Source organism: Ruegeria sp. CF1, assembly GCF_056537445.1.
Genome location: NZ_JBQFRN010000003.1, coordinates 173,015 through 337,740, shown reverse-complemented (window position 1 = coordinate 337,740; position 164,726 = coordinate 173,015). Strand labels below are relative to the sequence as shown.

Below are 164,726 nucleotides of genomic sequence, written 5' to 3'. Positions count from 1 at the left end.
CACTTTTGTGCGGATCTTAACGAAAACAGGTGGGTCAATTTTATTCGCTCATAACCCACCTAAGTGGGTCAATTTTGCATGCCGATTCACAGCTTGCGGTACTGTGCGGATGCTTCTGTCGCCGCCAGTCGCGCCGGTCTTCCGTGCAAGTCCGCTCTCAAGAAACGCCCTTGCTTCCTTCATCGTATCAAACGACTTGTAGGAATAGCCGCACTTCGCGGCGCTGTTCGGATAGCGAACCTGATAGGTCGTTCCTTTCTTACCTGTTCTTTTTCTTATGTCGGACATTAATTCCTTCTGCTGCTCAAATTTTTTGGATCAAACAATCTATCAATATTTGCTGGTGTTTTCAGCATCTATTTGCGCTTCGCGATAAATTCTCACAAGCGTTCCCTTTTCTATTCGTAGCTTGCCGTCGATGGGGTCGACAAAAAACGGCAGCTTGCGATTGCCTCGTGCATCTTTCTCGGCAGCGCGTTGCATCTGTCGCTCGTTGAGATCGATGCCCATCTCATTCAGGACGGTACGGGCTTCTTCGAGTCCGATATAGCAGGGGTTAGGGATGGGAGGTTTCATGGCATAGCTCCTTATCTTGGGTGCATGCGCGCGGATCAGAGATCGTAGTCTTTGCAGGCGGGGCGATAGTGGTGCGTGTCCATGTAGAAGATGCGACCGCCGCCGGGTCTGCGGACCTGGTACTCTTCTCCATATTCGTTGGTCACGAACAGCTTGAGACGACAAGCCTTCACGTAGTGGACATTGTAGATGTCCTTGAGGGCGTTGATGTCTTCGATCATCGCGTCTTTCAGCTCGTCAATGCTGATGGTGCCGAGCTCCTTATAGGAGACGAGCAGACCTTTAGGCTCGAACGAGCCTTTGCGCGTAGTCATGGCGATTTCCAAATGAATAAACAAATCCGCTGCTTTTGCAGTTCTCCTTATACTTTCATTTTACCAATTTCAGCGCTTTCCCGTCAAACTTGCGAACCGCGCTATCCCTTGTTGGAAGCGGGTTAGCGGCGAATTCTTCTGCCGTTCTGACGGTCTCTGACGCTTCCTGACTTGCGCGATTCCTTCTCCTTTCCTTTGCCTGCCTTCAGCCTGCCGCCCATCAGCGGACCTTTCCCTGCTGATGATGTGTGGGGCGGTCAAGAAAGGCCGTGATGGGCACGGCCTCGCAAGACAAAGGAGAGGATCATGACTAAGCTCTTCACACAGGCCGTCCTGCAAGGCCGCAGCGTCAGCGAACTTCGCGCGCTGTTCGCTTCCGTCCAGCAAGAGCTGGTACGCAGCGATGCGGGATCGCAAGATCGCAGCATCGCGCTGCGCAATCTTGAGACCATCAGTCTCACGCTTGCCCGCAAGCATGCCGGTCCACGGCTCTAAGTTCTAATCCCGTGATCACGCGTTGGTCACGGGAACCTTCCTGTCTGCCGTGACCAATTCGAGATCACGCAATTGGCGCGGGAAGCCCCTTATTGTTCAGTCATGCAAATTCCGCGCGACATATCGGCTGCGCATGCAAAGCCCGAGAAGCTGCTCTACAGCTATGAAGAGGCAGCCTACGCGCTTGGGATGACGCGCGGCGCGCTCCGCGACCTTGTCTACAAAGGACGCGGGCCGGTGACAGTGAGCATTGGCAGGCGCGTGTTCTTTGCAAAAGATGACCTGATCGCTTTCATCGACCTTCATCGCGACGGACCACTCGCCTAGCCGGACTTGCCCTCTTCAAGCTTGGCAAGTTCGTCTGCCAGATGATCGGGCCGGAGATTGGCATAACGCTTCAGGCTCTTCGGGTCCTTGTGACCGGAGATTGCCATCACTGCCATATCGGACCATCCCGCTTCAAAGAGTGAAGACACCCGCTCGTGGCGTGTGTCGTGGAAGCGGAAATGCATCAGATCGGCACGCTTGCGCGCGCGGCGGAAGGCGAGCTTGAACGCGTTCTCGCTCATCGGGAAGACGCGTTCGTCAATGCTGCGTGGCAAAGAGTCCAGCACTGCGATGGCACAGGGTGAGAGCGGTACGGTATGGTCGATGATCTTGTCGGGCGTACGGCTGTTCTTCACACCGCGAAAAACCAGCTTGCGGGCTTTCAGATCGACATCATTCCATTTGAGGTTAAGCAAGCTGCCGCGCCTTCCGCCGGTCTCAAAGCCGAGCTCGACGAAGGGGCGCAGCCACGGATTTCGAGCGTCGCCGCACGCCTCTAGCAGTCGTTGTTTTTCTTCGGGTGTGAGCCGGACATCTCGCTCGTCATTGACCACAGGGCGGGTGACATCTTCTGCGTTGAGCGGATTGACGATCAGTCCGAGGCGACGTTTGCGGTGGTCGATCACACGCTTGAGCGTGGACAGCTCGCGTTTGACCGTACCTGCAGCAATAGGCTTGCCGCTCTTGTGGGTCGTGGCCAGCCGCTTGTCGCGGTAGGCCTCGAATTGCTCGGGAGTCAGATTGGCGACGGCGTGCGCGCAAAGTTCTTTCTCTTCACGCATGAAGCGTTCCAGCCTTTTGCGCTCTGCGTAGCGTGACGACTTGCCTGGCCGCCTGTCCGTGACCTCGCGCAGATAGATCTCGATCAGATCGCGCAATGTGGTGCGCTGGCTGGGTGTCCTGTCAACAAAATGACCGCTGGCCATTTCGGACTCTATCTTGTGCGCCCATGCTTCGGCGAGTTTTTTGGTCTTGAAGGTGCCGGACTTGGCAGGCCAGCCTTTGCGACGAATCTTCGCCTGCCATTGTCCGTCGCCGCGTTTGGTGAAGCTTGCCATGCCGCATGCCCGCCCGAGTGTCCCAAAATTGTCCCGAGCAGTATATACGGAAAAAGAAAAAGCCCCAAACGGGGCCTTAAGCTTTTGATTTTATTGGTCGGAGTGAGAGGATTCGAACCTCCGACCCCTGCCTCCCGAAGACAGTGCTCTACCAGGCTGAGCTACACTCCGACCGTGGCGCGTGATCTATACCTCGTCATATTGATGTGCAAGAGGGATTTTGGGCGTACACACATATGTCGTCGCTGGATTCGAGGGGTGATTGAAACCGTTCTCCTGATCTGCGATTTCGCTGAGTTACTGCAACGGATTTGTTCGATACAGTCGGATTTTTGTTCCGCCGTGATCAACGATTGGGCCGGGGGGAAGCATTGGCAATCGCGTTGCGCGGGCAAGTCCGGGTGTGGTGGTGATGATGCCCACACGCCATCGTTGGAAACGACTGGATAATACCTTGCCTAAACTGCCATAGAGCGACCGCAGGCGCTTTTCATCACCGATGCGTGCCCCGTAGGGCGGATTGACGATGACCAGCCCAGCTGGGCCTTCTGGTGGTTTGATGTCACTGACCGAGCAGTGCTGAAATCGGGTGGCATGATCCACATGTGCTTGCTGGGCGTTGGAGCGGGAAGCCTCAATCGCGCCTGCATTACGATCTGAGCCATAGAACCTGAGCTCTGTTTCGGGCGGATCGGTTTGGGCGCGCATATCTTGCCAGACATCTGGATCGAAGCTTGCCAAATCTTCGAATGCGAACTGACGTGAGCGGCCTGGGGGCAGACCAAGTGCAATTTCAGCCGCTTCGATAACGAATGTTCCAGAGCCACACATCGGGTCCAGAACCGGTTCAGACCCGTCAAACCCACACTCACGCAGGAACATCGAAGCCATTGTTTCCCGCATCGGGGCCTTGGCGACTGCAGGCTTATGACCGCGCTTGTGCAAGGGCTCGCCGGATGTGTCGACGGAGATCGTGCATATGTCTTTTTCGATTCTTAGCAGCACACGGACTTTGCCATCGGGTGAGACTGAGGTGCCGAGCCCCTCGGATATGGCTTGTTCGATGCGCTGTCGCGCCGCTCCCGCATGATAGATACGAGATTTGCGGCAGGTTGCTTCGACCTTCACGGGAATGTCTGGACTGAGATAACTCGCCCACGGAAATTTTCGGGCGCGCTTGTCCAATTGCGCCAAATGCACGGCGGGGAAACTGCCCAGTCGCACCAGAACCTTGTTGGCACCGCGCAATTCCAGATTGGCGCGCCAGACTTCCGGCCAATCGCCACGGCACACAACACCACCTGGAACGATCCTGGCGCCTGAGAATCCGCGCTCGATGACCTCGGCACACAAAGGCGTTTCGAGCCCTGGAGTGGCAATCAGAAAAATCTCGAATTTATCATTGTTGTCCATTGTGGTTGCTTACACCGGTTGATCAGCCTGTGCGACACGCAAATTAAATGGGCAAATTGTTCTGAACGACCGTAAGCTCAAAAGAATGTGACATTCCTTTTCGATTTTGGGCGGTAACAGGTTTGCGTTTGCACTCATCCCCGCGTAAAGGAGCCGTGATCGGAAATACGCCTGCGGATTCTGGTCGGATAATGGCGCTTTCGCGACCGGACAGACGGGAAATTTCGTGTTATTTCCTGGCATCATTGTAAGATGGCGCGCAGCAGGCGCAGGACAAAGGCTTGGAAGAACGTAGCAACATGCAAACTTTCAAACTAAAAAAAGGGTTGGATTTGCCGGTTGAAGGCGCGCCCGAACAGAAAATCCAGCCGGGGCCTGAATTCTCGTCGGTTGCCGTTCTGGGCAGTGATTATATCGGATTAAAGCCCAAGATGCTGGTGCAAGAGGGCGACGCGGTCCAGCGAGGAACGCCGTTGTTCTGCCACAAGGATGCGCCCGACGCGATGATGGTCGCGCCGCTGACTGGCAAAGTCGTGGCAATTAATCGCGGGGCGCGACGTGTATTGCAGAGCGTGGTGATCGAGGTTTCGGATGCCAATGACGCCGGCATAGATTTCTCGGGCACCGGCGATGCCGAGACTGCCGAAGGTGTCACGGCTAAGCTCTGCGCGGCCGGGCTGTGGACTTCTTTCCGGACACGTCCTTATTCAAAGATGCCCGAACCAGGCTCCAAGCCTACAGCAATCTTCGTGACAGCCATGGACAGCGATCCACTGGCAGGTGATGCGGCATTGGTTATTGCGGATGCGGGCGAGGCATTTGCGGCTGGTCTCGCAGCTGTCTCAAACCTGACCAACGGCAAGACTTATCTGTGCCAGCAAGAGGGGGCATCCATCCCCGGTTCCGATCTGCCAGGTATCGAAGCGGCTGCGTTTTCCGGCCCACACCCCTCGGGCCTTGCTGGAACTCATATTCACTTCCTTGAGCCGCTGGGAGGGGACAAGCAGGTTTGGACCATTGGCTACCAGGACGTGATCGCGATCGGTCGTCTGATGCAGACCGGTCATCTGGATTCAAACATCGTGATTGCTTTGTCTGGACCGGGCGCGCGCCAGCCGCGCCTGATCCGCACCGTGATGGGCGCGTCGACGGATGACCTGACCCGGGATGAAGTGAACGTCGACGGGATCGCGCGGATCATCTCGGGGTCGATCTTGTCGGGGCAGCATGCCGATGGTCCGACCGCCTATCTGGGCCGTTTTGCGCGCCAGATCAGCATTATTCGCGAAGATCATGATCAGCACACACTGGGCTGGATTCTTCCTATGCCTTCGAAATATGCGGTACAGCCTGTTTTGGGATCGGCTTTTGCCAAGAAGCTCTATTCATTCACGTCTAACCTGAATGGTGGTCGCCGCGCGATGGTGCCGACGGGTGTATTCGAAGAGCTTATGCCCCAGGATTATCTGCCGACGCAATTGCTGCGGGCGCTATTGGTGATGGACACCGACACCGCGCAGGCGCTGGGTGCACTGGAACTGGACGAAGAAGACCTGGGCCTTGTGGGCTTTGCCTGCCCTGCGAAATATGAATATGGGCTGGCGCTGCGCGACTGCCTCACCAAGATTGAAAAGGAGGGCTGATCCACATGGGTTTGCGCAGCTTCTTCGATCGGATCGAGCCGAACTTTACCAAGGGCGGCAAGTACGAAAAATATTTCCCCATCTACGAGATGGTGGAAAGTTTTATCTACACTCCGAAAACCGTCACGACCGTCGCGCCGCATGCGCGCTCTTACGTGGATATGAAGCGGATCATGACCTATGTCGTGATTGCTACGATCCCCGCAATCCTCTGGGGGATGTATAACACTGGCTATCAGGCAAACTCGGCCATTGCTACGTTGGGAACGGATTCGGCAACAGGCTGGCGGATTGCGATCCTGCAGGTGTTCGGCATCTCGCTGAACCCTGACAGCATTTTCGCCAATGTGATGCATGGATTGATGTATTTCCTTCCGATCTACATTACCACACTGGTTGCGGGCGGTATTTTTGAGGTCATCTTCGCCACTGTGCGCGGCCATGAGGTCAACGAGGGTTTTCTAGTAACCTCGATGCTTTACACACTGATTATGCCTGCGACAGCGCCATTGTGGCAGGTCGCGTTAGGCATCATTTTCGGTGTCGTGATCGGTAAGGAAGTATTTGGCGGCACGGGCAAGAACTTCCTCAACCCAGCGCTGGTCGGACGCGCTTTCCTATATTTCGCCTATCCCGCGCAAATGTCGGGGGATTCAGTCTGGACCCCGGTGGATGGATTTTCCGGTGCGACTGCATTGGGCATCTCCGCTGCTGAAGGCGTTCAGGCACTGGCCGCCGACGGGATCACCTGGGCCAATGCGTTCTTCGGGCAAATTCAGGGTAGCTTTGGAGAGACATCGACGCTGGCTTGCATGATCGGCCTGGCCTTCCTGCTGACGACCAAGATTGCCAATTATCGCCTGATTGTGGGCTGTCTTGCGGGCACCATAGGCTTCACGCTTCTGCTGAATCTGATCGGATCGGACACAAATCCGATGTTCGCGATGCCTTGGTACTGGCATATCGTTCTTGGGGGCTACGCCTTTGGTCTGGCGTTCATGGTAACTGAGCCCGTTTCGGCCAGTCACACCAATATGGGCCGCTACATCTATGGCGCGCTGATTGGTATCATGGTTGTGATGATCCGCGTCATTAACCCCGCTTTCCCAGAAGGTATGATGCTGGCAATCTTGTTCGGAAACGTTTTTGCGCCGCTGATCGACTATTTCGTCGTCCAGGCAAACATCAAACGGAGGGCGCGTCGCCATGTCTGATACGCAATCCAATGAACCCAAGGGAGCGATTGCCAAGTTTCTGGCTGCTTCGCCAGATTCGGTTGGCAAGACTATCTTTGTTGCCGTTGCCGTCTGCCTTGTAGCCTCGATGGTCGTGTCTGCTGCTGCGGTCAGCCTGCGCCCGGTGCAGGAAATCAACCGTTTGAAGGATAAGCAAGTCAACGTTCTGCAAGTTGCCGGCATCTACGAACCAGGCATTGATGTGACCGAGGCATTCGCTGCCTTTGAGCCGCATGTACTGGAATTGTCTACAGGTGAATTCGTTGACGATCAGTTCGACGCGACCACCTTTGATGATATCGCTGCTGCCAGCGATCCAGAACTGAGCGTCGCTTTGGACGATGACCCGGCTGGGATCGGGCGCAAGTCCAAGTACCGCGTGATTTATCTGCTGCGTGATGATGCAGGCGCGCTTGATAAGGTAATCCTGCCGCTGCACGGTTATGGCCTCTGGTCCACGCTTTATGGTTTCATCGCGCTGGAAAACAACGGCAACGATATCTACGGCCTGCAGTTCTATCAGCACGGTGAGACACCGGGCCTTGGCGCCGAGGTGGACAATCCTCGCTGGAAGGCGCTGTGGAATGGCAAAAAGCTGCGCGATGATGCAGGCGATCTGCAAATCACCGTTGCCAAGTCGCAGCCTGCGGCAGGCCCCGATTTCTATGTCGATGCGCTGGCTGGTGCCACGCTGACGTCGGTTGGTGTCGATAACCTGGTGAAATTCTGGATGGGCGACGCGGGCTACGCCCCGTTCCTGGCCAAACTGCAAGCAGGAGAGCTCTGATGTCTCAGACCAAGAAAGAGATGCTGGTCGACCCGCTTGTCGACAACAACCCGATCACGCTGCAGGTGCTGGGCATCTGTTCGGCGCTGGCGGTGACCTCGTCACTGCAGGTGTCTATGGTGATGGCGCTGGCGGTGATCTTCGTGACCTCGTTCTCGTCTTTCTTCATCTCGTGCCTGCGCAACCAGATCCCCGGCTCAATCCGGATCATCGTGCAGATGGTGATCATCGCCTCGCTGGTGATCCTGGTGGACCAGATCCTCAAGGCTTATGCGTTTGAGATTTCGAAAACCCTTTCGGTCTTTGTCGGCCTGATCATCACCAACTGTATCGTGATGGGCCGGGCCGAGGCCTTTGCCATGAAGAACCCCCCGGTCGCGTCCTTTATCGACGGCATGGGCAACGGCATGGGCTATGGTCTGATCCTGCTGCTGGTCGGCTTCATTCGTGAGCTGTTTGGCGCCGGGTCACTGTTCGGTGTCACCATTCTGGAGACCGTCAACAACGGCGGCTGGTATGTGCCCAACGGCATGCTGCTGCTGCCGCCGTCGGCTTTCTTCATCATCGGTCTGATCATCTGGGCCTTCCGCACATGGAAGCCGAACCAGGTGGAAGAGCGTGAATACAAAATCCAGCAGGTAGAGGCCCACTGATGGAAGGTCTGATTTCACTGGCCGTAAAGGCCATCTTTGTCGAAAACCTTGCGCTCAGCTTCTTTCTGGGGATGTGTACCTTCATCGCTGTTTCGAAGAAGATTTCAACTGCGCTGGGTCTGGGCATCTCGGTCATGGTGGTGCAGGCCATCACCGTGCCGGCGAATAATCTGCTGCTGAACTATCTGCTGAAACCAGGTGCGCTGGCTTGGGCAGGTTTCCCGGATGTGGACCTGACTTTCCTTGGACTGATCTCGTATATCGGCGTGATCGCAGCGATGGTTCAGATCCTAGAGATGGTGCTGGATAAGTACTTCCCCCCGCTCTACAACGCGCTTGGGATTTTCCTGCCGCTGATCACTGTAAACTGCGCCATTTTGGGTGGTTCACTGTTCATGGTGGAACGCGACTACAATTTTGCCGAAGCGGCGACTTACGGTCTGTCCTCTGGCTTTGGCTGGGCTCTGGCGATTACTGCGATGGCGGGTGTTCGGGAAAAGCTGAAGTATTCGGACATTCCCGATGGTCTGCAAGGCCTGGGCATCACTTTCATCACCGCTGGACTGATGGCGATGGCCTTCATGTCCTTCTCGGGCGTGAAACTGTAAGGAGGGCGGAATGGAAACCTTTGGCTTAGGTGTAGCCCTTTTCACCGTTATCGTTCTTGGTCTGGTTGCCATCATCATGGCGGCGCGGTCCAAGCTGGTTTCAACCGGTAACGTGAACATCACCATCAATGGTGAGAAAACAATCTCGGTCCCGGCGGGTGGCAAGCTGCTGCAGACGCTTGCGGCAGAGAAGCTATTCGTACCCTCCGCTTGTGGTGGTGGTGGCACCTGCGCGCAATGTCGCGTGCGCGTGCATTCCGGCGGTGGCTCGATCCTGCCGACCGAGGAAAGCCACATCACCAAGCGCGAGGCGTCTTGTGGTGACCGGCTATCCTGTCAGGTTGCAGTCAAGCAGGATATGGACATCGAAGTTCCCGAAGAGGTCTTCGGCGTCAAAAAATGGGAATGCACGGTGCGTTCGAACGAGAACGTAGCGACCTTCATCAAGGCTCTGACATTGGACCTCCCGGAAGGTGAGGACGTGAACTTCCGCGCTGGTGGTTACATCCAAATCGAAGCGCCTGCACACCAGCTCGCCTATACGGATTTCGACGTAGAAGAAGAATACCGCGAGGATTGGGATCGCTTCAATCTATGGCAGTACAAATCCGTCGTCGCCGAACCGATCGAACGCGCCTATTCCATGGCAAACTATCCGGATGAAAAAGGCATGATCATGCTGAACGTCCGCGTGGCTTCGCCCCCTCCTGGGTCCGAAGGTATCCCTCCGGGTCAGATGTCGTCGTATATTTTCAACCTGAAACCGGGCGACAAGGTCACAATCTCAGGTCCCTTTGGCGAGTTTTTTGCTCGCGAGACAGAAAAAGAGATGGTCTTCATCGGTGGTGGTGCTGGTATGGCCCCAATGCGCAGCCATATCTTTGACCAGCTCAAACGCCTTGAAAACCGCAACCGCAAGATCAGCTTCTGGTACGGCGCGCGGTCGAAGAAAGAGATGTTCTTTGTCGAAGACTTCGACACGCTGGCCAAGGAATTCGACAATTTCGAATGGCACGTTGCGTTGTCGGACGCCCAGCCCGAGGATGACTGGAAAGGCTACACTGGCTTTATCCACAACGTTTTGTTCGAGGAATATCTGAAGAACCACCCCGCACCCGAGGATTGCGAATACTACATGTGTGGTCCGCCAATCATGAACCAGTCGGTCATCAACATGCTGCTGGATCTGGGCGTGGACCGCGAAGACATCATGCTCGATGATTTCGGCGGATAAACAGCATCGGTCGGTTCCAACCCTTGGGACCGACCATTTTCATTTTTAGGTCTGATGTTGGGCAGGCTGCCAATATCAACGTCTGCATTTGGCGAATGCTGCTCCATATTTTTCCGCATTAGGCAGCAGGTCTTATGTTAACCGGATGGATCAAAAGGCTTATCGCATCTCAAACACCGTCTGATCAGCCGGTGAATCTGTATTCATTGGCGCCTACAGAAAAATTCTACGCAATCGGAGACATACATGGGAGGTTGGATCTTTTACAACGGCTCCTACCTGCGCTGGATAACGACTGTCCGGTGGTGTTTGTAGGCGACTATGTTGACCGGGGCGGATACAGCGCGCAGGTGTTGCGTCAGCTACACCACCTCGACACGAACCCTGAAACCCGGGCGATCTGCCTGAAAGGCAATCACGAAGATATGCTGCTTGGGTTTTTGTCTGATCCAACACGGATGGAGCGTGTCTGGCTGTATAATGGCGGTGCTCAGACTTTGGCTTCGTTTGGGCTTGCTGATATTGACCAGTCCAACCCGCAAGCCGTTGCCGAACAACTGCAGCAAGCGATGGGACAACCGCTTTTGGACTGGCTGCATGATCGGCCGCTGACCTGGACGAGCGGGAATGTAACGGTTGTTCATGCCGCGCTTGATCCTTCGCAGCCGGTCGATCGGCAACAGGACAGAACTTGCCTTTGGGGGCATCCTCAGTTCCGCAAGAAACGCCGGAAAGACGAGCAATGGGTGGTGCATGGCCATACCATCGTCGACGAAGCTCGGGTCGAGCATGATGTCATTTCGATTGATACAGGTGCGTTCATCACCGATCAGTTGACGGCTGCGGAAATCTCGCCTGGTTCTGTCCGATTTATCTCGACCGCGCACACCGGAATCGCGCGCGTATCGGTGTAAGTCGCTAGCCTACGATCATTTGCTTCATTCTAAGTGCTTCATATTCCAGTTCTTTCAAGCGGAAATGAACCACATCGCCAATGGTGATCACCCCGCGCAGATTTCCATCACTCAGTACGGGCATATGCCGGAACCGGCCTTCGGTCATGGTTTTCAGCACGTCGTTCAGATAATCTTCGGGGCTGCAGGTTTTTACCTCAGTCGTCATAAGATCAGCCACGGATTGGGGTAGGGTCTGGCCGGGCGTTTCCGCCATGCGGCGCACGATATCACGTTCGGAAAGGATACCCTGCAGGGCACCATTCTGATCTGTCACAACAACAGCCCCGATGCGTTTTTCGCGCAAGATATCCACGACCGAGTGAATCGTGTCGTTGGGCCGCACCGAAAAAACGGCATCCCCTTTACCTTCCATCAGTTTCGCAACCGTTGTCTGGGTATGCGACAGATTGGTCTCAACTGATTGACTGCGGGTTGTCGCCGCGGCCTTGTCGCCGCGTATCGGAGGCTGGTAAGAGCTTGGGGCCATGGGCGGTTTCCTCTTTCACCGGTATTGTCCTTACAACCTACCTTACCGCAGGGACCGGCCCTGTATAGGGTGCAATTTCGAAAACCGGCGTAACTTGGCCACTTCAAAAGGAAATTGCTTGTGAGCAACCTGTATCTGACGCCACCAGTTGCCGCGCTGATATTCTTTATCGTGGTGGTCTGCGGCCATAATTTTCGCATGGTTTGGAAACAGCAACCGGAAGGTTGGCAAAAGCGCGCTTGGCTGTTTGGCATCCCGGCAGCAATCGGACTTTTCACATTGGCGTTTTTGCCGCTCAAGATTTGAGGCCGGTTTGACTCTGAACAGGCTCACTGGCATATGCCGGGCAAGAACACTCCCGGGAGATTGCACCATGCGCCCACTGATCGCACTGGCCTTACTTTTGACTGTTTCGGCCTGTTTGTTTGGCAAAGAACCGGATGTGGTGCGCCTGTCTGGCGAGACGATGGGAACCACGTTCAATATCACCGCAATCGGCGATGATTTAGACGAAGCAGCGCTGGGGCAAGCGGTTCAGGAGACCCTGGCGCAGGTCAATGCCAAGATGTCCAACTGGGACCCGAATTCCGAGGTCTCGACCTTCTCGGCCTCAGGCAGCACGGACCCCATGCAAGTGTCAGACGAATTTGCCTTCGTCATCGAGGCCGCAAATGAGGTTCACGAGAAATCCGGTGGTACGTTTGATGTTACCCTTGGTCCGCTGATCGAATTGTGGGGGTTTGGACCGCGAAAACCTGAAGACCCAATTCCGGCAGATGACGAGATCGCGACAGCGCTTGGGCAAGTGGGGCAAGCGCGGCTGTTAGACTTGGATCGCGGAGCGGGCACTATGGCCAAGTCAGATGCCGGAGTCGGGATCAACCTGTCTGCGATCGCCAAAGGCTATGGCATCGATGCGGTTGCCGCACAGCTGCGCGAGGCCGGGATCGAGAACTATATGGTCGAGATCGGTGGTGATCTGGTGACCATGGGCGCGAATGACAAAGGCGAAAGCTGGCGGATCGGGATCGAAAAACCCGAGACTGGCGCGCAATCAATCCAGTTGATCGTGCCGCTCGACAATCTGGGAATGGCGACCTCGGGTGATTACAAGAACTTCTTCGAACAGGACGGGGTGCGCTATTCGCATATCATTGACCCGACGACGGGCCGCCCGATTACTCATCGCACCACTTCGGTTACTGTTTTAGCAGACAACGCCATGATGGCGGATGCGTGGGCAACGGCGATGCTAGCATTGGGTCTGGAAAAGGGTCTGGAACTGGCCGAAGAGCATAAACTTGCCGTGTTCTTCATCTCTCGGGATGTGACAAGCGGAGAAGAAGCCTATATCACCGTACAAAGCAGCGCCTTCAAGGATGCGCTGGGGACCAACTGACCGGTAGGAACCGCTATGAGCACCTTTATTCTGGCCTTTTTCCTGTTGCTGATCGTCATGGTTGGCATGGCGCTGGGTGTGATGTTGATGGGCAAAACCATCAAAGGCAGCTGCGGTGGCCTGAACGCGATCTCGGGTGCCGATAAATGTGTGGTCTGCCAAAAGGATATCGATCCCGACAGCCCTCTGCGCGACCAGTTGCAGTGCAAGCGTGCGAAAAAGATGCTGCAACAGATGGAAGGCTAGGATAACCCTCTTGGCATGAACAAAGCCAAGAACGTCCTCTTCATCATGTTCGACCAATTGCGCTGGGACTATCTCAGCTGCTACGGGCATCCACATCTGCATACGCCAAATATTGACCGTCTCGCCTCGATGGGTGTGCGGTTCACGCGGGCCTACATCCAGTCTCCGATCTGCGGCAGTTCCCGTATGTCGACCTATACCGGCCGCTATGTGCATTCGCACGGCGCGTCATGGAACGGAATCCCGCTGAAAGTTGGTGAGGTCACCATGGGCGATCACTTGCGCAAGGCAGGGATGGATTGCTGGTTGGTTGGCAAGACTCATATGCGCGCAGACGCCGAGGGTATGGCTCGTTTGGGGCTTGAGCCCGACAGCCTGATCGGGGCACGCGTCGCTGAATGCGGGTTTGATGTCTTTGAGCGCGATGACGGGATGCGCCCCGAAGGGCCGGATGGGTTTTATGACCCGGATGGCGCCAAAAGGTACAACGAGTATCTGAAAGACAAAGGCTATGAGAGTGACAACCCCTGGCACGACTTCGCCAATTCGGGGCTGGATGAAGAGGGCAATGTGCTTTCGGGTTGGTTCCTGAAGAATTCGTCAGAGGCCGCGAATATCGCCGAGGAAGACAGCGAAACGCCTTATCTCACCTCTCGCGGCATGGAGTTCATTGAAAACCATGAGGGGCCGTGGTGCTGCCACCTCAGCTATATCAAACCGCATTGGCCCTATATTGTGCCAGAACCCTACGCCTCGATGTATGGTCCCGAACACGTTCTGCCTGTCATTCGGTCCGAAGCTGAACGGCAGAACGCTCATCCGGTGCTGAAAGCGTTCATAGATACGAAAATCGGCCAGACCTTCTCGCGTCAGGATGTACGCGAGGCCGTGATTCCAGCCTATATGGGCCTGATCAAGCAGGCTGACGACCAAATGGGGCGGCTGTTTGACTGGATGGAACAGACCGGACGAATGCAGGACACGATGATCGTGCTGACCTCGGACCACGGGGATTTTCTGGGCGATCACTGGATGGGAGAGAAGACCTTCTTCCATGACGCCTCGACCAAAATGCCGCTGATCATCTATGATCCATCGCCCGAGGCTGATGCCACGCGCGGCACCACATGCGATGCATTGGTCGAATCCATCGATCTAGCGCCTACGTTTTTAGACATCGCAGGCGGTGAACCTGCAGGGCACATTTTGGAGGGGCATTCATTGCTGCCCATCCTGCACGGTCAGGCCGAAAGCACTCCGCGCGATGTGGTGATTTGTGAGTACGACTACTCCGCATCCCCCATTGCGCAGACACTGAACGCCTCGGTTCGGGATGCGGTCATGTTCATGGTTGCAAACGAGAAATGGAAGCTGATCCATTGTGAAGGGGGCTATCGCCCGCTTTTGTTTGATCTAGAGAATGATCCGAGCGAGCTGACGGACCTGGGCGAAAGCGATGAACATGCAGACATCATCGCCGAGATGTATGATTACCTGTTCACCTGGACGCGGCGCCAGTCGCAGCGCACGACCCGGTCGGAAGAACAACTGCTAAACATGCGTGGATCAAGCCGAGGAACAGGCGTGGTGATCGGTATTTACGACGAAAACGAGATGCCGCTTGAGCTGACCGTTAAATACCGCAACCGCAAAGCGCGACCCTTTGGGGACTACAAGACAGATTAATTCTTCATTCGCGGCCCTAATGACGGTTCAACCTTGAGCGGGCAGGGGGTAGAAGACAGCAACGCCGCCTCAATCGGAGAGCTTTCATGACCGCCCCAAAGCCCGTTGTCCTTTGTATCCTTGATGGTTGGGGCCTATCCGACGACACCAAGGCCAATGCGCCTTATCTGGCAAATACGCCAACCTTTGATGCTCTCATGGCTGAAGGTCCTCATGCGCAACTGATAACGCACGGGCCGGATGTGGGTCTACCTAGTGGTCAGATGGGTAATTCCGAGGTTGGTCACACCAATATCGGGGCTGGGCGCGTGGTTGCGATGGATCTGGGGCAGATTGACCTAGCCATAGAAGACGGTTCTTTCTTTCACAATGAGGCGCTGCAGAGCTTCATCGCTAAGGTGAAAGCTGCAGGCGGGACAGCGCATCTGATGGGGCTGGTATCGGATGGGGGCGTGCACGGGCACCTGGATCACATCGTAGCTGCCGCCAAAGCGGCTACCGATGCGGGTGTGCCTGTGGCGCTACATGCGATCACCGACGGGCGCGATGTGGCCCCGAAATCGGCCTTTACCTACATCGCCGAACTCGAAGACCGGTTGCCCGATGGCGCAAAGGTCGTCACCGTCTGTGGGCGCTACTTTGCCATGGACCGCGATAATCGCTGGGAACGCGTCTCCGAGGCCTATGACGCAATAGTCAAAGGTCAGGGGCGCACCGTGGCCTCGGCCCATGAGGCCGTCGACCATGCCTACGCCCAATCCGAAACCGACGAGTTTATCGCGCCCACGGTTCTTGCTGGTTATTCCGGTATTAAGGACGGTGACGGGTTCTTTTGCCTGAACTTCCGCGCCGACCGTGCCCGAGAAATCCTGCGGGCAATTGGGGAGCCCGGTTTTGCCGAGTTCGACTCCGGTCCGCGCCCGCAGTTGTCGGCGTTACTGGGCATGGTTGAGTATTCCGATGGCCATAACGATTATATGACGACCGTATTTCCCAAGCGGGATATCGTGAACACGCTGGGCGAATGGGTTGCTAAGCAAGGCCTGCGCCAGTTCCGGCTGGCCGAAACCGAGAAGTACCCTCATGTCACTTTCTTCCTGAACGGTGGCAAAGAGCAGCCCGAGGGTGGCGAGGATCGCTTCATGCCCAAATCGCCCAAAGTGGCGACATATGATTTGCAGCCCGAGATGTCCTCGGCCGAAGTGACAGAAAAGTTCGTCGAGGCGATCCACGGCGGATATGATCTGATCGTCACCAACTACGCCAATCCAGATATGGTTGGTCATACCGGTGATCTGCAAGCTGCGATTGAAGCCTGTGAAGCTGTTGATCAAGGTCTGGGGCAGGTGGTTGCAGCGCTGAAGCAGGTCGGGGGTGCGATGATTGTGACCGCAGATCACGGTAATTGTGAAATGATGGTCGATCCGGAAACGGGCGGTCCACATACGGCGCATACGCTGAATCCCGTGCCTGTTGTTCTGGTCGGCGGCCCCGAATGGGCAAGCCTGCGCGATGGGCGCTTGGCCGATCTTGCTCCAACTTTGTTGCAGCTTATGGAATTGCCTAAACCCGTTGAAATGACAGGGGAAAGCTTGCTGACATGAGATTGCACCCGATCGTTGCTGCAGCGCTGGTTTGGGCCACCCCTGTCGTCGCCCAAACCAGCCCGTCAAAGGCGGCACTAGAAGCGGCCGAGATGCTGGAGCAAGCCTCGATCGCGTTGACTGAGGCCGAATCTGCCCGCGACCGGGTCAAAGCTCTGACCGAAACCATAAAAGCCTACGAGGCTGGTCTGAGCGCCATGCGCGACGGCCTGCGCCGCGCGGCCTTGCGCGAGGCGCAATTGACTGCAGAATTGCAGGTACAAGAGCAGGAGGTGGCGCAGCTGTTAGGTGTTCTGCAGACGATCGAAACCACCGCGCCTCCGGTACTTATGCTGCACCCGTCCGGCCCACTTGGGGCCGCGCGCACTGGTATGATGTTGTCCGAAGTCACGCCTGGGTTGAACGCGCAGGCTCAGGCGCTTGCAAACGAATTGCAAGAGGTACAGACGCTGCGACAGCTTCAACAAAACGCTGCCAATACGCTGACCGAAGGGTTGGAGGGTGTTCAGGATGCCCGCACGCAGCTTAGTGAGGCGATAGCGGACCGGACCGATCTGCCTCGCCGTTTCGTAGAAGATCCTGTGCGTACAGCGATCCTGATATCCTCGACCGAAACGCTGGATGGGTTTGCCAGTGGGTTATCCGAGATCACCGATGGTGAGATTGAAGATACAAATGCAGATGTCTCGGGCCGGAAAGGTCAAATCGCCTTGCCCGCACAAGGGGTCATGCTGCACTGGGCGGGCGAAACGGACGCAGCGGGGGTAACGCGCCCCGGGCTGGTGCTGGGCACGCGACCCCGCGCATTGGTCACCGCGCCAACGGCTGCCACGATCCGTTACCGCGGGCCCTTGCTGGATCTCGGGAATCTTGTGATCCTTGAACCCCAGCCCGGATTGCTATTCGTGTTCTCAGGTCTGCAAGAGGTATATGGTCTGACCGGGGAAGTGATACCCGAGGGTACTCCGGTAGGTTTGATGCCGGGTGAAACTCCGGAAATCGGCGCTATTATGTCAACAAGCGGTGATGGCACTGGAACTGACTGGTCAGAAACGCTCTATATAGAAGTAAGACAGGATAACAGCCCAGTGGACCCGGAATCATGGTTCCGGACGGACAAGGATGGATAAACGAGTATGAAGAAATTTGTGATGGCCGGACTGGCCGGCACCGTGGCAGGGATAGTCGCAACAACACAGATCGCAGGCCCTCTGCTTGCGCAAGAGGCCGAGAACAAGGCAAGTGTTTACGAACAACTTGATCTGTTCGGTGACATTTTCGAACGTATTCGCGCCCAGTATGTCGAAGAGGTAGAAACCGACGAGCTGATCGAGGCTGCGATTGACGGGATGCTGACCTCGCTAGACCCACATTCCAGCTACCTGTCGCCTGATGATGCCGAGCAGATGCGCGTGCAGACACGTGGCGAGTTTGGCGGGCTCGGTATCGAAGTCACGCAGGAAGAAGGCTTTGTCAAAGTTGTATCGCCCATCGATGACACCCCAGCGGATGCTGCTGGTATCGAAGCGGGCGATTTCATCACCCATGTGGATGGCGAGAGTATTTTGGGGCTGACGCTGGATAAAGCCGTGGACCTGATGCGCGGCCCGGTGGGATCGGAAATCGTGATCACAGTCGTGCGTGAAGGCGAGCAGGAGCCATTCGACGTGACGATCGTTCGCGACACGATCAAGCTGACCGCAGTTCGTGCACGTACCGAAGGTACAAGTGTCGTGTTGCGTGTCACGACCTTCAATGACCAAACCTATCCGAACCTCAAGGAAGGACTGGAAGAACAGATCGAAGAGGCCGGAGGCATCGAAAACGTCAATGGCATCGTTCTGGATCTGCGTAACAATCCGGGCGGGCTATTGACACAGGCCATTAAGGTCTCTGACGCGTTCCTGGATGAGGGCGAAATCGTCTCGACCCGGGGTCGCAATCTCGAAGATGGTGAGCGATTCAACGCAACACCCGGCGATCTGACCGGAGGCAAGCCCATCGTTGTGCTGATCAACGGTGGTTCGGCCTCGGCGTCGGAAATTGTCGCGGGCGCCTTGCAGGATCACAATCGCGCCATCGTGGTTGGTACTAAGAGCTTCGGCAAGGGATCGGTGCAGACGGTCATGCCGCTTCGGGGTGACGGGGCTATGCGTCTGACAACCTCTCGCTACTACACGCCCTCGGGTCGTTCGATTCAGGCGCTTGGCGTCAGCCCGGACATCATCGTCGAACAACCACGCAACAACCCGGTTGACGAGGAAGAGGAAGATACAAACACCCGCACCCGGTCCGAGGCCGATCTGCGCGGCAGCCTGAATAATGACAGCCTCAGCGAGGACGAGATTCGCCAGATTGAAGAGGATCGCGCCAAAGCTGAAGCCACCGCAGAGCTGCGCGAAGAGGATTATCAACTGGCATATGCCATCGATATCCTCAAAGGCCTGTCCGCATTCAATCCGACTGGACCGTCACAATAAAGGGTAGGGGCCGCCACCAGCGGCCCCATACTTACACCTGTACGGGTTACCCTTCGACCTTGTGCAGCTTTTTCTCATCCAGCATCAGCGCTAGGACGATTCCAGCAGCGACTGAGATCGTGGCGAATACAAAAGCCATATTCATTCCGGTATCAAAGGCCGCCGCAATGGCGGCCTGAACCTTTTCAGTTTCACCTGAATTCAACTTTTCAAGCACTGCTTTTGCCGAGTCTGTGTTCAGCGTTCCACCATTGATCGCTTTCTGATCAGCCTCGGACATGTTGATGCCTGACGCGGTCAATCGGGTTTTCAGGCTGGACAGGCTTGTCACATACATGACCGCCGTCGCACAGGCGACCGCGATTGCCCCATAGACAAGATGGGTCATGAAACTCAGGCCGCCAACCAGTCCGGCGCGTTCCGGCTTGACCGCGCATACAGCGGCTGTTCCCGAAGGCCCGACCGTCAGCGTTGCGCCCAAACCAATCAGCGCCATTCCGGGCAGAATCTGAAAATATCCGGTCCCGGAAGGCATGATGACAACGCTTGCCGCCCCGACTGTGGCGCAAATATACCCCCAAAACAGCAGTCGCTTGGGCCCAAAATCGTTATACAGCGTACCCGAGACGATTGATCCGACCGCTAGCAACACCGTCAGCGGTGCCAAACCCAGCGCCGATTGGAACACAGACCATCCCAAGACTTTTTGCATATACTGCGGAAAATAAAGCAGCCCGACAAAAGCTGCCGAGACGTTGAACATATTCAGACCCAAGGTAATCAGAAACTCTCGGTTCTGCATCAACTGAGGCATTAGCAAGGGTTCCTTGACCCTCTTTTCGACTTTCGGAAACAGGAAGAACAAAACGGCGCTGACAAAAAACAGCAGCAAAAGCGGCAGCGAAGTCCAGCCCCAATCGGCACCAACGTCCAAACCGTAAAGCAAGAGCAAAACTGCAAAAGACAGGATACCCATCCCGGCAAAGTCGATGTGTTCACCTTTCTTATGCTCGGTCTCACGCTCCATCAGCAGGATCGCAGTCGTCATCGAAATGCTGGAAAACACCACATTGGCGAGGAAAAACAACCGCCAATCACCCAGATTGACCACCGCGCCGCTAATCATCGGTCCAAAGACATTACCCGTGGTGACACCCGCCAGTATCAGCCCCATCACCAATGCGCGGTGTTCTTCTTTCGACACTTTGGTGGCTCCAAATGCAAGCGTGCAGGGCCACACGCATCCCGCCCCGATCCCCTGCAAGGCGCGTGCGCCGATCAGGTAGTCCAAACCGGGTGAGACAAAGCATAAAACCGACGCAAACAGAAAGATCGAAAGACCGATGATCATCATCTTGCGATGACCATACATGTCACCCAGGCGACCTCCGGCCACCATCGTCATTGCAAAGAACAGAGCGTAAATATTCAGAACCCACTGGGTGCTGGTGATGTCGGCGTCAAAGCTGTTTTCGATTGCCGGGACCAGCATCAGGGCACCGGTAAAATCGATCCCGATCCCGAAACCCGTCACCATCAGCGCGATGACCTTTATGATGCTGTTGCGATCCATAGGCCAATCCAATGATGCACGTATGGACCTGAAAAGATAGGGACAATCCTATCGGTACTGTGGTCAGGTTTCGCTTTGAGATGCCTGAGAGCGGCGGAACGCGCGCTTTAACATGTCCAACTCGGCGCGCAACAAAGCGACTTCGGCCCTCAGATCATCTGCGGCGGGTGAACCGGCGATGATGGTGAAATCCCCCAGCTTATGGCCTGTTGTTCCATCGTGAATCACGACAGTATGGACACCTTCCGACAGGGCGGCGGGCGGCACTGGGATGCGCAAGGCCCAGCCATCTTTTGCTGGTTCCAACTCCACATCAGTCAAAGGCTCACCAAGAAACAGCACCTTGATCTGAGGGGGGCTTTCGCTGGTCAAATGGCCTTCCCACAGGCCGTTTTCGAAGCGGATTGGTGTCAGGGTGGTATGAGACATTGAGTACCCTTTACAGATCGGCCCGGTGGTAACGGCAGAATGTCAGGTCACGAAACACCACACGGTTCATCGCGGGTTGATCAATGATCAGATCCAGCCAGAGTTTTTCAATTCGACGCTCATTCACGTTCAGATGGGTCAGATCAAAATCTACAGTCGCCGCAGGTATTGAAAGATCAAGTTCGCGCAGAACCTGCTCGGTATTAGGGCCATGCTGAATGTTCAGGCGGGCGAAGACAACAGTAGAACGCTCGCACTCAACCAGAGTGTCGACCCGCATCAGATGCTGGCGGGACAGATTTATGGCGGCATCCGTGGGCAGATCAATGGAAAGCGACAGGAAAGATCCCTGAAAATCAAATACCTCAACGGCCAGACTGAAAGGCGCCAAATCCTTGTCTCGCCGATTTCGGATTTGCTGCAGCCCGATCTCGACCTGGCTGCAATCGTGAAACAGGATGACCTGCCCATCCATCCGCGCCTTGCGCGGGGCCGAGGCTATACCTTTGCGGATCAGTGGCGTCCGCCACAGGTCCGGTCGCCACGACCAATCCGTTCCCAGGGGTTTTGGAAACTGCGTCGCCCCAATCAAGGGTTGGATCAGGCGAGCATCAGCTTTTTGAATTGCTTGTTCAAGTTTGCCGCGCAACCGCCGGGCGTCATCACGTTGGCGGCGAAGCTCAGGCAGTGCGAGGTGGTCAGACTGCTGCGCGGCACGCTGCCAGCGCCCCAGAGCCTTTAGTTGAATATATCGATCCAGTAACCTGCCCATCGCCCCATCTTTCAAGACAGCCTCTCTTTAGTCAAAGTCGGGGCAGGGGACAAACCAGTCTTACTTGATTAGCGGATAAATCTTCCCGAATCCTAAATGTGATCTCCTATCCAGCTGGTTTCTGCGTCGCAAAGAGCCGCCATTCTTGCAATAGCTCGGGCCGAGGCTTACCGTCGGCGCTCGGGCAATCGGCATTTGTCCCGGATCATGCAGGCTCATCATGAGGCAGGGGAATGGAACCCACCCTATTTTCATTCATATGGAAGCATTCGAAAAAACAGCAATTGGTCCTACTATTGCTGACCGTTCTGTCATTTCCGTTCCTTTACGCTTCGTTGGAGCTTCCCAAGCAGATCATCAACGACGCGATTGGTGCGCCCGCAGACACCGTGACAGTACTCGGTATCACCGTGACACAGGTGCAGTACCTGCTGATTCTGTGCTTTGCCTTTTTGGCAACTGTCATCGCCAGTGGCGTGATGAAAATGCGCATCAATACCATGAAAGGCATTCTCGCCGAGCGGATGTTGCGTCGCCTTCGCTTTACCTTGATCAGCCGCTCGATGCGCTTTCCCAAATCCTATTTCGCCACCACCAGCCAAGGTGAACTGGTATCGATGATCACGTCCGAGGCCGAACCCATGGGCGGGTTGATGGGAGATGCCATCGCGCAGCCCGTTTTTCAGTTCGGCCAGATGATGACGATCGTCACGTTTCTTTTCATGCAAAGCGTGTGGTTTGGTCTGGCCAGTATTGCATTGATCCCTTTGCAGGCCTGGCTGATTCCCAAATTGCAGCGTCAGATCAACCTTCTGAACAAGGATCGCATTCAGGAGGTCCGGCGGCTGAGCTCTGAGATTGGCGAAAGTGCTGCTGGTATCAGCGATCTGCGCACCAATGGCGGCTGGCGCTATCGTCTGGCGCAATTCAGCCATCGGCTAGGAACCTTGTTCGAGATCCGCTTTAAGATCTACAACAAGAAGTTCTTCATGAAGTTCCTCAACAATCTGATCACTCAGATGACACCCTTCCTGTTCTATTCAGTAGGCGGCTATCTGGCGATCACGGGCGAGGTGACGGTGGGCGCATTGGTCGCCGCGTTGGGTGCATATAAAGACCTCAGCGGCCCTTGGAAGGATCTTCTGACCTACTACAACCAGGTACAGGACATGTCACTGCGCTGGGAAATTGTGACCGAACGGTTTGCCCCATCGAATATGATACCCGAACAGTTGTTTGAGGGCGTCCCCGAGGCAATCCCGCACCTAACCGGCGATATCGAACTGCGCAACGTGACCGTTCGTGATGATGACGGCAAGACCATCCTTGAGGATATTGATCTTACCATTCCCCAAGGCGCTCGGGTTGCGATTCAGTCGAAACACGCTTCGGAACGCAGTGCGCTTGCGCAGTTGCTGACGCGCGAAGTGCTGCCGGTTCAAGGCGAGGTTCTGATGGCTGGCCACAACCTCAACAGCCTGCATCAGGCGGTGATTGCGGCGCGGATCGGCTATGCCTATTCACGCCCTTACCTGTTCGACGGAACATTGGGTGATAACCTGCTAATGCCGCTGCGCACGCATCCTCAACACGAAAGTGGTGCATTGCAGGCCCCCTCACGCCGCCAGATCGAAGCCGTGCGCGCCGGGAACCCACCCGATTCACTGTCCGATGAATGGATCGATCCAAGCCTCGCGGGTCTTGATGACATCGAGGATATTCGTGATTGGTGGTTCCAGCTTGTCGAAGCGATGGGCATTGATGAATTTATGTTCCGGCGCACTTTGCGCTCTCAGTTCGACCCGGAAGTACACCCGGTACTGGCGAAAGAAATAGTCGATCTGCGAGATACCGTTGCGACACGCCTGCAAGAGCGCGGGTTGGACAAGTATGTCTATCGGTTCGATCCTGACCAGTTCAATCCCGCCGTGCCCTTGGGCGGGAACCTGCTGTTCGCTTCACCGACGCATGATATCGCACCGGACATTCTGGCGGGGGACCACCGGTTTCTGTCGTTGCTTACGGGCAATGGCCTTGATGATGACGCGCTCAGCATCGCTCAGGCCGTTCTGGAAACCCTAAACCAGACTTTCGGGCGAGATGGGGCCGATCACCCATTGTTCTTGCGGCTTGGCATGTCAAAAGACATGTACCACCGTCTGCTCGATATCGAAGAGCGCCGCAAAACCAAGGGCGAGGAAGCCATCGGCGATCAGGAACGTGCGCTGCTGTTGACCGTCCCATTCATGCTGACCGCTGAACAAATCGGCCCGAGTTTCCCTGAGGAGTACAAGGACAAAATCCTTTCCATTCGTCACAGTCAGGCCGAACGGCTGCGGGGCGCTATGGGTGCGATGTTCGTGCCGGTGTCACCGGACGTCTACGTTCCCCGCCTGACAGCAATGGAAAACGCTCTGTATGGTCGGGTATCCATCATGGCTGGTGCTCATGCAGAAGAGATCGAAGATCTGGTCGCGGAGGTTCTGAACGAGGCCGGGCTGCGCCGAAGGGCCGCCGCGATCATCTACGACCTGCCGTCCGGGTTAGGTGGGAATAACCTTCCGACAGTGTTTCAGGAGCGTGCTGCCTTTTCTCGTGCCGGGATCAAACGCCCCGATATCCTGATACTCGACAAGGCACTGGCCAGCCACGACTCTGAAAGCCGCCTGCGGACCCGTCTGAAGCTGCGCGAGTTATTACCCGACTCGATTATGATCTTTATGGAGGATCATTTTGCCCATCCGGAAGCCTATGATTTGTTTGTTGAAATAAAGGACGGTCGCATCGATGGTGTCTCGCGCGTGTCCACCGATGCCGAAGATACCGGGACGGACGACCTGAGCCGGAAACTCAAGATCATTTCTTCTACCGAGTTGTTTTCACGAGTCGATGGGCGCAACCAGCGTCTTCTGGCGTTTTCGGCCCAATGGTACGAGGTCGCGGCAGGTCAAACCATTTTCGCACGTGGCCAGGCTCCCGATGCGGCGTATTTGTGTATTTCGGGTTCGGCGAGCCTGAATTGGCTGAATGAACACGGTGAAATGCGTTCGCTCTCGATAGTAGAACCCGGGCGCCTTATCGGCGATCTTGCGATTATCACCAATGAGCCGCGACAATTGGATTTGGTAGCCCTCACGGATTGCTCGTTCCTGCGGATCGGCGCGGAGGAATTGCGTGCTGTGATTGAAAGTGACGCGGGCGTTGCGATGAGGTTGCTTGAAACCGTGGCCGGATATTTGTCCACGGTGTCCGAGCGGTTGCGTGACCCCAACACTCCAATTGGGGATGACCTGCCTTCTGTAAGTGCTGAGCAATCCGATGAGCACTAACGAAAGGCGGGGTACCTATTCAAGTCATCAGCAATTACTAGGTGCCGCCCGCAGATATCCCGAGATATGGCGCTTGTTGGCTGGTCTTGCGCTGGTCTCAGTGGTTGTGGTCACGCTCAATGCAATCTTGTTCGCAATCGTTGCCAGTCTTGGCTCATCAGGGTCGGCGGTCACATTCTTGAATGGATCGTCGCCAACAGCGCTCCTTATTGTGCTCTCCAGCTTTATTTTTGTCACTATTGGCGTGGCGTTGGGGGCACGATTATTTCAGCACCGGTCACTTGCCTCGGTCCTGGGCGAACAATCCATCGCAATCTGGCAGTTTTGGCGCGTTGTTCGCGCATTGCTTCTGCTGGGTGCAGTCATATTCATACTCCCCCCCTATGACCTTGGTGCACCATTGGTGGCGAATCTCGCGTTAACCAAATGGCTTTTGCTGCTTCCCTTATCCGCTGTTGCGGTGCTGATTCAGACCAGCGCCGAGGAAATCCTGTTCCGAGGCTATATGCAACAGGGCCTCGCCGCGCGGTTTCGGTCTCCGCTGATCTGGATGGGTCTGCCATCAATCTTGTTCGCAGCTGGCCACTACAGCCCCGCGACGGTCGGAGACAATGCGGTCTTGATTGCCATCTGGGCGCTGACATTTGGGCTTTTGACCGCCGATCTGACCGCGCGAGCGGGTACGCTGGGCCCCGCCATTGCGCTGCATTTTTTCAATAACATCGCGGCTCTGCTTGTCATTTCGCTTCCCGACAACCTTGGTGGCCTGGCCTTGTTCCATCTTCCTTATGAGGCATCGGACGCCGAAGCGTTGCAACCTTGGTTGCTAGTCGACTTTGCGCTGATGATCGTGGGGTGGCTCACCGCAAGATTGGTCCTCAGGCGCTGATTGCATTTCCCGGCATTGCGTCTTATTTGACGTCAACGCCGCATTATCAAGGTTCCGACATGAACTGGATCACAAACTACGTCCGCCCCCGGATCAATTCGATCTTCTCGCGCCGCGAAGTGCCCGAAAACCTTTGGCACAAGTGTGATGAGTGTGGAACCATGCTGTTCCACCGCGAATTGGCGGAAAACCAGAATGTCTGCACCCAGTGCGACCATCACATGGCAATCACGCCGCGCGATCGGTTCCAACATCTGTTTGATGGCGGTATTTTTTCCGAGGTTGATGTCCCGGCACCGAAAGACGATCCCCTGCAGTTTCGGGATCAGAAAAAATACCCTGACCGTATGAAGGCGGCCCAGAAAAAGACCGGCGAGAAAGAAGCGATGCTGGTCGCCGTTGGCGAAATCGGCCGTACCCCGATCGTGGCTGCCGCGCAGGATTTTTCGTTCATGGGCGGATCGATGGGCATGTATGTAGGCAATGCCATCATTGCTGCAGCACAGGAGGCTGTTAGGCTACAGCGGCCCCTGATCCTGTTTTCGGCAGCCGGCGGCGCGCGGATGCAGGAAGGCATTCTGAGCCTGATGCAAATGCCGCGTACGACGGTCGCAGTGGAGATGCTCAAAGAAGCAAACCTGCCCTATATTGTCGTCCTGACCCACCCGACTACAGGCGGCGTCACAGCCTCATATGCGATGCTGGGTGACGTTCATATTTCGGAACCCAATGCCCTGATTTGTTTTGCCGGACCCCGTGTGATCGAACAGACCATTCGTGAGAAACTGCCCGAAGGATTCCAGCGCGCTGAATATCTGCTGGATCACGGGATGCTCGACCGAGTGACCAAACGCACCGAGATGCGGGATGAGCTGATCACCATCACCCGAATGCTGATGAAGCAGCCCCCTGCGGTCAAAGGCGACCTTCCTGCGCCCGAGCCGGAAGAAGCCCCAACCGAGGCACCCACCGAGGACGCGGTCGAAAAATGACCTCCCCATCTTCGGATGCCATCCTAGACCGGATGATGGCGCTGCACCCCAAGATCATCGACCTGACCTTGGATAGGGTATGGCGTTTGCTGGCGGCACTAGACAATCCTCAGGTTAAGCTGCCTCCGGTCATTCATATCGCTGGAACCAATGGCAAGGGCTCGACCCAGGCCATGATCCGGGCGGGGCTTGAAGGGGCAGGGCATGCGGTCCATGCCTATACCTCACCTCATCTGGCCCGGTTTCACGAGCGAATCCGACTGGTAGGTGAGCTGATTTCCGAACCCGACCTTACCGCCGTGCTGGATGAGTGTTACGCCGCCAATGGCGGTGAGAACATCACCTATTTTGAAATCACCACCTGCGCCGCGCTGCTGGCATTTTCCCGCACCAAAGCTGACTATACGCTGCTCGAAGTCGGGCTGGGCGGGCGGCTGGACGCCACCAACGTGATCGAACGGCCCGAGTTGACGGTCATCACCCCCGTCTCGATCGACCATGAGCAGTTCCTGGGCGACACTTTGGGCAAGATCGCCGCTGAAAAAGCCGGAATCATCAAGCCGGGCGTTCCCTGCATCGTCGGCCCGCAGCAGGATGAGGCGCTGGAAGTCATCGAATATACCGCAGCCCGTCTGGGCGCTCCGCTATTGGTCCACGGGCAGCACTGGCATGTTCATACTGAGAACGGTCGCCTTATTTATCAGGACGAAACCGGTTTGCGCGATCTGCCTATGCCAAACCTACTGGGTGCTCATCAGATCGAAAATGCAGGCGCGGCTCTGGCTGCGTTGCGCCACCTGCAAATGGGCGATGATGCCTACGAGGCCGCTGTGGCCAAGGCCGAATGGCCCGCGCGCATGCAGCGGCTAAAAACCGGTCCTCTGGTCGAGCAGGCTCCTCAGGCTGAGTTGTGGTTGGATGGTGGTCACAACGCGGCTGCAGGCACTGCTTTGGCCGAGGTTCTAGCCTCACTACCAGAACGTCCCACGCATTTGATTTGTGGTATGCTGAATACCAAAGATGTCACCGGTTATCTCGCGCCATTGGCCCAAAGGGCAGACAGCCTGACGGCCGTATCGATCCCGGGTGAGCAGAATACACTGAGCGCGGACGAAACCGCCGCCGCTGCTGCTAAGGTGAATCTGGCCGCCACAACAGCAGACAGCGTCACAGACGCGCTCGCCGCAATCACCGCTCAAACCCCTGATGCACGCATTCTGATCTGTGGGTCGCTTTATCTTGCGGGAAACATCCTTAGAGAAAACGCCTGATCCTCCGCCAGATGAAAAGATCCTGCGCCAGGGCAGCGCCCCCTATCTGCCCCAATCCTTGTCTTGCATCTCCCGCAGGCGCGAGGCCGTACGCTCAAACTCAAAAGTTCCTTCCCCTTCGACATAGAGCATCTCGGGCTCGGCAGCGGCGGAACAAATCAGCCGAACTTTCGCCTCATAAAGCGCATCGATCAGGGTGACGAAGCGCTTGGCCTCATTGAAATTATTGCGTGACAAACGCGGGATGTCTTCAAGAACCAGTACCTTCAGCGCTTCTGCGATAGCCAGGTAATCTCCTGGACCCAACATTCGTCCGCAGAGGTCATAAAACGAGGCCCGTGCAACGCCGTTGCGAAAGGCGGGCAGGACAACTTCGCGACCCTTCACCTGAAGGGCCAGCTCTTCTGCCGGTCCACCCGACAGATCATTCCAAACCCCACGAATCTTCTCCCGCGCTTCGGGCCCGATGGGGGTGAAGTAAACCGGCGAGCCTTCAAGTCGGTTCTGCCGGTAATCCGTGGGTGAAACCAACTCCCACACTTCCAGTTGCTCTTTGATGTGCTGTATGAAAGGCAGAAAAAGCTGCCGGTTCAACCCATCCTTATATAGATCATCCGGATGTCTGTTCGAAGTCGTAACGATAACGACACCACCCTTGTAGAGCAGATCAAACAACCGCCCCACGATCATCGCGTCGGTGATATCGATGATCTGCATCTCATCAAAGGCCAGCACCCGCGCCGATTTGATGACTGCATCGGCCACAGGGACCAGCGCGTCCTCAACGCCGTCTTCACGCGCCTTGTGCAGACCGGAATGGATTTCCTGCATGAACGCATGAAAATGCACCCGTCGAACTGGGATTTCACCCAATGTCTCGACAAACATGTCCATCAACATCGACTTGCCGCGCCCAACACCTCCCCAAAGATACAAACCCTTAGGTGGCGGCGGCGCTTTGCGGAAAAATCCACGCTTAACCGGTTCGGCCAAGGCTGCTCGAATGCGCTCAAACCGGGGCAGCACAGCCTCTTGCGCGTCGTCCCGGGTCAGTGTCCCATCAGCAATAAGATCTTCATAGTGTGAAATTAGATCCGTCATGAGTTGAGCCATACCGATCGCTTCGTGTGTTGAAAAGAAACCTTTTTTCCAGACACATCAATTTTGCTGAACTGGCGTCACAAAACTCCTGAATTGACGCGCCGAGTTGTACCGCTAACGTCTGCTGGAACCAATCTTCGGAGCCTTAATGTCGCAATCCAGCCGTTTGCTGAACCCGATCCTGATCGTCGGCTGCATCGTAATTACAGTCAGTTTTGCCGTACGCGCCTCTTTTGGTGTGTTCCAGATACCGATTGCGGATGAGTTCGGCTGGCTACGCAGCGATTTTTCGATGGCGATCGCCATACAAAACCTGGCTTGGGGGATCGGCCAGCCGATCTTTGGCGCCATTGCGGAAAAGATTGGGGATCGGCGCGCCATCGTTCTGGGCGCTTTGACCTATACGGCGGGAATGGTCCTGACGGCATGGTCCGTTACCCCGTTTGAACATCAGATGTATGCCTGGCTCGTGGGTTTCGGGATCGCTGGGACGGGGTTTGGCGTGGTCCTTGCGGTCGTAGGTCGTGCCTCATCGGATGCGAACCGCTCGATGTCATTGGCGATTGTCACCGCAGCGGGCAGTTTCGGGCAAGTCATTGGCGCACCCACAGCAGAGTGGTTGCTGACTTTCTTACCCTGGCAGCAAGTGTTTCTGATCTTTGCGGTGGCTATCCTTGCATTGATCCTGACATTGCCATTCATGCGCGCGCCTCAGCCCGTCAGCAGATCGGAGCTAGAAGAGAGTATGGGGCAGATCCTGTCCAAGGCATTCCGCGACCCGTCTTATTCGCTGATTGCGATCGGCTTTTTCAGTTGTGGCTATCAACTGGGCTTTGTCACAGCCCATTTCCCCGCCTTCGTCACCGAGATGTGCGGCCCGATCCAACCCGGAGGCCTCTTACATTCGATGGGGATCACCACAACTTCAGCCTTGGGGGCGATTGCGATTTCGTTGATTGGGTTGGCGAATATCGGCGGAACCCTTTTGGCCGGATGGGCTGGAAATCACTTTCCGAAGAAGTACCTGCTCGCGGCGGTTTACACCGGCCGAACGCTTGCCGCAGGTGCCTTCATCGTGTTCCCAATCACGCCCTTGTCCGTGATCGCATTCTCGCTTGTGATGGGATCGCTCTGGTTGGCGACCGTACCGCTAACATCTGGCCTTGTCGCACATCTCTATGGCCTGCGGTACATGGGCACGCTCTACGGGATCGTATTCCTGAGCCATCAGATCGGCAGTTTTCTGGGCATCTGGTTAGGCGGGCGCATGTACGACCAATTCGGTGATTACACCATGGTTTGGTGGATCGGCGTCGCTATCGGAGCGTTCAGCGCCATCATTCACCTGCCCATCCGCGAAAATCGCTCACCAACCGGCGTGACAGCCTGAGCTATGCGGCCTCTTCAGCGGTCAGCAGCCCCTCAGAAACCAATCGATCCGCCCAACCCTGCGGATCGATGAAGTGATGCGTTTGCCATCCGCGCGCCCTTGCTGTTTCGATATTCTCGATCCTGTCATCTGCAAACAAAAGCGCCGAGGGAGGGATGCCGCAATCGGCCTCAACCATTTCATAAATTGGCATATGAGGTTTGACCGTCTTCATCCGACCCGAGACGTATTGACGATCAAACTCATTCAGAAACGGATAAACGGTAGTGGCATAGTCAAAATTCTGAACCCCAAAATTCGTCAGGGCAAAGACCGGGATCTTCTTGGTCCGCAACGCGCGCAGAAGTCGCGCTGAATGTGGGATCTCGGGCGCGGCCAGTTCGATCCAGTTGTCATGCCACATTCGGATTTCATCGCGCCATTCCGGGTACTTGTCCGCCCAATTGTAAATCGTATCCGTGAAATGATGGCCCTGATCTACCAGATCATTCATCCCATGCAGATCGACCTCGTCAAACATGGCGCGACGACGATCCTCGCCGATTACCCGATCATAATAGCGCTCGGGCTGCCACTCGATCAGCACATTTCCGATGTCAAAGATGACGGCTTCAATGGCCATGACTTAATCCCATACCAGTTCAATCACAACGACTGAACCAATCGCAGGTCAGAGATGCAAGCGCCAACCGCAGCGCGGCACGCGCTGCCCAGCCCAACGGAAGGATATGCATCTTTGATGCGTCTCTGACCGGCGGGAGCACTACCTGCGAAGGGCAGCGCGTATCTCGCGCTCAAGCGCATCCAGAAAACGCGAACGGTCGGCTTTGCCAAATGGTTTTCCTCCGCCACCTGTCCCCAGCGGGTTTGCCGCGCGAAGGTCCGCCATCAGATCGCGCATTGCCAATTGCTGACCGATATTGGCCGCGGTGAAAGCCTCACCACTGGGCCGAAGCACGCGTGCTTCGGCTTCAATACACTTGGCGGCCAGCGGTATATCAGAGGTAACGACAATATCGCCGGTGCCGCAGCGTTCGGCAATCCACTTATCCGCCTCATCTGCTCCCGAGGCGACGATCACTACCTGCACCAACGGGTTGGCGGAGGGGCGTAGGCCTCCGTTTGAGACCAGAACCATCGGCACCTTGTGTCGGGTTGCCACCCGTTCAGCCTCGGCCTTGACCGGGCAGGCATCCCCGTCGATGTATAGCGTCGTCACGCCTCTTTGACCTTTGGCGCTGACTTTGCCTTTGGCGTCGATTTGCGCACCTTGAATTCGTCCGGAATGGGCATCCGGTTAAAGGCATCCAGCCCCGCGATTTTGTAAGCTTCGGCAAGGGTCGGATAGTTGAACGTGTTCTGCACGAAGTAGTCCACCGTGCCTTTCAGGTTCAGCACCGCCTGCGCGATATGGATCAGCTCGGTTGCGCCTTCGCCGACAATCTGAACCCCTAAGACCCGGCGGGTCTTGAGCGAGAACAGCATCTTCAGCATGCCATGCTCCAACCCCATGATGTGCCCGCGCGAGGTTTCGCGGAACCGGGCCACACCCACTTCGTAGGGAATACCACGCTCCTGCAGTTCTTCCTCGGACATCCCGCAGGTTGAGATTTCGGGGACCGAGTAGATCCCATACGGATACCAGGGGCTTTCCGGCAGGGTTGGAGTCTCCAGCGCATGACAGGCCGCGACCCGTCCCTGTTGCAACGAAGTTGAGGCCAACGACGGATGCCCGATGACGTCTCCGGTGGCATAGATATGCGGCACCGAGGTCTGATAGGTCTTGCGGTCCACACTGATACGATCGCGATGATCCGTTTCAATGCCAACCGTATCCAGGTTCAGCGCCGAGGTTGCCCCCATCCGCCCGGCTGCAAACAGCAGCATCTCGGCCCGGACGTGCCGCCCATTGTCCAGCGTGATCTCAACATGGCTACCGGCGTCTTCTATTTTCTCGACGGCTGCACCCAACCGCAGATCGACGCCATTTTCACGGATCTGATGTGTGAAATCGTGGATAAGTGTCTTGTCGATGAAATCCAGAAACGTCTCGCGCGGTTCGATCAACGTCACCCGGACATCAAGCGCCGAGAACATAGTTGCATATTCAACGCCGATCACGCCCGCACCGATCACGCAGAGCGAACGCGGGATTTCCTCCATCTCAAGGAAATCATCCCCATCGACGACAGTTTTGCCATTGAAAGGCACGTAATCTGGCCGGTAGGTCTTGGTGCCGGTGGCGATCAGGAATTTGGCTGCTGTCAGACGCGTGGATTCGCCTGCATCCGTAGCCACCTCGATCTCGTGTGGCCCCGTGAACGTCGCCAACCCGTTCAGCGTTTCAACATGGTTGCGGTTGAACTGATGCTCCAGCACATCGACCTCATGATCGAGTGTCATGTGTAGCCGTGCTTTCAGATCCTCTGCGCTGATCTGATCCTTGACCCGGTAGGAGCGCCCATAAAAACTGCGCTCGCGCCAGCCTGACAGGTTCAGCACCGTTTCTCGCAAGGTTTTCGATGGGATCGTGCCGGTATGAACAGAGACACCACCAAAACGATCTTTGCGGTCAATCACCAGCACCCGGCGCTGCAATTTGCCTGCCTGAATCGCCGCTGCCCGGCCTGAAGGGCCCGAGCCGATGATGATCAGGTCATAGTCATATTTGCTCATGCCTCAGTCCCCATACAGCGCTTCGGCGTGGAAGGTGATGTGATCCTCCATAAAGGTGGACACGAAATAGTAGGAATGGTCATAGCCGGGCTGCAGTCGGTAAGTGGCCTGCTGGCGACGCTCGGCAATTGCCTGCGCCAGTGCCTCCGGGCGCAACAGATCCATAAACTGATCGTTTGCACCGGTGTCGATCAGGACCGGTCCGTCAAAGCCTGTGCTTTTCATCATCGCCGACGCGTCATGCTTGGCCCATGCGGTCTCATCATCGCCCAGATACGCGCTGAGTTGCTTGCGGCCCCAATCCGCCCCCATTGGGTTCGAGATCGGCGAGAAGGCCGAAACAGACCGGTAACGCCCGGGCAGGTTCATCGCCAGCGTCAATGCGCCATGCCCACCCATCGAATGTCCTGTGATGGCCTGACGATCAGGATCAATCGCAAATTTCTCGGCCAGAAGGGCCGGCAACTCTTCGGCAACATAATCCCACATGTTGAAGTGAGGCGTCCAAGGGCCTTGCGTGGCATTGACATAGAACCCTGCGCCTTGGCCAAGGTCATAGTCTTCGTGATCTGCCACGCCTTCGCCGCGTGGTGAAGTGTCGGGGAACACCAGCGCAATGCCCTGTTCGGCCGCCCAACCCTGGGCACCCGCCTTCGTCATGGCATTTTCATGGGTGCAGGTCAGGCCCGACAGATACCACAGAACAGGAACGGGGCCGTCCTTGGCTTCGGCTGGAAGAAAAAGGCCAAATGTCATATCACATTTGCAGGCCGAGGAAGCATGGCGATAAACGCCCTGCACACCACCAAAACAGGCATTTTCCGAAAGGGTTTCCATCAAGCTGATCCTTACGTTGTGTCCGGGCCATGGCTACCGCTCTGCAGCGTCGGCGTAAAGTGCAGCCACCTCTGGAAAGCTCATTTTTCGAAAAGGTGAAGATCAGAATCCGCTGACCCATCCTATCGCCAGCGGGACGGTCAGAATGCTGGCGATGGTAGATAACAGGATGGCAGCAGATGCCCGTTGCGGGGCCACACCGTAGTGCGCAGCCAGCATGTAAACATTGCCTGCAACTGGTAAAGACGCCGCCGCGATTGCGACCATCGCAGGGAATGAGGCAACCGGGATCAGCCAAATCACCATAAGTGCCACGATAAACGGATGCAGCACCAGTTTGCAAAAACTCAACCAGCCCGCGATCTGGATGCGCTCGGCCGATTTGTCTGCCAGTGACGCCCCGATGGCAAACAGCGCCCCCGGCGTAGCCGCACCGCCCAGAATTGTCAGAAAATCATTAAGCGGGGCTGGTACAGGCACCTCTAACGCAGACCAGATCAATCCGGCGGAGATTGACAAGATCATGGGGTTTCTCAGCAGGCCAATCCCGATCAGGCGCATCGTCCCCAGGCTGAGTCGACCATCGCGGCCACCGTTGATCAGGATCACGATCAATGAGGAAAACACAACCAGATCAACCGTCAGCACCAACATCACTGGACCTATGGCAGCATCGGAGAATAAAAGCGCAAGCATGGGCAGGCCCAGAAACCCAACATTGCCAATAGCAGCACATTGCGCCTCGACCGCGGCGGTGGGGATGTCCAGCCCTCGGAGATAAGCGATAGCCGTCGCCAGCGCATAGACGCCAGCAGTGCCGATCAGATACCCGAGAACCAGCCGACCGTTGAAAATTTCGGCAAAGGGCAGGGTGGCGGCAAACCGGAATAGCATAGCCGACAAAGCAAAGAAAAACACGAACTTGGTTAGATATGCTGTCGCCTCGGGAGGGAAAAACCGGCTGCGTCCGGCCCAGAACCCCAGGCCGATGATTGCGAAAAAGGGGAGAGTGCGCAGAAATATCTCGACCATGGCAACGTGTTAACATGGCTGGTCAGGCTCGCAAGGTTGACGCACGGTCGGCGGTACGATTGAAGCCGTAACGTTGTGCCAAAACCGCTATCGGAGTGAAAAGCGTTGAAACTGAACCGAACGGTTTATAGTGTTGCAGGATATCGCAATCCGGAGACACCATGACCCAAGCCGCCACCATCCTGCGTACAGGCCGTAAATTCGACCAGGTGTTACGTGGGGCCCGAGAGGTTTTCATGGCGGATGGGTTTGAAGGTGCAAGCGTCGATGACATCGCGCGTGCGGCGGGTGTTTCGAAGGCAACGCTATACAGCTATTTCCCCGACAAGCGACTGTTGTTCACCGAGGTTGCCCAGACCGAATGTCGCCTGATGTCCGAGCGCATCCTGTCGATGATCGATGAGACCAAGCCAGCCCGCGAGGTGCTGACGATAGCAGCCACTCAGCTTACGGCTTTTCTCGTCTCGGACTTCGCGCAACAGGTCTTTCGCATATGTGTGGCCGAACGCGACCGATTCCCCGAGCTTGGTAAAGCGTTTTATGAAGCAGGACCGAGGAACGGCCAACGCCAGATGGCCGAATATTTGACCAAGGCGGTTAGCAAAGGTGAGTTGGCGGTTGAAGACGTCAACATCGCGGCCGAGCAGTTTTCTGAACTGTGCAAAGTCCGACTATGGGGCCGCGCGGCGTTCGGTATCCAAAATCGATTTGACCAGAACGAAATCGACGAGGTCGCATTGCAGGCCGTCGACATGTTTATGGCCCGCTACGGCGTTTGAACTGCGTAAGTTCGCCAGCGATAAGTCACATTGATGGTAAGAAGTCGTGTTGGTGCGGGTGGAGGGACTTGAACCCCCACGCCTTGCGGCGCCAGAACCTAAATCTGGTGCGTCTACCAATTTCGCCACACCCGCAACCCGATGCCGAAGCACCGCGACGACGCGCTGAATAGCAAAGCTTTTGAATGAGTGCGAGAGGTAAAATCAAGCGAGAGGGCAGTTTATTATCGTCTCGCTGGAAACAATCTTTTGCCCAAGTAAGTTTAACCAGAACTCGCATGTGCCAAATGTTAAAGAACGTGCCTTGGACAGTGAGAATGCGGTTTGGCCAGTCTTTTCAGCACGAACAGTGCTCAGGTGCTGGTTTTGGTCGTAATTTCACCTGTGTGAAGGCCCGTTTTCTGGTCCTTCTTTTTGTTTCCATTTAGCGAACATTTATCGCAATTTTTCTCTTTATCTTAAACTCGCATACGTTGAGTCGCTCAGAGATTACTTTGTGTGGGGCACATTTCAAAAAAGTGTAACTTGAGGTGAGTGGTTTCGTATCGAATTTCAATCAGAGGTTCCTTCGATCACAGAAATAGAAATTATTTCTATATATTTCAAAAAAGTAAGAAGCAGCATGTAAATCCTTGACGCCACGGAACCTCGGACTTTTTAACAAGCAATCAAAGCCATAAAAACTTGGACAACTCGTCAAGGTCGTGGCTTACACTCTCATAGGTTGAGGTTTTTCTATGAGACGCCATCATAATTGTGCCACATTTCAAACGCCAAAATATCCTATTCGCGTCAAAATAACACCGCGGTAATCGTAATTGATTGGGCGCAGGAGTTAATGAGTCTTTTTGCCTTCTGGCACCGTGCGAGTTTCTGCTCAACTCCAGAACAAGGGTCTCTGTCGTGACCAACCAGATCAAATCCGTTGCTTCCGAGCAAGACGCTGTCAGCCTTGCGCGTGAAAGCTTTATTGGCGAACTGAAAACCCTGAACCGTCAGCACCCTGGCACAGGATTCGGCGTCGCTCTCCGTACGCATTCGGGCAATCGCTACTTGCTGGCTAATGCCCGCATGCCGCTGCCTGCCAACAAAACAGATGATTTTCCGACCGGACGCCGTGTGGCTTGTTTGGAAAATGGTGAAGGCTTCAGTTCAATCGAAGTTCTGGCTGATTCTTTCGCATATGAATCGATTTCACCGCGAACCGAGGCCGCAATCCTCGGCAACGCGCTGGACCTGATCGCACGAATCGACACGCTTGCAAGCCTGCCTGACGGGGCAGGGAACCACATCGCTGCAACTGGTACCGGAGGCTGACCATGGCGCGTAACGACCACCTTCTGTCTGTCGGAAACGAGTCCCTGTCTGAGATGACAGAGGCAATGACCTCGTTGACGACACAGATCGACCAACTGACAGAGGTGGCGGATGCGCGGTCTTCCGCACGGCTGGCTGCGCTCAAGACCAAAATGGAGAATTTCACCGCCAGTGTCACGATGGTCGGGCAGGTGAAGGCCGGCAAATCCTCGATCGTGAACATATTGGCCGGGCGGCCAAATCTTTTGCCTTCGGATGTGAACCCGTGGACCTCGGTGGTTACAACGCTGAACATCAACACCCGCACAGAAGGCGACACCCGTTCCAAATTCACATTCTTCGAGCAGGAAGAATGGGACAATCTGATGGTTGGCGGCGGTCGTCTGGGCGAGTTGGCCAATCGAGCCGGTGCCGATGATGAGATGGACGATATTCGCCGTCAAATCGGCGAGATGAAGGCCAAATCAGAAGAGCGGCTTGGGAAGCACTTTGACCTGATTCTCGGTCAGAGCCACCAGTATGATTATTTCGACGATGAACTGATTCAGCGATATGTCTGCCTCGGGGATGAGGATGACCCGGATATCGACCCCAAGACGGGCCGTTTCGCCGATGTGACTAAATCGGCCGAGTTGTTCATGGATATCCCGCAATATCCGATCTCGCTCAAGCTCTGCGATACCCCAGGTGTGAACGATACCTTTATGGTACGCGAACAAATCACCCTACGCAGCCTGCGTGGATCAGAGGTGTGTGTTGTTGTTTTGGCTGCCAGCCAGGCGCTGACCACGATGGACATGGCGCTAATGCGGATCATCGCACAGTTCGAGAACCGCCAGATCATCCTGTTCGTGAACCGCATCGATGAATTGTCAGACCCGGTCAATCAAGTGCCTGAGATACGTGATCGTATTCAAGACACACTGAAACAGAACAACATAGACGCCAACACCAGCGTTGTTTTTGGCAGCGCTCTGTGGGCCGAGGCTGCGCTGACCGGAAACCCGGACATTCTAACTGAGGAATCGCGCGAGGCGTTGAACACCTTTTACCTGGCGGCTGGATTTGGCGATCAGGCTGCATCGCTGGATAAGATCTGGGCGCTATCAGGATTGCCTGATCTGCTGCTCGCCATGAATGAGCGTATCGCTGAGGGTGCAGGAACGCGTCTTTTGGATCGCGTTCGCCATCGGGCGCGCAACATCGCCAGCCAGATCCGGGCTACTGCAGTGGCCAAGACGCTGTCTAACTCTGACGGTATCGTTCGGGATCTGGACGGTGCGTCGCCCGAAGAAGCGATCGCAAAGGTTTCGGCTGAGTACGAAAAGAAAGCCTCGGAACTGACAACCAAGCTGCGCGACAAGGTATTAGAGCGACTTGCGTCTGCAGAAGCAAATTTTGTCAAACGTGCGACGGATTCTCTGATCTCACATCTGGAACAGAATGGTGAGCAGGGTACATGGCAATATGATCCGGCAGGTCTGCGCACCTTGCAGAAGGCGGCATATTTCAGCTTTGCCCGATCCATGCGTAAGGATGCCGGTGCTCTGTATTCGGCTGCTGCAGCGGATGTCGAGGCACTGTATCAGAAGCTGCTGGGCAACCACTTAGGTGAATTCAACATCGAAGCCCCGATCGTGCCGCGTGTACCCCCGCCATTAGGGATTGGCCGCACAATCGCACTGGACCTGCAGAGCACATGGTGGCGACGTTGGTGGCAACGCCGCAAAGGGTTTGAAGCTTATGCCGCAGACTATACGCGACTGATCGCGTCGGAGGCGAACTCGATCACCAAAGACATCGAGGAAAACCAGATCGCCGCCGTCTTAGAGAACGTGCGGGCCACGTTGACCGACTTTATTGCCGAACAGAAGGACACGCTGCTCAGCATCTCGCAATCGCCTGAAAGGGCTGCGGCCCAGATGGCCGAGCAGAAGCCGCAGAAATCACGTGACGATATTCTGGGCGATATCCTGAAAGACCTTAGTAACGAAGCAGCATAAGAAGAGTTATGGTAAAAGAATCACAAACCCGCTTCGTCTCTCCCAAGGCTTGGAACCGCATCGAGCAGTGGTCCCGCCGCAAACCTGTGTTTGCGCTCATGGGGGAATTCAGTGCAGGCAAATCGACGTTGATGAATTTCCTGCTGCGCAAACAGGCACTGCCGACGCAGGTCACAGCCACGCAACTGCCGCCGATCTGGTTCAGCTGGGGCAATCGACCCGCCTATATCAAACGCCATGATGGTAGTACGCAGAATATCGAATTGGATCAGCTTGAACAGGTTGGTGTCAACGACGCCCAGTTCATTCGCATCTTCCTTGAAGCCGATATTCTTGAAGCGGTCGACCTGATCGACACACCCGGCATTTCGGACCCGAAGATTTCGACGGATGTCTGGCAACGCGCAGTTGGCCAGGCCAATGGTGTGTTGTGGTGCACGCACTCGACCCAAGCTTGGCGCGAGACTGAACGTGCCACTTGGGTTTCGCTGCCAGAACGTCTGCAGCACAAGTCGCTGTTGTTGGTGACGCGCGCAGATGCCTTGAATCAGAAAGACCGTCAAAAGGTCTTACGCCGTGTAAATCGGGAAGCGGGTCATTTGTTCAATCGCACGATCCTGTTCTCGGCCCGCGATGCCATCATGGCCCGTGACAAAACCGGCGACGCCGAGCTGTGGTCACGCAGCGGCGGCGGCAAGATGGTCGACAGTTTCCTTGAGATCACTGAGCAGATCATGGACAGCCGTGCGGATATGCTGTCGCGCTATCAAATTGACAAATCCCTGTCAGACGCACCCAAAATTCAGCCATCGCGGCCCGAGAAAACCTCTGGCGAAGCACCGCTGAAACTTGTCACGCCGATGGAAGATGACTCTGCCGAGAATGATGTGGTTACAAGTTTCCCGGTACGCCCTGCCCGCGTGGAACGCCGCACCGAGGAGTCCGGACAGGCGCGGATTGATGCAGAAGAAGCCGAGCGGATGCGCGCGGAAATGGCTACCGAAGCGGAGCCCGCTGATGAAGACTTACGTGCCTTGTTCTCTGACAAGACGGAAGATCCGCTGGATCTGAACCTCTTGGCAAACCCCATCACCGACGTGGATGAGTTTGATTTCATGGATGACGATGATGAGGAAGAGCAGGAAGATGCCGAACTGATCGTCTTGGGTGAAGAAGAGGACGAAGCGGAAGCAGTCGAAGCTGCGGACACCGAACAAGAGCCGTCGGAGGACGCCGAAGAATCATCAGATATCGAAGTATCGGTTTCGTCGATTACGGCCCTGTTGGCGGAACAGTCGGAAAACTCGGCAGACGAATATGAACCGGAGCCCGAATCGAATGCGCTGGCTCCAAACCGCGTCGTATCAATGGTGGGTGAAGCTGCTGCCGAAGAGATTGAAGATGCAGCCGATGACAAGGCAGATGATTTGGGCGATCGCCTCATAGAAACGCCACTCAGTGCTGCAGCAATGTGGGGTGAAATCGTGGCGCGTGAGAACCTGCCTGACGATGCAAATGGCCTGAAAAGCGCCTTTGCAGCATTCTTGTCCGAGTTTGACCAGATTGCGTTGGAACATGACGCTAAGCGGAATCAAGACATACCGCGCGCCGTTTCTGAGGCTCGCAAGAACGGCGGAGCGGAGTGGCATGCGATTTAGATTAAACCCGAAGGTGGGCATCTGAATGTCGATTGACTCTGCTCTGGCTTCGGCCATCGAAACCATACCCGACTGCATCGCAGCCGGGTATGTCGACATGGAGACCGGCATGTTATTGGGCGTCGACGCGGCGGACCAAGACAGCGCTGATGCGCTCGAAAATCTCGCACTTGCAGTAGCTAATCTGTTTCAGGGACGCGGTATGAAGGGATTCGAAGAACTCCTGCGTGCGGCAAAAATCGACGATACTGAACACCCCGGATTTGGGGAAATCGCGGTGTTCTCAAACGACCGGCTGCACATCTTTCTCAGGACAACAGAATATCCTGATCACGTGGTATGCTATATCTGCCGCGACAGCGCGAATGTCGGGCTGGCGCTTACGAAATCACATCTCAGCCTCGGGCCGGTGGCGGCCGCGGTGTAGACGGGACCAGAGGGGGTCACGCATGATGGATAGTGAAATACTGGATATGCTCGAAGGGATCGGGCGGACTTCGATCGCGCGCTTATCGCCTGCAATCTACCTATCGGGTAGCAGCGCACTGTTACGCCGGAATGAGGTGCTGGGGGCCATCCGGGGCACGATCTTGCCTCGGCGTTTGGAATTTACGGCGGCTGACGGGGCAACTTTGGCTATCGAAGTCAACAGCTCTCGGGTCACCGACGTATTCCGCTGTGCTTCGGGCCCTGTCCCGGATTTTGAAACCGAAGCACGCGAAAAACTGATCGAACGACTGGCGCAAGTGGTGTCGGAAATTGCAACGGCACCCGGCCCGCTTGAGTTGGTTTCTCTGCGCCCGGATACGGCGCTTGAGGCTGATGACGTAGGGGTTACCTTTTCGGAGGTCGAAGCGGCCTGCGCGCGGATTGAACTAATCGAAGAGCCGCGCATGGCCATCGTTTCCGACCAGACCTTAGAACCAGAAGCCCAGCCAGAAACTGCGTCACAAGGCGCCACCAGTATTGCCGGAAAATTCTTTGAGGGCGCGGATCGGTTCGCATTAGGTCGAATACTGATCGGGTCGACTGAAGACGAGATGCAATTTGACGGGTTGTGTGCGCAAGGCCAAGACGCACATCCGGACACGGATATATTGGCCCGATTCACCCGGGATCTGGCGGGATGGCAGGCCGATGGTTCCGATGCTTTAACTGATCCACAGCTGATCGTCATTCGCCCGACAGGTGGACAAGGCGCGGGTCTCGCCATCTTGTGCGACGGTCAGGAAACCGCCGCCGCCGTTCATGACGCCCGCAAGCTGGGCGCTGTCGTCAACCTATGGAAAACATTGAATAGCGCCGTTGAATAACCGCGTTCCTGCCAAATAGTGTCCACTTTGCAAAGTTAAACAAAATACGAGTTACCAGGGTAAATCTTATGAGTGAGTTAAACCGCCGCGAGCTTATTCGCATCGCAGAAGACATGAACGGGACGAGCAATGACGAAACGCGTCACTTCATCTCGCGCATCGTTGACGACTTGTCGAACCTCAAGCCTTCGATAGCATTCGTAGGTCAAATCAAGGCCGGAAAATCGCGCTTGATCAACGGTTTCACCGGGCACGCAGAATATCTGCCCTCGGACGTGAACCCATGGACGACAGTGATCACCGACATGCATTTCGGTCATCCGTCCGGTCGGACGTCGGGCGCCGAGTTTCATTTCTTTGACAATCGCCAATGGCAGGCCCTGATCGCCGAAGGTGAAGAGTTACGCAACATGTTCCCTGATGAAGAGGACAGCTACAAGCGCGAGATGATCGAAGAGCAGGTCGAGGCAATGAAAACCCGCGCCAAGCTACGCTTGGGGGAAAGCTACAAACACCTTCTTGGCGAGCATCACGATCTGGATGAATTGACCTCGGATGACCTGGCGCGCTATGTCTGCGCCGGGGATGACCCGACAGATGAAGACCAGTATGACCCCGGTTCAGATCGGGGCCTTTACAGCGACATCACCCGTAAGGCCGAGGTCTATTTTGACATTGGCCATTTTCCGTATCCGGTGACAGTCACAGACACACCCGGTGTCAATGACCCGCTGCTGATCCGTGAAGAGATCTCGCGCCAGTATCTCAAGGAATCCGACTTTTTCGTCGTCGTGCTGTCTGCGCATCAGGCGTTGTCGCGGGCCGATCTGAAGCTATTCCGCCTGATGCAAGCGCTAGAGCTTGGTCAGATCGTGGTCTTCATCAACCGCGTGGACGAATTGGGTGGTGGCGCCGAAGATGCCGGCAAGGTGCGCACTGACGTATTGGATGGGCTCGAACAGGCGCTTGGCAACTCGGAGATTGACGTTCTGATGGGCAGCGCCCAATGGGCCCATTATGCGCTGACCGGGGATGAAACCGGAATCGACCATGATCAGATATTGGCGTGGCTGCGGGCGCATCCCGAACAGATGAAGCAATATCTTGACGGCGTCGAAGAGATCAAGCAAGGCCCCGGCCCCATCAGCCGCGAAGGTGTATTGCGATTTGCCGCGATGATCGCGTCGGGCCTGCCCGATCTGCGCCGTCATGTGACCAAAGCCCTGACCGAAGGACCGCGCCAAGAACAGCTTAATATTGCGTGGCAGCACCTCAACAGTTTTGCCCAAGGTGAGCTTGAGCGCAGCACTGCGCGGCTTCGTGCGATTGAAGAAAAGGATGGTCCCGACACAGCGGATGTCGAAGAAAACAACAAAACGCTTTCTGAGTTGCGCGCGCTAGTTGAAGATAAATCCAAGGCCATCACCAATGATATGGACGATGTACTGGCCAATTTGCGAGGTGTTATGGATGACACCGTCGCCGAGGCTGTCTCGATCGTTGTGCGCGGCCCTGATGGGCAATCGCCTTTGCTGGCCAAAGACGGAGATACCGAGCTGAACTTTACGCCTCTGCGTGAGCGAATGCGCGAGCTTGTCCAGGGCGCGACCCAGGTGGTGCGGCAGCGCATGCTTAGTGAGCTTTACGCAATCGATATGCAGACCAATGCTGCTTTGCGCGCCCTGCCCGGATGGCAGGAACCCGCGGACAATCGCATGAATACCAGCGCGGTGCGTTGGTTCCGTCCGAATACAAGCGCACTGACGCGTGGCATCACGGTTGAGTTGCGTGTGACATGGCTGTCGCGACTGATATCGCGTCGCAGTGTGTTGAACCGCGCCGAACGGATGATCGTTCAAGAGTTTGAGATGATCGGAGACGATCTTGTAGATACCGCCAGAAGCGACCTTATCGAACGGATGAAAACCGTTCTTGACCATTATATGGCGCTGCTGGCCGGGCATCTGGAACATCGCGCAGGCCCCGATGGGTCGAACGCGCGCGCCGAAGCGCAACGTGCGGTTGACGAAGCGCGGCGCATCAGCGATGAACTAGGGGCGGTGCACGGAACTGCACCAGTGGACACTCGACAGGCAGAGGCCGCAGAATGATTGAATTCCCCGGAACCGAGAAGGAAGTGCGCCAGCTAGAGCGTTTCCTGACCGCCACCGAAAATGCTCCCTCATCGGCAGAGCTGGATGATATGCGCGCCCGCGCGCTGGCCCATGCCGAGCGGCTTTCGAACGCGGTTTCCATTGGTTTTGCCGGGGAGTTTGGAGCCGGAAAGTCCAGCCTTGCCAACATGCTGGCGGGGGCAGACATTCTGCCCACCGGGCCGCAGCATCTGAAATTGCCCCTGGTGATCGTGGCCTATGCTGATACGCCTGAGACAACCGTTGGTTGGTGGGACAAGGAACCCAAAGTCTATTCGGGTATAGCGCTGGAAAAGGCAGCGGCGGACGAACCCGATTTCATCTCGGTCGGGTTGAACACCCCTGCCCTGCAGGAGATTTCGCTGTTTGATCTGCCCGGTGCCGGTGCACTGGATGATACCTACAAACAGACTCTAAATTTGCTCGACTATGTGGATTGTGCGATCTGGTGCACCAATGGCACCAACGCCTGGCGTGAAACCGAACGCCATTTGTGGTCGCAGGTCCCTCAAAAGCTGCGCAATAACAGCTTGTTGGCTGTAACACATGCCGATTTGCCTCCGGTGCGGGATGCTCTGGATCGGGTAGTCGCACGCCTGAACAAGGAGAAGGGCGATTTGTTTCGCGCGGTTGTGACCATCGGCACCCCGGTAGCGGTACGGGCCATGGAACAAGAGCCTGAACCCGACTTTGCTTTGTGGGAAACCTGTGGCGGGCAGAACTTGGCAGAACAGGTTTTGCACATTGCCTCTGATCACCGTCGCCATGATCTTGAGGCCGCCCAAAAAGATCTGGCTGAAGAGTTTATGCCTTATCTGGAGAACCTTACTGGTGCGGCTTCGACAGATGGCGCTGAGGCCGACGGCAATACTGTGCAGGCAAGCCTAGAGGCCGCCCTGCCCCCCCTGGACAATCCAATCCTTGAAGACTGGCTTGCGGCCATCGCCAGCATTTACAACGATCTGCGCGAAAGCTCAGATATTGAACCGGCGGCCTTCCTGCAAAGCTGTCAGGAAATCGTCGAGGATTTTGCCGAAAGGTTAGAATCTGGTACCGAAATCGATCCCAAAGCAGACTGGATTCCGGCCGAGTTTGAAAAGGCCACTGACCTGTTGCTGTTGCTGCAGTTTGAAACCGGGGACGCACCGCTGAAGGATGCAATAAGCATTCTCGCACAGCTCAGCGACAATCTGGCTTGGGCGGGCAGCTCTGTTGCGTCGGCGCCCCCAAAAACCGGCACATAAGTTTTTCCCGCTTGAATTGAGCCGCATCGCAGCGATTCGAAGCGTTCGGAATCGCCGCGATATTGTTTCGAATTCGTGGACCAAGCCTCTATTTCGGCGGTATAGAATCCATTTCTTCCATCAGGCAAACACAACATATAGTGTAATGAAGGTTTGGACCGACTATATAGGCGATTTCATTTTTTGTGATCCATAGTGAAGCCATCAGGCGGCCCCAATAAAGTCAAATTTGAAACGTCTAACCGTCTTAAGTGTCCTGCGGTTGTGTTTGGTTGTGAGTTCGCGGGCTGAAGCCCTGGTTATCTATGCCGCAATAAACGAGTAGAATGGGCGGGAAGAAATGAGCCACAACCAGGCGGTCGGCGCAACGCACGACGAACCTCAGATCGAAGTATTGCAGCCAGGCGCAAAGCTGCTGCGCGGACAGTATGAAATCCTCCGGTTCCTAAGCAACGGCGGGTTTGGGATCACCTATCTCGCGCGCGATAGTCTGGATCGCGATGTGGTCATCAAGGAATGCTATCCGGGGGCGCTCTGTCAGCGGAATGGTGATCTGGTCGAACCTGCCAACCCTGACCACAAAGAAGACCTGCGCTCCATTATCGACCTGTTCATTCAGGAAGCACGCAACCATGCGCGGCTGGTTCATCCCAACATCGTCGACGTGCATCAGGTGTTTGAGGACAACGACACCGCTTATATCGCGATGGACCTGATCCGCGGATGCGATCTTCTGGATTATGTCGAAAAACCCGAAAACAAGAGCGGACCGGACTTTATCGTTCAGGTCACCGAAAAAATGCTGTCTGCGGTGTCGTTCATTCACCAAAGCGGCATGCTACATCGCGATATTTCACCCGACAATATCCTGATCGATGAGAATGGCGAACCCATCCTGATCGACTTTGGCGCAGCACGCGAGCAGGCGGCACACAAGTCAGCGGCGCTATTGACGCTGCGCGTGATTAAGGACGGGTACTCGCCGCACGAATTTTATGTGCGTGGCGCGGATCAGGGCCCCAGCAGTGACCTCTATGTACTGGCTGCAACGCTGTATCATGCGATCAGCGGCGAGCGACCGATTGATGGCCAGACACGTTTGAATGCGTTCAACAACGGCCAAGACGATCCTTATGAACCGCTGACAGGGCGATTCAAAGGTTATCCTGACGGGTTCCTTGAGGCGATCGACAAAGCAATGGAAGTGCACGCCACTGACCGTGTGCAAACCGCATTGGACTGGCTGCGTATGTTCCGTGGTCCCGGTGTGATGTTCGACAGTTTCGCGTATCGCCCTGTTTCGGTCATTGTTGGCATGGATCGCAAAGACGAAGAGGCCGAAAAAGAACGGATCAAAGCCGAAAGCGAGAATGCGGAGGCCGTCGTGACCGCGCTGCTGGCCGGGAACTCTGATCTGGCCCTCGGGAACGAGGAAAAAACGGAAGACACTCTTGCTAAATTTGCACCTCAGGACGAGGCCGTTGCTGCAGTCGACACCGTTGTAAAAAGCGGCTCGGGCGGCAGTGGCAAGATGATCGCGGGTATCGCGATTGTATTGGCGGCACTGGCCGGAGGTGGATACTTCGTAATGACGGGCGATCAGAAATCGCCCGAGGCAACTCCGGTGACTGCAGAGGCTCCGACTACTCCGGTGCCCGCAGAAGCAGCTCCGGAACCCGTCGAGCAGACCGCCGAAGCCACAACAGAGCCGCAACAGGCCGAAGTCGCTTTGGCATCAGAACCAGAAGCGGCGCAGGAACAACCTGTCGAGCAGGCTAATGAGGTGCCGGAAGCCGCCATTGTGTCAGAGCAGCAACCCGAAGAAATCGCTTTGGTGGAACCTGAAGTAGTGGAACCTGAAGTGACGGAACCTACGGTTGAAGACATCACACCCATCGCACCTGCGACGCCGGTAAATCTAGCCGAAAACCAGGTTGCATTTGGGCACTGGGATATTGAGATTCCATTCACGATGTCCAAGCGTCGCAGCTCGACCGGGAGTGTCATTGCCATCAATGGATTGAACGCCGGTCAAGATAGGTCGGTGATCGGGGATTGGGTCGAACGGGGCGCTACGATTTTTACTCTGAATGGTGAACCTATTCGTCCGGACACAACGCTTGCATCGTATGTTCTAGATAATTTCTCGGTCGATCCAGACGGGTATATCCGTGTAGCAGCGCGCTATCGCAGTCTGGGCGAAACGCGCGCGCAGAATGGATTGCTGGCCCTGCCCGCCTTCCGCAGTTTTGGCCTTCTGAACGGTTATTCGTTTGATGTGGCTCATGCGGGCGAGGCAGGTTGGCAAACCGTCGTCGCATCTGTTCCGGAAGAAGTTGCTGGCAGTTTGCAGCGGGGGGATGTGCTGCTGCGCGAAACACAGACTGGTGTCTCGATTAATGAGCCCGAGAGTCTGGACGGCATCCTTGCTCAACTTGTTTCCGACAACCAACCCGAGGCGCGCCTAAGCATTCTGCGCAACGGAGCTGAAAGTACTGCGGTCATGCAACTAACGCAGGAGTGATCGCCCAGTTGATGTGACTATCGCCAGGTCAGTGTGCTGGGGGTGCCGCCCATCGCGTCACCCCGTCGGGGACCAACCCGTCGCGACGTAAATGTTTCTCTGTTTCCTCTTCATCAGTGCCCTGCGCCTACGGCGAAGCGGTTTGTAGCAGTCCCGCGGGTAAAACCCCGCATCAGAAATCAAAGAAGGTGACGACACCATGTTCAAATACAAAAGCCCTCTGAGCCGGCTTCTAGAAGGTGCCGGAAAACCGAAAGAAGAAGATGCGGTGGAAACCGAAACCGAAACCGTTGCGGAAGCGGTCGAAACAGAAAGCGCCGCTCCGATTGCGGATTTCAACGCCCTGCGCGCGGCCCTTGCGGGTGGAAACGTTAGCTCGGACAGCTACGAGGAAGCAGACGAACTGATCCCCGAAGAACCGATGCCCGAGTTTTCGGAAGACCAGATCGAAGATCAGGCGACCGAAGAAGAAGTGGCCGAGGTTCAAGAGGTCGAAGAAGATGAACAGATTGTCACGCTTCATCTGACTGCGGAAGACGAGGTTCAGGACGATGAACCCGAAGTCACCGTAGAAGAACCAGAGGCCATCGAACCTGAAGTCGTATCTGAAGTTGCGGGCGAGGTGGAAATCGTCGGAGAACCCACACCGGAACCGGAGCCTGTTGATGTAACCCCGGAACCCGCCATGGTCGCACCTGCACCTGCACCGGCTGAAGATCGGCGTTCTCGTGTGAAGACGACGTTTTTGGGTTTCGAGCGTGCAGACACGCATGTTCAGGAGCTGATGGAAACAGCTGAGCCCGTTGAAAAGACAGAAGCGGCCGAACAGACATTCCCGGTTGGCTGGCTGGTCGTGACCGCCGGACCGGGTCGGGGTGCCGCGATTACCTTGACCGAGGGATTGATGCAGATCGGTCGGAATGACGATCAGGCTATTCAGCTGGATTTCGGCGACACCGGGATCTCTCGCAGCAATCACGCCGTCATCGCATATGACCCAGAGGACCGGAAATGCTATCTGGGCCATGGCGGCAAGGCCAACTTGGTGCGCCTGAATGGCAAGCCTGTGCTCAGCACCATAGCCTTGTCCAGCGGCGATCTGATCCGGATCAGCGAAACCTCGATCCGCTTCACCGCTTTCTGTGATGACGGCTTTGACTGGCGGGATGCCGATTAATGCTGGCGACCCCTGCATATGATATTGCCCTGATCCTGGACCAGGGTCAGCGCGACTCGCAGGAAGACGCGATTGCTGCGCGGGTCTCTGACGCGGCAGACGCGGGTTATGTCGTGATTGCCGACGGTATGGGTGGTCATGAAGCGGGTGAAGTCGCTTCGCAGTTGGTCATTTCAGCCTGGCGCGATGCGATGGATGCCCAGTTGGATGGGCCCGACCTTGCTGAGAGCGCACTGCTCGACGCTCTGCCGTTGGCCGCAATGCAGGCCAACGCCGCTATGGCGAGCCATAGTGAGGAAAACGAGGTCAATCTGGGCTCCACCCTTCTGGGCATGTTGATGCTGGATCAACGAGTATTCTGGATCTCGATCGGTGACAGTCCACTTTACCTGTTCCGCAATGATGCCCTGTCACAGGTCAACGAAGATCACTCGATGGCCCCGGTGATCGACGAACAGCTCGCACAAGGATTACTGAGCGCGGAAGAGGCACAAGGCCATCCGGATCGTAACCAACTGACTTCGGTGATCATGGGGGCTGCGATTCCAAAAGTGGATTGTCCGGAACAACCATTAGCGCTGATTGCGGCAGATGTACTGATCCTTGGCAGTGATGGTCTGCAATATCTCGGCAATTCCGAGATCGAAACGCTGGTGCGCACGCATATTCATTCCCCGGCTCGCGATATTGCTGATGCGCTGCTTCAAGCACTGCATGCAAAGGCAGACCCGGATCAGGACAACATTTCAATCGCCGTGGTCAAACCGGCACAGACTTAGACAGGCAGTGAAACAGGACAAAATGCGAAACCATCTTATCATATCCACCCTCGCTCTTGCTGCTGCAACAGGTGCAGCATCGGCGCAAGAGGCGTGTTCGACTTATGAAATCCAGCCCGGTGACAGCTTGCGGGAACTGGCAATTGCCGTCTACGCGACGGAAGATTACCGGGTCATCTATGATGCGAACCGGGAAACGATAGGGTCGAACCCCAATATCATTCGCGTCGGTGATGTCCTGACTTTCCCTTGTCTTGAAGATATCGGGCGCGCGGCGCAACTGCCGGATACCGAAGCTGGCCGCATGGCTGCCGAAATGGCCTCGGAACTGGTCAAAGCTGCCGAGGAACGGGCTGAAAAAGCCATTGCCGAGGCCGAAGCCCGCGTGGCCGCTGCAGAGGCCGAAGCTAAAAAGACCAGCGAAGAAGCCGTAATCGCGGCCAAGGCTGCGGCCAAGAAAGAGATCGAAGCAGCGCGTGCGGAAGGTGCCGCATTGATCCGCAACGCGGATGGTGGCGAAAGCCCTGAAATTCGTGACCGTCAGATTTTGTTGATCACGGGTGGTAACTACGCCCCGTTCACGGATGAAGCGCTGCCAAATCGTGGGCTTTATACCAACTTGGTTGAAACCGCGATGCTGCGGGCCGCGCCCGAGCAGTCCTACAAGATTCAGTTCGTTAATGACTGGTCGTCGCATCTGGACCTATTGATGCCGACTCTCGCCTTTGACGCCACATTCCCTTGGTCGCGGCCGAACTGTGAACAAGCCGCAACGTTGTCGGAAAATGATCGTTCACGGTGCGAAACCTATAATTTCTCAAACCCATTCTACGAGGTCGTTGATACGTTCTTCGCAAAAAGCGGTTCGGGTTACGAAGAGACACTGACTTATGCAGATTTCGCGGGCACAACGATTTGTAGGCCGGAAGGTTGGTCATTGTCGCATATGGATGCAGTTGGTCTTTACGAGCCTGCAATCACGCTGATGCGCCCCGTTTCACCCGATGATTGTTTTCGCGCGGTCATGGATGGCACAGCCGATATCGTCGCGATCGAAGCGCATCTGGCGGTCGAAGCAATCGGGCGTCTGGGCTACGAACATCAGATCATCGAAAACCCCAACCTAGCGGCAATCAAGTCGCTTAACGTCATGACCCACAAAGATAATCCGGATGGGGAAGCGATCCTTGAGACGCTCAACCAGGGTCTGGCGATCATGCAGCAATCAGGCGAGTGGCGCGACATCGTATCTACCGCACTGCGCTATCAAATGGAAAATGGCTAAGGCCTTGATTGGCCCAACGAAACAAAGTCTGGAGGAAGTGGACATGTTTAACAAGAAATTGAAGAAAGCAGTACTGTCGGCATCAGCCTTCACCGCCCTGAGCGCAGGTGCAGCCGCCGCTCAAGAGGCCTGCTCCAACTATACGGTTCAGGATGGTGACACATTGGCGACCATCGCCATTGCCGCCTACGGCACCTCAAACTATCAGCCGATCTTTAACGCTAACCGCAACGCAATCACCAATCCCGGTTCGCTAACCCCCGGTCTGGTACTGGCGCTGCCCTGTGAGGATGGCAGCCTGCCCAACGGTCAGAGCGCGCAAGAACTGATCGCGGCAGAAGAACAACGTGCTGCAAGCGTCAAGCGCTCGAATGTCTACGCGCCTCCGATCAAGATGGTCGCTGGCAACGGTTGGGAACCGTTCACTACTGAAGATCTGAGCGGCGGTGGCATCATGACCCGTCTGGCGACGACAAGCCTTCAGCGTGCTGGTAACAGCCGCGATTTCTCGGTCAGCTTTGTAGATGACTGGAGTTCGCATCTGGACACACTGTTGCCACTGGGTGCGTTTGATATTTCGATCGCGTGGACTGTACCGGATTGTACCAACCGCTCCTATGAGTGGTCTGCAGAGACCGAAGCCCGGTGTACCCAATTTGTCGCTTCGGTTCCGGTATATGACATTGTCGGTGGTTTCTTCACTTTGCCTGAAAGCGAATACGCAAAGGCGACAGATTTCTCCGACCTTGAGGGCTCGACCGTTTGCCGCATGGCAGGCTGGAGCATGGTGGTGCTGGAAGAACAAGGGCTCAACCGCGAGAACACAACCGTGGTCCAACCCAATTCGGCCCGCGAATGTCTCGATGCCGTATTGACCGGTACAGCAGACGTGGCTGCATTCGAAGTTGATCTGTTTGCCTCGACAATGAAAGACATGGGTTTGACCTCGGCGGACATTGTTGAGAACCCGTATGTCTCGACACTGTCTTCGATGAGCTTCCTTGCACACCGCACCAATCCATTCGCGCGCGAGTACATCGCGATGATGAACAAGGGTTTGATCGAGATGCGCGAGTCCGGCGAATGGTACGCGATTATTTCCGACACGCTGCGCGAACAAAATGAAAAGCTGAACGCAGCATCAAACTAATCCCTCGGTCGTTATGACCTTTCTTTGGGGCCGGTCTTCGGACTGGCCCTTTTTTTGTCGGTGGGTCAGTATCTTCAATGACAACGGCAAAGCCAACTGACTAGGCCTCAGACGTGGCGCAGTCAGCATTTGGTCTTATTTGCGCATACATAATGATTATTTTTATCCTTAATCGCTCATAAAAGGCGGCCGTCTACGGGAATCCCCGAATATTCAGCGTGAACGATAAGCGTAGGATGAACTCAACTGCACCGGTGAGGCGTAAGCCCCGCCACTCACTCAGAAAGAGGCTGGCTATGGGGGCTGGCCTTTTTCTTTTTCAGGGCACGAAAAAACCGGCCCTCTTCGGACCGGTTTCTCTTTAGGCGTTTATGCAACCCTGGCTTATCCGATGATCGCATTCAGGGTTGCACTTGGCCGCATCACCGCAGCCGCTTTGGCCGGATCAGTGTGGTAGTATCCACCCAGATCGGCGGGTGCGCCCTGCGCTGCCGTCAACTCGGACAAAATCTGTTCTTCTTTGTCCGCCAACTCTTTCGCGAGCGGTGCAAACTCGGCGGCAAGCCCAGCATCATCGGATTGCCCCGCCAAAGCTTCGGCCCAGTAACGAGCGAACCAGTAGTGGCTATCGCGGTTATCCGGCTGGCCGACTTTGCGGCTGGGTGACTTGTTGTTATCCAAAATTCCCTGCGTGGCAGCCTCGGCAGCGGCGCCCAAGACGCCCGCTTTGGCGTTGCCCTTGCTGTCAGCGAGGAAGTTCAGGGATTCTCCGAGCGCACAGAATTCACCCATGGAGTCCCAGCGCAAGTGGTTTTCTTCAACCAGTTGCTGAACATGTTTCGGCGCCGAACCACCTGCACCGGTTTCGAACAGACCGCCGCCATTCATCAGTTTAACGATTGATAGCATCTTGGCCGACGTCCCCAGTTCGAGGATCGGGAACAAGTCGGTCAGATAATCCCGCAATACGTTACCGGTGATGGCGATGCTGTCCTTGCCCGCCGTGATAGTTTCCAGCGACTGGCGGGTTGCTTCACGCGGGGCCATAGTCAAGAACTTGTCGGCCACGCCTGCAGCTTCAAGCGCTGGTTTGACATACTTGATCAGCTCGGCGTCATGTGCGCGGTTGGCATCCAGCCAAAAGATCGCCTCGGACCCGGTCAGGCGCTGACGGTCCATCGCCAGCTGGATCCAGTTCTCGATCGGGGCCTTCTTGACGGTGCAGGCGCGCCAGATGTCGCCCTTTTCGACGTCATGGGAATGCAGCGTTTCGCCATTGGCCAGAACGATACGGATTGTACCATCTGCGGGCGCTTCAAACGTCGTCGGGTGCGAGCCGTACTCCTCGGCCTTCTGCGCCATCAATCCAACGTTGGCGACGGCTCCTGCGGTGGCTGGGTTCAGTGCACCATTGGCTTTGAAGAAGTTGATGGCCTCGTCATACACCGGTGCATAGCAACGGTCAGGGATCACACAGTTAGTATCGCCCTTGGCGCCGGTTTCGTCCCAACCCTTGCCGCCAGCACGGATCACTGCGGGCATCGAGGCGTCGATGATAACATCAGACGGGACATGCAGGTTGGTGATGCCACGGTCCGAGTCCACCATATACATCGACGGACGATCCCCTTTGATCGCATTGATTGCGGCGACGATGTCTGCGTTGCCCTGAACCCGCTCAAGCAGGTCCCCCAGACCCGAGTTCGGGTTTACACCCAGTGCGTCCAGCTCTGCACCGAATTTTTCGAACACGGGGGCAAGCCACGCCTTGACTGCATAGCCGAAGATAATCGGGTCACTGACCTTCATCATCGTCGCCTTCATGTGCAGCGAGAACATGGTGCCGTCTTTCTTGGTGTCCTCAATGGCTTCGGTCAGGAACGACGACAGCGCCTTGACCGACATGAGTGTTGCGTCGGCCACAGTTCCTTCGGCCAGTGGCCAAGCGTCTTTCAGAACCGTAACGCTGCCATCTTTGCCCACAAACTCAATCTTGGCATCGCCGGCTTGCGCCGCAGTGATCGTTGCCGATTTCTCATTGGCGTAAAAATCATTGCCCGGCATCGAAGACACTTTGGTCTTGCTGTCCGCGCTCCACTCTCCCATCGAATGAGGGTTCTTCTGGGCATAGTTCTTCACAGCGCGCGCTGCGCGGCGATCGCTGTTGCCTTCGCGCAGGACCGGGTTCACGGCCGAACCCTTGATGGCGTCATAACGCGCACGGATCGCCTTTTCGTCGTCCGTCGAAGGCTCTTCGGGGTAGTTCGGAATGTCATAACCCTGTGATTGCAGCTCTTCGATGGCAGCCACCAGCTGGGGCACCGACGCCGAGATGTTGGGCAGTTTAATGACATTTGCGTCCGGTGTTTTCACCAGCTCACCTAAAGCAGCCAGATCATCAGTAATACGCTGTTGGTCTGTCAGCTTTTCGGGGAAGGTCGCGATAATACGCCCGGCCAGCGAAATGTCTTTGGTTCCGACGCTGACACCGGCTGCTGACGCAAACTTGCGGATAATGGGCAGGAACGAGGCGCTCGCCAGCTCGGGCGCTTCGTCTACAATGGTATACAATACGTCGAAGTTCGATTTTTCTGCCATATTCCCTTACCTTTTCTAAGCCTTTCAGGGGCGTGCGATCCAAGAGCATGTGCCGCCGTGACATAGGCACCAATCCCAAAGGGGACATGACGGCCCCACGGGTGACTCTGATTTGACAGGGCCTCCCTTAAATGAGGATTGGCTTGGGATCAATCGTATTGAGCGGCGCAAATTGACACGGGTCGAATTAGTTTGGGCTGTTGAGTGATATCACACCCCCGGAAACACCAACTCAAATCGCGCACCGGTCTTGGAAGGTACCAGCAAAATCCGCCCGCCATGTGCCCCCAACAGGTTTGTAACGATGGTCAGGCCCATCCCGGTCCCTCCCTTCTCGCGCGCGGTTGTGAAGAATGGGTTGAAGATGCGGTCCCGATTACCGTCGGATATGCCGGAACCATCGTCTTGGACAACCAATCGACCGAGTTCTGCGTGCAGGACCACCTGCCTTGCCCCGTGACGGCGTGCATTGTCCAAAAGATGTTGCAGGGCAATTTTCAGGCCAGAGGCTGCAAGGTTCAATGCCTGATCGCCGCCTTCTATGCTGATGTCCAGTTCGGGAAACGAAGAGCGTAACTGATCGGCAAGATCGTTCAGGCTTGCCTCCCCATGATGTTCCGGCACTCGTGCCTGTGCAACCGTGTTAAGAGCGCTGAGCTGCGTTTGCATCTGATCGCTTGCGCCCAATATCTGTTGCAGCAATGCGTGATCCTGGTCCGAGAGCGTTTCGGCCTCGGCCAACAACTCTCCTGCCGCACGGATCGCGGTGACAGGGGTTTTCAACTCATGCGTGACATGATCTGCAAAGACGCGGATCGAAGCTTCGCGCCGTTGCAGCGTATCCGCCATGCTCAGAACCGAACCGGCGAGGCGCGACAGTTCTTGTGTGCCATAGTGATCGGGCGGCTCGGCGCGTTGCCCTTGTTCAATGGCCCCTGAATAGGTCGCCAGCGACGTTATGGGGCGGAGCAGAAGCCGAACCATAAGGTATCCGACCACTCCGGTCGCACATCCGATCACGATCGCCAGCAAGCCCGCAGCGTTTCGAAACCCGATCTCAGGTCCAAGATACCGCAGCGCGATCAGACCCAGCAGAGACAGGGCGAGCGTACCCGCGAGACCTCCGCCAAGAACAAAACCCAGCGAAGGGCGCCATTTGCGTCTCAGCCCGGCCATGCACCCATCCGCAATCCGATCCCATGCACGGTTTCGATGGCACCGGCCCAGCCCTGATCCCCCAACTTGCGTCGTAAGTTCCGCAAATGACTATCCAGTGTCCTATCCGAGACCGGACTGCCTGCGCCATAAATCGCATCAACCAATTGTGGTCGCGAGACTATGGCGGCGGGCGTTTGCATCAGGCGACGCAAAATCGACAGCTCGGTTGCGGTTAAGGCAAGCGCATTACCGTCGACCCGAACCAAATGCGCCGACACATCCATTTCAACCGGGCCATGCCGCAGGAGAAGCTCTGCAGCACCAGGTTTGCTGCGTTTCAGGATGGCTTTGATCCGCGCAACCAACTCTCGGGGGCTGAAAGGTTTGGTCACGTAATCATCCGCTCCCAACTCGAGGCCCAAAATGCGATCAATCTCGTCATCAAGCGCGGTCAGGAACAAGATTGGTACGTCCGAGCGTGCCCGCAAGCGGCGGCAAACCTCAAGCCCATCAATCTCAGGCAGGCCGACATCCAGCACGACAAGATCAGGCGCTTCCCGCATCGCGTGGGTTAGCGCCATTTGGCCATCGCGGGCGGTAACCGTCTGGTAGCCCGCGCGCTCAAGCGTGATCGAGACCAGCTCTCGCAGGCGTGGATCATCATCCACGACGAGGATTTTCATCTACCTTCTCCGGCATGGGTTCGACGGCCAGATTACGGATCACCCGATCTGCGCGAAAGCCCCAATTCCTCCAATTGTCGACGACCGGAGGGGTTGCGCAAGCGCGTACTCGTTTGTCCTTCAGCAACTCTGCCGCCGCCATCTCATTGAGCTGACATGCGTAGTAGGCATCAAACCGTAGCGGATTTTCAAGATTCCAACGGGCGATTAAGGCTGAAAAATTCACGAAGCAGCATGCATAGAGCACGCCAATCCCCAGGACCGCAGATCGCAGCAATAACCAACGGTTCGATTTACCCTGTAAAATTTGCCAACCGGTCAGACACAAGCCCACAGCAACCAGCGCCATCCAGATTGCCGCATGAACACGCAAATAGGTCAGCCCGTAGAAATCAACGTAAAGCGACAGGCGCATCAGCGATGAGATCACCAGCAGTACATTCTGCGCCAGCCATAGCATCATCCATCTTGTCAGCCCCTGCCGCTCGTTCAGATAGGGTCGCGCGGCCAAGGCAAATGCGCCCGCCAGCAAAGCTGTGACCAAGAGTGGGTATGCCCCGCGATGAGCATATTCAGCATAGGTCATCCCCTCGGGCAACTTGGCGTTGCCCCAGAGAAAGACCATGTCCATCCCAGTTTGCACCGCCAGCAGCAAGTTGAACACCATTAGCGCATTAGCAACGGATTGGGCATTCAGGCCAAAGGCAGGCAATGGGCGCTTGCGTCCGGGGCCAAATCGGGGGGTAAGCAAGTCAGGCCGCAAGGTGACCGCAAGAAAGGGCCAGATCGTGATTGCCGCCCCGATCCAGAATAGCAGTCGGTCGAACCGCATATCAAATCGCCAAATCCGATCGATCCAATCAGACAAGACCGGATTGGCCGCAACCATCAGCGAAGCAAGGATCAGTGCGCCTCCGATCGGGAAACTCCAGTTGCGCAGTGCACGAAGGGTAACCCCGTCAACGCGGGAAACCGAATGACCTTTCTGAACCGCCTCTATCCCGTGTCTGAGCGCCAATATTGGAAACAGAGACAGAAACCGGCGAACCGAAGCGACCTCATGATTGCCCAGCACGGCCCAACACAGCGCAATGGTCGATCCACCCAGCAAGAAAGCTACGGACAGGGCTTGAACATATTCCACCACCGGAAGAATGCTAAGCAGCAAAAGAAGGGTTGGCCCGACAAGTCCACCACGGCGGCGCAGCAAGGCAAACACTACAGCGGAAACCGCCAACGTAAAGAGTGCGATTGAAAGGCCAGGAGAATGGTCGAAAAACAGAAAATCGGCGAGCGCAACCAGAAACACCAAACCCAAAAAAGCGTGGCGATTGCCGGGTTCCGCTAAGCCATCGGCTCGGTTTGTGCCTCGATCAGGGGTGTCCAGCCACCAACTATCTTGTAAAACTGATGTCGGTACACCGCGCACGATGAACTGTCCCATTTAACTGCTCCTTGTTTGTGTTGGTTCTGTCTGGCCTAGGCAGGTGCAGATCACCGCGTAAGGGTCGTGCATTTTTTGTGCAGAGGTGCTTTTCGCAGCGCAGCCTCTTCCCCTTGTGCGTGCCGGTGGCTAAGACGATCTTCCAACCGCAAGTCAGGAGGCCCCTTTGGACCGTATCGCCCGCACCATCGCCACCGAGATTAACGCCCGCGCGGAACAGGTTGGGGCCGCGGTCAGGTTGTTGGATGAAGGTGCGACCGTGCCCTTTGTCGCCCGTTATCGGAAGGAAGTGACCGGCGGGCTGGATGATACCCAATTGCGCACCCTTTCCGAGCGACTGAATTATCTGCGTGAGCTTGAGGCCCGGCGCGAGGCGATTCTGTCCTCGATCAAGGATCAGGGGAAACTGACGGACGATCTGGTGAAATCGATCGCCCAAGCCGAAACCAAGGCGCAGTTGGAAGACATTTATCTGCCGTACAAGCCCAAACGCCGGACCAAGGCGATGATTGCCCTCGAGAATGGTCTGGAGCCGCTGGCCGATGCGATTCTGTCGGACCGGTTGGCAGAACCAGAAGGGCTGGCTGAAGGGTATCTGATTGAGGCTGTTCCCACGACCAAAGACGCGCTGAATGGTGCACGGGACATCATCACAGAGCGGCTTACCGAAAACGCTGCTTTGCTGGGAGAGCTCCGAAACTTCATGCAACGTGAGGCGTTGCTGAGCGCAAAGGTCGTCGAGGGCAAGGAACAGGAAGGTGCCAAGTTCAGCGATTACTTTGATCATTCCGAGCTTTGGTCGAAAGCCCCGTCGCATCGAGCGCTGGCAATGTTGCGCGCCTCGAAGGAAGGGATCGTAACGCTAGACATTGCTCCCGAACCCGAAGCGGGAGCCGCGCGGGCCGAGGCCATGGTTGCGGCTCATCTGAACACGCGCGGTGATACTCCTGGTGACAAGTGGCTACGCAAGGTCGCGGGCTGGACATGGCGGGTCAAGCTGTCGCTGTCGATGATGGTCGAGCTGATGGCCGACCTGCGCAGCCGCGCACAAGACGAGGCAATTCAAGTGTTTTCGCGCAACCTAAAGGATCTGCTATTCGCTGCTCCCGCGGGGGCTCGTCCGACGCTTGGGTTGGATCCCGGCATTCGCACCGGGGTTAAAGCCGCCGTGGTGGATGCAACCGGCAAGGTGGTTGCAGCGGATACGCTATATCCGTTTCAGCCCAAGAATGATCTGCGTGGTGCACAAGCGGCAATCCTGAACCTTATCGCTACACATAAAATCGAGCTTATTGCCATCGGCAACGGCACAGCCAGCCGCGAGACTGAGCGTTTGGTGGCCGATACGCTGTCGCTTCTGCCCAAGACCGTCAAAGCACCGACCAAGGTCGTCGTTTCCGAGGCTGGAGCCTCGGTCTACTCGGCATCCGAGCTTGCCGCGCGCGAATTTCCCGACCTCGACGTCTCGCTACGTGGAGCGGTCTCGATTGCCCGCCGGCTACAGGATCCCTTGGCTGAACTGGTCAAGATAGAACCCAAGAGCATCGGCGTCGGCCAGTATCAGCACGATGTGGATCAGCACCGCTTGTCACAGTCACTGGAGTCGGTGATCGAAGATGTGGTGAACGCTGTGGGCGTGGATCTGAATACCGCTTCAGCCCCCTTGCTTTCTCACGTCTCGGGTCTGGGACCGGGATTGGCTGAGGCGATCGTCACGCACCGAGATATTCATGGTGCCTTTGCGTCTCGCAAGGATTTGCTGAAGGTGGCCCGCCTTGGTCCGCGCGCCTTCGAGCAGTGTGCAGGTTTCCTGCGAATTCGCGACGGTTCAGAGCCTCTGGACGCCTCCTCGGTTCACCCCGAGGCTTACGATGTCGCCCGTCGGGTAGTGGCAGCATGTGGGCGCGACATTCGCCAAATCATGGGGCATGAAGGCGCGCTGAAAGACCTGCGCGCCGAGCAGTTTGTGAGTGACACCTTCGGCTTGCCAACGGTTCGCGACATTTTCACCGAATTGGAGAAGCCCGGCCGAGACCCGCGACCCAGTTTCAAAACGGCGTCGTTTACGGACGGGGTTGAGGAAATCACGGACCTGAAGCCCGGGTTGGTGCTGGAGGGTACCGTCACCAACGTCGCCGCCTTCGGCGCGTTTGTCGACATTGGCGTGCATCAGGACGGGTTGGTCCATGTCAGCCAACTGGCCGATCGGTTCGTGAAGGACCCGCATGAGGTGGTCAAAACCGGGCAAGTTGTCAAAGTGACGGTGGTCGAAGTCGACGTTCCACGTAAGCGCATTGGGCTGTCCATGCGCAAGGACGGTGGTGCTTCGGCACGCGAGGGCAATGCACTTCGTGGCAAGGGCAAACCGGCACGAACACCCAAGCCAGGGGAACAGCGGCGCAGCCATGGGGGTCAGAGCACCCAGAACGGGGCCTTTGGTGACGCTCTTAGAGACGCCTTCAATAAACGTTAGGCGGCAACCCTGTCATAGGGCTAAATACGAGGCGTGTTTCCGCAAGACCTATATTCACCTAAGCCCCGGCAGACAGAAAGAAAAGCAGGGCGCTAACATTCGGGTGTTGCAACTCGGACCATGATCTGGATGATGCTGGCCCATGATGGCCGAAAAATTCGGCCAACCGTATGAAAATGCGGCCACAACAAAAAATGGGGAGACGACTTATGTCATTCAAAACTCTGATGCTTGCTGCCAGTGCAACGGCGATGATCGCGGCGGGCGCTTCGGCGGAGACGCTGCGATGGGCCCGTGCAGGTGATGCGCTGACGCTGGACCCGCATGCGCAAAACGAAGGCCCGACCTCGGCCATGGCGCACCAGATCATGGAAACGCTGGTGATGCGTGATCACTCAGGTGCACTGGTTCCATCGCTGGCGACCGAATGGGCACCATCGGAAGAAAATCCGAATGTCTGGGTGTTCAAACTGCGCGAGGGCGTTACCTTCCACGACGGTGCCGAGTTCGACAGCGAGGATGTCGTGTTTTCGCTGAACCGCGCGATGACGCCGGATTCGGATTACAAAGAACTGCTGGCGTCTGTGAAAGAGGTGCGTGCGCCCGACAAGTTCACGATCGAGATCGAAACTGACGGCCCGAACCCGATCATGCCCAACAACCTGACCAACATGTTCATGATGGACAAAGGTTGGGCCGAGGCAAACAACGCTGTCAAGGTTCAGGACTATGAGGGCGGCGAAGACACGTTTGCGGCCAAGAACGCCAATGGCACAGGTCCCTACAAGCTGGTCAGCCGCGAGCCCGACGTGAAAACCGTCCTGGCCGCCTATGACGGCTATTGGGGCAAGGATGAGTTCCCGCTGCAGGTAACCGAGATCATCTATACCCCGATCCAGAACGCCGCGACCCGTGTTGCCGCGCTGCTGTCGGGTGAGGTTGATTTCATTCAGGACGTGCCCGTACAGGACCTCGAGCGTGTAGCCGGAACCGATGGTCTGGACGTACGCACCGCGCCGCAGAACCGGGTGATTTTCTTTGGCATGAACATGGGCGATGCTGATCTGACCTCGGACAATGTGGATGGTAAGAACCCGCTGGCTGATGTCCGCGTTCGACAGGCGATGTCAAAGGCGATCAATCGTGATGCGATCAAACAGGTCGTGATGCGTGGTCAGTCTGCTCCTGCTGGTATGATCTCACCTCCGTTTGTGAATGGTTGGGATGCAGATATGGATGCGTCCTCGTCAACCGATATCGAAGGGGCCAAGGCGTTGATGGCCGAAGCAGGCTATCCTGATGGATTCTCGCTGACCCTGAACTGCCCGAATGACCGCTACATCAATGATGAGGCGATCTGTCAGGCAGCGGTTGGAATGCTGGCCCAGATCGGCGTCACAGTTAACCTGGACGCCAAACCGAAAGCCCAGCACTTCCCGTTGATCAACAACCTAGAAACAGATTTCTACATGCTGGGCTGGGGTGTTCCGACTTATGACTCGGAGTACATCTTCAACTTCCTCGTCCATTCGAAGGGCGAAAAGTACGGCTCGTGGAATGGCACACGCTACTCCAACCCGGATCTGGATGCCAAAATCGTGGCCCTTGCCTCTGAAACTGATCTGCCCGCACGTGATCAGCAGATCGGTGATATCTGGCAGGTTGTTCAGGACGAACAGCTTTATATCCCGATCCACCATCAGGTGCTGAACTGGGGCATGAAATCGGGCGTGGGCACCATCGTCGAGCCGGAAGATTCACCGAAGATCAAGTACTTTGAGATGAACTAAACTATCCTTTGTGATGGTATGCAGGGCGCGGAAACGCGCCCTGTTCTTGTTTGCGCCGTCGGTAACGGACCTGTGATCTCGGTGCAGGAACGGCTTTACGTGGCAGCGAAAAAGCTGGATTGTTTCAGCGCTAACAGGGAGATTTCGCCATGATCCTCAGAAACAGTGCAATCGGCCTGACCATGTTGCTTGCAAGCGCCGCGCAGGCGGCCGAATTTAAGTGGGCCTCGACCACCGATCCGCAGACCATGGACCCTCACGCTGTCAACTCGGCCCCAGTTCTCGGGTTCCTGAACAACGTCTACGAAGGGCTGGTCCGCCGCGGTAAGGATATGAGCGTTGAGCCCGCGTTGGCTGTCAGTTGGGAGCCAATCGGCGACGGCGAAGGATGGCGGTTCAATCTGCGTCAGGGCGTGACCTTTCACGACGGAAGCAGCTTTGACGCGCAAGATGTGCTGTTCAGCTACCAACGCGCCTCGGGTGAGGCGGCGGACACGCGCAGTTGGTTCGCTCCTGTCAGTGACGTCATTGTAGTTGATGACTACACCGTTGATATCATGACCACAGCACCTAACCCGCTGTTTCCGTCATCGATTGCCAACTGGATGATCATGGATCAAGACTGGACTGAGGCCAACGACGCCGTGGTCCCCGACAAAGAAACCGGAAACTACGCCACCATCAACGCCAACGGCACCGGCGCGTTCAAGGTGACCGAGCGCGAGCCGGGTCTTAAGACCGTGTTGGAACCTTATGAAGGCTGGTGGGGGGATGTTGAACACAACATCACCCGTGCAGAATTTAATCCGATCCAAAATCCTGCCACGGCCGTAGCGGCGCTTCTATCGGGCGATGTGGACATGATCAACCCGGTCCCCATTCAGGACGTCGCACGGCTGCAGCAGAACGCAGAGGTCGATGTCATCCAGGGCATTGAAGCGCGTGTGATCATGCTGGGCTTCGACCACGAGGCTGACACGCTGAAATACACAGTCGATGCGGGCAAACCCAACCCGTTCCGTGACGCGCGCGTGCGGCAGGCAGTTGCGCAAGCGGTGAATGTCGACGCCATTCTGGCCACGATCATGCGCGGAAATGCCGAGCCCGCATCGCAGCTCGTCAGCCCAGCCATGAGCGGGTTCTCCGAAGCCAACGCCGGACGCCCCGCGTTTGATGTGGAAGCTGCCAAGTCCCTGCTGGCCGAGGCCGGATATGCAGATGGTTTCTCATTTGGCCTGAAATGCCCCAATGACCGCTATCTTAATGACGAGGCCGTCTGTCAGGCCGTCGTTGGTATGCTGGCTCAGATCGGGATCACCGCCGAGCTGGACGCGATGCCAGTGCGGAACTATTGGCCGGAACTGCGCGAAGATAATTACGACATGTACCTGCTGGGCTGGAGCCCCGGTACGTTCGACGCCGAGCATCCGGTCCGGTTCCTTGTCGCAACCCCGAACGAAGAGAAAAAGCTGGGTAGCTGGAACTTCGGCGGCTTCTCGAATGCACGTGTCGATGAGCTGTTGCCGATGATCCAGTCAGAACTGGATGAGGCCAAGCGTCAGGCGATGCTGGACGAGGTTACCCAAATCTATCAGGACGAACACGTTTATGTGCCGATGTATGTCCAGCCGTTGGTTTGGGGCACGCGCAGCAATGTCGAGGTCACGCAGCGTCCGGACAACTTCTTCCTGCTGCGTTGGGTGAATGTGAATTGATCGGCGGCAACGTCGCGTTGGGTTGACAGCACTCTCTTGACCATCTGGTCAAGGTCGGCCTAGAGAGACCGATCTACGAGGGAAACATATGTTCGCATATATCGTCAGACGGATGTTCCAGTCCGTCATAGTGCTGTTGGTCGTGGGGTTGGTCGCCTTTTCGATGTTCCGATTTGTTGGCGACCCGATCGACAACATGCTGGGGCAAGAGCGCACGCAGGCCGACATTGACCGCCTACGGACCGAACTTGGGTTGGACCAACCCTTTGTTGTGCAATACGCCAAGTTCCTGCAAGGCGCTGTTCAGGGCAATTTCGGTGTGTCTTATCGCCAGGGGCGACCGGTCTCGACCATCCTGGTGGAGCGCGCTCCGGCGACGTTGGAATTGGCCTTTGTGTCCGGCTTTCTTGCGATCACGATGGGCATTGCCCTCGGTGTCTTTACTGCAATCCGACGACAAGGGATCGCTGCCAATGTGATCATGACTGTTTCCTTGATCGGGGTTTCGCTGCCGACGTTCCTCATAGGTATCCTGCTGATCTATGTTTTCTCGGTTGAACTTGACCTACTGCCCAGTTTCGGGAGGGGCGAGACCGTTATGATTGGCAGTTGGTCCACCGGGTTTCTGACGACCTCGGGGCTCAAGGCGTTGATATTGCCTGCAATCACGCTGGGCCTCTATCAAATGACACTGATTATGCGGCTTGTCCGGTCCGAGATGCTGGAGGTTCTGCGCGCCGACTATGTCCGCTTTGCCCGCGCCCGAGGGCTGTCGGACCGGGTGATCAATTTCCGCCACGCGCTGAAGAACACTCTTGTGCCGGTGATCACCATCACGGGCCTGCAGCTGGGGTCGATCATCGCTTTTGCCATCATCACCGAAACGGTGTTCCAATGGCCGGGCGTGGGACTGCTGTTCATCAACGCGATCCAGTTCGTGGATATCCCCGTTATGGCTGCCTATCTGATGCTGATCTCAGTGATGTTCGTGACAATCAACCTGATTGTCGACCTTCTGTACTATGCCATTGACCCGCGCCTGCGTGTCGACGCGAGGGCCACATGACCGAAACGATGGAAACCCCGAAAGTCGCGCCTAAATCGCGCACGGCCAAGTTCTGGGATAGCGATTTCGCTTGGTCGTTCCGGCACTCTCCCGTAGCCATGATCGCATCTTTGGTCGTGGTCATTCTGGTGCTGGCGGCGATCTTTGCCCCGCTGATCGCGCCATATAACCCGTTCGATCCAGCAACACTGAACCTGATGAACGGGTTCACACCACCAGGTACGCCCAATGCGTTCACGCAAGAGACCTTTTTACTAGGCACAGATGACCAAGGGCGCGATGTGTTCTCGACCATCCTCTACGGGTTGCGCATTTCATTGTTCGTAGGTGCCTCTGCTGTGCTTCTTGCCTTGATCATCGGCGTGATCCTCGGTCTGATCGCTGCGTATTTCGGAGGTTGGATCGAGACGCTGATCATGCGTATCGCAGACGTGCAGCTGACGTTCCCGGCCATTCTGGTCGCGATGCTAATCTTTGGGATCGCCAAAGGGATCACTCCGCCGGAATACCGCGATGAGATGGCAATCTATGTTCTCATCATCGCAATTGCGTTGTCGGACTGGGTGCAGTTCGCACGCGTCGTCCGTGGTGCTGCTCTGGTTGAGAAAAACAAGGAATATGTACAAGCCGCGCGCCTGATCGGGCGTGGATCGTTCCCGATCATGTTCCGTCACATCCTACCCAATGTCCTTAGCCCGGTTCTGGTCATCGCCACCATCTCGCTGGCGCTGGCGATAATTGCCGAAGCCACATTGAGTTTTCTGGGTGTGGGCGCTCCCCCGACCCAGCCGTCGCTGGGAACACTAATCCGGATCGGGCAAGGCTTCTTGTTCTCGGGCGAATGGTGGATTTTGTTCTTCCCGGCATGCACGCTTCTGGCCCTCGCCCTGTCGGTCAACTTGTTGGGCGACTGGCTGCGCGACGCGCTGAACCCAAAACTGCGGTGATTTCATGAGCCTTCTGACCATCCAAGACCTCACCGTCGAATTCCCGACCCGCCGCCAGCTATTTACCGCAGTGGACCACGCCAGCCTTTCTGTAGAACCCGGCGAAATCCATGGGCTTGTGGGCGAATCCGGGGCAGGTAAATCCACCATCGGCGCTGCCGTGATGGGCCTTCTGGAACGCCCAGGTCGCATTGCCAGCGGCCAGATTAAGCTGGGCGGCGATAAGATCAGCGGCATCGATGCCGAGGCGATGCGCGGGCTGCGCGGCAAGAAGATCTCGATGATCTTTCAAGACCCGCTTACGTCGCTGAACCCGCTATTTACAGTGCGCGAACAACTGGTCGAGACGATCCAGGCCCATCTGGGTGGATCCGAGGCCGAAGCAAGCAAGCGCGCCCGTGATTTGATCGACCGCGTTGGCATCCCAGACCCGGATACTCGGCTGGATCAGTACCCGCACCAGTTCTCGGGCGGCATGCGGCAACGCGTGGTGATTGCTCTGGCACTTTGCACCGAACCGGATGTGATCATCGCCGATGAACCCACGACAGCTTTGGATGTTTCGGTTCAGGCCCAGATTCTGGACCTTATCAAGGAACTGGCACAAGAGCGTCAGGTGGGTGTCATCCTGATCACCCATGATATGGGCGTGATCGCCGATACAACTGACCGCGTGACCGTGATGTATGCGGGCAAGGTGGTTGAAAGCGGCACCACGGCACAGGTGATGGGCCAGCCGCAACACGAATACACCAAGTCCCTGATCGCCGCCGTACCACGCCCGACGCTGAAACTGCATCGCTTCCCTCAGATCAGCTATGGCGGGCGTGAAACGCGTTTCGCGATCGAGGATATGGCACGCCACTGGCCCAAGGTGAATAACGACGCCAGCAAACCGATCTTTGAAATCCGCGACCTGACCAAGAAATTCCTGCAAAAGCGTGGATTACTGCCTTGGGATCGTACCTACTTCACCGCTGTCGACAACGTCAGCTTTGACATTCGCGCGGGCGAAGTCTTTGGGGTTGTCGGCGAGTCCGGATCGGGCAAGTCCACCGTCGCGCGTATGATCGCAGGGCTTTATCCAGTGGACGGTGGCACCATCACCTTTGACGGGCAACTGGTTAGCGATCTAAGCAATCGTGCGGTGCAGGAAGAGTACCGCAAGAACATCCAGATGATCTTTCAGGACCCCTACTCGTCTCTCAATCCGCGTATGCGGGTGGATGATATTGTGGCTGAGCCGATCCGCCATCACCGCCTGATGGAAGGTGCCGACGTCAAGCGCCGCGTGGACGAATTGCTGGATCAAGTGGGTTTGGGGTCAGAGGCCGGGCTGAAATATCCGCATGAGTTCTCGGGCGGTCAGCGCCAGCGTATTTCGATTGCCCGCGCATTGGCGACACAACCCCGGTTCCTGATCTGCGATGAGCCCACAAGCGCGCTCGACGTTTCAATCCAGGCGCAGATTTTGAACATCCTGAAAGACCTGCAAGAGCATCTGGGCCTGACCATGCTGTTCATCAGCCACGACCTACCTGTGGTGCGCCAGATGTGTGACCGAGTTGCGGTCATGAAACAGGGACAAATCGTCGAGGTTCAGGACACCAGCGATCTGTTTGCCAGTCCGAAAACCGAATACGCGCAAGAACTGTTACGGTTGATGCCGAAACTCGATGACCTGTCGACTGACGGGCTTGGGGTCGAAGCAGGATAGGGCCGCGACACCCGTTGCAGGCGCTCCGTGACTAGAGGCCTTGTTCGAATGCCCGGAACTCGGCAGCGATAGCCGCAGCTGCTATCGCCAGCAGACGCTCGCCATCCTGAGGATTGGCCAAAGCTGAATGCGATCCAACGCGGCCATCCGGGAAGTCCGCGCGATGCTCGTCAGGTGGACCATGGCGATCCCCTGCGTGATCCCGGATGTATTCGGCGCTGAGTTTCTGGGGCGGCTCAGCGGCCTGATTGGCAGGCAATGGTCCAAGCAAAGACTGGGTTATGGCAATCTCCGAGGGGGTGGCGTGCATCCCTTCCCAATCTCCATAGAGCTGCTGTCGCAGAACATTCACTGCGTTCGGCTCCCACCAGCTACGGATCAGCAATTGACCATCGGCAATTTCGCTTTCGATCTGCCGAAGAGGCGCCAGATTGGCCCCGTGCCCATTCACTATGAACACTCCAACGAAACCTTGCTCCAAGAGCCCCCGGATCACCTCATCTGCGATGGTGCGAAAGGTTTCGGCTGAAATAGACACCGTTCCGGGAAATCCCGCGTTGAAAGGCGCTGGCGTGTAGGCCAGCGCCGGAGCGACGATACCCTCGCATTGCATGGCGGCAGCGAGCGCGACAGCCTCGGCGCAAATCGTGTCGGTGCCAATGCGACCCATCGGGCCGTGCTGCTCGGTCGATCCAACCGGCAGCAACACGGCCGCACCAGCATTGATACGAGTGTCAACCTCGTACCATGTCATGTGCTCAAGTTTCATGACTTTGAAAACTCTCGCAGGCGCTCCAGTTACTAGGGCCTCTGATCAGAGACCCCAGCGTTCCCGGTTTTCGTCAAAGAAGCCTTGGGCTTTTTTCACTTCAATCCAGTTGTTCACATAGTTGATCCAGACCTGATCGCTTTGCGGCAACAGCATCGCGATGGGAGAAGGAGAACGTGGACCGGCATTCTTGACGCGGACGACCGGGAACTTTGCTTCAAGGGTCGATCCCTCGATATTCGAGGTTATGAACACATCTGCACGACCGGCCAAGACCTCCTGAAAACCACGTGCAGGAGCTTCGACCACTTTGATATCCGCATCGGGGAACCATTCGCGCACGCGCTTTTCAAAGGTGGTGCCCAGGGTAGTAGCAACCTTCACGTCTGGCTTGTTGATCGAGTCGTAGCCATCAAATTTGTCGACCTTTTCCTTGGTTGTGTAGGGAAACAACTCAACCGCGATGTAACTGTCGGAAAACCCTGCAACTTTCATGCGCGGAGGTGAGATCGAAGCCGAACCGGTGATGTGGTACTTCCCCGCTACCACACCATTGACCAATGTTTTCCAGTCGGTGGGCACATATTCGACCTCAACACCCAGATCAGCGGCCAGCGCGTTCATGATGTCGATATCATAGCCTTTATAGCTGTTAGTCGCCGGATCGCGCAGTGACATCGGGTTCCAGTCACCGGTTGTCCCCACTTTCAGCACGCCGTCATCCAAAATCTCATTCAGAGCCGACTGAGCTTGCGCAGCGCCGCTGATCACAAGACCGAGCGCAGCCGCAGCCGCGACTTTAACAAAACGTTTCATGTGGTTCTCCCGTTGGTGGCGTTAGTCTTTTCATCACGACATTGCTTCTTGATTTAAGCGTAAAGAAAAAGATAACCTCAAGCAACTAATTAACTCATAGTAATCACAAGTGGGCCAGCAGATGCCAAACGCAGCGATCGAGCTTGTCGACGTAGACAAGTGGTTTGGCACATTTCACGTGCTCAAGAACATCAACCTGACAGTAAACAGTGGTGAAAAGGTTGTGATCTGCGGCCCATCCGGATCGGGTAAATCAACGGTCGTAAGATGCATCAATCAGCTTGAGAAACATCAAAAGGGCACCATCCGCATCGATGGGGTCGAACTGAACGATGATGCCAAATCTGCAGCCACCATCCGGTCAGAAGTTGGCATGGTGTTCCAGCAATTCAATCTGTTCCCGCATCTAACAGTGCTGGAAAACCTGACCCTTGGCCCCATCAAGGCCCGCGGGTTGAGCCGAAAAGAAGCCGAGGACAAAGCGCGCCACTACCTCGAACGTGTTCATATACCCGATCAGGCCGACAAGCGCCCGATACAGCTTTCGGGTGGACAGCAGCAGCGAGTGGCAATTGCCCGTTCGCTTTGCATGGAGCCCCGGGTCCTTTTGTTCGACGAACCCACCTCGGCGCTCGACCCTGAGATGATCTCCGAGGTGCTCGACGTGATGGTCGAACTTGCCGAGGAAGGCATGACCATGGTTGTGGTGACCCATGAGATGGGATTTGCCCGAAAAGTGGCCGACAACATGGTGTTCATGGATGCAGGCGAGATTGTCGAACAAGGTAAGCCCGAGCATTTCTTCACCAATCCAAAGTCTGAGCGGTGTCAGAAATTCCTGAGCCAAATTCTGCAGCATTGAGTTGGGTCCGATGAAAAAAACACTTCTCTTCCTTCCCCTTTTCTTGCTGATCACGGGCTGTTCGTCCTCACAGACCTGGGGTTGGTACGTCATTGACCCAACCACGGCTTCAGGCTGGACCAATGTAAAATTCCTGATTTCGGGCATGGGTGCGACCATTCAGATTTCGCTGATTGCGGCGATTTTGTCGATTGTCATCGGGCTGCTGGTCGCCCTGCCCGGTTTATCGGAAAAGCGCGGCTGGCGGCTGTTAAACCGCATATATGTCGAGTTCGTTCGCTCGATCCCTCTGTTGCCTATGCTGTTTTGGGTGTTCTACGGATTGCCGATTGTCTTTCAGTCGATGGGTATGGACATCCCAATCGATCCCTTCTGGGGCGCAATTATCACCCTTGCGATATCGGACAGCGCCTTTACCGCCGAGATCTACCGTGCCGGTATACAATCTATCGCCAAAGGGCAAAGCGAGGCGGCGCAGACGATTGGCCTGAACTATTTTCAGACCATGCGCTATGTGATCCTGCCGCAAGCGATCCGGCGCATTCTGCCACCGCTGGCCAACCAGTTCATCTACATCGTGAAGATGAGCGCATTCGCCAGCGTCATCGGCATGCAAGAACTGACACGCCGTGCGAATGAGCTGGTAGTGACGGAATACCGCCCGCTTGAGATCTATACCTTGTTGATCTTCGAGTATCTGGTGCTGGTACTGATCATCAGCGCCGGTGTGCGTTGGCTCGAGCGCCGGATGGGCGCAGATGAGCGCGGATAAGGAGCATAAGATGGACTGGAAAGACTTCATGGCCGAGACCGAGGCCAATATTGGTGCAATCTCGAAAGAAGTGCCCGAAACCGTGCGTGGTTTCGGCATCATGGGTAAGGCGGCCAAAACAGATGGTGCGCTGAGTGAAAAAACAAAGGAATTCATTGCGTTGGGGATTGCCATCGCGACGCGCTGCGACAGTTGCATCGGCTTCCATATCCGCTCATTGGTGCGGCTGGGTGCGACCCGCGAAGAGCTGTGCGAAGCGCTGGCAATGGCCACCTATATGGGCGGCGGCCCGTCTTACGCCTACAGCGCCAAGGCGTTGAAGGCGTTTGATGTGTTTTCAGAGTAATAGACCGGTACGCGGTCCGATTTCATTGGATGGTTCTTGCCATGGCAGTCACCGAAATCCGTAATGAAGGGATGCGAATTGGTGGCGAGATCATCATTACCGCTGAGACCATCCCGGTTCACTACCCCTATACCAATGAGGTCGTGGGCCATGTGCCCGCTGGGCAGGCTGAACACGCGCGCCGCGCCTTCGAAATTGCGGCCCACTACAAGCCCGAACTGACTCGCTATGAACGCAGCCAAATCCTGCAACGGGCTGGAGAGCTGATTGGTGAACGTCGCGATTACCTCGCCAAATGGCTGGTGCTTGAGCTTGGCATCTGCCATCAACACGCGATCTACGAGACCAAGCGCGCGCAGGATGTCTTTCAATTTGCGGCGGCCGAGGCACTGAAGGATGATGGCGAAATCTTTGCGTGCGATCTGACCCAAAATGGTAAAGCCCGCAAGATTTTCACGATGCGCGAGCCTGTGACCGCAATCAGCGCGATCACTCCATTCAACCATCCACTCAACATGGTCAGCCACAAGGTTGCTCCGTCGATCGCCACCAATAACTGCATGGTCTGCAAACCGACCGAGTTGACGCCTCTGACCTGCCTGACGCTGGCCGATATCCTTTATGAGGCAGGCCTGCCGCCTGAGATGTTTCAGGTGGTCACTGGCTGGCCACAGGACATTGGGAATGAGATGATCACCAATGAAAACATCGACATCATAACCTTCACCGGTAGTGTTCGCGTGGGCAAGATGATCGCAGAGAAGGCGGTTTACAAACGTCAGGCGCTGGAGTTGGGAGGTAATGATCCACTGATTGTTCTGAATGACCTCAACGATGCCGATCTAGACAGGGCAGCAACGATCGCCGTAGCCGGGGCCACCGGCAATTCGGGACAACGCTGCACTGCGATCAAGCGAATACTGGTGCAAGAGAGTGTCGCGGACACCTTTGTGCCTTTGGTGCTGGAGAAGGCCAAAAAGATCAGATTCGGAGATCCGCAGGATCCTGAGACCGAGCTGGGTTGTGTGATCCACGAGGATGCGGCCAAGCTTTTCGAAGATCGTGTTCACTTGGCCCAGAAAGAGGGAGCAGAAGTCCTTTACCATCCCGGACGTCAGGGCGCGCTGCTGCCGCCGATCGTGGTCGACGACGTTCCCCACGACTCTGCGTTAGTGATGGAGGAAACTTTCGGCCCCATTATTCCCATCATTCGCGTGCCCGACGACGATGACGAGGTCATGCGCATCTCGAACTCTACTGTGTACGGCCTGTCGTCGGGGGTATGTACCAATGACCTGAACCGCGCAATTGCCTACATCAATGGGCTGAGCGTGGGCACCTGCAATATCTGGGAACAACCCGGATACCGTATCGAAATGTCCCCCTTTGGCGGCATCAAGGATTCGGGCAATGGTGTCAAAGAAGGGGTCATCGAGGCCATCAGGTTCTTTACGAATGTCAAAACCTACTCGCTTCCTTGGCCCGGTTGAAGGCTTGTTGAAGATTGCAATGCACACCACCAGTGATGCATGCTCGCTCAGCCAAGAAATGACCGCTTGAGCCCTTCGGCTCTTGGCGTCATATGTGCCTTCGAACGCACGCGCGATGCCCCGAAACAAGGAAATACCTCATGCAAAAGGTTCTGATCACAGGTACTGCCGGATTTATCGGGTTCCATCTTGCCAAACTTTTGCTTGAGAACGGTTGCCGGGTTCATGGCTTTGACGGGATGACTGATTATTACGATGTCCGCCTCAAACAGAGCCGACATGCGCTGTTGCTGGAGAACCCAAATTTTTCGTGCGATGAAGGGATGCTGGAAGATACCGCCAAGTTCGACCAGATCGCTGATGCTTTTGAACCGGACGTGATCATCCATCTCGCAGCGCAAGCTGGCGTCCGATATAGCCTGGAAAACCCGCGCGCCTATGTCGAAAGCAATGTTGTCGGGACGTTCAACGTTATGGAAGCTGCGCGGCGGCACAAAGTGCGGCATCTGCTGATGGCTTCGACTTCGTCGATCTACGGGGCAAATCCTGACATGCCCTTCGACGAGTGCGAAAAAGCAGATCATCAACTCACTATGTACGCAGCCACCAAAAAGGCAAATGAAGCGATGGGACACTCCTATGCCCATCTTTGGAATATTCCGACAACAATGTTCCGCTTCTTCACAGTCTACGGTCCTTGGGGGCGCCCGGACCTTGCGTTCTTCAAATTCACGGACGCGATCCTCAACGACCGCCCGATAGACATCTACAACCACGGCGACATGTATCGTGATTTCACCTATGTGGATGACCTGGTGCGCGCAATCTCTCTGCTGATCGACGTTGTGCCTGTTCGCCCCAAAGCCCCCGAAGACATCGCCGAAGGTGACAGCCTGAGCCCGGTCGCTCCCTATCGCATAGTGAACATTGGAAATTCAGACAAAGTGCGTTTGTTGGATTTCATCGACGCCATCGAAGAAAGCCTCGGCAAACCCGCGATCCGAAACTATATGGAGATGCAGTTGGGCGATGTGCCTGCAACTTGGGCCAATGCCGATCTGCTGCATCGCCTGACCGGTTATCGCCCAAAAACCGAAATCAGGGACGGCATACAGGCCTTCGTGGACTGGTATCGCGCATATTACGGTAAATAGAACCTGCGAACCTGCCTAAACCTGAATTCGCCGGCCCCAGCACCGATTAAACCGTCAGCGCGATCAGATCGCTTTTTTCAGTGCCTCGATTATCTGCTCTTGCGAATTCTCCTGCAGATACGGGTGCATCGGCAGGCTAATCACTGTTGCGGCGGCCTGATCGCCAACAGGCAAATCGGCATTTGGGTCAGAAACAGCTGGTTGCTTGTTCAACGGCAGTGGATAATGCACAGCGGTCGGAACCCCGGCGTCTTTGAGCTTAGCTTGCACATCCTCACGATTGTCCACGCGTATCGTGTACTGCGCCCAGGCGCTGGTCGCCCCCTCCATCAGCGTCGGAGCGGCGATATTGGTTTCCTTCAGTAGCACTTTGTAACGGTCCGCGACGGTGTCTCGCAGGACCAGTTCATCCTCGAAAATATCCAGCTTGCACAGCAGGATCGCAGCCTGCAATGTGTCCAGACGGCTGTTAACGCCAACCCTGATATGGTGATAGTGCCGGTCCTGCCCGTGCCGGGCTATCTGGCGAAGAATGATGCTCAGATCATCGTCCGAGGTGAAGATAGCACCACCATCGCCGTAGCAGCCAAGGGGTTTCGATGGGAAAAAGCTGGTGCAGGAAATCGTTGACAGGTTTCCTGACCGTTTGCCACGCAAAGATCCGCCAAAGCTCTGAGCAGCATCCTCGATGACAGGTAAGCCGTTTGCCACAGCTACCTCGTTAATTCGTTCGAAATCAGCAGGTTGGCCATACAGCGACACCGGTATAATTGCCTTTGTCCGGGGTGTGATCGCAGCGTCAAGCTTGTTGGGATCAAGGTTATAACTAGTCTGGTCGATATCGACATAAACCGGCTTTGCGCCCAGCAATCTGACGGCTTCAGCCGTGGCGATATATGAAAATCCGGGCGTGACGACCTCATCCCCCGGCCCGACCTCAAGCGCCATCAAGGCAATTTGCAATGCATCCGTTCCATTGGCGCAAGTGATGCAATGTTTAGCTCCCGTAAAGGCAGTCAGCCGTGCCTCTAGTTCAGCCACTTCTGGGCCAAGAATGTACTTTCCATGTGCCAACACATTGGCAATGCCAGCATCAAGCTGATCCTTGATACGTTTCTGTTGTTCCGCCAGGTCAATAAATTGCATCGCTAAAACGCCCTATTGGTTCTTGAGGAATTTCTGCAAGCTGTACCTCTGCAGTTTCCCATACATAATCCGGCACCGCTCGACCATGTTTATTCGTCGGCAAAGACTTAATACAACGGGTCTGTTTGGCACGAATTACCGCAGTACTAATAACTGGGCGGACCGTTTCCCTGTATTGCCCAGTGCCCAAAACGTCATGGGTGGTGGGATAACATGCAGACGATCCGTTTGATCAGAGTACCGTGCTGCTCATCAGCTTCGGATGCTGCTCACCTTTGCTTGCTTCGATCGAGGCATTGCGGATATGGCTGACCATCGCAATAGCAGGCCGGTTTTCATTCAATCCAAACCCGTTCCCGTTCAGAATCTCTTCGTAGCTTCGCGTGTGCAAGTCGGCAAATCCGCCCGAGAATTCGATCTCTTCCCCATCAATAGTGATGGAGCGATAGGTTCTGGCTCCGGTTTCTCGCGCCTCTGCAGGAACGTCATTTACGTCCAGCGACAAGAACCAACGGCACCGGGCGTGTTCAAACTCAAGATAGCCCGCGGCCTTGGTCGGGGCATTGAGATGCACATGGTTCGCCTGAAGGTCTCCGAAGAGGAAGTGCAGCATGTCAAAGAAATGCACGCCGATGTTGGTGGCAATACCGCCAGATTTGCGGACATCCCCTTTCCAGCTCTCCAGATACCAACGTCCACGGGACGTGATGTAAGTCAGATCGACCTCGTACTTGGTATCCTTGGGGCTGTTTCGAATCTTGTCCCTAAGAGCAATGATCGAGGGATGTACGCGCAACTGCAGGATCGTGTTTACGGTCTGTCCGGTCGCCTGTTCGATCGCTTCCAGGCCATCGATATCCTCTGGGTTCAATACCAGCGGCTTCTCACAGATCGCATCGGCGCCTGAACGAAGGGCAAACCGCATGTGGCTGTCGTGGAGGTAATTCGGCGAGCAGATCGAGACATAATCAATTTTGCCCGCTTCGCTGCAACGTAACATGTCAACATAGCGATCAAAACGCTCAAACTCTGTGAAAAAATGTGCATCAGGGAAGTGGCTATCGATAATTCCAACGGAGTCGCTTGTGTCCAGAGCAGCCAACAACGTGTTTCCGGTATCCGTTATCGCCTTCATGTGGCGCGGCGCGATGTATCCTGCGGTTCCTATTAATGCAAAGTTGCTCATTCGGTGCGTCCCAAGTGCTCAAATTGTGCTACAGCGCTTCCAAGAAATTCTTTGGGAAGTCAATAGTGGAAGGCATTTCAAGCATCGCCAATCAAGCTGGAAACCCCGATCAACCTCTGTTAGAGCGGTTCGGAATTGTCAGAGCTAGATTGATCTTCGACCGATGTCAGACACCCGCCCGAAATCTCAAAAAACCGTATTCTGTCTTACCTACCACGAGATAACGGCGGATGCGCGTGTTCTCAAAGAAGCGCGCGCGCTTCAAGTAGCGGGTCATAACGTACATATCTTCTGCGACTGGCCAGGGGGCTTGCCGCAAGAAGACAGCATCGATGGCATTCGGATCACTCGATTCAACTGGCAGTCTTGTGAGAACATCACTGAAAAATTGCTTGAACGTTTCTCGTTTATGGAGCGCACGTCCGCTCAAGTCGAGCAACGTGTCGTACCGTATGTCGAATCCGCTATTCAGCTGAATTCTTTGAAAACCTGGTTGAAGACCTTTCTGACGGACGAAGACGTCCAAAAGCTTGACCCGATGTACTACAAAAACTTCGGCGGTGATGAAAGGCGGGCTAGAAAACTCGTACACAAACGGCTGCTTTGGAAAACACGGCTTGGACTTGGATTTGGAAAAGGCCCGAAAAACCTCAAGTCATTTATGTTGATGGCCCGAAAAGTCAGAGAAAATTTCTTTAAACTCTATCAGTTGGAATCATTGATTTACGCAGAAAACCTTTGCCACCTTAAATTTGATGAGGTCCCTGATGTCATCCACGCTCATGATATATATTGTCTCCCTGCAGGCGTCGTACTTGCCAGGCAGTTCAACGCAAAACTTGTTTATGACGCCCATGAGTATGAGCCCGCGCGCGCTACAAAGAATCCGTCGAATGGATCGAACTTTGCAGAAAACCTAGAAGACGATTGCCTCCCCTTCGTCGATTATATGATCACCGTATCGTCGTCCATCGCAGATTTGTATGCCAAACGCTTCAAAGATAGTCCGACACTTATCCTCAATGCTCCAGAGATAGATGTCGATTACATGGATAGTCGTAAAGAAAAGGCGTTGGATCAGCTTTCTATCCGTGCTCAGGCAAACGTTGCTGACGGGGCGCCCTTGATTATTTTTACTGGTGGCATTCAAATGTCACATCGTGGGTTAGATAAAGTTCTTGAGGCTTTGGTTCATCTTCCCGAAGTCAACTTAGCTTCGATGGGCCCACGGCACCTCCGAAACGACAAGTGGTTCATGAGTGTCGCTCATGACTTAGGTGTGGATGATCGCGTTACCTTGCTTCCACCTGTGGCAGCTCCAGATGTACCAGTCGCAATTAGTACAGCAGACCTCGCTATATGCCCGTTTCAGGACGTATCGCTCAATCACCGCTACGCAATGCCCAACAAGCTTTTTGAGGCAGCATTTGCTGGCGTACCAATTTGTGTTTCAGATCTTCCAGAAATGCGTCGGTTTGCAGAGTCTCTCGGTTTCGGACGAGCAATGGACGAAACAAATCCTCAGAGCATTGCTGAAGCTATTCGGGATGTCTTGGACCATCCCGAACGCTTTACGTTAAGCGTCGACAACAGAAGGAAGCTTTGGGAGACCTACAGCTGGCCTGCGCAAGCCAAGAAGTTGGCGGCGCTCTATGAAGGTATTTAAACTCGCGCGGCTAGTATCTGTGCGATTTGTTGCGAAGCGGTTCCATCACCATAGATTTCTATCTGATTTCCGCTAGTCCCTATCGCACTTAGCATACCATCCTCGATATCCCCTTCTATGGGCGAAACGATACGATTCCAGCCGCTTTCAACAAGCTCAACCCATTCTGTTTCCGTTCTAAGAGTTACGCAAGGGACGCCGTAGAAATACGCTTCTTTCTGCACTCCGCCAGAGTCCGTAGCAACCAGCACCGCATTGCTTTCTAGAGCGACCATATCCAAGTAACCGACTGGGTCTATCGTTTGGACATGTTCGAATTTACGACCGATTCCTTTTATCCTTGCGGCAGTACGTGGATGCAATGGCAAGACAACCGGATGTTGTTTTGCAACCGCCTCCAGACCATCAACAATGTTTGTTAACGTTTCTGGCGAATCCGTATTTTCAGCTCTATGGATCGTCGCAAGTATGAATCCGTTTGCGTCTAACCCAATGTCAGCCAAAATTGTTGATTTCTGCTTGGCCTTTTCACCGAAGTGTAGTGCTGCGTCGAACATCACGTCACCGACTTCAAAAATTTTGCTCTCCGAAATGCTTTCTCTTCGCAGATTTTCCACAGCGTCGCTGGAAGTCGTGAACAGAAGGTCGGAAACGTGATCCGTTAGAACTCGGTTCGTTTCTTCGGGCATCTTTCGATTAAATGAGCGCAGCCCGGCCTCTACGTGCGCCACCGGGATATGAAGTTTTGAGGCGACCAATGCACCAGCCAATGTTGAATTCGTATCTCCAAAAACAAGGAGCGCATCTGGTTCATGTTCTTGAATGACGGGTTCAAGTTTCTGCATCATCAGTCCTGTCATGGCACCATGACTGCCTGAGTTCACCGATAGGTTGATGTCGGGTTTTGCAATTTCTAGTTCGTCGAAAAAAATCTTAGACATCGAATCGTCATAGTGCTGTCCTGTGTGAATCAGCACCTCTGTTACTCCCGGCATGGAACGAAGTGCTCTGCTCACCGGAGCCAATTTAATAAACTGAGGGCGCGCGCCAACTACAACTGCGATTTTCACGGTAGCTCCAAATAAATAATTGCCTAAAACCGCGCTAACACACGGCCAGTATAAATTCCACGTGATATCTCGTGACTGATTTACTGACGCGGGTTCAGATTAACTTAACAGTAGGGTCAACCTTCATAACCAACAGATGACGGCCGCCACGAGAGCAATGGTAAAGGGACAGACCTCTGGACAGCGCTTGAAGCGCGTCGCCAAGCGCCTGCAGCCCTTTAGCCCGCCGAACACGATCTCGATGCGGTTTCACCGCTCGTATCTGCGTTTTGGCATATTTGACTGGGGTCTTGCGTTGCTTTCGACCCGAAATGCAGGCACGTGCCCCCTCGTCTCACAACGCTTCTCGGGTCCAGTCAGCATCGTAGCCGCGATCCCCGAACTGCCATTCGAATTAGGAAAGCTGCCAAGCAGCGAGTGTGCACCAACGTCGTCGCTGAATTGTCCGGCGGTGACAAGCAGGTTGACCGGTAGCCACTAGCTATCGCAGATCGCACGCAGCTTGGTGTTCATACCGCCCTTGGTTTGACCAATCAGACGACCACATCCCATTTTGGCAGCCACACTCGTCGCGGTATGGTGCAATTTCGGATGGATTGCACGATCATAACAGTCTTTTGCTTGCAGTGTTCGGCAGCGAGCCCAGCCATCATCCGCGCGAAGATGCCTTTCTCGTTCCTAAGTTTCCATCGGCTACAGAGCGTCGAAAGGACCGCTCATATCAAAGCTCAGCTATCCGAGCTGCTAAATATACAGTGCTAACAAAATCGATGCATCGTGACACTAGAATTGATACGCGTGAGGCGATCCTGCTATCAGCTATATAAACCTGATACTACCACTAACAGCCCTTTTGGCCATGCGACGACGAATCCCGTTTCCACGCATAGAGTACTTGTTTCTGGTACTCTGTGTCGGTGTAGCGCTTCCATATGCCATATTCTTCACTCGGGCCCGATTTCGGATCCAATTTTATTGGCTGATACATGCGTCAAATGCGACGTTTCTCGCGACACCGCGGGAGCTTAGCTTAGACGCACAAATGATACTTAGACAGCTTTGAGGAGTTATCTTGCTAGTATTTTATTATTGCCTAAGATACTTGTTAAATTAGTACACCTGAGCCTACGCGCTTGTAACTTTGCCAGCTAGAAGAAGCTACCGGATGCTTTGCAATAAACCGGTGCCAGAAGAAGCAACCCGAGTGGCACCTACGCATTGTAGCGTCAAATTGGCCAGAGATTAGCAATGCATCTAAATCACCCCCACCTCATTATCGCAAATAGCTGCACGGGCTTAAATCAAATATATTTTGCCGATTTCAAGGAGTTGATTTCAAACGTGAAACCTCATGCTGTCTGGAGCAAGACTGTATTATGTTAAACCGGCAAACCACATCTCCAGACACCTTGGTGGTTGATCTCGACGGCACCCTGCTCAGATCAGATATGCTGCACGAAAGTTTCTGGGCAGCTTTCTCGTCAAACTGGCGCACACCGTTTCGCGCAATAAAGGCGTTGGGCGCGGGCAGATCAGCTCTAAAACGCGAACTGGCCGCGCGCGCAGATATCGACTCGTCAACCCTCCCCTATGATTTGAAGGTCATTGAATATATCGAGAGTTGGCGTAGAGCGGGAGGGCGAACCGCCCTGGTTACTGCTAGCGATCAAAAAATTGCCGATTGCATCGCGAAGCATCTTAATATCTTCGACGAAGTACATGGCTCAAATGGAAAGCAGAACCTCAAAGGGGCTAACAAGGCCGCTTTCTTGGAGGAGCATTTCGGTTCGGGGCGTTATGCCTATATGGGTGATGCGACAGCGGATTTGCCCATCTGGGAACATTCCAGCCAAGCAGTCACGGTGAATGTCTCACCGTCTCTGCGCAAAGTCGTCGACTCGATTGATACGCGTGTTGAACACCTCCAAACTAGTCAAACTAGCTTTAGCTCTTACCTACGGGCGATCCGGCCACATCAATGGCTGAAGAATATTCTCGTTTTCTTGCCAGCCTTTGCGGCACATGATTTTTCGGCTTCTGCGATATTACATAGCCTCGGGGCTTTCGTTGCGTTTTCACTAATCGCATCAAGCGTGTATGTGACGAACGACCTTCTGGATCTACGCGCAGATCGAGCCCATCCGCGTAAACGAGAAAGACCGTTTGCATCAGGTGCGTTACCCATTTCGCATGGCGCGCTGATGCTCGTGGTGCTTATGGGGGCAGGAACGGGAATTGCCACGCTCCTAGGTTGGCCCTTTGTATTTGTTATGGCAGTGTACTTCATCATTACAACGGCATATTCGCTATCGCTGAAGCGCCGTATGATCATCGATATTTGTACGCTGGCCGCCCTGTATACGATGAGGATCACCGCAGGGGCTGTGGCCACAGGCATTCCGCTATCGGTATGGCTCCTAGTATTTTCTTCATTCTTCTTTTTTTCATTGGCTGCCGTCAAGCGGCAGGCCGAACTAATCGACAATGCAGCACGTGGCAAGTTGAAGGCTGAAGGCAGGGGGTACCAGGTCGAAGATTTGCCTGTAGTCTCAATGATGTCAGTTGCCTCCGGCTACGTTTCGATATTGGTGATGGCGCTCTATATCAATTCTCCTTCCGTGATGGTTCTCTACTCCGAACCCCTAGTTTTGGGAGCGATTTGCGGCATCTTGTTTTATTGGATATCACGGATAGCGATGCTAACGCATCGAGGACAAATGCACGATGATCCAGTTGTTTTTGCAGCACGTGACCGCACAAGCCAGATTTGCGTTATCCTGATGGTTAGCTTTGTTATCGGAGGCACAGTATTGTGAGTGTGGAGGTCCTAGTATTTCGGTATACGGTCTTCGCAGTCTTGGCGACCATAGCCAATTTGGGAATGCAACGCTTGGTACTGTCGATCAATTCGTCAACCTGGGGATTTGCATCTGCTGTCTTTTGCGGCACGCTTGTGGGGCTTCTAATCAAGTACTTCCTAGACAAGCGCTGGATCTTCGCCGATACATCACGCAGCATCCGCGCGCACAGTCGGAAATTTACTCTCTATACCACCATGGGAATTGTCACGACATTGATTTTCTGGGCAACAGAAACCACGTTCTGGGTGATCTGGAAATCCAACTTGATGAGAGAAATCGGAGCGATCATCGGCCTGACAATTGGTTATGTGGTTAAATACCATTTAGATCGCCGATTTGTCTTCACAGACTCGCAGAGAGCGAAACCAGCATGACGCTTGAAGGATGGGGCAGATTTCCCGTCTATCAGGGCACTTCCGAGGCTCCGCGGAACGAGGCGGAATTGTCTGCATTGGTATCCGAGCATGCCGTCATTGCCCGTGGAAATGGCCGTGCCTATGGGGACAGCGCCATTGGATCGAATAAGACCGTTTCGATGCGTCATTTCAATCGGATGCTCTCATTTGATGCGTCGGCTGGCATTCTAGTCGCCGAGGCGGGTGTATTGCTGGCTGATGTGATATCAACATTCCTTCCACGAGGTTGGTTTCCTTCTGTGACACCGGGGACGAAATTTGTCACGCTCGGAGGCATGATCGCTGCAGACGTGCATGGAAAGAACCACCACAAAGAGGGCAGTATTGGCGCTTTTGTGGACTGGCTTGATGTCGTCACACCAGCAGGTAGGATAGAGCGCTGTTCGCCGCAGGAAAATGCAGATTTGTTCAACTGGACCACCGGTGGAATGGGGCTTACGGGTATCATCTTGCGCGCAGCTCTTCGTCTACGCCCAGTCGAAAGCGCCTGGATACGTCAAACCTTGCGACCGTTGCCAAATCTAGATGCAGCGCTTGATGCATTTGAAGCAACTCAGGACGCAACATATTCGGTAGCGTGGATCGACTGCCTAAGCCGGGATGACAAACTCGGTCGTTCTCTTTTGATGCTGGGGGAGCACGCCACGCGCGCCGATTTATCAGGGGACAAGTTGAGGTATCCTTTCGAAACTCCAACGAAAAGGAAATTGTCTATTCCGTTCGACTTTCCGCAAGGACTGTTAAACAGACTGTCTGTGCGAGGGTTCAATGGGCTCTATTATTGGAATGGCTCTCGCGAAAGCGGCGAAACACTGGTGGATTGGGACAGTTATTTCTACCCACTCGATGCTATCCTCGGCTGGAACAAGATCTATGGGCGCAAAGGACTAATGCAATTCCAATGTGCGCTACCTCTGGAGCACTCCAAACGCGGCCTAACTGCGCTACTTCAAGCCACATCCGCCGCAGGGGCCGGATCTTTCTTGGCGGTGCTAAAGCGGTTCGGCCAGCAAGACAGCGCATTTTCTTTCCCAATGTTGGGCTACACATTGGCTCTGGATTTCCCGGTAAACCAGCGAACGCTTTCGCTGATGTCGCAGCTCGACCAAATCACGATGGACCATGGCGGCCGGTTCTATCTAGCTAAAGACAGCCGAATGCCGGCCGATACTTTGCACCGTTCTGATCCACGCGCCGCTGCTTTCGCCGCCCGCCGCGATGAAGCCGGGCTAAGCAGCAGTTTTCGTTCAAAACAATCAGAAAGGCTCAAACTATGAGCAAAGGTGCAGTGCTAATCTTGGGGGCACGATCCGACATTGGTCTTGCGATAGCCCACGAATTCGCAAAAAGCGGTCATCCAATACAGCTCGCACTGCGAGATCCCGCACATTTGGAAACGGCACAGAAGGATTTGCTTTTGCGTTATAATGTGCCGGTTACTCTTCACGTCTTTGACGCTCTCGCATTCGAAACGCATGCAAGTTTTGTCGACGATCTACCCGAGCTCCCCCAGATCGCTGTTTGTGCTGTCGGACTGATGGGTGACCAAGTAGAGAATGAACAAGATGTGGATGCTGCAGTGACAGTCATGCGATCCAACTATGAAGGGCCCGCCAGCATTCTGGCTGTCTTGGCAAATCGCTTCGATCAACGCGGTTCGGGCAAAATCGTTGGTATCAGCTCTGTTGCAGGTTTGCGCGGGCGTGCCACCAACTATGTCTACGGCTCGGCCAAAGCCGGATTCACGGCCTTCCTTTCCGGTCTGCGTAACCGCATGGCTCGTCGGAATATCCATGTTCTTACGGTTCTGCCAGGCTTTGTGGCCACGCGAATGACAGAGGGCATGGACCTGCCTGCACGTCTTACTGCGGCGCCAGAAGAAGTAGCAGAAGCCATTTCTCGCGCACTGATCAAAGGACGCAATGTGATATATGTTCGTTCGATTTGGAGGCTGATCATGATGATCATCACCCTTATTCCGGAAACAATCTTCAAAAAAATGAAAATCTGAAGAGTAAATATGCAAAAAAAAATGTTGAGATCCCTCAATCTATCGCGCAGCTCCATTTTATCCGAAAAAGGTATTTTGCATATTTTTACATCGCAAGAAAACTCTAAGGCAAAATTCAATATCAGGCGACTGCGCGAGTTTCGACGGAACATTACTGAAAGACTGTGGATGGGAAATCTACTCGTTTAGTACTTCTGCTAATGCCTAGGCTCAGGACCCATTGATTTCCGCCTTGCTGCCTGATTCACTGTTCACAAAACGAATGGTGAATAGGTCTGATCTCTTCTGGTTGAACGACGCGCGGATGGCACGTCTCGAGCCCTATCTCCCAAAGCTCCATGGCAAACCCCGCGTTGATGATTAGCGCGTCCTAACTGGAATTATTTTCATCAACCGCAATGAGTTACGCTGGCGGTGCGCGCCTTCGGAATACGGCCACACAAGACCCTGTACAACCGTTGGTAACGGTGGAGCGGTAAGGGTATCTTTTCGCAGATGATGAACGATTTGGCCGCTGAGCGCGGCGAGGAGAGGATTGTTATGATCGACGCGACCTACTTGAAACCCACCAAACGGCGTACAGTTTGGGCGTCAAAAAGGGGGTGTGGTGATCTGATCGATCGCACGAAGCGCGGCTTGAATACTAAGCTGCACGCCATCTGCGACAGCCAGATGCGTCCGCTAAACCTCTCTGTTGCTGCCGGTCAAGTCAGCGACCATGATGGTGCGCGGGCTTTGCTGAGCAGCCTGCCAGATGTCGACTACCGCTCGGGGGCCGAGGTTGTGACGCTGATTGGTTTCGAGAAGCGTTGAAAGACAAAGGGATACGGGCCTGTACCCCCGGTTGAAACCAGTGAATAACTGCGGACAATTACGACATGCGAAGATAATAGCGGCGCACCCGGATCGAGATCATGTTCGGCAGGCTCAAGAATTGGAGGCATGTCGCAACCCGATACGATCGCTGCCCCAAAGTCTTCCTATCGGCAATCGCGCTCGCCGCAACCGTCATCTATTGGCTATGAGTACTGAGCCCAACTGCCGTTCATTTCCCAATAGGGGAATCAATCGCTTCTGTGCCTAGCGAGATTACAATCGCCAAATCTGTTTGCGACCCAAATACCCATTGCCTTTTTCAACAAAGCAACTAGTAGAGACGCGACTTCGTATTTGGGGCCCCTCTGACTATCCTGCGCAGACTTAGATAAAGAGCGATTTTATCATGACACAGACATCACTAAACAACCTGCTACAAAAGCTTACTGCGAAGCAGGCTGTGATCGGGATTGTTGGACTGGGATATGTCGGACAACCCCTGGCCCTCAGATATACCGAAATTGGATACCGGGTGATTGGCTTCGACCTGGATACCACAAAGGTGCAGAATTTAAACTCCGGTCACAGCTCAATTGAGCATATCGACGATGACCGCATTGCAGAGGCGCGAAAAAGTGGATTCGAGGCCACTACAGATTTCTCGCGCATCGCTGAGGCGGATGGCATTATGTTGTGTGTACCAACTCCACTCAACAAATATCGCGAGCCAGATCTGAGCTTTGTCACCGATACGTGTGACCAAATATCAGATCATTTGCGTCCGGGTCAGGTTATTGCGCTGGAAAGCACGACTTATCCAGGCACAACCAAAGAAGAAGTTTTGCCTCGGCTTGAGAAAAATGGACTTGAGGTTGGTGAGGATCTTTTTGCTGTCTACTCACCCGAACGCGAAGACCCCGCCAACCCGGATTTTACGACCAATACAATACCAAAAGTGGTCGGCGGACATACAGCGGCATGCCTGAAGGCGGGTATCGCGCTTTATGAGCACGCGATTGATAAGCTCGTACCGGTAAGCTCGACCGAGACTGCCGAGATGACAAAGCTTCTGGAAAATATCCACCGGGCGGTAAACATTGGCCTCGTGAACGAGATGAAAATCGTTGCTGACCGCATGGGGATCGATATTTTTGAGGTTATCGACGCGGCCGCGACCAAACCCTTCGGGTTTACGCCTTACTATCCGGGTCCGGGACTTGGAGGGCACTGCATCCCTATCGATCCATTTTACCTGACCTGGAAAGCACGTGAATACGGCATCAACACACGCTTCATCGAATTGGCCGGTGAAGTGAACACGGCGATGCCGGAATATGTGTTTGGCAAACTCGCCAATGCGCTGAATGATCGCAGCAAAGCGATTCGTGGCAGTAAAATCATGGTTTTGGGCATTGCGTACAAAAAAAATGTCGACGACATGCGAGAGAGCCCTTCTGTCACCTTGATGGAGCTGATCCGAGACAATGGAGGAGACCTCAGCTACTCGGACCCCCATGTGCCCGAGTTTCCCACGATGCGGGAACACTTCTTCGAATTGTCATCTGAGACCCTTACCCCTGAGGTTCTGTCGCAGCAGGATGCAGTTATTCTGGCGACCAATCACGATGCCTTTGATTATGAGTTGATCAAAAAACACGCGAAGCTCCTCATCGACACCCGCGGTAAATACCGTACCTCTGAGCAAAATATTGTTCGTGCTTAAATGAAACTGCGACCGGCTCTGCGTAGCTGGGCCGGAACATCTGGCGGATGGTACTTAGGAACGGCTGTCGCTCGTATGACCGCTTACGCGGGACCAAAACTCTGAATGGTTTGACGGTGTCCTAAGCGCTGGATGAATGCGCTGAGAATTGGACCCGCAAGGCAAAAATGTCGGCACTTTCCTGCCATTCCAATCAATTCATCGGTACGAACACCGCCTAAACAACTGGCGCCGCATGAAACGCGCGTTGTTCCGGTGCAGGTAGGCAGATATAGTTGCGGGAAATGTCAGGCCGCCTTCGGGTACAGGAAGATTGGCTGTTGACGAGTTCCAATTGTGAGCAATCAAGGGCCAAAACGCGTGAGCTTGAAAAACCGCAACACCCCGCCTCAGCGTCATGAGCTGCGAAAGGTGCGCAACCAAGGGAACAGTTTCCTGGCGCTTGCCTTCATTTTCAGCGTTTTTGTCAATCTGCTTATGCTGACCGGACCGCTGTTCATGCTGCAAGTGTATGATCGGGTCCTTGGGTCGCGCTCGGTCGAGACTTTATCAGCGCTTTTTTTGCTTGTCGCGCTGCTTTATGCGCTGATGGCGATGTTGGACTATGCGCGCGGCCGAATCGTGGCTCGGTTCGGAGCGCGATTTCAATCAGCACTCGATGAACGCGTGTTTGAAGGGACCATGCGACGCGCATTGTTCCCACAGGTTCGATCAGCACCTGCGACTGCATTGCGAGATCTGGAATCGATCCGCGCGTTATGCGCCTCGCCCGTTTTGTTGGCGGTTATGGACATCCCTTGGACGCCGATTTTTGTGGCCGCAATCTTCCTGTTCCATCCGTTGCTTGGCTGGTTGGCCGTCGCAGGTGGAACGCTTCTGATTGTTATCGCGCTGCTGAACCAAGCGTTGACCCATCGCAAAGTGTCAGATGCTCAAATCGCCTCTGCCAAAGCAAATTCTTTCTCTGAACACGCCAGACAAGCTGCCGAGGTCGTCAGATCTCAGGGCATGCAGGAAGATGTCTCAAAACGCTGGTTGAACCAGCGCACCGAAGCGCTGTCTCAATCCATATCTGCAAGCGACTGGACCGGCAGTTTTACCTCGCTGACGAAGTCTCTGCGACTGTTTCTGCAATCCGCTATGCTGGCGCTCGGCGCGTTGCTGGTTTTGCGCAACGAGATGACGCCCGGTGCTATGATCGCAGGTACGATCCTTCTGGGTCGCGCCTTGGCTCCGGTCGAAATGGCGGTGGGTCAATGGTCGATGATCGAACGCGCGCGCACGGCATGGATTAACCTGAACTCATTTCTTGATTCAACGCCTCCTGAATCGTCTCGTACCAAACTGCCCGATCCCAAGGCGCATCTTGTCGCAAAAGGACTGACGGTGATCCCTCCGGGCGCGAAGATCCCGACAGTGCGGAACGCATCTCTTGAGTTGCGCCCTGGCACGGCCCTGGGTGTGATCGGGAAAAGCGGGTCAGGCAAAACAACGCTTGCCAAAGCGTTGTTGGGCCTTTGGCCACCGGCCGCTGGGGAAATTCGTTTGGCCGGTGCGACACTCGATCAGTACGAACCCGACGATCTGGGGCGGCATATTGGATATCTACCGCAGCAAGTGACGCTGTTCAACGGAACGGTTGCTGAAAACATCGCCCGGATGTCACAAACCCCTGATCCCGAAGCGGTTGTTGCAGCGGCGAAAACAGCGAATGCACATGAGCTGATTCTGGGACTTGAGAAAGGATACGATACCTTCCTGGAGGGCAATGACAGCCAGCTTTCCGGTGGGCAGAAACAGCGGATCGCATTGGCGCGCGCTCTCTATGGTAATCCGGTATTGTTGATTCTGGATGAGCCAAACTCGGCCCTGGATGCAGACGGAACCCTCGCCCTGAACAATGCGGTCCGCGAGCTCAAGAGCGCGGGCAAATCCACGATTATCATGACGCACCGGCCTCAAGCGATCTCGGAATGCGACGATCTTGTCGTTGTCGAGAAAGGCCAGATCGTCAAATCCGGTGGGCGCGATGAAGTTTTGAACACGATGGTCCAAAACGCCAACGTTATCAAAAGGCACCTGAACAAGGTGGGTGAATAATGGCAGACAAGAGTTCACGTCCCGTTTGGAGTATCAAAGCGCCCGCTTTTGTCGGCCTTTTGGCTCTGGCAGTTTTGATCCTGGGACTGGGATTATGGAGCGTCCGCACTGAGCTGGCCGGTGCTATTATCTCGCAAGGTGTGATCGAAGTTCAGAGCAATCGTCAGGTCATCGAACACCCCGATGGTGGCGTTGTAGGCGAGATATTCGTACGTGACGGTGACGCAGTGGCGCGTGGGGACATGATGCTGCGGCTTGACGATACGTTTTTGGCCTCGGAGCAAACGATCGTGGAATCTCAGCTATTTGAGTTACTTGCCCGAAAGACCCGGCTAGAGGCTGAACGGGATGGTGCGAACGCAGATACGTTAAAGCAAAATCTGCAAGAGCTCAAAGCCCGCGAATCGATCGACGACGATCTGTTGGAAGGCCAACAACGTCTGTTCAACGCCAGGTTGGAAACGCTGACCCAGCAGATCGACCAGCTTGGGAAACAGAAGATACAGATCCAGAACGAGATTGAGGGGACGCAGGCGCAATTGGCGTCACTGAATACTCAGGTCGAATTGATCAGAACGGAGCTCGAAGATCAGCAAGGTTTGCTTGATCGCGGCCTGACACAGGCCAGCCGCGTTTCTGCATTGCAGCGGGAAGAGGCAAATCTAACAGGGCAAATCGGCAGCCTCGAATCCACAGTTGCGCGACTGACAGGCCAGATCGCCACGACCGAGATTCAAATTGTTGAATTACAGGCCACGCGGCGCGAAGAAGCCATCACCGAGCTTCGGGATGTGCAGTCTCGCGTTGTAGAACTGGCGGAACGTCGTCTTTCCCTTTCCGAGCGTTTGTCGCGTCTAGACATCCGTGCACCCGTCGCTGGCACAGTTTACGACAGTCAGGTTTTTGCCATCCAGTCTGTGATCCAGCCGGGTGAGCCGATGATGTATGTAGTGCCACAGGATACGCCCTTGTTGGTCGCAGCACGGGTGGATGCGTTGCATGTGGATCAGTTACATCGCGGGCAGGAAGTCGCCCTGCGCTTTCCCGCATTCAATCAACGCGACACGCCTGAGCTGAATGGCCGTGTGATCAATGTATCAGCAGATTCATTCACAGATGAGACAAGCGGCTTTACCTTCTACCGTGCTGAAGTTGTGCCTGACGAAGGACAACTGGACCGTTTGAATGGTCAGGAACTGTTGCCAGGTATGCCTGTCGAAGCCATGATCAAAACTGATGAACGCACTCCGCTTTCTTACCTGGTCAAACCATTGGCAGATTACTTCTACCGCGCGTTTCGAGAATAGCACCGGTCACGCAGTCGCATTCAAACTGCCTCGATATTGCCAAGCAGTATTGAGGTCATGTCGACCGACAGATCACTATCAACTATTGTGACCTCTGCTCCGGTTTCGTAGGTGACGTTGCTGCGTGAAATTTCGGATAGATCCGCATTTGCATCCAGAAAAACCCACTCAGCGTTGTGCTCAGAAGGCTGGCCAACCGCAACCTGAAGAATTGCCAGCGCATCCAACGCGTTTACCGATCCATCCCGGGTGATATCGGCCGCAATGTAATTTTCGGCCGTTGCCGGACCCCATGTCGGATCAAGGCCAACCGACATGCGCAAAACCTGCAATGCATCCAGCGCTGTTATCTCGCTGCTTGCCGTTGAATACGATTTGATGATGTCCAATTGGCCGGAAAACGCGCCGTCTGGTAGATCCAGATCAAATTCACCTTGTGCATTTGCCTGCGCAACAATTGCAGACCCTCCGTCTGGGGTGAACCGGATTTCAGCATTTCCCAACGCTGCGTTTGGAGTCGTCGAATTCAGCGTGAACCCACCAGCTACCCCGTCTGATGAGTTGTTATCCGGCCCGCTACCCAGATTGACAGGAATGTGATCGGGACCACCAAACCCTGCGCCGAATACCTGCTCAGTTGTCAGGGACGTGCCATTAGCTGAAACAAGTTCTATCGTTTCGTCGCGATAAGCGATTTGGGCGCCTTGAGCGGTGGAAGTGAAATCCAACTGCGCTGGGGTGCGCAGAAAAGGATAATCGGTCAGATCCAAACGATCGGTGCCAGCCTGAAAGTCCGTGATCAAAGTCGGGCCACTTGTTTGACGGATCACAAAGATGTCCGCGCCAGCACCACCCGTCATGGTCGTGGAACTGGTGCCCGTAATCAGCATATCGTCCCCTGCTCCGCCGTCCAGAATAGTGTCCAGTATACCGCCTTTTAGCATGTCGTCCTGCGCGGTACCGGTTACTGTACCGAAGCCTTCGACAACAATTCCAAGGTCGGCAATCGATACGCTCAACTGAGTGAGCCCTGCATCCTGTTGAGATGATACAAATATCTGCAGCTCATCCCCCATAGGCGCAACGCTGATCGTTTGGACATTTTGCAATCCACTGTCCAGGGTATCTGCAAAACTATCCATATGGATGAGCTGCCCGTCCGGCGTCATTGTAAACAGCGTGATCCCATCATCCCCGCCCCCAGCCACCACGAAAACCCGCCCATCAACCTCAAGGACTGAAAGATCCTGTACGGCCCCAAACCGGGTATGCAGGGTGTCCAGAATATGATCCGTCGGCTTTAACCGCCCGCTGGCGTCCAATTCCATAACGCTTAGCGAATTGCTTTGCGATCCGGCCACAACAATCCATGACTTTCCATAGGCTTGAATTGTCTCAACCGCCGTAGGAGAACTGATGCCCAGCGTCTGGATATCGTCATTACCGGCAACCTCAGAGAGCACGCCACTGACTTGATCGATCGAATATGCCGAGATTGTTCCACTGGTTGCATCTGCGCCGACAATGAAATGATTCGACCCCGATTGCAGGGTCTGAAGCGTACTGGCAGACGCGTTGATGCTATGCGCCGGGCTCAGCGATCCATCACCATTGATAATATAGGTGCCGATCTGGCCTGTGTCCTCATGCGCAAGCGCAAGCAAGTCACCAGCCCCAATCGTCACCTGAACCGCTGCAGCGATATCTCCGCCGCCCGTCAAGGCATCGGTTTCTTGCAAGGCACCGATAGTGCCATCCGCGTTTAGTTCATAACCCACAAGTCCTGTGGCGGTATCGACATCGAGGACCAGTTGATTATTGCCCGCCAGATGAATCGGGGTTCCGCTGCGCCCGACCTGATGGGCAATCGAGGCATCGAAATATTGTTGGTCCTGTTCTTGTGGGCCAGCCCCCTCCACAAGGTGCCAAGACACGAGCCCTCCCCCGGATCCGCTCGTGCTGTAAAGATACGTTTCCTCGTTAAACGTTTTTAAAGCCGTATCGCCGATACCTGAATCGAGCGCTGCGGTCCCCGTTGCCACCACTCTTTCGAACTGAAGCATCATCGCCCGTTACCCCCTGCCACCCCTGGCAACACATACAGGATGAAACGATGTTCGGTTCTGAACCAGAACAGAAATGTGGTGAAAACAAGGACTTCAGTTCCAGATTAACTCAAATTTTTCGCAGCGGTCGAATGGCTCAGAAGATCAAACCACAGACCAGATCGGCCGAAAACAGCATATCACGCAACGACCAGCGTCCATCTAATGAGAGGGCAAAATGACCAAAGATACCGTTTCGACCAGTAAATCGACCACGGACGCCGGGCCCGATGCGCAACGTACGCGCCATATCCGCAAATGGTTCGACAAAAAACTTCAGCGATGGGTAGGACGCGGGGTTGCTGGTGGCCTTGGCTCGACACTATTCGCATTACCAGCTCTTGCGCAGGCCACCGATGAACAGCTTGCGTCTCATCAGTTTGCTGAGTCAATTCCGGGCGTTCGGGTGGCAAAGCTGCTTTCGAATGGCGACGTGCAGCTGAAACTGACAGATGGGCGGACGATTGTTGTCTCTGCCGAGAACGTACAGATTCTGGAAAACGGCACCATAATGGTTGCAGATGAAGTCGTCGGCGAAATTGCACAATTAGGTCTAGCCGCAGAGGCCGCAGGTGCGACCGCAGCGACCGCAGGTGGCGTAAGCGGTGCCGGGCTGGCCTTGGGCGGGTTGGGAATAGCCGGTGCTGCAGCTGCCGGTGGCGGAGGCGGCGGCGGTGGAGACAGCGACGATGAAACTGATGCCGAACCCACCGTTACCCCCTCACCTCCTCGACCGCCCAGCCTGAACCTGGCTGAGCTGCAATCAAACGCATTGAGCAATCTCAGCAGCCAAACAACAGCGCCGGAAGGAACAACGACTGTCGAAGTTACCATCGGATCGGTGACAAAATCAGTCACTCCTGCAGGCGACGGAAGCTGGAGCGTTTCACTGACGCAGGCCGAGGCAGCGGCCCTGCCTCAGGGGATCTCGGATGTTTCTGTGCGCCATCTGGATGGTAGCGGGATGGAGCTATCGGCTGAAACCACAAGGTTCGACGTTGATACCATTCCGCCGGTCCTGACCATCGATACATTCTCGGCGGGTGCGGTAATGAATGCTGCAGAACAAGGTACAAATCTCGAAATCTCTGGCACAACGGATGCCGAGAATGGGCAGACCGTAACGGTAGCGATTGGTGGGCAATCCTATAGTGGCACCGTTTCGGGCGGCGGCTGGAGCGTTTCGGTGCCCGCTTCAGATCTTACCACGCTGCCAGACGGGTCAAGCGTCACGGTGACGGCTGATGTATTGGATCGCGCAGGGAACCCAGCAGCTCAGGCCAATGGAAGTTTTGAAACTGATCTGACCGCGCCTGATCTGACATTAATCCCAGTGGGTGGCGGTTCAATAGATCTGGCCGATGTCGTTGGGGATCTTGTCTTGTCGGGCACGACCACAGCTGAAAACGGCCAGATGGTCAATGTATCTTTCGACGGTCAGGATTACACGGGTTCTGTATCGGGCGGCAGTTGGTCAGTGACGATCCCGAATGCCGATTTGTCTGGTTTGACTACCGGTGTGCCCGCATCCGTTTCAGTTGCCGTCAGCGACACAGCAGGCAATTCGGCAACACCGATATCGGTATCCGTTCCGGTCGATCTTACGGGCCCATCAATTGCAATCACTCCCTTGTCGGTCGGGGCTATCCTGAATGCGGTCGAAACCGGATCTGACCTGGTCGTAAGCGGGACAACAGGGAACGTAACCGACGGGCAGCAGGTAACAGTAACCCTTGATGGGCAGACTTATACCGACTCGGTCTCGGGCGGCAGTTGGAGTGTGACAATCCCCAGCGCCGATCTCATAGCGCTTGCCGATGGTGGAGACTTCAATATCACGGGCGACGTGACGGACGCCGACGGCCTTGTCGCCCCGCAAGTCAGCGTCAACTTATCCAAAGATGTCACCGCCCCAACTCTGAGTATCGACAGTTTTTCGGGCGGAGCGCTTTTGAATGCTGCGGAACGTGGTACGGACTTGACCATTACGGGCACTACATCCGCCGAAGATGGTCAGACAATCACCGTAAATCTGAACGGCCAATCCTACACTGGACAGGCCTCAACCGGGGGGTGGTCGGTGAGTGTCCCCTCGGCGGATTTGGCGGCGCTACCCGATGGAGCTACGATCAGCGTGATAGCGGATGTATCGGATGCCGCCGGCAATCCGGCGACACAGGCGACCAACAGCTTCGACACGGACTTCACCGCCCCATCGCTTGCCATTTCATCGCTATCCGACGGAGCCGTGGTCAACCTAGCCGAACAGGCAACGGATCTGGTCGTATCGGGGACATCTGACGCCGCGAATGGCACGCAAGTTTCAGTACAAATTGTCCAGTCCGGAGGTGCAGTTCTGGTCGGCGGGACCGCTACAGTCAACAGCGGCACCTGGACTTACACAGCTGCCGCTGCCGATTTGAGCGGCCTGCAGGACGGTCAACCTTATGACGTGAATGCATCGATCGCGGATGCGGCTGGCAACACGAATGCGGCGACCACCAGCTTCGGCACCGACCTCAGCGCACCAACAATTGCATTGAACCCGCTTTCGGTTGGTTCCGTTCTGGATATCGTTGAACAGGGAACGGATCTCAGCGTGTCGGGGATAACAAATGCCGAGGACGGGCAGACTGTCACTGTAAGCCTGAATGGTCAGACCTACGGCGCGGTGGTTTCGGGTGGCTTGTGGAGCACAAGCATTCCTTCGGCGGATTTGACCGGCTTGGCAGATGGCGGCAGTTTTGCGGTCACGGCCTCGGTTCAAGACGCCGCAGGAAACCCCGCAACCGATGCGACAACCATGTTGGCTACGGATTTCAAGCCTATCCTCTATATCGATGATCTGGGTTCCAACAATGCCGTCTCGCTGAGCGATGCACAAAACACTGGAATGACCGTATCAGGCAGTTCCGCAGGCCTGTCTGCCGGACAAGCGGTCGATGTCACGCTTAACTCGGTCTCGCTTGGTTCGGCCACAGTTGCAGCCGATGGGAGCTGGACCCTGTCCGCGCCTGCTGCAAGCTTTGCCTCGATTGAAGCGGGAGACGCCCTCGATTTCGCGGCACAGGCGACAGTCGCAGGCGGCCCCGATCCTGATCCGGTGTCCGAACAGGCAATTGCTCATGTTCCGGCGGCCTACACCATCGTTGAAGCCGGTCGCAGCGGAACGACAGTGACGTTCGAGGTCTACGCAGATTCCGATCGCGATATCTCAAGCGGTCTGGCCTTTACCGCCGAGCTGGGGTTCGATCCTTCGGTGGCGACCTACGATAGCGGCTCCGAGACAGAAAACCCTGACTTCAATCTCTTTCTGGCTAACCCGAATGGAGGTTCCGCAATCAGTTTCGCGGGCGCGGCCACGAGCTATGGGGATTTATCGCAGCCTGTGGTGACATTTACCATGACAGTTCAGGACGCGAACCAACCCATCGTCTTGACGTTGACCACTCCAGACGGAGGGCCATCACAGCTCCATCTCGGCACCAGTGGGAATGATACCATTACGGGCTCGGATGTTGATGATGTCATCCGCGGCAACCAGGGCGACGACACCATAGATGTGTCCGGGGGGGGTCGAGACGTCATCGTTTTCGAAGCTGACCCATCTTCAAATGGCATTGATACGATCAATGGTTTCACACTGGGCCCAGCAGCCAGCGTTTCTGACGCCTTGATGTTCCAGGGGTTGAATACCACATCGCTTCGCGGCGACGGGACCGGTGTGGAGACCTTGGTGGCCGGCGGCACAATTGGTGCCAACACCGGTTTCATCGGGCTGGAGACCACGCTTTCGGACCTTGATCTGGATACAATCACTAGCGCAGCCGAAAACCTGAATGGTGCTCAATCAGGTGATGAGATGTATCTGCTGGCAACGGACGGCACTGACAGCATTCTGGTCAAGGTTGACTATTCTGGCCCAGATTCTGCGTCGGTCGAAGCGCTTGCACAGTTCGACGGCCTTTCCGATCTGAGCAGTTTGTCCGACGACAACATCCTGATCACCGACCCAACTGGCGCTTCGGCCTAAACGGCGCACGTAGCTTGGGGCGATGCACAAATGTAGCCTCGCCTCTTCAGGACAAGAGGATCACATGGCAGAGAACGGCCTTTTCCCAGTCAGCCTTGTACGGCACAGGAATCGATTCTGGCGCCGGTTCACATCATACCAATTTGTTGCAGAGATGGACGCCTGTCCCATCGTCATCTCAGAAGTTCCGCAAATTGCCACATCTTTTCCGATTGTGTTTCTGTCAAACCAAACAGGTTTTTCTCCCGTCGCACTATTCTCAGTCATCCCGGAAATGGCACCGCCCTTCGTCGACCAAAACGGTCGCTGGCTTGCGCCTTATGTGCCCTCAGCGTTGCGTTGCTTTCCATTCCAGGCAGAAGCTATGAAAAAGGGCGGCTCTCGGTCACGTCTGTTTGTCGACGAGGATTCAGGGTTGGTTACACATGACCCTAAAGACCAACCATTTTTTACAGTGGACGGACTTTTGACGCAGGATCTCTGCCGTGTGCGCCGCTTTCTGCAAAATCGCCTGGCCTCGGCAAACAAAACGGACCAAGTCTGCTCTTTGATCGCTGAAATGGGTCTGCTTGTACCACTGGACGAACAGAATGGCATCACTTTGACCGAGGGTTACTGGGGCGTTGATCCAATTCTGCTGGAACGATTGCCCGAGTCTTATAAATTGGCCCTGCTTTCCAGCGGCGCGCTACGGTTGATTCACGCTCATCAAGTATCCCTGTCGCATTGCGTTTGGCTGTCCAGTGCACAGAGCCAATCAGGCACGAGGAGTTCAGAACAAAACGACACCTTTGGCGGATTCATGACTGCACTTGCTGAAGAGGTTCGGCACGGACAATGCAAGGAGGGCGCGATCCATGCAATGGGTTAAGCTCGGGCTTGGAATCCTTGGCATAACAGCGGGGTTACTGTCAGTTTCAGCCTGCACCTCAACGCCCAACCTAGCCGATGTCGAGACATCTTTAACGCGAGGAACGACCGGAGCAAGCGCAACAGCACGATCTAAAAAACTGTCAAAGCACGCTTTTGACCAACAAGTGCGAAAGGCTGTTCAGAGCAGTTCGATTGTGGCACGAAGTGGGTCCAAAACAAGGACAATCCAAGCTTACCAGAATGCCGCTGGCGGTGCATTTTTGGCTCAGGCTTTATTGGGGTTGATAGCACGGCCCGTTCAGACGAACTCCATTAGTAGTGAAGTGCCGTCTTACTTGCGGGTATCAAACGGTCATGAATCTAGAATGGGTGTATTGACCGCGAAATCCCGAGTGTCGGGTACGAAACGCAACTACATGCAGCTACAGGAACGGCTGATTCTGGCAGAGCAGAACTTCGCTTTGGCCAATCACGCCTCATCGAGCCTAACCGAGACCATTCTGGGTTCTCCGGGGTTCACGATGGACACGCTGGATAAGTCGCTATGAATGTTGATCGTGCAACTCTGACCGAATTGGAAGCTTGCTTGTTGAATGTCGCAGCGACACTTGAGCGGCCATTGACAGTTGCAGCACTGAACGCCTGCCAATCTGGTGATACAGGTGAGTTGACCGTGCGCGATGCGATGTACGCGGCACAACGAGCAGGCCTGCAGGTCGGGTTTGGTGCGCGAAAGCTGTCGGCATTTGATGCACCGCTGGCACCCGCGATCTTGTTGTTGGAAGGCGATCGCGCCGTTGTGTACCACGGGCGCACGCGCAATGGCGATCTATTGCTTTACGACCCCACTTTGGATGACGGTATCGGAGAGGTTCCCGAAAGCGGCGTGGACGAAGTCTACACGGGCTATGCATTGTTGTTTCGACCCTTGCACCGCGACGAGGTTAACGCAGATCAAGCGGATCAGCGGGGTCATTGGTTCTGGTCGTCCCTTGCCGCAAACCGCTGGTCTTATGTTCAGGTGGCGCTGGCTGCGGCGATGGCAAACGTTCTGGGGCTTACGACCTCAGTCTTTATCATGATCGTCTACGACCGGGTCTTGCCCAACGAGGCGACCGAGTCGCTGATTGCTTTGACGCTTGGCGTGGGGTTGGCGCTTCTTTTTGACTTCGCGCTGAAGCTCCTTCGCGCGGGGTTCATAGATCGCGCCGGCCAGAATGCTGACATGTCCATGGGACGGCGAGTATTTGACCAGGTGCTGAATATTCGCATGTCGTCCCGAACGGGCTCAACGGGTGCAATGGCCAGTACCATCCGCGAATTCGAAACTTTGCGTGAATTCTTTACTTCTGCCACACTCGTCGCTGTCGTAGACTTGCCATTCATCGCGGTATTCATATTCGCGATCTATATGGTGGGCGGCCCGCTGGCGCTTGTTCCTGCACTCGCTGTACCAGTCGTTCTTCTCAGCGGACTGGCTGTTCAACCGATCCTGTCGCGTCTTGCTGAACAAAGTCTTGCAGACGGACAATCCAAGCAATCTGTTCTGGTTGAGGCTGTATCAGGCTTGGAAACCATCAAGACAACCGCCGCCAGTCGGCAGATGCGAATGCGGTGGGAAGGTGCAATTGCACGCCAGTCAAACTACGGATCACGCAGCAGGGCCGTTACTCAATTTGCCCTGAACCTAACTGGATTTACTCAGCAGGCCGCGCAAGTACTTATCGTCTTTTATGGTGTATTTCTGATCACGGATGGCCAGACGAGCATGGGGGCACTTGTTGCGTCGGTGATGCTGACCGGCCGTGCCCTGGCACCGCTGGGACAATTGGCGCAAACCCTGACACGTGTCAATCAGGCACGCAGTGCCTACCGCAATCTGGACACGTTAATGCAGGCGAGCAATGAGCGGCCTGAAGGCAAATCTTGGATCAGCAGATCCGAGTTTTCCGGGCGGATAACGTTTAACAATGTTCATTTCGCATATCCTGATCAAACGGAAGACGCGATGAAAGGTGTTTCATTTACAATCGAACCCGGTGAAAAAGTCGCTGTCCTGGGCCAGATTGGGTCGGGCAAGAGTACGATTGCGCGACTGCTGTTGGGCCTCTACCAACCGCGCGTGGGCTCGGTGATGTTGGACGGGCTGGACATTCGCCAGATTGATCCCGGCGACTTGCGGCGAAATATTGGTTCAGTCTTGCAAGACATATGGCTGTTTTCCGGTACCGTCCGGGAAAACATTGCCAGCGGGTCGGTGCGCCCGCGTGATGATGAACTGATCCGTGCAGGGCGCATTGCAGGTGTCGAAGATTTTATCGCGCGGCACCCACGGGGCTATGATCAGCCTGTAGCCGAACGAGGAGAAGGATTGTCAGGTGGTCAAAGGCAGGCGATTGCATTGGCCCGGGCGCTTATCGGGCATCCTCCTGTCCTGCTGCTGGATGAGCCTACGAGTGCGATGGACGTCAAATCCGAATCCGAAATTATACGCCGCCTTAAAAAGACCACGCCAGATACCACGATGATCATTGTGACGCACCGAACCAGCCTGCTGGAACTGGTTGATCGGGTCATAGTGATTGAGGATGGCAAAATTGCGATGGATGGACCCAAAAACATCCTGACGCAGACAGTTCGCAAACCCGGGAGGCATCTGAATGTCGCGGCATCCTGATCTGGAAAGCCTCGCCTGTGAAATGCGTGGCGGGTCACCGCTGCGGGGATCATTGCTGCTGCTCCTGATACTCAGTTGTTTGATAAGCGCCGTCGCCTGGGCTCATTTAACTGAACTCGACGATGTCGTGAGGGCAGATGGGCGTATCGTGCCATCCGGCGATATTCAGGTGATCGAAGCGACCGAACCCGGTGTTTTGCGGTCCGTTCACGTGCGCGAGGGTCTGGTGGTTGAGGCTGGTACATTGCTGATGGAGCTGAATACTACTCAGATCGAACGAGAGTTGAGCCAAGAGCAACAGCGTGCCTTTGGTTTGATGGCCCGCGCACAACGACTACGTGCCGAAATCGATGGGGCTGAGCTTGAGTTCGACGACGATCTTCTGACTGGCGCGCCAGATGTCGTGCGGTCGGAGACTGCGCTGTACCACGGTCGGCAAGCAGAACTTGAAGCTGAGATTGCAATTCTCTCTCGACAGCGCGAACAGCGGCAACGCGAGTACGAAGAGGGATTGGTTGACCAGGTCACGTCAACCGAGACCCTGAATGTGTTGGCCGATGAGCGCGCTATGATGGTGCCGTTGGTCGAACAGAAGATGGAACCGGCAACAACCCTTTTGGCCCTGCGCCGTAGCGAGGCGGAATGGAAAGGCCGCAAGGTCAGAGCAGAGGCGATGATCAACCGGTTGAAGGCTGGGCTGGATGAAGTGGATGACAAGGTCCGCGCGACGCGCAGTCGGTTTCGTAGTGCCGCACTAACTGATCTGGCTTTGGTTTCGGCAGAGCTTGCCGCCTTGCAACCTGCCCTGCCCTCTTTGCGTGACCGTGCGTCTCGCGCGCTGATCCGGGCCCCCGTACGGGGTGTCGTAAACCGGATTCACCGGACGACGATCGGCGGGATGGCCCGAAGCGGTGAGGAACTGATTGAGATTGTTCCGTTGGACGACAGATTGTTGGTGGAAGCCTATGTCCGGCCCAAGGACATCGCCTTCCTGCACCCAGAGCAAAAGGTCAAAATCAAGATCACGGCCTACGATTTTTCGCGGTACGGCAGTCTGGATGGTGAGATCGTTCGAATCGGTGCCGACACCATCACTCGCTCGGAACGAAGTGAAGAAGAGGTTTTCGTCGTCGAAATTCAGACGTCAGACACGATGTTGGATGCGGGTGGTACAGCGGTTGAAATCATCCCAGGAATGATCGCTCAGGTCGATATTCTGTCAGGCCGAAAGTCAGTTCTGGATTATCTGATCCAACCTGTTCTGAAGATAAAAGACGAGGCGCTGCGCGATTGAAGAGAACGACAGATGGGCAGCAGATAGCAAAGCACCAGCCGATAGACATCTTAGGCGTCGGGGGGGACCGACGACTAAGACCAGGTCACGTCACCAAGAAAGATATATCCCGCACCATATATCGTTTTAATAAGGCGCGGGTTTTTGGGATCTTCGCCCAGCTTCGTTCGCAAGCGGGAAATCCGAACATCCATAGCGCGGTCAAAGCTGTCACCTGCCCCGCCACCCAACATGTCCTGCATGCGCGCGCGGCTGATCAGGCGTTTGGGACTTTCAAGAAACAATCGCAGAACCTCACCTTCGGCATGACTGAAAGGTGTCTCGACGCCATCGGCATTGATCAAGACATATCGATCAAACTGTGCGGTCCAACCATTGAATTCGGCTATGTCTGAATTCGGCGTTGCTGGTCCAGTAGAGCGTAGCCGGGCGCGGACCCGAGCAATTACTTCGGCTGGATCAAATGGTTTGGTGATGTAATCATCTGCGCCAAGCTCCAATCCCGTTACCCGGTCCTGTACCTGAGCGCGGCCCGAAATGATGATGACGGCAGCACCTTGCTCAAGCGCAAGTTTGTGCACAAGTGCAAGACCGTCGGTATCCGGCAATGATAAATCCACCAAACACAGATCCGGAGTGACCCTTTTCAGCGAAGCTTCAAACTCACGGGCGCGTGAAAAGGTTTGAGTCTGAAACCCGGCATCTTCCAGCGCTTCCGTTAGGATACGGCGGATTTCAGGTTCGTCATCGAGAATGGTCACCAAAGGTTGTGTCATTCAGGCGGCCTCGGTTCGGATCAACGCCGACAATTGCGACGATGTAAATGGTTTGCTTAGGACAGGTGCACGGGTCAATGCCTGATGATGTAGCGGGTCATTTAGCGGCAGCGACGTCATCAGTATACAGGGCAACGCACCATTCAGGCGGTCGACAATGTCGATCCCAGTGCCTTCGCCCTCCAGCTTAATATCTGATAGAACCAGCGCGATATCACCGATTTCCGACGTCAAGGTCAAAGCTTCATCGACCGAGCTTGCCTCGATCACCGAACACCCCAAATCGACCAGCATGTCCCGGAACTGACTGCGCAGTTCATCGCTGTCTTCAACCAACAATACGAGACCCGCTTGCGCGGACGGGGCAGGACGGTAGGGCAAACGTATCACGACCGAAGCACCAGAAGGCGTGTTGCGCAAATTAAGGTCACCGCCCGCCAGCTTTACCGTGTCGTAGACCATTGGAAGTCCCAACCCCGAGCCATCGCTGCCTTTGGTGGAAAAGAATGGGTTTAACGCCTTCTTTAATGCTTCCCCGGTAAACCCCGGGCCAGTGTCCGACACCGTGATCTCAACCCATATTGTCCCGATTGCATGCGCAGTGATCGTGATCTGGCCCGATGTGCCGCAAGCATCCCGCGCATTCAGAACCAGGTTCAGCAGTGCATCCTGAACCATGCCGGGATCGAGCATCAGCACCTTGTCGGGTAGAGTATTGACCACCGACAACCCCATGCCCCGCGGCAAGGACGGGGTGGCAAGGATTCGCAAATCCTCAAGTAAACCGCGCATATCCGTCGCCTGAGGTTGAGGCGTGCGATTGCCGGTCATGTCTGCGATGCGATTCAGCAGTTGCCCCCCGCGTCGGGCAGTTTGTTGCGTAGCCGTGACTAGCTGATCGGCTTCCTTGGGTAGATCCATCCTCTCTAATCGCGCCTGCATGCCCAGAATAATGGTCAGCAAATTAGAAAAGTCATGGGCAAGCCCGCTTGTCATCTGCGCCGCCATGGCTCTGCGCCGCGTTTGCTGAAGGGCGACACGGGCTTGAGTTTCTTCGGTGATATCCACCGACATGACATAAACGCCACCCGCTTTGTCCGGGGTGAATGATACCCGAATGCGGCGTGAATCCTGATCTTCGGTAAACTCGAAAACCGAAGGTTGGCCTCCATAGGCCTGTTCCAGATGTGGCTTTACCCGGTCATAGGCAGATGACCCCAAAGCCTTTGATATATGAAGGCCCAGAATGTCAGACGGACGGCCGGGCATGACCGAACTGAGGCGGCGGTTTGAGTAATCGTATCGTCCATCGGCATCCAGATGCGCGATATGAGCCGGCATCATCTCGGTCGTCATCCGCGTGCGGGCCTCGATCTCGGTCAGTTGACGCTTGGCTTCTTCCAGCGCTGTGATGGTTGCGGCCAGTTTGCGGTTGGTTGCAGAAAGCTCTTCGGCATGGCTCAGAAGTTGGTCAGACAGTTCTTCTGAACGGGCACGCAGCAAATCTTCTACCCGCTTCGTGCGAGTTATGTCGGTATAGACGGCCACCCAACCCCCATTGGGCAAAGGTGCACCTTCGACCGAGATCACCTGACCATTGGGCCGGGTCCGCTCCATATAATGCGGCTCGAACGCGAGGGCCTGCGAAACGCGTAGCTCGACCATCTCGTCAACATCGCCGACCGAACCGTATTCCCCGCGGCTAGCGAGAAAATATATGGTGTCGCGAAACAGAGCCCCCGGCTCGACAAGTTCGTTTGGCAGGTCGAACATTTCCTGAAACCGCAGGTTGCTGACCACGAGACGCAATTGGCTGTCATAAATTGACAGCGCCTGACCGATCAGGTTCAGGCCAGCCGTGGTCATCGCCTTGATGCGCTGTTCGGAAATGTCCAAATTCATCCTCCCCTGCGCCCATGGGTATCACCAGTTCAGGCGCAGGTGTAGGGAGATTTACCTATCCGTGCAGCGGCAAATTGTTCGCGGCGCGGTAGGCTTGCACATAGCCACGTGCCACCGATCGAACGGCTGTTCCGATCTGCGAATAAGCCTCGTCCGGCAGGTTCGCAAAGGACACGCGTGCCGACCAGTCCGGAGCATCAAATCCGCTGCCGTTCAGCAGAACGATCCCATAGTCTTCCGCCAATTTGAACGCAATATCCAATGGGTGAACATTCTGCTTGATCCAAGCCACGACATCTTCACCGACATATTTTCGCAACCAGTATTCGAAATCGATGATGCCGTAATAGGCGTCATAATGCTCACCTGCCTGCACCTCGATGCCCATCGCTTCGGTCAGCAGTTTGAAACGGCGATGAACCAGCTCCATGCAGGCGGTCTGATAGATTTTCTTGCTGTCGACCAATTCACTGAGTGAAAACAGCGTCATCATCACCTGCTGCGGCAGCGACAAGCCTGCTGTGTGGTTCAGGGCCACATCGCGGCTATCGGCCACAAGCCGGTCGATAAAGCGAATGTCGCGCGGTGTCAGGCTAAGCGTGCCATAGCGCTTGTCCAGGGCCTGTTTGATCTCATCCGGGTGATCCGCCAGTTTCAGATCGAAGATGTTGTCTTGCGCGACAGCAATCACGCCAAGACGCCAGCCGGTGCAGCCAAAGTACTTGGAATAGGAATACACCCCGATCGTGTTGCGTGGCAGATGGCCCATGACCGAGGTAAAATCATGCACAAAGGTGCCATAGACATCATCCGTCAACACGATCAGATCGGGACGGTGGTTTTCCACCAAATCCGCCAGTTTGCGCAGTGATGCGGTGCTTAGTGCAACCGAAGACGGATTGCCCGGGTTGACCAGAAAGAACGCCTTTACCTTGGGATCTTTCAGCTTTTCCACTGCGGCATCCGTCAGTTGGAAGCCGTCTTCCTCGTCGGTTTCCACATGGACGGATTCAAGGCTGTAATCCTCAAGCTCTGGCATTTCCAGATAGGGGGTGAAGATCGGTGTACACAACGCGATCGTATCACCCGGGTTCAGCAGCCGATTGGCTTTGAGAGACTTGAAGATATAACACATCGCCGCCGTGCCGCCTTCGACTGCGAACAGATCGAACTGAGCGTCAGGCCGGTGACCTCGGCACATGGACCACATCAGGTATTCATGGGCAATGGTGGCATTGTGTTTCAGGATGCGGTCAGGCACCGGATAGTTATCACCGATGATCGAATCCGTCAGTTCATGCACAAACTCGTCCGCATCGAAATCAAACGCGGATATGGCATGCGCCGCGAGCTCAAGCAGCGTATCGACGCCCGGCGTTTCGGAATTATCAGACGCCCAGCTTTGCAGCCGTCCATGGCAACCTTTTTGCGCCGGCATTCCGCCTAAACCAGCGGGGTGATCCATCACACGTTTGGATTCAGTTATGGCAAATTGACCAAGGGCAAAGAACGCCTCACGCGGACGGGTGGCAACCCAGTTAGGATTGCCGCGCCCCGCGTTCAGGAAAGCGCTATTGGCCTTACGCGCCTCGGCCGAGGCCAGTTTGATCAGCTCATCCTTGATCTGAAACGGGCTGAGTGCTTCGTAATCGTGCAGCGCTACTCTATCCATAACGTGAACCTCTCCAAATCAGCTTAGGATCAAAACAACGACCATCCCGAAGATGGTCAATAGTGTATTTCCGATCGCATACGGCATTCCGTAGCCAAGCGCCGGGATGCGACTTTGCGCGGCTTCCTGGATCATACCCAACGCGGCAGTGGTGGTGCGCGCACCTGCGCAGGCACCAAACAGAATGGCCGGGTGGAATTTGAACACGTAATGCCCGACGTAAACTGCAAAGATCATTGGTAGCGAGGTCGCGACGATTCCCCATAGCAGCAGCGCAATACCGGCCTGTTGCAGTCCCGCGACAAATCCCGGCCCAGCGGTGATCCCTATCACCGCGATAAACACGTTCAGACCCAGAGTGTTCATCAACCAAAGCGCCGGACCCGGGATGCGCCCAAAGGTCGGGTGCACCGTACGCAGCCAACCCAGCACCAGCCCAGCCAGCAGCGCGCCTCCGGTAGTGGAAAGGCTGATCGGGAAACCACCCATCATGACTGACAGTGTTCCAATGATGCCGCCGATGAAAATCCCCCAGCCTACAAAAGCCAGATCCGTGGTGTCTACCGGGCGGTCGGCATAGCCAATCTGGGCAACTGCGGCCTCGACATGCCGCTTGCTGCCCTGAATTGTGACGATGTCACCACGATGCACGACGGTCCCGGGTAGCAGCGGCAAATCCTGCATGTTTCGCATCAGTTTCGAGACATAAATGCCCCGCGCGATCGACAGTTTGCTTAGCTCTTCAAGCGTCTTGTTATGAACCTCTTTGCTGGTGATCAGAACATCCAGTTTTTCTGACGGTATGCTCAGCAGATCAGGCGCGTCAGCTTCTGTAAGATTGGTCTCAAGCAAACCCACCAGATCAGCGCGGCGGCCTGAGAACATCACAACATCTCCGGCCTGCAATACGGTGTTATCATCTACCTCTATGATCTTCCCGTCACGTCTCAGGCGTTCGGCATAGATGCGGATACCGGGCATCAGATTTTTGACCGGTTGCCCCAGCAGATCGCTACCTTCTGGGATCTCAAAGGCCCGCGCCTCGATCGCGCGATATGCCGAGACGATGCCATCACCGGTTTCGACCGACGTCGTGCCACCCAGCTTAGCCTCATATTCCTTACAGGCCGCGACCAGATCGACGCCAATCAGACGCGGGCCGATCTTGGCCAGAATGATGGCCGACCCGATTGTGCCGTAAATATAGGTCACCGCATAGGCAATCGGAATCTGGTTAGCATAGGTTTTGGCCTGTTCCGCCGACAGGCCCAGCTGGCCGATTTGGTCGGTGGCAACACCGATCGCCGCTGAAATAGTCTGCGATCCGGCATAAAGCCCCGCGGCATAGCCAAGTTCCAGACCAGCGACCTTGGCTGCGATGATCGGGATTACAAGGCAAAGTGCGAGCACGCTGAGCGCAAAGAACACCTCGCGCGCGCCGTCTGCTTTCAGGCCGCGGATGAACTGAGGTCCGACACCGTAGCCCACAGCAAAGATGAACAAGATGAAGAAAGTCGATTTGACCGCCGAGTCGATTTCAATCTGGGCCTGCCCGATCACCACCGCCGCCAACAACGTTGCCGTGACCGTGCCCAGACTGAACCCCATCAGCTTCCAGGGACCAACGAGAAAGCCGATACCGATGGACAGGAACACCGCCAATTCAGGGTAGTTTTGAAGAATATGCACCAGCCAATCGACCATCAATCACCTCTCAATCCGCGCCTGACAGGCATTTGAGGCAAAAGCCGGAGACAAGGTGAAGAAGCGCCCAATTGGCCCACTTGCTGCCCGACCAAGCCGCCTGTTCGAACACACAACCGCAACAGGAAAACTTCGGCCTCACGATACCTTACAAAGGACATTTGTCTATAATTATCTGAATATTAATAGTTCTGCTTGTCCGCCCTCATTCAGAACACCCTGACTGAGCCTGCGCCACAATGCAAACACGCGAAACGCATGGCTCGCCCGCTCTGCCTGCTCCAGAATCGGAACCATGGGCTTCACTGTCGCTCTACCGCAATGCGCGGGCGCAAAATCCTGAGGGGTTCGAACAAATCCATTGCAGCGACCCGGTGTTTGCCATCACATACCGCTATGACACGGCCGACGATTATTTCCGAGACCAGCGCAACCGGCGTTTGTATCCGCCTTGCCGGAGATCTGCGCACTCAATCGTTGGATCGTGTCGAAGCGGGTTTTGCTGCCCAAAAGCCCAACGGCCAAGATGTCATTGTGGACATGTCGCAGGTGGAATCGCTGGATACCGGAGGGGCCTGGCTAGTCGCCAATCTGGTGCAGCGGATGGGAAGCGAGGGCGCTCAGGTCCAGCTCGAAGGGTTGGCCCCTGCGCATTCGTCATTGATCGAAACAGTATCGCACAACATATCCGAGGTTACAGGAGAAGAACTGCCGCCGCATGGCTTTGTGAATTGGGTTGCCCGGATTGGGCAAAAAACTTTTGGCGCCTGGCAGGACACATTATCAATCATCGGCTTTCTTGGCCTTACTCTGCATCGATTGGTCCGGACTCTGATCATGCCATGGCGACTGCGTCGTGCTGCCTTGGTGTCACAGATGGAGCAAGTCGGCTTCAAGGCGCTGCCGATTGTGTCCTTGATGGGTTTCCTGATCGGCGTCGTTCTGGCCTTTCAGGGCGCGACGCAGTTGAAACAGTTCGGGGCTGAGATCTTTGTTGTCGAATTGATCTCCATCTCGATCCTGCGTGAGCTTGGTATCCTGCTGACAGCGATCATCGTCGCTGGTCGCTCCGGTTCGGCTTTTACGGCTTCGATTGGCTCGATGAAGGTGCAGGAAGAGATTGATGCGATGCGCACCCTGGGGTTGGATCCGATTGAAGTTCTGGTCATTCCCCGTGTTCTGGCGCTGTTGATCATGTTGCCCATTCTTGGCTTTGTTGCCGATATGGCTGGCCTGATCGGCGGAGCGTTGATGAGTTGGATCGACCTCGGTGTCAGCCCCGGCATGTTCCTGACCCGGTTGAAGGAAAATACCGGCGTCGCACAGCTTGCCGTCGGGATGATCAAGGCACCGTTCTTTGCACTGGTGATCGGTGTCATTGCCTGCTGGCAGGCTATGCAGGTCAAAGGTTCATCCGAAAGCGTTGGTCAGCGGACGACGGCCTCGGTCGTGCAATCGATCTTTATGGTCATCGCCATCGACGCCCTGTTTTCGATCTTCTTCTCAGAGTTGGGGATCTGACATGGATGGAGCCGCGCTTCAGGACAAGCCCCAATCCGACACGAAACGCGAGGCCGTTATTCGTGTGCGCAATTTAACCAACCAGTTCGGCGAGCAAGTGGTCCACGACAACCTCAACCTCGATGTCTGGCGCGGTGAAGTGCTGGGTGTTGTCGGTGGATCGGGCACTGGGAAGTCCGTGCTTTTGCGTACGATCGTCGGGCTGAACAAGCCCAAGTCGGGAAGTATTGAGGTTCTTGGCGTCGATGTTCTTAATGGCCCCGAAGAAGAACGTCAGCGGATCGAAAGAAGCTGGGGCGTGGCATTTCAGGACGGTGCGCTGTTTTCCTCACTGACTGTATTGCAGAACGTGATGGCGCCTCTGCGCGAGCACACGGGTATCAGTGAAAAATTGATGGCCGCACTGGGTGGTCTGAAGATCAGTCTTGTTGGCTTGCCTCAACTAAGTTGTAGCAAGTTCCCTTCGGAACTGTCCGGCGGAATGCGTAAACGCGCCGCGTTGGCCCGCGCCCTGTCGCTGGACCCTGAAATCGTTTTTCTGGACGAACCAACTGCCGGGTTGGACCCGATCGGGGCCGCCGCATATGATGAACTGATCGGGGAACTTCAGCACACATTGGGGCTGACCGTGTTCATGGTAACGCATGATCTGGACAGCCTTTATGCCATATGTGATCGCGTCGCAGTACTTGCGGAAAAACGCGTGCTGGTTGAAGGTCCGATAGAAGAGATGACCAAGGTCGACCATCCTTGGGTTCAGGAATATTTCACAGGCCCCCGCGCCCGTGCGGCACAACAGAAGGGGCAGGACAGGTAGAGGCGATGGAGACCCGAGCGAATTACATCCTGATCGGTGCGTTCACCCTGGCGGGCATCCTTGGTGCCTTCGGGTTCTTTCTGTGGCTCGCCAAATTCGAAGTGACCCGGCAATACGCCTATTATGATGTGTTGTTCGACAATGTCTCGGGCCTGTCGGCTGCAGGTGGCGTAAATTACAACGGCTTGCCCGTGGGTCAGGTGGTTTCCCTGGACTTGGACAAAGATGACCCGTCAAAGGTGCGAGTGCGGCTTGAGGTTGATGCCGACATCCCTGTTACCAAAGAAACCATCGCACAGTTGCAATCTCTGGGTGTGACAGGGGTTGCTTATGTTGAGCTTTCCGGAGGGTCTCCAACCGCAGAAAGGCTGGCCCAGAACAGTGTCATCCCAAGCAAACGCAGTTCGATTCAATCCTTGCTTGAGGGTGCGCCAGAGGTTCTCGAAAAGGCGGTCACCCTGTTGGAGAACCTCAATTCGGTTGTTGATGACAAAAACCGAAAGGCGGTGTCGGATATCCTGAACAATCTGGCAGAAGCGTCGGGCAAGCTGGATAAAACTCTGACGGATTTCCAGTCGCTCTCGTCCGATTTGGGCGGTGCGGCCAAAGACGTTGGAGAATTTACCAAGAGACTGGATACGTTGGCGAACACGGCCGAGACGACGTTGAGCACAGGAACGGACACGCTGAAGAGCATCAAAGAGACCTCAGAATCCGCCAAAACAACGCTAGAGACTGCAAATAACGCCATTGCCAGTGCTGAAAGCGTGATTCAGGAAGATATCCGGCCCTTTATCGAACGCGGGTCAATCCTGGCCGAAAGGCTGACTCGGCTGTCAGATGAAGGCAGCGTTACGCTTGAGGTAATCAGCGAGACTGTTCTGAATGCAAACACCACCCTTGAATCGGTTACATCGACTATGGATTCAGCCAAAGGGGCGCTCGATTCAGCAGAGAGAGCGTTTGACTCGGCAAACCGCGTGATGGACGAGGATATCTCACCTGTCGCTGAAGATGTGAGTAAGGCGGCCAATCAGGTTGCGGAAACCGTCTCGAATATCACCGAAAAGATTGACAAGATTTCCGACGATGTTCTCAGCGCCTCCCAATCGGCGTCGGATCTGCTGGGAACCATCGACGGGATCGTTCAGGACAACCGCCGTCAGGTTTCGGACTTCTTGCGCGTTGGGTTGCCTCAGTTCATCCGGTTCATCGAGGAATCACAGCGTCTGGTCATCAGTCTGGATAGATTGGTCGACAAGGTCGAACGCGACCCGGCCCGCTTTTTGTTAGGCACCCAAGCATCGGAGTTTCGTCAATGATACGGCCCTTAATATTGACTCTGGTTTTGGCCGCTTTGACGGGCTGCACGGGCTTGGGCACGCTGCGGCAGGCTTCTAAGCCCAATGATTTGTATTTGCTGACACCCAAAAGCACGTTCTCGTCATCGCTGCCGCGTATCCAAAAACAGATCGTTGTCGAAGAGCCCACAGCGACGGCGGCCGTGAACACCGATCAGATCGCCGTGCAGCCCACCTTGCTTCAGGTTCAGTATCTGCCGCGGGCCCGATGGGTGGATCGCGCGCCGTTAATTGTGCAGGCGCTGATGGTCGAAAGCTATGAAAATTCCGGCAAGGTCGCGGCCGTAGGACGTTCGACCGTAGGCCTGAGAGCGGACTATGTGATCGCGCCTGATCTGCGCGAATTTCAGGGCATCGTTATCAGCGAAACCGAAGACACGAAAACGGTCCGCGTAGAAGTGCGCATCAATATCAAGATCATCGATGAGTATGAGGACAAGATCATCGCTTCAAGCTCATTCCAGGAAGCAGTGCTGGCGACCAGCGATAAAACACCCGAACTGGTTGAGGCCTTTGATATCGCCTTGGGCAAGACAATGCGGGATGCCGTGGAATGGAGCATCCGCAAAATCCATACGCATACGCTCAATAACCCGCGATCAAGACCTAGCTAGTGGTCGCTAGAACTGGCTCGCTGAGGCGACTTGCCAGTCAGCGGCGAACTCTTCGGGGATGGTCTTGCCCAACAGAGAGCCGTCATCCAGAAAGCTGTATAGCTCGGCATAAGACCGCTCTCGTTCATCCGCATTTCGGCGCCGGATGTCAGCAGGGCGCAGGTCGGAAACTTTTGCTTTGCCCATAGCCCCTAATATCTCGCGGAAACTTTCAAGCGTCGCGTCATGAAACCGATGCACGCGCTGTCGTTTCTGTGGCACATTCACCGCCCGCCCACGGATCGGATCTTGCGTTGCCACCCCCGAAGGGCACCTGTTGGTGTTGCAATGCAGCGCCTGAATGCACCCCACCGCAAACATCATCGCCCGCGCCGCGTTACACATATCCGCACCCAAAGCGAATTTCTCGACCATATCGAACCCAGTGGCCACTTTGCCCGAACAGATCACCCGCACCTTGTCGCGGACCCCGATACCGCGCAGGCAGTTGTTTACAAATATCAGTGCCTCGTTGAGCGGCATCCCCAATCGGTTGGTGAACTCGACCGGGGCAGCGCCAGTGCCCCCTTCCGCGCCGTCCACCGTGATGAAGTCAGGCAGAATCTCAGTTTCCAACATCGCTTTGCAAATCGCCATAAACTCGGATCGACGACCGATGCACAGTTTGAAGCCCACGGGCTTGCCACCTGACATCTCTCGCAGATGCTGAACGAAATGCATCAATCCAGACGGTCCATCAAAGGCCGAATGAATAGGTGGGGAAATCACATCCTGATGTACTGGAACCCCACGAATCTCGGCGATTTCTTCATCCACCTTTGCTGCCGGTAGGACCCCGCCATGAGACGGCTTCGCCCCTTGCGACAATTTGATCTCGATCGCCTTGACGACATCTTTCTTGGCCTTTTCGGCAAACAGGTCCTTATCGAACCCACCATCAGGCGTGCGGCATCCAAAATATCCTGTTCCAATCTGCCAGATGATGTCTCCACCTTCGGCCAGGTGGTGGGGGGACAGCCCGCCTTCGCCCGTGTTATGCGCAAAACCCCCATCTTTTGCACCACCGTTCAAAGCACGGATTGCGTTGGCGCTGAGTGCACCGAAACTCATTGCTGATACGTTCAGGCGCGACGCATTGTAGGGTTTGTCGCACTGAGGGCCGCCCAATATCACCCGTTCTTCGCTCTCTTCGACGTGCTTGGGGGATAGCGAGTGATCAGCGCGGTGATAACCTACCGTCATGATATCGTACTGAGTACCGAACGCCTGAGTATCCACCTGCCCCTTGGCGCGGGAATAGACCAGACTGCGGATGATCCGATTATAGGGCCGCCCGCTTTCATTGGTTTCAACGAAATACTGCCGGATTTCAGGGCTGACAAACTCCAACATATATCGGAAGTGACCCAGTACCGGGTAGTTGTTCAGCACATTATGCTTGGTTGTCAGCATATCGTAGAGACCGACAACCGCATAGGGGATCAGTATGATCAGCAACCAGTGAGCGGGTGGCCAGAAAAAACCCCAAAGCAAAGTCAAAGGCAAGCAGACATAGCTGAGGAAATAGTAAAGCCTGCGAACAATCATTTCCTATCTCCCTGAGTAGCGCTGTGACAGCGTGACCTTGAATGGGTATTGGGTCCATGACCCTGCTCTTCATCCAGAACGTGGAACAAATTGACCTGTTTGCGCAAGCCCTTGCTAATCAAACAAAGATAACGGTTGGGTTAGCGAGGCCGGTTGAACCAAGCAAAAGCAGTCTGTATGCAAAATGAAACGCTGGTCAGAGCAGGATCAACCGCAGTGTCGAAAACAGCGCCTGTATTCGGGCATCGCGCCCTGATGTATACAGCCGTCTTTGTGGGGGGTGCTGCAGGGTCGTTGCTGCGCGAGCTATTTTCGCTGGAGATCCCCGGCGCTCCGTTCCTGACCGCGACTTTCGGCATCAATGTTGCGGCCTGTTTCGTTCTAGGTTGGCTCTATGCCATTCGAAATCGTGTCCACGCCCACGTCCTGCATCTAGGGGCCGTCGGATTTTGCGGTGGGCTATCGACGTTTTCCTCATTCGTCGCCGAGCTGGAAAGACTGGCAGAAACCGGGAATTGGTTTGTGATTATCGCCGTAAGCGCGGAGATCGCATTTGGTCTTACGGCGGCGGTTCTTGGGGAAGCGCTGGGTCGGCGGCATCATTCCCGGGAAACATCGGAATGACGACCTTGTATCTACATGCCATGTTCGCATTGGGCGGAGGATTGGGGGCTGTACTGCGGCATTGGCTGGCGCTTCGGGTGACGCATGATCTGCCGTACTCGACCCTGATCGTGAATGTTCTGGGCAGCCTTCTGCTGGGTCTTTGGATTGGTTATCTGGGTGGCTCTGCGGAAATGGGCGAAGAGGAAAAACGCCTTGTATTCGGGTTTTGCGGCGGCTTCACCACATTCTCAAGCTTCGCCTATCAATCGCTGCAATTGCACCGTGAACGGACGATCGTATTTGCCGCCGGTAACATCGTTCTCAGCCTCGTCTTGTGCTGGTTCGCGCTATGGCTGGGCCTTGTTCTGACGCGCTAGTGAACGGGTGCTGCAGCCCTTTGGTCGGGCCTGGGCGCGCGGCAGAAGAACAACAGTGGGATCGTGGCCAACGCCAGCAGTCCAAGATTGTTGAATACTGTAAGGTACGAGATCATCTCGGCCTGCCGTGCGATCTCTTGCCCCAGAATGGCGGCGCCCTGGGCGCTATCGGGTGTCAGCCCCAGCGGCGCAAGATAAGCCTGTGCAGCAGGATTGTAGGGTGTCACATTCTGGCTGAGCACTGCCGTATTGGTTTGCAGGCCACGCACGACCCAAGTCCCCACCAATGAAATACCTACCGAAGAGCCAAGCTGCCTGGTGACGTTGAATAGGCCCGAGGCCTCATCCTGCCTTGATTTACTGATGCTCTCGAATGCCAGAATAGACATCGGCACAAACACCAGCCCCATCCCCAGGCCACTGACAAAGCCCGGCCAAGCCAGTTGCCAGAAACCCGCGTCAAGATTGAGTGTGCCCAACATGAAATTCCCCACTGCTGTCAACAGCATCCCCAACCCGGCTAAAACTCGTGGATCAAACCGGGTGACCAGTACGGCCCCGGTCAGCACCATCGATGCACCTGCGGCGATCCCGCGCGGTATGAACAAATGACCGGATTCGATCACGGGGTAATCGAGCAGGCTTTGCACAAAGGTTGGCAGTATGGCGATCCCGCCAAACAATGAGATCGCGAACCCCGCTATCACTAGGTTGCACAGGGCAAAGTTGCGATCCGCAAAAAGGCGCAAATCAACGACAGAATGCCGGGATGTCAGAGAATGGACGATGAACCCCAGCGCCCCAAGAACCGAAGCGATCAGCGCCAGCTGTATCATCCTCGATGACAGCCAGTCCTTGGTCTCACCTTGGTCAAGAATGAATTGAAGGCATCCAATGCCAACTGCCAGCAGCGCCAGGCCTTTCCAGTCGATGCGCACCTCTTCGGTTTTGTCGTCCGGCAACTCGCCCGCCAAAAGCAGCAGGGCCATGGCAGCGACCGGAAGATTGACGAAAAACACCATTCGCCACGAAAAATACTCCGTCAGGACTGCGCCTACAGTTGGGCCCAACACCGGTGCGACCACCACGCCCAAGCCAAAGACCGCCATGGCCTGCCCCCGTTTTTCACGTGGAAAGGCGTCAAACAGGATGGACTGCGACAACGGGATCAGGAACGCGCCGAACATGCCCTGCGCCAGGCGGAACGCGACGATAGTCTGAAGACTCCATGACAGGCCGCACATGACAGACATTGTGGCAAAACCCGTGACCGCAGTCAGGATCAGCCTGCGCCGCCCGACCCGACGCGCGACAAACCCGGTCAGCGGCATGACCACAACGGCTGAGACGATATAGCTGGTTAAAATCCATGTCGCCTGATCGGTTGTGGCCCCAAAAGCCGCCTGAATATGCGGCAACGCAACATTGACGATGGTACTGTCCAGAACTTCGAGAATTGCACTGAGCACGACGGCCACGACAATCACGCGATTGATATGGCCGGCATCAGTCATTGGCTGGTTCCGGTTGTATCCACCGTAACTTTGCTGCTGCCTCCTACACGTAGCGGAGCATCAGTTGGATCAAGCTCAATCCGCACCGGGAAACGTCGAGTGACCTTGACCCAGTTGCCGCTGGAGTTTTCGGACGGCAACAACGAAAACGTATCGCCCGAGCCTCGACCGATCGACGCAACCTTGCCGGTCAGGGTCGTGTCTGGAAGCATATCCACCTGCACTGTGACCGGCTGACCGGGTCGGATGCGTGGCAGTGATGTTTCCTTGAAATTTGCATCGACCCACCAGTCAGACGACTCGACAATGGAAAATTGCGGCGCATTGGCCGAGACAGACGACCCTGGCCGCAGCGTCAGATTTGCGATCCAGCCATCGGCCGCGGCATAGACCTTGGTCCAGACAAGATCGGCCTGCGCGATTTCCAACGCAGCCTGCGAGGACAACACATTGTCCTGCCGGGCCGCGAGGCCACTTTGCAACGCAGAAAGCTCGGACCGGCTGGTGGTCAACCGGGCCGAAGCCTGTGCGAATTCGGACGTAGTTTGGTCCAGCGAGGCCTGCGCGAGGTCCCCGTCCGAAAACAAAGCTCGGGCACGTTCAAGATTGCTCTGCGCGGTTTCGTAGAAAGAGTTGGCGCTTTCGACAGCGGCCTGTGCAGCGGTGATCTGGTTCGAGAAGGAGTCAGCCTGCTGAATGGCACTGTCCAGATTAGCTTTGGCCTGATCGACCGAGGCTTGGAACTGTGTCGGATCAATCGAGAACAGCAAATCGCCTGCATTGACCGGCTGGTTTTCGACCACCGCAACGTCTGAAACCTGCCCGGTCACCTGTGCGGCCACGTAGATGATATTCGCGCCGATATAGGCGTCTTTTGTTGACGGATACCGCTCTTCATGCCGCCAGAAAAGGAACAATCCAATAGCAATCGTGACCAGTATCCCTGCGGCGGCAATTGCCTTGAATGACTTCATAAGCAGCTTCCTTTTCGGTGCCTAATCGAGCGACCTCACATCACCTGCATATGCATGCGCATGGCCAGATTGCCCAGAATCCAAACTGTCCCGCCGATGATAATCAGCAGAACAAGTGTCGAGAACAGAACCAGGTCCAGATCCTCTCGGCTGCTGCGGCGGCGGTCGATGTGTAGAAAATAGATCAGTTGAACAACCAGTTGTGCCAACCCCAAAAGGCCGATGGTCATATAGACACCTGGTGTTTCAATACCGAAATGATAGGCGATCACAAATACCACCAGCGTGAGCAGCAGTGACCCACCATAGCCAATCACGTAACGCCGCCGTTCGCGGTGATGCATCTCGGATCGTTTATCCATAGGCCAGCCCTCCGAAATACACGATGGTTATTATGCCGATCCAGATAAGATCGAGGAAATGCCAGAATAGCGCCAACCGCACCATACGCGACATCAGCAGATCGGTCAGCCCGAACACACGCAGCTGAATACCCAGCACGATTAGCCACAGACACCCGGCTGCAACATGCAAGCCGTGGAGCGGTACGAGACCATAGAAGGCCGACAAAAACCCGCTACGCTGTGGGATACCGCCTTGGGCTGCCATGTTCATGAAATCACGGATTTCCAAAACCAGAAAACTGAGCCCCAGCAAAAGAGTCACTCCGAACCACAGCACGATCCGTGCCCGAGGCAGGTTGTATTTCAGCGCCAACATCGCCAGCCCGACGGTCAAACTGCTGGTCAGCAGAATGAGAGTCTGGGCAAAGATGCTTTTCAGGTCGAACAGCTCATGCGGGCCCGGACCGCCGGCCTGCGCGTCTATCATGGTGATATAGATCGCGAACATCAGGCCGAAATAGACCAGATCGCTCATCAGGAAGACCCAAAAGCCGAAAGTGACGACCTCGGTCGCCTTGTGGGCGCTGGCGTGGTCCTCACCGAGGTTTATCCCCGGATAGCTGTGCTTGGGTGCGCGCCTCATATCACGGCCTCCATATCCGGGCGGGCGAGGCCGCGATTCTCCGGTGTACTTTCATGATCGCGATCCACAGCGGCGGTGCTGTGGACCAGCGCCAACCACGCCTCGTGTTCTTTGCGGACCTCTTCGGCGGGGATGATGACCTCGGTGCTGGTGTCGAAACTCCAGATGATAATGGCGAGGATCATCGCGATGGTCATCAGTGCTGCCAGCCACCAGATCCACCAGACCAGAGAGAACATCCAGATGCCACTGAGCACGCAGAGGATAAACCCGATGCCGGTGTTGCGCGGCATCTCGATATCTTCGTAGGCCGCGGGTGCAGGATAGGCTTGTCCGCGCTCCTTAGCTGCAGCAAAGTCATCGCGGTCACTAACCTGCGGAATAATAGCGAAGTTGTAGGGCGGCGGCGGAGACGGGATCGACCATTCCAGCGTGCGCCCGTCCCAAGGATCACCGACCGGTGCGCGGGTCTGTTCTCGGTCGCGTATACTGACCCACAATTGGACCAGGATCGAAAGCAACCCGCAAGTAATCACCAGCGATCCTATGGCGGCGGTGATCATGTAGGGGTGAAAGCTGGGATCCTCCCAACTGAACGACCGGCGGGGCATGCCCATCAGACCAACGAAGTAGAGCGGCATGAAGGTCAGCAGAAACCCAACCGTCCAGCAGAAAACCGAAACGCGGCCCCAGAACTCGTTTAGACGGAACCCAAAGGCCTTGGGAAACCAGTAGTTATAGCCGGCTAGCAACCCGAACAGCACACCGGGTAGCAACGCGTTGTGGAAATGCGCAACCAGAAACAGCGTATTATGGACCTGATAGTCGACGGTTGGATTGGCAAGAACCACTCCGCTGAGGCCGCCGATGACGAACAACATCAAGAACGCAAGGCCATAAAGCATCGGGACCGAGAATCGAATGCGCCCACGGTACAGAGTCGCCATCCAGTCATAGACCTTAACCCCGGTCGGAATGGCGATCAGCATCGTGGCAATCCCGAACACCGCGTTGATCAGAGCGCTTTGCCCCATGGTGAAGAAATGATGCAACCAAACCGTGAAGGACATGACCGCAATCGACATTGTTGCGATGACCAGTGAGTTGTAACCATAGAGACGCTTGGCCGAAAAGGTGGCAAAGACCTCAGAATAGATTCCATATGCAGGCAGGACCAACAGGTAGACCTCGGGGTGGCCAAACAGCCAGAACAGGTTGGCATAGTTCATCATGTTGCCGCCAAGGTCATTGGTGAAGAAGTGAAAATCCAGATAGCGATCCGCGGCCAGCAGCAACGCGGCAACGCCTAGGGGCGGCATAGCAAAGATGATCAGGATCGAGCTGCAAATGATCGTCCAGCAATACATGGGCAACCGCATGAACTTCATCCCCGGCGCACGCAGCTTGTAGATCGTGACGGCAAAGTTGATGCCAGTCAGTGTTGTGCCCACGCCCGAGACCACGATGGCCCAGATCCAGTAATCCGGCCCAACGCCGGGATTGAACGCGGCCCCGGTATAGGGCGGATAGGCGGTCCAACCACCTGTTGAGAATTCGCCCACCACCAGCGAGACCATCAGCATCAGCCCGGCCGAGACGGTCAGACCAAGCCCGATCTGGTTCATCACCGGAAAGGCCACGTCGCGCGCGCCTATCATGAGCGGAATTATGTAATTAGCGACGCCAAAGACAAAAGGTACCGCGACGAAGAACACCATTATGGTGCCATGAGTGCTAAACAGTTCCGCGAAATGCTCGGGTTCCAGGAATCCGTCCCCCGGTCCCGCCGCCTGTTGGGCCCGCATCACCACGCCTTCCAAGACGCCCCGCGCCAGCATGACGATGGCGAAGACAATGTACATGATGCCGATCTTCTTGTGATCAGCGCTGGTCAGCCAATCGCGCCAGAGCGGACCCCACAACCGGAACCACGTCAGGATGCCAATCACTACCACTACGCCCACGATCACAATAGCAGCAGCAGCGTTTGCAATGATCTCATTTGCGCCAGGATTCTGGATCAGTCCAGCGATGGGAAATGCATCCCAGCTCAGGCGACCGAAGAAACCGGTCTCGGCATTTGTCATTGGCTTGCCTCCTGCCCGTATTCAGCCGTTCCGGGTTGCTGATCCAACTGCAGAGGCTCTCCGCTGTGATAACGACGCAGGATCGAATGGAACAGGTCGCCCTCTTCCAGCGTGAAATAAAGCGCATTCAGCGGCATGAGTTCGGTGCCCAATGCTGCCTGCACCTCATCCCGATCCGTACGCATCGCCAACGTTCGATAAGTGCTTTCGGTCAACGGTATGCCATGCGCTTTTACGCTGGCGACCCATGCCTGAAAATCCTCGGGCTGCATGGCTTGCGCCAGGAATTTCTGCTTTGTGAATCCTCGGCCATTATACTGTGTGTTCTCGCCTTGCATCGTTTCAGGCGAGTCTGCCACCAGGTGTAGCCGAGTCGTCATCCCCGGCATGGCATAGATTTGCCCCGCCAGCGCCGGGATCATGAACGACTGCATCACCGTGTCTGTGGTCAGCGTCATCGCAACTTGCTGTTTGATCGGTATGCCCAGTTCTCCCACCGTTGCGATGCCATGATCTGGATAGATGAACAGCCATTTCCAATCGAGGCCAACCACCTGCACATTTAGGGCAGGCTCCTCTCCAAAAGGGGCGGAATAAGGGTCAAGACGATGTGTCGCTTTCCAGAGATAGAAAGACAGGATCATCACGATCACGACCGGGACGCCCCACATCAGAAATTCAAGCTTCGCCGAAAAATCCCAATGCGGCGTGTATGCAGCGTTTCCACCCTTACGTCGGCGATAACGCAGGGCAATCAGCGGCACCAGAGCCAGAACCGGTATCACAGCGATCAAGATAAGAGCCGTCGCGCGCAAAAGGTGTGTCTTTTGCACCGCTGCAATCGGGCCTTGGGGGTCCATGAAGCTATCACTCGCCCCGGCAGACTCAGCCGTCAACAACAGAGCAACAAAGATCACCAAGGCTGGCACAGCGACTGAATGTATCCGAGACAAGGTCACACCTGATGATCCTCTTGCGGCGGGGTTTCCCGGCAACTATCGGCAGAGTCACGGATTTTCTCAAGAACTTTTCCAAAATCACCCTGCGCCGCCGCTGTTGACATGAGGTCAAGCGCGCGCGAGACCAATCATATGCGTTTGGTTCTCGCTATAGTCTCTCTGGTTTGTCTTGCCGCCCCCTCGGTAGCGCAAGATCGCGCTGAGGTTGAACGTCAGTTCCAGAACTGGCTACAACAAGCCATATGGCCTCAGGCAAAAGCAAAGGGCGTTTCGAAACGCACGTTCCAAACCGCCTTTGACGGGGTAACGCTAAACTGGGACCTTCCTGACCTGGTTCCGCCGGGAAGCCCCCAAAAGACACCCAAGCAACAACGGCAGGCCGAGTTCGGCTCACCTGGTCGATATTTCAATGCCGGATCAGTCCAGGGTGCCACCTCCGTCGGTCGCAAGATGGCTAGGCGCCATGCGGGTACACTGGCGCGTATCGAGGCAGAAACCGGCGTACCCGCCCGTATCATTCTGGCCATCTGGGGGCGCGAGAGCGGCTATGGACAAGTCCCGATCCGCCATAATGCGTTTCAGGTGCTGGGCACCAAAGGGTTTATGAGTACGCGTGCCGAGTATTTCACGGCTGAACTGATTGCTGCGCTACAGATCGCTGAATCCGGTCACGGCCAAGGCCACGCACTGAAAAGCAGTTGGGCGGGTGCCTTGGGGCAGCCTCAGTTCATGCCCACAAATTTTCTGACTTACGCGCGCGATGGCGATGGGGATGGCCGAACTGATATCTGGGGCTCAGCCTCGGACACGATTGCATCGATCGGCGCGTATCTTGACGAGCACGGATGGGTGACAGGCCGCGACTGGGGGTTCGAAGTTATCCTACCCACGACCGTTTCTTGCGCGTTGGAGGGCCCTGATCAGGGGCGGTTGATCCGCGATTGGGTCGCCATGGGCGTAAATCGCATTTCCGGCAAACCTTTTCCGGCACATGAACTTGATGCCGAGGGCTATCTTATGATGCCTGCCGGTCGTAGCGGTCCGGCCTTTATCGTAACGCCAAATTTCTATGTCCTCAAAGACTATAACACCAGCGACCTTTATGCGCTGTTTGTGGGTCATGTCGGCGATCGCATCCAATACGGAGTTGGCGATTTTCGGGGTCGTTGGGGCGATGTCGGCAATCTCTATCGCTCAGATGTCGCCAGCATGCAGCAGGTGCTTGTTCAACAGGGTCATGACGTCGGTGGCGTCGATGGCCTGCCCGGATACAAAACCCGACGCTCGATCGGGCGCTGGCAAGAGGCTTCTGGAAGCACACCAACCTGCTTCCCCGATGCCTCATTGAAGGCCGTTCTGAAGCCGTAGCAGCGTACTGATTCGCCATTTACGAGCATCACTGCGAACACATTCACCCACGGTGATATGTTGAGCTTCACGAAAATGTCACTGCCACGAAGCGTTTCAAAATAAAATTTTAACACCTCCGCCGGCTGCGGTTCTAATCAGCCTTTGTGGTCTTCACCCACCGCAAAACCCTTTACCTTTGCTTCAAAACTGACAGGTTCATGGGCAGTGAAAGATAGCTTTCGCATTCGGATCTCCGACATTGCCTGATGCATGAATGCCGAAATTATCGATCTTGGCACGATCTAGATCAAGGTAAAGTCCAGACAATTGCCGGAGACAAAATGGCAGACAAGCGCCCACCGCGAATGCGGTTTGGACGTTCGAAACCATACTAAATGGGAGTAAACACATGAACAAAATAATCAGAACCTCTTTGGCAGGACTGTTGTCCTCGACCATCATTACCGGTGCTGCAATTGCTGCCGGTACACATCCCGAAACCGGAGAAGCCCTGGCCGACGATCAGACCTTCACCTATCGGATTCTCGATGAACACAGCTCGGTCGACCCGCAAGTCGTAGAAGATGTGTCGGGTGCAGAAATTGTTCGCGATCTGTTTGAAGGCCTGATGAATCAGGATGAGGACGGTAACCTGGTTCCTGGTGTCGCCACCGAATTCTCGGTCAACGATACCAAGGACGTTTACACCTTTACCCTGCGCGATGAAGCGAAGTGGTCGAATGGTGATCCGGTGACCGCAGGTGACTTTGTGTATGCCTGGAAGCGCGCCGTCGATCCCGAACTGTCGTCGCCCTATGCTTGGTTCATGGAACTGATGTCGATCGAAAACGCTGCCGAGATCATCGCGGGCGAAAAACCGGTAGATGAGTTGGGTGTCAAAGCCATCGACGACAAAACGCTGGAAGTCCGCCTGAGCGCCCCCCTGCCCTATTTCCCGCAGATGACCACACATTCGACAACCTTCCCGGCACCGCAGAAAGTGATCGAAGAATTTGGTGACGCCTGGACCAAACCGGAAAACATCGTCTCGAACGGCGCTTATGTTCTGACCGAGCACCTGCCGCAGGAACGCTCGGTACGTGAACGCAACACCGCCTATTGGGACAACGATAACACCATCATCGACAAGGTCGTGGCGCTGGTCATCAATGATGAAAACGTCGCCCTGACCCGCTATTTGGCTGGCGAACTGGACCGCACCGAAATTCCAGCCGGCCAGTACCCACGTCTGAAGGAAGAGCACCCTGTAGAAGCCATCAGCTTCCCACGCCTGTGCAACTATTATTACACCTTCAACCTATCTGATGGTGGCCCCGAGGCTTTCAAGGACCCGAACGTCCGCCAAGCCCTGTCACTGGCCGTTGATCGTGCGATTATCACCGAAAAAGTGATGGCAGGCGGTCAGCCCGAAGCCTACACTTTCGCCCCCGAAGCAACCGCAGGCTTCACCGTACCGGCCGTTGAAATGGCATCCATGTCCCAAGCCGAACGCGACGAGTTGGCGAAGGAGCTTCTAGCAGAAGCAGGTTATGGGCCTGACAACCCTCTGAGCTTCCAGATGGTTTATAACACCGCGGAAAACCACAAGAAGGTCGCCGTTGCGCTGAGCCAGATGTGGAAGCAGAAGCTTGGCGTGAACGCCGAACTGGCAAATATGGAGTGGAAAGTCTTCCTCGAGGAGCGCGGCAACCAAAACTTTGAGCTGGCACGTGGTGCTTGGTGCGGAGACTACAACGAGGCGTCAACCTTCCTGGACCTACTGCAGTCGGACTCGGGCTATAATGACGGCAAATATGCCAACGCGCGCGTTGATGAGCTGCTGGCCGAGGCCAAAACCTCGGACGATCCGGCTCCGCTTTACACCGAAGTTGAACGCATCATCGCCCAAGAAACGCCTGTGATCCCGATCTATCACTACGCAGGCGTCTATATGATGGACAGCGATGTAGGCAACTGGCCGGTGAACAACGTCGAGCAGAACTGGTACTCGAAAAACCTCTACAAGCTCGCTGAATAATCGTCTTTGAACCACGCCCTGCCCCGGAGACATCCGGGGCAGGGCCAATAAACACGGGGGCATGAAATGCTTGCCTACAGTTTAAAGCGGCTGCTGGTCGCTATTCCGACGATCCTGTTATTGATCGTCGCCTGCTTTTTCCTCATGCACATCGCGCCTGGCGGGCCATTCACCTCGGAACGGCCATTGCCGCCGCAGGTTCTGGCCAATATCGAGGCGCGTTATGGATTGGACCAACCGCTGTGGAAACAGCTTTGGGACTATCTGTACAACATCGTGGTGCATTTTGATTTCGGACCGTCCTTCAAATTCAAGGATCGGGATGTGAACGACATCATCGCGCAGGGTTTCCCGATTTCGCTAACCTATGGTTCGTTGTCCTTTCTGGTGGCAACATCCGTTGGCGTCGCGCTGGGAATTGCCGCTGCAATCAAACACAATAGCTGGATTGACTACTTTGCGGTGGGTCTGGGTATCGCCGCTCAGGCGCTTCCTAACTTCATCATGGGGCCGATCCTGATCCTGACCTTTACCCTGTGGCTGGGGTGGCTGCCGGGTGGCGGCTGGCATGGCGGTCAATGGCAGTATCTGGTGATGCCGGTGATTGCGTTGGCGACCTCCTACATGGGATCGATCGCAAGGATTACGCGTTCATCGATGCTGGAGGTTCTGAACTCGAACTTCATTCGAACTGCACGGGCCAAGGGATTGCCGACAAGAACCGTGATCTGGCGCCATGCGCTTAAGCCGACATTGCTTCCCGTTGTCTCGTACCTCGGGCCGGTTTTTGTCTACGTTCTGACCGGTTCGGTTTTTGTCGACATCTATTTCTCAACCGGTGGTCTGGGGCAGGCCTATGTCGGCTCGGCTTTGTCTCGCGACTATGCTGTGCTGCTAGGGGTCACCATTCTTTACGGCGCGTTGACCGTGGTTGTGAACCTTCTGACCGACCTGGCTTATGCCTGGTTCGATCCAAAAATCCGATACTGAGGGGCAGGCAATGCTTGGAAAATCACAAAAAGCCGCCCATCTGGCCGAGGAAATCACTGATTACACGGTCATTCAGGGGCGCTCGCTTTGGCAGGACGCACGGATACGTTTTGTCCGCAACAAGGCCGCTATGGCCAGCGTTTTCATTCTGGGTCTGATCGTGTTGTTCACGATTGTTGGCCCTTACTTCGCAGTCTGGAACAATGAAGAGATCGACTGGAACGTCATGGGGGACGTGCGCGGCATGGGTATGCCGTCCATGGAAACCGGACACTATTTTGGCGTCGATGATTTGGGGCGCGACCTATACAGCCGCGTCATTCAGGCCACCACCACATCGCTGCTGGTCGGTTTGATCGGGGCCGCGACCGCTCTGATCGTCGGCACCTGCTATGGCATCACCGCCGGATATATCGGCGGGCGCACCGACAGCGCCATGATGCGGTTCGTGGATATCCTGCTTGCAATTCCGGCAACACTGATCATCATTCTGCTGCTAGTCGTGGCGGGACGGTCCTTCTTTATGCTGTTCATCGCATTGGGCGCGGTCGGTTGGCTGACGATGGCGCGGATTGTCCGGGGGCAAACCCTGACCCTCAAGAACCGCGAGTTTATCGAAGCCGCGCGCGCCGCCGGTGTCAGCGAATTTACCATCATGTACCGTCACATTCTGCCCAACCTGTTGGGCGTTGTGATCGTGTACGCTTCGTTACTGGTGCCCGAGATGATCCTGACGGAAAGCTTCATCTCGTTCCTCGGCCTCGGAATCTCAGAACCCTACACATCGTTGGGCCGCCTGATCGCCGAAGGGGCTGGCACCATGGCGTATGGTACGCTCTGGCAGCTGATGTTCCCACTTACTTTTTATGTCGCCATCATCATCACCATGTTCTTCATCGGTGACGGGCTGCGCGACGCTCTGGACCCGAAGGATCGCTGATATGAGTCTGTTTTCCGTGAAGGACCTGAGCGTCCGATTTGATACACCTGACGGCGTGGTTGAAGCTGTAAAAGGCATCAGTTTCGACATCAATCCCGGCGAATGTCTGGGCATCGTCGGCGAAAGTGGCTCGGGCAAAAGCCAGACGTTCATGGCAGCGATGGGGCTGTTGCCCTCCGCTGGCCATGCGTCTGGTTCTGCTTTGCTGAATGGTCAGGAGATCCTGAATCTACCTGTGAACAAAATCAACAAGATTCGTGGCTCAGACGTCGGCATGATTTTTCAGGATCCGCTGACCGCCCTGACCCCACATCTGCGGGTCGGCCAGCAGATGCGCGAAGTGCTACAGGTTCACGAAGGTTTGCAAGGCTCGGCTGCCCGCCAACGTTGCCTTGACTGGCTGAATCGCGTTCGCATCCCTGAAGCGAAACGGCGGCTGGATCAATATCCACATGAATTGTCTGGTGGCATGCGTCAGCGTGTGATGATCGCCATGTCGATGCTGTGTAATCCCAAACTTTTGATCGCGGATGAGCCGACTACTGCGTTGGATGTGACCGTTCAGGCCGACATTTTGGACCTGATGGTACGGTTGCAAAAGGATGAAGGTACGGCCATAGCTCTGATCACCCATGACATGGGTGTTGTTGCGCGCATGTGCGACAATATTCAAGTCATGCGTATGGGTGAGTTTGTGGAGGCCGGTGACACGCGCGAAGTCTTTCGTTCTCCTCAGCATGATTATACCCGAACGCTACTTGAGGCTATGCCGCGAATTGATGCGGGCGATGCTCCGAAAGCTCTTACGCAGACGGGAGAACCGCTACTGAAAGTGGATGACGTCAAGGTTCATTTCCCCATCCATGTCTCGGGAGGTCTTTTTGGGCACAAGGTACCGCTGAAAGCCGTTGATGGCGTGAGTTTCGACATCCGAAAGGGCGAGACCCTAGGTGTTGTTGGAGAATCCGGCTGTGGCAAATCCACGCTGGCCCGGGCTGTGCTGCAACTGATCGAACCCAGCGCGGGCAATGTCAGCTGGCTGGGGCATCCGATCGTCGGGCTGAAACGGGCCGAGTTGAACAAGTACCGCAAGGACTTGCAGATCGTGTTTCAGGACCCGCTGGCGAGCCTTGATCCACGGATGACGATCTCGGCCTCGATCGCAGAACCGCTGAAAACCTATCGCCCGGATCTGACCGAGCGGGAACGCAAAGAGCTGGTCGCAGAGATGATGGAGCGTGTTGGCTTGAAGGCCAACATGATCAACCGGTATCCGCACGAGCTGTCCGGGGGGCAAAACCAGCGTGTTGGAATCGCGCGTGCCATGATCAACAAACCAAAACTGATTATCTGTGACGAGGCAGTCTCTGCGCTGGATGTGTCCATTCAAGCCCAGATCGTAGGATTGTTGCGTGAACTGCAACAAGAGTTTGGCCTATCGATGATCTTCATCAGCCACGATTTGTCTGTGGTACGCGCGGTTTCGAACCGGATCATGGTTCTATATCTGGGCCGCATCGTTGAATTGGGCGATGGTGAAGTGATCTGTTCCGAACCGAAACATCCTTACACTCAGTCCCTGATTTCGGCGGTTCCGATCCCTGATCCGGATGTCGAGCGCAGCCGCCAAAGGCTTAAACTACCGGGAGAATTGCCTTCACCCATGGATCCGAAAGCAGCTTTGCGCTTTTTGCCCAGCAGATTGTCTATGGGTGAGACCGACTATGTACCTCAACTCAGTGAGATTGCCCCGGATCACTTCGTCGCCGAACACGATCCGCTTGAGGCGATTATGGCCAATGCATAATCTTACGCGCCCCGATCTAAGGGGCGCGTTTTTAACTTCATAGAACAAGTGATTAGTGGATTGGTTCGGTGATCCCGCTTTCGGTCGTGTTTCGTTTTGACTCTGCCCTTAAGTTAATGGCAGATTCCAGCGAACCCGTAGCAGACCAGCCGGGTGTGATTGATTGGTAGGATTTTAGATTATATGTGGGGGCTCCGGCATCACCGAGAGTCGTCGGCAATATATAGAATTAGTGAGGTAATATGGTACGCAAAGTCACCAAGGCGATATTTCCCGTAGCGGGAATGGGCACTCGGTTTCTTCCGGCGACAAAGTCGGTGCCAAAGGAAATCATGACATTGGTTGATCGTCCGCTGGTCCAATATGCCATCGACGAAGCGCGTGCGGCCGGGATCACTGAATTCATCTTCGTGACATCGCGCGGAAAATCAGCACTTGAGGACTATTTCGATCACAATCTCGTGCTGGAGCAGGACCTCAAGTCTAAGGGCAAAGACGAACTGCTTGAAGTCTTGAACGCAACCAATATGGAAAGCGGAGCGATTGCCTATATCCGTCAACACAAGGCTTTGGGATTGGGGCATGCGGTCTGGTGCGCCCGTCGACTGATCGGGGATGAACCCTTTGCCGTGATGCTGCCCGACGATGTGATTGCCGCCGACAAACCCTGCCTACAGCAGATGGTCGAAGCCTATGAGGAAACCGGCGGCAACATGGTCGCCGCAATGGAAGTTCCCAACGAAAAAACCAGCTCCTACGGTATTCTGGATACCGGCCAGAATGTTGGAACGGTTGTCCGTGCCAAAGGAATGGTGGAAAAACCGAGACCAGAGGACGCGCCATCCAATCTTGCGGTGATCGGTCGTTACATCTTGGGTCCTTCGGTTCTATACAATCTGAACCAGAAAAAGAAGGGAAGTGGTGGCGAAATCCAACTGACCGACGCAATTGCTGAGGATATTGGCAATGGTGTCCCTGTCTTTGGCTACAAGTTTGACGGACAGCGGTTCGATTGTGGTTCAAAGGCTGGCTTTCTGCAGGCAACGGTCTCGTTCGCATTGGCTCGCGATGATCTGCGCGACGACCTAAACCAATATCTGCATGAAGTCGTGGCCTCTGATCGGGCCGCGCAGTAGGCCTAGCCGTGTCAGCCATTCTGTATTCAATTCAGTAATTTAAGCTTTATGGTTCAGAAGGGGCAGACATTATGAGCACAGTCTATCCTGTAATTCTATGTGGCGGGTCAGGTGCTCGGCTTTGGCCATTGTCGCGTAAAAGCTACCCCAAACAGTTTGTTCCGCTGATTGGTGAAACCAGCCTGCTGCAGCAATGTGCCGAGCGGTTGAAAGGCCCGACCGACACGCCTTACGCCAAACCTCTGATCCTGACCAACGAGGCTTTCCGCTTTGTCGTCCCTGAACAGTTGATGGCCATAGGGATCGATCCGGGTCCGATCTTGATCGAACCCGAAGGACGCAATACCGCACCTGCGGTGCTGGCAGCTGCCCTGCACCTTTCATCCATTGATCCCGACGGGATGATGCTGGTAGCCGCGTCGGATCACGTCATTCCAGACAGTGCGGCCTTTCATGCGGCCGTCGCCGAAGGGGTCCGCACAATAGCCGAGCGTGGAGATCTGGTGACGTTTGGGATCACACCCGACCGACCCGAAACCGGGTATGGCTACCTTAAGCTCGCCCAAGCACCGGACTCGTCAGGCGCTTCTGTGCAACTTGACCGGTTCGTTGAAAAACCCGATCTTGAAAACGCCAAGGCTATGGTGGCTGAAGGGAGTTATCTTTGGAACTCGGGCATCTTTTTGTTCGCGGTCCGAGATATCCTTGAGGCGTTCAGCCAGCATGCACATGATCTAATAACGCCCGTTAAGAAGGCGGTTGAACAGGCGCAGTGTGATCTGGGCTTCCTGCGGTTAGATCCCGAGGCCTGGGCGACAGTTCAGGACATCTCTATCGACTATGCGGTTATGGAGAAGGCCGACAATCTCAGCGTTGTCCCTTATGCCGCCGGGTGGTCAGACGTGGGCAGCTGGTCTGCCGTACAAGAGCTGAGCAACCCCGATACGGACGGCGTTGCAACTGCCGGCGAAGTGACCGCCATAGATTGTCGCAACGTGCTGGTGCGTTCTGAATCGCCCGCGCAAGAAGTTGTTGCAATGGGGTTAGAGAACGTAATCACCGTGGCTATGCCTGACGCGGTTTTGGTCGCCAGCATGGACCGGGCGCAAGACGTCAAGCAGGCCGTCGCAGCATTGAAGGCAAAAGGCGCCAAGCAGGCGGAAGCATTGCCCGTTGATCATCGCCCTTGGGGATGGTTCGAAAGCCTCGTCATCGGCGATCGGTTTCAGGTCAAACGCATTCACGTCCATCCCGGCGCTTCGCTGAGCTTGCAATCGCATCACCATCGGTCCGAGCATTGGATTGTCGTGGAAGGCACCGCCGAGGTGACTATTGACGACAAGGTGCAGCTCGTGTCTGAGAATGAATCCGTCTATGTGCCGCTCGGGGCCGTGCACCGGATGGTAAACCCAGGCAAAGTGCCAATGGTTCTTATCGAGGTGCAGACCGGGACCTATTTGGGTGAAGATGACATTATTCGCTACGAAGATGTCTACGCTCGTGACTGAGATCTGATTTCAAGAACTGATCCAAGTTTGGGGCATCTGCAAGGCAGATGTCTCCATATTTCTGAGACCAAATCTTAAAAATTCGAAACCTGGGCGTTCGGCTGGGTCAGGCGGGATTTACGCACATCACGGCAGTGTGGCGCGCAATCATCATCGGACCGACACCACAGGAGGATGCCCATGCCACAGAACTCTCCCCGTCTAAATCTGCCCTATCTGCAACCCGCGCAGGCCCAAAAACATGTGACCCATAACGAAGCGCTGCGTGCGCTAGATCTGGTGGTGCAGCTAAGCGTTGCGTCCGTTAACGCGACTATCCCACCAGCTGCTCCTGATCAGGGTGAAACCTATGCATTGGGCACGTCTCCGACCGCGGCATGGTCCGGACAGGATGGAAAACTGGCGGCTTGGTTGGACAACGGGTGGCATTTCTTGACTCCCGACATGGGCTGGCGGGCCTGGGATCAAAATGCAGGGCTGTTGAAAGTCTGGGACGGGTCGGCGTGGATCGACCCGCCGGTCAATACACAGAACCTTTCCGGGATCGGCATCGCAACCGGATCAGACAGCACAAACCGTCTGGCCGTACGTAGCCCTGCCACCTTGTTGACGCATGAGGGCGCTGGCCACCAACTCAAGATCAACAAGGCTGGTGCCGGTGATACTGCCTCGCTGCTGTTTCAATCGAACTGGACCGGCCATGCCGAAATGGGCCTATCCGGCGATACAAATTTTTCAATCAAGGTCTCGCAGGATGGCGGAAGCTGGGTCGATGCTTTGCGGTTTGACGCCACAACCGGAACAGCCAGCGGAGCGGCTGTTCAAAGCAGCGCCGATGACACCACCTCGGGTCGCCTGATGCGGGCAGATTACGGATACGGACCGGGCAATGTGCTGGGCACCGTATCCGAAAGCAGCGGCGTACCCAGCGGAGCGGTGATCGAGAGGGGCGGCAATGCAAATGGTGACTACACGCGCTTTGCCGATGGAACCCAGATTTGCACCGCCGTTCTAAGTGCTGTGGCCTGCACGACCGCAACTGGTAGTATGTTCGCCAGCGGTACCGCCAATTGGGATTTCCCTATTGCCTTTGCTGACAGCAGTTCTCCCGCTCTCAGCGGGAACGGCGGCGGTATTGGCCGATTTATGGGGTTTGACGCACCTTCAGAAACTCAAGCGACGTATCAGGTGATGGCTCCATCCTTGGACGCTACCAGTATAGCGCCAACAGTGATCGCAGTCGGACGTTGGTACTGAATAAAGACCGTTCGGGCCATCGCCCGGACGGTTATCGTTCTTGCAAATTGGTTTCTGACCGATCCAGACAACACGCAAAGATCTGTCTTATCCTGTACCCAAGATCGATACCAGGAACCCAGCTAACAACCCTATCATTTCACTCTTTGTGAAAGCGGCAGATCAAGGCCAGTTACAAGGCCGCCGTCCATACGCGATATCGACCCTGCCCGGTTACTTCGCGGATTAGCCCCCTATCGCTGAATTTGTCCAGATTTCGCTGTGCCGCTGCACGCGAGGCATGGGTCAGTTCTTCGGCCAGCGGGGCGGAAACCATCGGCCAAGCCGTTAATGCATCAATCAGCACGGGTGGGGTTCGACCGCTTAGGTCCGAAATGGCGTCGCGGGCGCGCCCTTCCCAAGCGCTGATCCGGTCCAAATGCAGCAAAGCCGCAAGTGAGGCCTGGCCTGCCCCCTGAATCCAGGCCGAAAGTTTCTCGTCCAACGATCCTGCCCCCCGCAATGCACCTGGGCCCGACAGAGAAAGCGGCATGAACAATGCGCAACCTCGACCCATCGCGGCGGCATGGCGGGCCGCGATGACCGCGGCCTCGGTATCCTGTCCGATGCCAGGAGACAACGCGCGCCACGCGTGAAATCCGATGGCGGCCTGGGTAACCGGGTGCAAACCGGCGACATTTCGCATGGTTTCCGCCAGATCAATCACTGCTTCGGGTGTATCTTCGAAACCTTGGGCCTGACGGTCTAGAAAAGCGGTCAGCCCCGCATCCCAGCCGCCCTCCGATGGCGCAGCACCCGACGACAGCCGCCTCACTGCCCATCCCGCCCGATACAAAGCCTGCACATCATCACCGGTTGCTCCAATCCGCAAACCGGTCCAAAGCGCAAGGCGGTCGACGCTGATCCGATCGCCCGTCCACCAGCCCAGATCCGAGACCTCCATCAGGGCCAGACGGTGACCCCACCCCTTGGGACCCGCGCGCAAACGTTCATCCAGAGCTCCAAATGTGACGGCCAGATCGGCCAGTTCAGCCGATAACTCGGATTGGGCCGCACGCCAGTCCCTTGGGTCAAACAGCAAACGCTGGTCCGGTCTCGGTACAGAGGGCAGAAATTCTCCCGGGTCTTCTTCGCCGTCGGGCGGAAGGAACCACAAATCGTCGTCTTCCGGCGGATCGGCGTCATAGATGCTGCGCGGCCCTTTTTCCAAGGCCTCATCATCCGGGTCCGGTATCTGAGGGTTCGGCTTCATGTCGGGTATTCTTCGGGCATTTACCGCGGTTCACAAGTGGTTTTGCGGATTCTTGTCGCTCAGCCTGAGAACGCCTCGGTCAAAACACTTAGTTCTCCACTCAGGTCTGTTTGCGCATCTCCACCCAACAGCATATAGCCGTAGCCATCATTCGCCCATGTCGCTGTCGCAAGACCACTGAGCACCGCAAGGTTCACATCCTTGACCGGTGCTCCCGCGCCTTGCCGGATCACACAAAACGCCACCGGATTGCCCTGGGCGTCAGCAAAGACCACCTGCACCAAGGGTTTACCTTTGAACGACAGCACCTGAGCTCGTTTCAAATCAAGGCCCGGCAGATTTTCCAACACGTCCCGGTTCAGTGAACGACCCAACTGAGCCTCGGCCTGAACAAACTGCGCGTCCAGGGTTTGCTGAGAATTGTCCAGATCGGCAATCGTGTCCGGTGAATAAAGCGATTGATAGATCGCAGCCTGCTCCGCCCAGCCCAATGCCTGTGGTCGCGTGGCCCAGAATGTTGCAGACGCAGCAATAACAGCAACTGAGGCTGCGACCGTCAGCAAACGGAGCGGTCCGGCATTGGATTGTTGAGCGCTCGGAATGGGCAGATCGATCGAAGGCGCCTCAGTTGGAATGCCTTCAAAAGCCTGCTGCACAACCTGGGCAAATGGGTCGAGCGCCATGAGACGGTGTTCGAGTGCAGAATCCTCGGCCACCGCGTCTTCGATGGCGCGGGCTTCGGCCTCATCGAGGCTGCCTTCCAGATAGGCCAGAAGTGTTTCGTCGGAAAACTTCATTTGCCACTCCGTTGCACGGTGTTAGCCGCATCGTGCTGCATAACGGTCTTCAGTTTCTGCCGGGCATTGGAAAGCCGGCTCATGATTGTGCCGATGGGTACGTCCAGCATATCCGCAGCTTCGCGGTAGCTGTAGCCTTCGACAAACACAAGCATCACCGTTTCACGTTGCGCCTCTGGCAGCTGCATCACTTGAGTAAACACCTGAGCGGCGAAAATATTCGTTTCTGAATCAGGCCCTGTCGCGACTAATTCCGCCTCGGGCGTGACTGAAAGCGCCTGCGCCTTTCTTACGGATCGCGCCCGTATCTCGTTCAGCCAGATTGAACGGCAGATCGTCATCAGCCAACTGTCCAGCCGTTCATACGAGGTGACCTGGTGGTGCTTCTCCAACGCACGCAATGCCGTCGCCTGCAACAGATCATCCGCAACGTCCGACGCACCCGACAAAGCCAGCCCAAACCGCCAGACCCGTTTCGAGTGGGTCTGGATCGCGCCGCGCACGGCTTGTTCGGTGCTCATCTCAACACTCATCGAATAAAACGCGACCTGTGTGTGTTTGCTTTGACATGGGACCGGGCCCGCTTGGTCAGAACTGTCATAGATCCTGGAGGAAAGAAATGAAACTTCTGTTCAAAACAATCACGATTGCGTCGGCTATTATTGCAGGCCCGAGTCTGGCTGCAGATTGGACACTAAACCCGGATGCGTCTCATCTGGCTTATGGAACGGTCAAGATCGATGATGTTGGAGAGGTCAATTCTTTCACCAACCTTTCGGGTCATGTCAGCGAAGATGGCAAGGTTAATATCGATATCGATCTGTCGTCGGTCGAAACGAATATCGACATCCGTAACGAAAGGATGATCGAGTATGTGTTTCGCAAGGCCGCGACCGCGACATTGAGCGCGAATATTGATATGGACCAAGTGTCGAAGCTGGATGTGGGGGCCAGTAACACGATTGAGGTGGATGCGAAGCTGGCTCTGGCGGGGACCGAGGTGGAATTCTACACCGATATGTTTGTCCTGCGTGTGGCCGAAGATACCGTCATGGTTTCAACCAACGACATGGTGTTCATCAGCACCGAGGATGCGGGCGTTTCGGCAGGCGTAGACAAGCTGATGGAGTTGGCACAACTACCCAGCATCACCCGCACCGTACCGGTGACCGCACGATTGATGTTCAGTCTCGAAGGCTGAAACCTAAGAAAAGTACGGGGTCGAATTTGGCCCCGGCTTATGCCCCCCAAGTGTCGCTTAGGCGATAGCCGCCAGGCCATGGGTCATCGGGGTCCAGCATGTGCTGGTGCGTACCCGTAATCCAGCCTCGCCCCGAGATTTCCGGGGTGATCGCCACGCGGCCGTTCAGATCATGCCGCTCTACGATACGGCAGCGAAATTCACTGTTGATGACTGAACGCGCGTGGTAGCGATCGGTCATCGTCATTTCTCCCTTGGCCAGCAAAACCGCCATCCGGGCTGAAGCACCGGTGCCACAAGGTGAACGATCCAGCTTACCCGGTTTGATGGCGACAGTATTACGTCCGATGAGAATATCGCCCTGACGATCGAGCGGGCCTGCAATCTGGCAGAACGAAATGTGGCTCCAGTCTTTAGTAGGGTGATCGAAGCCAAGCTGCTCATTGGCGGCATCGGTGATACGCGCGCCAGTCCTTGCAAGATCAGCCCCTTCATCAGGGGTAAGCTCGAAACCCAGATCGGCGGCATCTACAATTGCAAAACTGTCGCCACCAAACGCGGTATCCACGCGCAACGTCCCGATGCCCTCAACCTCGATCCGGGCATCCAGCTTGTCGACGAAACTTGGCACATTATGCACAAAGATACGTTCGGCCTTGCCATTTCGGCATTCGGCGCGGACGCGGATCAACCCTCCTGGGGCTTCCAATGTCAGATGGGTTTCAGGCTCGTGCATCGGAAGAATGCCACTGTCCAACAGAACCGTTGAGACACAAATCGAGTTGGAGCCTGACATCGGTGGCGTGTCTTCCGGTTCCATGATGATGAACGCTGCATCGGCCTCGGTTTTTTTTGGTGGAACCAGAAGATTCACATGGCGAAAGACACCGCCGCGAGGTTCATTCAGCATGAAATCCCGCAATGTCTGGTCTTCAGCGATAAAGGTCCTTTGGTCCCATACCGTCTCTCCCGGAGGCGGAGCGACGCCGCCGACGATAACGTCGCCCACTTCGCCTTCAGCATGGGCCGAGATCACATGGATGGTTTTGGAACTGCGCATAAAGCCTCCGGAAAGCCGATGGATAATGCGCAGTCATGCAAAACAGATCCGGTCTGGCAAGCCCTATCGCAGCCGCTGACCCGTCTCGGGATCGAACAGCATCGCACGCTCAGGACGAACCGAAAGCCCGATGCGGTCACCGGTCGTACTGCGTTGGTCTTCCCGTTCTTCCACAATCAGCTTATCGCCATTTGGCGTCAGCAGATAAGAATATGAAACACCACCGAGCGCTTCGGTCAGATCAACTGTGCAGGTATCACCGTTTCGATCCACCTGAATATGCTCGGGGCGAATACCCAATGTTACTTTCGTCGCTCCTTTGGGAACGCTCTCGGTGACCGGGACATCATCAGTAAGTGCAGGGTGCCGCACCATGCCGTCCACGATATCGCACTCAAGGAAGTTCATTGCAGGAGACCCGATGAAACCCGCCACGAACTTATTATCGGGGTCGCGATACAGGTCCATAGGGGCTCCCACTTGCTCAATCCGACCGTCGCGCAATACCACAATCTTGTCGGCCATGGTCATCGCCTCAACCTGATCGTGCGTAACATAGATCATCGTCGCGCCGATTTCCTGATGAAGCCGCGCAATTTCAACCCGCATTTCCACGCGAAGTTCTGCATCCAGATTCGAGAGCGGTTCGTCGAACAGGAACACCTCGGGGCCGCGCACAATGGCACGCCCGATCGCGACCCGCTGACGCTGACCGCCGGACAACGCTTTGGGTTTGCGTTTCAGATATTGGTCGAGCTTCAGAATATTTGACGCTTCCTGAACCTTCTGATCGATCTCGGCCTTGGCAACACCGTTCATCCGCAGACCAAATCCCATGTTCTCGGCCACGGTCATATGGGGATAGAGCGCATAGGTTTGAAAAACCATCGCCACTCCGCGTTTGGCAGGATCCACATGCGTGACTTCACGTGCGCCGATATGGATTTCCCCGTCCGAGGTTTCTTCCAAACCCGCGATCATCCTCAACAGCGTCGACTTACCGCAGCCCGAGGGGCCCACGAACACGCAAAACTCACCATCTTCAATCTGCAGATCAATCCCGTGAATGACCTGCGTCTGGCCATACCGTTTGATCGCGCCTTTCAGGGTTACACCTGTCATGTTGCTTGCATCCTATTCTGTTGGCCCTCGGGGAACCGCCACGCCTGTGCTTCTGTGCCGATCTGTTCAGCGACGCGCCGGACGCGCGGCACCCAAGATTGCAATTGCTCGAAATCCATTCGCCCAGTCGATCCTGTCACCGAAAGGGCCCCCAACATGCGGCCCCCGTTAGTCAGAATCGGACAGGCAATGCAGATGATGCCGGGCTCATGCTCTTCATCATCAACTGCGTAACCACGGCTGCGGATCTTAACGAGATCAGCCCGCAATGCCTTTTCCGAGGCCAAGGTCTTGTCAGTGAACCGATGAAAGCTTTGTTGCGAGATCGTCTTTTCCAACTGTGCCTCGTCCAAATAGGCCATCATCGCTTTGCCAACGCCTGTGCAATAGGCCGGGCCGACCTTGCCGGCCTCAGAATACATCTCAATTGGTCGTTGCGCGTTGCGCTTATCCACATAAAGCACCTGCCCGGAATCAAGTTGCGCCAAGTGCACGGTCTCCCCTGTCTCGGCGCTGAGAGCGTCCAGGAAAGGCCGCGCAATTGGAGCTAATGAGCTATGCGTCCATGCCGAATGCGCCAGTCGCACCAATCGCATACCTGGCGAATAAGTCTGCCGTTCCGGTTCGTAATGCAGCATGCCCTGATTGGTTAGCGACTGCAGAAAACGGTATAGCGTCGCCTTGGGAAATTCACTGCGTTCCAGCAATTCCCCGAACCGCACCGGGCGTTCGAAGGCCGCGACTTGTTCCAGCACGTCACATGCTTTTCCTATTGTTCCGTCACCTGCCACGGGTGCCTGTTCTCCTCCACTTTCCCTCGGCTTTGGGCACGAGGGTCTTGACAAGAGTAGCCGAGTCGATGTGTAGTTTTCAATATATAAAACAAGGTTTCAATATTTGAGACCAATATGGAAGCTTAAGGGAGGAAACTATGCATTCCATGTTCAAGCGCACAGCGGCTGCTTTGGCTGCCAGTGTGGCACTTGCTGCGCCCGTCGCGGCAGAGCTGACCGGCGAGCTGCGAATCTTCCTCGATACGTCCAACCCGGCGCCGCGCGCGACGATGGAAGCGATGATCGAGCGATTCGCGGCCGAACATCCCGGTCTGGAAATCGAAACCACCGTGATCGACCGTGAGGCCTACAAGACCCAGATTCGCAACTTCCTGACGGCTGACACGCCAGACGTTGCCACCTGGTATGCAGCCAACCGGATGAAGCCTTATGTTGAAGCGGGTCTTTTCGAAGACGTCTCGGACCTGTGGGCTGAACCTGAAATCGCCGACAATCTGGCGTCGACCAAAGGTGCGATGACCATTGATGGCAAACAGTGGGGCGTTCCGTACACCTATTATCAATGGGGCGTTTATTACCGCAAAGACATCTTTGATGAGCTGGGTCTGACCGAGCCGACCACTTGGGAAGAAGAACTGGCCAATTGCCAGAAGATCGTCGATTCCGGACGCGCCTGTTATACCATCGGCACCAAGTTCCTGTGGACAGCAGGTGGCTGGTTTGACTACCTGAACATGCGCACCAACGGGTTCGACTTCCACAATCAACTCGCAAATGGCGAGATCAGCTGGGAAGACGACCGGGTTAAGCAGACCTTCGCCAACTGGAAACAGCTGATCGACATGGGCGCATTCATTGACAACCACCAGACCTATAGCTGGCAAGAAGCCCTGCCCTTTATGGTCAACGGTGAGGCCGCCGCCTATCTGATGGGTAACTTCGCTGTGGCTCCGCTGCGTGAAGCAGGCCTGACCGACGATCAGTTGGACTTCTATCAGTTTGTCGCCATCAACCCCGATGTTGAACTGGCCGAAGACGCGCCGACCGATACGTTCCATATCCCGGCCAATGCCTCGAACAAGGAAGCCGCGCGTGAGTTCCTGCGTTTCGCAGTCTCTGCGGACGAACAGACCGAAATCAACAACGGTGCAAACCTCGGCCAGTTGCCTGTGAACGCGCAATCCGCAGTGGACGACGACAAGTTCCTGCAGCAGGGCTTTGTCATGCTATCGTCTAACAGCCCCGGCGGTGTTGCACAGTTCTGGGACCGCGACGCACCAGCGGAAATGGCAAAAGTGTCGATGGAAGGCTTCCAGGAATTCATGGTCAAGCCGGACAACGCTGACAAGATTCTGGCCAAGCTGGAACGTGCGCGCGAGCGCATCTACGACAACTAAATCTTGTCCAGGGTCGGGCTGAAGCCCGGCCTACACCTTGCACAATAGTAGGGCGGGCTTCAGCCCGCCTTCACCCACCAGATCCGAGATGCCCATGACCGCTGCCGTTGACGCCCCCGAGCAAGAAAGCTGGTTCCACAGAAACCAACAGCGCATCGCGCCCTGGCTGTTTTTGGCTCCGGGTCTGTTGTTCTTCATGGTCTATGTGATCATCCCGGTCTTTCAGTCTTTCAATCTGTCTCTTTATGAATGGGACGGTTTAGGTGCAGCTGAATATGTCGGCTTTCGCAACTATGAAGATCTGTATTGGGAATGGGTGGACCGCGACGCTTTCTACATCTCGCTCAAGAACAACCTGATCTGGCTGATCCTGTATCTGGCCGCAATCCCTGCAGGCTTGTTTATTGCACTGTTCCTGAACCAGACGGTCTGGGGCATCCGCCTCTACAAGTCTTTGTTCTTCTTTCCCTTCGTCATCTCTCAGGTCGTCGTTGGGCTAGTATTCACATGGTTCTACGATCCAACCTTTGGCCTTCTAAACGAATTCCTAAGCCTCTTTGGCCTCGGTCCACTGAACGTGCTGGGGGATGAGCGCTTCGTAACCTATGGCATCATCTTCGCAGGTCTATGGCCACAAACGGCCTATTGCATGATCCTCTACCTCACCGGCCTGAACGCGGTCGACCCCGAACAGATCGAAGCCGGGCGTCTGGACGGCGCAAAAGGTGGGCGAATGCTGTGGCACATTATTCTGCCGCAGCTGCGCCCGGCAACCTTCATCGCATTCGTTGTGACAATCATCGGCGCGCTGCGCAGCTTTGACCTGATCTCGATCATGACACAGGGCGGTCCTTTTGGCTCGTCCCGCGTGCTGGCCTACTACATGTTCGAGGTCGCGCTGTCCGAATACGGCTTCCGCATGGGATATGGCGCAGCTATCGCTGTGATCCTGTTCCTGATTATGCTCTGCTTCATCGCCTACTTCCTGTGGTCGATGTACCGCGAAGAAAGGGGGCACTGAGATGTTTCCCAAACCGATCGAAAAACAACCCCGCGCAGCGCAGATCACCTATCAGGCGATGTTGCCTCTGGCACTGCTACTATGGCTGGGGCCCCTTTTGGCGGTCGCGCTTTTCTCGGTCAAACCTGCCGCAGACTTCACCAATGCGAATTACTGGGGGATGCCGTCCAGTTTTGAGGGCGCGTTCAACTATGGTCAGGTCTTTTTCAATTCGGATATGCCACGTTACTTGATGAACTCGTTCCTGATCACCGTACCAACGGTAATCGGGGCCGTTGCACTCAGTTGCATGACAGGCTTCGCGCTGGGGATCTACAAATTCAAATCGAACCTCTGGATCTTCTTCATGTTTGTGGCGGGCAATTTCGTACCCTTCCAGATCCTGATGGTCCCTGTGCGCGATCTCACGCTGGAGTTGGGCCTTTACAACACTAAAACAGGGCTTGTGTTATTCCACATCGCCTTCCAGACCGGGTTCTGCACGCTCTTCATGCGCAACTTCATCCGCGCCCTGCCATTCGAACTGATCGAGGCCGCACGGGTCGAGGGCATTAGCGAATGGCGAATCTTCTGGTACGTCGTTCTACCACTGATGAAACCGGCCATCGCCGCACTCAGTGTCCTGATTTTCACCTTCATCTGGAACGACTATTTCTGGGCTGTTGTCCTGACCCAAGGGGCCGAAAGCCAGCCCGTGACAGCCGGGATCACCAGCTTTAACGCGCAATTTCGCGCTGCTTATCAGTTGATGAGTGCCGGTTCTATAGTGGCAGCCCTGCCGCCGGTTGCCATGTTCTTCCTGATGCAGAAACACTTCATCGCGGGCCTGACCCTCGGTGCCGTAAAATAACGTCAAACCAGAGGTTTACCTCATGACCAAGATCACCTTTGTAGGTGCAGGTTCCACGATCTTCATGCAGAACATCGTGGGCGACGCCCTGCTCACCCCTGCCCTTGCAGACAGCCACTTTGCGCTGATGGATATCGATCCGGTGCGCTTGGCCGAAAGCGAAGCTGTGGCCAAGGCCATGATCCGCTCAGTCGGCACGGGTGCAACCGTCTCAACCCACACGGATCGTCGCGCGGCGCTGGACGGCGCAGATTTCGTGATCACTGCCTTTCAGGTTGGCGGGTATGAGCCTTGCACGGTGACAGATTTTGAAATCCCAAAACAATATGGCCTGCGTCAGACTATCGCCGATACGCTGGGTGTTGGTGGCATTATGCGCGGCCTGCGCACTGTGCCCGTTCTGTGGGGCGTCGCGCAGGACATGATGCAGTTGTGCCCCAACGCAACGCTGCTGCAATACGTGAATCCGATGGCCATCAACACCTGGTCTCTGGCTGAGCGCTTCCCTAATCTGAAACATGTCGGCCTGTGCCATTCTGTCCAGAACACGGTCGAAGAACTGGCGCATGATCTAGACCTGCCCAAGGCGGACTTTCGCTACAAAGTTGCCGGCATCAATCACGTCGCGTTCTTCCTCAAGCTCGAGCATGAAGGCCGCGATCTGTATCCGGCTTTGCGTCAGGGCTATCGCGCCGGGCATTTACCCAAGCCTCCGCTGCTAATGCCGCGCTGTCCAAACAAAGTCCGGTACGAAGTGATGGACCATCTTGGATACTTCTGCACCGAAAGTTCCGAGCATTTTGCAGAATACGTTCCTTGGTTCATCAAAGACGGTCGCAATGACCTGATCGAACAGTTCAGCATACCGCTGGACGAATACCCGACCCGCTGTGTCGAGCAGGTGGCCAATTGGAAGGAACAGGCCAAGACCCTGACAGATGGTCGGAACATCGAAGTAACCCGAAGCCATGAATTCGCCGCCGACCTTATGAACGCAATCGTGACAGACACGCCGTACACAGCTTACGGCAACCTGCCAAATACGGGTCAGATTCCGCAACTACCCCTAGGTGCAGCGGTTGAAACGCCGTGTCTGGTTGACTCGAATGGCGTCCAACCTTCCGTGGTCACGGATATCCCGCCACAACTGATTGCGTTGATGCGGACCCAGATCAACGTACAAGAGCTAACGGTTCGCGCGCTGACCGAAGAAAACCCCGAATACATCTATCACGCCGCAATGATGGATCCCCATACTGCGGCCGAGCTGGATCTGCGCCAAATTCGCAGCCTCGTCACCGATCTGCTTTCTGCCCATGGCGATTGGCTGCCAGATTGGTGCCGTCCTGCCCGCGCAGCTTGATCTTCGTCTTCTCAAAAAACACTCAATTCCAACGCCAGACAGACAGAGCCAATAATGACCAAGAAACGCCGTTCACAGCATTGGTACGGAAAACTCGATAAGGACGGGTTCATTCACCGGTCCTGGATGAAAAACCAGGGCTTTCCGGATCACGCTTTTGACGGGCGCGCCATCATCGGCATCTGTAACACATGGTCGGAACTGACGCCCTGCAATTCGGGCCTTCGTGATCTGGCCGAAGGCGTGAAACGGGGCGTGTGGGAGGCAGGCGGCTTTCCAGTGGAATTCCCCGTTATGTCGCTGGGCGAGACCCAGATGAAACCCACCGCCATGCTGTTTCGCAACCTGCTGGCGATGGATGTCGAGGAATCGATCCGCGCCTATGGTATCGACGGCGTTGTCCTGCTGGGTGGATGCGACAAGACCACCCCGGGGCAGCTGATGGGCGCAGCCTCGGTCGATTTGCCGTCCATCGTGGTTAGCTCTGGCCCGATGCTGAACGGCAAATACCGGGGTCAGGATATCGGCTCGGGCACCGATGTCTGGAAGTTTTCCGAGGCTGTTCGTGCCGGAGAAATGACACTTCAGGATTTCATGAACGCTGAATCAGGCATGTCGCGTAGCGCGGGTGTGTGCATGACTATGGGCACCGCTAGTACCATGGCCTCATTGGTTGAGGCGATGGGCATGTCGCTGCCCACCAACGCCGCCCTACCTGCCGTTGATGCCCGCCGCATGGCACTGGCGCATCTGACCGGCAAGCGCATTGTCGAGATGGTGGACGAGGACCTCAAGCCATCAGATATCCTGACCAGGGAGGCGTTTGAGAATGCCATCCTCGCCAATGCGGCCGTCGGAGGATCGACAAACGCAGTGGTCCACCTGTTGGCACTTGCAGGTCGCGTGGGTGTCGACTTGACGTTGAAAGACTTTGAAATCGGATCGGAAATCCCCCTGCTGGTCAATTGCATGCCTTCTGGCAAATACCTGATGGAGGATTTCTGTTATGCAGGCGGTGTGCCAGTGGTTCTGAGCGAACTCAAACCTTTCCTGCGCCCGGCAAGAACAGTTCTGAACAAGGACATCTCGGCCCACTGTGAAGGGGCTGAGTGTTTCAACACAGACGTCATCCGCCCATTTGACGATCCGGTAAAACCCGCCGCAGGCCTGCGGGTTCTGCGCGGCAATCTTGCGCCCAACGGGGCAATCGTGAAGCCTTCGGCGGCCACAGATGCACTGCTGGAAACCGAGGCCGAAGCATACGTTTTTGAAAGCATCGAAGATCTGAAAGCCAATATCGACCGCGACGACCTACCAGTTACACCTGAGACCATTCTGGTCCTCAAAGGTTGTGGGCCCAAGGGCTATCCAGGGATGCCCGAGGTTGGGAACATGCCGATCCCGGCCAAGCTGGTCAAAGACGGCGTACGCGACATGATCCGGATCTCGGACGCGCGTATGTCTGGTACTGCATTCGGGACAGTTATCCTGCATGTCAGCCCTGAGGCTCAGGCCGGTGGTACGTTGGCGTTGGTCAAAACCGGTGACCGTATTCGCGTGTCCGCCAACAAGGGCGAGCTGCAGCTGCTGGTCGACGAAAAGGAACTGGACGCCCGCCGCGCCCTGTGGCAACCGGACGATCCGCATTACTCGCGCGGGTATGCGAAGCTTTATATCGACCACGTGTTGCAGGCTGATCGCGGCGCGGACCTTGATTTCCTTGTGGGCAAAGACACGCGCCTAGTGACGAGAGAGAGCCACTGATGGATCAACCTGCTACATTTCAAGACCTCAACGGAGCCTCTGTTTATATCACCGGCGGCGGTTCGGGCGTTGGTGCAGCGTTGACTGACGGGTTCATGGCCCAAGGGGCTAAAGTTGCCTTTATCGGTCGGTCAGATGCCGGTGAATTTGTCGAACAGATGCGTGACAAGCACGGCCGCGCCCCCTTGTTCCTACAGGGTGACATGACTGATACCGAGCTGTTGCACGCCACCATGGCCAAAGCAGCTGAAGCCCATGGCTCGATTAAAGTGCTGGTCAACAACGCCGCGAATGACAAGCGGCACTCACTTGAAGAAACTACAACCGAGTTCTGGGACTGGATGATCGAAGTCAACCTAAAGGCCTACTATTTTGCCTGTCAGGAAGCCGCGCGACAGATGAAGGACAAAGGCGGTTCGATCATCAATTTCAGTTCGATCAGTTACCTGATGGGGAACGCAGGTTATCCAATCTATACAAGTTCAAATGCGGCAATCACCGGCATGACACGCTCGTTGGCGCGTGAACTTGGGCCACATAAAATTCGCGTCAACGCGCTGGCACCGGGATGGGTTCTGACACAGAAACAGCTGGACATGTGGGCCACACCCGAAGATCTGGCTGCGCATATGGATCGCCAGAGCCTGAAAGAGCATCTGACGCCCGAAGACATGATCGCACCAACCCTGTTTCTGGCTTCAAGCGCAAGCCGTGCAATGACCGGGCAGTGCATGGTGGTTGACGGCGGCGTGGTAGGAACGGGGTGACGCTATGAATGTCGAGTGGATCGCTGTTGACTGGGGAACATCTCATCTGCGGGCATGGGCCATGCAAGGTGATAGCGTTTTGGCACAGGCCGCGTCGTCAGATGGTATGTCCCGCACAGCCGGCGGAGGTTTTCAGGCAGCCCTGCTAGCTTTGATCGAAGATTGGCTGCCCGGGCAACCGGTAGATGTGATCGCCTGCGGAATGGTTGGGGCACGACAGGGTTGGGTCGAGGCCCCGTATTCTGCGGTTCCATCCGAGCCTATTCCGGTCGTACCCTTTCGCGTTCCAAACACCGATCCGCGTATTCGGGCCTTCGTCGTTCCTGGGCTGAGACAGAACAGCCCCCCCGATGTGATGCGCGGGGAAGAGACGCAGATTGCGGGGTTCCTCAGCACGCATCAGAATTGGGACGGTGTGATTTGCCTACCCGGGACGCATACAAAATGGGCCCAGATCAGTGCCGGAGAGGTGGTCAGTTTCCGAACCTTCATGACCGGCGAGTTGTTTGATCTGCTGCGCGGGCAATCCGTTCTGCAGCATTCAATTGACGAGGGCTGGGACGACGTGAGTTTTACCGAAGCGGTTGCCGACATGCTGTCGAAACCCGAGCAGCTGGCAGCGCGCCTATTCGGGCTACGGGCTGCTGATTTGCTGCACGGTCAAAGCAAGAGCGTTGCGCGCGCCCGTCTTTCAGGGTTCCTGATTGGCGCCGAGCTTGCCGCATCGCGGCCCTATTGGCTGGGCCAACAATTGGCGATCATCGGCTCGGAAAGTCTGACCAAGGCCTACGCGACCGCCCTGCAGCAACAAGGTGCCATGGTCGAAACCGCAGACGCCACAATCGCAACACTTGCGGGTCTGTCGCAGGCCCGAACATTAACGAGGCAAACCGCATGAGCCGCCCCATCATCGCCATCCTGCGTGGGCTGAACCCTGACGAGGCGCTACCGGTCGGTCACACCCTGTTGGAAGCGGGCATAGACCGGATTGAGGTTCCGCTGAATTCTCCCGATCCGCTGGAAAGTATCCGAGTTCTCGCCTCGGAGATCGGGGACCGCGCGCTTATCGGAGCAGGCACTGTATTAACCCCTGATCAAGTTGACGCGATTGCTGATGTCGGAGGTAGATTGATCGTTTCGCCGAATTGCGATGTGTCCGTAATCCAACGCTCTGTCGCGCTTGGGCTGCAAAGCTGGCCGGGTGTGTTCACGCCGACCGAGGCCTTCGCAGCGCTCCAGGCTGGGGCTACAGGGTTAAAACTTTTCCCCGGTTCGCTTGCCGGTCTTGCAGGGTTGGCTGCGCTACGCCCTGTTTTGCCGCCGGGTGCTCAGGTCTTTGCGGTGGGCGGTGCGGGCCCCGAGAACTTTGGAGCCTGGATCGAGGCCAGCGCCGACGGCTTCGGAATTGGATCTGCGCTCTATAAGCCCGGAATGTCAGTTGGAGAAATAGCAAACCGTGCCCGGCAAATCGTTGCTGCCTATGATGAGGCCGTTGGATGAGTCAGGTCTATGACGACCGCCCCTGCGAATTGGGCGAGGGGCCATTGTGGCACCCTGAACAGCAACAGCTTTTCTGGTTCGATATCATCGGCAAACGACTGATGACGCGAGAAAATGAACAAGCGCGTAGCTGGGCGTTCGATGAACATGTCTCAGCCGCAGGATGGGTAGACCGTGACACTTTGCTGATCGCGTCGGAAACCGGCCTGTGGCGATTTGGGCTTGAGAGTCGAGCCAAAGATTTGATCGCCCCGCTTGAGGTCGACAATCCGGTGACTCGATCCAATGATGGGCGCGCCGATCCTTGGGGCGGGTTCTGGATTGGCACCATGGGCAAACAGGCAGAAGTAGGCGCAGGTTCGATCTATCGCTATTGGAATGGCGAGCTACGGCCATTGGTCCGAGATATCACCATCTCAAATGCAATCTGCTTTGCGCCGGACCAATCCTGCGCCTATTACAGCGATACCGCCACCAAGCTGGTCATGCGTTGGGAACTGGACGCGCAGACAGGCTGGCCCATAGGCAAAGCGGCGGTCTTCCTTGACCTGCGCAGCGAAGATCTGAACCCGGACGGCGCTGTGGTTGATCGCTCCGGAAACATCTGGATCGCCCAATGGGGTGCCAGCCGGGTCGCAGCCTATACGCCCAGCGGTCAGTTCCTGAAAGCTGTCGTCTTCGATGCCAAACACACTTCGTGCCCGAGTTTTGGTGGTGATAACCTGACTACACTGTTCTGCACCACCGCCCGCCAAGGGCTGGACGCGGACACCCTTGCAAGAACGCCGACGAATGGCATGACACTCACCGCGCCAAATGTGGCGCAAGGTCAAGCTGAACACAGAGTTACACTATGAAGCCGGAACTTGGCGTTTGCTATTACCCTGAACACTGGCCCGAAGAGAACTGGGCTCAGGACGCCGCGCGCATGGTCGAGACTGGCTTGAAATGGGTCAGGATCGGCGAATTCGCCTGGAGCCGAATGGAACCCACTGCTGGAGACCTGCAATTCGACTGGTTGGATCGCGCGATTGAAACCTTGGGTGCGGCTGGGCTGAAGATTGTGCTGGGCACCCCGACGGCAACACCTCCGCGATGGATGCTGGACAAGCATCCCGGCATGCTGGCTGTGGATGCTGATGGCAATCTACGCAAGTTCGGCTCACGCAGACATTATTGCTTTAGTCACACCGGCTATATCGACGAATGCAAGCGGATCACGAAGATCATGGGTCAGCGCTATGGCCGCAACCCGCATATCGCTGCTTGGCAAATCGATAACGAATATGGCTGTCACGATACGACGCTCAGCTATAGTGCTGCGGCGCTGTATGCTTTTCACCGCTGGCTGGCGAACCGATACAACTCGATCGACGCGTTGAACGATGCCTGGGGAAATGTGTTCTGGTCGATGGAATATAACAGCTTTGATCAGATCGAGCTGCCGAACCAGACCGTGACCGAGCCCAACCCGGCACACGTCTTGGCGTTTCGCAGGTTCAGTTCGGATCAAGTGATGGCGTTCAACAAGGCCCAGGTCGATGCGCTGCGGCCGCTAACGGATCAACCATTGCTGCACAATTACATGGGGCGTGTGCTGGAATTCGATCATTTCGATGTAGGCAGGGATTTGGACATCGCGACGTGGGACAGCTATCCGATTGGCTTCCTGTCGGATAGGTTGGAAGTGGACGAGCCGCACAAGACTGCATTTCTGCAGCAGGGTGATCCGGACATGCAGGCCTTTCACCACGACCTATACCGCGCCGTCGGTCGAGGCCGTTGGTGGATCATGGAACAGCAACCCGGTCCAGTGAACTGGGCCCCCTACAACCCGGCACCCCTGCCCGGCATGGTGCGTCTCTGGTCGCTTGAGGCGGTGGCCCATGGGGCCGAAGTGGTCAGCTATTTCCGCTGGCGGCAAGCACCGTTCGGGCAGGAACAGATGCATGCCGGTCTACTTACCCCGCATGGCGACGAAGCACCCGGTTTGGCCGAGGCGCGTCAGACCGCCGATGATCTGGCCGCGATAGGCACGGTTCAGCCTATCCATGCGCAGGTTGCGATCGTCTTCGATTATGCATCTGACTGGGCCTGGACAACGCAGCCTCAGGGCGCGGGGTTCGATTATTTCCGGCTCGTATTCTCTGCCTACCGCGCGTTGCGGCGCGCTGGGTTGTCGGTGGATTTCGTGCCTCAGAACGAGGTCGGCAAGGAGCACTATAATCTGATCCTAGCACCGGGCCTGGCTGCCCTAGGCGATCTTGAACAAAGGCTACTACAAGGATGTGATCTTGCCGTTCTGGGACCGCGCAGCGGGGCAATCACCGAAGATTTTCAGATCCCTGATTCGGGGCGCCCAGGTCTTGATGGCCTCAGCAGCCATGTCGATCTGATCGAAACTTTGCCACCCGGCGCAACCCGTATTGTCGAAGGGGGTGGTGCTGCGGAACATTGGGTTGAGCGCTTGTCAGGCTCCGCGCAAAAATTGCTTTCTTTCGTAGATGGCACTGCGGCGTTGCATGGCGGTGCCGGTCTTTGGTATTTGGCGGGGTTCCCCGATGAGGCCCTTTGGGATCGCGTCATAGCCATGGCGGCCCAGAAAACGGATCTGGCGCTCCATCCGATGCCCAAAGGGCTGCGGCGGCGCGAGACGCAGTCGCACGAAGTGCTGATCAACTATAATGCGCATTCAGTGACATGGGACGGCCAGCAGGTCGAGGGATGTGATGTCCTGTTCAGGACGCGCGGTTCATATAAACGTTAATCTAGATACCGCTAACATAACCTGTTAGATGGCGAGACGCTGGTCATGGCTCCAACAGGTTGCGACAATGAAATATACCCGTTCTGACTTTCCCAATGGCTTTCTGTTTGGTGCGGCTTCCCCTGCAGAACCGGCAACTGGGCTAGACATGCACCGCTTTACAGTCCGTTGGCAGCACATCATGCCAGACGGTCGCATTTCTGATGCACGCGCATTGGATCAGAGCGAGCAGCGAATTGATCAGCTTTTGGCACACAGCATTCGGCCATGCATCGTGCTGGATCACAACGATATCCCCCCAGCGCTGGAGGATATCGGCGGGTGGCGCAATCGAGTAATGGCCGACTATTTTGCAGCGTTTTCTGAGGCAGTCGTCGCTCGGATGGGTGATCGGATATTCAACATCTCTACCTTGAACCCGTCCGTCGGAATCGAACGCGACCCTCGCACTAATGCCCGCAGCCTGCACCATCAATTGCTTGCACAGGGCGCGGCGCGTCAGGAAATGCGGAGCTATGGGATGGCCAATCTGGGTGTAGAGGTCGATCCGCTCATCCTTGATACGATAACCAACGGGCAATACCCGCAGTCTTTGCTGGATCGATTGGCCTGCCACTTTCCCGAAAATTGGCGGGATGATTTTTCCATCATCGCCGAGCCGATTGATTGGTGCAGCGTAGTCGTGAAAGAGGGCGCTGACATAGACATACTCATGCGCACAACACATGAGCAATCGCTGCCTTCATTCGTGACCGTAGCCGCCGATGCGGGTCATGACTTTGTGCATTCGCTGGCGCGCGTACATGACGCGCTTGAATCCGACACCTTGGTACACGGCATTTTCGTTCAGTCCGGGACCGACGTCGAGGCGTTGCAGACAATCCAAACAAGTGACGCCCAGCCGGCCTCATGGGTTAGACCCAAGGGAGGGTTACACGCACATTGGAATCTGGTGGCTGATATCGGCGGCACAAATACAAGATTGGGCGTCGTAACCGAGGGGGCGCTGACCGATCTTCGCAAACACCCCACCGGCTCCGTAAGCGACCTGCAAGACGCATTACACAGCTTGTGCGACGAGGTCGGAACAAGACCGCGCGCGGTCGTTGCTGCCGGGGCGGGGCCGGTCCAGAACGGCACCATTCGCCTGACCAATGCCAATCTTGATCTTTCCGAAGACGCTCTGGCCCGAGCAACCGGCGCGCACCATACCTATGTCATCAATGATTTCACGGCTGCCGCATGGTCAGTCGCCGAGATTACCGAGAATGATGTTGAGGTATTGCAGGGCTCACCCGCTCCACCACTGGGGACACGGCTAGTTGTCGGGCCGGGAACCGGGCTGGGCGTGGGCGCCCTGCTCTACTCCGAAGGACATTTTCACACCGTTTCCGGCGAGGGCGGCCATGTTGGATTGTCCCCGCGCCATCTTGACGAGGTCGAGGTTTTCCGCGCAGCGCGCAAGATCATACCCGAGTGCTTTTTTGACGATACGCTCACCATCGAGGCCGAGATGTTCCTGAGCGGAACTGGCCTACCGGTTCTCTATCAGGCGATCGGAATGGCCGAAGGTCAGCCCAACGGCATGATACGTTCGGCAAAAGACATTCTGCAGGATGCTCAGGACGGCTCGGATGCCTGCGCTGTTAAGGCGGCTCGAATGTTCACCGAGCATCTGGGCGCCATAATGGGCGATCTTGCTGTTGCTCTTATCCCCTCCGGAGGTGTGTTTCTTGTTGGCGGGGTGGCCGAAAAGAACCGCTGGCTGTTTGGTCAGGATTTTCTGCGTGCCTTCAACGCAGGAGGTCGGTTCGATGAATTGCGGCAATCGATGAACCTGTATGTGTCAGAACAGGATGAGTTTGGCATTGTTGGCGCTAACAATTTCTGTAAGAATGCCTTGGCACGGTAATTTGGCCGCGCATTTTCAAGCAGGCCGAGGGATAGCAGAATGATCCTGTGCTGTGGAGAAGCTCTGATCGATATGATCGCCGAACCAACGGTTTCTGGCGGCAAAGGGTTTGTCCCACATTCCGGTGGTGCAATCTTCAACACCGCGATTGCACTGGGTCGTCTGGGCATACAAACGGGGCTGCTGTCAGGGCTATCTACCGACATGTTCGGAGAGCAGTTGATCGCCGCCTTGCAGATCAGCCATGTCGCGACCTCGCACGTTATCCGCTCGGACCGTCCTACGACACTTGCATTCGTGCAGTTGCGGGATGGGCACGCCACATACAGTTTTGTCGATGAGAATACGGCGGGCCGGATGCTGCGGCCCGAAGACATGCCGGATCAACTACCGGGCGTTTCCGCACTGTATTTCGGAGGGATCAGCCTGGCTTGCGAACCCTGTGCCGATGCCTACGCGGCCACACTTGATCGTCATGGCGCGGATCGTGCCGTAATGCTGGACCCCAATATTCGACCCAGCTTTATCAAGGATCAGACGCGATACCGGACCCGCTTGAACCGTATGATCGCAAAGACCGACATCATTAAAGTTTCCGATGAAGACCTTGATTGGATTATACCGGGCCCCGAAAGCCATGCCGAGAAAATTCCACTGCTGCTTCGTGCAGGACCAGCGATCGCAATCGTGACCAAAGGGGGGGATGGCGCGACAGGCTATCTTTCTGATGGAACGGACGTATCCGTACCCGTCCAGAAAGTTAAGGTTGTGGATACTGTTGGTGCTGGCGATACGTTCAACGCAGGTGTGCTGGCCGCGCTGAGCCAAACCGGTCATCTCAACAAGCCCGCCTTGCGCACTTTGCCCACAAGCAGTCTTCGCGACGCGCTTGAATACGGTGCAAAGGTCGCTGCCGTCACCGTATCCCGAGCGGGGGCAAACCCGCCTTGGGCACAGGAGCTCTGAAGGTATACAGACCGATGCCGTGTTCAAGCTAAGACAGCAGCAAGGTCCAACGCCGCGTTCTTAATCGCAGCTGAAACAAAAGGCCCCCGAGATTGCTCGGGGGCCGCTTTGTTACCACAGTATCGGAAAGACCGATCAGCTGCGGCCTTTCCATGGCACCAGCCAGTTCTCGGCCTTGCGCATCAGGATATCGATTCCATATCCGATCACCCCGATCAGGACGATCCCCATAATGACAATGTCGGTCAGCTGGAATTTGGATGCGGCGATGATCATCATGCCGGCGCCCTTTTGTGCGGCAACCAGTTCAGCCGCAACAACAGTTCCCCAACAGACACCCATGGCCACACGTGCACCGGTGAAAATCTCGGGCAGCGAGTTGGGCACGATCACATGGCGCATGATCTGCCATTTCGACGCCCCCAGAGAATACGCTGCGTGGATTTTCGAGATGTTCACACCGGACACACCAGCCCGCGCGGCGATGGTCATGATCCAAAGGGCCGCAAGGAACAGCAGAACGATCTTGCCGGTCTCCCAGATGCCGAACCAGATGATCACCAGTGGGATCAGCGCAAGTGGCGGCACCGGTCGCATGAACTCGACAATCGGATCGAACCAGCCGCGGAACCAACCGGATAGGCCCATTGCATAACCCAGCGGAATCCCCACAAGCGCACCTGCGATAAACCCAGCAATCACGCGCAACAGCGACCAGCCCAGGTGCTCCCAAAGCGAGAAGTTCTGGTAGCCTTCATTCGCAATCTCAAAGAACCGGGCCACAACGGTTTCAGGGGCTGGAAGCCAGATGGGGTTCATCTGCAAGCCCTGTTTGGGGGTGAAACTGATCGCCCCTTTCCCGGTCAGCGTTACGGTACCATCGCCTGTATCAACCTTTTGGCCTTCACCTATAGGTGTGCCGTTGATCGCGACGATCTTTGCACCCTCATTACGTTTGGCATCATCGTTCTTGTCGAACAGGATCGTCGATGAGCGGCCCGCAGCAGCAGCAACCGCATCGTCTTTGGCAAATCCGCTGCCGGGCTCGACCTCGAATTTCTCTGCTTCCTCACCGAAGGCTGGAACGCGAACAAAAATCGTGGCTTCATCCGTGCTGCCATCCGCGTTTTCGAGCGTATAGGTGAATTGCGTATCACCTACAAATGGGCCCGGCACATGGATCGGAAACAACTTCGAGCCGGTGAAAGCCGCCCAGATTACAAAGATCACGAGAACTGAGATTATCGATGCAGCCCTATCCGCTCGTACGGCACTTTCGTCGCCGAAAGTCACAGTTTTCAAGCTTGTGAAATCCTGACGCGATTGCAAACCGCGGCGTAACGCGTAGACGATGAAAAACGCGCCACCGAACAGGCCGATATAGAAGAGAAGTACAATCATGATGCCTGCTCCGTCCGACCCATAATTTCTTCTTCCATCTCCCAGATCATCGAGAGGATCTCATCGCGCTTTTCCGCAAAACCTTCGGATTTCTTCACATCACGCAGATCGGCATTCACACCGCGTTCAGCAAAAGGCAGATTGTATTCGCGGTGAATGCGCCCCGGTCTGGGGGCCATGACAATCAAACGCTCACCCAGCAACAAGGCCTCTTCGACCGAGTGGGTGATCAGGATGATCGTCTTGCCCGTTTCTTTCCAAAGCTTCAGGACAAGGCCCTGCATTTTCTCACGGGTCAGCGCATCCAAAGCACCCAGCGGTTCGTCCATCAGGATGACGTCCGGCTCGTTTGCCAGGCACCGCGCCAACGCAACACGCTGCTGCATCCCACCCGATAGTTCATAAACCGCCTTGTCCTTGAAATCCTGCAGCCCCACGACCTCAAGCAGATGGTCGGAAATCTGGTCACGCTCGGCTTTGGGCATGCCTTTCATACGCGGGCCAAACTCGACATTTTCCCGCACGTTCATCCATTCGAACAACGCGCCCTTCTGAAACACCATCCCGCGTTCAGCATCAGGGCCTTTGACCAGATGGCCGTTCAGTTCAATCTTGCCAGATGTCGGCGCCAGAAATCCTGCAACGATGTTCAGCAACGTCGTTTTACCACAGCCCGACGGGCCAAGGACAGACATCAGCTCACCCTCTTTAAGGCTGAGTGAAACATCTTGTAGGGCCTGTACTGAGGAGCCGTTGGGTAAGTCAAAGCGCATGGACAATTCTACGATGTCCAGTTCAGGCATCCTGCCTCCTTCCTGCTTTCATAGCTGTCGACCGGCCCGAAACCGGGGCCGGTCGCATGAAATGTCCTGCGTGATTAGTTATTCGCAGCTGTCAGCGGGCCTGCATTAACGGCACCATCATACGAATCCAGAGCGGATTCGATGCTGCCTGCCGACACGAACACGTTTGCAACACCCTGCATGAAGTCTTGCGCGCCACCGCCCAGCCACTTCTCGGACAGCTGGTCTTCAACTGACGGGAAGGTGAAAGTCGCGATTGTGGCTTCAGCGTCTGCAGGATCCATACCAGCATCCTTTGCAATCACCGGCAGCATTTCATCTTTGCTGTCGCCTGCGTTCCACTTGGCGTTGGCATCTGCGGTAACCTTAAGGAACTTCGACAGAAGCTCGGGCTCTTCTTCGATGAAGCTTGCCGGAGCGCTAGTGACGTCGAACACCAGAATACCGATCTCTTCTTTTTCAGCACCGGTCAGCAGAATGTTGCCATGCTCGGTCATACGACGAAGCGCGCCACCCCAGCCGCAAACCATGTCGAGGTTGCCCTGGGCAAACGCCGCGGCGCCATCGGCAGGAGCCATGTCAACAATTTCCATTGAACCGATGTCGACACCAAAGTGAGACATTTGCGACAGGAAACCGTAATGCGCAGCTGTACCGATCGGAACACCGACCTTCTTGCCGTTCAGTTCACCCGCGTTGCCCTTGTCGATTTCAAGCGCTTCGGCAACAACGCAGTTGTCGTTGTCTGAATAGCTGACCGCCACATCGACGATCTGGATATCCTGACCGGCCGAAGTGGTTACCACAAACGGTGGTACACCTTGGCTGACCGCGATCTGTACATCACCCGAGGCCATCGCAGCTGACATGGCGGTGCCAGTGTCGAAGGACACCCAGTTGATCTTGACGCCCAGTTCTTCTTCGTAGGTTCCGTTTGCTTTCGCATACTGGAACGGCATCGGCCATTCGAGGAAATATGCAACCGTCAGTTCATCAAGCGCGGCGGCTTGTGAAGCGGTGACGGCCGCAATCCCGGCATATGCTGTTGTGAGCAGATATTTCTTGATCATTTTGACTATTTTCTCCCTGCTGGTTCCACTTGTCGGCTCTTGAAACGTCCGAACTCTGGAACAGTAGAAAAACCATAGTCCTTACGCATTGAATTAGTAAATCAAAATACTGGTTGCGTAAAAAGCGAAACTTTGTTTCGCTTTTTACTGATAGTTCGCTGGTTTGGGAGCATCCTATGACAAAGAAAGCACTCAGTCTCAGGTGGCTGGAGGTCTTCCAACTTATTTCCAAGTTGGGTTCAATCCAAAAGGTGTCAGCTGAAACCGGTTTGTCAATCAGTACGGTCTCCAATCATTTGCGCAGTCTTGAAAAGGCGCTGGATGTGGATTTGGTGGACCACAGCCGCAGACCCATGGGTCTGACACCCGCAGGCACAGTGTTCTCACGACATGTGCATGACGGCCTGATCGCCTTGAAACGGGGCGAGGCCGAGCTTCGCTCGGGCAGTTGGCAACATGCAACAGATTTGCGTCTGGGCCTGATTGACGATTTTGACAGCCGGGTCGCGCCAGAACTCTTCCGTCATCTCTCTGCAAGCCTGCCGCGGTGCAATTTTCGCCACTTTACCCGCCCCAGCCATGAGATTCTTGACAAACTGCAGTCTCAAAAGCTGGATGCAGGGGTTGCGACCCGACCTCCTGAGCACTTTGAGGGGTTAATCGAATTCCCGCTACTTCGAGATCCGTTTATCGTCATTCTTCCGCCTGCATATGACGGACCGGTCGAGGAACTGACCAAATCAGACAGTCCGCTTCCGCTTTTACGATATTCGCGTGATCACACCATAGGCAGACTCATCGAAATTCAGCTAACCCGCAGCAAGATTAACCTACCCAACCGGTTCGAACTTGAATGCAATCAGTCAATTATCGGACTTGTCGCCGGGGGCAGTGGTTGGACGATCACGACTGCCGCCAGCTACTATCGCGCACGGCGATTCCACAAAGATGCACGCGCATTACCTTTCCCGGGCAAAAGCTTTGCGCGTACCGTATCGTTGTTCACGACCAATATCTATCCGTCGACAACCACCCGACTGATACACAACACCCTGCAAAACCTGATCCGTCGTCATGTGACCGAGCCTATGAATTCGCGGTTTCCGTGGTTGAATGACGACTTTCGAACCATTCCCGCACCCCCCGAATGAGCTGCCAGGTAATCTAAGCGCAATATCGAAGTTATTTTCCGGCTTTTTCGAAACCGGGTACAGTGCGCTTGACCGACGCGCCCCATCCGCTGTGATTAGGCCTGACCTTGCGGCTTGACTACAGGCGGCATTCTAAACCCAGAAACCTACCCAGCGGCCCATGTTGGCAAGACCTACCGGTCTTGAACCATGTGCCGGGCCCAGATCAGGACAGCTTGATGCATCTTTCCCGTTTTCCCCGTGTTTTTCTTGCCCATCTGCCAACACCGCTTGAACGGATGGATCGTATGTCCGAGGCTCTGGGAATCGATCTTTGGATCAAGCGAGACGACTGCACCGGCATGTCGACGGGTGGCAACAAGACCCGCAAACTAGAGTTTCTGTTCGGCGAAGCGCTCGAACAAGGCGCAGACATGGTGATGACACAAGGGGCAACGCAATCGAACCATGCGCGTCAAACCGCTGCATTCGCTGCCCGGCTGGGTTTGAAATGTCATATCCTACTGGAAGACCGCACCAGCTATAACAACGCCAACTACAACAACAATGGCAACGTCCTGCTGGATCATCTGCACGGCGCAACCACCGAGAAGTTTCCCGGCGGCCACGACATGCCCGCCGAGATGGAGCGTTCGGCCGCGAAGAAGCGTGAAGAAGGTCACAACGTCTATGTCATTCCGGGCGGAGGTTCGAACCCGACCGGAGCGCTTGGCTATGTGAACTGCGCGCTAGAGCTTGTGAGCCAGGCCAATAACGCCGGTCTCAAAATCGATCGCGTGGTGCATGCGACGGGCTCCTCGGGCACGCAAGCCGGGCTGGTCACCGGGCTTTGCGCCATGAATACGGGCATTCCGGTTCTTGGCATTGGCACCCGCGCACCGCAGCCCAAGCAAGAGCAGATGGTCTATGATCTAGCCTGCAACACGGCCGAGAAATTGGGTAGCCCGGACGTGGTGCGGCGCGAGGATGTGATGGCCAATACCGACTATGTAGGCGACGGCTACGGCTTGCCGACCGAAAGCGGCATTGAGGCGATCCGCATGTTTGCCGAACTGGAAGGCATTCTGCTCGACCCGGTCTATTCCGCCAAAGGGGCCGCCGGTCTGATCGATCTGGCGCGCAAGGGCTCGTTCAAGGATGAGCGTGTGGTGTTCTTGCATACCGGAGGCTCGGTTGGCCTGTTCGGTTATGATTTCGCTTTCGATCACACCGACCGCTGGGTCAATCTGTAAATCACGGTGATAAGTTCCAGCAAGCAGGTCTTCGCATGAAACCCCGCGTCACCGGCATATTGGGCGGAATGGGCCCCGAGGCGACAATTCTGTTGCAGCAGCGCGTGTTATCCACGGTACAGGCGGCGGATGATGCCGATCACCTGCCACTACTGATTGACATGAACCCACAGGTGCCTTCCCGCATCGCGCACCTGATCGAGGGCAACGGGTCTGATCCCGGGCCGGTTCTGGCCGATATGGCGAGAGGATTGGAGCAATCAGGGGCAACCGCGCTCGCGATGCCGTGTAACACCGCACACCACTATGCGGCGCAGATAGAGGACGCCGTCTCGATCCCCTTTCTGAACATGGTAGACCTGTCCGTGGATCAAGCGGTGCAGCACCTGCCTTCGGGCAGCCAGGTCGGAATTCTTGCCTCACCAGCGCTGCGAAAGGTCGGAATTTTTGACGCCCCCCTGAACCGCGCTGGATTTACCGCAATCTGGCCCGAGGATGAAGATAGGATGCTCGGCACGATCCGCCACATCAAATCTGAAGGGCCAACCAACGTTGCGCTCAGCACACTTTCCGACGCTGCTAACGCCCTTTCGGGCAGGGGTGCCGCGCTTTTGTTTGTGGCCTGCTCCGAATTCTCTCTGCTCACCCGCGACTTGCCCAAAAGCGTTCCGATCATCGACACCGTCGATATTCTGGCGGGCGCTATCCACTCCCACTCTCTGACGCGTTGAGGTTCCCCATGGCCGTCTCTTATCTGAAAACCGCCCTGCCCCGCCCCGATGCAGAAAATTCGGATATCCGCGATATCGTCGCAATCATGCTCTCCAATATCGAGCGCGAGGGCGAAGAGGCCGTTCGGCGCTATGCCGGAACGCTCGATGGCTGGACGGGAGAGTTTGTGTTGACTGATGAAGCGCGCAAAGCCGCATGTGACCGCGTGCCTGAACAGGTCAAAGACGACATCCGCTTTGCCCATGCCAATATCCGTCGATTTGCCGAAGCGCAGATGACCACGGTGAGCGAATGCGAGCTCGAGGTGATGCCCGGCCTGATCGCAGGTCAGAAACAGATCCCGATCGCTAGTGCGGGGTGCTATGTACCCGGTGGTCGGTATAGCCATATCGCAAGTGCGTTGATGACAATTACCACGGCAAAGGTGGCTGGGGTGTCCCACATCACGGCGGTCTCGCCACCGCGTCCCGGTGCGGGCATCCCTGATGCAATAGTTTATGCGATGGACCTTAGCGGTGCAGATCTGATCCTGAATTTGGGCGGAGTTCAGGGGATTGCTGCGATGGCCCATGGCTTTTTTGGTGCGCGGCCAGCCGACATTCTTGTCGGTCCGGGAAACTCCTATGTCGCCGAGGCGAAACGGATGCTGTTTGGTAAGGTTGGCATCGACATGTTTGCAGGTCCAACCGATACCTTGGTCATTGCCGATCACACAGCATCGATCGAGACTGTCGCCTGGGATCTGGTGAGCCAAGCCGAGCACGGCGTCGATAGCCCTGTCTGGCTGGTCAGCACCGATAAAGCTCTGGCCCAGGGTGTTATCGCGCGCGCCGATGCCCTGATCGAAAGTCTTCCCGAGCCGAACGCTAGTGCAGCGCGCACGGCATGGCGCGACCGGGCCGAGATCATTCTTTGCGACAGCCGCGACGAGGCTGCCAGGGTCGCCAATAACTACGCGCCCGAACATCTGCAGGTGATCGCCGAGGACCTGGATTGGTGGCTGGACCAACTGACCACCTATGGATCGCTGTTTCTGGGTGCCGAAACAACAGTGCCCTTCGGCGACAAGACGTCCGGGCCAAATCATGTTTTGCCGACAAGCGGAGCGGCCCGATATACCGGCGGTCTGTCAGTGCATAAATTCACCAAAACGGTGACTTGGCAGCGCTGCACAGCGCAAGCCTCGCACGAGCTTGCTGAACGCACTGCTAGGATCAGTCGGATGGAAGGCATGGAAGGCCACGCACGCGCGGCAGAGATGCGATTGTCTAAAGTGTGCTAAATCTGGCCCAAGGATGCTGTTGATTAGTCAGATTCACCGCATCACGAACGGATCGGGTATCGGATCGTCGCTTGTGCGCAACCAGACCGATTTGACCCGTGTGTAATCAAGCGCCGCCTGCAGGCCCCCTTCGCGCCCGTGGCCCGACAGTCCATGACCTCCGAATGGAGCAATCGGGCTGACCGCGCGATATGTGTTAACCCAGACAATGCCAGCCCGAATTCTGCGGATCATTCGATGTGCGCGGGTCAAGTCTTTGGTAAAGACACCCGACGCCAGCCCAAACGCGGTGTTGTTGGCTATTTGTACCGCCTCCGCTTCGGTCCCGAAACTGACGACCGAGAGGATCGGACCAAAGGCTTCGCGCGTCAGACAGGGCGCATCAGGCGCGTCCGTACAATCAATGATTGTCGGTGGAAAATAGTGCCCCTCACGGTCCAAAGGTTGCCCACCCGCTATCACGGTAGCCCCTGCCGAGACGGAATCAGCAACCATATCTGCAGCAGTCACAAGCTGAGCCTGAGTGCACAGCGGACCAACCTCGGTCTTTAGGTCATCGGGCGCCCCGATCACGATCTCACCCGCTTTTTCGGTGAGCCGGGCCAGAAACTCATCTTTGATCTTGTCAGAGATTACCAATCGCGATCCCGCCACGCAGCTTTGCCCGGTCGCAGCAAAGATCCCCGAGACCTGCGCGTTCACAGCACTTTCGATATCGGCATCTTCGAACACGATGAACGGGGATTTTCCGCCCAGTTCCAACGAAGTCGAAGCGAGGTTTTCAGCCGAGTTGCGCACGATATGGCGCGCGGTTTCCGGGCCGCCTGTAAAGGCAACATGATCGACATCCGGGTGACTGGTCAGAACGGCGCCGCATTCCGGCCCGAAGCCGGTGATGACGTTCAGAACTCCGGGCGGGAAGCCTGCCTGATCGAAAATACGCGCGAATTCCAGCATCGGGGCCGGACCATCTTCGGATGCTTTCAGAACGACTGTGCAACCGGCGGCAAGCGCCGGGCCAATCTTGACCGCAGACAGGAACAGTTGCGAATTCCACGGCACTATGGCGGCCACCACACCAACTGGTTCGCGGCGCAGCCAAACCTCCATGTCGGGCTTGTCGATCGGCAGGTGCGCTCCTTCGATTTTGTCCGCCAATCCGGCATAGTAACGGTAGTAGTCCGCGACATAGGCGATCTGAGCAGAGGTTTCGCGAATGATCTTGCCGGTATCGCGCGTTTCAAGCTCGGCTAAGGTCTGAGCATTTTCGGCGACCAGATCGGCCAACCGGTACAACAGTTTACCACGAACCGTTGCTGTCATGGTCGCCCATTCGGGGGCATTCAGCGCTGAACACGCAGCCTCAACCGCGGCGTTCACATCATGTGTTCGGGCCTCAGGCATTTTCGCCCAAACGGTGCCCGTCGCGGGATCAAGGCTGTCGAACTGCGCGGTCCCATCCGAAAACGTGCCGCCGATATAGTGCTGAAACTGCCGCATTTTCTCTCCTTAGGCGAAGGCGGGCATGACGTCCGCGATGAACCGCTCTAGCGAGGCTTTCTTGCGCTCAAAGCTCATCCCACTGTCGATCCAGAAAGAATACTCATCATATCCAAGATCGCTATAGCCCTTGATGCGTTCGATTGCTTTGTCGGGCGTGGCGATCACGTTGTCCCGGATCATCGCCTCGGGCGAATAGAAGGGATGGTTAGCGATGTCGTCATCGCTCAGCGCCTGGATCAGTCCCTGCGACACTGGGCGTTCGTTTTTGAACCACGCGCCGAAATAGCAATAAAAGCGATTGATCTCTTCCGCCGCGCGACGGGCATCCGCCTCGTCCGAGGCGATGTAGGTGTGGTTCAACAGCATGATTTCGGGGCGCGGGACGTCATGGAATTTGGCGCAGGCTGCGTTGAACGTATCCATCAGCCGGGTGATCTCTTCGTCGCCCTGCCACAAAGGGGTGACCTGCACGTGACAACCGTTCGATACCGCAAACTCATGACTGTTGGGATCGCGCGCGGCAACCCAGATCGGTGGACCGTTTTGTTGCAGAGGCTTGGGCGAAGATGTGGTTGCCGGGAAAGAATGAAACTCTCCGTCCAGCGCATGATCGCCCTCCCAAAGACCCCGCACTGCCGGAACAAGCTCGCGCATACGCTGGCCTGCCTCCCAGGCGTCCAGCCCCGGCACCATCCGCTCGTATTCATAGCTGTAGGCGCCACGCGCGATGCCCAGATCCAAACGGCCATTCGTGATCATGTCCGTCATTGCGGCCTCTCCGGCCAGCCGGATCGGATGCCAGAACGGAGCGATAACGGTTCCGGTTCCCAGACGCACATTGTTGGTCTGGCGTGCCAGATCGACGATATTCAGGAACGGGTTCGGCGAGATGGTGAAATCCATCCCGTGATGTTCGCCGGTCCAGACCGCATGCATGCCGCCCGCATCAGCGATCTTGGCCAGTTCTATGAAGTTTTCATACAGCTCCTGCTGGTCCTGATCGGGAGAGGTGCGTTCCATATGAACGAAAAGCGAAAACCGCATGTCAGTGACCTCCTCGTGTAATCGGGCGAACCTCGCCGCTGTTCTTGTTTCCGTAGTAAATGCCAAAATCTCCCAGACGGGATTCCTCGGACAATCGTTCCAGCATGGTTCGGGTCGCCGAGTCGGTTACAGTGCCAAAGGATACGATATCCAGCGGGACGAAATTACCTTTCTTCGGCTCACCATCTGCGGCCTGACACAGAAACGCGATGTGTTGACGCTTTTTCTCTGCATCTTCGTAAACCGAATAAACAAAGCCCGGCTCTGCGGTCAGCCCGGTGGCATCGATTAGCTTGTCCAATGCAGCCGAAACGCCCTCTGATCCAACCGCCACCTCAGGCGGTGCAAGCGCGCCGTCACCGGCATCGATCAACAGAACCTCACCTGCGCGTTCGATCAAGGCTGAGACGATCAGGCCGGTGTCCTGCATCAAGGCGCCAGCCGCTGTTGATGGCGTTACATAGGCCCCCCTGACATATCCGAGACCGGGTGCCGGAGTATTGTCGAAGGCTTTGACCTCGCCGATCAGGATCACATGATCCCCCGCTTCGACGGTTTTGTGCATAGCGCAGTCAAACCAGGCCGACGACCCATCGATCAACGGCGATCCCGCAGGTCCACGCCGCCACTCGACGCTGGCAAACCGGTCTTCGACGGGCCGGGCAAAGGTATTGGATACCTCGATCTGTGTCTCTGACAGGATATTGACGGCAAACCCGTCGGCGGCAATCAATGCGTCATAGTTCTTTGAACTGTTGGCGAGACATACCAGCACAAGCGGCGGGTCTAGTGAGACGGATGTGAACGAGTTCGCAGTAAACCCGATCGGGTTACCTTGGGTATCATGCGAAGTAACCACGGTGACGCCCGTCATGTACGCTCCAAATGCATTTCGCAGCGTGCGGGGATCGATCGAGGTCATTGCGCAATCCTTTCTTCGGCGGGCTGGCCGAGCCATTCAACCAGATGCGCTGTTACTTCATCGGGTGCTGTCAAGTTCACCATATGTCGGTGGCCTTGGATCACAACGGCCCGACCGTTTTGAACTGCTGCGGCCATAGCTTGTGACATAGCCGGGGTTGAGTTCGAGTCTCCGTCGCCGGTGAGCGCCAGAAACGGGCACGAAATCAGATTCATCTTGCTGGCGTAAGTGGCATCGCCCCGCGCAAAAGCGGAATAGGCGGTGGCGTAGCCTCTTTGGTCCACAGACCCAAGCCACGACGCCACCTGCGCACGGGCAGCCAGATCACCCGGACTGTCACCAAACCAGCGCGACAACGGCGTTTCCAGATCAACTCGACCCGCGCTGATGTCAGCGGCCCGTTGGATGACTGCGGCGCGGGCTGAGGCATCGCGACAGAAGACGCCGTTCAACATAGCAACACGGCTAGTGATATCGGGGTACTCTGCCGCAAAGCCGGCGGCAATCAGTGCCCCCATTGAATGCCCGATGATTGCGACCGGAGCCAGATTCAATGCGTCGACAACATCATGCATCCAGCCGACAAAATCCGGCAATTGGCTTCCAGATGG

At 55.7% G+C, this 164,726-nt stretch carries 138 protein-coding genes, 2 tRNA genes and 2 pseudogenes (1 of these 142 cut by a window edge); 90 read left to right on the top strand and 52 right to left on the bottom strand.

The features are described 5' to 3' along the window. Nucleotides 1-48 precede the first annotated feature (48 nt). The 3 genes from ACRZ96_RS09205 to ACRZ96_RS09195 are packed head-to-tail and all read right to left on the bottom strand — an operon-like array spanning nt 49 to nt 890. The gene (locus tag ACRZ96_RS09205) at nt 49-288 is read right to left on the bottom strand and encodes a hypothetical protein (protein ID WP_480814416.1); all 240 of its coding nucleotides are present in this window, start codon (nt 286-288) and stop codon (nt 49-51) included. Between the two features lie 42 nt (nt 289-330). After that, complete coding sequence (locus ACRZ96_RS09200; RefSeq protein ID WP_480814415.1) at nt 331-576, bottom strand: hypothetical protein; 246 nt, start codon at nt 574-576, stop codon at nt 331-333. Nucleotides 577-611: 35 nt separating this feature from the next. Further along, nucleotides 612-890, bottom strand: coding sequence for a hypothetical protein (locus ACRZ96_RS09195; RefSeq protein ID WP_480814414.1), 279 nt, complete (start codon nt 888-890; stop codon nt 612-614). A gap of 306 nt (nt 891-1,196) precedes the next feature. On the opposite strand from ACRZ96_RS09195, the gene ACRZ96_RS09190 reads away from it, so the two are divergent. Continuing rightward, nucleotides 1,197-1,385 (top strand): hypothetical protein, encoded by a 189-nt coding sequence (locus tag ACRZ96_RS09190; protein WP_480814413.1) that lies wholly within the window; start codon nt 1,197-1,199, stop codon nt 1,383-1,385. Between the two features lie 102 nt (nt 1,386-1,487). Further along, nucleotides 1,488-1,712: a helix-turn-helix domain-containing protein gene (locus ACRZ96_RS09185; protein ID WP_480814412.1), complete on the top strand. Its 225-nt coding sequence runs from the start codon at nt 1,488-1,490 to the stop codon at nt 1,710-1,712. Here ACRZ96_RS09185 and ACRZ96_RS09180 read toward each other — a convergent pair. From ACRZ96_RS09180 to ACRZ96_RS09170, 3 genes are all read right to left on the bottom strand, one after another. Continuing rightward, a complete protein-coding gene (locus ACRZ96_RS09180; protein ID WP_480814411.1) occupies nt 1,709-2,770 on the bottom strand; it encodes a tyrosine-type recombinase/integrase in 1,062 nt (353 codons plus the stop codon). The genes ACRZ96_RS09185 and ACRZ96_RS09180 overlap by 4 nt on opposite strands. Before the next feature lie 94 nt (nt 2,771-2,864). After that, nucleotides 2,865-2,941: transfer RNA gene (locus ACRZ96_RS09175), tRNA-Pro, on the bottom strand. Between the two features lie 126 nt (nt 2,942-3,067). Further along, nucleotides 3,068-4,183, bottom strand: coding sequence for a THUMP domain-containing protein (locus ACRZ96_RS09170; RefSeq protein ID WP_170511833.1), 1,116 nt, complete (start codon nt 4,181-4,183; stop codon nt 3,068-3,070). Nucleotides 4,184-4,482: 299 nt separating this feature from the next. Between ACRZ96_RS09170 and ACRZ96_RS09165 the strand changes: the two genes are divergently transcribed. The 7 genes from ACRZ96_RS09165 (at nt 4,483) to ACRZ96_RS09135 (ending at nt 11,257) form a co-directional block, all read left to right on the top strand. Beyond that, nucleotides 4,483-5,826, top strand: a complete 1,344-nt coding sequence (locus ACRZ96_RS09165; protein WP_170422696.1) for a Na(+)-translocating NADH-quinone reductase subunit A — start codon at nt 4,483-4,485, stop codon at nt 5,824-5,826. 5 nt (nt 5,827-5,831) lie between these two features. Continuing rightward, a complete protein-coding gene (locus ACRZ96_RS09160; protein WP_480706117.1) occupies nt 5,832-7,040 on the top strand; it encodes an NADH:ubiquinone reductase (Na(+)-transporting) subunit B in 1,209 nt (402 codons plus the stop codon). Next, nucleotides 7,033-7,848 carry a Na(+)-translocating NADH-quinone reductase subunit C gene (locus tag ACRZ96_RS09155; RefSeq protein ID WP_170393983.1) on the top strand — a complete coding sequence of 272 codons (816 nt, stop codon included), beginning with the start codon at nt 7,033-7,035 and terminating at the stop codon, nt 7,846-7,848. The genes ACRZ96_RS09160 and ACRZ96_RS09155 overlap by 8 nt, the downstream gene beginning before the upstream one ends. Then, on the top strand, nt 7,848-8,501 hold the full coding sequence (locus ACRZ96_RS09150) for an NADH:ubiquinone reductase (Na(+)-transporting) subunit D (protein WP_152460184.1): 654 nt from the start codon (nt 7,848-7,850) through the stop codon (nt 8,499-8,501). The genes ACRZ96_RS09155 and ACRZ96_RS09150 overlap by 1 nt, the downstream gene beginning before the upstream one ends. After that, entirely contained in the window at nt 8,501-9,109 is a 609-nt protein-coding gene (gene nqrE / locus ACRZ96_RS09145; RefSeq protein ID WP_050603817.1) for an NADH:ubiquinone reductase (Na(+)-transporting) subunit E, read from the top strand. The genes ACRZ96_RS09150 and nqrE overlap by 1 nt, the downstream gene beginning before the upstream one ends. 10 nt (nt 9,110-9,119) lie before the next feature. Beyond that, nucleotides 9,120-10,343, top strand: a complete 1,224-nt coding sequence (gene nqrF / locus ACRZ96_RS09140; protein ID WP_170393981.1) for an NADH:ubiquinone reductase (Na(+)-transporting) subunit F — start codon at nt 9,120-9,122, stop codon at nt 10,341-10,343. A gap of 134 nt (nt 10,344-10,477) precedes the next feature. Then, complete coding sequence (locus ACRZ96_RS09135; protein WP_480706119.1) at nt 10,478-11,257, top strand: metallophosphoesterase; 780 nt, start codon at nt 10,478-10,480, stop codon at nt 11,255-11,257. A 4-nt stretch (nt 11,258-11,261) separates the two neighbouring features. On the opposite strand, the gene ACRZ96_RS09130 is transcribed toward ACRZ96_RS09135, so the two are convergent. Further along, a complete protein-coding gene (locus ACRZ96_RS09130) occupies nt 11,262-11,786 on the bottom strand; it encodes a CBS domain-containing protein (RefSeq protein WP_480706121.1) in 525 nt (174 codons plus the stop codon). 120 nt (nt 11,787-11,906) lie between these two features. On the opposite strand from ACRZ96_RS09130, the gene ACRZ96_RS09125 reads away from it, so the two are divergent. From ACRZ96_RS09125 to ACRZ96_RS09095, 7 genes are all read left to right on the top strand, one after another. Further along, on the top strand, nt 11,907-12,092 hold the full coding sequence (locus ACRZ96_RS09125; RefSeq protein ID WP_480706123.1) for a hypothetical protein: 186 nt from the start codon (nt 11,907-11,909) through the stop codon (nt 12,090-12,092). 67 nt (nt 12,093-12,159) lie between these two features. Beyond that, nucleotides 12,160-13,185, top strand: a complete 1,026-nt coding sequence (locus tag ACRZ96_RS09120) for an FAD:protein FMN transferase (protein WP_480706125.1) — start codon at nt 12,160-12,162, stop codon at nt 13,183-13,185. 15 nt (nt 13,186-13,200) lie between these two features. Further along, nucleotides 13,201-13,431 (top strand): (Na+)-NQR maturation NqrM, encoded by a 231-nt coding sequence (nqrM, locus tag ACRZ96_RS09115; RefSeq protein WP_170393970.1) that lies wholly within the window; start codon nt 13,201-13,203, stop codon nt 13,429-13,431. A gap of 15 nt (nt 13,432-13,446) precedes the next feature. Continuing rightward, the gene (locus tag ACRZ96_RS09110) at nt 13,447-15,117 is read left to right on the top strand and encodes a sulfatase-like hydrolase/transferase (RefSeq protein WP_480706127.1); all 1,671 of its coding nucleotides are present in this window, start codon (nt 13,447-13,449) and stop codon (nt 15,115-15,117) included. Nucleotides 15,118-15,203: 86 nt separating this feature from the next. After that, nucleotides 15,204-16,721 carry a 2,3-bisphosphoglycerate-independent phosphoglycerate mutase gene (gpmI, locus tag ACRZ96_RS09105; protein ID WP_480771772.1) on the top strand — a complete coding sequence of 506 codons (1,518 nt, stop codon included), beginning with the start codon at nt 15,204-15,206 and terminating at the stop codon, nt 16,719-16,721. Continuing rightward, the gene (locus ACRZ96_RS09100; RefSeq protein WP_480706130.1) at nt 16,718-17,851 is read left to right on the top strand and encodes a murein hydrolase activator EnvC family protein; all 1,134 of its coding nucleotides are present in this window, start codon (nt 16,718-16,720) and stop codon (nt 17,849-17,851) included. Before gpmI ends, ACRZ96_RS09100 begins: the two co-directional genes overlap by 4 nt. Before the next feature lie 6 nt (nt 17,852-17,857). After that, nucleotides 17,858-19,201, top strand: a complete 1,344-nt coding sequence (locus ACRZ96_RS09095) for a S41 family peptidase (protein WP_170393963.1) — start codon at nt 17,858-17,860, stop codon at nt 19,199-19,201. Nucleotides 19,202-19,247: 46 nt separating this feature from the next. On the opposite strand, the gene ACRZ96_RS09090 is transcribed toward ACRZ96_RS09095, so the two are convergent. From ACRZ96_RS09090 to ACRZ96_RS09080, 3 genes are all read right to left on the bottom strand, one after another. Beyond that, nucleotides 19,248-20,774: an MFS transporter gene (locus tag ACRZ96_RS09090; protein ID WP_170422711.1), complete on the bottom strand. Its 1,527-nt coding sequence runs from the start codon at nt 20,772-20,774 to the stop codon at nt 19,248-19,250. A gap of 63 nt (nt 20,775-20,837) precedes the next feature. After that, nucleotides 20,838-21,203, bottom strand: a complete 366-nt coding sequence (locus tag ACRZ96_RS09085) for a hypothetical protein (RefSeq protein WP_480537106.1) — start codon at nt 21,201-21,203, stop codon at nt 20,838-20,840. Between the two features lie 10 nt (nt 21,204-21,213). Then, nucleotides 21,214-21,975, bottom strand: a complete 762-nt coding sequence (locus ACRZ96_RS09080; RefSeq protein WP_480814410.1) for a DUF6478 family protein — start codon at nt 21,973-21,975, stop codon at nt 21,214-21,216. 233 nt (nt 21,976-22,208) lie between these two features. Here ACRZ96_RS09080 and ACRZ96_RS09075 point away from each other — a divergent pair, with 233 nt between their 5' ends. The 4 genes from ACRZ96_RS09075 to ACRZ96_RS09060 are packed head-to-tail and all read left to right on the top strand — an operon-like array spanning nt 22,209 to nt 28,456. Continuing rightward, the gene (locus tag ACRZ96_RS09075; RefSeq protein ID WP_170407253.1) at nt 22,209-25,304 is read left to right on the top strand and encodes an ABC transporter transmembrane domain-containing protein; all 3,096 of its coding nucleotides are present in this window, start codon (nt 22,209-22,211) and stop codon (nt 25,302-25,304) included. After that, complete coding sequence (locus tag ACRZ96_RS09070; RefSeq protein ID WP_480771773.1) at nt 25,294-26,193, top strand: CPBP family intramembrane glutamic endopeptidase; 900 nt, start codon at nt 25,294-25,296, stop codon at nt 26,191-26,193. Before ACRZ96_RS09075 ends, ACRZ96_RS09070 begins: the two co-directional genes overlap by 11 nt. Nucleotides 26,194-26,252: 59 nt before the next feature. Continuing rightward, entirely contained in the window at nt 26,253-27,185 is a 933-nt protein-coding gene (gene accD, locus ACRZ96_RS09065; protein WP_170393952.1) for an acetyl-CoA carboxylase, carboxyltransferase subunit beta, read from the top strand. Further along, nucleotides 27,182-28,456 (top strand): bifunctional folylpolyglutamate synthase/dihydrofolate synthase, encoded by a 1,275-nt coding sequence (locus ACRZ96_RS09060; RefSeq protein ID WP_480771774.1) that lies wholly within the window; start codon nt 27,182-27,184, stop codon nt 28,454-28,456. Before accD ends, ACRZ96_RS09060 begins: the two co-directional genes overlap by 4 nt. Nucleotides 28,457-28,498: 42 nt before the next feature. On the opposite strand, the gene zapE is transcribed toward ACRZ96_RS09060, so the two are convergent. Next, nucleotides 28,499-29,557: a cell division protein ZapE gene (zapE, locus tag ACRZ96_RS09055; RefSeq protein ID WP_170407266.1), complete on the bottom strand. Its 1,059-nt coding sequence runs from the start codon at nt 29,555-29,557 to the stop codon at nt 28,499-28,501. A 148-nt stretch (nt 29,558-29,705) separates the two neighbouring features. On the opposite strand from zapE, the gene ACRZ96_RS09050 reads away from it, so the two are divergent. After that, nucleotides 29,706-30,947 (top strand): MFS transporter, encoded by a 1,242-nt coding sequence (locus ACRZ96_RS09050; protein ID WP_480771775.1) that lies wholly within the window; start codon nt 29,706-29,708, stop codon nt 30,945-30,947. A gap of 1 nt (nt 30,948) precedes the next feature. On the opposite strand, the gene ACRZ96_RS09045 is transcribed toward ACRZ96_RS09050, so the two are convergent. The 5 genes from ACRZ96_RS09045 to ACRZ96_RS09025 form a co-directional block, all read right to left on the bottom strand. After that, nucleotides 30,949-31,569 (bottom strand): HAD family hydrolase, encoded by a 621-nt coding sequence (locus tag ACRZ96_RS09045; protein ID WP_170625675.1) that lies wholly within the window; start codon nt 31,567-31,569, stop codon nt 30,949-30,951. 141 nt (nt 31,570-31,710) lie between these two features. Further along, a complete protein-coding gene (locus ACRZ96_RS09040; RefSeq protein ID WP_170393941.1) occupies nt 31,711-32,166 on the bottom strand; it encodes a YaiI/YqxD family protein in 456 nt (151 codons plus the stop codon). Next, the gene (gene sthA, locus ACRZ96_RS09035) at nt 32,163-33,623 is read right to left on the bottom strand and encodes a Si-specific NAD(P)(+) transhydrogenase (protein WP_170586838.1); all 1,461 of its coding nucleotides are present in this window, start codon (nt 33,621-33,623) and stop codon (nt 32,163-32,165) included. Before sthA ends, ACRZ96_RS09040 begins: the two co-directional genes overlap by 4 nt. 3 nt (nt 33,624-33,626) lie before the next feature. Beyond that, nucleotides 33,627-34,460 carry an S-formylglutathione hydrolase gene (fghA, locus tag ACRZ96_RS09030; protein ID WP_480814409.1) on the bottom strand — a complete coding sequence of 278 codons (834 nt, stop codon included), beginning with the start codon at nt 34,458-34,460 and terminating at the stop codon, nt 33,627-33,629. Nucleotides 34,461-34,562: 102 nt separating this feature from the next. Beyond that, nucleotides 34,563-35,492 (bottom strand): AEC family transporter, encoded by a 930-nt coding sequence (locus ACRZ96_RS09025; protein WP_480706139.1) that lies wholly within the window; start codon nt 35,490-35,492, stop codon nt 34,563-34,565. Between the two features lie 161 nt (nt 35,493-35,653). On the opposite strand from ACRZ96_RS09025, the gene ACRZ96_RS09020 reads away from it, so the two are divergent. After that, nucleotides 35,654-36,271, top strand: coding sequence for a TetR/AcrR family transcriptional regulator (locus tag ACRZ96_RS09020; RefSeq protein WP_170407287.1), 618 nt, complete (start codon nt 35,654-35,656; stop codon nt 36,269-36,271). A 50-nt stretch (nt 36,272-36,321) separates the two neighbouring features. Here ACRZ96_RS09020 and ACRZ96_RS09015 read toward each other — a convergent pair. Next, nucleotides 36,322-36,406: transfer RNA gene (locus ACRZ96_RS09015), tRNA-Leu, on the bottom strand. Between the two features lie 768 nt (nt 36,407-37,174). Between ACRZ96_RS09015 and ACRZ96_RS09010 the strand changes: the two genes are divergently transcribed. From ACRZ96_RS09010 to ACRZ96_RS08955, 12 genes are all read left to right on the top strand, one after another. Next, nucleotides 37,175-37,588 carry a hypothetical protein gene (locus tag ACRZ96_RS09010; RefSeq protein WP_170393931.1) on the top strand — a complete coding sequence of 138 codons (414 nt, stop codon included), beginning with the start codon at nt 37,175-37,177 and terminating at the stop codon, nt 37,586-37,588. A gap of 2 nt (nt 37,589-37,590) precedes the next feature. Then, on the top strand, nt 37,591-39,591 hold the full coding sequence (locus ACRZ96_RS09005; protein ID WP_170393929.1) for a dynamin family protein: 2,001 nt from the start codon (nt 37,591-37,593) through the stop codon (nt 39,589-39,591). A gap of 8 nt (nt 39,592-39,599) precedes the next feature. Beyond that, nucleotides 39,600-41,249 (top strand): dynamin family protein, encoded by a 1,650-nt coding sequence (locus ACRZ96_RS09000; RefSeq protein WP_170511878.1) that lies wholly within the window; start codon nt 39,600-39,602, stop codon nt 41,247-41,249. Between the two features lie 25 nt (nt 41,250-41,274). After that, entirely contained in the window at nt 41,275-41,676 is a 402-nt protein-coding gene (locus ACRZ96_RS08995) for a hypothetical protein (protein WP_170511880.1), read from the top strand. A 22-nt stretch (nt 41,677-41,698) separates the two neighbouring features. Further along, nucleotides 41,699-42,562, top strand: a complete 864-nt coding sequence (locus ACRZ96_RS08990; protein WP_170407298.1) for a hypothetical protein — start codon at nt 41,699-41,701, stop codon at nt 42,560-42,562. 68 nt (nt 42,563-42,630) lie between these two features. Beyond that, complete coding sequence (locus ACRZ96_RS08985; RefSeq protein WP_480706143.1) at nt 42,631-44,673, top strand: dynamin family protein; 2,043 nt, start codon at nt 42,631-42,633, stop codon at nt 44,671-44,673. After that, on the top strand, nt 44,670-45,959 hold the full coding sequence (locus ACRZ96_RS08980; RefSeq protein ID WP_170818332.1) for a dynamin family protein: 1,290 nt from the start codon (nt 44,670-44,672) through the stop codon (nt 45,957-45,959). The genes ACRZ96_RS08985 and ACRZ96_RS08980 overlap by 4 nt, the downstream gene beginning before the upstream one ends. Nucleotides 45,960-46,299: 340 nt before the next feature. After that, nucleotides 46,300-48,483, top strand: coding sequence for a serine/threonine protein kinase (locus ACRZ96_RS08975; RefSeq protein WP_480706147.1), 2,184 nt, complete (start codon nt 46,300-46,302; stop codon nt 48,481-48,483). A gap of 199 nt (nt 48,484-48,682) precedes the next feature. Further along, entirely contained in the window at nt 48,683-49,660 is a 978-nt protein-coding gene (locus ACRZ96_RS08970; protein ID WP_223118646.1) for an FHA domain-containing protein, read from the top strand. After that, nucleotides 49,660-50,439 (top strand): PP2C family protein-serine/threonine phosphatase, encoded by a 780-nt coding sequence (locus ACRZ96_RS08965; RefSeq protein WP_170393913.1) that lies wholly within the window; start codon nt 49,660-49,662, stop codon nt 50,437-50,439. Before ACRZ96_RS08970 ends, ACRZ96_RS08965 begins: the two co-directional genes overlap by 1 nt. Nucleotides 50,440-50,461: 22 nt before the next feature. Next, entirely contained in the window at nt 50,462-51,724 is a 1,263-nt protein-coding gene (locus ACRZ96_RS08960) for a transporter substrate-binding domain-containing protein (RefSeq protein WP_170511889.1), read from the top strand. A 43-nt stretch (nt 51,725-51,767) separates the two neighbouring features. After that, a complete protein-coding gene (locus ACRZ96_RS08955) occupies nt 51,768-52,874 on the top strand; it encodes a transporter substrate-binding domain-containing protein (protein WP_170393909.1) in 1,107 nt (368 codons plus the stop codon). Between the two features lie 384 nt (nt 52,875-53,258). Here ACRZ96_RS08955 and ACRZ96_RS08950 read toward each other — a convergent pair whose 3' ends face one another. From ACRZ96_RS08950 to ACRZ96_RS08935, 4 genes are all read right to left on the bottom strand, one after another. After that, complete coding sequence (locus tag ACRZ96_RS08950; RefSeq protein ID WP_480814408.1) at nt 53,259-55,472, bottom strand: NADP-dependent isocitrate dehydrogenase; 2,214 nt, start codon at nt 55,470-55,472, stop codon at nt 53,259-53,261. Between the two features lie 210 nt (nt 55,473-55,682). Continuing rightward, nucleotides 55,683-56,648, bottom strand: a complete 966-nt coding sequence (locus ACRZ96_RS08945) for a sensor histidine kinase (protein ID WP_480771777.1) — start codon at nt 56,646-56,648, stop codon at nt 55,683-55,685. Then, nucleotides 56,636-57,313 (bottom strand): response regulator transcription factor, encoded by a 678-nt coding sequence (locus ACRZ96_RS08940; RefSeq protein WP_480814407.1) that lies wholly within the window; start codon nt 57,311-57,313, stop codon nt 56,636-56,638. Before ACRZ96_RS08940 ends, ACRZ96_RS08945 begins: the two co-directional genes overlap by 13 nt. Beyond that, on the bottom strand, nt 57,291-58,757 hold the full coding sequence (locus tag ACRZ96_RS08935; RefSeq protein WP_480814406.1) for a DUF4153 domain-containing protein: 1,467 nt from the start codon (nt 58,755-58,757) through the stop codon (nt 57,291-57,293). The genes ACRZ96_RS08940 and ACRZ96_RS08935 overlap by 23 nt, the downstream gene beginning before the upstream one ends. A 166-nt stretch (nt 58,758-58,923) precedes the next feature. Here ACRZ96_RS08935 and ACRZ96_RS08930 point away from each other — a divergent pair, with 166 nt between their 5' ends. The 6 genes from ACRZ96_RS08930 to ACRZ96_RS08905 all read left to right on the top strand — a co-directional run bounded on the left by ACRZ96_RS08930 (nt 58,924) and on the right by ACRZ96_RS08905 (nt 68,465). Beyond that, the gene (locus tag ACRZ96_RS08930) at nt 58,924-61,230 is read left to right on the top strand and encodes a Tex family protein (RefSeq protein WP_480814405.1); all 2,307 of its coding nucleotides are present in this window, start codon (nt 58,924-58,926) and stop codon (nt 61,228-61,230) included. Nucleotides 61,231-61,439: 209 nt separating this feature from the next. Beyond that, nucleotides 61,440-63,020: an ABC transporter substrate-binding protein gene (locus ACRZ96_RS08925; RefSeq protein WP_170393897.1), complete on the top strand. Its 1,581-nt coding sequence runs from the start codon at nt 61,440-61,442 to the stop codon at nt 63,018-63,020. A 149-nt stretch (nt 63,021-63,169) separates the two neighbouring features. Further along, nucleotides 63,170-64,735 (top strand): ABC transporter substrate-binding protein, encoded by a 1,566-nt coding sequence (locus ACRZ96_RS08920; RefSeq protein WP_170562058.1) that lies wholly within the window; start codon nt 63,170-63,172, stop codon nt 64,733-64,735. Between the two features lie 88 nt (nt 64,736-64,823). Further along, a complete protein-coding gene (locus tag ACRZ96_RS08915) occupies nt 64,824-65,801 on the top strand; it encodes an ABC transporter permease (RefSeq protein ID WP_170393893.1) in 978 nt (325 codons plus the stop codon). Further along, on the top strand, nt 65,798-66,748 hold the full coding sequence (locus tag ACRZ96_RS08910; RefSeq protein WP_170393891.1) for an ABC transporter permease: 951 nt from the start codon (nt 65,798-65,800) through the stop codon (nt 66,746-66,748). The genes ACRZ96_RS08915 and ACRZ96_RS08910 overlap by 4 nt, the downstream gene beginning before the upstream one ends. 4 nt (nt 66,749-66,752) lie before the next feature. Continuing rightward, nucleotides 66,753-68,465 carry an ABC transporter ATP-binding protein gene (locus ACRZ96_RS08905; protein ID WP_480814404.1) on the top strand — a complete coding sequence of 571 codons (1,713 nt, stop codon included), beginning with the start codon at nt 66,753-66,755 and terminating at the stop codon, nt 68,463-68,465. A gap of 31 nt (nt 68,466-68,496) precedes the next feature. On the opposite strand, the gene ACRZ96_RS08900 is transcribed toward ACRZ96_RS08905, so the two are convergent. Both ACRZ96_RS08900 and ACRZ96_RS08895 read right to left on the bottom strand, forming a co-directional pair. Further along, nucleotides 68,497-69,234: a creatininase family protein gene (locus ACRZ96_RS08900; RefSeq protein ID WP_480706158.1), complete on the bottom strand. Its 738-nt coding sequence runs from the start codon at nt 69,232-69,234 to the stop codon at nt 68,497-68,499. A gap of 45 nt (nt 69,235-69,279) precedes the next feature. Continuing rightward, nucleotides 69,280-70,050: a transporter substrate-binding domain-containing protein gene (locus tag ACRZ96_RS08895; protein WP_480706159.1), complete on the bottom strand. Its 771-nt coding sequence runs from the start codon at nt 70,048-70,050 to the stop codon at nt 69,280-69,282. 121 nt (nt 70,051-70,171) lie between these two features. Here ACRZ96_RS08895 and ACRZ96_RS08890 point away from each other — a divergent pair, with 121 nt between their 5' ends. The 5 genes from ACRZ96_RS08890 (at nt 70,172) to ACRZ96_RS08870 (ending at nt 74,674) form a co-directional block, all read left to right on the top strand. Further along, the gene (locus tag ACRZ96_RS08890) at nt 70,172-70,912 is read left to right on the top strand and encodes an amino acid ABC transporter ATP-binding protein (protein WP_170407352.1); all 741 of its coding nucleotides are present in this window, start codon (nt 70,172-70,174) and stop codon (nt 70,910-70,912) included. 10 nt (nt 70,913-70,922) lie between these two features. Continuing rightward, complete coding sequence (locus tag ACRZ96_RS08885; protein ID WP_480706161.1) at nt 70,923-71,684, top strand: amino acid ABC transporter permease; 762 nt, start codon at nt 70,923-70,925, stop codon at nt 71,682-71,684. 10 nt (nt 71,685-71,694) lie between these two features. Next, the gene (locus tag ACRZ96_RS08880) at nt 71,695-72,030 is read left to right on the top strand and encodes a carboxymuconolactone decarboxylase family protein (protein WP_480706163.1); all 336 of its coding nucleotides are present in this window, start codon (nt 71,695-71,697) and stop codon (nt 72,028-72,030) included. Nucleotides 72,031-72,071: 41 nt separating this feature from the next. After that, nucleotides 72,072-73,520 (top strand): phosphonoacetaldehyde dehydrogenase, encoded by a 1,449-nt coding sequence (phnY, locus tag ACRZ96_RS08875; protein WP_480706165.1) that lies wholly within the window; start codon nt 72,072-72,074, stop codon nt 73,518-73,520. 140 nt (nt 73,521-73,660) lie between these two features. Continuing rightward, complete coding sequence (locus ACRZ96_RS08870; protein WP_170393875.1) at nt 73,661-74,674, top strand: NAD-dependent epimerase/dehydratase family protein; 1,014 nt, start codon at nt 73,661-73,663, stop codon at nt 74,672-74,674. Between the two features lie 63 nt (nt 74,675-74,737). On the opposite strand, the gene ACRZ96_RS08865 is transcribed toward ACRZ96_RS08870, so the two are convergent. Both ACRZ96_RS08865 and ACRZ96_RS08860 read right to left on the bottom strand, forming a co-directional pair. Next, nucleotides 74,738-75,820 (bottom strand): DegT/DnrJ/EryC1/StrS family aminotransferase, encoded by a 1,083-nt coding sequence (locus ACRZ96_RS08865; protein ID WP_480814403.1) that lies wholly within the window; start codon nt 75,818-75,820, stop codon nt 74,738-74,740. A gap of 232 nt (nt 75,821-76,052) precedes the next feature. After that, complete coding sequence (locus ACRZ96_RS08860; RefSeq protein ID WP_480706169.1) at nt 76,053-77,006, bottom strand: Gfo/Idh/MocA family protein; 954 nt, start codon at nt 77,004-77,006, stop codon at nt 76,053-76,055. Between the two features lie 163 nt (nt 77,007-77,169). Here ACRZ96_RS08860 and ACRZ96_RS08855 point away from each other — a divergent pair, with 163 nt between their 5' ends. After that, nucleotides 77,170-78,672 carry a glycosyltransferase family 4 protein gene (locus tag ACRZ96_RS08855; protein ID WP_480706171.1) on the top strand — a complete coding sequence of 501 codons (1,503 nt, stop codon included), beginning with the start codon at nt 77,170-77,172 and terminating at the stop codon, nt 78,670-78,672. Here the strand turns inward: ACRZ96_RS08855 and wecB are convergent. Both wecB and ACRZ96_RS08845 read right to left on the bottom strand, forming a co-directional pair. Beyond that, a complete protein-coding gene (gene wecB / locus ACRZ96_RS08850) occupies nt 78,669-79,742 on the bottom strand; it encodes a non-hydrolyzing UDP-N-acetylglucosamine 2-epimerase (RefSeq protein WP_170635825.1) in 1,074 nt (357 codons plus the stop codon). The genes ACRZ96_RS08855 and wecB overlap by 4 nt on opposite strands. A 123-nt stretch (nt 79,743-79,865) precedes the next feature. Further along, nucleotides 79,866-80,446: pseudogene (locus ACRZ96_RS08845) on the bottom strand (IS5 family transposase); the annotation flags it as partial. Nucleotides 80,447-81,118: 672 nt separating this feature from the next. Between ACRZ96_RS08845 and ACRZ96_RS08840 the strand changes: the two are divergent. The 8 genes and pseudogenes from ACRZ96_RS08840 (at nt 81,119) to ACRZ96_RS08805 (ending at nt 90,976) form a co-directional block, all read left to right on the top strand. Beyond that, complete coding sequence (locus ACRZ96_RS08840; protein WP_480706174.1) at nt 81,119-82,558, top strand: UbiA family prenyltransferase; 1,440 nt, start codon at nt 81,119-81,121, stop codon at nt 82,556-82,558. Beyond that, the gene (locus ACRZ96_RS08835; protein WP_170646916.1) at nt 82,555-82,977 is read left to right on the top strand and encodes a GtrA family protein; all 423 of its coding nucleotides are present in this window, start codon (nt 82,555-82,557) and stop codon (nt 82,975-82,977) included. The genes ACRZ96_RS08840 and ACRZ96_RS08835 overlap by 4 nt, the downstream gene beginning before the upstream one ends. After that, complete coding sequence (locus ACRZ96_RS08830; protein WP_480706175.1) at nt 82,974-84,296, top strand: FAD-binding oxidoreductase; 1,323 nt, start codon at nt 82,974-82,976, stop codon at nt 84,294-84,296. The genes ACRZ96_RS08835 and ACRZ96_RS08830 overlap by 4 nt, the downstream gene beginning before the upstream one ends. Beyond that, entirely contained in the window at nt 84,293-85,030 is a 738-nt protein-coding gene (locus ACRZ96_RS08825; protein ID WP_480706177.1) for an SDR family oxidoreductase, read from the top strand. The genes ACRZ96_RS08830 and ACRZ96_RS08825 overlap by 4 nt, the downstream gene beginning before the upstream one ends. A gap of 262 nt (nt 85,031-85,292) precedes the next feature. After that, nucleotides 85,293-86,055, top strand: a pseudogene (locus ACRZ96_RS08820) (IS5 family transposase). 197 nt (nt 86,056-86,252) lie between these two features. After that, nucleotides 86,253-87,569 carry a nucleotide sugar dehydrogenase gene (locus ACRZ96_RS08815; RefSeq protein ID WP_480706179.1) on the top strand — a complete coding sequence of 439 codons (1,317 nt, stop codon included), beginning with the start codon at nt 86,253-86,255 and terminating at the stop codon, nt 87,567-87,569. A 360-nt stretch (nt 87,570-87,929) separates the two neighbouring features. Next, nucleotides 87,930-89,669, top strand: a complete 1,740-nt coding sequence (locus ACRZ96_RS08810) for a type I secretion system permease/ATPase (RefSeq protein WP_170732718.1) — start codon at nt 87,930-87,932, stop codon at nt 89,667-89,669. Then, nucleotides 89,669-90,976: an HlyD family type I secretion periplasmic adaptor subunit gene (locus ACRZ96_RS08805; protein WP_170394559.1), complete on the top strand. Its 1,308-nt coding sequence runs from the start codon at nt 89,669-89,671 to the stop codon at nt 90,974-90,976. Before ACRZ96_RS08810 ends, ACRZ96_RS08805 begins: the two co-directional genes overlap by 1 nt. Nucleotides 90,977-90,996: 20 nt before the next feature. Here ACRZ96_RS08805 and ACRZ96_RS08800 read toward each other — a convergent pair whose 3' ends face one another. Next, nucleotides 90,997-92,910, bottom strand: coding sequence for a M10 family metallopeptidase C-terminal domain-containing protein (locus ACRZ96_RS08800; protein ID WP_480706181.1), 1,914 nt, complete (start codon nt 92,908-92,910; stop codon nt 90,997-90,999). A gap of 349 nt (nt 92,911-93,259) precedes the next feature. On the opposite strand from ACRZ96_RS08800, the gene ACRZ96_RS08795 reads away from it, so the two are divergent. The 5 genes from ACRZ96_RS08795 to ACRZ96_RS08775 all read left to right on the top strand — a co-directional run bounded on the left by ACRZ96_RS08795 (nt 93,260) and on the right by ACRZ96_RS08775 (nt 101,958). Further along, entirely contained in the window at nt 93,260-97,114 is a 3,855-nt protein-coding gene (locus ACRZ96_RS08795) for an Ig-like domain-containing protein (RefSeq protein ID WP_480814402.1), read from the top strand. A 22-nt stretch (nt 97,115-97,136) separates the two neighbouring features. Further along, entirely contained in the window at nt 97,137-97,985 is an 849-nt protein-coding gene (locus ACRZ96_RS08790; RefSeq protein ID WP_480814401.1) for a SapC family protein, read from the top strand. Between the two features lie 367 nt (nt 97,986-98,352). Next, nucleotides 98,353-98,535 (top strand): hypothetical protein, encoded by a 183-nt coding sequence (locus tag ACRZ96_RS08785; protein ID WP_170509688.1) that lies wholly within the window; start codon nt 98,353-98,355, stop codon nt 98,533-98,535. Further along, nucleotides 98,532-100,664 (top strand): type I secretion system permease/ATPase, encoded by a 2,133-nt coding sequence (locus tag ACRZ96_RS08780; RefSeq protein WP_480771785.1) that lies wholly within the window; start codon nt 98,532-98,534, stop codon nt 100,662-100,664. Before ACRZ96_RS08785 ends, ACRZ96_RS08780 begins: the two co-directional genes overlap by 4 nt. Beyond that, nucleotides 100,648-101,958 (top strand): HlyD family type I secretion periplasmic adaptor subunit, encoded by a 1,311-nt coding sequence (locus ACRZ96_RS08775; RefSeq protein WP_170596152.1) that lies wholly within the window; start codon nt 100,648-100,650, stop codon nt 101,956-101,958. Before ACRZ96_RS08780 ends, ACRZ96_RS08775 begins: the two co-directional genes overlap by 17 nt. 74 nt (nt 101,959-102,032) lie before the next feature. On the opposite strand, the gene ACRZ96_RS08770 is transcribed toward ACRZ96_RS08775, so the two are convergent. From ACRZ96_RS08770 to aspT, 4 genes are read right to left on the bottom strand one after another with little or no spacing between them, the layout of a single operon-like run. Further along, entirely contained in the window at nt 102,033-102,734 is a 702-nt protein-coding gene (locus ACRZ96_RS08770) for a response regulator transcription factor (protein ID WP_480771786.1), read from the bottom strand. After that, the gene (locus ACRZ96_RS08765; RefSeq protein ID WP_480706192.1) at nt 102,735-104,636 is read right to left on the bottom strand and encodes a PAS-domain containing protein; all 1,902 of its coding nucleotides are present in this window, start codon (nt 104,634-104,636) and stop codon (nt 102,735-102,737) included. Between the two features lie 55 nt (nt 104,637-104,691). Then, nucleotides 104,692-106,308 carry a bifunctional aspartate transaminase/aspartate 4-decarboxylase gene (locus ACRZ96_RS08760; RefSeq protein ID WP_480706193.1) on the bottom strand — a complete coding sequence of 539 codons (1,617 nt, stop codon included), beginning with the start codon at nt 106,306-106,308 and terminating at the stop codon, nt 104,692-104,694. Between the two features lie 18 nt (nt 106,309-106,326). After that, complete coding sequence (aspT, locus tag ACRZ96_RS08755) at nt 106,327-108,012, bottom strand: aspartate-alanine antiporter (protein WP_480706195.1); 1,686 nt, start codon at nt 108,010-108,012, stop codon at nt 106,327-106,329. Between the two features lie 396 nt (nt 108,013-108,408). Between aspT and ACRZ96_RS08750 the strand changes: the two genes are divergently transcribed. From ACRZ96_RS08750 to ACRZ96_RS08735, 4 genes are read left to right on the top strand one after another with little or no spacing between them, the layout of a single operon-like run. Further along, nucleotides 108,409-109,533, top strand: a complete 1,125-nt coding sequence (locus ACRZ96_RS08750; protein WP_170422810.1) for an ABC transporter permease — start codon at nt 108,409-108,411, stop codon at nt 109,531-109,533. Between the two features lies 1 nt (nt 109,534). After that, on the top strand, nt 109,535-110,350 hold the full coding sequence (locus ACRZ96_RS08745; RefSeq protein WP_170394521.1) for an ABC transporter ATP-binding protein: 816 nt from the start codon (nt 109,535-109,537) through the stop codon (nt 110,348-110,350). Between the two features lie 5 nt (nt 110,351-110,355). Then, a complete protein-coding gene (locus tag ACRZ96_RS08740) occupies nt 110,356-111,672 on the top strand; it encodes an MlaD family protein (RefSeq protein WP_170394518.1) in 1,317 nt (438 codons plus the stop codon). Beyond that, entirely contained in the window at nt 111,669-112,325 is a 657-nt protein-coding gene (locus tag ACRZ96_RS08735; protein WP_170407827.1) for an ABC-type transport auxiliary lipoprotein family protein, read from the top strand. The genes ACRZ96_RS08740 and ACRZ96_RS08735 overlap by 4 nt, the downstream gene beginning before the upstream one ends. A gap of 6 nt (nt 112,326-112,331) precedes the next feature. Here the strand turns inward: ACRZ96_RS08735 and ACRZ96_RS08730 are convergent, their stop codons facing one another. Further along, on the bottom strand, nt 112,332-113,912 hold the full coding sequence (locus ACRZ96_RS08730) for an FMN-binding glutamate synthase family protein (RefSeq protein ID WP_480814400.1): 1,581 nt from the start codon (nt 113,910-113,912) through the stop codon (nt 112,332-112,334). A 216-nt stretch (nt 113,913-114,128) separates the two neighbouring features. On the opposite strand from ACRZ96_RS08730, the gene ACRZ96_RS08725 reads away from it, so the two are divergent. Beyond that, nucleotides 114,129-114,536: a fluoride efflux transporter FluC gene (locus ACRZ96_RS08725; protein WP_480771789.1), complete on the top strand. Its 408-nt coding sequence runs from the start codon at nt 114,129-114,131 to the stop codon at nt 114,534-114,536. Then, on the top strand, nt 114,533-114,895 hold the full coding sequence (gene crcB, locus ACRZ96_RS08720; RefSeq protein WP_170394509.1) for a fluoride efflux transporter CrcB: 363 nt from the start codon (nt 114,533-114,535) through the stop codon (nt 114,893-114,895). The genes ACRZ96_RS08725 and crcB overlap by 4 nt, the downstream gene beginning before the upstream one ends. Here crcB and ACRZ96_RS08715 read toward each other — a convergent pair. From ACRZ96_RS08715 to ACRZ96_RS08690, 6 genes are read right to left on the bottom strand one after another with little or no spacing between them, the layout of a single operon-like run. Further along, nucleotides 114,892-116,409, bottom strand: coding sequence for a DHA2 family efflux MFS transporter permease subunit (locus ACRZ96_RS08715; protein ID WP_170394506.1), 1,518 nt, complete (start codon nt 116,407-116,409; stop codon nt 114,892-114,894). The genes crcB and ACRZ96_RS08715 overlap by 4 nt on opposite strands. Continuing rightward, complete coding sequence (locus ACRZ96_RS08710; RefSeq protein ID WP_170509660.1) at nt 116,406-117,383, bottom strand: HlyD family secretion protein; 978 nt, start codon at nt 117,381-117,383, stop codon at nt 116,406-116,408. Before ACRZ96_RS08710 ends, ACRZ96_RS08715 begins: the two co-directional genes overlap by 4 nt. A gap of 35 nt (nt 117,384-117,418) precedes the next feature. Further along, nucleotides 117,419-117,745 carry a cytochrome o ubiquinol oxidase subunit IV gene (locus ACRZ96_RS08705; RefSeq protein WP_255612219.1) on the bottom strand — a complete coding sequence of 109 codons (327 nt, stop codon included), beginning with the start codon at nt 117,743-117,745 and terminating at the stop codon, nt 117,419-117,421. Then, nucleotides 117,738-118,370, bottom strand: a complete 633-nt coding sequence (locus tag ACRZ96_RS08700; RefSeq protein ID WP_170422821.1) for a cytochrome c oxidase subunit 3 — start codon at nt 118,368-118,370, stop codon at nt 117,738-117,740. The genes ACRZ96_RS08705 and ACRZ96_RS08700 overlap by 8 nt, the downstream gene beginning before the upstream one ends. Continuing rightward, the gene (locus tag ACRZ96_RS08695; RefSeq protein ID WP_170422823.1) at nt 118,367-120,457 is read right to left on the bottom strand and encodes a cbb3-type cytochrome c oxidase subunit I; all 2,091 of its coding nucleotides are present in this window, start codon (nt 120,455-120,457) and stop codon (nt 118,367-118,369) included. The genes ACRZ96_RS08700 and ACRZ96_RS08695 overlap by 4 nt, the downstream gene beginning before the upstream one ends. Further along, nucleotides 120,454-121,416 carry a cytochrome ubiquinol oxidase subunit II gene (locus ACRZ96_RS08690; protein ID WP_170407810.1) on the bottom strand — a complete coding sequence of 321 codons (963 nt, stop codon included), beginning with the start codon at nt 121,414-121,416 and terminating at the stop codon, nt 120,454-120,456. The genes ACRZ96_RS08695 and ACRZ96_RS08690 overlap by 4 nt, the downstream gene beginning before the upstream one ends. 132 nt (nt 121,417-121,548) lie before the next feature. On the opposite strand from ACRZ96_RS08690, the gene ACRZ96_RS08685 reads away from it, so the two are divergent. The 8 genes from ACRZ96_RS08685 to ACRZ96_RS08650 all read left to right on the top strand — a co-directional run bounded on the left by ACRZ96_RS08685 (nt 121,549) and on the right by ACRZ96_RS08650 (nt 132,442). Beyond that, nucleotides 121,549-122,784 carry a lytic murein transglycosylase gene (locus ACRZ96_RS08685; protein ID WP_480771791.1) on the top strand — a complete coding sequence of 412 codons (1,236 nt, stop codon included), beginning with the start codon at nt 121,549-121,551 and terminating at the stop codon, nt 122,782-122,784. A 391-nt stretch (nt 122,785-123,175) separates the two neighbouring features. After that, on the top strand, nt 123,176-124,804 hold the full coding sequence (locus tag ACRZ96_RS08680; RefSeq protein ID WP_170407804.1) for a peptide ABC transporter substrate-binding protein: 1,629 nt from the start codon (nt 123,176-123,178) through the stop codon (nt 124,802-124,804). A 66-nt stretch (nt 124,805-124,870) separates the two neighbouring features. After that, nucleotides 124,871-125,794: an oligopeptide ABC transporter permease OppB gene (oppB, locus tag ACRZ96_RS08675; protein ID WP_170422826.1), complete on the top strand. Its 924-nt coding sequence runs from the start codon at nt 124,871-124,873 to the stop codon at nt 125,792-125,794. Between the two features lie 10 nt (nt 125,795-125,804). Beyond that, the gene (locus ACRZ96_RS08670; protein WP_170509646.1) at nt 125,805-126,734 is read left to right on the top strand and encodes an ABC transporter permease subunit; all 930 of its coding nucleotides are present in this window, start codon (nt 125,805-125,807) and stop codon (nt 126,732-126,734) included. A gap of 1 nt (nt 126,735) precedes the next feature. Then, nucleotides 126,736-128,541, top strand: coding sequence for an ABC transporter ATP-binding protein (locus tag ACRZ96_RS08665; RefSeq protein ID WP_170818178.1), 1,806 nt, complete (start codon nt 126,736-126,738; stop codon nt 128,539-128,541). Nucleotides 128,542-128,783: 242 nt separating this feature from the next. Next, nucleotides 128,784-129,677, top strand: a complete 894-nt coding sequence (galU, locus tag ACRZ96_RS08660) for a UTP--glucose-1-phosphate uridylyltransferase GalU (RefSeq protein ID WP_170394477.1) — start codon at nt 128,784-128,786, stop codon at nt 129,675-129,677. A gap of 71 nt (nt 129,678-129,748) precedes the next feature. Beyond that, nucleotides 129,749-131,185 (top strand): mannose-1-phosphate guanylyltransferase/mannose-6-phosphate isomerase, encoded by a 1,437-nt coding sequence (locus ACRZ96_RS08655; RefSeq protein WP_480706214.1) that lies wholly within the window; start codon nt 129,749-129,751, stop codon nt 131,183-131,185. A gap of 180 nt (nt 131,186-131,365) precedes the next feature. Beyond that, nucleotides 131,366-132,442: a DUF2793 domain-containing protein gene (locus ACRZ96_RS08650; RefSeq protein ID WP_170646939.1), complete on the top strand. Its 1,077-nt coding sequence runs from the start codon at nt 131,366-131,368 to the stop codon at nt 132,440-132,442. Nucleotides 132,443-132,614: 172 nt separating this feature from the next. On the opposite strand, the gene ACRZ96_RS08645 is transcribed toward ACRZ96_RS08650, so the two are convergent. Genes ACRZ96_RS08645 through ACRZ96_RS08635 form a run of 3 tightly spaced genes read right to left on the bottom strand, consistent with a single transcriptional unit; the run spans nt 132,615 to nt 135,012 of the window. Beyond that, a complete protein-coding gene (locus ACRZ96_RS08645) occupies nt 132,615-133,694 on the bottom strand; it encodes a helix-turn-helix domain-containing protein (RefSeq protein WP_480814399.1) in 1,080 nt (359 codons plus the stop codon). A gap of 59 nt (nt 133,695-133,753) precedes the next feature. Then, nucleotides 133,754-134,491, bottom strand: coding sequence for an anti-sigma factor (locus ACRZ96_RS08640; protein ID WP_223118477.1), 738 nt, complete (start codon nt 134,489-134,491; stop codon nt 133,754-133,756). Then, complete coding sequence (locus ACRZ96_RS08635) at nt 134,488-135,012, bottom strand: RNA polymerase sigma factor (RefSeq protein WP_480814398.1); 525 nt, start codon at nt 135,010-135,012, stop codon at nt 134,488-134,490. The genes ACRZ96_RS08640 and ACRZ96_RS08635 overlap by 4 nt, the downstream gene beginning before the upstream one ends. Before the next feature lie 98 nt (nt 135,013-135,110). Here ACRZ96_RS08635 and ACRZ96_RS08630 point away from each other — a divergent pair, with 98 nt between their 5' ends. Then, a complete protein-coding gene (locus ACRZ96_RS08630; protein WP_480814397.1) occupies nt 135,111-135,692 on the top strand; it encodes a YceI family protein in 582 nt (193 codons plus the stop codon). Between the two features lie 37 nt (nt 135,693-135,729). Here the strand turns inward: ACRZ96_RS08630 and ACRZ96_RS08625 are convergent, their stop codons facing one another. From ACRZ96_RS08625 to ACRZ96_RS08615, 3 genes are all read right to left on the bottom strand, one after another. Continuing rightward, entirely contained in the window at nt 135,730-136,752 is a 1,023-nt protein-coding gene (locus ACRZ96_RS08625) for a trans-3-hydroxy-L-proline dehydratase (protein ID WP_170422843.1), read from the bottom strand. A 63-nt stretch (nt 136,753-136,815) separates the two neighbouring features. After that, the gene (locus ACRZ96_RS08620; RefSeq protein ID WP_170394453.1) at nt 136,816-137,874 is read right to left on the bottom strand and encodes a sn-glycerol-3-phosphate ABC transporter ATP-binding protein UgpC; all 1,059 of its coding nucleotides are present in this window, start codon (nt 137,872-137,874) and stop codon (nt 136,816-136,818) included. Beyond that, a complete protein-coding gene (locus ACRZ96_RS08615; protein WP_170394450.1) occupies nt 137,871-138,665 on the bottom strand; it encodes an IclR family transcriptional regulator in 795 nt (264 codons plus the stop codon). The genes ACRZ96_RS08620 and ACRZ96_RS08615 overlap by 4 nt, the downstream gene beginning before the upstream one ends. Before the next feature lie 140 nt (nt 138,666-138,805). Between ACRZ96_RS08615 and ACRZ96_RS08610 the strand changes: the two genes are divergently transcribed. The 12 genes from ACRZ96_RS08610 to ACRZ96_RS08555 all read left to right on the top strand — a co-directional run bounded on the left by ACRZ96_RS08610 (nt 138,806) and on the right by ACRZ96_RS08555 (nt 152,975). Beyond that, nucleotides 138,806-140,065, top strand: coding sequence for an ABC transporter substrate-binding protein (locus tag ACRZ96_RS08610; RefSeq protein ID WP_170394448.1), 1,260 nt, complete (start codon nt 138,806-138,808; stop codon nt 140,063-140,065). Nucleotides 140,066-140,159: 94 nt separating this feature from the next. Next, nucleotides 140,160-141,086 (top strand): carbohydrate ABC transporter permease, encoded by a 927-nt coding sequence (locus ACRZ96_RS08605; protein ID WP_170394445.1) that lies wholly within the window; start codon nt 140,160-140,162, stop codon nt 141,084-141,086. A 1-nt stretch (nt 141,087) separates the two neighbouring features. After that, the gene (locus tag ACRZ96_RS08600) at nt 141,088-141,936 is read left to right on the top strand and encodes a carbohydrate ABC transporter permease (protein WP_170394442.1); all 849 of its coding nucleotides are present in this window, start codon (nt 141,088-141,090) and stop codon (nt 141,934-141,936) included. A gap of 22 nt (nt 141,937-141,958) precedes the next feature. Then, nucleotides 141,959-143,299 carry an alpha-glucosidase/alpha-galactosidase gene (melA, locus tag ACRZ96_RS08595; protein WP_170663509.1) on the top strand — a complete coding sequence of 447 codons (1,341 nt, stop codon included), beginning with the start codon at nt 141,959-141,961 and terminating at the stop codon, nt 143,297-143,299. Nucleotides 143,300-143,353: 54 nt separating this feature from the next. Further along, nucleotides 143,354-145,063: an IlvD/Edd family dehydratase gene (locus ACRZ96_RS08590; RefSeq protein WP_480706229.1), complete on the top strand. Its 1,710-nt coding sequence runs from the start codon at nt 143,354-143,356 to the stop codon at nt 145,061-145,063. Next, a complete protein-coding gene (locus ACRZ96_RS08585) occupies nt 145,063-145,830 on the top strand; it encodes an SDR family oxidoreductase (protein ID WP_170511963.1) in 768 nt (255 codons plus the stop codon). The genes ACRZ96_RS08590 and ACRZ96_RS08585 overlap by 1 nt, the downstream gene beginning before the upstream one ends. Before the next feature lie 4 nt (nt 145,831-145,834). Beyond that, complete coding sequence (locus tag ACRZ96_RS08580; RefSeq protein WP_480771797.1) at nt 145,835-146,728, top strand: 2-dehydro-3-deoxygalactonokinase; 894 nt, start codon at nt 145,835-145,837, stop codon at nt 146,726-146,728. After that, nucleotides 146,725-147,330 carry a 2-dehydro-3-deoxy-6-phosphogalactonate aldolase gene (locus ACRZ96_RS08575; RefSeq protein WP_480706233.1) on the top strand — a complete coding sequence of 202 codons (606 nt, stop codon included), beginning with the start codon at nt 146,725-146,727 and terminating at the stop codon, nt 147,328-147,330. Before ACRZ96_RS08580 ends, ACRZ96_RS08575 begins: the two co-directional genes overlap by 4 nt. After that, on the top strand, nt 147,327-148,187 hold the full coding sequence (locus ACRZ96_RS08570) for an SMP-30/gluconolactonase/LRE family protein (RefSeq protein WP_480814396.1): 861 nt from the start codon (nt 147,327-147,329) through the stop codon (nt 148,185-148,187). The genes ACRZ96_RS08575 and ACRZ96_RS08570 overlap by 4 nt, the downstream gene beginning before the upstream one ends. Further along, nucleotides 148,184-150,097: a beta-galactosidase gene (locus ACRZ96_RS08565; protein ID WP_480706237.1), complete on the top strand. Its 1,914-nt coding sequence runs from the start codon at nt 148,184-148,186 to the stop codon at nt 150,095-150,097. Before ACRZ96_RS08570 ends, ACRZ96_RS08565 begins: the two co-directional genes overlap by 4 nt. A gap of 67 nt (nt 150,098-150,164) precedes the next feature. After that, nucleotides 150,165-152,009, top strand: a complete 1,845-nt coding sequence (locus tag ACRZ96_RS08560; protein WP_480706239.1) for a family 1 glycosylhydrolase — start codon at nt 150,165-150,167, stop codon at nt 152,007-152,009. A gap of 39 nt (nt 152,010-152,048) precedes the next feature. Further along, entirely contained in the window at nt 152,049-152,975 is a 927-nt protein-coding gene (locus tag ACRZ96_RS08555; RefSeq protein WP_480706241.1) for a carbohydrate kinase family protein, read from the top strand. Nucleotides 152,976-153,110: 135 nt separating this feature from the next. On the opposite strand, the gene ACRZ96_RS08550 is transcribed toward ACRZ96_RS08555, so the two are convergent. The 3 genes from ACRZ96_RS08550 to ACRZ96_RS08540 all read right to left on the bottom strand — a co-directional run bounded on the left by ACRZ96_RS08550 (nt 153,111) and on the right by ACRZ96_RS08540 (nt 156,249). Then, nucleotides 153,111-154,376 carry an ABC transporter permease gene (locus ACRZ96_RS08550; protein ID WP_170394412.1) on the bottom strand — a complete coding sequence of 422 codons (1,266 nt, stop codon included), beginning with the start codon at nt 154,374-154,376 and terminating at the stop codon, nt 153,111-153,113. After that, nucleotides 154,373-155,179, bottom strand: coding sequence for a taurine ABC transporter ATP-binding protein (locus ACRZ96_RS08545; RefSeq protein WP_170394409.1), 807 nt, complete (start codon nt 155,177-155,179; stop codon nt 154,373-154,375). The genes ACRZ96_RS08550 and ACRZ96_RS08545 overlap by 4 nt, the downstream gene beginning before the upstream one ends. Before the next feature lie 74 nt (nt 155,180-155,253). Further along, nucleotides 155,254-156,249, bottom strand: a complete 996-nt coding sequence (locus tag ACRZ96_RS08540; protein WP_170394406.1) for a taurine ABC transporter substrate-binding protein — start codon at nt 156,247-156,249, stop codon at nt 155,254-155,256. Between the two features lie 176 nt (nt 156,250-156,425). Here ACRZ96_RS08540 and ACRZ96_RS08535 point away from each other — a divergent pair, with 176 nt between their 5' ends. The 4 genes from ACRZ96_RS08535 to hisD all read left to right on the top strand — a co-directional run bounded on the left by ACRZ96_RS08535 (nt 156,426) and on the right by hisD (nt 160,646). Further along, nucleotides 156,426-157,400 (top strand): LysR family transcriptional regulator, encoded by a 975-nt coding sequence (locus ACRZ96_RS08535; protein WP_480706244.1) that lies wholly within the window; start codon nt 156,426-156,428, stop codon nt 157,398-157,400. 218 nt (nt 157,401-157,618) lie between these two features. Then, nucleotides 157,619-158,632: a D-cysteate sulfo-lyase gene (gene cuyA / locus ACRZ96_RS08530; protein ID WP_170663515.1), complete on the top strand. Its 1,014-nt coding sequence runs from the start codon at nt 157,619-157,621 to the stop codon at nt 158,630-158,632. Nucleotides 158,633-158,667: 35 nt separating this feature from the next. Then, nucleotides 158,668-159,363 carry a cysteate racemase gene (cuyB, locus tag ACRZ96_RS08525; protein WP_170663516.1) on the top strand — a complete coding sequence of 232 codons (696 nt, stop codon included), beginning with the start codon at nt 158,668-158,670 and terminating at the stop codon, nt 159,361-159,363. Nucleotides 159,364-159,371: 8 nt separating this feature from the next. Beyond that, complete coding sequence (hisD, locus tag ACRZ96_RS08520; protein WP_480771799.1) at nt 159,372-160,646, top strand: histidinol dehydrogenase; 1,275 nt, start codon at nt 159,372-159,374, stop codon at nt 160,644-160,646. Between the two features lie 33 nt (nt 160,647-160,679). On the opposite strand, the gene ACRZ96_RS08515 is transcribed toward hisD, so the two are convergent. The 4 genes in view from ACRZ96_RS08515 to ACRZ96_RS08500 are tightly spaced (at most 9 nt apart) and all read right to left on the bottom strand, a layout consistent with a single transcriptional unit that may run on beyond the window. Beyond that, on the bottom strand, nt 160,680-162,146 hold the full coding sequence (locus ACRZ96_RS08515; RefSeq protein ID WP_480771800.1) for an aldehyde dehydrogenase: 1,467 nt from the start codon (nt 162,144-162,146) through the stop codon (nt 160,680-160,682). 9 nt (nt 162,147-162,155) lie between these two features. Beyond that, complete coding sequence (locus ACRZ96_RS08510) at nt 162,156-163,193, bottom strand: LLM class flavin-dependent oxidoreductase (protein WP_170407735.1); 1,038 nt, start codon at nt 163,191-163,193, stop codon at nt 162,156-162,158. Nucleotide 163,194: 1 nt separating this feature from the next. Beyond that, entirely contained in the window at nt 163,195-164,115 is a 921-nt protein-coding gene (locus ACRZ96_RS08505; protein WP_480706248.1) for a flavin reductase, read from the bottom strand. Then, nucleotides 164,112-164,726: the 3' portion of an alpha/beta fold hydrolase gene (locus ACRZ96_RS08500; RefSeq protein WP_480706250.1), read on the bottom strand. 198 nt of this gene lie beyond the right edge of the window; the window shows 615 of its 813 coding nt (coding positions 199-813); its start codon lies off the right edge, out of view — the gene reads right to left on this strand; the stop codon is at nt 164,112-164,114. The genes ACRZ96_RS08505 and ACRZ96_RS08500 overlap by 4 nt, the downstream gene beginning before the upstream one ends.

Bases quoted from the DNA above. Each gene is read 5' to 3' on its own strand.
- ACRZ96_RS09205 (WP_480814416.1), bottom strand. From the start codon at position 288: ATGTCCGACATAAGAAAAAGAACAGGTAAGAAAGGAACGACCTATCAG.
- ACRZ96_RS09200 (WP_480814415.1), bottom strand. From the start codon at position 576: ATGAAACCTCCCATCCCTAACCCCTGCTATATCGGACTCGAAGAAGCC.
- ACRZ96_RS09195 (WP_480814414.1), bottom strand. From the start codon at position 890: ATGACTACGCGCAAAGGCTCGTTCGAGCCTAAAGGTCTGCTCGTCTCC.
- ACRZ96_RS09190 (WP_480814413.1), top strand. From the start codon at position 1,197: ATGACTAAGCTCTTCACACAGGCCGTCCTGCAAGGCCGCAGCGTCAGC.
- ACRZ96_RS09185 (WP_480814412.1), top strand. From the start codon at position 1,488: ATGCAAATTCCGCGCGACATATCGGCTGCGCATGCAAAGCCCGAGAAG.
- ACRZ96_RS09180 (WP_480814411.1), bottom strand. From the start codon at position 2,770: ATGGCAAGCTTCACCAAACGCGGCGACGGACAATGGCAGGCGAAGATT.
- ACRZ96_RS09170 (WP_170511833.1), bottom strand. From the start codon at position 4,183: ATGGACAACAATGATAAATTCGAGATTTTTCTGATTGCCACTCCAGGG.
- ACRZ96_RS09165 (WP_170422696.1), top strand. From the start codon at position 4,483: ATGCAAACTTTCAAACTAAAAAAAGGGTTGGATTTGCCGGTTGAAGGC.
- ACRZ96_RS09160 (WP_480706117.1), top strand. From the start codon at position 5,832: ATGGGTTTGCGCAGCTTCTTCGATCGGATCGAGCCGAACTTTACCAAG.
- ACRZ96_RS09155 (WP_170393983.1), top strand. From the start codon at position 7,033: ATGTCTGATACGCAATCCAATGAACCCAAGGGAGCGATTGCCAAGTTT.
- ACRZ96_RS09150 (WP_152460184.1), top strand. From the start codon at position 7,848: ATGTCTCAGACCAAGAAAGAGATGCTGGTCGACCCGCTTGTCGACAAC.
- nqrE (WP_050603817.1), top strand. From the start codon at position 8,501: ATGGAAGGTCTGATTTCACTGGCCGTAAAGGCCATCTTTGTCGAAAAC.
- nqrF (WP_170393981.1), top strand. From the start codon at position 9,120: ATGGAAACCTTTGGCTTAGGTGTAGCCCTTTTCACCGTTATCGTTCTT.
- ACRZ96_RS09135 (WP_480706119.1), top strand. From the start codon at position 10,478: ATGTTAACCGGATGGATCAAAAGGCTTATCGCATCTCAAACACCGTCT.
- ACRZ96_RS09130 (WP_480706121.1), bottom strand. From the start codon at position 11,786: ATGGCCCCAAGCTCTTACCAGCCTCCGATACGCGGCGACAAGGCCGCG.
- ACRZ96_RS09120 (WP_480706125.1), top strand. From the start codon at position 12,160: ATGCGCCCACTGATCGCACTGGCCTTACTTTTGACTGTTTCGGCCTGT.
- nqrM (WP_170393970.1), top strand. From the start codon at position 13,201: ATGAGCACCTTTATTCTGGCCTTTTTCCTGTTGCTGATCGTCATGGTT.
- ACRZ96_RS09110 (WP_480706127.1), top strand. From the start codon at position 13,447: ATGAACAAAGCCAAGAACGTCCTCTTCATCATGTTCGACCAATTGCGC.
- gpmI (WP_480771772.1), top strand. From the start codon at position 15,204: ATGACCGCCCCAAAGCCCGTTGTCCTTTGTATCCTTGATGGTTGGGGC.
- ACRZ96_RS09100 (WP_480706130.1), top strand. From the start codon at position 16,718: ATGAGATTGCACCCGATCGTTGCTGCAGCGCTGGTTTGGGCCACCCCT.
- ACRZ96_RS09095 (WP_170393963.1), top strand. From the start codon at position 17,858: ATGAAGAAATTTGTGATGGCCGGACTGGCCGGCACCGTGGCAGGGATA.
- ACRZ96_RS09090 (WP_170422711.1), bottom strand. From the start codon at position 20,774: ATGGATCGCAACAGCATCATAAAGGTCATCGCGCTGATGGTGACGGGT.
- ACRZ96_RS09085 (WP_480537106.1), bottom strand. From the start codon at position 21,203: ATGTCTCATACCACCCTGACACCAATCCGCTTCGAAAACGGCCTGTGG.
- ACRZ96_RS09080 (WP_480814410.1), bottom strand. From the start codon at position 21,975: ATGGGCAGGTTACTGGATCGATATATTCAACTAAAGGCTCTGGGGCGC.
- ACRZ96_RS09075 (WP_170407253.1), top strand. From the start codon at position 22,209: ATGGAACCCACCCTATTTTCATTCATATGGAAGCATTCGAAAAAACAG.
- ACRZ96_RS09070 (WP_480771773.1), top strand. From the start codon at position 25,294: ATGAGCACTAACGAAAGGCGGGGTACCTATTCAAGTCATCAGCAATTA.
- accD (WP_170393952.1), top strand. From the start codon at position 26,253: ATGAACTGGATCACAAACTACGTCCGCCCCCGGATCAATTCGATCTTC.
- ACRZ96_RS09060 (WP_480771774.1), top strand. From the start codon at position 27,182: ATGACCTCCCCATCTTCGGATGCCATCCTAGACCGGATGATGGCGCTG.
- zapE (WP_170407266.1), bottom strand. From the start codon at position 29,557: ATGACGGATCTAATTTCACACTATGAAGATCTTATTGCTGATGGGACA.
- ACRZ96_RS09050 (WP_480771775.1), top strand. From the start codon at position 29,706: ATGTCGCAATCCAGCCGTTTGCTGAACCCGATCCTGATCGTCGGCTGC.
- ACRZ96_RS09045 (WP_170625675.1), bottom strand. From the start codon at position 31,569: ATGGCCATTGAAGCCGTCATCTTTGACATCGGAAATGTGCTGATCGAG.
- sthA (WP_170586838.1), bottom strand. From the start codon at position 33,623: ATGAGCAAATATGACTATGACCTGATCATCATCGGCTCGGGCCCTTCA.
- fghA (WP_480814409.1), bottom strand. From the start codon at position 34,460: ATGGAAACCCTTTCGGAAAATGCCTGTTTTGGTGGTGTGCAGGGCGTT.
- ACRZ96_RS09025 (WP_480706139.1), bottom strand. From the start codon at position 35,492: ATGGTCGAGATATTTCTGCGCACTCTCCCCTTTTTCGCAATCATCGGC.
- ACRZ96_RS09020 (WP_170407287.1), top strand. From the start codon at position 35,654: ATGACCCAAGCCGCCACCATCCTGCGTACAGGCCGTAAATTCGACCAG.
- ACRZ96_RS09005 (WP_170393929.1), top strand. From the start codon at position 37,591: ATGGCGCGTAACGACCACCTTCTGTCTGTCGGAAACGAGTCCCTGTCT.
- ACRZ96_RS09000 (WP_170511878.1), top strand. From the start codon at position 39,600: ATGGTAAAAGAATCACAAACCCGCTTCGTCTCTCCCAAGGCTTGGAAC.
- ACRZ96_RS08995 (WP_170511880.1), top strand. From the start codon at position 41,275: ATGTCGATTGACTCTGCTCTGGCTTCGGCCATCGAAACCATACCCGAC.
- ACRZ96_RS08990 (WP_170407298.1), top strand. From the start codon at position 41,699: ATGATGGATAGTGAAATACTGGATATGCTCGAAGGGATCGGGCGGACT.
- ACRZ96_RS08985 (WP_480706143.1), top strand. From the start codon at position 42,631: ATGAGTGAGTTAAACCGCCGCGAGCTTATTCGCATCGCAGAAGACATG.
- ACRZ96_RS08980 (WP_170818332.1), top strand. From the start codon at position 44,670: ATGATTGAATTCCCCGGAACCGAGAAGGAAGTGCGCCAGCTAGAGCGT.
- ACRZ96_RS08975 (WP_480706147.1), top strand. From the start codon at position 46,300: ATGAGCCACAACCAGGCGGTCGGCGCAACGCACGACGAACCTCAGATC.
- ACRZ96_RS08970 (WP_223118646.1), top strand. From the start codon at position 48,683: ATGTTCAAATACAAAAGCCCTCTGAGCCGGCTTCTAGAAGGTGCCGGA.
- ACRZ96_RS08965 (WP_170393913.1), top strand. From the start codon at position 49,660: ATGCTGGCGACCCCTGCATATGATATTGCCCTGATCCTGGACCAGGGT.
- ACRZ96_RS08960 (WP_170511889.1), top strand. From the start codon at position 50,462: ATGCGAAACCATCTTATCATATCCACCCTCGCTCTTGCTGCTGCAACA.
- ACRZ96_RS08955 (WP_170393909.1), top strand. From the start codon at position 51,768: ATGTTTAACAAGAAATTGAAGAAAGCAGTACTGTCGGCATCAGCCTTC.
- ACRZ96_RS08950 (WP_480814408.1), bottom strand. From the start codon at position 55,472: ATGGCAGAAAAATCGAACTTCGACGTATTGTATACCATTGTAGACGAA.
- ACRZ96_RS08945 (WP_480771777.1), bottom strand. From the start codon at position 56,648: ATGGCCGGGCTGAGACGCAAATGGCGCCCTTCGCTGGGTTTTGTTCTT.
- ACRZ96_RS08940 (WP_480814407.1), bottom strand. From the start codon at position 57,313: ATGAAAATCCTCGTCGTGGATGATGATCCACGCCTGCGAGAGCTGGTC.
- ACRZ96_RS08935 (WP_480814406.1), bottom strand. From the start codon at position 58,757: ATGGGACAGTTCATCGTGCGCGGTGTACCGACATCAGTTTTACAAGAT.
- ACRZ96_RS08925 (WP_170393897.1), top strand. From the start codon at position 61,440: ATGTCATTCAAAACTCTGATGCTTGCTGCCAGTGCAACGGCGATGATC.
- ACRZ96_RS08920 (WP_170562058.1), top strand. From the start codon at position 63,170: ATGATCCTCAGAAACAGTGCAATCGGCCTGACCATGTTGCTTGCAAGC.
- ACRZ96_RS08915 (WP_170393893.1), top strand. From the start codon at position 64,824: ATGTTCGCATATATCGTCAGACGGATGTTCCAGTCCGTCATAGTGCTG.
- ACRZ96_RS08910 (WP_170393891.1), top strand. From the start codon at position 65,798: ATGACCGAAACGATGGAAACCCCGAAAGTCGCGCCTAAATCGCGCACG.
- ACRZ96_RS08905 (WP_480814404.1), top strand. From the start codon at position 66,753: ATGAGCCTTCTGACCATCCAAGACCTCACCGTCGAATTCCCGACCCGC.
- ACRZ96_RS08900 (WP_480706158.1), bottom strand. From the start codon at position 69,234: ATGAAACTTGAGCACATGACATGGTACGAGGTTGACACTCGTATCAAT.
- ACRZ96_RS08895 (WP_480706159.1), bottom strand. From the start codon at position 70,050: ATGAAACGTTTTGTTAAAGTCGCGGCTGCGGCTGCGCTCGGTCTTGTG.
- ACRZ96_RS08890 (WP_170407352.1), top strand. From the start codon at position 70,172: ATGCCAAACGCAGCGATCGAGCTTGTCGACGTAGACAAGTGGTTTGGC.
- ACRZ96_RS08885 (WP_480706161.1), top strand. From the start codon at position 70,923: ATGAAAAAAACACTTCTCTTCCTTCCCCTTTTCTTGCTGATCACGGGC.
- ACRZ96_RS08880 (WP_480706163.1), top strand. From the start codon at position 71,695: ATGGACTGGAAAGACTTCATGGCCGAGACCGAGGCCAATATTGGTGCA.
- phnY (WP_480706165.1), top strand. From the start codon at position 72,072: ATGGCAGTCACCGAAATCCGTAATGAAGGGATGCGAATTGGTGGCGAG.
- ACRZ96_RS08870 (WP_170393875.1), top strand. From the start codon at position 73,661: ATGCAAAAGGTTCTGATCACAGGTACTGCCGGATTTATCGGGTTCCAT.
- ACRZ96_RS08865 (WP_480814403.1), bottom strand. From the start codon at position 75,820: ATGCAATTTATTGACCTGGCGGAACAACAGAAACGTATCAAGGATCAG.
- ACRZ96_RS08860 (WP_480706169.1), bottom strand. From the start codon at position 77,006: ATGAGCAACTTTGCATTAATAGGAACCGCAGGATACATCGCGCCGCGC.
- ACRZ96_RS08855 (WP_480706171.1), top strand. From the start codon at position 77,170: ATGTCAGACACCCGCCCGAAATCTCAAAAAACCGTATTCTGTCTTACC.
- ACRZ96_RS08840 (WP_480706174.1), top strand. From the start codon at position 81,119: ATGTTAAACCGGCAAACCACATCTCCAGACACCTTGGTGGTTGATCTC.
- ACRZ96_RS08830 (WP_480706175.1), top strand. From the start codon at position 82,974: ATGACGCTTGAAGGATGGGGCAGATTTCCCGTCTATCAGGGCACTTCC.
- ACRZ96_RS08825 (WP_480706177.1), top strand. From the start codon at position 84,293: ATGAGCAAAGGTGCAGTGCTAATCTTGGGGGCACGATCCGACATTGGT.
- ACRZ96_RS08815 (WP_480706179.1), top strand. From the start codon at position 86,253: ATGACACAGACATCACTAAACAACCTGCTACAAAAGCTTACTGCGAAG.
- ACRZ96_RS08805 (WP_170394559.1), top strand. From the start codon at position 89,669: ATGGCAGACAAGAGTTCACGTCCCGTTTGGAGTATCAAAGCGCCCGCT.
- ACRZ96_RS08795 (WP_480814402.1), top strand. From the start codon at position 93,260: ATGACCAAAGATACCGTTTCGACCAGTAAATCGACCACGGACGCCGGG.
- ACRZ96_RS08790 (WP_480814401.1), top strand. From the start codon at position 97,137: ATGCACAAATGTAGCCTCGCCTCTTCAGGACAAGAGGATCACATGGCA.
- ACRZ96_RS08785 (WP_170509688.1), top strand. From the start codon at position 98,353: ATGGGTGTATTGACCGCGAAATCCCGAGTGTCGGGTACGAAACGCAAC.
- ACRZ96_RS08780 (WP_480771785.1), top strand. From the start codon at position 98,532: ATGAATGTTGATCGTGCAACTCTGACCGAATTGGAAGCTTGCTTGTTG.
- ACRZ96_RS08775 (WP_170596152.1), top strand. From the start codon at position 100,648: ATGTCGCGGCATCCTGATCTGGAAAGCCTCGCCTGTGAAATGCGTGGC.
- ACRZ96_RS08770 (WP_480771786.1), bottom strand. From the start codon at position 102,734: ATGACACAACCTTTGGTGACCATTCTCGATGACGAACCTGAAATCCGC.
- ACRZ96_RS08765 (WP_480706192.1), bottom strand. From the start codon at position 104,636: ATGAATTTGGACATTTCCGAACAGCGCATCAAGGCGATGACCACGGCT.
- ACRZ96_RS08760 (WP_480706193.1), bottom strand. From the start codon at position 106,308: ATGGATAGAGTAGCGCTGCACGATTACGAAGCACTCAGCCCGTTTCAG.
- aspT (WP_480706195.1), bottom strand. From the start codon at position 108,012: ATGGTCGATTGGCTGGTGCATATTCTTCAAAACTACCCTGAATTGGCG.
- ACRZ96_RS08750 (WP_170422810.1), top strand. From the start codon at position 108,409: ATGACACGGCCGACGATTATTTCCGAGACCAGCGCAACCGGCGTTTGT.
- ACRZ96_RS08745 (WP_170394521.1), top strand. From the start codon at position 109,535: ATGGATGGAGCCGCGCTTCAGGACAAGCCCCAATCCGACACGAAACGC.
- ACRZ96_RS08740 (WP_170394518.1), top strand. From the start codon at position 110,356: ATGGAGACCCGAGCGAATTACATCCTGATCGGTGCGTTCACCCTGGCG.
- ACRZ96_RS08735 (WP_170407827.1), top strand. From the start codon at position 111,669: ATGATACGGCCCTTAATATTGACTCTGGTTTTGGCCGCTTTGACGGGC.
- ACRZ96_RS08730 (WP_480814400.1), bottom strand. From the start codon at position 113,912: ATGATTGTTCGCAGGCTTTACTATTTCCTCAGCTATGTCTGCTTGCCT.
- crcB (WP_170394509.1), top strand. From the start codon at position 114,533: ATGACGACCTTGTATCTACATGCCATGTTCGCATTGGGCGGAGGATTG.
- ACRZ96_RS08715 (WP_170394506.1), bottom strand. From the start codon at position 116,409: ATGACTGATGCCGGCCATATCAATCGCGTGATTGTCGTGGCCGTCGTG.
- ACRZ96_RS08710 (WP_170509660.1), bottom strand. From the start codon at position 117,383: ATGAAGTCATTCAAGGCAATTGCCGCCGCAGGGATACTGGTCACGATT.
- ACRZ96_RS08705 (WP_255612219.1), bottom strand. From the start codon at position 117,745: ATGGATAAACGATCCGAGATGCATCACCGCGAACGGCGGCGTTACGTG.
- ACRZ96_RS08700 (WP_170422821.1), bottom strand. From the start codon at position 118,370: ATGAGGCGCGCACCCAAGCACAGCTATCCGGGGATAAACCTCGGTGAG.
- ACRZ96_RS08695 (WP_170422823.1), bottom strand. From the start codon at position 120,457: ATGACAAATGCCGAGACCGGTTTCTTCGGTCGCCTGAGCTGGGATGCA.
- ACRZ96_RS08685 (WP_480771791.1), top strand. From the start codon at position 121,549: ATGCGTTTGGTTCTCGCTATAGTCTCTCTGGTTTGTCTTGCCGCCCCC.
- ACRZ96_RS08680 (WP_170407804.1), top strand. From the start codon at position 123,176: ATGAACAAAATAATCAGAACCTCTTTGGCAGGACTGTTGTCCTCGACC.
- oppB (WP_170422826.1), top strand. From the start codon at position 124,871: ATGCTTGCCTACAGTTTAAAGCGGCTGCTGGTCGCTATTCCGACGATC.
- ACRZ96_RS08670 (WP_170509646.1), top strand. From the start codon at position 125,805: ATGCTTGGAAAATCACAAAAAGCCGCCCATCTGGCCGAGGAAATCACT.
- ACRZ96_RS08665 (WP_170818178.1), top strand. From the start codon at position 126,736: ATGAGTCTGTTTTCCGTGAAGGACCTGAGCGTCCGATTTGATACACCT.
- galU (WP_170394477.1), top strand. From the start codon at position 128,784: ATGGTACGCAAAGTCACCAAGGCGATATTTCCCGTAGCGGGAATGGGC.
- ACRZ96_RS08655 (WP_480706214.1), top strand. From the start codon at position 129,749: ATGAGCACAGTCTATCCTGTAATTCTATGTGGCGGGTCAGGTGCTCGG.
- ACRZ96_RS08650 (WP_170646939.1), top strand. From the start codon at position 131,366: ATGCCACAGAACTCTCCCCGTCTAAATCTGCCCTATCTGCAACCCGCG.
- ACRZ96_RS08645 (WP_480814399.1), bottom strand. From the start codon at position 133,694: ATGAAGCCGAACCCTCAGATACCGGACCCGGATGATGAGGCCTTGGAA.
- ACRZ96_RS08640 (WP_223118477.1), bottom strand. From the start codon at position 134,491: ATGAAGTTTTCCGACGAAACACTTCTGGCCTATCTGGAAGGCAGCCTC.
- ACRZ96_RS08635 (WP_480814398.1), bottom strand. From the start codon at position 135,012: ATGAGCACCGAACAAGCCGTGCGCGGCGCGATCCAGACCCACTCGAAA.
- ACRZ96_RS08630 (WP_480814397.1), top strand. From the start codon at position 135,111: ATGAAACTTCTGTTCAAAACAATCACGATTGCGTCGGCTATTATTGCA.
- ACRZ96_RS08625 (WP_170422843.1), bottom strand. From the start codon at position 136,752: ATGCGCAGTTCCAAAACCATCCATGTGATCTCGGCCCATGCTGAAGGC.
- ACRZ96_RS08620 (WP_170394453.1), bottom strand. From the start codon at position 137,874: ATGACAGGTGTAACCCTGAAAGGCGCGATCAAACGGTATGGCCAGACG.
- ACRZ96_RS08610 (WP_170394448.1), top strand. From the start codon at position 138,806: ATGCATTCCATGTTCAAGCGCACAGCGGCTGCTTTGGCTGCCAGTGTG.
- ACRZ96_RS08605 (WP_170394445.1), top strand. From the start codon at position 140,160: ATGACCGCTGCCGTTGACGCCCCCGAGCAAGAAAGCTGGTTCCACAGA.
- ACRZ96_RS08600 (WP_170394442.1), top strand. From the start codon at position 141,088: ATGTTTCCCAAACCGATCGAAAAACAACCCCGCGCAGCGCAGATCACC.
- melA (WP_170663509.1), top strand. From the start codon at position 141,959: ATGACCAAGATCACCTTTGTAGGTGCAGGTTCCACGATCTTCATGCAG.
- ACRZ96_RS08590 (WP_480706229.1), top strand. From the start codon at position 143,354: ATGACCAAGAAACGCCGTTCACAGCATTGGTACGGAAAACTCGATAAG.
- ACRZ96_RS08585 (WP_170511963.1), top strand. From the start codon at position 145,063: ATGGATCAACCTGCTACATTTCAAGACCTCAACGGAGCCTCTGTTTAT.
- ACRZ96_RS08580 (WP_480771797.1), top strand. From the start codon at position 145,835: ATGAATGTCGAGTGGATCGCTGTTGACTGGGGAACATCTCATCTGCGG.
- ACRZ96_RS08575 (WP_480706233.1), top strand. From the start codon at position 146,725: ATGAGCCGCCCCATCATCGCCATCCTGCGTGGGCTGAACCCTGACGAG.
- ACRZ96_RS08570 (WP_480814396.1), top strand. From the start codon at position 147,327: ATGAGTCAGGTCTATGACGACCGCCCCTGCGAATTGGGCGAGGGGCCA.
- ACRZ96_RS08565 (WP_480706237.1), top strand. From the start codon at position 148,184: ATGAAGCCGGAACTTGGCGTTTGCTATTACCCTGAACACTGGCCCGAA.
- ACRZ96_RS08560 (WP_480706239.1), top strand. From the start codon at position 150,165: ATGAAATATACCCGTTCTGACTTTCCCAATGGCTTTCTGTTTGGTGCG.
- ACRZ96_RS08555 (WP_480706241.1), top strand. From the start codon at position 152,049: ATGATCCTGTGCTGTGGAGAAGCTCTGATCGATATGATCGCCGAACCA.
- ACRZ96_RS08550 (WP_170394412.1), bottom strand. From the start codon at position 154,376: ATGATTGTACTTCTCTTCTATATCGGCCTGTTCGGTGGCGCGTTTTTC.
- ACRZ96_RS08545 (WP_170394409.1), bottom strand. From the start codon at position 155,179: ATGCCTGAACTGGACATCGTAGAATTGTCCATGCGCTTTGACTTACCC.
- ACRZ96_RS08540 (WP_170394406.1), bottom strand. From the start codon at position 156,249: ATGATCAAGAAATATCTGCTCACAACAGCATATGCCGGGATTGCGGCC.
- ACRZ96_RS08535 (WP_480706244.1), top strand. From the start codon at position 156,426: ATGACAAAGAAAGCACTCAGTCTCAGGTGGCTGGAGGTCTTCCAACTT.
- cuyA (WP_170663515.1), top strand. From the start codon at position 157,619: ATGCATCTTTCCCGTTTTCCCCGTGTTTTTCTTGCCCATCTGCCAACA.
- cuyB (WP_170663516.1), top strand. From the start codon at position 158,668: ATGAAACCCCGCGTCACCGGCATATTGGGCGGAATGGGCCCCGAGGCG.
- hisD (WP_480771799.1), top strand. From the start codon at position 159,372: ATGGCCGTCTCTTATCTGAAAACCGCCCTGCCCCGCCCCGATGCAGAA.
- ACRZ96_RS08515 (WP_480771800.1), bottom strand. From the start codon at position 162,146: ATGCGGCAGTTTCAGCACTATATCGGCGGCACGTTTTCGGATGGGACC.
- ACRZ96_RS08510 (WP_170407735.1), bottom strand. From the start codon at position 163,193: ATGCGGTTTTCGCTTTTCGTTCATATGGAACGCACCTCTCCCGATCAG.
- ACRZ96_RS08505 (WP_480706248.1), bottom strand. From the start codon at position 164,115: ATGACCTCGATCGATCCCCGCACGCTGCGAAATGCATTTGGAGCGTAC.